This is a genomic window from Amycolatopsis xylanica (genome assembly GCF_900107045.1).
GTDB classification, from domain to species: domain Bacteria; phylum Actinomycetota; class Actinomycetes; order Mycobacteriales; family Pseudonocardiaceae; genus Amycolatopsis; species Amycolatopsis xylanica.
Genome location: NZ_FNON01000004.1, coordinates 1 through 230,686 on the forward strand (window position 1 = coordinate 1; position 230,686 = coordinate 230,686).

Sequence of the window (230,686 nt, forward strand, 5' to 3'; positions counted from 1 at the left end):
AGCTCCGCGATCTGCTGCAGGGTCGCGTTCACGTCGGAGGTCAGCGTGGTCGTCATCGACTGCACCGAAATCGGGTGCTCACTGCCCACGCCGACGGAGCCCACCTGCAGCTGGCGGGTCTTGCGTCGATCGGACAGGACAGGAGGTGGCAGGGCCGGCATTCCCAGTGCGACAGTCATTGGACGGTCTCCTTCATCACCAGCGGCCGGTCACCGTCGAGCCACGTGTCCGATGTGGACATCCGCTCGATGATCGTGCGCGCTGTTTCCTGCGCGGTCAGACCACAGGCCGCGAGCACCTCCGCGCGGGTGCCATGGTCGAGGAACCGTTGCGGCACGCCGAAGTCGAACACCGGCGTCGCCACGCCCGCGTCGCGGAGCGCCTGCGCGAGCCAGGACGAGAAGCCGCCGTGGCGCAGCCCGTCCTCGATCGTCACCACGGCCCGGCGCCCCTCGGCCAGCTCGATCAGCGCCGGGTTCACCGGCTTGATCCATCCGGGATCCACCACGAGCGCCCCGATCCCTTGCAGGACAAGGCGATCGGCGACGTCCATGGCCAGCCCCGCGAACGAGCCCACCGCCACGATCAGGACATCCTCGGCACCTTCGCGCCTGAGCACGTCCAGCCCGCCGCGCTGCTCGATCGCGGTGATGTCGGCGCCGACCTCGCCTTTCGGGAAGCGGACCAGCGTGGGGCCGTCGTCCACCTCGACCGCCTCGCGGAGCCTCGCACGCAGCGTCGCCGCGTCACGCGGTGCGGCGATCCGCAGTCCCGGGACCAGGCCGAACAGCGCCAGATCCCACATTCCGTTGTGTGAAGCACCGTCGTCTCCGGTGATCCCGGCACGGTCCAGCACGAAGGTGACCGCGCACTTGTGCAACGCGACGTCCATCAGCACCTGGTCGAACGCCCGGTTCAGGAAGGTGGAGTAGACGGCGACGACCGGGTGCGTCCCGGCCAGCGCGAGCCCGGCCGCCGAGGTGACCGCGTGCTGCTCGGCGATCCCGACGTCGAACACCCGCTCGGGGAACGCCTTCGCGAACGCGGCGAGCCCGGTGGGTTCGAGCATGGCGGCGGTGACCCCGACGACGTCGTCACGTTCGCCCGCGATGTCCACGAGCTCCGCACCGAACACTGAGGTCCACGACCGCCCCGACGGCTTGACCGGCCGCCCGGTCGCCGGATCGATCACCCGCACCGCGTGGAACTGATCCGCCTCGTCGTTTTCCGCGGGCGCGTAGCCGTTTCCCTTGCGGGTCAGGCAATGCACCAGCACCGGTCCGCCGAAGGCCACCGCACGGCGCAGCGCGTGCTCGACCGCCTCGACATCGTGGCCGTCGACCGGCCCGAGGTACTTCAGCCCGAGGTCCTCGAACATCCCCTGCGGTGCGACGAGATCTTTCACGCCCTTCTTGATCCCGTGCAGCGTCCCGTACACCAGCGGAGCCGGCGCCAGCACTCGCTTCACCCAATCCAGGAAGCGTTCGTAACCACGTGTGGTCCGCAGTGTGGCCAGATGATCGGCGATTCCACCGACCGTGGGCGCGTACGACCGGCCGTTGTCATTGACCACGATGACCAGCGGGCGGTCCTGGGCCGCGGCGATGTTGTTCAGCGCCTCCCAAGCCATGCCGCCGGTCAGCGCGCCGTCGCCGATCACGGCCACCACCGCCCGATCCTCGACGCCACGCAGTTGGTAGCCCTTCGCCAGTCCGTCCGCATAGGACAGCACAGTGGAGGCATGCGAATTCTCGATGACGTCGTGCGGTGACTCGGCTTGCGATGGGTAGCCCGACAGGCCGCCCTTCTGCCGCATACCGGCGAACCGGTCCCGGCGGCCGGTCAGCATCTTGTGCACGTAGGCCTGGTGCCCGGTGTCCCACAGAATGCGGTCGCGTGGAGACGAAAAGACCCGGTGCAGCGCCAGCGTCAACTCCACGGTGCCCAGGTTGGGCCCCAGGTGCCCGCCGGTCCGCGCCACCCGGTCGATCAGGAAGCGCCTTATCTCGGCGGCCAGGCTCCGCAGCTGTTCCGCCGACAGATCCGCGAGATCACTCGGATCGTCGATCGTGTCGAGTAATGCCATCGCGTTCACCGGTCCCGGTAGGCGATCTCGTAGGTCATCGCGGTCAGCTCGTCCCGCCACTCCCGCGCGATCGGAGCGTCCGCGATCGCCCGGCAACTCTGCGCGACCAACGCCGTGATCCGGTCTTCGACGGCCGCACGCACGCCACTGGAGATCAGCGCCTCACGCAGCTTCACCGCGTCCGGCACCGCACCGAGCACCAGCTCGCGCACCTGGTCGTCGCGCTGCATCGCCAGCGCCAGCAGCAAGGTCATCTTGTGCTGGTCGAAGTCGAGCCCCGCGGGCTTGCCGGTGACCTCGGCGTCGCCGAACGCGTCGATGAGGTCGTCCCGCAACTGGAAGGCCTCGCCGAGCGCGGTGCCGTACACCTCGAAGACACCGGCGAGCTCCGGCCTGCCCGCGATGCTGGCTCCGACCACCAGCGGCCGGTGGATGGTGTAGCCACCGGACTTGGCGATCGCGATCTGGCGCGACAGCTGCGGGTCGACGGAGAACTCGGCCGCGGCGCCGATGTCGAGGTACTGGCCGACGATCAGCTCCGCGCGCAGCTCGTTCCACACGGCGTTCGCCGCCGGGGTGTTCGCCATGAACTGATCGGAATAGATCAATGCGAGATCACCGGCGAGGATCGCGACGCTCTCGCCGAACCGGCGCGCCTCGCCCTGCCAGCGCCGGTCCGAGTGCAGCTCCGAATGGTGCGCGTGCACGGTCGGCATGCCGCGCCGTTGCGGCGAGGCGTCCATCACGTCGTCGTGAATCAGCGCGCAGGCGTGCAACAGCTCGAGCGCGATGGCCGCGTGCACGACGCGGCGGTCGTCAGGATCGCCGCCTGCCGCGAGGAATCCGCTCACGCAGAAGGCGGGGCGGATACGCTTTCCTCCTGCCTCGACGAGAGTGGTGACGGCCTCGATCGGGACCACCGCGCGCGGGTTCAGCTCGGCCCATTTGAGGCGCTCGGCGGCGAGGAAGTCACTCATCTGCCGCTCCACCAGGTCCAGCAACCGGCGGCTGGTATGGCGGATCGCCGCAACGGCGTCGGGTGCTGAGACGTCCGTGGTCATGTCATCCTCCCAACTGGTCTGCGCCGTGCCCGCCGCGCTTCGCGCCGGCGAGCTGTGGCATGGAGAACACGACGTCCTCCTTCGAGGTGGACTCGATCTCCAAGTCCGCAAATCCGTGTTCGACGAGCCGGTCGAGCAGCTGTTCCACCAGTACCTCGGGAACACTCGCGCCCGAACTGACGCCGATCGTTTCGGCACCGGTCAGCCATGACTCGTCCAAATAGGACACATCGGGTAGCAGGTGCGCCGCGGTGCCCGCGTCGCGGGCGACGTCGACCATGCGCTGTGAGTTGCTCGAGTTCTCCGAGCCGACGACGATCACCAGATCCGCTTTCCCGGCAAGGGACTTGATCCCGTTCTGCCTGTTCTGGCTGGCGTAGCAGATGGTGTCGCTCGCGGGGACCGCGAGATCCGTGAAGCGGTCGCGAAGACGGTCGACGATACCGGCCGTCTCGTCCACCGACAGCGTGGTCTGCGTCAGATAAGCGACCGGCAGGTCGTCGTCGATTTCCAGCCGGTCCACGTCTTCCACGGTCTCGACCACGATCGTCTTCTCCGGAGCCTCGCCACGGGTTCCTTCGGTCTCCTCGTGATCGTTGTGCCCGATCAGGAGCAACGTGCGATCGTCGCGCACGACGCGGCGGGCCGCTTGGTGAACCTTGGCCACCAGCGGGCAGGTCGCGTCGATGACGTCGAGGCGCCGGGCATCCGCGTTCGCCCGCACAGCAGGGGAAACACCGTGCGCGGAGAACACGCACACGGCACCCTCCGGCACCTCGTCCTCGGAGTCGACGAAGTGCGCGCCCTTACGCCGCAACATGTTCACGACATGGTGGTTGTGGACGATCTCCTTGCGCACATAGACCGGCGCCCCGTGGACCGCCAGCGCACGCTCGACCATCGCGATGGCCCGATCGACACCGGCGCAGAACCCGCGAGGCTCGGCGAGTAGCACCTTTTTCCTTGGCAGGTTGAAATCCATGGCTCCATCCCGCATCGCGAAGGGTGCCGGTCCCGCATTCCACAGGGAACGGGGGACGGCACGCTGATGAGCTGGGGTTTCGTCCGTGGCCAAGCACCGGAAGATCACCGGTTACTTTTTCCGGGCACGCCGGACGCGCCGAAAGCGTGACACAGGCCAGGGAACACCACCAAGCGGGAGTGATCCAGGTCACACTTCACCGGGATGCCTATTGTCGTATCGACAACACCAGGAAGGTTCCGGCTAACTGCGAATATGGCCTCGACTTGACCGGCAACTTGGGGGAACGATGCACACCCGGCTCGGCAAATGCGCTAACCTCGGCTGGGGCGGAAGGGGGATCGGCATGGAATGACGACGCGGCGCAGGTTATCCAATGCGCACACAGTATGACGAGCTTCTCTTTGCTCTTCCGCACTTTCCTGGGGGAAAGTTGACTATCCGTATATGTGAAACACGTTGTTTCCAAAATATTGAGACGAAGCACTCCGCCGTCTCCGACGGAGTACGCATCTGCGCTTCATGCCGCACCGCACTGCTGCGCGACCTGACCAGACTGCCTCACCTGCACCGAGCCTGCGAACACGAGCTCACCCCCCGTGCCAATCCCACGGCCGAGCGCGTACGCCGCACCCGGCGCCGGAACATGCCGCTCAATGAAGCCGCCGTCGACGCACGTTCGGACATCGTGCGCACGCTCGCATCCTGGTCGGGCCTCGTGGCCGAGCAGCACCAGATCGGCACGCCACCCGACCGCCGCGCCGATATGCTCGCGGAATTCCTGATCCGGCACATCGATTGGCTGAGCGCACATCCGGCAGTCGCCGAATTCGCGGAGGAAATCAGCGCGGTCACCCAATCCGCACACCAGGTGGCGTACCCCGGCACCAACCCCGCCGTGAAAATCGGGCCCTGCCCGCACGACGATTGCGACAGCACGGTCCACGCATTCCTCAACCACGAGGATGACCTTCGCCCGGCCCACGTCGCATGCGATGCCGGCCACGCTTCACCACCCCATCAATGGCTCAAGCTACGCCGCCGCATGGCGGCTTTCGCGAAGCATGAGAGCTGATGGGCGCAGCACGTCAAACCGTGCCCACTCAGCTAGCCGCATTGGCGGCCGGCGTTTCGGAAGCAACCATCCGGAAATGGGCGAGCAGGGGGAAACTAACCCGGTACGGCAGCCCCGGAAAAGCCGAGTACGACCTCGCTGAATTGACCGCATTGATCGAGGGCGACGCGCGTCATCAGCACGGCTGACAAGGCGGCTCACGGCATTTCCGGACAGCCAAGCACTCAGAACGGTTCTGTGACACGGCGCACCAGCTCGCGACGCGTGGCATGTCAACCCGGCCCTGCCGACTGGGGTCGTGAGTGGCGTGGCCGGTTATTTGAGGGGAAAGCGAAACATGGCGTGTCGCGGGGTAGCTGGGTGAGGGCCTCCCTCACCCGAATATCTGGGTGAGGGAGGCCCTGACTGCCCGGATTGGGTGAGGGAGGCCCTCACCCAATCCGGGCTACGCGGGTAGTCGGGCGAGCTTGCCGAGTGGGGGGTCGTGAGTGTTTTCGCCGGTTAGAACCGGCCGGAACACTCACGACCCCCATGTCCAAGCCGAGCCCACGATCACGCCACCTTTGCGCTTCCCCTCAATAGAACCGGCCACGCCACTCACGACCCCTCAGGCGCTGCGGCCGGTCGTGACAATGCGAAAACCGGTCTGTGGAAAGGAAGCCGGGGAGGCTCAGTGCGGGCCGCCGCCCATCGACGAGTTGTCGTAAGTGCCGGGTCCGGAGCGGTAGGGGTAGAGACCCCGCTTCCTGCCACGCCGGACTCGGCGGCCCAGCAGCATCCCGATGGTGAGAAGAATCAGGATGACCAGGAGCGCTCCGCCGCCGAGGAGTACCAGCGCCGTTCCCATCGTCATCAGGCGAGTTTAGGCGCCGCGACCAGGTGCTCCGACCCGGTGCCCGCGGCTTCCGGCTGACTCGTCAAGGCGATCACACCCCCTGGCCTGCGCAAGGTCCAGCTACTCAAGTAGGCAGACCCGGACCGCTTGGGGCACATACCTTCTCTTGATCTTCTTCGGCTCGGCGGCGTCGGTATTCCGCTGCCCTGGCCTGGTAGTTCTGGTGTTCCCGCGCGTGGTCCGGGGGAAGGTGCGGCGCGTCGGGGGAGGTCGTGGCGAAGAACCGCCTGAGCGCGGTGTTCGAGTTCACGGCGAGTTCCCCGGAGCGCGGGAACATCGCTGCTTCGTAGCGCGCGACCGCGTCGTCGAGACTGCTCTCCTTTTTGATGGCGTGCGCGAGTTCCGCGCCGTCGAGCAACGCGAGGTTCGTGCCGTGGCCGCCGAAGGGCGCCATCAGATGGGCGGCGTCGCCGATCAGGGTGACGCCGGGGGCGTGGTCCCAGGTCAGCGGAGCGGGCAGGGCCCAGAAGCCGCGTTGCACGTAGTCGCTGTCGTTGTCGGTGATCAGTGGGCGCATGACGGTGGACCATTCGCTGAACTCACGCACCAGGTGGGATCGGACCGCGTCGCGGTCGGTGACGTCCACGCGTGCCGTGACATGCCAGTCCAGTTCGGCGCGGAAGGCCACGTAGCCGCGGACCACGCCGTTGCTGTTGCGCTGGACGATCACCGCGCGGCCGTTGCCGTCGGTGGAGAACATGTGGCCGTCTCCGACGATCGCGGCGACTTCCGGGTGCCGGGTGTCCACGTCGTCGAATCGGGCATCGAGGAAGTGGACACCGAGGTACTGCGGCCGCGCGTCGGTGAGCAGGGGCCGGACCTTCGACCAGGCGCCGTCGGCGCCGATGACGAGATCGGCTTCCGCGCTGGCGCCGCCCGCGAACTCCAGCCGGTGCGCCCCGCCCCCGAGCGGGGTGAGGTGGACGAGTTTGTGCCCCCAGCGGACCGTGCCGGGCTTGAGGTGCTCGTAGAGCATGGTGCGCAGCTGGCCGCGGTCGATCTCGGGAGCCGCCTCGTCGCCCTCGGCGGGTGTGAATTCGGCGAGGACGGTGCCGTGATGATCCCGGCGGGTCTTGGCCTGGCCCTCGACGCGCGCCAACGCGCGGAAGGCGGCCATCAGCCCGGCGTCCTCCAACGCGATCTGACCGGCGTCCGCGTGGAGGTCGAGCGTTCCTCCCGGATCACGGGAGTCCACGGTGGCGTCCGCGTCGAACACCACCGGCTGGATGCCGTGTCCCTGGAGGACACGGGCGCACATCAAGCCTGCGGGTCCGCCGCCGACGATGGCGATGCGGGATGGGGTCGTCATGAGGATGAATCCTTTCCGCGTCTGGTGTCGGGCCGAGCAGCCCGACCTTCACCACGGTAGGTGAAACCGATCTAAAAGTCTAACAGTTCTACTTTTGGATCGGTTCAACACGCGCGCTAAGGTGAGGACGTGACAGAGACAGGACGCCGCGAGCGCAAGAAGGCCGCCACCCGCCAAGCACTGGCGGACGCCGCGCTGGAGCTGTTCCTGGAGCGCGGCTACGACGCGGTCGGCGTGCGGGAGATCGCCGACACCGCCGACGTCTCGGTGGCCACCCTGTTCAAGCACTTCCCCGAGGGCAAGGAAGCACTGGTCTTCGACCAGGACACCGATCGCGAGGCCGCGCTCGTCGCCGCTGTCCGCGACCGCCCCAGCGGACAATCCATCCCCCAGGCGCTGCGCGGGCTGCTCCGGGACGAGCGCTCCCGGCAGGTAGGCACCGACCCGCGCCTCGCTGACTTCCTCCGCCTGATCGACACCACTCCCGCACTGCGCGAGTACTTTCGCCGCATGTGGCTGCGCCACGAGAACGCACTGTCGGCGGCGATCGCCGCCGACACCGGACTACCCGAGGACGACATCCGCTGCCAGGCGCTGGCCCACTTCGCCCTCGAATCCGTCGCACTCGTCCGAGGGCGAGACGACGCCGAATCCGCACTCGACCGGATCTTCGCCTTGCTCGACACCGGCTGGACCGGCACGACGAAGGAATCCGCGAGGCGCGGCAGCACCTGAAGTGGACTGCCCGCAGCGGCAGCGCTGACGGCCCTCGCCTGAGCTTCACTTGTGGGTGCTGATGTCCCGGAGCGTGCAGAACGGGGGAGGGCAAATGTGGCGTGGTTGTCGCTGGCTGGGCGCGGGCCTTCCTCACCCAGTCGACCGTCGATGAAGGCTCACGACCGCTAACCCAACAAGTCAAGCAAGTTGACTGAGGGGGATTTGAGGCGTTGAACGACCCATTTCCTCCTCAGTCAACCGGCCTGACCTTGCCAGCAGGTGACCAGCCGCAGCCCGCGGGACGGCGGCACCTTTGATCTTCCGCCCAATACCTCACGCTGAGTGCGACCTTTGTGGACACTGAATCGGGCGCGGTTCATCGGCCGTGCGACAGCTGAATCCCGAGCCAGTCGCTGGCGGACAACTTCTCCGCGCGCCATGGCAATCGCAGCGAGACGCGAGCACCCCATACTTCCGTCCGATGGCGACCGAGGGCAAGGAGACTTCCGGTCTCCGTGCACAGCGACGAATTGCGGCGACATCCGGCCCGCGCGGGCCGCCTGAGGACTTTGGAGCAGTCAATGAGCCGACCAGGCCCGGACACCGGCCACACCTCGCTCGCCACGAACGTCCTCGGCGTGCCCGGAATCGTGTTCCTCGTGCTCGCCGCGGTCGCGCCGCTGACCGGGATGGTCGTGATCGCGGCGATCGGTATCGCGGTCGGCAACGGCGGCGGCATGGTCGCGGCGTTCCTGCTCGCGATGATCGTGCTGCTGCTGTTCGCGGTCGGCTACGCCCAGATGTCGAAGGTTCTCACCAGCGCGGGCGGTTTCTACGCCTTCGTGGTCAAAGGACTGGGCAAGACCATGGGGCTGGTCGCCGGGTTCGTCGCGATGCTCGGCTACAACTGCTTCGTCGCGGGAGCGATCGGCACCAGCGGGTTCTTCACCGCCGCGGTGTTCAAGGATGTCTTCGGCCTCGATCTCGACTGGAGCGTGTGGAGCGCGGTCTCCGTCGTGCTGGTCTTCCTGCTCAGCCGCCGCGGCATCGGCGTCAGTGCGAAAGTGCTGGGCGTCTCGCTGGTCCTCGAGGTGTCCATCCTGCTGATCCTGGACTTCAGTGTGCTGTTCCGGCACGGGTTCTCCTTCGCCGCGTTCGCCCCGTCCGTGATGCTGCAGGGTGCGAGCGGGCTGGCGCTGCTGTTCGCCGCGAACGCGTTCATCGGATTCGAGGCGACGGCGCTGTTCGGCGAAGAGGCCAAGAACCCCGTGCGAACGATTCCGCGGGCGACCTACATCGCCATCGGGTTCATCGGGGCGTTCGCCGCGTTCACCACCTGGGCCGTGGTCAGCGCGATCGGCGTGGCACAGGCGCAGGACGTCGCCGTCGCACACCTGTCGGCGGGTGACCTGGTGTTCTCGGTGTCGCAGGACTACCTCGGCGGCGGCTTGACCAAGGCGATGATGCTGCTACTGGTCGTCAGTCTGTTCGCGGCCCTGCTGGCGCTGCACAATTCCGCCACTCGCTACCTGTATGCGCTGGGCCGGGTCCGGGTCCTGCCGAGCCCACTGGGCCGCACCCGCGTGGGTAACGGCGCGCCGCAGCACGCCGCGCTCGCCCAGCTGGCCTTCGGCTCGGCGGTGGCGCTGGTGTTCCGGATCGCCGGCCTCGACCCGGTCGCCGACCTCACCGCCAGCATGACCGGCTTCGGCACCCTGGGGATTCTCACCTTGCAGCTGCTCGCGGCGGTCGCGATCCTGGTCCACTTCCGCCGGACACGCGACCGCCGAGTCGTGAAGACGTTCCTCGCACCCGGCCTGGGCGCGGCGGGCCTGGGGCTCATCGTGACACTGGCAATCTTGAACTTCCCGACGCTGGCCGGTTCCAGCAACGGCATCGTCCCGCACCTGCCGTGGCTGCTCCTGGTCGTCGCCCTTGCCGGGCTCCTGACAGCCGCATGGCTACGCCGGTACCGCCCCGAGACCTACCAGGCACTGGAAACCGACCTGGAGGCCGGACAGCGGTCGTGAGTGGTATCGCCGGTTCTAACCGGCCAAAACACTCACGACCCCGGGGTGGAGCCGGTGCTGCGCAGGAAAGTGAGGGCGGCCAGCACCCGCAGGTTGTAGAGCGACCCGCGGCTTTCCGGCAGCCCCAGCTTGTGCGTGACGTTGTGCACCTGACCCTCCACGGTGGAGATCTTGGTGCCCATCTCGCGGGCGATGCCCCGGTTGGACCTGCCCTCGGCCATCAGCCCGAGAATCCGCCGCTCGTGTGGCGTGAGCAGCTCGAGCGGGTCGGCGACGCGGCGGCGGGACATCAGTTTGCCGATGATGTACGCGTCGATGACGACCTCGCCGCGGATGATCCTGGTGAACGCCTCGATCAGCTCGTCCAGGTCGCCCAGCCGCTCCTTGCCGAGGTAACCGATGGCGCGCGGGACCTCTTCCATGCTCAGCAGCCGCTCGGCGAACGCGGCCTCGGTGTAGTCCGACAGCATCAGCAGGCCGACGTCCGGGTAGCGGCCGCGTACCTCCTCGGCCACCGCGAGCCCGTCGGTGTCCTTCGCGTCGACCAGCCGGATGTCGAGCAGCGCCAGATCCGGCGCGGTCTCGTCGACGAGCGGCAGCGCCTCCTCCCTGGTCCTGGCCCGGCCGACCACGTCGATGCCCCGGCCACGCAACGAGTCGGTGAGCAGGTCGAGCAACAGGCCCTCGTTCTCCACGATCACGATTCGCACAGCGCTTCTCCCGGGATGACGGCCCGCACCGTGGTGCCATGGCCTGGTGGACTCACGAAGGTCAAGCGTCCGTTCACCGCTTCCGCACGCGCGCGCAGCCCGTTGAGCGCGGACGCGCCGCCTCGGCCGTTGTCGGTGACTTCGACGACGAGCTGACCGGGCTCCGCCTGCACGCGGACGCCTGCTTCCGTCGCTTTGGCGTGCTTGTAGACGTTGGCCAGCGCCTCGCTGATCACGAAGTACGCGGTGACCTCCACTTCCTCCGGCCATCGCCGCGGCGAAACGGCGAAGGTGACCGGCAGCGCGGCCCGGTCGGCCAGGTTCTCCACGGCCGCGGTGAGGCCGTGGTCGCGCAGCACGGTCGGGTAGATGCCCTGGGTCAGCTGACGCATCGTGCGGACCGCGTCGGTCAGCTCGGTGTGCGCCCGGCGGACGGCGGCGCTGGGGTGCTCGTGCTCGGCTGTGTCCAGCAGCATCAAGATCCGGAAGAACCGGGCCTGGGTCTCGTCGTGCAGATCGCGCTGGATGCGCTGCCGCTCGGTGGCGGCCGTCTGCGCCAGCTGCCTGCGCGAGGCGCGCAACTGCTCCAGCTGGGCCTGCAAGGTCGCGTACATGCGGGCGTTGTCGATGGCCAGCCCGACCGCCGCCACCGCCGCGTCCATCACCTTCGGCTGGGCGTCCAGCGCCGGGTCGTGCTCGATCACCGCGATCAGCCGGTCCCGCCTGCGCACCTCGGTGGTCGAGCCTGCGCCCGCGAAGACCCGCCTGCCGTGGATGTCGACCAGCTCCCCACTGTCCAATGTGTACTTGATGGTCAGCGTCGGGTCGTCGAGGCCCTTGCTCAGCGTGTGCTGCAGCGCCGCCGGGTCGGCGAAGGCCGTGTAGTCGCGTTTGATGTCCACCAGCAGGTTGACCAGCACCTCCGGCGCGAGTTTGCGCAGCACCCAGCGCACCAGGTACAGCAGCGGCACCATCACGATCACCGCGATGGTGAACAGCCACGCCAGCGCGGTCTTGACCGCCAGCGAGGTGGTCAGCACGGTCGCCACCGCCTCGGCGATCTTGAACGAGGCGGCGGCGATGAACCCCAGCCACACCGGCCCGGTCGGGCGGCGCCGCAGCTTCGCCGTGCTCAGCCACCGCCACAGCACGATGCCGGTCGCGCCGATCCCCATGACCGCGCCGAGCGCGCTGCCCAGCGTGCCCCAGAACGTCACCGGCTTGGCGATGCCGATTCCCCACGGCGGCGTCGGATGGTCGACGAAGTAGCGCGCGACCTGCGTGCCGATCGAGATGACGTACGAGGCCACCACGTAGCCCCAGTCCACCCGGCCGCTGAGCCGCCCGGTCGGCCACGTCATCAGGACGTGCGCCGCCACGCCCATCCACGCGTAGGCCAGACAGAACCCGACGGCGAACAGCACGCCGTCGGCGGAGCGGAGATACTGCAGGTAGTAGACGGCGGCGCCGAACACCATGAGCGCGCCGATCCGCGGGGACGGCAGCCGGACCCACACGACGAGCCCCGCGACGATGACCACGACGCCGACCACGCGCGGCGGGAACTCCTGCCACCACAGCGAACCGTCGGCGGGCCACGACACGGCCATCGTCCAGGCGAACACGGCGAGCGCGGCGGCTCCCGCCCACCAGCGCTGACCTGCCGCGTTCACCGTCACGTCGGTACCTCCCTGACAGATCATCTACACGCCACCACGGTTGGCAACCAAGGTTTCCGGGTCTTCCGGCCAGGTTTCCAGCCCACGCCAGGTCAAGGTCTTCCCGGCGACCGCGCCGCCACGGCGGCGCAGGCTGTAGTCGTACCGCGACAAGGGAGGAAAACCCATGAGAATCCGACGATTGGCGGCGCTCGCACTGGCCGTCGTCTCACTGCCGTTGACAGCGACCGGCGTCGCACACGCCGACACCGCGGAGGCGCTGGCGGCCTGCCGCCGGTCCGCGGCTTCGGACTTCAGCGACATCAACGTGATCGTCCAGGGCAACGGCGGCGGGAGCGTCCCGAGGGGCGCCGATCCCGGCAACGTGCTGCGCACCGGCGACGTGTTCCTGCTGCTCCCGTCGTTCTACGCGAAGGTCAAGATCGACAGCTGGCTATGGGGCCCCAGCTACGGCGAGAACGGCAACGGTGTGCGGGCGGCGAACGACTTCCCCTATCCGGGCCTTTCCCAGTACTCGGCGGTGCTGCGTTTCAACAACAACCCGACCGGCTGGGTCGGCGCGCCAGCGCAGGCGACCGCGTTCGCGCAGTGCACCGTCTGGGGCGGTCCGCGGGTCCGCCTGCTCTTCGGCGTGAACGACAGCAAGCTCAGTGACAACAGCGGCTACTGGTGGTTCAGCTACTACCAGTACATGCACGACCGCACCCACCGCTGACCTCGAAGGAGGATGGCATGCGACGCGGCGGCATGGTGACAACGCTCGGCCTGATCGGCAGCCTGCTGGGGATACTCGGATTCCTGGGTGTGCAGACCTATCATGATCTGGAACGGCCCGCTCGCGCTCCGGCCAGCAGCGTGGTGCGCCAGGTCGACGTCCCGGCGCAGGACAACTGGGATTACATCCACCTGGCCGATGACGCCTGTGCCGCCGCGGTCGCCAGGGTCGGCGAAGCGAACAAGTACGCCAACAGCGGCAAGCTGTTCGTCAGCTGGGCCAAGAAGGTCGGCGAGCTGCGCGCCGACCTTCTTGGCCGCTGGAAACAGACCGCGACCGCGGGCCGGTCAGCCGCGCTCGCCAACGAGACCGCGAAGGTTTGGTCCGATTACGCGAACGCCAACTGGCATTGGACCGAGATGACCAAGCAGGTCTCCGCAGGCCGTCTCGACGCGGCCCGAGGCCAGTTCGACCAGTACCGCAAGTACGACGACTCGGCCGTGCAGCGCGCCAACCAGCTCGGCTACAGCATCTGCAACTACGCCTGGGCCCGCCCGGTTTCCTGGTAGTCGCGAGGTGTCCATGCGCGATAACCGGCATTCACCCGATTCGCGCGATCATGGATAATCGCCGACCATGACGAATGCGGATTCAGGAGAAAGTCCTACAATTTTCAAGGATCTCCTGAAAAGCCACCGGCTCCGCGCGAAGCTCACCCAAGAAGAGCTTTCCGACAGCTCCGGCGTCAGCGTCCGGGCCATCAGCGACATGGAACGCGGAGTCGCCAAAGGACCTCGGAGTCAAACGGTCACGGCGCTCGCGGCCCCCTTGGGCTTGAGTGAGCCTGAGCTGGCGCGGTTGCACAAGAGCGCGAGGCGGGGCCGGGCTCAGCCGGACAACCCCACCGCTGTCCCGTTCCCGGCGTACGCGCTGCCTGCCGATCTCGACGATCTCACTGGTCGCGAGCATGATCTCGACGCCCTGCGCGCGCTCGCCGAGGAACTGCGCGGCGCCAACCTCCGGTCGGGGCGGGTGGCGGTACTGAGTGGTCCGCCTGGTGCGGGCAAGACCAGTCTCGCCGTGCGGGCGGCTCACGAACTCGCCGCCGGATTCCCCGATGGTCACCTCTTTTTGAAACTGCGGGGAATGTCGCCCGAACCACGCGATCCGGCCGCTGTATTACAGACGGCCCTGCGCGCCCTCGGTGTCGATGCGCAAGCCATTCCGGCGGAGCCGGAACAACGGGCAGGCCTGTGTCAGGCGCTGCTCAAGGATCGGGCCATGCTGATCGTGCTCGACGACGCCGCCGACGAAGCGCAAGTGCGCCCGCTGCTCATCGGTGGCGGACGATGTCTCACGCTGATCACCGCCCGCCAGATGCTGGTGGGGCTCGAGGGTTCGAGGCGCCTGTCTCTCGGCGTGCTCGACCGGGATGACGCCGTCGCGTTGCTCACGAGCATCGCGGGTCCGCGTGTCACGCAGGAGCACACGGCAGCCCTCGAGCTGGTGGACTTGTGCGATCGGCTGCCGCTCGCGCTGCGGATAGCCGGTAACCGGCTCGCCAGCCGGCCTGCTTGGTCTCTGTCGGGGCTCGTCGAACAGCTGCGCGACCGCAACAAGCGCTTGACCACCCTTACCGCGGGCAGCCTCAGCGTGCGAGCCGTGATCGAGCTGTCTTATCGTCAGCTGTCCCCGGCCGCGGCCATGGCCTTCCGCAGGCTCTCGCTCGTGCCCTCGGCCGACTTCTCCGTCGGAGCGGCGATGGCGCTCATCGACGCCGCGCACGAGCGCGAGGTGGTCGACATCCTGGAGGGACTGGTCGACGACAGCCTGCTGCAGGTCTCCGACCGGGACGGCCGGTATCAATTCCACGACCTGCTCGCGGTGTTCGCCGCGGAACAGCTCGCTCAAGAGGAGTCCGAGGAGGCGGCCGAGGCCGCCCAGCGTCGGCTGACCGACTGGCTGGTCGGCACCGCGATCGCGGCGTTCAGCTACTTCCAGTCCGGGGACTTCTACCCGGCCGGCCAGGTGACGGGGTCGCCGACCGAGACGCTTTCGTTCAGCGACCGCGCCGGCGCACGTCGCTGGCTCGATGTCGAGGCCGACAGCTGGCTCTCGGCCGCGCGGCGCTCGGCCACTCACGGCGGGCATCAGCAGCTCAACGAGCTGGCCAACACTTTGCCCTGGTTCATGGACATCGGCGAGAGCATGAACGCCGCCTACGAGGTCTTCGAACTCGCGGTGCGGTCCGCCGTGGCGATCGGCAGCAAGCACGACGAGGCGACCCATCGCATCAACATCTCCTTCATGCACGCAACCGTCTTCGGCCGGCCGGATGCCGCCATCGAGGCGGCGCGGGAGGCGTTGGAAGCGGCGGTGGCGGCCGGCGACCCCACCAATCAAGGCTGGGCGAAGGTCGCGCTGATGAGCGGCTACCTCTACACGGGCACACCACCGGCCTCGACCGCACTGCTCGACGAAGCGGCAAGACTGTTCGAGGAGGGCGATTGCCAGCTCGGCAGGCAGTACGTACGCATCATCCGAGCCAATTACTGCCACACGGCGGGGCTGTTCGCCGACGCGGCGCTGGAATTCGACGCCTGCATCAGCGATCTGCGACAGCAGCAGCCCGGCACTCCCACCCCGGGCAACGACGCCACCCACGCCCACCTGCTGGTGCGCTCGGCGGTCAACCTCGCGACGCTGAACTCATTCGAGCTGGCGGTGAGCCGATGCGACGAAGCGTTCCGGTTGTACGACCGCTGGGGTTCCAGCATCGGCAAGGCACAGGCGCTCCGAACCAGCGGCACTGTGCAAGGGCGACGCGGCGAACACGCGGACGCACGGAAGCGCTTGACCGCGGCACTGGAGCTGTTCGAAAAGATAGGAATGCTGCAGTGCCAGGCCGACGCGCTGTGCGAACTGGCCGATTCAGCAGATCAGCTCGGCGACGCGGACACCGCGCGAGAAGAACGAGAACACGCGCTTTCGCTCTATGAGATGCTCAATAGCAACAAAGCGGCCGAGTTACGAGCGAAGATGGGATGACCAGCACGAAGCTTTTCGTCTCATGTCCAGGTTCTGTTCATGACGACAACCTCGGCTGGAAGCCGACCACACGGATCCGTGCCGGAGAAACCCGCGGAAGCACCGTGCTTCCGCGCGGACGCAGCCGTCATCTCCGGAGGCATCGATTCCAGCAAATCGAGCAGCGCCGGCGTCGAGGGTGGCACGATCTGATGCCATCGCATCGGCGCGGACCGGGAGCGGCCAGCGATGTCGCCCGCGTGCGACGTTTTACATATTTTGAAGGCAACCTCTTCGCGCTGTTGCCCCTCCTCACGAGAAGCCAATAGCTTGAATCGACAGCCGAAAGCCGCATTCTTTGCCGGCACGCGATGGGATTCAGGGATAGCCATGGGCGAAATCACGACCATCAACATCCTGCTGATCGGCGGATGCGGCCACTGGGCAGCCAAGGAGAACCACGTTCCAGCGTTACTGAAGATGAAGGAGCAGGGCACACCGGTCCGGGTCGGCGCGATCTGTGATCCGCGCGATCCCTACCGGGACGGCATCGCCGCCGCCGGCATGGGACCACTGACCACGCTGCTGGGGCTCGACGCGCCGAAGTGGCTCAACCCGGCGGGCATGTCACCTGCCGAGGTTCACCACATGCTGGACGGCTTGCACGCCGACGAGCGTTTCGACGCCGTCATCATCGCCTGCGACCCGGTGCACCACACGGTCTACCTGCGCTGGGCGACCATCCGCGGGGTGTCCGCGTTGTGCGACAAGCCCATCGTCTGCGCGGAAAACGCGTCGTGGGATCCGGTGAACGCTCTGCGCATCGAAACCGAGTACGAAGACCTCCTGCACACGGTCGCGCGACAGGACAAGACCTTCCATATCGCGGTGCCACTGCGCAGGCGGGCGAACGACGCCTACTTGACCGTCGCCAAGGAGATCCAGGATGTCTACGGCGAGTTCAAGCAGGGTGTCACGAGCATCAATCTGGTGAAAAACGCCGGCATGTACCGGTTTCCGGCCGAGTACGCGCTCGGGGACGCACACGGCTATCGGTCGGGGGTCGGGTCGCTGGCGTTCTCCAGCTACCACTTCATCGACGTTCTCGCGTGGTATCTGTCCGAGGCGCCAGGCAAGGCGACCCGGCTCTCGCTGACCATGCCCTACCTGCGGCGGCTCGGTGACTACCTCAAGACCGACGAGGCCACCATGCTCGGCGAACTGCTCGGCGGCCAGGAGGCAGGCACGAGCGTCGATCTGCCGCCGGAAATGCTTCGCGCCGAGGTGGACTTCGTATTCCATGCCGAATTGCTGGACGAGGACGATACCAAGCTGGGATTGATCTCCTATTCGTGCTTCAACAACACCTACTCCCATCGCACGACCGGCCTGAGCGAGATCGACAGCGTGGATCTGGTGCCGTTCCGGGAAAAGGGGCGGATGTCCCAGTTCGTCATGGACATCAACCAAGGGAATCTGCAGCACCTGGTCATGCGCAAGAACGATGTCGTCGGCGAGGACTACGAGATCGAGATCCAGCGTCGGCGTAACCCGCGTATCAGTGACGAACCCCGGCGGGACTGGAACTTCGCCAACGCACACGCCGGCAGCCAGGTGACACCGCAGGACCTCACCCGGGGATTCGTGCACCTCGCCGCGAAGCAGGAAGTGGCGCCGGAGATCCGCCGCCAGATGTCCTTCCTGCACGAGCAGCGGCTCAGTCACCGGCTGTTCTCGGGGTGCTATCAGCTGATCGCCCAGGACTTCGCCGACAGCACGCCTGCTCGGCGCCTGATCCAGCTGTGAAGAGAGCCTGACATGCGGGTGGACGCCTACCGAGGCGTGCTCCGTTCTGGGCGTTCACCGTTGTCGGACTGGCCGGTGCGGCGCTGGCCGCGGTCGCCATGCTCTCCGGGCGCCGGCTGTCGCGCGTCTGAGGTTCATTGGGAGCGCAGAGCGCTCAAGTACTCGCGATTCAGGGTGGCGATGCTGTCGAGAGGAATTCCCTTGGGACAGGAGGAGACGCATTCGCCGGTGTTCGTGCAGCCGCCGAAGTCTTCGGCGTCCATGGCGGACACCATGTTCAGCACGCGGGAGCGGCGCTCGGGCTGACCTTGGGGCAAGAGATTGAGGTGCGTGACCTTCGCCGCGGTGAAGAGCATGGCCGAGCCGTTGGGGCAGGCGGCGACGCAGGCGCCGCAGCCGATGCAGGTAGCGTTCTCGAAGGCGGAATCGGCTGCCGCTTTCGGAACCGGGGTGGCGTGGGCGTCAGGGGCCGAACCGGTCGGGACCGAGATGTAGCCGCCGGACTGGATGATGCGGTCGAAGGCCGAGCGGTCGACCACGAGGTCCTTGATGACCGGGAAAGCCTTGGCGCGCCAGGGTTCGACGTCGATCACGTCACCGTCGCTGAACGAGCGCATGTGCAGCTGACAGGCCGTTGTCTGCTCGGGGCCGTGTGCGCGGCCGTTGATGACGACGCCGCACATGCCGCAGATTCCCTCGCGGCAGTCGTGGTCGAAGGCGATCGGCTCCTCGCCTTTGACGATGAGGGATTCGTTCAGGACGTCGAGCATCTCCAAAAAGGACATGTCCGGGGTGATGCCGTCGACCGTGTACTCGGTCATTTCGCCCGGCAGTTCGGGGCCGGCTTGGCGCCAGGCGCGCACGGTGATCTTCATACGTAGCTCCGCTGGGTTTGGTGAATGTAGTCGAACTGGAGCGCTTCCTTGTGCAGGACCGGCGCTTTGTCCTGGTACTCCCAGGCCGCCACATGGCTGAACCGCTCGTCGTCGCGCTGGGCCTCGCCGGTCGGCGTTTGGTGCTCCTCGCGGAAATGGCCGCCGCAGGATTCCGCGCGGACGAGTGCGTCGAGGGCCATGAGCTCGCCGAATTCCAGGAAGTCGGCCACCCGGTTGGCTTTCTCGAGTTCCTTGTTCAGCTCGGCGCCGGCGCCTGGCACGGTGACCGACTTCCAGAATTCTTCGCGGAGTTCGGGAATCCGGTCCAACACCTTGTGCAGGCCGGCTTCGTTGCGGGACATTCCGCAGTGGTCCCACAGCAAGGTCCCGAGTTCGCGGTGGAACGAGTCGACCGTGCGGTTGCCCTGGATCGAGAGGAGCCGCTCTATCCGGTCGCGTGCCTCGTTCTCTACCGCCGCGACCTCGGCCGCGTGCGGGTCGACGGGGGTGAACGCGGTCGACGCGATGTAGTGGTTGAGGGTCACCGGGAGCACGAAGTAGCCGTCCGCGAGGCCCTGCATCAGCGCCGATGCGCCGAGGCGGTTGGCGCCGTGGTCGCTGAAGTTCGCCTCGCCGATCGCGAACAGGCCGGGAATCGTGGTCTGGAGGTCGTAATCCACCCAGAGGCCACCCATGGTGTAGTGCACGGCGGGGTAGATCCGCATCGGGACCTGGTACGGATCCTCCGCGGTGATGCGGGCGTACATGTCGAACAGGTTGCCGTACTTGGCTTCCACGGCCGGTTTCCCCATCCGCGCGATGGCGGCGGCGAAATCGAGGTAGACGCCGAGACCGCCCGGGCCGACGCCGCGGCCCGCGTCGCATTGGTTCTTCGCCGCGCGAGAGGCGACGTCGCGGGGAACCAGGTTGCCGAACGAGGGGTAGATCCGTTCGAGGTAGTAGTCGCGTTCGTTCTCGGGGATCTGATCGGGTGGGCGGTTGTCGCCCTGGCGTGCCGGTACCCAGATGCGGCCGTCGTTGCGCAGTGACTCGGACATGAGGGTGAGCTTCGATTGATGCTCGCCGGTGCGCGGGATGCAGGTCGGGTGAATCTGGGTGTAGCAGGGGTTGGCGAGGTAGGCGCCGCGCTTGTACGCGCGCCAGATCGCCGAGGCGTTGCTGCCTTTCGCGTTGGTGGACAGGTAGAAGACGTTGCCGTAGCCGCCGGTGGCGAGCACGACCGCGTCCGCGAGGTGCGTCTCGATCTCGCCGGTGATGAGGTCGCGGGCGACGATTCCGCGGGCCCGGCCGTCGATGACGATCAGGTCGAGCATCTCGGTCCGGGGATGGAGCTCGACGTTTCCCGCGTCGATCTGGCGGGACAAGGCCTGATAGGCGCCGATGAGCAGCTGCTGCCCGGTCTGCCCGCGTGCGTAGAAAGTGCGCTGGACCTGAACGCCGCCGAAGGACCGCGTGTCGAGCAAGCCGCCGTATTCACGGGCGAACGGGACACCCTGGGCGACGCAATGGTCGATGATCTGCGCGGAGACCTCGGACAGGCGGTACACATTCGATTCCCGCGACCGGAAATCGCCGCCTTTCACCGTGTCGTAGAAGAGCCGGTAGACGGAGTCACCGTCGTTGCGATAGTTCTTCGCCGCGTTGATTCCGCCCTGTGCCGCGACCGAATGGGCCCGGCGCGGTGAATCCTGGAAACAGAATTGGACGACGTGGTATCCCTGTTCGGCCAATGTCGCACCGGCCGAGCCGCCGGCGAGACCGGTGCCGACCACGATGACGCGGTGTTTGCGGCGATTCGCCGGATTCACCAGCTTCGCGGAGAATCTGCGCGTGTCCCAGCGATTTTCGATGGGCCCGCCCGGCGCCGCGGTATCGCTGATCGGGTCACCCAGAACGTAATCCAGCACGTTACTTCACCACTCCCGTCATGACGCCGACCGGAACGACCGTGAATCCCGCGGTGATGACGACGGCCAGCGTCGAGCCGATCGTCTTGATCGCGCGGGCGCGGGCAGGGCGGGTGAACCCGAGGGTCTGCGCGGCGCTCCAGAAACCGTGGTTGATGTGGATGCCGACCAGCACCACCGCCACGATGTAGATCAGGTTGACCCACCAGACCTGGAAATCCTTGACGATGTTGTAGTACGGGCTGTTCGGGTCGAATCCCGGATGCACCGCGCCGACGGTCAAATCGAGCAGGTGCCACACGATGAACAGCGCCAGGATGATCCCGCCGTACCGCATGGTGCGTGTCGCGTAGTTCGCACGGGCGCGCTGCTTGTGCGCATAACCGATCGGCCGCGCTCTGCGGTCGCGCAGCGACAACTGCGCCGCCGCGGTCGCATGCGCCGCCACCGCTGTCACGAGAACCACTCGCTGAATCCAGAGAAACCAGGAATGGTGCAGAACAGGCTCGCCGATAGTGCGCAGCCAGGCCGCATACCCGTCGAATTCGACAGCGCCGAAGAAAACCTTCAGGTTGCCGAGCATATGCAGCAACAAGAACGCCACCATGAGCAGACCGGAGACGGCCATCACGGCTTTCTTGCCGATGGTCGTTTTCCACAGCGAGCGCAGTGACTGCGCGCGTACCAGCGTGCTGGGCATAACCGGACGGTAGGAGCCGGATCGGCATTGGGCAAAGTGATGAAGACTGTCGTCGCGATAGTCGTCGTCTATCATGGCAGCGTGCAGATCAATCAGCTGCGATATTTCGTGGCGCTCAGTGACACAGCTCACTTCACGCAGGCTGCCGCTCAGCTGGGAGTCACCCAGCCGTCCTTGTCGCAGCAGATCAAAGCACTCGAGAACAGTGTCGGCAGTCAGCTGGTTCATCGCACCAGGAGCCGGATCGAACTCACCGAAGCAGGCGCGGCGCTGCTCCCCATCGCCCGTCGCATCCTCGCCGACATCGCCACCGCCGAGCGGGAGATATTGGCACTGAACGACTTGCAGGCTGGCCAAGTGCGGCTGGGCGCGACGCCGTCGCTCTGCACCGGCCTGCTGCCGCCGATGCTCATGGCCTTCCGGCGCGACCACCCGAACATCCAGCTGCACATCCGCGAAGGCGGCTCGCACGACCTGCGGGCGAAACTGTCCGAGGGCGCGCTCGATCTCGCCCTGGTGATCGATTCCCCGCTCACCGATGACCATGTGCTGGAAGCCGTGCCGTTGCTGACCGAGGAACTGGTCGTGGTGTCCGCACTGCATCAGCCCCGGCCGGTACCGCGTCCCCGGATCCACATCCGGGAACTGCGAGGCCGCCCGCTGGTGATGTTCCGCGAGGGCTACGACCTCCGTGAAGCGACCCTCAAGGCTTGCCGCGCCGAGGGTTTCGAGCCCACGCTCGCGATCGAGGGCGGTGAAATGGACGCCGTGCTGGAGTTCGTCGGCGCCGGCGCCGGCATCGCGGTGGTGCCGACGACCGTGGTCCGGGACCGGCTCCACCGGACACCGATCGCCCTGCCTGGCATGAGCCGCACCGTCTCACTGGCACACCGCCGTGGCATCACCCCGACGCGGGCCGCGCAGGCACTGCACGACACGATCACGCGATTCCTCGGCGAGACCGCCGAGGCGGGCCTGCTGCCCGCCGGCGTGCGCCCCATCTGACCCCTACCCCGGCCGCTCGGCGGGTCGGTTGAACGTTGTGAACGGGGCGTTCACAACGCTGAGCGACGCATACGCCCCGCTCATTACGTCCACCCTGCCCGAAGCCTGCGTGAGGTGGGTCGTGCGCGTTGCGGGCGGTTCTAACCGCCCGCAACGCGCACGACCCCGCGCAGGCACGCCCCGGTTGGCTTTCCGCCCAAAGAGCACCGCCTGGGTCGACAAATGTTCACTTCATGACTACCAACGAGGTATGACACCACGTCCTGGGGAACGCTGGATCGACGCGGCACACCTTCCGGTGGACCTTGTCGCACTCATCGACGCTCTCGGTCCGGGCGAAGACGTGCTCATCACCCGTGACGGTGAGCCGATCGCGTCGATCTCCGGCACGGTCAACGCCGAGCGCCTGCCGCGGGATTCCGACGATGTCACGGTCGTGGCCACCGCGATGAAGCTTTCGGCGTCGGCACGGGCGTCGTTGTCGGAGCAGCTCGGGCCGGACTACATCGTGCTGGACATGAACTCGGCGCCCAAAAGTGTCGATGTGCTGCTGACGCCGCCGCACAGCCCGCAGCTGATCGGGCACCTCAAGGCGCTGTTCCCCAAGGCACGGGTGGTCATCGCGGAAATCGAGGACGACGAGTTCGGCGTGAGCTTCGAGGGGCCGGTCCGGCGGCTTCTCGACGCCGGGGCCGACACCTATCTCCCGCCCAGCTCGATTCCCCGGCTCGCGCGGCAACTCGACAGGGCCGTCACTCACCTGAACCAGCTCACCGGGGATGCTTCGGTGCCGCTGACGATCGAGTCTGCGGAAGTCCACAATGGCCTCGAGGGCGCTTAGCGGAACGTGACTTGCGCCGTGCGCTCATGATCGAGCGGCGATGAGCCGATAGGTTGGGATGGATCTTGCCGCCCAGTCGCCACGGCGACGCACCGAAGGTTGACCGAGAATGATTCCCACAGTCCTCGCCGCCGCCGCGGTGGCCATGGTCCGTTCGCTCGCGGCGTTGCGGCTGCAGCGCTGGAATCTCGGGGCACCGGCGATGATGGTGCTCGGGGGAATCCTCATTGGACTGCTCGTCCAGGACTCGGTCGCCGCCGCGCTGAACACCGATGTGGCGCAGCATGTCGCCGAGATCATCCTGGCGTTCCTGCTGTTCGTCGACGCGACCGAGATCCGCGGCGGCAGGCTGTGGGGCAACTCGCCGGGCGTGGCCGGGCGGATGCTGCTGCTGGCGCTGCCGCTGAGCCTGGGCTCGGCGATGCTGCTGGGCGCGCTGCTCTTCCCGGATCTGTCGTGGACGATGCTGCTGATCATCGCGTGCGTGGTGATGCCGATCGACTTCGCGCCGAGTGAGGGGGTCGTGCGTGATCGGCGGCTGTCGGCGCGGGTGCGCAGTGTGCTGAACGTCGAGGGCGGCTACAACGACGGCATCGTCACGCCGGTGTTCGTGTTCGCGCTGCTGCTGGCGGGCAGTGGTGAGGACGCCCCCAAGACGCCGCTGGGCGCGCTCGGGACGGCCGTGTCGCAGGCGGCGATCGCGATCGGGGTCGGGCTCGCGTTCGGCAGCCTGGTCGCGTGGCTGATGCACCGGACCGACCGGGCGGGCTGGACGTCGGCCCAGACGCGGCGGATCACCGTCGCGCTGACCCCGCTGGTGGCTTACTCGCTGGCCGTACAGCTCGGCGGGAACGGGTTCGTGACGTCGTTCGTGTGCGGGATCGCGTTCCGGTACGTGCACCGGCTGCTCGTCGCGCGCGCGATCCACCGCGCGCCCGCCGGGCAACGCGGGCACGCGCTGACCGCGCTGACCAGGGACTTCGGGTTGCTGGAGGACGTGACCGCGCTGATGACCATGACCATGTGGTTCGTCGTCGGCCTCGCGGCCGTGGTGATGTTCGTGCTCGGGATCAGCTGGCAGGCCATCGTGTTCTGCGTCGCCGCGCTCACCCTGCTCCGGCTCGTGCCGGTGCTCCTGTCGCTGTTCGGCGCGCCGCTCCCCCGCCGCGACCGGCTGCTGATCGGCCTGCTCGGGCCGCGCGGGACGACCACCATCGTGTTCGGCCTGATCGCGTTCAACGGCCTGCCGGACGGCACCCCGGCCGACACGGTCCTGCTGACCACCGTGCTGTGCGTGATCGGCAGCGTGCTGCTGCACGGCGCGGGCTCGGAGACGGTCATCCGCCGCCTCGGGACCGTCAAGTAACCGAGAGCATCGGCACCAAGTACTTCCGGGCCAGCGCCTGGACCTGGGCGTCGTCGTCGAGGTCGAGCACCTGGCTTGGGGTGACCAGGAACGACGACGACAGGCGGACCATCAGCTCGGCCACCACTTCGACGTCCACCTTGGGCGAAACCGTGCCCGCGCGCTGCTCGAGGCGGAGCCTGCTCGCGACGAAGCGCTGGACCGCGGCCAGTGTCTGGCCGCCGTCGCTGATCATGGACGGCACGACGACGTCGGGTTCGATGTCCATCAGGCCGCCGATCAGCGGGTTGCCCCGGATGGCGCGCAGAGCGCTGGTGAAGCCGAGCACCACCCGGTCGGCCACCGTGTCGGCTTGCTTGATCTCGAGCAGGAACTCGTTGAAGTAGCGGCGAAACTCGCGGCGGATCACCTGCTCGACCAAGGCGTCCTTGGTGGTGAAGCGGCGGTAGACGGTGATGCGCGAGACGCCGGCGCGGCGGGCGACGTCCTCCATGGTCGAGCGGCGAATGCCGATGCGGCGGAACTGCTCGTAGGCGCCGTCGAGAATGCGCGCGGTGGTCTCGTCGGCGCCCGGTTCCTGGGCGAGCGCCTCGGCGAAAGCGCGCTCCAGCACCGAGTCGGAGCCGGGGGTGGTGTCTCGGCCCATTGTGTGCTCTCCTTGATGATACGCGATTACGCGACTTGTATCACCGTATCAGCTCGACGAGGAGTTGAGGGCGTGGACGAACTCAGCAGGCGCAAAATGTTGATGATCACCGGCGGGGCGCTCGGCGCGCTGGGCATGACGACGCCGGCTCAAGCGCAATCCCACTGGACCTGGCCCGCCAGCGGCTCGGTGGCCGGAGCCGGCGCGGGCGCCGATCCCCGCTGGGTGTGGGACGAGGAGGCCGATCCGCTGCTCGCGTCGATACTCGACCGCGGCGACGTGCCGAGGGTGAACACGCTGTTGCGCACGTGGACCCGCAATGACCAGCCGTTGCCCGCCGGTCTGCCCGAGGACCTGCGCGCGTTCATGGAACGGGCGCGGCAGCTGCCCGCCTGGGCCGACCGGGCGAAACTCGACCGGGTCGGCGACTTCATCAAGGCCAAGGGGACCTATCTCATCCTCGTGTACGGGCTGGGCGGCGGGATGATGAGCACCGCCATCCCGGCCGAAGCCCGCGCGGTCTACCACTCCAAGGGCGGCGCGGACATGAAGGACCGCATCGCCAAGACCACCAAGTTCGGGGTGGACGCCCACGCGCTCAACGCCTACCAGCCCGACGGCGACGCCATCGTCAGCTCGGTGAAGACGCGGCTGGTGCACGCGGCCGTGCGGCATCTGCTGCCGCAATCCCCGCACTGGCCCCATACCGGCGGGCAGATCCCGATCAGCCAGAACGACATGCTGGTCACCTGGCACACCCTGCCGACCTTGGTCATGCGCAAGCTGACCGACTGGCGCGTGCGCGTCTCCGCCGCCGAATCCGCCGCATACCTGCATTTGTGGCAGGTCAACGCGCACATGCTCGGCATCCGCGACGAGTACGTGCCCGCGACCTGGGAGGCGGCGTACGCCCAATCCGCGCAGGTGCTCGATCCGGTGCTGGCGCCCACGCCCGAGGGGATCTCGCTCGCCGACACCCTCCTGGACATGGCCAGCGAAGCGACCGGGCCCGGGCAGCCGGTCACGCGCGCGCTGCTCAACTCGCTCACCCGATACCTGCTCGGCGACCGGGTGTCCGACTGGATCGAGATCCCCCGCGAGCCGGTGTGGGATCCGTTGGTGCACAACGGATTGCCGCTCTGGGTGCGGGTACGCGAAGGCTTCATCACCTGGCCGCTGGCGCCGCCGATCTCGTGGACACTCGACGAACTCATCCGCAAGCTCATGCTGTTCTACCTCGGCGAGGCGAAGCCGATCAGCATCGAGATACCCGACACCAACCGCCCGGGCTGACGCACCGGGGTTGTCCGGCCGGGTCCGGGCGCGGATAGTGGAACGGACGCTTGGGCCGAAGGAGAGTACCGGTGTCCGATCATGAAGTGCGCTGTGACTGACCGGGCCGAGGATCTCAACGAAGTGGCGCGTCCCTCGGCCCGCCTGAGCAGCGACGCCTTGTCCGGCCTGCTGGACAGGGCGGCGCTGAGCCAGGCCGCCGGGGTGCTGGTGGCGCGTTACGGCCTGCCTGACTCCGAAGTGGCGACGCGCGGCTTGATCATCGCCGCGCGCCGCCATGACCGCGACCCCCGCGCACTGGCCCGTGCGCTGCTCGTCGCGCCCGAACCCCGCTGGGACGCCAGATCCTGGTTCGCGGGCCGGGTCTGGCGCAGCGCGCCGCCACTCGATTTCTTGCGCGGCTCGGGCCCCACCCGGCCACTGGCCGTCCTCGACGCGGCCTTGGCCGCCGCGACCGACTACGCGCAGACCGGCCTCGGTGACATCCAGACCGTTTCGCTGGGCCGCGGCGGGCTGGATCTCCGCCACGCACGGGGCTTTTCCACCGAGTTCGTCCAGCGTTTCGCCCATGTGGAGGGTGAAGCCACCGCCTGCGCGATCGCCTTGAAAACCCGGCGACCGGTCGCCGTCCCCGACGTCACCACCTGCGACATCTTCGACGACCCCGCGGTGGAAACGCTCGTCACCGCCAGCGTCCGCACGGTCGAAAGCACTCCCATCCTGGCCGAGGCGCGCTGCGCCGGCGTCTTCTCGGTCCACTACCCCCGTCCCGGTTCCAGCCCCAGCCGCATCACCCGCCGGGCGCTGGCCTCCATCGCCGATCAGGCGGGCGCTTGGCTCCACTGGTACGACCGCACGGCGATGCTCGACGCCTTGGAGGACCTGCACCAGCACGCGGGCCGGTTTCCCGACGACTGAGCGCGATGTAGTGGCGGTGTAGAGATCATCGCCAAGCTCTCCCTCGTTCACAGCGATCCGAGGGAGACATATGCGTATCAGGAAGCTTTGCCAGGTGGCCGCGGTTTCGACGGTGCTGCTGATCGGCGGCGGAACCGTCGCGGGCGCCGCACCCGCGACGGACGCGCGCTCGGAGATCACGGCCGCCGACATCGCCGACCCGAGCGCCGTCATCACCGACTCGCCAGAGGAACTGGCCGCGGCGCGGACCGCTTCCCAGGCGATCGCGTGGTACGCCGACCGCACCGGCAGCACCGCGTACGAGGGCTACTGCGAGCGCGCCGCGCGCCTGTCGTGGAACCGCACGACCCACCACGCGTCCGCGAAGGAGCACTGGACCTCGTCCGACGGCGCCCGGCACACGACCGGCACGCCGCCGAAGGGTTCCTTCGTGTTCTGGGCGATCTCGGCGAACTACCACGTCGGGATCGCTGACGGGAACGGCGGCGTCTGGGCGACCAACGTCAACCACCGGATCGGCCACGCGAGGCAGAGCTACTTCGGCAGCTACCAGGGCTGGAAAGCCGGTAACAGCAACTGATTCAGGTGCGGGCGGCGGAGGGACTCCGCCGCCGTTGCGCCTGTTCGAGCAGCGCGAGACCGGTCCGCTCCCCCTGCCGGTTCCCGGTTTCGCGGAACACCCGCAGCGCGCGGTCGCACACGCCGCGCGCCTGCACCGGTTCGCCGGTGGCGAGCAGCGCCTGCCCGATGCCGAGCAGCGCGTAGGCGCTGCACCGCTCGTCACCGATCTCGTCCAAAATGGACAGTGCGAGACGCAGGCAGGCCAATGATTCCGGGAAGCGGCCTGTTTCCCGGTGCAGGGTGCCCAGTTCGGTGAGCACCTTCGCCTCGCGGTGCGCGTCGCCGATCTCGGCGGCGAGCTCACGGGCACGGCCGAGCCAGTCCTCGGCTTCGGCGAACTCGCCGAGCAGCATGTGCGTCGAGCCGATGGCGTTGAGCATCTGCGCCACCTCGCCCGGCTCGTCCAGCCCGCCGAGTGCCCGCCGGTAGCAGGCCAGCGCCTCCGACGGCCGCTCACGCACCCGCGCGACCGTGCCGAGCCCGGCCACCGCGAGCGCTTCGCCCCGGACGTCGCCGAGTTCGGCGAACAATTCGGCCGCGCGGGTCATCGCGCGTTCGGCTTCGGGGTACTCGTCGTGGTAGAGCCTGACCTGCCCGAGACCGCGCGCGAGTACCGCCTCGCCCACGCGATTTCCGGCCGCCACCACCGCTTCCAGCGCGATCTGGTGACTGCGTGCCCAGTCGTCGTAGGCGCCGCGCAGGTCGTAGAACGGGACCGCGGCGGCGGTGAGCTGCCAGGCCAGCTCCGCGAGCCCGGCGTCGGCGGCGAGTTGGACCGCGGCCGCGAGCAGCTGGCGCTCGGCGGTGAACCAGCTGAGTGGATCGCCCACCAAGGCCGAGTCGAGCCGCTTGCCGAGCGCGGGCCCGGTCATCGCGCCGAACGCCGACGGCAGCGCGGCGGCCGCGGTCTTCACCAGTGACAGCAGCCCGGTGAGCACGCGCTCCAACGCCTGGCCTTGAGGTGGTTGCGCCGCAAGCAATTCCGCCGCGTAGCAGCGCAGCAGATCGTGCAGGCGATAGCGCGGATGCCCGGCGACGTCGGTGCCGACGAGCGACAACAGGTTCGCGTCGACGAGCACGTCGAGCACGTCATGCGCGGCGGGCCGGTCGAGCAGCTCGTCCATCACCCAGCTCGGGAAGTCCTGCGCGCCCAGCAGCGCCGAGCGGCAGAACGCGGTGCGCGCGGCTTCGGACAGCTGCCGCAGGCTCAGCTCGAAACTCGACCGCACGCCGAGATCGCCGACCCTCAGCTCGCTCAGCCTGCTCGACTCGTCGGCCAGCCTGTCCTGCAGCGTCCGCAGGCTCCACGCCTGGCGACCGGCCAGCCTGGCACCGGCGATCCGGATCGCCAGCGGCAGGTAACCGCAGCTCCGCACGATCGCGGCGGCTTCGGCCGGTTCGGCTTCGACGCGTTCGGTTCCGGCGATCCCGGCGAGCAGCTGCCCGGCTTCCCGCTCGTCGAACACGGTCAGCTCAACGTGTTTCGCGCCCGCGAGCTCGGGCAGCCTGCCTCGGATCGTGACCAGCACGGCGCAGCCGGGGCTGGCCGGGAGCAACGGCCTGACCTGCTGCACGGTCGCCGCGTCGTCGAGCGCGAGCAGCACCCGGCGGCCGCTGAGCCGCGAGCGGAACAACGCGGCGCGCTGCGCCAGCCCCGCCGGGACGGCCTTGCCGGAGATCCCCAGCGCGTGCAGGAAGTCGGCGAGCACGTCGCCGGGTTCGCGAGGCGTCCCCGTCGCGGCGAGGTCGACGTAGAGCTGGCCGTCCGGGAAACGGGACGCCAGCCGGTGCGCGACCCGCATGGCCAGCGCGGTCTTGCCGGTGCCGGGCGGTCCGGTCAGCACGACCACCGGCGGCGTGCCGCGGTCCGCGCCCAACGCCGACTCCAGCTCGCGCACGTAGTCCTCGCGGCCGGTGAAGTCCGGGATGTCCGCGGGCAGCTGTCTCAGCGGCGCGGGGCGGACCGTTCCCCCGCTCAGGATCGCCGCCTGCACGGCACGCAGTTCCGGCCCCGGCTCGACGCCGAGTTCGGTGACCAGCCGGTCCCGCGCGGTCGTGTAGGCCTTGAGCGCGTCGGCGCGACGCCCGGCGCCGTCGAGTGCCAGCATGTATTGCTGCCACAGGCGTTCGCGGTACGGATACTCGGCCAGCAGCCCGATCAGCTCGGCGATCGACGCGTCATGCCTGCCGAGCCGGACTTGCAACGAAAGCCGTTCCTCGACGGCCGCGAGGCGGTTTTCGACCAGCCTGCCGAGTTCGGCGTCCCACGCGGGCGCGGCGGGCAGGTCTTCGAGCGGATCACCGCGCCACAACGCCTCTGCCTCGTCCAGCAACTCCAGCGCCCGCTCCGGCGCCCCCTCCTTGGCCGCCCGCGCGGCGTCCTCGGTCAGCCTGGCGAACCGATGCGCGTCGACGTCGTCGCGGTCGACGGTCAGCGAATAGCCGGTCCCGTGGCGGCCGACGGCCTCGGGCAGCCTGCGGCGCAACCGCCACACGTAGGTCTGCAGGTTCGCGGTGGCCGAAGTCGGCGGTTCGCTCGGCCACAGCGTTTCGATCAGCTGCCCGGGCGAGACCGGCCGGTTCGCGTTGAGCAGCAGATGCGCCAGCAGCACCCGCTCCTTCGTCCCGCCCAGCGGGATCCGCTCCCCGCCGACGGTCACGGTGAGCGGCCCCAGCAGCCTGAAACGCACCTCACGGTCCCGCATCCGCCACCTCGTTCCGACGAAAGCCCCGCCGGACCTTAACGCGAGGATCGCCTTGATGGGCAGAGTTTCACAAACGTCGGACCGGACCGAAGCGCGCTGGACGTGACAAGGGCGGCCCTTGTCACCTCTAGCGTGACAAGGGCCGCCCTTGTTTCTCGCCGACCCGTCAGCGGCGGGCGCGGTGCTCGGCGATCAGGTCGGCGTAGTACTGGCCGCTCGCCTTGACCGTGCGGACCTGGGTGTCGAAGTCCACCCGGACCAGGCCGAAGCGCTTGTCGAGACCGTTCGCCCACTCGAAGTTGTCCAGCAGCGACCAGGCGAAATAGCCCTTCACCGGCGCGCCGTCGGCGACCGCGCCCGCGACCGCGGTCAGGTGCTCGTCCAGGTAGGCGATCCGGTCGGTGTCGATCACCGCACCGTCTTCGGCGACCTTGTCGTCGAACGCCGCGCCGCTTTCGGTGATGTAGATGGCCTGCGAGCCGTACTCGTCGCGGAGGCGGTGGATCAGGTCGGCGAGGCCCTGGCCGTAGATCTCCCAGCCCATCGCGGTGGTGGCCGCACCCTCCACCGGCACCTGGCGCGCGTACGGCGCCGGGCCCGCCGGGTCGTCCTCGACGAGCTGGCGGAAGTAGTAGTTCAGGCCGTGGAAGTCGGTCGGGGCCGCGATGATCTCGAGGTCGTTGCCGACCACTGGCGGCTCGATGCCGTAGACGTCGATCATGTCGGCCGGGTAGCCGCGGCCGTTGGACGGGTCGAGCCACCAGCGGTTGACGTGCCCGTCCATCCGCACGGCCGCCGCGATGTCCTCGTCGCGCGAGGACGCCGGTTCGATGCCGGACAGGTTGACGACCAGGCCGATGTTCGCGGGCTGCTGGGCGTTGGCGCGAATGGCTTCGACACCGAGGCCGTGCGCCAAAAGCAGATGGTGCGACGCGTCGACGGCCTGGCGCAGATCCTGCACGCCCGGAGCGAAACGGCCTTCCAGGTACCCGATCCACGCCGAGCACAGCGGCTCGTTGACCGTGTTCCAGTCGCGCACGCGGTCGCCGAGGCGGGCCGCGACCACGGCCGCGTATTCGGCGTAGGCGTAGGCGGTGTCGCGCGCGGGCCAGCCGCCCGCCGCCTGCAGCTCCGACGGCAGGTCCCAGTGGAACAGCGTGACGAACGGCCGGATCCCGGCCTCGAGCAGCGCGTCGGTGAAGCGGTCGTAGTGGTCGAGACCGAGCGCGTTGACCGGACCGCGGCCGCCGGGGATCACCCGCGGCCACGCGATCGAGAACCGGTAGGCGTCCAGGCCGAGCTGCTTCATGATCGCCAGGTCTTCCGGCCAGCGCCGGTAGTGGTCGCAGACGACGTCGCCGGTGTCGCCGTTGTCGATGGCTCCCGGGACCAGGCAGAAGTCGTCCCAGATGGACCGGCCGCGGCCGTCCGCGCCGACGGCGCCTTCGACCTGGTACGCGGCGGTGGCCGCGCCCCACAGGAAATCCGAGGGAAGAGCGGGGTTCAAGACAGACCTCACTTAGAGAATGGGCAGGAGCGGGTGGAACGGCGGCTTATTTGACGGCGCCCGCGGTGAGCCCGGCGACCAGGAAGCGCTGGAACAACAGGAATCCGGCGACGATCGGCACCGAGACGATCAGGCTCGCGGCCATCACCTGGTTCCAATAGACCTGGACCTGTGTCGAGTACTCCTGCAGGCCGACGGCGAGCGTTCTCGTGTCGGAATCGGTCATGACCGAGGCGAACAGGACCTCACCCCACGCGGTCATGAACGAGTAGATCGAAACGGCGACGATGCCGGGCACGGCCGCCGGGATGACGACCCTGAGCAGCGCGCCGAGCGGGCCGTTGCCGTCGACCATCGCGGCCTCGTCGAGTTCCTTCGGGATCGAGTCGAAGTACCCGGCGAGCATCCAGATGGCGAACGGCAGCGAGAAGGTCAGGTACGTCAGGATCAAGCCGAGACGCGAGCCGTAGAGGACGATCCCGGTGGTGTTGCCGATGCTGACGAAGATCAGGAACAGCGGCAGCAGGAAGAGAATGCCGGGGAACATCTGCGTCGACAGCACGGTCATCGAGAAGAACGACCGGCCGCGGAACTTGTACCGGTTGATCGCGTAGGCGGCGAAGATCGCGATCAGCACCGAGAAGATCGTCGACAGCCCCGCGATGACCAGGCTGTTCACGAAGTACTTCGCGAGCGGGATGGTCTTCCAGATGTCGAGGAACGGCTGGATGGTGATGGTCGACGGGATCCACTCCCACTTGCCCTGCACGTCGCCGAGCGGCTTGAGCGACGACGAGACCATCACGTAGAGCGGCAGCAACGTGAACAGCGCGAGGAAGCCGAGCACGAGCCTTCGGACCCAAGGAAGCCAGCGAGGTTCAGACACTTGCTTTCCTCCTTCGCGCGGCCACACCGAGATACAGCGCGCTGACCACCAGCAGGAACAACAACAGCAGCACCGACATGGCCGAGCCGAGCCCGAAGTTCCAGGTCTTGAACGAGCTTTGATAGATGTGGATCGAAATCAGCGAAGCCTCTTGCGGCGCGGACTTGCCGAACAGCACGTACGGCGTGTTGAAGTCGTTGAAGGTCCACAGGAACAGCACGAGCAGCAGCACCTGGTTGACCGGGCGCAGCATCGGCTGGGTGATCGCCCGCACCTGACGCCACCAGCTCGCGCCGTCGATCTCGGCGGCCTCGTACAGCTCGCCGGGGATGTTCTGCAGGCCGGCCATGATGATCAGGAACGCGAACGGCCAGTTGCGCCAGACCGAGACGATCACCAGCGACCAGAAGCTGTTGTCGCCGATCAGCCAGAACGAATGGGTGCCCAGCACGCTGTTCACCACCCCGGTGTCCCGCTGGAACATGAACGACCAGGTGATGACCGCGGCGTACATCGGCAACGCGTACGGCACCAGGAACAGCGTCCGCAGCAGCCCCCTGCCGCGGAACGACCGCTGCATCAGCACGGCGGCCGAGGTGCCGAACAGCCAGCAGAGCCCGACCACCAGCACCGTGTACAGCACGGTGACCCAGAACGAGTGCAGCAGCGCCTTGCCCGCGGCGCTGTCGAAGTCGAGGACGAACTTGTAGTTGTCCAGCCCCGCGTTGGGGGCGGCCGACCAGTTCCGGATGAAGTACTGAGTCAGCTTGAGGAAACTCATCCCGATCCCGACCAGCATCGGGATCACGTGGATGAGCAGTTCGAGCAGCAACGCGGGCAGCAGGAGCAGATAGGGCAGGCCGATCTTGCGGCGCTTCGCCCACCGGCTGCCCGGCTCGCGGGCCCCGGCCGCTTCCACGGCCGGGGCGTCCTTCACAGCGATGGCCATCTCAGGTTCAGTTCCCGGCCGCGATCTGCTGGTCGGCCTGGGTGAGCTGGGACTTGATCTTCGCGGCGTCGACCGGCTTCCCGGCGGCGACGTCGGCGAACATGGCCTTCATGGCGGTGCCGATCAGCGTCTCGAACTGCGACTCCTGCGGGACCTGCGGCATCGGCTCGGCGGTGTTGGCCAGCACGTTCTGGAACACCTTCACGTCCGAGGTCTGGAACTTCGGGTCGCTGTAGGCGTCCTGGACGGTCGGCAGCGAGCCGTAGGCGTTGTTCAGGATCGCCTGCTCGGGCGCCGAGAGCATGAACTTCACGAAGTCCAGCGCGGCATCCTTGTTCTTGGTGTTCTGGAAGACCGAGAGGTTGATGCCCGCGACGAAGCTGGTCACCTTGCGGCCGCCGGGCGGCGGGGTGGCGGGCAGCGGGATCGGCGCGACACCGATGTTGGACAGGTCGGCGCCGATGTTCTTGAACGAGCCCTCGGAGGCCTGGTTCATGAACATCGCGGCCTTGCCGTCGGCCAGGTCCTTGAGCGACTTGGCGGTGTCGGCGTACTCCGCGTTCGACGGGTTGACGATCTTGTCCTTCTGCATCAGGTCGATGTGCTGCTGGACCGCGGCGACCGCCTGGTCGGAGGCGAGCTGCGGCTTGCCGTCCTTGCCGAAGAAGGTCGCGCCCTGCTGCGCGCCGAGTATCGCCGCGTGGTGGCTGTTCTCGGTGACCTGACCGGCCTGCAGCGACATGCCCCACTGGCCCTTGGCCGGGTCGGTCAGCTTCTTGCCGTCGGCGATCAGCTCCTCCCAGGTCGCGGGCGGGCTGGTGATGCCGGCGTCGGCGAAGAGCTTCTTGTTGTAGTAGAGGCCGTACGCCTGGCCGTAGAGCGGGACGCCGACGGGCGGCTGGCCCTGCGCGCCGGTCGCGGCGAGCGACGGGCCGAGGAAGCGGGCCTTGCCGCCGACCTTCTCGAGCGCGGCGTCGTCGAAGGGCACGAACGCGCCGGTGGCCTGCAGCGACGCCGACCAGGTGTTGCCGATGTTGAGCACGTCGGGGCCCTGGCCGGAGGTGGTGGCGGCGAGGATCCGGTTGAGCAGGTCCGTCCACGGGACGACCTCGACCTTGACCTTGATGCCCGAGGCCTTCTCGAACTTGTCGAGCTCCGGCTGCAGGATGGCCTTGTCGTTGTCGAGGCTGGTGCCCTGGTTCGAGGCCCAGTAGGTGAGCTCCTTGGGGCCGCCGGCGGCCGAGCCGTCGCCGCTGCCGCCACCACAGGCCGCGGTGGTCGCCACGACCAGCGCCATGGCCAGCGCCGGGGCGATCTTTCCGATTCGCATCTTCAGGTCCCTTGGGGGTGAGTGGACGGCCATGGAGCACATGCGATCCAGACCATGCCTTATTTTAAGGCGTGATTTAACGCGCGGTACGCCGAATCGTCAAGAGGACGCGACATGACTTTGTTCAGGGCGCGAAGTAAGGTCGGCGAATGGCGGAAGGCGGGCTGATGACCGGGCGCGAACGGGGAACTGTGCACGCCCTGCGACGATTCAATCGCTCATTGTTGCTCCGATCCCTGTATTTCGGCGACCGCCAGAGCCGCCAGGAACTCAGCGCCGCCACCGGGCTGAGCCCGGCCTCGGTCGGCTCGGTGATGCGCGAGCTGATCGACGAGGGCATCGTGATCGAGGTCGGCTCCGTCGAGTCCGACGGCGGACGGCCCCGGGTGCTGCTGCGGGTCAACCCGGCGCACGGGCACGTGATCGGCGTCGACGTCGGCGAGACCCGGGTGCGCGTGGAGCTGTTCGACCTCGCGATGACCGAACGCGCCAAGGCCGACTACCCGCTCGACCGGCACGACGCCGAGGTGGTGACCGCCCGGATGCTCGACGGCATCGCCGCGGTGCTCAAGGACGGCGGCGTCGGCGCCGGTTCGATCATCGGGGTCGGCATCGGCGTGCCCGGCGTGGTCCAGCGCGAACCCGAGGTGCTGGTCGACGCGCAGACCTTCGGCTGGGACAGGGTCCCGCTCGAACGCCTGCTCCGCGCGGGCACCGACCTGCCGCTGCTGGTCGACAACGGCGCCAACACCATGGGCAGGGCCGAGCTCTGGTTCGGCTCCGGCCGCGGCACCACCGGCGCGGTGGTCGCGCTGATCGGCTCGGGCGTCGGCGCCAGCATCATCTCCGGCGACGCGGGCTTCCCCGGCGCGTCGGCGAGCGAGTTCGGGCATCTGGTGGTGGTCGCGGGCGGGCGGACCTGCCGGTGCGGGAACAAGGGCTGCCTGGAGGCCTACGTCGGCGCGGAGGCGATCCTCGACCGGTTCGCCGAGGCTGGCGGGATCATCGACGGCGGCGCGGACCAGGAGTCGGCGCTCGCCGCGGTCAGCCACGACGATCAGGGCACCGGCGTGCTGGCCGAGACCGTGCGGTACCTGGGCGCCGGGATCGGCAGCCTGATCAACCTGCTCGCGCCCGAACGCGTCATCCTCGGCGGCTGGGCCGGGCTGCTCCTCGGCGACCGTAACCTCGACGCCATCCGTGCCGCCGCGCGCCTGCATTCGCTGAGGCACCCCTTCGCCACCACGTCGATCGAACTGTGCCGCCTCGGCCCGGAGGCCGTCGCGCTGGGCGCCGCCACCCTGCCGGTCGAACAATTCCTCACTGGCTGACCTCGGTGATCGTAACGGGATTTGCCTGAAATCACCCATTGCCGAGTTCCATGCAACTGCCAACGAATGTCATGTTCACCTATTGAACGACGGGTAAAGGTTGGTTAAATTCCCACCCATTCCCCGCTCATCGTCCCGAGGAGAACTGTGACGACCGCAGGATTCAGCAGGCGAAAGTTCCTGGCCACGACCGCGGGCGCCGCAGTGGTGGGCACCGGGTTGCTCGCCGCCACCGGCGCCCGCGCGACGGCGGGCGGCATCGACTTCGACGGACTCGGCAAAGCCATGTCGGGACGACTACTCCGGCCCGGTGACACCGGGTACGACTTCGCGGCGACGACCTGGAACCTGGCGCTGCCCGCGCGCAGACCCGCCGCGATCGCGCTGGTCGCCGATCGCCAGGACGTCATCGAATGCGTGCGCCGGGCCGGTGGCCGCGGCACGCCGCTCGCGGCCCGCTCGGGCGGGCACAGCTACGCCGGTTTCTCCACTCCGGACGGTGGCGTCGTGGTCGATGTCTCCGAGCTGAACAAGATCACCGTCCGCGACGACGGCACCGCGGTGGTCGGTTCGGGCGCGCAGCTGATGCAGGTGTACTCCGCGCTCGCCGCGCGGGGCAGGGCACTGCCGGGCGGCACCTGCGCCACGGTCGGCATCGCGGGCCTCACCCTCGGCGGCGGCATCGGCCCGCTCACCCGTCCCTACGGCCTGACCTGCGATCGGCTGCGTGGCGCGACCGTGGTGACGGCCGACGGCGCGGTGCACCAAGCGAGCGCGCACAAGGACACGGACCTGTTCTGGGCGTTGCGCGGCGGCGGTGGCGGCCACGCGGGCATCGTCACCGAGTTCACCTTCAGCACGGTGCCCGCGCCGAACCCGGTGGTCTTCAAGCTCGAATTCCCCGCCTCGCACACCGCGAAGGTGCTCGCCGCCTGGTCGGCCTGGCAGCATTCCGCGCCCAAGGAGCTCACCTCGACCTGCGCGATCGGCGCTGGCAAGGAGCCGAGCAACTCGATCGAGGGCACCTGGGCCGGCAAGGCTTCGGCGGCGAAGTCGCAGTTGGACGCGCTCGTCTCCGAGGTCGGTGTGGCACCGTCCACTCGCACCAGCACACAGAAGTCCTATCTGGACACGGTGCTACATTTCGCGCCCTGTAAGGAGGTCAGCACCTGCTACGCGGACACCAAGCCGGGCGGAACGGTCCCGCGTGAAGCGTTCCACGCCGCGTCCCGCATGCTGCCGCGCGTACTGAAGGCCGCCGACGCCACCCGTGTCGTCGAGATCATCACCGGCTTCGATGACATGGTCCTGCTCTTCGACGCCGTCGGCGGTGAGGTCGACGCGATCGGCGCCCGCGACACGGCGTACGGGCACCGCGGCGCCCGCGCCTCCGTGCAGATCTACGGCTGGAGCGAGACCGACAAGGGCGAAGTCCTCACCCAGGCACAGCAAGCGCTGACCCGGGTGCTCAGCAGCGCTTCCTACGTCAACTACGTCAATCCATTGCAGACCGACTGGGCCACCTCGTACTGGGGCGTCAACCAGGCCAAGCTGCGCCGCGTCGTCTCGGCCTATGACCCCGGCAAGGTGTTCGACTTCCCCCACTCCGCGCTCCGCGGCTGAATCCATTTTGGAGACACGAACCATGCGCACGTTTTCCCGACGCGCGGCGATGACCGCCGCCGCAGGCACCACCGCCGCGCTCGCACTCGGCGGGCAGGCTGTCTCAGCGGCTTCGGTTGAAGCCCTTTTGCCCACCGGGCGGCAGTACCGCATCACCTCCGGCAAGCAAAGCCTGACGGTGGCCGAGATCGGCGCCGAGCTGCGGTCCTGGACCGTCGACGGGCGCGCCATCCTGGCGGGCCACCCCGACAACTCCATGGGCGACAGCCACATGGGCAAGATCCTGCTGCCGTGGTCCGACCGGATCGCGGGCGGCAAGTACAAGTTCGAGGGCGTCGACTACGAAACCCCGATCACCGAGCACTGGAGCGGCTGCGCGATCCACGGGCTCGCGATCTTCCAGCCGTGGTCACTCGTCAAGCAGGAGACCGGCCGCCTGGTGCTCGGCTCGGTGCTGTACCCGCAGTACGGCTACCCGTTCCTGCTCAAGTTCCAGACCGAGTACCTGCTCACCAAAACCGGGCTGCGCGTCACGCTCACCGCCACCAACGCCGGCGACAAGCCCGCCCCGTTCGGCAGCGGCTATCACCCGTACTTCAAGGCGGACCCGCTGGTGGACAACGCGAAGCTGACCATCGCGGCATCGACCTACCTCATCAACGACGACAAGGGCGTCCCGACCGGGCGGGCGCCCGTGGCGGGCACCCCGAACGACTTCCGCACCGCGAAGGTCATCGGCCCCGCGCAGGTCGACCTCGCCTATACCGACCTCATCCACACCTCGGCCGAGAGCACGCTCGCCGAACTCGAAACCCCGGACGGCCACAAGATCCAGCTCTGGGCCGACGAGAAGAACAAGTATCTCCTGGCCTATTCCGACGATTACGCCGAAGGCAGGCCCGCGCGCCGGGCGATCGCACTCGAGCCGGTCACCGGCCCCGGCAACGCGTTCAACAGCGGCCAGGACCTGATCGTCCTCAAGCCTGGCCAGACTTTCCGCAGCACCTGGGGCGTGCGCACCAACGCGTTGTGATTACATCGGATCTTGCATTCGAAACAGGTTTTCCCGAGCGCCGTTCCAGGCATTATGTGGCGGATAGTGTTCCGCGGCGAAAACCAGAGGAAGTATGCACCCCATCGTGTTCAAAAGTGTCGCGGCCGCCGTGGCACTGACCGCGTTTTCGGCGGGCCAGGCAGAGGCGAGCACCACCGCCCTGCGCTGGTCCGCCGATCCGCGTGACGGCATCGGCGCGTTCAAGTCGATCCAGTGCGACAGCAAGACCTTCGCCACCGCGACGGACCCGGACAAAGGCACGGTCTGGCAGGTGACGCAGCCCGCGAAACAGGAACGCTGCGAAGCGGTCGGCCCCGACGTGTCGGCCACCGACAGCTATTACCTGGGCTGGTCCTCGAAGTTCAGCATCGGCGACGCGGAAAGCCGGTACTTCTTCCAGGTCAAGTCCAGCCCCAGCAGCGGCACCGCCAATCACCCGGTGGTGATCGGCGTGATCAACGGCGAACTCCAGCTGCACAGCTGGACGGCCGAGCACAAGGACGTCCTGCTGTGGCGCGCCAAAGCGGTCAAGAACGTGTGGAACGACTACGCGCTGCGGATCACGTCCGGCAGGACGGACGGCACCGTCCAGTTCTGGTTCAACGGCGTGCGCCAGCGCCTGCTCACCGGCTCGGACACCTACACCGGCACCACGTACGACGGCACCAGGACGTACCTGAAGTGGGGCATCTACCACCCCGCCCCCGGCGTCGCGACCTCGTCGATCACCACCATCAAGATGGGCGCCACCCTCGCCGACGTGACCACCCCCTGACCACCGGGATAAAGCGGGCTTTATCCCGGGTGCTTTCCCCGGGATAAAGCCCGCTTTATCCCGGGGTGGAGTAAAGCCCGCTTTATCCCGTTCTGCTAGGTGGCCGAGGGGGACGAGGCCAGTGGGACGAGGAGGCGCGGAGCGCCGGTCCCGTCCGCGGGGACGGCCCACACATCGCTGGTTCCCGCGGCATCGCGCGGCAGGCCGTACGCGATCGTGTTCGCGTCGAGCCACGCCACCTGGTCGTCGATGCTGCGGGTCTCCGCGAGCGGGGTCTCCCGCATCGTCGCCAGATCGAGCACGTGCTCACGCCACGGCTGCGCGCCGTCCGCGGATACCCGCTTCTTGAAAGCGAGCTTCTTGCCGTCGGGCGAAAGCGACGGGCATTCGACGTTTTCCCGGAGCGTATGGGCTTTCCACGCCTCGTTGTCGCCTTCGATGAGGTACGTCCGGCCGCCGGTGCCGACCGTGGCGTAGAACGTCCGGTTGCCCGGCATGAACGTGACGCCCCAGTAGTTGACGTCCTCGCCGCGGTAGGCCTTGCCGTCGATAGTCAGCGGGATGCCCTCGATGTTGCTCGACAGCTCGCTCAGATCGCGGTCCATGATGGCCGTGCGGGTCGAGTAGGAACCGGGCTGGGCATAGGAATCGCCGGTGGCGAACGTGGTCCAGCTGCCCATCCGGCCGTCGGGGGAAAGCTTGGCGCGGTTGGGCACGCCGGCCACGTCGACCCGCTTCATCTCGGCCAGTCCCGCGTCGACGAACCGGGCGACGGCCGAGGGCATCGGGCCTGGCTCGTTCGCGAGGCACAGGCCGGTGCTCGCGGCGACGTAGAAACGCTCGCACGTCAGCTGGCTGACGCGCCGGGGGCCGCCGGGTTCGGCGAGCGAGACCGCGGCGACCTTGCCGTAGCCGGGGCCGGGCGCGCCGTTGCGGAACAGGAGCTGACCCGGCACGGCCAAGTGCACCGGGTGCTCCTGATCGATCCGGACCCCGGCGTCGGCCTGCTGCCGCTCGGGGTTGTTCGCCTTGGCCTTGACCACGTAGAAGACCGAGGCCGCGATCAAGGCCGTCGTCCCGGCGAGCGCCACGGCGATCTTCGCCTTGAGGTTCACCAGTCTCCTTAAACTCCGGGATCCGGCGCCGCTCTCCCGAATGAGCGGCGCCGGAAGCAGGGGATCACCGGCAGGTGTAGGGGCCCGCCTGGTCGAGCAGCTTGCCGTCCGTGCCGATGATCTCCCAGGAATACGACTTCCCCTTGAGCACCAGCTTCATCACGCCGTGCTTGCCGAAGATCTTCTCGACGCCTTCGCGTGCCTTGAAGTTCAGGTACAGGCTGTCGCCGCCGATGCCGACGATGACCGAGCGGACGCCGTTCGCCTCGTCGACGTGACCGGCGGTGTTCAGCGGCTTCGTGCGCTCGTAGTGGTGGTCGTGGCCCTGGAACACCACGTCCGCCTTGGCCTTCGAGAACTCGTTCCACAGCGGCGCGACGCTCTTCTGGTCGCCGTCCTGGCCCGAGTTGAAGCGCGGGTGGTGCCAGTAGCCGATGACGCAGGACTTCGAGTTCGCCGCGAGATCCTTGCGCAGCCACGAAACCTGGTCGGATCCGCCACCGTTGTAGACCGGGTCCGAGTCGAGCGCGACGAAGTGGAAGTCACCGATGTTGTAGCTGTAGTACGGCTTTCCGTTCGGCGTCGCGATCTTGCCGAAGTACTGCTTGTAGCCGGCGAGCTTGTTGTTCCACTCGTGGTTGCCGGGCACGGGCTTGGTGATGCTCTTGAACTTGCCCCAGGTCTTGTCGTAGTACGCGCGGTACTCGGCGATCGTGCCGTCGTCGTACTGGTTGTCGCCGACCGTGAGCACGTACTTCGGCTTGATCCGCTCGACCACCTTGGCCGTCTCCGAGTGCGCGGACGGCAGCTCGGCCTTGGCGATGTCACCGGAGACGGCGATCACCGTGCCATCGGTGCTGCCCGTGTCCTCGGTCTTCGCGGGCACGGTGGCGCTCGTCGGCGACAGGTTGCCCGCCGCGTCCCGCGCCCGCACGGCGTAGGTGAAGTCCCAGCCGGAGGCCAGCGAGGTGTCGGTGAAGGTGTTCGTCGCGGACTTGCCGATGACGTTGCCGCCACGCAGGATCTCGTAGCCGGTGACGCCGACGTTGTCCTGCGCCGGCTCCCAGCCCAGCGTGATGGTGTTGGCGGTGCCCGCGGTCTGCTTGAGCCCGGCCGGCGCCGACGGCGGCTGGATGTCGCCGTCGCCGGTCCGTGCGCCGTAGACTTCCAGCTCCCACAAGGAAACGCCGTACTTGGTGGCCTTCACGGTGGCGTTGACCCGGATGTGCCGGGTGGCCACGTCGAGCCCGGTGATCTCGTCGACACCGCCGTCGCCGTCGGTGATCGCCTTGATGTCGGTCCACTTGACGCCGTCTGCGGAAGCCTGGATCTGATAACCCTTGGCGTAGGCCGACTCCCAGGTCAGCTTGACGCGGCTGACGATCGCCGGTCCGCCGAGATCGACCGCGATCCATTCCGTGCCACCGGCTTCAGCGCTCGCCCACCGGGTGGTCAGATCGCTGTCGACCGCGTAGTCACCGCCGAACCCGTCGCTCTCGGCGGACGAGGTCGTGGTCGGTTTTCCGGCGGACAGCAGGGATTCGGCCCGCGTCTGCGCGCTCGAGACGGTCACTGGCTGAACCAGCAGCACCCCTGCCACCGCCACCACGGCGGCCTGCTTGATCCTTCGCTTCATCCGCACTCCCGGGCCCGCGCCGAATTAGTTAGGGAAGTTTCCTAATTAAAGCGAAGGTTAACGGACCCCGATTGGCCGGTCAATGAACCGTCAAATCCTTACATCACAAGGAAGAACGGTTGCACGGATCGGTGCCGGAGAAGGCGGCCAGCTTGGCGGGGTTCAGCATCCAGAGCACCTGATCGATCCCGTCTTCGGACGTGGTCACGGTCACCAGCGCCGACGTCGTGCCGTCCCGCTTGAGCAGCAGCCCGGTCTGACCGTTCGCTTCGACCCACGAGATGTCGGCGCCCGACCAGAAGTCGCTCCCCCAAGCGTGGATGACCTTCGCGAGCTTGATCGCGCCATGGATCGGCATCCGGGCGGCCCGCGCGGCACCGTTGCTGTCGGCGTAACTGACGACATCCTCGGCGAACAGCCGCTCCAGGGCGGAGATGTCCCCCACCTGCGCGGCGGCGAGGAACGCGGTGAGCAGCCGCCGCTGCTCCGGCCCGCTCGACGGCGTCCGCCGCTCGGCACGCAGATGCTTGCGCGCCCGGCTCACCAGCTGCCGCGACGCCACCTCGCTGGCCTGCACGATCTCGGCGATCTGGCCGTACGGGTAGTCGAACGCCTCACGCAGCACGTACGCGGCCCGTTCGGTCGGCGAGAGCTTCTCCAGCAGGAGCAGCACGGCGAACTCGAGCCCGGCCGCTCGCTCGGCACCCAGCTGCGGGTCCGCGGCGGTGTCGACGGGCTCGGGCAGCCACGGCCCGATGTAGGTCTCGCGCCGCTTCCGCGCGCTCCCGCTGACGTTGATGGCGAGCCGCGTGACGGCCGTCGCGAGGTAGGCGGCGGGGTTCTCGACCTTCGACCGGTCGCAGGTCTGCCAGCGCACCCAGACCTCCTGGACGAGGTCCTCGGCGTCGACCGCGCTGCCGAGCATCCGATAGGCGATCCCGAACAGGCGCCCGCGCACCTCGCCGAAGACGGCGGCCGCCTCTTCGAGGCCCGTGTCGGTCGTGGCACCCATCACTCCACCAGCTTCCCCGCCATCGAAGTTCTCCGCTCGCTCACCACCTTGGACACCGTAGCGGGCGGATTCGTGACAGCGTGCTGTCACAGATCGTCGTGCCACCTGGTCTACGGGTCAAACCCTACGGAAAGGGAGACCATGACTCACCAGCTCGACAACCCAGGCGCGACAACACCACCTCCCATCATCGAGGTGATCGGCACCGTCGAAGGCGCGCCCCAGATCCCCGACGGCGCCGAGGCGATGACGATCCTCGTCACACTTCCGCCCGGCTCCGAGGGCGCGCCGCCGCACCGCCACTCCGGCCCGGCGTACGGCTACGTGCTCAAGGGCGAGATGATCTTCGAGCTGGAAGGCGAGCCGCAACGGGTGCTCAAGGCGGGTGACACGTTCTGGGAGCCGGGCGGCGACGTCATCCACTACCAGGACGGCAACAACCTGGCCGACGCCGAGTCCGCCTTCGTGGTGACCATGTTCTGCGCGCCCGGCCAGCCGATGCTGACGCCGGTGAGCGCGGAGGAGCTCGACCAGCGGCGGGACCGCAGGGCGCCGCGGCCGTGACCCGGTGGACGGGACCGCCGGGGCGGTCCCGTCCCCGTCACCTCGCGTTAACGAGGCTGCCTTCTGCGCGCCATGAGCGTGGCAGGTACGGTCCGCGTGATCTGCCAGCGGCGAGGAAGGAACCTCATGCGTTTGCGGCTGCAGCCCCGGAACACGAAGTTCTTCGACATGTTCACCGAGGCCAGCACCAATATCAGTGCCTGTGTCGGGGTGCTCGGCGAATACGTCGCCGCGCCGCCGGAGCGGCACCAGGAGCTGGCCCAGCGGATGCACGACGTCGAGCACGACGCCGACCAGATCACGCACACCATCTTCGAAGAGCTCAACCGCTCGTTCATCACGCCGTTCGACCGTGAGGACATCTACCGCCTCGCCGGCCGCCTGGACGACGTCGTCGACTACATCGACGCCGCCGTCGACCTCGCCACGCTCTACCAGCTCGGCGACCTGCCCGAGGGCGTGCACGCCCAGGTCCGGCTGCTCGCCCAGTGCGCCGAGCTGACCGTCGAAGCGATGCCCAAACTGGCCAAACCGGGCACCCTGCACGACTACTGGGTCCAGGTCAACGAGCTGGAGAACCAGGCGGACCAGGTCTACCGGCGGCTGCTGTCCTGGCTGTTCAGCGGCGAGCTGGACACGCTGACCGTGCTCAAGCTCAAGGAGGTCGTCGACCAGCTGGAGTCGGCCGCCGACGCGTTCGAGCACGTCGCCGACGTGATCCACACGATCGCGGTCAAGGAATCCTGACCCATGGTCTCAGCTGGCCTGGTGCTCCTGGTCGTACTCGCGCTGACGTTCGACTTCACCAACGGCTTCCACGACGCCGCCAACGCGATCGCCTCGGCCGTCTCGACGAAGGCGCTGTCCCTGCGCGGCGCGCTGCTGCTGGCGGGGGTGATGAACCTGCTGGGCGCGCTGGCGGGCACCGGCGTCGCGGTCACCGTCGCCAAGGGCGTGATCGCCACCCCGTCGGCCGCCGACGGCCTGACGGTGATCATCGCGGCCGTCATCGGCGCGATCACCTGGAACCTCATCACCTGGTACTTCGGCCTGCCCTCGTCCTCCTCGCACGCCCTGATCGGCGGCCTGGTCGGCGCGGCGCTGGCCTCGGCGACCACCGTGCAGTGGCAGGGCGTGCTCACCAAGGTGCTGCTGCCGATGGTGATCTCACCGGCGGTCGGGCTGCTGCTCGGCTACTTCCTGATGACCGCGATGCTGTGGCTGCTCAAATCGGCCGACGCGCACAAGGCCAACCGCGGCATGCGGCGGGCCCAGATCTTCTCGTCGGCGAGCCTCGCGTTCGGCCACGGGCTGCAGGACGCGCAGAAGAGCATGGGCATCATCGTGCTCGGCCTGGTGATCACCGGCCACCAGACCGACTTCTCGGTCCCGTTCTGGGTGATCCTGTCCTGCGCACTCGCCCTCGCGCTCGGCACGTCAGCCGGCGGCCTGCGGATCATGCGCACGCTCGGCAGGCGCATCTTCCCCCTGACTCCCCCGCACGGCTTCGCCGCCGAGGTGTCCGGAGCGTCGGTGCTGTACTTCACCGCGTTCGTGTTCGCCGCGCCGATCTCCACCACGCACGTGATCACCTCGGCGATCATGGGCGTCGGCGCGACCCGGCGCCGCTCGGCTGTCCGCTGGGCGGTCGCGGGCAACATCGTCACCGCGTGGGTGCTCACCCTCCCGGCCGCGGCGACCGTGGCGGCCCTCGTCTACTCGCTCACGCGCCTCTTCTGAGGCCAGGCCCCTGGGGGTCGTGAGTGTTCCCGACGGTTAGAACCGGCCGCAACACTCACGACCCCCTTGGCCCGCACGCGCAGCGAGGGCGCCCCGACCTTCCGAGCATTACAAGGGCGGCCCTTGTCACGCTTAGGGTGACAAGAGCCGCCCTTGTAACGTGCGACCGTCGACGATCCGCACGGTCTCCCCGGCGGCGGCCGCGTCCAATACCCCCATTGCCGCAGTATCACGACCACGGGAATGGGGCCGCGACCTATTTGCGTGCGAGCCATTCTTCCAGTGTTCGCAGGTGGTCGACGGGGAACGGCTCGCTTTGCCAGTTACGGGCGAGCCTCTCCTCTCCCACTTGGTCGAGGAGCGCGCGCAGCGGCGTGACGAAGGCGGACACCACCGTGCGGACCGGCATGTCGATGGTCAGGAGCGGCCGCCCCTGTTCGTCGGGAAGCTGCTCGTGGAGATCGGGGAAGACCAGTACCCGGACTCTGGCGAATCCGTCGTCGGCGGTGATCACCCAGCGGAATTCGGACGGCTCCGACCACCAGCGGAAACGGGCATGAGGCTCGCCTCGGGTGAGTGCCACGAATCCCCTGAGCATGTCATCCAGCGGCGGCAGCATGTCCGACGCCCAGATCTCCAGGGGATCTGGGCCACCGTGATCAACAAGGAAAATGAGACATCCGCACTGCTGCCAGTTCACGCCGACCGCGAAGGTCGGTTCAGGCTGGGAAGGTGCGGGCTGGTTCTGCTCGGGGCGCCTAGACGGCATGGCCCTTTCTGGTTGTCATGACCACATCATCGCACAAGTCGAGTCTCAGGTGAGCTGGGCGACCCACAGGTCGCCCAGCCACCGGGCATACCGCTCATCGGTCCACCCGCGCAGCCGGACGAGACCGTGCCAGAGCGACCCGTCGGTCGTCGTCCACAACACGTCACGACACTCCACTTCGGACACTCCGAGCCGCCCGGTCGCCTGGGCGGCTTCGGCGTGCGCGGCCATGCTTTCCAAGCGCTGGCGGTCTATCTCGGCCAGCATGTCGGCCGCGGCCTGGTCGGTCGCGGCCGCGTCTTCGACGGCGCGGCGCAAAGCGGTGGTGCGGCGCATCAGGCCGGTGTTGACCACCGCGAGCTTGCGCAGCCGGGTCGGGAGGTCGGGCTCGTCGAACACCTCGCGGAGTTCGGGGCGGTCGAGGAGCTGGATGTCGCAGTCGTCGCCGACGACGGTCACGTCCCAGGCCCGGTGCAGCAAGGCGGGCTTGTTCTTGAAGGCCGCGTAGACGGTCTCGACGGCCACGCCTGCCGACGCGGCGATGTCCGCGAGGGTCGTGCGGCCGTAGCCGCGCTCGGCGAAGAGCTCACAGGCCGCGCGCACGATCCGGCGGCGGTTTTCGAGCGCCTGCTGCTGGCGGCGCGTCGAGTCGTAGCGCCGCTTGACTCCTCCGGTCACCTGGCTCATGCTAGCCGAATTCACCACAGTTCGACTGTATCGGAGTTGGCCATGACGGATGAGCGCGAAGCGTTTCTGGCCGAGATCCTGCCGAAGCAGATCGCCGCCGAGCAGGCGATCCACAACGGCGACGTCGAGCCGCGGCTGAAACTCTGGTCGGAGCGGGACCCGGTGAGCCTGTTCGGCGCGGCCGTCGCCGTGCGCACCGGAAGGGAGGACCTCGACCGGACTTTCCGCTGGGTCGCGTCCCGGTTCTCGGACTCGACCGACTACCGGTTCGAGCTGCTGGCCGCCGAGGCGAGCGGCGACCTCGCTTACACGATCGGCTTCGAGCACAACACGGTGTCGGTCAACGGCGTCCCCACGACCTACACCCTGCGCGCCACCCACGTCTACCGACGCGAAAACGGCGAGTGGAAGATCATCCACCGCCACGGCGACGCCATCCCCAAAGACCAAGACGGGTCGTGAGTGGTACGGCCGGTTAGAACCGGCCGTACCACTCACGAGCCTTTTACTGCTGGTACGGGGCCGCCGCCGCCTTGGCCGCGGTGATGAAGGCGCCCTTGTTCTTCGGCCAGAAGGTGCTGTCGACGCAGGTGTACTTCGGCAGGAAGCCGCCGCAGGTGCCGCTCGAGCCGCCGACCTCGAACGTCACGCTGAACACGCCGAGCGCGCCGTAGGTGAAGTCGTCGGTGGTGCCGCTCGTGTCGTAGCCGACGGTCTCCTCGTTGGTGCCGACCAGGTACCCGTTCGACGCGGCCATCTTCGCGCCGAGCTTGCGGTACTGGGCGTCGTTCGGCGAGGTGGCCTGGGTGAAGCCCCACGGGATGATGATGTCGTTGCCGTAGCTGTGCAACGTGATCATCGTGCCCTTGGCGGTCACCGGCGCCGGGTCGTTGTTGCCGGGGCCGCGCTGGGCCGGGTAGATCGCACGGAACAGGCCCTCGAGCGCCTTGGTCTCCGGCTCGGAGGCCGCGCCGGTGCCCTGGTAGGTCTCGGTGCACGGGGAGTTCGAGTCGCCGCCCCACTTGAAGCTGGAGTTGCGGTTCAGGTCGACGCCGATGCTGGTGCCGCTGCACCCCCGGCTGTTGTTGGCGTTCTTGCGCTGCAGCTTCGGCGAGTTGCCGCCCGAGGCGACGATGTCGACGCCGTCCGGGTTCGCGACCGGGACGACCCAGACCTCCGTGGTGTCCAAAATGGACTTGGCGGTGGCGTCGGTGGCGTAGCCGTCGGCGAGATAGTCGATCCAGCGCCAGGCGAGTTCCCCGGTGGACAGCTCACGCGCGTGGATCTGCGCCATCAGCAACGCCTTGGGCTTGGGCGAGGTCTTGGACAGCGTGCAGTCGCCCGCCTGCTTCTTGGTCAGGCAGATGGCCTGGATGTCGTGCCCGCCCTGGCCTTTCGTCTTCTTCCACGACTGGCCGATGGTGTACTTGGTGGCCAGGTCCGGGTGCGCCGAGACGACCTGCGAGAGGTGCGCCTCCTGCGCGGTCACCGTCCGGTAGCCGCCGTAGAACGTGTCCGCGGCGAGTGAATTCGGTGTCGCCGCGGGCAGCTCCTTGTAGACCGTGTCGTGGAACTTCGGCTGGTAGCCGAGTGAGCGCAGCTTCGCGGCGACGGTCTTGTCGCCGACCACGTAGGCGGTGCCGTCACCGGATTCGCCCATGTCGAACCCGGCGTTCGCCAGCGCCTTGACCTGCGCGCTGGTGGCCGACACCTGCCAGAAGACAGGCGCGCCCGCGGCGTCGGGTTGCGCCGTCGCGGTGCCGGTGAGCAGACCGGTCAGCACCACGCCGGTGGCGGCGAGTGCGATCCGGTGCAAGGACCTTGACTTCATCGGGACTCCTCATGGCTGCACGGGAGAGACGATCAGCACGGCCGCAAGCTCACGGTCACCGTACTGGCACGCACAGTGTGTCGCTACCGGCCGAAGCAGCCATACCCTCGAAAGTCGGGAACCGTGATCCACCCGGATGACGCCTCACAGCAGTTTGTCCTGGGTGATCGGCAGCGACCGGATCCGGCGGCCGGTCGCGTGGTAGACGGCGTTGCCGATGGCCGCGGGCACCCCGGTGATCGGCGTCTCGCCGAAACCCTTGGCGCCCAAGGCCTGGCTGACCGGGTCCGGCCGATCGACGAACAGCGTCTCGATCTCCGGGACGTCCGCGCTCACCGGCACGAGGTAGGTGGAGAGGTTCGCGTTGGCGATCCTGGCCGTCCCGCGGTCGATCACCGTGTGCTCCATCAGCGCGAAGCCGATGCCCCAGGTCACCCCGCCGATCACCTGCCCGCGCGCGGTGCGCCGGTTCATCACCCGGCCTGGATCGTGCGCGGTGACCGCCCGCGTGACCCGCACCCTGCCGACCCGCGGATCGACCTTGACCTCGATGAACACCACGCCGGTGGTGTAGCCGTCGGCGTTCAGGCTCGACCCGGCGCCTTCGACCGGCTTGCCGTGCCGCGCCATGATCGCCCGATAGCTCTCCCGACGGCCACCCGCCCAGAGATAACCGTGCTCGGCTTTCACCTGCTCCGGCGGCCTGCCGTGCAACGGTGACCGCGCGTCCGCGACGGCCAGCCGGATCACGGCGTCGCGCACCGACGCCGCGGCACGGTCGACGGCGCCGCTGAGGCTGTTCACGGTCGCCGAGGCCGCCGAAAGCCCGGCCGCCGGGAAGTCGGTGTCGCCGAGTTCGAAGGTCACCGTGTCGACCGGCGTGCCCAGCGCCTGGGCCACCACCTGGGTCATCACCGTGTACGTCCCGGTGCCGATGTCCTGCGTGCCCGACCTGGCGAGCACCCGCCCGTCGGTGCCCATCACGACCGACGCCGACGACGGAAACCCATGGTACGTATGGGCTTCGGTCGCCATTCCCCAGCCGACGAACTCGTGCCCTTCCCGCGTCGAACCGGGCTTGGGGTTGCGGCGCGACCAGCCGAAGGCGTCGGACGCCAGCCGGTAGCACTCGCGCAGGTGCTTGCTGCTGAACTTCGCGCCGGTGCCGGGATCGACCTCGGTGTAGTTGCGCAGGCGGAGCTCGAGCGGGTCCATGCCGAGCGCGTAGCTCAGCTCGTCCAGCGCGGTCTCCAGCCCGAAATGCGAGGTCGTCTCCGGCGAGCGCTGGAAACTCGGGGTCGCGACGTCGAGTTTGACGCCTTGCTGCCGCACATGGAGATTCGGGCAGGCGTAAAGCAACCGCGAGGATTCGCTTTCGTTGAACAGGGTGTCACTGCTGCGCGAGGTCTGCTGCGTGCTGATGTTCACCAGTGCGGTGAGGGTGCCGTCCCGCTTGGCGCCGAGCGTCACCTGCTGCCGGAACTGCGCGCGGTGCCCGGTCGAGTAGTACATCTGCGCGCGCGTGAGCACGAGCTTGACCGGTTTGCCGAGCGCACGCGCGACGGCGGCGGTGAGCAGGGTGTGCGCCCAGACCGGCCCTTTCGCGCCGAAACCACCGCCGAGATACGGCGTCAGCACGCGGATGTCCGACGCCGGGACGCCGAGCGACTGCGCCAGCACGAGCCGCGTGAAACTGATGCCCTGCGCCGATTCGTGCACGGTCAGCTTGCCGCCGTCCCACCGCGCCACCGTCACCGGCGGCTCGATCGGATTGTGGTGATGCGTCGGGCTCGAGTAGGACGCGTCCACCTTCACCTCGGCCTGCGCGAGCCCGGCCGCCGGGTCGCCGCGGACGATGTCGTTCTCGCCGTCCGGCAGATACACCTGGTCGAGCGCGTCCTCGAGCACACCCACGGGCTTCTCGCCGGCATACTTGACGTCGACCAGCGTCGCGGCGTCCTGGGCCTGTTCGAGCGTCGTGGCCACGACATACGCGACCGGCTGTCCATTGTGGTGGATCTCGGCGTCCTGCAGCGGGATGAAACCCTTGACATAAGGAAAACTCGTCAGCTTCAGCCGCGGCATCGTCGTGTGCGTGAACACCGCCACGACACCGGGCGCGGCCGACGCCGCCCGCGTGTCGATGCCGGTGACCCGGCCCCGCGCGATGGTGCTCAGTACCAGAAAGCCATGCAACACACCGGGTATCACGGTGTCGGCGGCGTACTTGGCACCACCGGTCACCTTCGCGTGGCCGTCGACCCGCTCGACCGGCAGGCCCACCACCTGGCTCATGTCAGCCCTCCGAGGTCGGTCAGCAGCACCGAGAGCGCGCGCTGCAATAGTTCGATCTTGAAAGCGTTGTGCTCACGGCCGACCGCGCCCCGCACCGCGGCCTTCCCAGCGGCGGCGATCGACGTGGCGGAGAGCGGGCGGCCGCGCAGTTCGGCTTCGGCTTCCTTACCACGCCACGGTTTCGTCGCCACTCCGCCGAACGTGAGCCGCACATCGCGGACCGTCCGTCCACTCAGGTCCAGCGCGGCGGCGACGGACACCACCGCGAACTCGAACGTCGCCCGGTCCCTCAGCTTCAGATACCGCGACCGCGCGGCCGGCCCGGTCATCGGCACCTCGACCCGCACGATCAGCTCACCAGGCCGCAGTGAGGTCTCCCGGTCGGGCGTGGTCCCCGGCACCACGTAGAAGTCCTCGAACGGGATCCGCCGCTCACCGGCGACCACCACGGTCGCGTCCAGCGCGAGCAACGCCACCGCCAGATCGGACGGCTGCACCGCGATGCAGTGCTCCGAACCACCCAGGATCGCGTGCCCGCGATTCTCTCCCTCGAGAGCCGCGCACCCGCTGCCCGGCGCACGCTTGTTGCACGGCGACGCGGTGTCCCGGAAGTACCCGCATCGCGTGCGCTGCAACAGGTTCCCGCCGATCGCGGCCATATTGCGGACCTGGGGCGAAGCCGATCCGAGCAGCGCCTCCGACAGCACCGGCAGCGCGCGCCGGACCACCGGATGCGCGGCGACCTCGGTCATCCGCGCCAGCGCGCCGATGCTCAGCACACCCCGGTCCTGGCTGATCCCCTTGAGCGGCAACGCGTTGATGTCGACGATCCGGTCGTGGACCTGGGCGCCGTCCTTCATCAGGTTGAGCAGGTCGGTGCCGCCCGCGATGTACCTGCCGCCCTGCCCAGCCTGGACCGCCTCCGCGACCGTCTTCGCCTTGACATAACCGAAGTTCTTCATCGCCGCAGCTCCTCGGCGGCGTCCTGCACGGCGGCCACGATGTTCGGGTAGACCGCGCAACGGCAGAGGTTTCCGTTCATCCACTCGCGGATCTCGTCGGCGGACCCGGTGTGTCCTTCTTGGATACACGCGACCGCCGACATGATCTGCCCCGGAGTGCAGCCACCGCATTGGAATGCGTCGCGGCGGATGAACGCCTCCTGGACCGGGTGCAGCTTGCCCTGTTTCGCGAGTCCCTCGACGGTCGTGACCGAACAGCCGTCGCGCATGACCGCGAGCGTCAGGCAGGACTTGATCCTGGCACCGTCCACAATGACCGTGCAGGCGCCGCATTCCCCTCGGTCACAGCCCTTTTTCGGCCCGGTGACGCCGAGCCGCTCACGGAGCGCGTCGAGCAGCGTCACCCTCGGCTCGACGGTGAGGCGCCGCGGCTGCCCGTTCACCTCGAGTGAGACATCCACAGTGGACTGTTCCGCCGCCGCCGCTTCGACGGCGACCATCGACACCGCCGCGGCGGCGGTGCCTGCCTTGAGCACGGTTCTACGGTTCGGCTGGGCCATGGTCTGCTTTCTAGCTCCGGCAGACCCGCGAAGTCATCAGGCGGGCTCAGGCCCGGCAAGATCACGACACTCTCGCGCAACATCCCGATAGCGCAGCCGGTAGGCGCTCGGCGAGCAGCCGACGTGCCGCTGGAAGGTCGCGGCGAAGTGACTCGCCGTGGCGAACCCCGTGTGCTTGCCGATCCGCCCGACCGGGTCCGGCGTCGACGAGAGCAGCCGCCGCGCCGCCTCGACCCGCAGCTCGGTGAGGAACCGGTGCGGCGGGCTCCCGGTGGCCGCCGCGAACTGGCGCAGGAAGTGGAACCGGGACAGCGAGAGCTCCCGCGCCAGGTCGTCGAGCGTGATGCGTTCGGCCAGGTGGGCGCGCATGTACTCGGTGACGACCGCCAGCTGCCGCGCGGTGAGCGCGCTCGATTCGGCGGCAGGCTCACGCGGGCCGAGCAGGTGCGCGACGAGGTACTGCGCGGCCGACTCCGCGTACAGCTCCCCCGCGCCCGCCTCACGGGCCCGCGCCACCGCGTCCGCCATCGACGAGATCACCGGATCCGGCGAGGACAGCACGTCGAGCCGGTCGAGGTCACCGGGATCGTCGCCGAGGAACTGCCGGAAGGCCCGCATCGGCAGTGCGATGTGGACGGTCTCCTTGGGCTGGGTCCCGAGCAGCCGCCAGCGCAGCTCGACCGCGCGCCCCGGCACGGTGATGCCGACGTCGCCAGCGCCGTAGGGCGCCGCGCGCCAGCCACGATCGCCCCGGCTTTCGATGCGGCAGGCCCCGCGGACGACCACGACGATGCTGAGGACTTCCGAGGGCGGCAGCTCCAGCAGGGGCATGTCCTCGATGTCCACTTTGCGCCGTACCGTCAGCGACCGCCATGGCCCGTTCGGTTCAGTCATGATCACATCATCACCCCGATCGGGCCGAGTATGGTCATGCCATGTGCCTCTGCCAGGTAGCGCCGATCTTCGGCGATCACTCCTACCGGTGCGATTTCTACGGCTAAGGGCGTTCCGTCCGCCTTTATCCGAATCCCAGTGAAATCGAAAGAGAGCACAGCCATGCCCAAAACCGTCGCGTCCACGAACTGGGCGTTGAAGCACATGCCACTCACCACCCGCGCCGTCCGGGAGCTCCAGCCGCTGCTCAGCGGCAAGCGCCTGGCCATGTGCCTGCACGTCGAACCGAAGACGGCCGCGCTGGTCACGCTGCTGGTGGAGGCCGGAATGGACGTCCACCTGACCGGCTCGCCGGGCACCACGCACGACGACGTCGCCGCCGGTCTCGCCGACCTCGGCGTCTCCGTGTTCACTCGACGGGCTGACGACGAGCGCGACCACGTCCGCAATATCGCGCGAGTCCTCGAGTGCGATCCGGACATCACGCTGGACAACGGTGCCGACCTGACGCTGTCGCTGCTCGCGTCCGGCACGCGCGCCGGTTACCTCGGCGGCACCGAGGAGACCACGACCGGCGGTCTCCGGCTCCGCGAAACCGCCGCCGTGCTGGGCAAACCGGTGATCGTGATCAACGACTCGCCGTTGAAGCTGATGGTCGAGAACGAGTTCGGCGTCGGCCAGAGCGTCGTGCAGGGGTTCCTGAACGCGACCAACCTGATGGTCCCCGGCACCCGCGCGGCCGTGCTCGGCTACGGCCCGTGCGGCAAGGGCGTCGCCGACACGCTGGGCAAGCTCGGCGCCAGGGTCGCGGTGTGCGACACCGACCCGATGCGCGCACTGCACGCGATCCTCAACGGCCACCAGGTCGGCCCGGCCGCCGAGGTGCTGGCGAACGCGCAGGTCGTGTTCACCGCGACCGGCCGCGAAGGCGTCATCGGCGCGGCGGAACTCGCCGCGCTGCCGGACGGCGCGGTGCTCGCCGGCGTCGGCCATTTCGCCTGGGAGATCGACAAAGCCGCACTGGCGGCCGCGACGCTCCGCACGGTCGAGTACGCCGAACCGGCGCGTCGCACCGGCCACGTGCTGCGCGACGGCCGCGAGATCGTGCTGCTCGACCAGGGCCGCATGCTCAACCTGACCGCCGCCAACGGCAATTCCATCCAGGCGATGGACCTGGGCCTCACGCTCCAGGCCCGCAGCCTCGCCGCGGTCTGCGCCGGCGGGCTCGCCCCCGAGGTCCAGCCGGTGCCGTCGGACGTCGAGCGGCGGATCGCCACCGATCTGGTCGAGCTGCTCGCCTGACTTGCGAAACCCTTCGGTCGGCGGCTGTGCCTGGGGTAGTCGATCACCCTAGGCTTGGCCGCCTACCCCGGGAGGTTCGTTGCGCAGGACAGTGCAAACGCTGCTGGCCGTCGCGGCCGCGCTCACGATGGCGGTCAGCGTGCCCGCCGCCGAAGCGAAGCCGGACGGTCTCACCGTCCCGAAGCTGGACTGGCGCCCCTGCGCCCAGAATCCCGGCTTCGACTGCGCGACGGCCTCGGTGCCACTGGACTATGACCAGCCGAATGGGCCCGCCACGCACATCGCGCTGAACCGCAAGGCCGCGACCGATCCGGCGCACCGCATCGGCTCGGTCTTCCTCAACCCCGGCGGGCCCGGCGGCTCCGGCGTCGGCTTCGCGTTCGACTTCGCCGAGCGGTTTTCCGCTTCGCTGCAAGGCAAGTTCGACGTCATCGGCTTCGACCCGCGCGGCGTCGGCGCCTCGGATCCGGTGCGCTGCTTCGCCAGCGAGGCGGAGGGCAACGCGTTCCGCGCCGCGGTCCCAGGTTTCCCGTACCTGCGCGAGCAGGAGCGGCCGTTCTTCGACCACTACCGCTCACTCGCGGGCAAGTGCGACAGCGCGATCGCCCGGCACATGAGCACCGCCGACGTCGCCCGCGACCTCGACCTGCTGCGCCGCGCGGTCGGCGACAAGAAGCTGACGTACCTCGGCTTCTCGTACGGCACCTTCCTCGGCAACACCTACGCGAGCCTGTTCCCGGACAACATCCGCGCGCTGGTCATCGACGGCGTGCTGGACCCGGTGCTCTGGTCGGGCGGCGCCCAGATCCTGTCCGACCGGACCAACACGGCGCTGGAGTTCACCGAGTTCCTGCGACTCTGCGACGAAGCCGGTTCGTCCTGCCCCTTCACCCGGCCGGGAGGCTCGGCCGCCCGCTGGGAAGCGCTCGCCAAGACGGTCCGCGCGCATCCGGTCGACCTCGGCGACGGCGAGACCCTCACCTACGACAACCTGATCAACGCGGCGGCCGGCGCCATGTACGCCCCGGAGAGCTGGCCCGACTTCGCCGCGGTGGCCAACTTCTTCGCCAACGCCGCACTCGGCGCCAAGTCCACTCCGGTCCAAGCCCGCGATGCCGCCTACGACAACAGTTTCGACGCCTACAACGGCAACGTCTGCGCCGACACCCGCTTCCCCGCCTCCTTCGAGTCCTACCGCGCGATCGGCAAGTTCGCCGACGCGGGCTCCCGCTTCGGCCCGTTCTGGTGGTGGGGCAACGCGGCCTGCGCGAACTGGCCGGTCAACCAGGACCGCTTCACCGGCCCCTGGCGCACCAAGACCTCGGCCCCGGTCCTCGTGGTCGGCAACCACTTCGACGGCGTCACCAGCTTCGCGGGCGCCCAGGCGAGCCACCGCCTCCTCGCGGGCAGCCGACTCCTCGCCTACGCGGGCTGGGGCCACACGGCGTACGGCCGCAGCTCCTGTGTGAGCACCTACGTCGACCACTACCTGCTCACCGGCGCCCTTCCCGCGGAGGGCACCGTCTGCCCCGCCAACCCCAACCCCTTCCTCCGCACCCTCCGCTCAACAGCCCCCGCAGCGGGCAAACCCCCCGCCTGGCTCACCAAGCGCTAACCCACCCGCCGCCCAACATCCCCCAACCCCAAGGCGCCCCACCACAACGGGCTTCCACCAGCTTGGGGGTCGTGAGTGTTCCGGCCGGTTCTAACCGGCCGCAACACTCACGACCCCCTCCTCCACCCCGCGCACCGGCTGCCTTAAGTGAGGGCCTCCCTCACCACCCCACGCGCTGGCTGGCTCGAGTCAGGGCCTCCCTCACCCAAGCCAGCCAGTGAGGGCCTCCCTCACCCACATATCCGGGTGAGGGCCTCCCTCATCCAATCCAACTGGGTGAGGGCCTCCCTCACCCAGTCGAGCTTGGTCAGGGCCTCCCTCACCCAACCGCCAGCCCCCGCCGAGCCCGCGCCGCCTCCCCGCGCGTGTCCCCCACCCCGGCACCTCGTGTCGACCACCCGGGCACCTCGTGTCCCGCGCTCCGGCACCTCGTGTCGACCACTCGCGCCACCTGTCCCGACCCTGCAGGCACACGCGCCGACTCCCCAGGCACACGTCCCGACTCCCCAGGCACGCCCGCCGACTCCCCAGGCACACGCGCCGACCCTGCAGGCGTGTGGCGGCCGTTCGGGCAACCCGGATGTCCTTTCGGGCAAAGAAAAGCCGCCACCCCTCAAGTGGGCGGCGGCGGGGAAACAACACCACAGCGGAGGATGCAGGATTCGAACCCGCGCGACGCTCTCACGCCGACTACCGTTTTCGAAACGGCTGCCTTACCAGTCTCGGCCAATCCTCCTGACGAGAACAGCGGAGGGCGCGCGGATCGAACGCGCGCCGGACGTGTTGCCGGACCACGGATTAGCACTCCGGTGCCTTACCACTCAGCCAGCCCTCCCTGTCCCGCGCAGCGCGTGCGGGGATCGAACCCGCGTCCCCGGACTGAGACTCCGGGATCCATTCCACTGGACCAACGCGCCCTAGGTCGTTTTTCTCGGATCTGGTGCGTGAGAGCCGTGATCCAGGTTGTTCCTGGCGGGGCCGCGGCGTCACCCTCGTACCGGGTTGTACTCGGGTGATGCCACGGTGCCGCCAGGGACGACCTGGGCGCGGCTATCGCGTGCCCGATCCGAGAAAAACGACCTAGTACCCCTGCCAGGATTCGAACCTGGGACCTCCGCGTTCGTAGCGCGGCGCTCTGATCCCGCTGAGCTACAGGGGCATGCTCGCCTGGCCTCGCTCAGGGCGACGGCGCGGCGAACGGCAATATGGCTTACAAAACGGTGCTCCACATAAAAGAACCGCCCGTATCGGAAACCCGATGGGCGGCCTCGACATGCGTGGATCTAGCTCATGACGAGGAGCGCCTTCGCGAGGATCGCTCTGAACTCGTCATGACCTTGCTCCCTGTCGTTGGACCGTGTGCAGTCATCATGACCGGCCACCCGGCGCAGCGTCAACGCATTTACCGCGCGCCCGTTCGAAATTCACCGGACGGGACTTTTTTCGAAGTAAAAATTAACGCTTGACGAGAGCGCCCGCACCGGTGACGATCAGGCACGGTTCCCCGACGGCTTTCGCAGAATGGACTGCTCATGGCCAGATTTTCGCTCGCCCGCTCACGCATCGGACGGGGCACGTTCGCCGTGCTGGCCGGTCTGGTCCTCTTGGGCGGCACCGCCTCGGCCGTCCCGAAACCACCGAGCCAGCCCGTGATCGGCCAGCCCGACCGCGACTTCCGCGGCTGCGCGCGCATCGAGGACAGCCTGAAGCCGCTCAACGACTGGCCCAAGGTCAAGTCCCAGGTCGAGAAGAACCCGCGCGACGAGCGCAGGATCGCGCAGATACTCGCCGGTATGACGCTCGCCGAGAAGATCGGCCAGATGACGCAGCCCGAGATCGCCGCGATCACGCCCGACGAGGTCAAGCAATACGCCATCGGCTCCGTGCTCAACGGCGGCGGCTCGTGGCCCGGCAAGGACAAGCACGCCACCCAGGCCTCGTGGCTCGCCGCCGCCGACGCCTACTGGCAGGCCTCGGTCAGCACCCGCACCAAGATCCCGGTCATCTGGGGCATCGACGCGGTGCACGGCAACAACAACGTCTACGGCGCCACCGTCTTCCCGCACAACATCGGCCTCGGCGCCGCGCACGACCCATGCCTGGTCCGCGACATCGCGGGCGCCACCGCGCGCCAGATCCGCGCCACCGGCCAGGACTGGGCCTTCTCCCCCACCCTCGCCGTGGTCCGCGACGACCGCTGGGGCCGCACTTACGAAGGCTTCTCAGAGGACCCGCGCATCACCCGCGCCTACGGCTACGAGGCGATCAACGGCCTTCAGGACGGCGCCACCCGCCGCATCGGCGAAGACGGCGTGATCGCCACCGCCAAGCACTTCATCGGTGACGGCGGCACGGCCAAGGGCCAGGACCAGGGCGTCAACCCGTCGACCGAGGCCGAGATGATCAACATCCACGGCCAGGGCTACTACGGCGCGCTCGCCGCGGGCACGCAGACCGTGATGGTCTCGTTCAACAGCTGGACCAACGCCGAGGCCGGCATCAACGAGGGCAAGCTGCACGGCAGCGACAAAGCGCTGAACCAGATACTCAAGAGCAAGATGGGCTTCGACGGCCTGGTCGTCTCGGACTGGAACGGCATCGGCCAGGTCACCGGCTGCACCAACGCGAGCTGCCCGCAGGCGATCAACGCGGGCATCGACGTGATCATGGTCCCCAACGACTGGAAGGCCTTCATCACCAACACCACCGCCCAGGTGCAGAGCGGCCAGATCCCGCTGGCCCGCATCGACGACGCGGTGACCCGGATCCTGCGCGTCAAGCTGCGCGCCGGGCTGTTCGACGCGCCGAAGCCGTCGGCCCGCGAGCACGCCGACTCCGCCGCCGCGCTGCAGGACCGCAGGCTCGCCCGCGACGCCGTGCGCGACTCGCAGGTGTTGCTCAAGAACAACAACAAGGTGCTCCCGCTGTCCCCGCGCGCCAAGGTGCTGGTGGTCGGCAAGAGCGCGGACAGCCTGCAGAACCAGACCGGCGGCTGGACGCTGACCTGGCAGGGCACCGGCAACACCAACGCCGACTTCCCCAACGGCACCACCATCCTCGGCGGCCTGCGTGAGGCGCTCGGCGCCGCCAACGTCACCTTCGACGAGAAGGGCACGGCCGACCCCAAGGGCTTCGACGCGGTCATCGCCGTCATCGGCGAGACCCCGTACGCCGAGGGCAACGGCGACCTGACCCGCAAGACCCTCGAGGCGGCCAAGCTGTACCCCGAGGACGTCGCCGTACTGGACAAGGTCAGCGGCAAGGGCACCCCGGTCGTCACCGTCTACGTCGGCGGCCGCCCGCTGTACCTGAACAAGGAGATCAACCGCTCCGACGCGTTCGTCGCCGCCTGGCTGCCGGGCACCGAGGGCGCCGGCGTCGCCGACAAGCTCGTCCGCGGCTGGAACAACCGCGGCGGCTACACCGGCACGCTGCCGTACTCGTGGCCGAAGGGCGCCTGCCAGACCCCGCTGAACGCGGGCACCGCGGGCTACGACCCGCTGTTCCCGCTCGGCTACGGCCTGCGCGACTGGCAGAACAAGCCGATCGGCAAGCTCGACGAGACCTCGTTCGACGGCACCAACTGCTCCTCGCCGGGCGGTGGCGGCAACGCGACCGAGGACCTGGAGCTCTTCAACCGCCAGGACATCGCGCCCTACAAGGGTTTCATCGGTTCGGCCGAGAACTGGGGCGGCACCGAGATCGGCCCGGACGGCACCGCCTCGCACGCTGAGATCAGCGTCGTCCAGTCCGACGTCAACGTCCAGCAGGACGGCCTGAAGGCGACCTGGACCGGCACCGGACCGGCGCAGATCTACCTGCAGAACACCGGCGGCCCCACCGACCTGCGCGGCTACCCGAACGCCGACGGCGCGCTCGAGTTCGACACGATCGTCCACGCCGCGCCCGCCAACCGGACGGTGCTGAGCGTCCACTGTGTCTACCCGTGCTTCACGGAGGTCAACGCCACCAAGCTGTTCACCGACTTGGCGGGCGCGGGCAAGAGCACGGTGAAGATCCCGCTGGCGTGCTTCGCAAACGGAATGGACTTCGAGAACGTCAACACGCCGTTCCTGGTCTACACCGACGGGGCGTTCTCGGCCTCGTTCGCCAATGTCCGCTGGGTGCCGAAGGGAGCGAAGGACCCGGACGCGAAGTCCTGTTCGGACCTGACCTAGTAAAGTTCCGTTACCGAAATCCTTGACGGATGGTCTGAACCAGTTCACGCTGTGTCCGCATGAGCTGTGTTCGCATAAAACGTGCGCTGACCATCCTCATGATCCTTTGCGCGCTCGTCGCCGGCGTTTCGGCGCCGGCGACGGGCGCGTCCGGCTTTCAGGTGCAAGCCTGGCTCTATCCAGGCCCCTCCGGCTCGGCGACCTGCAGCGCGAAGTCCGAATACGCGGACGGCCGGGCGCGCCAAGGCGTGCTCAAGGCCGAGTACTACACGATCGACCGGACCGGGACGGCCGTCCGGCTGTCCTCGTCCAATCCGGACTACGCGTGCAACGGCTACAGCAGGTCCAACGCCGAGCACCTCAAGGCCAACTCGTCCGAGCAGTACGTCACCGTCTCGCTCAGTGGCATCGCGGCCGAGCGCGCGCTGACCGGCGACACGGCCAAGGTCGAAGCCGCCGTCCAGACACTGACCCGGTTCACCGCGGACATCGGGTTCACCGGGGTCGACATCGACTTCGAGAACTACTGGGACTGGACCGGCGACGACGCGGGCAACTTCTACGACTTCCTCTCGGCACTCGCCGACGCACTGCACGACTCAGGGTTGAAGCTCCAGGTCGAAGGGCCGCCAGACCTCGAGACCGAGTTCAACTACGGCACTGCGCTGGCCGTGGGCGCCGACGAGGTGGTGATGATGGCCTACGACGCGCAGTACCACTCGCCCGCGGGCGGCCCCTGCCTCGGGTTCGCCCCGTACGACTGGATGGAATACCTGGTCAGCGGCGCGCTGGCGCAGATCCCGGCGAGCAGGCGCGGCCGGTTCGTGGCCGGACTGCCCTCCGAGGCGTACATCTCGGGCACCGACTGCGAGAACGTCCGAGGCAACCTGACCCTGCGCGACGTGCGCGCGGCGCCGGGGTTTTCCAGCGATCCCAAGGTGATCGAGTCGCGCCGGGACCCGGCGTCCGGCGAGATCCGCTGGACCTCGGGCGGCAGGTTCTACGACTACGTCGACCAGAAGGCACTCGACAGCAAGCTCGCGCTCGTGCGCGGACTCGGCGTCACGAAGGTCTCGGTGTGGGCGCTCGGCGGCGGCAACCCGTGGTTCTCGGCGTCCGCATTACACTGAAACAAGTAACGAGCCTTTACTAGACTTGATAACGCGCCTTTACTAGACTCGGGATCATGCTCAACGGGGCGGTGACCGGCTCACTGGTCAAGGAGTTGAACCTGCAGGCCGTCTACCAGGCGGTCCGGCAGCTCCACCCCGTTTCCCGTGCCCAGCTCGCCCGCGAACTCGGCACCTCCAAGCCGACCACCGGCCGGTCCATCGAGGCACTGCTCGCGGCGGGGCTCATCCGGCAAGCCCCGCCGCCACCGGGCGAGACCGGCTACGGCGCGGTGTTCTTCGAGCCGCGTCCCGACGCCGCCACCGTGCTCGGGCTCGACATCGGCAGCCGGTTCCTGCGCGGTGTGCTGGCCGACCTCTCGGGCACCGAACTCGCCAGGCTCGACCTCGCGCTGAAGTACTGCGACCGCAGCGAGGTGGTCGCCAAATCCGTGCGGCTGAAAGACGAACTCGCCGAGCGCGCGGGCGTCGCCACCGTCACCGCGGCCACGGTCGGGGTCGGCGGCGTCGTCGATCCGCAGACCGGCGCGATCCGCGTCGCCAACCAGCCCGGCCTGAACGGCTTCGCCGCGGCGGCCGATCTCGGCGCGGCGCTGGGCATGCCGGTCACCGTCGAGAACGATGTCAATCTCGCGGCCGTCGGCGAAGGCCGCCATGGCGCGGGCGAGGCAGTCGACGACTTCGCCTTCCTCGAAGTCGGCAGCGGTGTCGGCGCCGGATTGGTCCTTTCCGGACGGTTGCGCCGCGGTCACAACGGCGCGGCCGGTGAAATAGATTTCGTCAGGCCCGGCTGGGAATTCGACCCGCACAGCCCGGCGGCCGACGCGTTCCTCGCGCACGCCGAACGGCGGCTGACCCAGGTGATGGGCAGCTCGCTGCGCAGTCCGCTGACCACCGAAGCCATCATGGACGCCGCCCGCGACGGCGACCGGCTGGCGGCCTCGCTGGTCAAAATGGAAGCCGACCGCATCGCCAAGTACGCCGCCCAGCTGACCAAGGTCGCCGACCTCGAACTGATCGTGCTCGGCGGCGGACTCGGCCAGAACGGCGATCTGCTGCTCGAACCCGTGCGCGCCGGGCTCGTCGCGCTGACCCCGTATCCACCGCGAGTCGAGGTCTCCCGGCTCGGGATGGCGGCCACGCTCACCGGCGCGGTGACGCTCGGCCTGGAAGGGGTTCTCGAAAACCTGGTACCCAGCAGGCTGGCCGCGGCTGGGTAAAGCAGGAAAACCAGTGGTCGTGCGATCCGCCGCCTCGCACCTGTAGTTCGTGGAGGGCTCATGACCTTGCTTTTTCGTGCTGCCGCGGTTCTGGCGGCGGTGCTGGTGGCCGGGACCGCCGTCCCGGCCGGCGGTACCGCCGCCGTCTCCGCCGACCTGCTGAGCGGGCACAACTGGGCGCAGTTCGCCGGCGCCCAGCCGACCGCGGCCGGGGTGGTGATCACCCCGCTCGACCGCTGGATCACCGCGACCGAGGGCAAACGCCTGCAGCCCAACCCGCCGGTCAACCTGGCCGGGCCCCGGCTCGACGTGAGCGGTGACTTCCAAGTCGACGCCACACTGTCCGGAGTGGACGGCAAGGCCGCCTACTTCCAGCTGTACGGCAAGGTTCCGGTCATCTACGACGAGTGGCGCCAGGAGCCGCCGAGTGTCCGGACCGGGATAGTCGGCGGCAAACTGGAGATCGCCGTCTGGGACGGCAAGTCCGACAAGGCGGCAGAGACCAAGACATTCGGCTCAGGTCTCTCGGGTGACGTCGCGCTGTCGATCCGCCGTGGCGGCGGCTCCGTGAAGGTATTCGTCGCGGGCAAGGAACTCGGCTCAGTCTCCGAGCGCGGCGTGTTCGGCTCGGGCACGGTCTGGTTCGGCGCCGACGCCGCGGTGGGCGGTGGCTGGACGCTGCGCGCACTGACCGCGTCCGGCTCGGTAAAGGTCGTGGACGCGCCGGCGTGGAAGCAGCAGCCGTCGAGTTCTTCCTTGCGTGCCAAGGCCGCGGGCCTGGCGCGCCCGATCGGCGTCGGCACGGCCGTCGCGAGTGGACCGTTGGTCTCCGACGCCGCGTACCGCGCCATCGCGGGCCGCGAGTTCAGCGCGCTCACGCCGGAGAACGACATGAAACCCCAGTTCGTCCAGCCACGCCGGGGTGTCTACGCGTTCGCCGAGGCCGACATGCTGGTGGACTTCGCCCGCGCCAACGACATGGCCGTGCACGCGCACACACTGGTCTGGTTCGAGGCGCTGCCGACCTGGATGCGCTCGGCCAGTGACAAGAAAACGGTGATGCTGGACCACATCAAGACGGTCGCCGGTCATTTCAAGGGCCGGGTGGCCGAGTGGGACGTCGTCAACGAGCCCATCAACGAAGACAACCCGGACGGCCTCGAACACAACCTCTGGCACCAGGCCATGGGCGCCGACTACATTTCCCAGGCCTTCAAGGCGGCCCGCGCCGCCGATCCGGGCGCGGTCCTCTACCTCAACGAATACGGAGCCGAGCAGGACGGCGGCCGCTGGGACGCGCTGTACAAGCTGGTGAAGAAACTGCGCGCGGACGGCGTCCCGATCGACGGCGTCGGCCTGCAGAACCACGAATACGAGAAGGCCGACCGCACCCCGCCGGAGACCTTCCGCAAGCACGTCCGCGCGCTCGCCGCGCTCGGGCTGAAGGTCCGCGTCTCGGAGATGGACGTGGTCTCCGGCGGCGACACCACCATGCAGGCCAAGGAGTTCGCTGGCAAACTCGCGGTCTGCCGCGACGAGCCCGCCTGCACCACCTTCGGCGCCTGGGGCTTCACCGACCGCTTCGGCTCCACCGCCGACGCGGGCAAGTACCCCGTCGGCCCCGGCGACGCGCTCCCCTGGGACAAGTCGCTCAACCCCAAGAAAGCGGTCACCTCAATGCTGGCCGAACTCCACTGAAGAACGGGATAAAGCGGGCTTTATCCCGGGTACTTTTTCCCGGGATAAAGCCCGCTTTATCCCGGTCCCCGCCACTCTCACAACTGGTTCACAACCGCCGGGCGCGACCCTCGAGCCATGCGAACAAAACTCAGCATCATCATGGCGATGCTCGCGACACTGCTCTGCATTCCCGGGCAAGCACAAGCCGCGTCTCCCGCGAAATGGGGCTTCGCCTACGTCGACAACCCGACGGCCGCGGTCTGGACCACCCTCGACCCCACACACCAGTGGGGCAGCTGGAAAACCGCCGCACCGGCGCTTTCGGCCGAGGGCAGACTTGTCGGCGGTGTCTACCAGGTCAAGTTCCCCGCGATCGGCACCGGCACCCGGGGGCTGGCGCACGTGACCGCGGTCGGCGGCACCGGCAACTACTGCCACCTCGTCCGCTGGTTCCAAGAAGGTGTCGACGAGATCGTCGAGGTCAAATGCCAGATGGCACGGTCGGTCTCGCCGAGCCCGACGCGGTTCACCGTGCTGTGGACGCTCAGCCCCGGCGTCACCGGCGGCCAGGGCGCACACGCCTACCTGCACTTGGCGACCGGTGAGCGGTACAACTCGACCGGCGGCCCGGTCACGGTGACCGGCTCGAATCCCTACCTCGTGCAGTTCGCCGGCGTCGGGGCGCTCACCGGCAACATCCAGGTCACCGCGGTCGGTCAGGCCCAGCAAGCGTTGCGGTGCAAGGTGATGGACTGGAAGTACACGGTCGCCGTCTCCGCCTCGGTGTACTGCTTCACCGCCTCCGGGCAGGCGCCGCCGGGTGTCGACTTCACCGCTTCGTACCATCGCGAACGGTCGATCATCGGCGCCGCGCCGCCGGAGCCGCCCAAGGCGTACGGCCATCTGTGGTGCTTCAACGGATCGGCGGGCGCCAGGTATCCCGTGAACGTCGGCTGCGGCCAGACCGGCCCGGCCAAATACCTGACCTCGTTCCCGGGACAGCAGCTCAACGAAACGCACGCCCAGGTGACCGCTTACGGCCCAGGGCCCGGTGTCACGGCGCCCGGTGATCCGGCGACGTACTGCACGCTCACCACGATCTGGGTGAACGCGCAGCCGCCGGTCAACTGCTTCACGAGCACGGGCGCGCCTTCGCTCAACAGCTTCTTCACCGCGTTCACCACGTCACGGCCCTAACTCCGCCTTCCTGCGAGACAGGAACGCGTGGCGTGCGCGAGCACGCATCAGCAACGTCGTCGCGGCGACGACGAGTGCCGCACCCGTCGTCGCCGCGACGAGCACGTTCCCCGAACGCACCACCGCGATCACGGTCATCCCGGCGCAGGCCAGCACCGAAAAGGCCAGCGCGAGCCAGCCCGCGACCACCCGGTCCCGCGCGAAGAGCGGACCGCGGCACGTCAACGCCCACACCCCGAAGCCCGCCCACCCGAGGCCGATCAGCACCAAGACGCCGAACGCCACCTGGGTCCGCGCGGGCACCGGCTCGGTCACCCACAAGGCCGAGATCAGCAGCGCGCCCGCCAGCCCGGCAAGCGCGACGACCGCGTACCGAACCCGCGCGCCCGGCGTCAACCGGGCGAGCACCTGGTCGGCGGTCAGCGACGGCTGTTCGAAGTCATCCACGGTGAAACCCCTTCTCTGCCAGGCGGGCGCGCAACATCCCACGCGCGCGGAACAGGCGGGACTTGACCGTGCCCGCCGGGACGTCCAGCACGGCGGCGCAGTCCGCCAGCGAGAGGTCGTGCAGGTGGAACAGCACCAGCACCTCGCGTTCGAGCAGCGGCAACCCCGCGAGCCCGGCGAGGAGTTCGACACGATCGAGCACCGGATCGCCGGCCACCACGGGCGGTTCGGGCTCCGGCGGCACGCGGTAGTCCTCGCGCAGGCGGTTCAGCAGCGACCGCCGCGCGATCGTGAACAGCCAGGGCGCGAAGCGCTCGGCCTCCTTCAACCGCGGCAAGCCGCGGAGCACGGCGACCCACGTCTCCTGGGTGAGATCGTCGGCCAGCTCGGCGGTGTTCACCATGCGCCGCAGGTAATTCCACAGCGGTGTGTGCCACCGCCGGACCAGTTCCGCGAGCGCGTCACGCTCTCCCAGCTGGCAGCGGACCACCAGTAAGGCCTCGTCCACATCGCCTCCTGTTCTCTTCATCGGAACAGTCGGCGCGGCGGCCCGCAAGGTTCACGCGAAAAAGCCACCCCGGGGCCCGGGGTGGCTTTTTCGCGTGCGGCTCAGCAGTAGAGGTTGCCGCCGGGGTCGACGCCGAGGATCTTGGTGAAGTTGCGGTACGCGCTGACCCGGGCCTCGACCTGGTCCTTGCGCTTGCCGTCGCATTCCAGCGCGCCGTTGATGCTGCGGATCGTCTGGCCGAAGCCCTTGTTCTGCACCATCGCGTCGTGCGGCTTCATGCTGCCAGCGCCGGACTGCGTGTTCCAGAACCACAGGCCGGTCTTCCACGCGACGGCCGCGTCGGTCGCCACCAGGTCGGGCTTGTGCAGCAGATCGACGCCGAAGCTGTCACCGGCGGCCTTGTAGTTGTAGTTCCAGCTCAGCTGGATCGGCCCTCGGCCGTAGTACTGGTCCCTGCCCGCCGGGCAGCCACCGGCCGCGCCGGGGTCGCAGTAGTGCGAGTAGTTGGCGGTGTTGTACTCCCTGACCGCCTTGAGGCCGTCGCTCTCGTGGTTGACGTTCGCCAGGAACGCGGCCGCTTCCCGCTTCTTCGTGTCGTCGTTGCCCTCGTTGGCGAACTTCCCGAACGACTTCATCCCGGCGACCAGGCCTTCGTAGGTGTAGAAGCCGTTCCTGTTCGGGAACATCTTGTTGAACTGGTCCTTGTTCACCACAAAGGCCTCTTCGCCCGCCGTGGACGCTGTGGACGCCGAAGCCAGCGGCGCCGCGATCATCGTCCCCGCTGCGACGAACGCGGCCAGAACAGCAAGCACCCGTTTAACAGACATCGCGAATTCTCCTCAGAAAAAGGGATTCGGCCAATTCGAGGCGGGCCCGCTCCCACCGCCGATCTCGGCCGATTTCGAAGCTAGCAACGTCGCGACGAGCGCCACAAGACGTTCGACAGTCATCTACACAATCGTGGGGTTTAGGTCGAGTATCGAACCTTTTCCGCACGTCAGACGTGCTCATGTGACCCATCGGCACGGCTACCAGACGGTAAAAGTTCGCACTGTCACCCTGACGGGTGGGTGACCTTCCTGGCCGCGCCGAACCCATGCCAAGGTCGGATTTCCGAAGCATTATTAAACGCTCATTCGGGAAATCAGGAGAATGCCGTGATCGGGAGAATTGCGTCCACAATGGTCTTCGTCGCGCTGGCCGGGCTGACCGCGACCGGGGTGAGCGCGGCCGACACGCCGCCCAAGGGCCAGAACTGCTGGGCCACCCACTACGGCGTGATGCCGGCGGGCGCGCGCACCGCGAACGGCGACTTCTACGACGGGAACCGGGACGCGGCCGCGACCTCACTCAGCCGGAACCCCCAGCTGCCGTTCGGCACGAAGGTGAAGGTCACCAACGTCAAGACCAAGAAGTCGCTGACCGTGGTCATCAACGACCGCGGCACCTACGCGTGGACGAAGGAGGTCCCGAAGTGCCTCGACCTCACCGACGGCGCCTTCCAGCGCCTCGGCGGCAAGATCGACCCCGACGACGGCCACATCGTCGTCAAGGAGCAGATCCTCAAGTGACACAAGGGGTCGTGAGTGTTCCGACCGGTTCTAACCGGCCGTACCACTCACGACCCCCGAGCTTGGGCGCGCCGTGAAGCGAGGGGCCCTTGGGTGCTTGGTAAGCACTCGGGGGCACCCTCGCTTCGCTGGCGGGTCGCGAGTGGTGACTCCGCTGCACCCAACGGAGCAGAGTTCCCACTCACCCCCACCGGACGAGGGGCTACCCCGCTCCGCCCTGTACAGCAAGGGAACCCAGCGCCCGCATGAAGGCTCCCCTCACCCAACCCGCTCCGCATGAAGGCTCCCTTCATACGCCCGGGTTGGATGAAGGCTCCCTTCATGCCGCTATACGCGATGAAGGCTCCCCTCATACAGCCAAACCTGTATGAGGGGAGCCTTCATACACGAGAAGCGGCAGTGAGGGAGGCCCTCACCAAACGGCCCGCACACGCCACATCCGGCCTACCGCCCAATGACGCCACAACGCGCACGCCCCTTTGAGCAAGGCGGTTTGATCACGAAGGGGTCGTGAGTGTTTAGACCGGTTAGAACCGGCCGGAACACTCACGACTCCAGCCTAGAGGCAGACCCGCCACTGGACGGACGCGCCGCGGTACCGGCCTTGGTAGAGCTTGTTCCCGTCCGCGTCCTCGTACACCCAGATCTGGCTGGCGCCCGCTCCGTCGGTGTACGAGAAGTTGAACGTGACGAACTCGCAGTTGCCGGCGGGCGCGGCCAGCGCCTGACCGGTCGCGAGGACCGCCGGTCCCGCCGCGGCCACCGCCGCGAACACCACGACCGCCGCTGCCCGCTTTATGCTGTTCCTCATCGTCATTCCCCTCTCGACGTTGACTTCACGCACTCGATGCGCGCGAATCCCTGGTACCAATGAGGCTCCGTGGGCTTGACCGCCGTCGTGGTGATCGTGCACTGCGACTCCTGGTACCCACCCGTCGCCGCGTTCCGGAAAGCACCGACGACGGCGCGGTTCAGCGCTTCCGAAGCGCTGTTGCCCACTCCCGTCCCGCTGAAGTACTCGCCACCCGCCGCGCTGGCCGCGGCGGGCAGTACCAGGCAGACCCCGGTGGCGGCGAAGGCCACCACACAGAACAATTTCCTCATCGGCGCTCCCCTTGCACTCACGTGAAGACCCCACCCTGACGTCAGCCTCGATGATCGAAGGTCGGCCAGGCATTCATCTCAGCTGACGTCCGCAAGCATGGCCGACACTCCCACCTGCTGTCAACTGAGGCGAACCCGCGTAGACTGGTCATACACCTGAGCTCACGAAAGAGGCCAGCGGATGGACCAGGAGCCGGGAGCGGGACAGCTCGCCGAGCGGATCGACCACCTGTTCAGCGTCGTGCGCCGCCCGAACGGCGAGCAGCACAGCCACGAAGAGGTCGCCAAGGCCTGCCGGGAGGCGACCGGCGAATCCTTCTCCGCGACCTATCTATGGCAGCTGCGCACCGGCAGGCGGGACAACCCCACCAAACGTCATCTGGAGGCGCTGGCCGCGTTCTTCCAGGTCCCGCCCGCGTATTTCTTCGATGACGAGCAGGGCGACAAGATCGCCCAGGAACTCGAACTGCTCGGCGCATTGCGCAACAGCGCGGTCCGTCAAGTCGCTCTGCGTGCCGTCGCGCTTTCGGAAGAAGGTCTTGGCACGGTAAACGACATCATCGATACTATTCAGCGGAGGGAAGCGCAGCGGGGGATGTCCAACGACAGCACCGGCTGAAAGGCTTTAGCAGGGGAGGAAAGTGCTGTCCTCGCGGAGTGCACTGTGGAAACGGTGCGAGGGAATCGTCGCGTCGGTAGAAATACCCACACCCTTCGCGATGGCCGATTTCCTCGAAACACTGGCGCGGCGACGCGGGCGGCGTATCGAACTGGTGCCGATGGCGGCGAATTCGGCCGCGCCGTGTGGTGTGCTCGCGGCCACCGATCAAGCCGATTACGTCTTCTACACCACCGAAACCAGCGTATTGCACCAGGAACATATCCTGCTGCACGAAATCGGCCATTTGCTCTGCGGGCACGCCGGTTCGGCCGAGCTCGACGCCGCGGTGCCGTCCGCGCTCATGCCGAACCTCTCCCCCGGGCTCATCCGCCGCGTGCTGGGCCGCACCACCTACGCCGAGGAGCAGGAACGCGAGGCCGAACTGGTCGCGTCGCTGATCATGCGCCGGGTTCGCCGCGAGACGCCTACCAAGCACGCGGGCGGCCTCGGCGCGCTGGAGGCCGCGTTCGGCAGCAGACGCCGGTGACGCACTACGTCTTCAGCGGGGCCATCCTGCTCGTCGTCGCCTACAAGCTGTTCACGAACCGCGGCCGCGGGCTGACCCCGGTCCTCAAGTACCTGCTCCTGTTCTTCACCAGCCTCGCGGTCGGCATCATGTTCGTCGCGCCGCCGACGACGAACCTGATCATGCGGTTCGAGCCGTTCCCGCTCACCGCGCGCCTGCTCGGCAACGCGTTCCAGCTGCTCGCCGTGCACTACCTGGTGCGGCTCGCCGGGTCGACCCGCACGCCGGAGCCCCGCAGCGGCTTCCGCTATCTGGTCGCCGCCTGGCTGACGATGACCGTCCTGCTGGCCACGACGAGCTTCGACACGGACAACGGCGGGTTCACCGCGGTCAACGCGCTGCGGCCGTCGCTCATCGGCTACCAGCTGGTCCTCTTCCTCTACGGCTCCGGCTGCCTGATCGTGTTCGCCAGGATGATCAGCCGCTACGCCGCCGAATGCCCGCCCGGCCCGTTCCGCGCCGGGCTGCGCACGGTCGCGGCGGGCGCGGTGTGGACGATCGGCTGGGCGACCTGGGCCTGCCTGCCGACGCTGTGGATCCTGCTGACCGGGCTGAGCCGCGAGACGTTCATGGCGGTCAACCTGAACCTCGCCTGGCTGACCGTGCTGCTGTGGATCGCCGGCGCGATGCTCGCCACCTGGAGCGAGCAGCTGCTCCGCCTGCACCGCCGGATCAGCGCGCTCCGCCGCTACCGCGCGATGGCGCCGCTGTGGTCGGCGCTGTTCGCCGCGCAGCCCGGCATCGCGCTCACCAGGATGCGGCGTGACCCCGAGTTCGCGCTCTACCGGCGCATCATCGAGATCCGCGACGGCGTGCTCGTGCTGCGCCGCCACATCCCGCCGCAGGTAGCCGAGTGGGTGCCCGGCCGCCAGAGTCCGGCCACGCTCGAGGCCGCCTCGCTCGCCGCCGCGCTGATCGCCAAGGAGGCCGGGCACAGCTGGCCCGCTAGCCCGCACGTCCCCACCGCGGTCGACGCCAGCATCGAGTCCGAGACCGAGTGGCTCACCGAGGTCGCGCGGGCATTCGCCACCTCGCCGGTGGTCGATGAGGTCCGCATGCACACCACGACCAGGTACGGGTCGCACCCCACAGCTGCGTGAGCGTCATCACTGCTGCACAATCCACCGTGAAACGCCCGCCCTGACCGCCCTAGAGGGGGACGAGTGATCCACAAGTTTTCGGTGCGCACGGCCGGTGCCGCGGAGCCCGATGTGGAGCGTGCCGGGCGTGACCTGGGCCTGCCGGATCTGGAGATCTGGCACGACTACTACATCCAATTCGCCACCGAGCCCGGCGCCGAGGGCATCGCGGCCGTCTGCGACGCGCTGCACGGACCCCTCGGCAAGGTGACCGTCGCGGACGTGGCGCTCGCCGAGGGTGAGGTCCAGGTCGCCTACCGGCGCGGTGTCGTCGACAACGAGAGCGACTCGCTCGTCGCCATGTGCGCCGCGCTCGGCCTCGACGCGGTCGCGGGCAAGATGGCGACCAGCTACAAGTCGTCCTCGCCGAAGCTGGCCGAGATCATCAGGGCCACGCGCTTCAACCAGACGATCGAAGAGCTGCACGAGACCGAGCCGCGCTACGAGACGCTCATGCCCAGCGGGCATTACGAGCCGGCGCGGTACTACGACCTCACCAAGCTCAGCGACGACGAGCTCGCCGAACTCGGCAAGGCCGAGGGCCGCAACCTCTCGCTCGCGCAGATGCGGCACATCCGGGGCATCCAGGAGCAGCTCGGCGCCGAGTCGGTCACCGACGTGCTGTTCGAGGCGCTCGACGCCCGGTGGAGCGACCACTGCGCGCACACCACCTGGAAGTCGCTCGGCAGCCTGCTCGGCCGTCTGGTCGCGGCGTCGAAGGACACGCAGAACCCCAACATCCTCAGCATGTTCCACGACAACGCCGGGGTCTGGGACTTCTACGACGACCACGCGATCGCCGTCAAGGCGGAGACGCACAACGGCCCGTCGGCCATCTCGGCGTACTTCGGCCAGCTGACCAAGCTCGGCGGGGTGCTGCGCGACATCCTCGGCACCGGGCTCGTCGCGGACCCGATCGGTTCGTTCGAGTACACCGCGCTCGGTGTCCCGGAGACGCCCGCGCCGATCGCCGGACGTCCCGCGCCCAAGCAGATCGCGTCCGACACCATCCGCGCGATCAAGGAGTACGGCAACACCTTCGGCGTGCCGATGACCTACTCCCACATGACCTTCCACCCGGCGTACCGGGCGAAGCCGTTCGCGCTCGGCGGCAGCATCGGCATCATGCCGACCTCGGCCGCGCAGCCGGGCCAGCCGCAGCCGGGTGACCTGGTGGTCCTCATCGGCGGCCTGACCGGCAACGAGGGCATGCACGGCGCGTCGGCGAGTTCGGCCGGCAGCACGATGGACGTCACCTCGGTGCAGATCGGCGCCCCGCTGGAGCAGGTCAAGTTCCGCAAGGCGCTGGTCGACCTGCGTGACGCGGGCTGCCTGCGCGCGCTGACCGACGTCGGCGGCGCCGGGCTCAACAGCGCGGTCGGCGAGATCGGCGACCCGGGCGGCGTCTGGATCAACACCGCGCTCGTGCCGCTGAAGACCTCCGCGCTGCCGATGTGGCGGATCCTGCTTTCCGAGTCGCAGGAACGGATGCTGCTCGCGATCCCGCCCGCGCAGTACGCGGAGGCGTCGCGGATCCTGAAGCGGCACCAGGTGCGTACCACCGCGATCGGGCGGTTCACCGACACCGGCCGGTACACCGTGTTCCACCAGCCCGCGCTGGCCGAGGCGGACGTGCTGGAGCGGGCCGAGCCGGGCGAGTTCGGCGAACTCGGCTTCGACGTGCCGTACGAGCTGCTGGACTTCGACATCCCCCGCGTCGAGACCGGGCCCGTCCCGGCCATCTCCACGCCCGCGCCTTCGTGGCCGTCGATGGCCGTCGACGAGATCGGCAAGCTGCTGGAGCAGGTCGTCGCCGACGCCGAGGTCGCGTCGCAGCACTACGCGGACTCGCAGTACGACAGCACGGTGCAGGGCAACACCTTCTACGGCCCGCAGTACGGCGACCAGCACCGGGTGTCCACCGGGTACTGGGCCGGGACGCCGGTCGACGGCTCGCGCGCCGCGGCGGTGCTCTCGACCGCCTTCAACCCGTGGCTGTTCGACGTGCACCCGGTCGACGCGCTGCGCCAGATGTTCGTCGACGTAGTCGCCGGGCAGGTGCTCGCGGGCGTCGCGCTGAACGACATCTGCCTGACCGACAACTTCTACACCCCGCACCTGGCCGAGAACTGGCAGGAATGGCTGGTCGGCATGGTCGACGAGCTGGCGGCGCTGGTCCGGCACTTCGGTGTGCCGGTCATCTCCGGCAAGGACTCGTCGGCCGGCTCGACCGCCACGGACGAAGGCGTGGTCAGCGTGCCGCCCGCGGTGTTCCTCACCGCGCTGGGCAAGGCGCCGGACGCCGCCGGGCTGACGCCGGAGCAGTGGACCGGCGCGGGCAGCGTGCTCGCGCTGATCGGCCCTCGCACCCCGTCGCCGGTCGCGACCGTCGCCGGTCGCCTGCTCGGGATCTCCGAAGGCCCGCTGGACGCGGTCGACTTGTCCACTGTGGACGCTTACCTCGCGGCGCTGGCCTCGAGCCGGGGCTCCTTCCGCAGCGCGACCAGGATCGGGCCGGGTGGCGTCGCCGCCGGGCTGGTCAAGGGCGCGCTCGCGAGCGGGCTCGGTGTCGAGCTGAACCCCGAGGCGGCGCAGGCGGAGCTGCTCTTCGCCGAGCACCGCGCCGGCGCGCTCGTCGAGCTCGACGAGGCCGCGCTCGCCGCGCTGCCCGAAGCCCTGAACTCCGTCGTGCTCGGGCGCCTGGTCGACGAGACCGGCGTCCGGGTGGCGGGCACCGAATTGCTCACCCCGGCCGTCGCCGACCGCTGGTCAGGTTCCTTTACCGCGAGGATCTCGTGAAACCGACAGTCAACGTCCTGTACCTGCCCGGCACGAACTGCCAGGACGAAACCCTGCGCGCGTTCCGCGACGTCGGCGCCGAGCCGAGGCTGCGGTTCGTGGCCGACGTGCTCGACGGCTCCGAGCGGCTCGACGACGCCGACATCCTGTGCGTTCCCGGCGGCTTCTCGTTCGGTGACCACCTGGGTGGCGGCTCGGTCGCGTCGCTGCTGCTGAAGACCCGGCTCGCCGACCAGTTCAATGCCTGCCTGACCCGGCCGCTTTTGGGGATCTGCAACGGTTTCCAGATCGCGCTGCGCGCGGGCTGCTTCGGTGAGGGCGTGGCGCTGAAGGTCAACGCGGCAGGCACCTTCCGCAACGAGCCGCACGCGCGCCACGTGGTCGAGCCCGGCAACGAGAGCCCGTGGCTGACCGGCCTCAGTGGACAGACGCTGGCCTTCCCGTTCGCGCACGGCGAAGGCCGCTTCAGCCACCTGCCCGAGGCGACCGAGGGCTGGCAGGCGGCGCTGCGGTACGCGGACGGGTCCGAATTGGACGGTTCGCAGGGCGGCATCGCGGGCATCACCAGCGCCGACGGGCTGGCCTTCGGGCTGATGAACCACCCCGAGCGCGCGATGAACGACGAGATCCGGTTGGCCTTCTTCGAAAACGGTGTTCGCGCCGCTGCGTAACGGCCCCGTTCACCGCAACGGACGCCTGGTACGTACCGGTCCGGCACTGGTAAGAAGAGTCGGTGATCTTCTCTGATCTCGACGCTTTCATCACCCATCCCCGGATCACCGGGCTGACGCTGTCCCGTGACGGCTCCAGGCTGGTGGTCGCGGTGGCGACGCCGAACCGCAAGAAGTCCCGCTACACCACGGCTTTGTGGTCACTCGACCCCGACGGCGCCGGCCAGGCCACCAGGCTGACCCGCGGCGCCGAAGGCGAGTCCGGCGCCGCGTTCACACCGGGCGGCGACCTGCTGTTCGTGTCGTCACGCCCGGACCCGGAGGGCGAAAAGTCCGGAACGGCGCTCTGGTGCCAGCCCGCGCACGGTGGCGACGCCCGGGTGCTTGTCGCTCTATCGGGTGACGTGCGGGACGTGGTGACGGCCGCCGACGGGACGATCGTGTTCGGCTCGGAGCTGCACCCGTCGGCCACGGATGCCGATCATGACAAGGAAATCCGCAAACAACGCGCGGACGGCGGCGTCACCGCGATACTGCACGAGGAGTTCCCGGTCCGTTACTGGGATCATGACCTCGGGCCGGAGTCCACGCGCCTGTTCGCGCTGACCGGCGACGAGCCTCGCGACCTCACCGGCCATGTCGGGCGGGCGCTGAGCACGAGCGCGGGCTGGGACATCAGCCCGGACGGCCGCACGATCGTCACCGTCTGGATCGTCGCCGAACCTGCGGGCTCGCAACGGTCCACTCTGGTCGCACTCGACGTCGAGACCGGCGAACGCCGCGTGCTCGCCGAAGATCCCGAGCACGAGTACGACTCGCCCCGCATCTCCCCCGACGGCACCCGGGTCGCGTTCGGCGTCGAGCGCCGGTTCACCCCGGAGGAGCCGGGCGACCGCTGGCTCGGCGTCGTTCCCTTGGCAGGCGGGGAAATCAGCCCGCTGGCCGCCGAGTGGGACCGCTGGCCGCACTCGGCCGTGTGGACGCCGGACGGCGCGGCGCTCGTGGCGGTCGCGGACGACAACGGCAGGGCCCCGCTCTGGCGCATCGATTTGGCGACCGGCGAGCACACCCGCCTGACCCACGACGACGCCGCGTACACCAACGTCCACATAGGACATAACGGCTGGGCCTACGCGTTGCGCGCGGCCATCGACAGCCCGCCGGCCCCGGTCCGGATCGCGCTGGACGGCTCGAAGATCGAACTCCTGCCGAGCCCGGTCGAGCCGGTCGCGGTACCCGGCAGGCTCGAGGAAGTCGTCACCACGGCCGAGGACGGCACCCGGATCCGGTCCTGGCTCGCGCTCCCCCACGACGCCGGTCCGGAGCACCCGGCGCCGCTGGTGCTGCAGGTACACGGCGGCCCGGTGCTTTCGCAGAACACGTGGTCGTGGCGCGCGAACCCCTGGCCGTTGGTGGAGCGCGGTTTCGCGGTCCTGCTCCCGGATTTCGCGCTGTCGACGGGGTACGGGGTCGACTTCATCCGCCGCGGCTGGGGCCAGTGGAACGGCGCCCCGTACACGGACCTGATGACCTTCACCGACGTCACGAGCGCCCGCCCCGACATCGACGGCGACCGCACCGCGGCGATGGGCGGCTCCTTCGGCGGCTACATGGCCAACTGGATCGCCGGCCACACCGACCGGTTCGACGCGATCGTCGCCCACGCCTCGGTCTGGCGCCTGCACGACTCGGCCGAGACCGGCGACATCCCCTGGTTCTTCCACCGCGAGATGACCCCCGAGACGGCCGACGCCCAGTCACCCCACCACTCGGCCGACGCCATCACCACCCCGATGCTCATCATCCACGGCGACAAGGACTACCGGGTCCCCATCACCGAAGCCACCCGCCTCTGGTGGGACCTCTCCTCCCGTACCAAGGCCGACACCACCACCCCGCACAAGTTCCTCTACTTCCCCGACGAAGGCCACTGGATCCTCGCGCCCCACCACGCCAAGCTCTGGTACGCCACCGTGCTGGCATTTTTGTCCCACCACGTCCTCGACACCCCCTGGACCCGCCCCGCCCTCCTCGGCTGACCGCGCCCCGCGTACGCCAACGGACGCCATGCGTGCACAGATGGACGACACACGTGCACAGCCGGACGACACGCCCGAGAGGTCGCACGGCTTCGCTTCGGGCGTGTCGTCCATCCACGTACGCGTGTCGTCCGTCGAGGTACGCGTGTCGTCCATCCAGGTACGCGCATCGACCCAGTGCCATGTGCGGAAGGCATGGATTGGATGCGGGATCGGCCTTGGACCGCATGGGTGGGCGAGGCCGATCCTGGCGTCATGACAGAGAACAAGGCAGGACTGCCGCCGGAACCCCTCGCGGGCGAAATCGTCGCGCGGGGGTTTCGGGACTGGCCGACCGAGCTGCTCCAAGAGTTCCGGGACAACGAGTTCAACGGGAACGTCGGCGGACGGTTGCTCGACGAGAGTCCGTGGGCTCGCGTCTGGGATATCCGGCTGGCACCCGGGGAACGGCTGCCCGCGCATCGCCACGTGCTCGACTACTCGTGGACCGCGCTGACGGCCGGCCACAGCCGTCAGCACACGCATGACGGCACCACGCGCGAGGTGACCTACCAAGCGGGTGAGAGCCGGAGTTTCACCTTCGGCGAAGGCGAATACCTGTTGCACGACTTGGAAAACATCGGGGACACGACGCTCGCGTTCGTGACCGTCGAGCTACTCGGCGACCGGGCGCTGCAGGTGCGGCGGGACGACCGCTGACAGGCGGGCGACCAGCTCGATGAAGGCGGCGGTGACCGGGTCGGGGCGGTGGCGGGTGAACGCCGCGATCGGGCGCCGGACCGCCGGGGTCGGGAAGACGACGTTGACGGGGTCGGACGGGGCCAGGATGTTCGCGGGCACCAGCGCGGGCCCGAGCCCGGCCGCCGCGAGCCGGGGAGCGGCGCTGGTCTGCGCGGTGCGCACGGCGACACGGGCGGTGAAGCCCGCCGCCGCACAGGCCTGGTCGACCACAGCCGCGAGGCCGTTGACCTGGTCGTAGTGCACCCACCGCCGGTCGGCGAGGTCGCTCAGCGCGAGCCCGTCCGGCGCCGCCTCGCCCGCGGGCAGCACGACCACGAACTCCTCGATGCCCAGTTCCCGGATCGGGCCCGCCCAGTCGTCGGGGCGGGGTCCGACGGCGACGTCCGCGAACCCGTCGCGGACCGACTCCTCCAGCTCGTCGCGGTGCGCGAACTCGCTCAGCCGCAGCTCGACCTGCGGATGCACGCGCTGCCATTCCTGCACCGCGGGCAGCAGCGCGCCCAGCGTCAGCGACTGGACGACCGCGACGTGCAGCTCGCCCGTCAACAGCCCCGCCGCACGCCGCCCGACCTCGCGCACGCGCCGCGCGTCGGCCAGCGTCGCACGCGCGACCGGCAGCACCTCCCGGCCCACCGGCGTCAGCACGACCTGGCGCGGCAAGCGCTCCAGCAGCGGCGCGCCCACGATCCGCTCGAGCTCGCGGACGCTGCGCGACAGCGCGGGCTGCGTCACCAGCAGCTCGGCGGCCGCGGCGGTGAACGTGCCGTGGTCGACCACCGCGACGAAGCATTCCAGCTGCCGGACCGTAACCATGCGCTCAGCTTATACATCGCAGCGGAAACAGGCATTGGACGCATGACCGCTCAGCCTCGAAGCTGGGTTCACCAACACCGAAGGAGTTTCAGCAATGACCAGTGCATCCCGCCTCGAAGGCAGCCGCGTCGTCGTGATCGGCGCCGGTTCGGGCATCGGCCGCGCCATCGCCCACGCCGTCGCGAAGGCCGGTGCGACCGTACTCGTGTCCGGGCGCGATCAGCGCAAGCTCGAATGGACCGCAGGCGAACTCGGCGGCGCCGAAGCCGTCGCCGTCGACCTGGCCGACGAGGACTCGATCGCCGCACTGGCGAGCAAAGCGGGCCAGGTCGACCACGTGATCAGCACCGCGGCCGCCGCGGCCAACGGCCCGCTCGCCGACCTCACCAAGCAGGCCATCGACACCGCCTTCGCCGCCAAGGTCACCGGCCCGCTCCTGCTCGCCAAGCACTTCGACGTGACCGGCTCGATGCTCTTCTTCTCCGGCGTGATCGCCTGGCGCCCCGCTCCACAAAGGACGGTCATGGCCACCACCAACGGCGCGCTGGCCCACCTCGTCCAGGCACTGGCCGTCGAACTCGCCCCCGTCCGCGTCAACGCCGTCTCCCCCGGCATCGTCGACTCCGGCGCCTGGGACGGCATGGGCGAGGGCAAGGCCGCGTTCCTCGACTCGGTCGCCGCCAAGAACCCGGCACGCCGCGTCGGCTCGACCGAGGACCTGACCGAGGCCGCACTCTTCGCCCTCACCAACCGGTTCACCACCGGCACCGTCCTGCACGTGGACGGCGGCGGCCGCCTCGCCTAAAGGGTCGTGAGTGGTACGGCCGGTTCTAACCGGCCTAAACACTCACGAGCTTTTGGCCGACTCCCGGCGTGCTTTGACGCGGCGGTAGCTCCAGATCAGCAGCGCGAACAGGATGATCGACGAGATGATCAGGCTCGACCCGGTGCTCCACCCGGGCCACGGCAGCCACGGGAACACGCGCAGGCCCCACAGGATCCCGGCGGCGAGCAGGCCCAGCCCGGCGAGCACCGAACCGGCGATCCGCAGCGGCGACGAGACGCTGTCCTCGGCGGCCTTCATCGCGCGTTCCTGCACGGGGTCGACGAAGCGTTCCAGCGCCGGGAACTCGTTCGCGAGAATGAGGAGACCGGCGAGCACCAGCAGCAGACCGGGGCCGGGCAACACCAGCAGGACCACGCCGACGATCACCAGCACACCGCCGGCCACCGTCAACGCCACCCGCTTGACCGGATTGACCGCTGCCACTTGGTTCCTCCTCGCGAAAGTCACGCCCGGAACCCGATCATGGCACGAAACCGGTCATTTCCCCGTGACGCACTGGATGGCCAGCAGGGCGATGTCGTCGTGATCGGCGTCACCCAGCCATTGCTGGACCGACCGGCGCACCTCGTCGACGGCGGCGGGCGCGTCCTCGCCGCCGCAGCCGGACAGGGCCTTGCGCAACCGTTCGGCGCCATAAAGCTCGGTGCGGTCGGCGAAGCCGCGTGCCTCGGTGATGCCGTCGGTGTAGAGCAGGCAGAGGTCGCCTTCGGCCAGGTCGACGGTGCATTCCGCGAACTTGGCCTGGGGTGAGATGCCGACGAGCATGCCGGCCAGCACCGGTTCCTCGACCTCGCCGGTGTGGCGCAGCACCAGTGGCGGCGGGTGGCCGCCGGTGGCGATCGTGAGCCGGACGCCGCCCGCGTGTTCCATGATCGAGCCGACGATCAGGGTGGCGAACCGGCTGCTGCCCGCGTTGAGCATGGTCTGGTTGAGGAGGCTGAGCAGCCGGTCGCCGCTGCGCTCGACCAGCTGCAACGCGGCCAGCGCGTGCCGCACGCGGCCGGTCAGGGCGGCGGCGGCCGCGCCGTTGCCGCAGACGTCGCCCAGCACGAACATGGCGCTGCCGTCGGAGCGCGGGTGCACGTCATAGAAGTCGCCGCCGACGCCGAGCGGGCCGTCGCCTGGCTCGTACCAGACGGCCATCTCGGTGCCGGTCACGTGCGGCAGCTCGGGCGGGCGCAAAGTGCTCTGGAGGCCGTACGCGGCGTCCTTCCACCGCTCGTGCTTGAGCGCTCCGGCCAGCGTCGACGCGGCGCGCTGCGCGAACGCGGTCGACGCGTCCGCCTGCCGGTCGCCGAAGACGGCTTCGTCCTTCAGCCTGCCGAAGACCAGCGCGCCGGGGATGCCGTGCTCGTCCTCGGCCAGTGAGACCACGGACAACCGGGCGCAGCGCGCGAGCGAACCCGCGAACGCTTGCGGCAGTGCCTTGATCTCGGCCTGCGGGAGTTCGGCGGTGGCGATGCCCGCGGTGCTGGTGACGGCCCTGGCCAAGGTGGAGGCGAACTCGACGGGCACCTTGCGGACCCGGCCATGTTCCACCGGGCGGCCCCGCTCCTGGCGCCACCACTCCCAGCGGCCACGGGTGGTGGGCAGCACGAGCAGCGCGACGTCGCCGAGCGGCCCGACGGCGAGTTCCGCGATCAGGCGGGCGGCTCGCTCCAGGTCGAGCATGCCGATCAGCCTGGCTCCGACGTCGGCGAGGTAGCCCTCGACGGAGGGGCCGCGCGTCGCCGGGCTGAGCCCGGCCTCGCGTCCGGTCACCGGCCCTGCTGCCATCTCGAAGTTACCTCCTGCCCCAGCGTAGCGGACCGACCACGGTGCGCTGTGGCCTCGTTGGCAGGCTGTGTCGAAGCATAGAGCGAATCATGGGAGGCTGAACAACGACCATGCGACCCTCGGCAAGGTGGAAAGAGCGAGCATGACCACACACGCTGAACCGGCAGCCGACGAGCGCGCGCTCGAACGGGTTCTCACCGCAGTTCACGAGCTTCGCGACGGCAACTTCCGGCGCCGGATCGTCCCGCAGGGCGACGGTGTCGCCGCGCGGCTGGCCGAGGCCGTCAACGACATCGCCGAGCGCAACCAGCTGCTCGTGAGCGAGCTGCAGCGGGTGCGGACCACGGTCGGCCAGGAGGGCAGGCTCGACGACCGCGTCTCCACCGAGATCGGCCCCGGCGGCTGGGCCATCGCCATCGACGAGGTCAACGGCCTGATCCAGGACGTGACCCGGCCGACCATAGAGCTGAACCGGGTCATCGGCGCGGTCGCCGCTGGCGACCTCTCGCAGCCGATGGAGCTGGAGCTCGACGGCAGGCAGCTGCACGGCGAGTTCGCCGAGCTGGGACACCGCGTCAACGGGCTGCTCGATCAGCTCTCGCTGTTCGCCACCGAGGTCACCAGGGTGTCGCGGGAGATCGCCACCGAGGGGCGGCTGGGCGGCCAGGCGCAGGTCCCCGGCGTCACCGGCACCTGGCGCGACCTCACCGACTCGGTCAACTACATGGCCGACAACCTGACCGAGCAGGTCCGCAACATCGCCCAGGTGACCACCGCCGTGGCGCGGGGCGACCTGTCGCAGAAGATCAACGTCGACGCGCGCGGCGAGATCCTCGAACTCAAGAACACCCTCAACACCATGGTCGACCAGCTCTCCGCCTTCGCGGACGAGGTCACCAGGGTCGCCCGCGAGGTCGGCAGCGAGGGCAAGCTCGGCGGCCAGGCCGAGGTGCCCGGCGCCGCGGGCCGCTGGCGTGACCTGACCGACAACGTGAACCTGATGGCCGACAACCTGACCGACCAGGTCCGCAACATCGCCCAGGTGGCGACCGCGGTGGCCGAGGGCGACCTGTCGCAGAAGATCAACGTGGACGCCAAGGGCGAGATCCTCGAGCTGAAGACCACGCTCAACACGATGGTCGACCAGCTCTCCGCGTTCGCGGGCGAGGTCACCCGTGTGGCACGCGAGGTCGGCACCGAGGGCAAGCTGGGCGGCCAGGCGCAGGTGCCCGGCGTCGCGGGCACGTGGCGTGGCCTCACCGACAACGTGAACTCGATGGCCGACAACCTGACCAGCCAGGTCCGCAACATCGCCCAGGTGACCACCGCGGTCGCGCGGGGCGACCTGACCCAGAAGATCACGGTCGACGCGCGCGGCGAGATCCTCGAGCTCAAGACCACCATGAACACGATGGTCGACCAGCTCTCGTCCTTCGCGGACGAGGTCACGCGTGTGGCCCGCGAGGTCGGCACGGAAGGTCAGCTGGGCGGCCAGGCGCAGGTACCGGGCGTCGCGGGCACGTGGCGCGACCTCACCGGGTCCGTGAACTTCATGGCGAACAACCTGACCGCGCAGGTCCGCAACATCGCCCAGGTGGCGACCGCGGTGGCGCGGGGTGACCTGTCGCAGAAGATCGCCGTCGACGCGCGCGGCGAGATCCTCGAACTCAAGAACACCCTCAACACGATGGTCGACCAGCTTTCCGCGTTCGCGGGCGAGGTGACCCGCGTGGCGAGGGAAGTGGGCAGTGAGGGCAAGCTCGGCGGCCAGGCCGAGGTACCCGGCGTCGCGGGCACCTGGCGTGACCTGACCGACTCGGTGAACTTCATGGCCAACAACCTCACCGACCAGGTCCGCAACATCGCCCAGGTGACCACCGCGGTCGCGCAGGGCGATCTGACCCAGAAGATCAACGTCGACGCGCGCGGCGAGATCCTCGAACTCAAGAACACGATCAACACCATGGTCGACCAGCTCTCCGCCTTCGCCGACGAGGTCACGCGCGTGGCCCGCGAGGTCGGCACGGACGGCAAGCTCGGCGGCCAGGCTCAGGTGCGCGGCGTCGCGGGCACCTGGAAGGACCTCACGGACAACGTGAACGTCATGGCCGACAACCTGACCGGCCAGGTGCGCAGCATCGCCGCGGTGGCGACCGCGGTCGCAGGCGGTGACCTCGGCAAGAAGATCACCGTGGACGCGAAGGGCGAGATCGCCGCGCTCGCCGAGACGATCAACGGCATGGTCCAGACGCTGCGCGCGTTCGCCGACGAGGTCACGCGCGTGGCGCGCGAGGTCGGCACGGAAGGCATCCTGGGTGGCCAGGCCCGGGTGCCGAACGTGGCGGGCACGTGGAAGGACCTGACGGACAACGTCAACTTCATGGCCGACAACCTGACCAGCCAGGTCCGCAACATCGCGACCGTCACCACCGCGGTCGCGAGTGGTGACCTCACGAAGAAGATCGACGTCGACGCGCGCGGCGAGATCCTCGAACTCAAGACCACGATCAACACCATGGTCGACCAGCTCTCCGCGTTCGCCGCGGAGGTCACGCGTGTCGCGCGCGAGGTCGGCACGGAGGGCACGCTCGGCGGCCAGGCCGAGGTCGAGGGTGTGTCGGGCACCTGGAAGCGGCTCACCGAGAACGTGAACCAGCTGGCCGGCAACCTGACCGCGCAGGTCCGCGCGATCGCCGCCGTCGCCACCGCGGTGACCGCGGGCGACCTGACCAGGCAGATCACCGTCGAGGCGTCCGGTGAGCTCGCGGAGCTCAAGGACAACATCAACCAGATGATCGCCAACCTGAAGGAGACCACGCGGACCAACCGCGAGCAGGACTGGCTCAAGACCAACCTGGCCAGGATCTCCGGTCTCATGCAGGGTCACCGCGACCTGCCGACGATGACCTCGCGCGTGCTCAGCGAGCTGGCGCCGCTGATCGGCGCGCAGCAGGCGGCGTTCTTCCTGACCAGGGAAGGGGAAAACGGGCAGCCGATGCTCGACCGGATCGCGGGCTACGGGCTGCCGGACTCCCCCGAGCCGGTGCGGTTCAACTTCGGGCAGTCGCTCGTCGGTCAGGCGGCCGTCGATCAGCGCACGATCCTGATGCGCAACGCGCCCGCCGGGTACACGCGGATCTCGTCCGGGCTCGGCTCGGCGTCGCCGGTGAACCTGATCGTGCTTTCCGTGCTGTTCCAAGGCGAAGTGCTCGGCGTGGTGGAACTGGCCTCGGTCAACGAGTTCAGCGACGTGCACCTGGATCTCCTCGAACAGCTCAAGGAGACCATCGGCATCAACGTCAACACCATCCAGACCAGCTCGCAGACCGAGGAGCTGCTCACCGAATCCCAGCGCCTGGCACAGGAACTGCGCGCACGGACCGAGCAACTCCAGTCACAGCAAGGGGAACTGCAGAGCTCCAACATCGAGCTCGCCGAGAAGGCCGCGCTGCTGGCGCAGCAGAACGCCGACATCGAGATCAAGAACACCGAGATCGAGCAGGCGCGCCAGGAACTCGAAGAGCGCGCGCGGCAGCTGACCATGGCTTCGGCGTACAAGTCGGAGTTCATGGCGAACATGTCGCACGAGCTGCGCACGCCGTTGAACAGCGCGCTGATCCTCGCGAAGCTGCTCGCCGACAACCTCGAAGGCAACCTCACCGAGAAGCAGATCCAGTTCGCCAAGACGATCTACTCGGCGGGCAGCGACCTGCAGCAGCTGATCAACGACATCCTGGACCTGGCGAAGGTCGAGTCCGGCCACGTCGACCTGCAGGTGTCCGACGTGACGCTGCCCGAGGTCGTCGACTACGTGGAATCGCTGTGCCGCCCGCTCACCCAGGACAAGGGCCTGGAGTTCGCGGTGGTGATCGACCCGCCGGTGCCGAGCAGCCTGCACACCGACGAGCACCGGCTGCAGCAGGTGCTGCGCAACCTGCTGTCCAACGCGGCGAAGTTCACCGACGAAGGCAGTGTGCGCCTGCACATCCGGATGGCCGATCCGTCCGAAGTGGACAAGGAGAGCCTGCGCGCCGCGCCCGGCGTGCTGGCGTTCGCGGTCGAGGACACCGGCATCGGCATCCCGGCCGACAAGCTGGCGATCATCTTCGAGGCGTTCCGCCAGGCCGACGGCACGACCAGCCGCAAGTACGGCGGCACCGGGCTCGGCCTGTCGATCAGCCTCCAGCTGACCGAGCTGCTCGGCGGCGAACTCCGCGTGCACAGCGAGCCAGGCCAGGGCAGCACGTTCACCCTGTACCTCCCGGTCGACCCGGCGCACTGGGTGATCCCGTCGAAGCCGCGCGCCACGCTGCCCGCGACCGCGCCGGACACGCTGCCGCCGGTGTCCGCCACACTGCCCCGGTTCCACGGCGAGAAGGTGCTGATCGTCGACGACGACCTGCGCAACGTCTTCGCGCTGGCCGCGGTCTTGGAACAGCACGGGCTGACGGTGGTGTACGCCGACACGGGCGTCGCCGGGATCCGGGTGCTGGAGCAGCAGGAGGACACCGCGCTGGTGCTGATGGACGTGATGATGCCGGAACTGGACGGCAACGCGACCATCTCCGCCATCCGCGAGACGGCCGCGCACGCGGACCTCCCGGTCATCGCGGTGACCGCGAAGGCGACGGAGGAGGACCGGGCCCGGACGCTGGCCTCGGGCGCCGACGAGTACGTCACCAAGCCCGTCGACACGGACCTGCTGCTGAACCTGATCGCCGTCCACCTCGAGGCCGACGCCACCCCCTCGCTGAAGAACTGAGGACCGGGATAAAGCGGGCTTTATCCCGGGGTGCTTTTCCCCGGGATAAAGCCCGCTTTATCCCGTCTGGCTAGGCCTGAGCGGCGAAAATGCCCGCCAAGCCGTCGAGTTGCTGCTCGAGCACGTCCAGCCCGCCGTCGAGCCGGATGACCTGCCCCGTCGCCGCGCCGAAACCGTCGTCGGCGAGCAGTGCGATCGCGCGGCCGATGTCCGACGGCTCCAGCAGGCGCCCGGCGACCGAACGCTCGCGCAGGTAGTCCGTCGCCGCGCCCGGCAGCACGGCGGCGGTCGCGTCGGTGTGGACCGGGCCGGGCGCGACCGTGTTGACCGTGATCCCCGAGCGGGCCGCGTCCGCAGCGACATGACGGCTGAAGGTGTTCAGCGCGGCCTTCGCGGTCGAATGCGCGATGACGCTGCCGACCTTGTCCGCCGCCGTGCTGGACACGTAGACGATCCGGCCGGCACCGCGCGGCCGCATCAGCTCCAGCACCTGCTGGGTCAGGAAGTACACGCCGGACAGTTCGCCGTCGACCTTCGCCGCGAAGTCCTCCCACGGCAGCGCGGCCAGCGGGGCGAACGGCGGGTTGGCCGTGTTCGCGTTGCACACCAGCACATCCACGCGCCCGCCCGCGCGGGAGACCAGCTCCGCCACCTGCGCCGGATCCCGCACGTCGGCCTGTAGCGCTTCGGCCGAGCCGCCCGCGGCCGTGATGTCCTTGACGACGAGGGCGGCGGCGGCCGCGTCGCGGTGGTAGTTGACGAGGACGTGGTAGCCCCGGTGCCCGAGTTCGCGGGCGGTGGCCGCGCCGATGCCGCGCCCGGCTCCGCTGACGATGGCGAGTTTCATGGTTTCTCCTTTGGTTCCAAGGAGACCGAAGCTAGCCATCTGACTTACTTTTCGTAAGTACATACTGTTTGGTAAGCTCCTGAGATGCAGGACGGCTTGCTGATCAGCGACGGTGACCCCGCACCGGTGGGTGACGTATTCAACAAAGACTGCGCGGGCCGTGTGATCGTCGAGCACATCACCGGCCGGTGGTCGGCGCTGATCATCGCGGCGCTCAAACCCGGACCGCTGCGGTTCTCCGAGTTGCGCGACAAGATCGACGGCGTCAGCGAGAAGATGCTTTCCCAGAAGCTGCGGCTGCTGGTGCGCGACGGCCTGATCGATCGCACGGTCGAGCCGTCGGTCCCGCCCAAGGTGAGCTACGAGCTCAGCGAACTCGGGCGCGGGGTCTCACGGCCGCTGGACGGCCTGGTGCGCTGGATCGCGGCGAACGGGCACGCGGTGCTCGCCGCCCAGCAACGCCACGACAGAGGAACGGGATAAAGCGGGCTTTACGCCGGTCTGGGATAAAGCCCGCTTTATCCCAGACCGTCTGGTCAGGCGGGGTCGCGGGCGTCGCGCGAGACGATGTCGAGGAGCTGGTCCAGCCCGGCCGCGGTGAGCGCGCGCAGCACCGCGCGCTGCTCCACCACGATGCTCACGGGCACGCCCTGCTCCTGGCCGCTCTGGTGGGCCTGGATCAGCGCGGACATGCCGGACGACGACAGGAAGGTGACCCCGGCGAGGTCGGCCACGACGGTCATCGGCGGTCTGGCGGCGTCCAGCGCCGTGCGCAGTGCGTTTTCCAGCTCGGGGGTGGAGATGAGGTCGATCTCCCCGCGGGCGGTCACCGTGGTGACCGTTTCGCCCTTCTCGAGGGTGACCTCGAACAGCTCAGCAACCACAGCGTCTCCGTTTCTGCGCGTGCGCGGATTCCAGACGGCTGGTTGCTCAACCTTTCCGGTGTGCCCCGAGCCTAGCGCACCGCTTCAGCGGGCTCAGTGCCCAGCTCCGAAGCAGACGAAGCCCGCGGCCGCCACGAGACCGGCGTGTCCGTTGCCGCGCAACGCCTTCTGGGCGTCGGCCAGCGCGACGGCCGGCCGCAGGCCCTCGGCGAGTCCTCGATGGAACTCGATCATCAGGGGCGCGGTCTCGGCGTCGGGGACCGGCACGACCGGAGCGACGAGCTGGACGGTGCCGCGGGCCATGAACGTCGCGCTGAGGCCGAGCAGCTCGTCGCCGGTGCAGACCACGGACCGGCCGCTGTCGCAGGAGGCCAGCACGACCAGGCGCGGCACCCGGTCGAGCCGTTCCAGGTCGTGCACGACCAGCGGCCCGTCGTGCAGCCGCAGGTCGGAGAACAGCGGCTGGTCGACGGCGAGCCTGCCGTGCGCGGCCAGGTGCAGCACGTCGGCCGACGCGACCGCCTTCAGCACCGCGTCCACCGTGGCCGCGGCGCCTGCCAGCGGGGTCGTGCCGTGCAGCGCGGCGACGGCGTGCGCCTCGTGGTGCGCGCCGGTGAGCCCGGGGCCCGCCGCGACGGCGACCGTGCCGAACGGCCCGCCGCGCCGGGCCACGACGGCGTGCCACAGCGTGGCGGACGGCGAGACGGTGACCGGACGTCCGTGGCACGAGGGCAGCACCGACCACGGCACGCTGTGCAGCGGCCCGGTCGGCACCAGCACCAGCGGCCGGTCGCCGACCTCGGGCAACGCGGTGAACAGCGCCCGGTCGAGCGCGGCGGCGGCACTGTCGAGCAGGGTCATCGCGGCGGCACGCGAAGCCGCGCTCCCGCCGCGACTGGCCAGCCGGTGCAGCGCGAACGGCAGCCGGTCGACGAGATCGGCCACCGGCGCGGCCTGGCCGAGCGTGGCCAGCCGTATCCGGCCGTCGACCAGCGTCACCGCGTGCAGCACCCCGTCCAGCTGCACGAACTCGACGAGCGCGCGGTCGCCGAGCGCGGGTGTCTTCACCGGCTCGACGCCCTCGACCGGCGCGCCGGGACGCAGCCGGACGTGGTCGCGGATCCGGCGTTCGAGCGCGGCCTGCCTGGTGCGCAGCCCGGCCTGGCCGTAGCGGTAGATCTGCTCGGCCGTGGCTCGCAGTTCGGCCAGCAACGCGGCGAGTTCGGGGTCGTCAGGCGGCCGGACCGGGCGGTGCGCGAGCCTGCTCGCGCGGCCGCGTTCGGCCCATTCGAAGACCGCCGCCGGTTTGCCCGAGCGCAGCGCGAACCGCAGCCCCAGCTCGCTCAGCTCGATCCGGTGCGCGGCCGAGTGCGCGCGCAGGTCGGTCGCGCCGAGCGCGGCGGCGTGCTCGTCGAGGATGCGCAGCCCGGCACGGACCGCGCGGGTGGTCGCGCGGGCGTCGCCGTCCTCCCAGGCCAGCAACGCCCGCGCGTACCACCCGCGTGCGCGCAAAGCCGCAGGTCCACGCCGGGTCGACGCGCTCGCGGCGACCAGGTAGGCCCGCCCGCGAGCCCGGTCACCGCGGTCGAACGCCAGCCGCGCGGCGGCGAGCCTGGCTTCCAGCGCCGACGCGGGCCAGCCCGCCGCGGTGAGCGTCTCGACCATGGTTTCGACGCGGCCGCCGGCCATTCGCGTGCCCAGTCCCGACGCGAGCCGCGCGCGCAGGATGGCGAGCTGGGCGAGTTCGGCCCATTCGGACCGGCGCTGGCGCGTGAACTCCCGCCGCGCCCGCGTCGCCTGGTCGAGCGCGGTCGCCCAGTCCTGCCCGAGCTGCGCGGCTTGCGCGACGAGCAACCGGGCGGGCGGGATCAGCAAGCGCCGGCGTTCGTTCTCGAACGCCTCGACCGCCCGGCCCGCCGCTTCCCCGGCTTCGGCACGCGCGCCGACCGAGAGCAGCAGTTCGGCCTGGTCGGAGAACACCGGCCCGAGCTGCCCGCCCAGCTCGCCGATGAGGTGCTCGGCCCGGCTGAGGTGCGCGAGCGCGGCGGGCACGTCGCCGCGCACCGTCTCGAGGAAACCCAGGTTCTCGGCGATGATCCCGACCGCGAGCTGCCTGCCGAGCCGCCTGGCCAGCGCGTCGGCCTCGGTCAGATCGGCCTCCGCCGCGGCGAACGCGTACCGCTCGGTGAACAGGATCCCGCGGTTGACCAAGGTGCGCTGCAAACTGATCTGGTCGCCGGACCGGCGCAGCAGCGGAACGGCGACCTGGTACTCGGCCTGCGCCTGATCCAGCCTGCCGATCTGGTGCAGCAGATCCGCGCGCTGCGCCCGGGCCCGCGCGACGCCGCGCGCGTCGAGCGTCTCGACGGCCAGCTCGATCTCGCGCAGCGCGGCGTCGGGCCTGCCCCGCTGCAGCAAGGCGGCGGCCAGCAGGATCCGCGCCTCCCCTGCGAGCACCGGGCAGCCGCCCGCGAAGTCGATCGACCGCCGCAGATGCCGGATCGCCCCTGCGACGTCCTTCTGCAGCACGGCCCGCCCCCAGGCCCGCTCGGCCATGGAAACGGCTTCCTTGTCCCCCTCGCGCAGCGCCCGGACGGCGGCCCGCTCGGCGACCGGCGCCGCCCGGCCGGCGTCGACGTCGGCACGGCGCAGCGCGGCGAGCGCCTGCTGCCGTGCCGTCGGTCTGTCCACCCCGAAAGCATGAACGGTGCGGGCCCGGAGTGAAACGAAATTCGCGGGAGTGGGATCAAACCGGTGGCGAAGCACTCCGGTGAGGTAGTGACCCAGGAAGGCAGGCTCCCCCATGACCGAGCACGATGAGCTGATCGTCGACACCGCAGACCTCGACGCCGTGACCGCCGCGCTGAAGAACCTCGGCGCCTGGGGCGGTGACTGGGAGGTCAGCGAGGACCTGGGGCTGGCGCTGCTGCGGAACCTGAAGGTCGGCACGGGCGCCGAGCTGGACACGCTGATCACCGACCTGAACGCGAAGCTGCTGTCGGCGGGCGGCGCGCCGCCGCTGCTCGGCAAGAACGACTCGGCGGTCATCGGCTACCCGCAGCACAAGGGCATCCTCGACCCGCTGGACACCGAGGTCGAGGTCGTGGTCGGCCCGCCGTCCGGTGGCGCGGGCATCCACGTCGGCGTGGTCGACACGCCGCTGTTCCGGCACTCGACCTTCGGCGGCGAAGTGGTGGCCGACGAGGAGATCGTCATCGGCGAGACGGACATCGTCGACGTCTGGGCCGGGCACGCCACCTTCGTGGTCGGCAAGATCCGCGAACACGCGGCGGGCGCCCGGATCACCGTCAAGGCCGGGCTCGACGGCACCAGCGGCGCCCGCTCGCTCTGGGAGACCGCGCGCAAGATCGCGAGCTTCCGGCACACCGACATCAAAATCCTGAACCTGTCGCTCGGTGTGGTGACCGAGAACGACGTGGAGCCGCTCGCGCTGCGGCGCGCGCTCGACCGGCTCGGCGACGACGTGGTGGTCGTCGCGGCCGCGGGCAACCGGCGGCTGACGTCGAATCCGCTCAAGATCTTCCCGGCCGCGTTCGACGACGTCATCGCGGTCGGCGCGCTGGACGCTCCGTTCTCGATGGATCGCCCGTGGGTGGACCTGGAAGCACCGGGCATCGTCCAGCAGGGCGCTTACGTCGTCGGCGAGGTGGATCTGCTGGAGTTCGCGCACACCTCGTTCACCGGCAAGGCCACCTGGAGCGGCACGTCGTTCGCGGCGGCGACCGTCACCGGCGCGCTCGCGCAAGCGATGGGTGAAGGACTTTCCGGCGCCGCGGCGCTCGCGGCCGTCACCGAGGGTCCCGGCGCGGTGGCCAAAAAGGTCGCTTACCCGCGATGATTGCGGTCATGCGTGATGACCCGTCGGTGGTGGCACTGGTCAAGCGGGCCCAGGACGGCGACCAGCGCGCCTGGGATCAGCTCGTCGAGCGCTACGCGCCGCTCGTCTGGTCGGTGTGCATGCGGCACCGGCTGTCCCGCGCCGACGCGGACGACGTCGGCGCGAGTGTGTGGCTGCGGCTCGTCGAAGGCCTTGAGAAGCTTCGCGAGCCCGCCGCGCTGCCGGGCTGGCTGGTGACTGTCGCGCGCAACGAATGCCTGCGTGTCCTGCGTGGACAGAGCAAGCAGGTGCCGGTCGAAGATGAGCGGCTGCCGGACGCCGAGGGCGCGGCCGCCGACGAATGGCTGCTCCGGCAGGAACGGTTCGTCGCGCTGCGGCAGGCTTTCGCGGAGCTGCCGGAGCGGTGCCGCCGCCTGCTGGCCATGTTGTTCGCCGATCCGCCGAAGCCGTATGCCGAGATCTCCGGCGAGCTGGACATCCCGGTCGGCGGGATCGGGCCCAATCGCATGCGCTGCCTCGGCACGCTGCGCAAGAGTTCCGCTTTGACGCCCTTTATCGATGGCACGGAGGGCTGAACCATGACCGACGAAGAGCTGCTGGCCGAGCTGGAAGCCGCGCTGCGCGCCGCCGACGAGGTCCCGGCCGGGTTCGTCGACGCGGGCAAGTCCGCGTTCACCTGGCGCGGGATCGACGCCGAGCTCACCTTCGACTCGGCGGGCGCCGAACTGGCAGGCACCCGCGCCGACCCGGCGTCCGTGCGCGCGCTGACCTACTCGGCCGCCGAGGTCACGCTGGAGGTCGAGGTCGGGCCGGACGCGTTGCACGGTCAGGTCGTGCCGCCGCAGGCCGGCGAGCTCGACGTGCGGCTGCGCGACGGCGGCACCACGACCGTGCCGGTCGACGCGGTGGGCTGGTTCGTGGTGCGGCCGAAGCCCGCGGGGACGTTCAGGCTCCGGCTGCGCACCGCTGACGGCAAGACCGTGCTCACCGACTGGACTTCGTTGGCGGGCAGCTGACCGTCGGGCTCGTCCCGGTGGTCAGCACGGCCAAGCCGGTCGTCGGCTGGGCACAGGGGTTGACCGGCTTTTCCGGCTCTGAGCCGCTCAGCAGCACCACCGTCGTGACCGCGCCGCCCACGACGAGGCCCGCCAGTCCCGCCCACATCCAAAAACGCGGCTTGTCATCGGGCGGAGGCGTTGCCTTCGGCGTCCCGGCCGAGACCGCTTCGAACGCCGCCGAAGACTCGACCGCGAAGTGCTCCTCGTCCTCAAGGAAGCGACGGTAGGTTTCCAGCGCGTCTGCACGCGCCTTGTCGATGTCCTCTGTGGACGGTTCGGATACCTTGCCAGAGCACAGGAATCCGGTCATGAGCCGCAACGGGCGGCTGTGCTCGTCACGGGTCGAGCCGCCGTCGAGGTCCGCTTCGGTCACCGTGTGGTCCGCCCAGACCAGGCACACCGGCCTGCCTCGCGGGCTCGTCACCCCGGCGACCGCGAACGGCGCCGAGCCGGGCAGCGGGCGGACGTTGTCCTCCAGGAAACCGTAATCCTGTTCGGTGACAAGGAAATCCGGCGCGAGCAGCACCGAGTAGCCCCGGCGCCTGCCGCGCGCGATGAGGAACGGCCACGCACGCATCTCCTCAGTCCCCCAGCCGTGAACTCGGCAGCTTCGCTTCCAGCACGGCCACCTGCTGCTGCAGCTCCGAGACCACCCGACGCCGCGCGAGGATCTGCTCGTCGGCGCGCCGGTCGGCGTCGTTCAGCGCGGTCGCCTTGCGGCCGCCGTCGTCGAAATGCGAGTCCAGGAACAGCGCCAGCCCTGAGTCGGCGAGCAGCCCGCCACCGGCCGTGGAGAGCAGCATCTTCCCGGCACGCGCCGCGACGAACTCGCCCAGTGTCTGCAGTGCCTAGGCCGGTCCCATCTTCGTGCGGCGGCGCGCCTCGGCCATGATCGCCTCGCGCGTCTCGCGGTCGAGTGACAGCTCGACCTGGCGCAGGATGTCCGGCACCACGGCGGAAAGCGCCATGTCGACATGTGCGGGCTCCAGCTTGCCGGTGGCCTTCTTGCGCACCTGGCCGCCGTCGAGCACGGCGAAGTCGTGGCCGACCGCGGTGACCGGGATCAGCCGGATCACCCGCCGCGCGCTCTGGACACGCACCAGGTCACGGAAGCCGTGGATGCTCATCAGCAGCGTGCGCACGATGTGCAGCCGGGTGTTCTCGTCGGCGTGCAGCTGATCGAGCAGGTCCCATTTGGTGATGACGAAGGCGATCGGCTTGCGCGACTCCAGCATCGCGTTGACCATCGCGTCGAGCGTGACCTGCAGGATCGCCATGCCGCGCCGGTCGCCTTGATAAGCCTGGAGCACGCGGAGCCCGTCGATGATGCCGATCAGCGCGTCGGCCTGCCCGATCGACTCCAGGAGCCGCGCCTGCGCGGTGGAGCCCGCGACGTCGGGGTCGGTGAGGAGCTCGCCGGGGTATTCGAGGTAGCCGATCTTGACGACCGGCTTGGTGTCGTCGCCGACGTCGGTCATCACGCTGAACTCGAACTCGCGCATCTCGCCGCGCGTGGTGCCCTCCGGCCATTCGCCCTCGTCGGCGATCTGGCGGTACCAGCGGCTCAGCTCGATGAACTGCTCATAGGGCGCCTTGACGTGGAAGCCGCGGCCGCCCGGCACCTGCAGCCTGCGGTACATGCTGGTCAGCAGCAAGGTCTTGCCCGAGCCCTGCAGGCCGAGCGTCACCACCCGGAATTTGGGCACGTCGAGCGCGGCCGCGGCGCTCGTCGCCTTCGGCGTGCGTCCCTTCCGCCTGCGGTACAGGAACACCGCCAGCAGCAGGCCCGCGCCGAGCAGGCCCAGCAAGATCACGACACTCATTTGCCCCACCTCCACCCGGACGGAGCCGGGCGGCGCGGCGGTGATACACCCGAAATTCGGCGGCGGGTTCCGCGATCGCCTGTCACCATGCGAGGTGAAATGAAAAGCGAAGAGAAATGGCCGACGAGCGGCCAAGCACCGAAGACCTTGACCTGGCACGGCGACGGCCTCGCCGACTGGGTGAGCGGCTACACCTGGTACCCCGATGGCCCCGTCGACGGCGGCCCGCAGTACCCCTTCTCCGGCTCCTACGACGGCGCGACCGTGTCGCCGTCCGGGCGCTACCAGGTCATTTACCACGAATACGGCCTTGACGGGCTCCTGCTCGACCGGGGCGAACCACTCCGCGAACTCACTCGCGACGATGACGATCCCGACGCGTTCTTCTACCCCGTGACGTTCGGGCGGCTCGCGGACGGGCGAGAGGTGCTGATCCACTGCCCCGAGCGCCGCGACCGGCTGGAGATCGAATTGCCGGAGACCGGGGAGCGGCTCACCTCCCGTCCACTGGAGGAAGGCGTCTACGAGACCGACATCTACCACTCGCGGCTGGCGGTGAGTCCTGGCGGGCGGTGGCTGCTGAGCGCAGGCTGGGTTTGGCATCCGGCCGGGGTAGCACAGGTCTATGACCTCACCCAGGCGCTCGCCGAGCCTGCCGTGCTCGACGCGTACTCGTCGTTGTCCCCGCCTGATGAGCTCAACGAGACCGTCTCGGCGTGCTGGCTCGACGACGATCGCCTGGCGGCGTTCTCGATCAGCTGGAACTCGGATGACTGGCCTCAGCTGGCCGACGGCTCACTCGGCGTCTGGTCGATGAAGGCGGCCGCTTGGGAGAGCCAGGCGTCCTACGGCGAGCACCTCGGCACGATCGCGCGGTTCGGCGAGCACCTGCTGAGCTTCTACGACTATCCGAAGCTCATTGATCCGTCGACCGGCGCGGTGGTCGCGTCCTGGCCGCACCTGCCTTCCGGGAAGCGAATGCTGCCCTACGGCTTGACCTACGAGCCGGAGACCGTGGCCGTGCATCCGGACGGCACGCGGTTCGCGGTCGCGGCCGAGGACTTCATCACCGTGGTCGAATGGTCCTGAAATCCGGTGGTTTCGGTCCGCTGGGCCTGCCGGTCCGGCCGGGTGTCGGTGGTTGCTCGTAGTATCGCGGCGTGGTCTCCCCCGATACCGAACTCGCGACCAGCGACGCGCTGCAGGTTCTGCACCGCGTCTTCGGGTACGACTCGTTCCGGGGAGGGCAGCAGGACATCATCGAGCACGTCGTCTCCGGCGGCGACGCGCTGGTGCTGATGCCCACCGGTGGCGGGAAGTCGTTGTGCTACCAGATTCCCGCGCTGGTGCGGTCGGGTGTCGGCGTGGTCATCTCGCCGCTGATCGCGCTGATGCAGGACCAGGTCGACGCGCTGACCGACCTCGGCGTGCGTGCCGGATTCCTGAACTCGACCCAGGATTTCGAGCAGAAACGCGAAGTCGAGCGTGCTTTCCTGACCGGTGAGCTCGACCTGCTCTACCTGGCGCCGGAACGCCTGCGTGTCGAGTCGACGTTGTCGCTGCTCGACAAGGGCAAGATCTCGCTGTTCGCGATCGACGAGGCGCACTGTGTTTCCCAGTGGGGCCACGACTTCCGCCCCGATTACCTGGGACTGTCCGACCTGCACGAGCGCTGGCCGGAGGTGCCGCGCATCGCGTTGACCGCGACCGCGACCAAGGCCACGCACGCCGAGATCGCCACCCGGCTGAACCTGGGCGAGGCCCGGCATTTCGTCGCGAGCTTCGACCGCCCGAACATCCAGTACCGCATCGTCCCGAAGAACTCGCCGCAGCGGCAGCTCCTCGACCTGCTGCGCAACGAGCACGCGGGCGACGCGGGCATCGTGTACTGCCTCAGCCGGGCTTCGGTCGAGAAGACGGCGGAGTTCCTGAACCAGAACGGGATCAAGGCCGTCCCGTACCACGCGGGCCTCGACAGCCGCGTCCGCGCGAAGAACCAGGCCAGGTTCCTGCGCGAGGACGGCCTGGTCGTGGTCGCGACGATCGCGTTCGGCATGGGCATCGACAAACCGGACGTCCGGTTCGTGGCCCACCTGGACCTCCCGAAGTCCGTCGAGGGCTACTACCAGGAGACCGGCCGCGCGGGCCGTGACGGCCTGCCGTCCACCGCGTGGCTCGCGTACGGCCTGCAAGACGTTGTGCAGCAACGGAAAATGATCGACACCTCCGAAGGCGACCTCGCGCACCGGCGCCGCCTGTCGCAGCATCTCGACGCGATGCTCGCGCTGTGCGAGACAGTCACCTGCCGCCGCGTCCAGCTGCTCAATTACTTCGGCCAGCAGGGCGAGCCGTGCGGCAACTGCGACACCTGCCTGACGCCGCCGGAGTCCTGGGACGGCACGATCCCCGCCCAGAAGCTGCTGTCGACGGTCTACCGACTGCAGCACGAGCGCCGCCAGAAGTTCGGCGCCGGTCAGATCATCGACATCCTGCTGGGCAAGCAGACCCCCAAGGTCGAGCAGTTCAAGCACAACGAGCTGACGGTGTTCGGCATCGGCACCGAGCTGCGCGACACCGAGTGGCGTGGCGTCGTCCGGCAACTGCTCGCGCAAGGTCTTCTCGCGGTCGAGGGCGACTACGGAACCCTGGTCCTCACGGAAACCAGCGGCGAGGTACTCGGCCGTCAGCGCGAGGTCATGCTCCGCCGCGAGCCCGAGCGCACGGCCGCCTCGAAGCCCGCCAAGGCCAAGCGCCCCTCGTCGATCGACATGCCAGCAGAGGCCGCCCCGATCTTCGAAAAGCTCCGCGCCTGGCGCGGCGCGACGGCCAAGGAGCAGGGCGTGCCCGCGTACGTCATCTTCCACGACGCGACCCTGCGCCAGATCGCGACCGAAAAACCCGCCTCCCTCGAAGCGCTCGGCACGATCAGCGGCGTCGGCGAAAACAAGCTCGCCAAATACGGCCAAGGCATCCTCGACACCCTCGCCTCCTGACCTCGAGGGTCGTGAGTGTTCCGGCCGGTTCTAACCGGCGGGAACACTCACGACCCCCGGTGCCCCAACGTGGAACACGGCCTACCCGAGTGGTCGACACGCGGTGCCCCAAGGTGGGACACGGCGCCACCCCAGGCGTTCGCCGTGTCGACCACTCAGGTACGAGGGAAGGCCAGGCGGGGCTTGGGGTCGTGAGTGTTCCGGCCGGTTCTATGGGGCGGAAAGCCAAACGTGGCGCGCGTCCAGCTGGCTGGGTGAGGGCCTCCTTCACTCACTTGCGCGGGCAGGGGGGTGGTGAGTGAGGGGATCCCCTGCTGCGTTCGATGCAGCGGGGGATCCCCTCGCTCCACCCTGACAAGGCTTGCGCGAGTGGTACCTCTGCTCCGTTAGATGCAGCAGAGGTACCACTCGCACGGGCACAAGTCCCCTGATCCGAGCTTGGTCACGCAGCGAGGGGACCCCCGAGTGCTTACTACGCACTCAAGGGCCCCTCACTTCACTGCGCAACCACCTCGAACTCGGCCAAGGAACTCCACACCGGCCAGTCCCGGAACACGCCATATTCGGCCTTCCCCTCAATAGCTGGCCGGAACACTCACGACCACGTCATGCGGCGGGTGTGTGGAACGCACGATTTGCCCGGGTGTGCTTGACCTCTTGAACGGCGTACTGCTTCAGTCGCAGGCATGGGTGAGCCGTTCGCGACCGGACAGGTGAGCATCGCCGCGCCACCGGCCGAGATCTACAAGCTGGTCAGCGATCCGACGATCATGGTCGAGTTCGCCGAGGAGGTCGTGCGCGCCAGCTGGCTCGGCGGGGCGCACGGGCCCGCCGTCGGCGCCAGGTTCAAGGGGCACAACCGCAATGGCTGGCGCCGGTGGGTGACCACCTGCCGGATCACCGACGCCGAGCCGGGACGAAACTTCGCGTTCGAGGTGCGGACCCCGTTCATGGTGCCGATTTCACGCTGGGAGTACGACATCCGGCCCGGCGACGGCGGCTGCACCGTGGTCGAGAACTGCTGGCTGCGCGTGCCGATGTGGTTCCGGCCGATCGCCAACTTCATCACCGGCCAGCCCGACCGCGCGGGCACCAACAACGCCAACATCGCGACCACGCTCGGCCGCCTCAAAGCCCACCTCGAGCGCGCCTGACACGGCCTGTCCAGCTGTGCACGCGTGTCGTCCATCCAGGTACGCGCGTCGTCCGGCTGTGCACGCGTGTCGTCCGTTCAGGTACGGGCGGGCAGGCGTGCGCCGATGGACGGCATCCGTACGCGGATGGACGACACGCGTGCATGAATGGACGACACGACGGCCAGACCGGAGCGCGCAGGGCTTAGCGGCGGCCTCCGGCGGCGGCGAGGTCGGCGTCGGCCATGACGTGCTCCATCAGCGTGATGAGGATCTGCTTGGTGGAGTCACGCTCGCGCGCGTCGCAGAGCAGGATCGGGACGTACGGGTCGAGGTCGAGTGCTTCGCGGACCTCTTCGGTGCCGTAGCGGTAGGCGTCGTCGAAGCAGTTGACCGCGACCACGAACGGCAGGCCGCGGCGCTCGAAGAAGTCGACGGCGGGAAAGCAGCTGTCGAGACGGCGGGTGTCGGCCATGACGACCGCGCCGAGCGCGCCGCGGGCGAGCTCGTCCCACATGAACCAGAAGCGGTTCTGGCCGGGCGTGCCGAACAGGTACAGGATCAGCTCGGGGTTGATGGTGATCCGGCCGAAGTCCAGCGCGACCGTGGTCGTCTTCTTCTTTTCCACGCCCGACAGGTCGTCGACGCCTTCGGAGGCCTCGGTGATGACCTCCTCGGTGCGCAGCGGCGGCACCTCGCTGACCGAACCGACCAGCGTGGTCTTGCCTACTCCGAAACCGCCGGCGATGATCACCTTCACCGCCGTCGCGGTGAGGCTTCGCCGACCTTCAGAGTTTCCGGATGCCATCAAGAACCGCCTGGAGTACGTGTTTGTTGGGCCTGTCGCTGACGGGTGCCGCGGTGCGGAAGATCAGCAGGTTTCCTTCGATCAGGTCGCTCAGCAGCACCTTGACCACCGGCAGCGGCAGGTCGACCATCGCGGCCACCTCGGCGACCGACATCGGATGCTGGCATATCCGCAGGATCTGCAGATACTCGGGCTCCATGTCGTACACGTCGGCCGCCGTGCGCAGCGCCACCACCAGGGTGATCAGGTCGAGGCCGATCGTGTCCGACCTGGTCCGCCCGCCGGTGACCGCGTACGGCCGGACCAGCGGACCGGCCTGGTCGTCGAACCAGATGTCTCCCGCGCGGTTCACGGCGACGTGTGCTGCACACGCGGCGCCGCGGTTAGGACCGCGCCAACCCGCTTGACCATCATGTTCATCTCATAGGCGACCATGCCCATGTCCGCGTCCTCGGTGGCGAGCAGCGCGAGGCACGCGCCGTGGCCCGCCGCGGTGACGAAGAGGAACGCGTGGTCCATCTCGACCATGGTCTGGCGCACCTGGCCGCCGCCGAAGTGGCGGCCGGTGCCGCGGGCGAGGCTCTGGAAAGCCGACGCCACCGCGGACAGGTGCTCCGCGTCTTCCTCCGAGAGGTTGCCCGAGCGGCCGATCAGCAGCCCGTCGGCGGAGAGCACGACGGCCCTGTCGGCGCCCGCGACCCGTTTGACCAGGTCGTCCAGCAACCAGTCGAGCTCACTGACTCCTGCGTTGGCCATTACGTGCGATCTCCATACGTGTCGTTGTCGAACTCCTCGTCACGGGCACGACGAGTGCCTCGCTGGAACGCGGCGAGCCGGTTCCTTGCCTGATCCGGTGACTCCTCGCGAGTCTCCTCCGGCCACTCGGTCGGCGCGTCGTTCTGCAGCTGCGGCACCAGGTTCTGCTGGCGGCGGCGCTGCGGCAGCGGCGGTCGGCCCGGCGCCATCGATCCGCCGGGACCGGCGGGCGCGGTGGGCTGCGGGGGACGCGGCGGCTGCGGCGGGCGCGCGGCAGGACGTTCCACCGGACGTTCCACCGGGCGCATCGTCTGCGTCGGCGGCTGCTGCGGACGGAACATGTCCACGCGCGGCGGGACCTCCGGCGAGCGCGGCGGCGCGGCGGCCATCACGGGCTCCGGCAGGCGCTGCGGCTCGGGCTCCGGCTCGTATTCGTACGGCGCGTCGAAGGCGGGCTCGACCGCCTCGTACTGAGGTTCCGGCTGCGGCTGCAGACGCGACGTGTGCTCCGGCTCGGTCCGGTGGCGGGGACGGCGCTCCGGCAGTTCCGGGCGCTGCTCGGCGGGCGCCACGACGGCGGTCTCCTCTGCGGCGGGCGGCGTGTCGTCTTCGTCGGTGGGCACGGCGCCGAGCAGCTCGGAGCGGATCAGCACGATCGCGCGGGTGCCGCCGTACGCGGATTCCCGCAGTGTCACCGAAATACCGTGGCGGGCGGCCAGGCGCGCGACCACGAACAGGCCGAGGCGCGGCTCGGTGGACAGCGCCATGATCCCGAAGTCCGGCGGGTTGCGCAGCATCGAGTTGAGCTGTTCAGCCTGCCCCGCTTCGATGCCGAGGCCCTGGTCCTCGACCTCGAGCACGACACCCTTGCCGACCACGTTGCCGCGGATGTCGACGCGCGCCTCCGGCGGGGAGAACGAGGTCGCGTTGTCGATCAGCTCGGCGAGCAGGTGCACGAGGTCACCGACGACCGGGCCGTTGACGGCGATGTTCGGCAGCTTCGCGACCTTCACCCGCGCGAAGTCCTCGGTCTCGGCCGAGGCGCCACGGGTCAGCTCGGTCAGCGAGACCGGGTTGCGCCAGCGTCGGCCGGGCTGCCCGCCACCGAGGATGATGAGGTTCTCGGCGTTGCGGCGGGCGCGGGTCGACAGGTGGTCGAGCTGGAACAGCGTCTCGAGCTGCTCCGGGTCCTCCTGCTTGCGCTCGGCCGCGTCGAGCACCTTGAGCTGGCGGTGCACGATGATCTGGCTGCGGTGCGCGATGTTGAGGAACACCGTCTTGGTGCCCTCACGGATCTTGGCCTCTTCCACGGCGGCCGCGATGGCGGTCTGCTGCGCGGTGTTGAACGCCGCGGCGACCTCACCGATCTCGTCGTTGCCGTGGTCGAGCAGGCGGACCTCGGAGTCGAGGTCGACGTCCTCGCCGCTGCGGACCCGGTCGACGATCTCGGGCATCCGGATCTCGGCGACGTCCAGCGTGTCTTCCCGCAGCCTGGCGAGCCTGCCGATGAGGCGGTTCGACAGCCGCAGCGCGATGATCGAAATCGCGATCGCGATGGCCAGCGCCGCGGCGGCCGCGATGGACGAGGCGATCAGCGTGTTGTCGGCCTCGTCGATGGCGCCCTCGGTGGCCTTCGAGCTCTGCGCGACGAAGACGCTCATCATCGTGTCGCCGACCTGGCGCGCGGCGGCCCGCCACTGCTCCTCCGGCACCGCGGCCGGGAGCTTCGCCTGGTTGTTGCGCAGCAACGCGTTCTCGACCGTCTGCACGGTGCGCCACGCGTCGCCTGCGATCAGCGCGTCGTACTTCGCCTTGACCTCGGGGATCATCCGGCCGACGGAAGCGTCGAGCTGGGTGTGGTAGGCGCCGATCTGGCTGATGTAGGCGCGGTAGTCCTCGTCGGAGAACCCGCCGCCGGTGACCGCGGCCGCGGCGAGCGCGTCGGACCGCTGCAGCTGGTCGATCGCGGTGAACAGCGGGACCGCGGTGATCCGCTGGTAGGCGTTCTCCGCGTTGGGCGCGTCCTGCGCGAGACCGGTGACACCGTCGACGAACTGGTCGAGGATCTTGTTGTAGAAGTTGAACGCGTCGAGCGACGGGATCTGGCCGCTGTCGACGAGCTGGCGGGTCTGCGGCAGCTTCTGGAACAGCCCGCCGACGGTCGCGATGTTGCGCTGGACGCTGTCCGGCGCGTCGCCGACGAACTTCTGCAGGTTGGCCGAGACGCCGGCGGAGGCGGCATCGGTCTTGAGGCGCTGGGCGACGAGCGCGGCGTGCTCGGTCTTGTTGCCGGCGAGCTCACGCAGGGTGAGGCGGCGCTCTTCCTGAAGCGCGACGAAGAACGGGATCGACGGGGCTTCCGATTCGCGGATCTTCGTGGCGTACTCGCGGCCGTGCACCGCGTCGTAGATCAAATAACCGCCGACCGCGAATCCGACCAGCATCAGCACGACACTCGGAATGAGGGCGATCATCAGCACTCGCGTCCGAATAGACGAAGTACCATTACGCCGAATGGAGATCTTCTTCACCGCGGTCAGTTGTCCTTCCGGCGCGCCAACGATTTTCGGCGCGGTCTGGTGTCCGTTACCTGGGTCACGCCCCCAAGTTTCGCTGGCCGGATCGGCTCAACCGTGGTCCCGCTCAGTCCCGGCACAGACCGTAAACATGAGCGGTCTTCCAGTCAAATTCAACCCGCGCGCGGTACCGCGAAACCGGTGAACCGCTGACCGCTGAAAAGGTGACACTGAAATGCGGCAACCACCGTCGGTGACTTAGGTCGCATTGCCTGGTTACCGTGCGGTAACCCGTGTCACACAATCGCCATGATCGCCCCTTCCCGTACCCATTCCGTTACTCGATCGCGCTTGCCATACCGCGCGGTATGACATGCGTCACCCCACTGAGGGATACGCGCGAAACGGGGCTTTCGTTCACCGGTTTTCCGGCGAACGAAAGCCCCGCTCAACTAAGAGGTCGGACTTCCGGCTAGCCGGTCGGGAAGTCGTCCGGCGTCCGGATACGATCCCGTACCCAGACACCGGCGGGCTTCAGCACCGAGGTGCCGGTGAAATTGTTCCCGGCACAGGTGCCCGTCTTGAAGACCGCGCCGGACCGCTCGTCGTCCGAGAAGTTCCAGTTGGTCCACCCGATCTTGTTCGCGTTCAAGAAGTCGATGTACTTCTGCGAGTAGGCGAAGTCGTTGCCGCCGTCACCACTGGAGGTCTGCGTGCCGAACTCCGTGATGAACACCGGGATCTTGTCCACGGTCCGCTTCAGCGCGTTGAGGTACTCGTCGTGGTGCGACGCCGCGTAGAAGTGGAAGGTGTACATGATGTTCGTGGCGTTGACCGGGTTGTTGAGGATGTCGCTCTCGTTACGGCCGTCGGAGATGCCGAAGGTGGCCCAGCCGTGCGTGCCGAGGAAGACGACGCCGTCCGGGTCCTGCGCGCGGATCACCGGGATGACCTGCTCGGCGTAGGACTTCACCTTCGCCCAGCTCACGCCGTTGGGCTCGTTGGCGACGTCGTAGATGATGTTGACCTTGTCCTTGTGGCGCTGGGCGATCTCGTTGAAGAAGGTCTTGGCGCGCGCGGTGTTGTAGTTCGGGTCGCCTGGGCTGAGCTGGTGCCAGTCAACAAGTGCATACATGCCGCGCTTGGTGGCCTCTTCGATGTAGTTGTGCACCAGGTCGGTGAACTTGCGCGGGTTGGTCTCGTACCCGCCTTCCTGGATGTACATCGCGATGCGCAGGATGTCGGCGCCCCAGTCGGTGGCGAGCGCGTCCAGCGAAGCGGTCTTGACGCACTGCGCGTACCACTGGATCCCGTGCGTGCTCATGCCCCGCAACTGGATCGGCTTGTTGTACTGGTTGCACAGCTTCACACCGCAGACGTGCAGCTGGCCGTTGATCGCGACCGGGGTGCTGCCGCCGGTGCACTTCGACGTGGTGACGGCGACCGGCGCGCTGCGCGCCGACCTGTTGCCCGCGCCGTCGAAGGCCTCGATGGTGAAGCTGTAGCTCGTCTCCGGGCTGAGGCCGGTGACCGTCACGGGCGGCTGCGGTGTCGTCGCGACGACGTTGCCGGTGTTCGCGATGACGTTGTACCCGGCGACGCCGACGTTGTCGGTCGCGGGCGTCCAGTTCAGCGTCACGCTCGAACAGCCGACGGCCGACGAGGTCGGCGTGCCGGGCACGGAGGGCGGGATGACGTCCGGCGGGCCTGCGACCTCGACCGACAGCGAGTCGGAGTTCGGGCCGTCGGTGCCCGCCACGGTCGCGCGGATCTTGGACGTGCCGGCTGGCAGGCTCGCCGTGATGGTCGTGGTCTTCCAGGTCGTCCACGCGCCGGTGCCGGGGAACGCGAGGTTGTCCGAGACCAGCGTGCCGTTGACGCTGATGTCGAGCGGCCGGTTGGCCGTGGTTCCGTTGGCGTAGCGGAAGGTCAGCTTCGCCGACTCCGCCTGCGCCACGGTGACGGTGTACTCGATGTACCCGCCGGTGGTGTTGTCGTAATTGACGAAGCCGGTGCCGGTGAACCCGGCGTGATTGGACTCGACCACTCCCTTGGAGATCACGGCGTTCTCGGCCTCGTACAGGACCGGGGCCGCGACGGCAGGCTGCGCGACGACCGTCGCGGCCGCGGTGGCCAGCAAGGTCAGCAGTGGGATGCGCCATCTCGAGCGGGACATTCGAATGCCTCCGGTTGGTTCAGCTGGGCGGAACGTGGGACGGCGGCGGCATGGTTAATAAAGTTTCCTAACCATTGTGTGCCCGATCACACCAGCTCCCCGATCGGCTGTCAACGGTCAAATCCGACACCGGCCGCTCAACGGTCCAACGGGTCCTTACCGGTCGTCTCGTGCACCACGTTCGACTCCGGGCCGTAGTAGAACGCCCTGACCCGGTAGGCGGCCTTCTTCTCATCGGGCATCGTGATGAGTCCGACCGCGTTGATGTCGGGATCGAGCACGGTCACCTCGCGGAAGTCCGGCGCGCCTTCGGGTTTGACCTCGAGCAGGTACCCGTCCTCGTCGCTCGCCTGGTCCGACCAGGTGAACCTGATCCCGTTGGCGTGCATGACCTCCGCGGTCAGCTTGACCGGCACTCCCCCGGCCGTCCCCCTGATCGGCCGCTTGACCACACCCGGTTCGGGCAGGGTCTTGGGTGGCGCCCACTCGTGGTCGTTCTGCTGATCGCTTTCGTTGAAGTCACCGGGCGGCAGCGTCACCTCGACCGTCTCGGAGACGGGCCCGTAGAACGGCCGCACGCGGTAGTAGAACGGCGTTTCCGGCATCAGGTCCGGATGCGTGTACGTGGTCTGCGACGGCGGCATGAACTGCAGGATCGTGAACTTGCCGTGCGGCTCGGTGGCGAACTCGACGATGCGCCCGGCCGCGCCGGGTTCGACGGCCCGCCAGGTCAGCCGGACCTCGATCGGCGTGACGAGTTCCGCGCTGAGCCGCTGCGGCTGCGGGGCCTGGCCGGGTGACGAGCACGCGCTCAGCGCGATGCCCGCCACCACGGCCAGTTTCAGCAGCTTCAAGCTACTTCTTCCAGAACTGGATGTCGCTCCACACCACGGTGATCGGGCCCTGGCCGCTCGCCGTGCGGTAGGCGCCGAACTTGTCGTAGTAACTGCCGCTCGCGCTGTTCACGGTGTTCTTCAGCGAGCCGTTGATGTACGTGCGGTGCGTCTTGCCGACCTGGTTGACGGTGTTGACGCGGACGGTGGTGCCCACGGTCGCGCCGGACGCGATCGTCGCGCCGCCTTCGACCGAGTACAACCGGCCGCCGCGTTCCACGGCCATCAGGAAGAACGGGCCCGCGCTCCCGCCGTCACGGAAAGTCTGCTTGAGACTGATCCGGCTGCCGCCCATGCTGACGATGCGGAACGAGCCTTCGAATTGGTGCGTGCCGCCGGTGTAGGTGGTGTAGCGCCGTTCCGCGCGCTGCTCGCCACTGCTGTTGGAGCAGCTCAGTGTGAAGGTCAGGTTGTTCACCGTGCCGCAGCCTTTCTGCTGCACGTTGAATCCGGGGGAATCACTGGTCCAGCCACCGGGTTCGACCTGGGCTTCGGCTGTCTGCGCGCCTAGAATAAGCGCGCCGAGGGCGGCAAGAACCGCCGTTTTCCTCAACATATTCGCGGCAACCTCTCTACATCGGGAGGCGGATGGCGGCGGCGCGCTCAGCGTAAGAGCTCCGTAAGCGAGGAACAAGATCCCTTCGGCGATTGCGGGAAATTTCCCTTACGATTAGGCTGTTCGAGCCGCCGTGTGACGTCCAGCCGAAAGGACGAACCATGGCAGGCCCGCGCCTGTTTTCTCTGCTCACAGCACTTCTGCTGGTCATTCCCGCGACACCGGCCGCCGCGGCGGGCCCGACGAAGGACTCGTGCTTGCGCACCATCCCGGTGAGCGGTAACAGCGCCTTTTCCGCCGCGCTCGCGGCTGCGAAACCCGGTGATTGCCTGTCACTCGCCGATGGTGTGTACAGCGCGGTCACGGCCAAGAATTCCGGCTCCGCCGCGAATCCGATCGTCATCTCCGCGAAGAACCGGTTGAAGGCCGGATTCACTTCCGGAACCGTCGCGGTCACCGGTTCCCACGTCACTTTCGAAGGTTTCACTTTCACGGGAAGCGCGAACTTCCGGATGACCGACACGGTCGGCTCCCGGGTGACCAGAAGTGTTTTCCGCAGTTCGGCCAAGGAATTCGTTCAGCTGTACGGCAAGAACGGCGACGGCAACCGAGTCGACCACAATGAGATGGGCCCGAAGAAACAGGAAGGCCACTTCGTCCAAATTGGACAGAATCCGTACACGCCGACCACCACGCTGGTCGACCACAACTACTTCCACGACCTCGCCGCCGGTGACCAGGGCGGGGAGGCGTTGCGAGTCGGCGGATTCGGGCCGCCCGGCGACTACTTCAAGAGCCACACGGTGTTCGAGTACAACCTGCTCGTGCACTGCGACGGCGACGCGGAGATCCTGTCACTGAAGGGATCCGCGAACACGTTCCGGTACAACACGGTCCGCGCCAGCTCCGGCACCATCAACATCAGGGCGGGCGTCGACAACGTCATCCAGGGCAACTTCGTCTTCGGCGACGGCAACAAGAAAGCGCAGGGCATCCGGCTCAGCGAGGACAACCACCTGATCTACGACAACTACGTCGAGGTCGTCGACAACCCGCTCATCCTCAACGCGGGCGACCCGAAGCCGGGCAACCCGCCGCCGGGCGTGCCGCCGACCGGCGAGTTCAAGGGGCACGCGCAGGTGCGCAACGCGGTCGTCGCGGGCAACACCTTCATCGGCGCCTCGTCCGGCGTCGACTTCGGTGGTGGCTCGGCGCCGCCGCTGAACCTGACCTTCTCCGGCAACCTCGTGCGCTCGGGCGGCACCAACGTCGGACATGGCTCCACGCCGACGAAATCGACCTACGCGGCCAACCTCCTCTTCGGTGGCACGCCGGGCATCAGCGGCCCCGGGTTCCGCGTCGCCGACCCGAAGCTGGTCCGCGTGGCCGGCGTGTTCCAGCCGGGGCCGGACAGTCCCGCGCTGCGAGCGGGCGTCTCCACGCCGATACTCACCGAGGATGTCGAAGGGCGGCAACGACTTTCGCCGCCGGACATCGGCGCCGTCGAAGCGTCGTCGACCGCCGCTGCGACGCGGCTTCCGCTCACGACGGCCGATGTGGGTCCCTCGGCGCCATGATCCACCGAGGTTGCCCGGGCGTGAGGTAGATCGCGCCCGGGCATGGGCGACCGGCCGGCCGCCCGGAGTTCCCGTACCGTGGGACTGGTGACCGACGCCCGCACCTCGCCGCTGAGCCTGCTGGACCAGGAGCAGCCGCCGCACCCTGAGCGGAAGAGCCGCCGCGGTTGCGCGATCGTCGCGATGCTCCTCGTGGCCTGTCTGGTCGCCGTGGCGATCTGGATCTTCGACAGCCTGTCGAGCCGCCCGCAGGTGCCCATCAAGCCGCGTTTCGAGGTTCCCGCGCTGCTGCCGGAGCCCAAGACGGCGATCCCCGGCGAGGCGGGCGCGCTGCCCTCGGCCGAGACGCTCGACGCGTGGGTCGCGAAGGTGTCCGACCGCACCGACATTCCCCTGCGCGCGCTGCGCGCGTACGTCAACGCCGCCACCGTCACGGCGGAGAAGTCGCCTGACTGCCGGATCACCTGGGCGACCATCGCGGGCATCGGCCGGATCGAGTCGCAGCACGGCAGGCACGGCAACTCCGACGTCGACGCCGACGGTGACGTGAGCCCGCCGATCATCGGGCCCGCGCTCGACGGCTCGCCCGGGTTCCAGAAGATCCCCGACACCGACAAGGGCAAGCTCGACACCGACGCCGAGTGGGACCGCGCGGTCGGCCCGATGCAGTTCCTGCCCGCCACCTGGAAGCGGTGGAGTGTCCGTGCCAACGGTGACGGCGCCGCGCCCGATCCGCAGAACATCGACGACGCCGCGCTCACCACCGCTCGCTACATGTGCGCGAAGGGCGGTGACCTGGCCGATCCGGTCGGCTGGTGGACCGCCGTGCTGACGTACAACAACTCGGCCGCCTATGGCCGCGAGGTGTTCAGCAATGCCGACGCCTATGGGAAAGCCGCTTTGAAGCCTTAACCACGCGCGCAGAATTCCTTGGCGTGCGAGATCGACGTGGTGAACTCGATTCCGAGATTCGTCAGTTGCATCGACTGGCGGACTTTCGCCAGTGAATCCGCCAGCGGCTGATATCCGGCGTCACCGGCCGCGGCCGCCTCCGCGAGTTCGGCCGCCGCGTCCCAGCGGCGCGCGACCGTCAGATCCAGGCCTTTCAGTGTCGGTATCTCCGCCTTGCCGATCACCAGACAGGCCGCCGCGGCGTCCGCCGCCGCGCCACTCGGCGTGTCCGAAGTCGCCGTGGCCGACCAGGCGATGGCGACCCCGCCGCCACCGACCAGCAGGCCCAGCACCACCCCGGCGCCGAACAGCGCGCCCCGCCGGATCGGCCCGCCGAACGCGCTCGGCTCGGTCATGCGACTCCCCGTGCAGCGTGCCGGTCAGGACCCAACGACGGTACGTGAGCGGGCCGCCGATCACGACGGGCGCGGGAGGCGCCGGTGCGAACCGTTGTCAGTCCGGCAGTAAACGCGTGACCAAGCGCGTCAATTGCCGCACGTTGCGGCATTCATGCATCGGAATGCAAGTGGCGTATTCGTGCGCGGCCGAGTCGCCGGTCGACCACAGTTCGGTGCGTTCCGGGTTGAGCCAATAAGCATGTTTAGCCGACGCAATGATCCGGCGCAGTGCGGGCAGATTCGGATCGCCGCCGTTCGTGCGGGCATCGCCCAGGATGAGCACGGAGGTCCGCGAACCGACCGCGTCGGCGTAGCGCTCGGTGAACTCCCGCAGCGAGTTGCCGTAGTCGCTGTGCCCGTCCCAGCGGGTCAGCGTCGCGTCGGCGAGGATGCGAGCGCCGAGGTCCTCCGGATCGGCGGCGCCGCTGTCGACCAGGTGCGTGATCTCGTCGCAGGCGTCGATGAACGCGAAGACCCTGATCTTGCTGAACTGGTCCCGCAGCGCCTGGACCAGCAGCATGGTGAAGTTCGCGAACCCGGCCACCGAGCCGGAGAGATCGCACAGCAGCACGATTTCCGGCCGTCCCGGCGCGTGCCTGCGGTAGGCGGGCTTGAGCGGGACCCCGCCGGTGGACAGCGACCGCCGCAACGTCCGCCGCAGATCCATCTGCCCGCGCGCGTGCCTGCGCCGCCGCGCGGCCAGCCGGGTGGCGAGCTTGCGCGAGAGCGGATGCACGGCCCGCCGCAGCTCGGCGAGCTGTGCCCGGCTGGCCAGCAGGAAGTCGACGCGATCGGCGCTCGGCGCCACCCCGTGCCGCGCGACGCGTTCGCGCCCACGCAGTTCGGCGGCCCGGCGGCGGGCTTCGGTGCGCACCAGCTCGCGGAAGTCTTCGACGCGGCGCCTGACGTCGTCGCGGTCGAGCCGGTCGGTGAACTCCGCGGGCGTGCCGGCGCGGATGGCCGCGAGCACGCGCACGATCAGCGTCTGCGGCTGCAGCTTGTCCAGCGCCTGATGCGCCGACCAGCCACCGCCGGCGCCGTTGGCCTCGCCGTACTGCCCGAGCAGGTCGACGGCTAGCCCGGCGAGCTGGGTGAGCTCGGCCCGGTCGTTGGCCGCGAGCGCGTCCGCGAGCTGATCGCGCAGGTCCTCGGCGCCGGTCGGGGTGGCGCGGGCCCGTTCGGGCGCGCCCTCGCCGAGCGGGAAGTAGAGATCGAAGGTCGCGTCGAACACGGCCCGCTGTCCCCCGCGCCGCACGAGCGCGGCGGCCAGGCCCTCGCGCGCCCGTTCGCGATCGGCGAGCCCGAGCACCTTGAGCGCGGCGGCGGCGTCGACGGTCTCGCTCGGCCCCGCCGGAATCCCGTGCTCCCGCAAGGCTTCCACGAACTCGACGAGCCGCGACGGCACACTCATGACTTGTCGAGCTCCAGCCGGGCGTCGGCCTTGACCACGTCATCCTGGTGCTTGAGGATCACGCCGAGCGTCGCGCGCACGACGTCCTCGCTCAGCTTGTCGGCGCCGAGCGCGAGCAGCGTTCGCGCCCAGTCGATGGTTTCGGCCACCGACGGCGCCTTGCGCAGCTCCATCGCCCGTAGCGCGGTGATCACCTTGACCAGCGACTCGGCGACTGTGTCGTCAAGCCCCGGCACCTTGAGCCGGACGATGCGCTGCTCGAGTTCCGCGTCCGGGAACCCGATGTGCAGGAACAGGCACCGGCGGCGCAGCGCCTCGGACAGCTCGCGGGTGGCGTTGGACGTGAGCACGACGAACGGCGGCCGGGACGCCCGGATGGTGCCCAGCTCCGGCACGGTGATCTGGAAGTCGCCGAGCACCTCGAGCAGCAGGCCCTCGATCTCGACGTCGGCCTTGTCGGTCTCGTCGATGAGCAGCACGGTCGGCTCGTCGCCCTTGATCGCGGTGAGCAGCGGCCTGGCGAGCAGGAACTCCTCGCTGAAGATGTCGGTCCGCGCGTCGTCCCACGTCTCGTCACGGCCCGCGGTGATCCGCAGCAGCTGCTTGGCGTGGTTCCACTCGTACAGCGCCCGCGACTCGTCGACGCCCTCGTAACACTGCAGCCGCACCAGCCGCGACCCGCTGGCCTGCGCGACCGCCTTGGCCAGCTCGGTCTTGCCAACGCCAGCCGGTCCCTCGATCAGCAGCGGCTTACCCAGCACATCGGCGAGGAACACGGTGGTCGCCACGGCCTCGGACGCCAGATACCCGGTCTCGGCCAGCCTGGCCTCGACATCGTCCACCGACTCAAAGAACTTGGTCCCGGTCACCCCCGCGACTCTACCCGCCAGTAACCCCCACGTTAGCCCGAAAGCCACTTTCGTCAGGTGTGACAGCCCGAAAGCCACTTTCGTCAGGTGTGATAGCCCGAAAGCCACTTTCGTCAGATCGCATCTGACGAAAGCCACTTTCGGGCTTTCATAGGCGCGTCAGGCTCGCGACCCGCGACCCTGAAGCCGGGTCGGCCGGCGCCGCCGAGCCGAGCGTGCGCGATGGCCGGACCGTGGACGTGACAAGAGTCGCCCTTGTCACCCAGAGCACCACAAGGGCGGCCCTTGTCACGTGCGAACGCCGTGCCCAGCCCACCTCAAGGGTCAGGCTAGGGATTCGAGGTGGGCGGCGACGTCGGGTGGGGTGGGCATCGCGGCGATCTCGGCCGCGACCTCGCGGGAGGCCAGGCGGAGCTTTTCGTCGGTCAAGACCCGGGTGAGCAGGGCGGGAGAGAGGTCTTCGGCGACGGCGCGCAGGCCGGCGCCCCGGGCGTGGACCGCGTCGGCGTTGGCGTAGCGGTCGGAGCCGTCGGGGAGGATGAGCTGGGGGACGCCGTGGGCGAGGGTGGTGAGCGCGGTTCCGCCGCCGCCGTGGTGGATGGTCGCGTCCGAGCCCGCGACGACGCCGTCCCATGGGACCCAGCCCACCGCGCGCACATTGGCCGGTAACTCGCCGAGCGTCGAGATGTCGATCTTGCCCATCACCAGCACGAACTCGGCGTCCACCTCGGCCGCCGCCGCGATGAGGTGGTCGAGCCTGCTGAGGCCGTCGACCTTCGGCGGGACGGTGCCGAGTGTCACCGCCACTCTCGGCCGGTCCGCGCGGGAAGCGAGCCAGGCGGGCAGGGTGGACACGCCGTTGAAGGCGACCGGGCGTATCGGCCAGCCGTCTTCCTGGGCGGGGGCCATGCTGCGCGGCGCGATGTCCAGCACGCCGAGTGGCGACGGGACGTCGATGCCGAGCCGGTCCAGCGCCGGCGCCAGGTCGGCCAGCATCAGGTCGCGCAGATGACCCGTCCGGATGAAACCCAGGTCGAACTGCAGCGCGGGGACACCGAGCTTGGCCGCGGCGAGCAACCCGGCAGGGAAGAGGTAGTCGTAGACGATCACGTCGGGCCGCCAGCACCGTCCGAGGTCCACAAAGGACTCGACGGCGGAGTCGTTGACGAGGGCCGCGAGCCGGACGAAGACCTCCCGGTCACCCGAATTCGTCTCGACGGTACGCGCGAGCAGGTCCGGACGCTCCTTCGCCGCGCGACGGCGAAGCTCGGTGCGCCAGTCCAAACCGGGGCACGCGTTGACGAAGGGTAAACCGGAGGAGGTCACCACTTCGCCGCCGTCAAGTGAACCGAACAATACTTCGTTGCCTCTGGCATGTAACGCGGCCGCCAGCGGCACTAACGGGAACAGGTGCCCGATAGCCGGGACACCGGCGAACAGTACGCGCATCTTTCGGCTCACTTCCGACGCATTACACCGGTTAAGCCCGGACACTACCAGCCCGCACCTCCCCTATTCCGGACAAATTAGGGGTAGCAATGGCGCGCGGGCCACGTTTAGCCTTGCATGAAACGGGGCAACCGCGACCGATGTGGCAGGTATGACGACGAATAGCGAACCCAGCACCGCGCCGGCACTGATCGGCGAGCGACTGACCCTCTCGGCGTTCTCGCAGCTCTCGGGCACGCTGTCCAGCTACCCGTACGTCAAGCTGGTGGTGGACAGAGAGACCTCGAAGATCCACTTCATCAACAGCGCGCATGATCTCTTCCACGTGAAATACATCGCGCGGCATATTCTTGGAATTCCGATGATGGAATTGGAGAATTCGCTCGACTCGTTCAACTACGAGGTCTACAACAAACCGGACCGCCGATTCTGCCTCGGTATTCTCTCGCTGCACAAGCTGCCCGATCCCGAGGTGAACCAGGAACCGCGGTTCTTCTCGCTGGAAACCGTCGAAGCGGACACCATGACCGCCGAGATGCTGCAGTTCTTCTACAATTTCGTCCGCGACCACGTCGACCAGGCATTACCGCTGCTGCTCAAGCCGGCCAATCATCTGCAAGAGGGGTACGTCGAGCAGATCCCGGCGGCCGAACTGCCCCGCATCCTCGCGCACGAGCTGTTCTCCTCCGCGCCGTTCGTCGCACTGAACCCCGGCAAGACCTGGGGCAGGCTGCGGCTGTTCCAGACCGAGCAGGACTACCGCGAGACCACGGATCCCTTGCAGTGGCACGACATCATCGCCATGCACCGGGTGCCGGACGACATCCCCCGCCTCGCCGGGATCATCAACGCCGAGCACACCACCCCGCTGTCCCACACCAACATCCTGGCGGCGGGCTGGCAGATCCCCAACGCGGTCCAGCTCGGCGTGTTCGAGATGGCCGATGGCCTCGACGGCCAGTGGGTCGAGTACACAGTGGACGGCGCGGAGACCGCGATCGGCCTCCAGCGCATCGAGCGGCCGTCCGAAGCGGACAATCACCCGTCGTGGGTCGCCAGCCAGGTGGTGCTGGAACGCCCCGAGGTCACCGAGAGCCCGATCGTGCCACTGTCCGGCCTGCGCTGGGCCGACGCGTACCGCTACGGCACCAAGGCGGCCAACCTCGGCGAGCTGTTCGAGGTGATGGAGCACGGCTCCAACCGGCTGTTCGGCTTCTACCGCATCCCGCGCCCGCCACGGAAGAACCTGCTGGGCTACCTCGCGAAGCAGCTCGGCGTCGCCGACCCCGACGACGCGACCGCGATGGCGGCCGCCGCGGCCAAGCTGTTCGCCGACCATCTCAGCGTGCCACGCGGGATAGCGCTTCCTTTCTCGCTGCACCAACGGTTCCTGGAGTCCTCGCCGAGCATCCAGCAGGCCATCGGCAAGCTCAAGATGGCGCTCGAACTCGGCGCCCGCGAGGTCGACGCGCTGTGCGTGCAGCTGCAGCGGCTCATCCGGGGCGCCAAGATCCCGCAGCCGATCCTCAAAGAGATCGACGACGCGATCATCGAGCACCTGTCCGGCACCAGCACCTTCGTCGTGCGCAGCTCGTCGAACGCCGAAGATCTCGCGGGCTTCTCCGCGGCGGGCATCTACGAGTCGATCAACCACGTCAGCACCGCGCTCACCATCGTCGACAGCATCAAGGAGGTCTGGGCCTCGCTGGTGTCCGCGCGCAGCGTGCGGCTGCGCGAGCAGGCGGGCATCTCGCTCGACGACTGCTACATGGGCGTGATCATCCAGGAGCAGGTCGCCGCCGACCTCGGTGGCGTGCTGGTCACCAGCAATCCCATGGCGCAGAGCGACTTCCGCAACGTCTACCTCAACGCCACGCCGAAGGTCACCGACGTGATGGAGGGCAACACCGTCCCGTTGCAGTACCTCTACAACACGGTCGAGGGCGGTGGCCGCACGGTCTCGCTCGGCGCGGCGGGCGTCGACCTCGACACCGCGGCCAAGGACCAGCTGCAGAAGCTCGCGCTCGCGGGCCGCCTGCTGCAGTCGCATTTCGCGCCCGACTACACCTTCGGCAGCCCGGTCGACATCGAGTGGGCGGCGGACGCGAAGACGGTGTACCTGCTCCAGCTACGCCCGTACGCGGGGTGACCGACGTCAGCCGGGTGATCCGGCTCTACAAGACCTTCTCCCTGTTCAACGGGCTGCTGTGGTGGCTGCCCATCTTCTACCTGTACCAGCGGCAGGTCGGGCTTTCCGACGGCGAGATCTTCGGCATCCAGAGCATCTACTACGTCGCGTTCCTGCTGCTGGACATCCCCGCGAGTGTGCTGGCCGACCGGTTCGACTACCGGAAATTTCTCGTCGCGGGCGCCGGAACGCTCCTGCTCGCGAATCTGGCGCCGGTGCTGTGGCCGTCCTACTTCGGTTTCCTGTCGCATTTCCTGCTGACCGCTGTCGCTTATTCACTGACCTCCGGCGCGGGAAGCGCGTACCTGTACGAATATCTGCACCGCCGGGGCGCCGACGACCGTTATCGCCAGGCCGAGGGCGGCGCGCGGGCGTACAGCCTGGTCGGCCGGATCGTCTGCCTCCCTGCCGCCGGTCTGCTGATGCAGTGGTACATGCCGTCGCCGTATCTGCTTTCGGCGCTCAGTGTCGGCGTCGCCGCGGTCGTCGCGATGCGGCTGCCACCGCTGCCCGGCGACCAGCCGCACGAGAAGGCCGAGAAATGGGGTTCGCTCGGGCCGTCCTGGGTGCTGCTGCGCAAGTCGCGGATGCTGATCCTGCTGATGGTGCAAGGCGTCGCGGTGTTCACACTGGTCCGGATCCTGCAGAGCAACCTGTTCCAGCCGATCCTCGACTCGAAGCAGCTGCCGGTGGCCGCGTTCGGCCTGGTGATGGCCGGCACGACGGTGTTCGAGGCGCTCGGCGCGGCGCGGCCGTCGTGGCCGAGGCGCTATCTCGGCGACATCCGGGCGATCTTCGCGCTGACCCTGATCATGGGCGGCTGCCTGGCGCTCGTGGTCCCGGCCGGGCTCGCGGCGACGATCGCGTGCCTGTGCGTGTTCTCGTTCTCCAGCGGCCTGGCGTTCCCGATCCAACGCCAGCTGATCAACAACGCGATCACCGACCCACGCTGCCGCGCCACCCTGCTCTCGCTCGAATCACTGATCGACCGCGCGGTGTGCGCACTGGTCATCCTGGCGCTCGGCAGCTACCTGTCCGCCGGGAAGATGAACGAGTTCCTCATTCTCGTGGCCATCGGCACCGCCGTCTTGATGGGCGCACTCGTCTCCTTGATCTATCTGGTCAAACGACAGCAACGCGTGCCGAGCTTGAAGGGAACATGATGAGCAAGATCCTCTACCTCTATGTCAGAGGTGGCGCGCCGCTGGAGTACGCGTTCCCGCGCATCGCCGCCTGCGGCGAACTCCACGTGCTCGCGCTGAGCCCGATGCCGGAAGCGGGCGAGGACGACTGGCGCCCCGCGTGCACCAGCATCACCGAGCGCCGGACCGACCTGCGCGGTGACGCGCTCGTCGACTACGTCGCCGAGTTCGCGCGGGAGCTCGGCGCGGACGCGATCCTCACACTGTCCGAGTTCGCCGTGCTGATGGTCTCGCGGGTCGCCGCCAAGCTCGGCCTGCGCGGCGCAGGGCCGAACCTGGTGAAGGCTCGCGACAAACGGCTGATGCGCGAAGCCTGGGCGGCCGCGGGCTCCCCGATCCCCGATTTCCGGCGCGTCACCAGCGAAAACGACCTCCGCGACGCCTTGGAGACGTTGCGTGCGCCGATGCTGCTCAAGCCAGCCTGGGGTGCGGGCTCGGTCGCCCAGCTGGTGCTCACCGAGCCCAGCGAGGCCGGTCCGGCGTGGGCCGAGGTCGCCCAGGCGCTGCAGAAGGGCAGCGAGGTCGGCATGAACGAGCTGTACCAGTCGGGCACGGACGGCGACCTGCTGGTCGAGGAGATCATCGACAGCTCCACCGAGGGCTGGTACCCGGACGCGGGCTACGGCGACTACGTCAGCGTCGAAGGCATCGTCGCGGACGGGGTCTATCACTCGCTGTGCATCACCGGGCGGCTACCGGCGATCCCGCCGTTCACCGAGGTCGCGAGCACCGCGCCGTGCGCGCTGCCGGTCGACCTGCAGCGTCAGCTCGAAGAGGTCTCACGCCAAGCCGTCGACGCGCTCGGCCTCGACACCTGCGGCACGCACACCGAACTCAAGCTCACTCGCGAAGGCCCGATGCTGATCGAGACGGGCGCGCGGTTCGGCGGCGTGCTGATCACCGAGGAGATCGAGACCGTCTACGGCCTCGACGTGATCGGCATGCTCACCCGCCAGCTGCTCGGCGAGGACGTCGACTACCCGTCACGCATGCTCGTCGAGGGCACGCGCGCGGCGGCGTCGGTCGCGGTGATCCCCACCGATGCCGCCGGAAACCCTTGGCGGTCAACGCCTTTGTGGAACCCGGCCGCCGTCGACTGGAGCCGTATCCTGTCGCCGGGCAGCACCATCGAGGAGTCGAAGGCGTTCGCCATGCCCACCGGCCAGCCGGTCCCGCCCTACGATCAGTCGGGCGGCTCCCGCAACTGGCTCGGCGTGTTCCTGGTGACCGCGAACGACGCGGAAACCCTGCGCCGCGACTGCAACGCCGTCCTCAATGGACTGGAAGCGGCCCTGAATCGCCTTTCCCTGCAAGCGGTTCGCTAGCCCACGCCTCCCGAGTGGTGGTGACCAGCTTGCCCGTTTCCCAGGATTCCTTGATGGCCAACGCGATCAGGTGATCCTGGGAAGCCTCGGCGAGCGGGTACGGCTGGTTCCCGATCTGTTCGAGCATGCTCGCGATGGCGATCTCTTCATCGGAAAGTCTTGCGGGGAAATAAGGATTGCGCCAGCAGACCTCACCGTCGAGACTCAGCGTGTCGAGCGCGTGACCTTCGAGGTTACTGTCCATTCCGGTCTGCCTGCGCTCGATCCGGCTCCGCGCGGTCATCCGGTGCACGACATCGTCGACGATCTCGCCGTGCGTCCCGCTGACGACGTGCCGATGTGTCCTCAGTGGATGCCACCACTGCCCGTCGGTGAAGTCGTAGAGCCCGATCTTGCCGTCGCCGAAGTCGAGCGTGGCGACCACCCGGTGCGCGGTGGTGACCTCCTCATGGTCCGGCCAGCCGGACCGATCCGGGCCTTTCACCAGCGGCGCCGCGAACCGACGCGCGCTCACGGTCACGGGCGCGAACCCGACGCCGAGCAGCCCGCGCATGAGCGCGACGGCGTGGTAATCGTGCGTCGACGACACCTGCGCACCGGTGACCGTGCCGAGAGTTCCGTTGCGCGCCAAGCTTTCCCTGACGGCGTGCATCGGCTGAAAGCGATACTGCTCGGCCACCTGCACGAGCCCTGACGCGCCAACCTCTGCCCAAAGCTTGCGCAGTTCCTCGCGGTCGCGCGCCGGCGGAGTCTCGGAGAGCACGGGCAAGCCGTTCCGGACCAATTCGGTCACGACCGCGGGATTGGCGTCGCGGGGCACGGAGGTCACGACGAAGTCCGGGTTCCGTGTGAGCAGGCCGTCGATATCCCGGAAAGTGGGCACGCCCCAGGCCTGTTCGAGTTCGGCGCCGCGCTCGGCCGTGCGCGTGACCATGCCGACGACGGTGAACCGCTCCGGCAGCGCACGCGCGATCCGGAGATAGAAGTCCGCGCGCCAGCCATGCCCGACGATGCCGAACCGGAACGGTTTCATGCCCCCGAGCTTAGAGTTTCTTTCGGGCATCATGGCCCCGAAGCCCGCCCTTTCGGGCAAGGAAAGCCTCACCCGTTCGGTCTAGCTTGGCGTCATGACGGTCATCGACGGTTTCGAGCGCGCCGAGCGCCTCGGCCTCCTGCACGCGACGGCCGAAGACGAGCGGCTGGACGGCCGCATCGTCACCGTCAACGGCACCCGGATGGTCAACTTCGGCTCCTGTGGTTACACCGGGCTGGAAACCCATCCCTCGCTCAAGGCCGCGGTGATCGAGGCGGTTCAGCGCTATGGCACGCAGTTCTCGGCGACCAGGGCCTATGTCTCGTCCCCCGACTACCCCGCGACGGAAGCCGCGCTGAGCGAGCTGTTCGGGCGCCCGGCGCTGGTCACTTCCAGCACGAGCATGGCGAACATGGCCGCCATCTGCACGCTGACGACCGACCGCGACCTGATCCTGATCGACGCGCAGGCACACCGCAGCGTCCAGATGGCGACCATGATCGCCCGGGGACAAGGCAGCGAGGTGCAGGTCGTGCCGCACAGCAACATCGCGGCGCTGAGCAGGAAACTCACCGAGGCCGCCGGCCGGTACCGCCGCGTCTGGTACCTCGCCGACGGCCTCTACAGCATGTTCGGCGACTTCGCGCCGATCGACGGCCTGAACCGCCTCGTGGCCGAACACCCTGACCTCTGGCTCCTGCTCGACGACGCCCACTCGGTTTCGTGGACCGGCACGCACGGCCGCGGCCATGTGCTCGAACACCTCAGCCGGTCCGCACTGGACCGCACCGTGGTGACCGCGTCACTGAACAAGTCCTTCGGCGCGGCGGGCGGCGCGATCGCGTTTCCCGACCAGGCGATGCGGGATCAGGTGTTCTCCTATGGCTGGCCGATGATCTTCTCCGGCCCGGTGCAGCCACCCATGCTCGCGGCCATCCGCGCCTCCGCCGAACTGCATCTTTCCGGCGAGATCATCGGCCGCCAGACCCGGCTGCGGGACGCGATCCGGTTCTTCAACACCGAAGCCGCGCGGCGTGGGCTGCCGCTGGTGTTCGAGAACGAGACGCCGATCCGGTACGTGGCGGCGGGCGACACGGCCTCGGCCATCAACTTGGCGGAACGGCTCCAGAAGGCGGGTTTCCTCGTCAACTGCGCGAGCTACCCGGCCGTGCCGCCGAAGCGCTCGGGCATCCGGGTCGCCTTGACCTTGCACCAGCGGAAAGAAGACATCATCGGGCTGGTCGAGTCGATCGCGGAAAGCCTGCCGCGCGCACTGGCGGACGAAGACATTTCGTCGGCCGAACTCGTCCGCGGGTTCCATCGTGAGTTCGCCGGGCGTGAAGTGACGCTACGAGAAGTCGGCGCCTGGTAAGAATCGGGACCATGCAGGAGGATGCGACTCGCTGGACGGTGCACGGCTCACAAAGGATCTACGCCTCGCCGTGGGTCAACCTCGATCTCGACGACGTCGAAATCCCCGGCGGGAGACGGTTCGGCCACCACGTGATCCGGTTCGACCGCCCTTCCGTCGGCGCCGTGATCGTCGAGGACGATCGCGTTCTCTTGACGCGTCGGCACCGGTTCACCATCGGCAGGTCGGGCTGGGAAATCCCGGCGGGCTGGTGCGACGAGGACGAGACACCGATGGTGGCTGTCCGGCGTGAGGCATTGGAGGAGACCGGTTACGCGGTCTCCTCCGTCGAGCATCTGTTCACGCACTATCCACTCGCGGGGATCAGCACGCACCAGTTCCAGCTGTTCGTCTGCGGCGGCGCCGTCAAGCAAGGCGAGGCCGACCGGAGCGAGACCGCGGAGCTCGGCTGGTTCACCTGGCCGGAGGTTCGCGCGCTGATCCAGGACGGCGAAATCCCCGACGGCAGCTCGATGATCGCGCTGACCTTCTACCTCAGTACTCGTCGATGATCTTGCGCAGCGCGCGGTGCATTTGCTCCAGGGTCTCGACGCCGATGAAGTCGCGCAGTTTCCGCTCCAGCTCGCCGATCAGGGTGAACGCGGTCTCGACCGCGCGCTCGCCCCGCTCGGTGAAGACGATGAGCTTGGCGCGCCGGTCGCCGGGGTCGGGGATGCGGCGCACGTAGCCGAGCTTCTCCAGGTCGTCGACCAGCTCACCCATGGCCTGCGGGGTCATCACCGCCTTCTCGGCGAGCCTGGTGAGCCGGATGCCCTCGTGCTCCATGTTGATGAACACGGTCGCGTGCGCGGGCCGGACGTCGGGGTCGGCCGCCTTGCCCGCTTCGTTGATCTCCTCCGACAGCCGCAGGTAGGCCAGGTAGAGCAGCGCCGGGGTGTTGTCTTCCACGCGTCCTCCTCGTACTCTTCAGGGAGCATTATATTCAGGCAGCCTTACTAAATCCAAGGAGCACGCCGGTGACCGAGTACTGGGGCGACATCGACAGCGAGCGCGCGAGCCTCGCCGACCAGCTGGACGACCTGACCGAGGCGGAGTGGAAGACCCCTTCGCTCTGCGCGGGCTGGACGGCGCGCGAGGTCGTCGCGCATCTGACGTATCCGACGCGGGAGACCTGGGGCGAGATGATCCGCGGACTGATCAAGGCCAGGGGCGACTTCGACCGGATGACCCACGAGTCGGCGCTCAAGGAGGCCGCGCCGCTGAGCAACGCCGAACTCGTCGCCGGGCTGCGCGCCATCGTGGGCTCGCGCAAGCTGGCTCCGCTGACCAAGCCGAGTGAGCCGCTGTTCGAGATCCTGCTGCACGCCCAGGACATCATGCGCCCGCTCGGCCGGACGCGGACGATGCCGCCGCCTGCCGCGCTGAAGGCGGCCGAGCGCATCTGGTCGATGGGATTTCCGTTCAACGCCAAGAAAAACCTGAAGGGTTTCCGGCTCAACGCGGTCGACGTCAGCTGGTCGGAAGGTGACGGCGAGCTGATCGAGGGTCCCATCGAGGACCTCCTGCTGCTGATCTCGGGACGGACCGGGATCGCACTCCCCCGGTTGTCCGGCGACGGCGCCGCGGCACTCAAGACCAAGGAGCAGTCATGACCGGCTACTGGCGCGAGGTCGACCACGAGCGGGCCACGCTCGCCGACCAGCTGACCGAACTGTCCGAAGAGGAATGGAACCGGCAGAGCCTCTGCGACAAGTGGCTCGTCCGCGACGTCGTCGCGCATCTGTCGATACTGAAGCTGATGAGCGTCGGCCGGTCCGTTGCCGAGGCCGTGCGCGCCCGCGGCGACTTCGACCGGATGATCGTGAACATCACCGCCGACGTCGCCGGGCGGCACACCAACGCGCGACTGGTGACCGAATTGCGGTCAATGATCGGATCACGCAAGCGAGCGCCGGGCACCAAGCCGACCGAGCCGCTGCTCGACATCCTGGTGCACGGCCAGGACATCATGGTCCCGCTCGGCCGCGAGCGCGCGATACCGGCCGCGGCCGGGCTGGTCGCGCTGGAGCGCGTGTGGACGATCGGCTTCCCGTTCCACGCCAAGAAGAAGCTGCGCGGCCTGCGGCTCAAGACCACCGACGCCGACTGGTCCGGTGGCGACGGCGAACTCGTCGAGGGTCCGTTGCGCGCCATCCTGCTGCTGGCCGCGGGCCGCGTCGAAGGCGCGCTTCCTGATCTTTCCGGGGACGGCGTCGAAGCACTCAAAGCTCGGATGACCAGCTAGTATCCCGAATCGTGACCTACGTTGCGGCGACCAGCCGATACGACTCGTTCCCCTACCGGCGCTGCGGCCGGAGCGGACTGAAGCTCCCCGCCATCTCACTCGGCCTGTGGCACAACTTCGGCCACGACAAGCCGTTCGACACCCAGCGCGCCATCGCCAGGCGCGCGTTCGACCTCGGGATCACCCACTTCGACCTGGCCAACAACTACGGCCCGCCGTACGGCTCGGCCGAGACGAACTTCGGGCGCATGCTCGCCGACGACTTCAAGCCGTACCGCGACGAGCTGATCGTGTCGTCGAAGGCCGGCTACGACATGTGGCCGGGCCCGTACGGCGAGTGGGGCTCGCGCAAGTACCTGCTGGCCTCGCTCGACCAGTCGCTGGGCAGGCTCGGCCTGGACTACGTCGACATCTTCTACTCGCACCGGTTCGACCCGGAGACCCCGCTGGAGGAGACCGTCGGCGCGCTCGACACCGCGGTCCGCTCCGGCAAGGCGCTGTACGTGGGCATTTCCTCGTACTCGTCGGAGAAGACCCGCGAGGCCGCGCGGCTGCTGCGTGAGCTGGGCACTCCCCTGCTCATCCACCAGCCGTCGTACTCGATGTTCAACCGCTGGACCGAAGAGGACCGGCTGCTCGACACCCTCGAAGCCGAGGGCGCGGGCTGCATCGCGTTCTCCCCGCTCGCGCAGGGCCTGCTGACCAGCCGGTACCTCGACGGCGTGCCGTCGGACTCGCGCGCGGCGCAAGGCAAGTCGCTCAATCCGACCACGATCGACGAGACCGCGCTCGCGAAGGTCCGCGCGCTCAACGAGATCGCCCAGCGCCGCGGCCAGTCCCTCGCGCAGCTCGCGCTGGCGTGGGGCCTGCGTGACCCGCGCATGACCTCGGTGCTCATCGGCGCGAGCAGCGTCAAGCAGCTCGAGGACAACGTCGGCGCGCTGGCCAACCTCGACTTCACCGCCGAGGAGCTCCGCGACATCGACCAGTACGCCACCGAGGGCGACATCAACCTCTGGAAGAAGTCGACCGACGCCTGAGGCCCGGGGATAAAGCGGGCTTTATCCCGGGTGCTTTTCCCGGGATAAAGCCCGCTTTATCCCGTTCCGAGATAAAGCGGGCTTTATCCCGTTTCTAGCCACACTTGGGGAACAGACCCCGCGTCCCGCCGGTCGCCGCCTTGTCGGTGAACTTGCAGCCGTAGTCGGGCGCGGCCACGACGCGCCGGTCGTTGACGACGTCACCCGCCGGGCGCTTGCCGGTTTCGACCCACGCGCGCAGGTCGTCCCAGGCCGCACCGACCTCGGCGTTGCTGAACTCGCAGTGATTACCCGTGCGGATCGCCCGCTGCACCAGCGAACCCGTGCGGCCGTGCCGCGCGACGTCATCCCGGTAAAGCTGTTCCATCGAGAACGGGACGAACATGTCACCGAGCCCGTGCAGGCTCAGCACCGGCGCGGTCGGCGTCCCGGCGATGCGCGGAATCTGGGTCAGCGCGGGGTTGAACCTGGCCCAGAGGTTCTCGGGCGGCACCCGGCGGACGGTCCGGTTGACGTCGACCGGCGTGTTCGGGGTGTACCGGGTGAACACGTTCGTCGCCAGCTGCGCCGGGTTCTCTGGCAGGCTGTCACCGCCGGTCGGCACCGCGATCGTGAACAGGAAGTGCTTCCACAGCTGGAAAGAAGCGTCCGCGCCCGGCCTCGGCCCGCCGGATCGCTCGACGGTGATCGCCCGCAGCTGCGCGCCGCGATCGGTCAGCGTCCCGTTGAGCCCGAGCGTCTGCTCGATCTTCGGCACCGCGGTGGTCTCGTAGTCGGCGGGCACCGGATACGCGGTCACGCCTGAAAGATCCTGCGCGACCAGGTTGTAATCGGTGAAGAAGTCGAACAGCGCCTGGTCGCCGAGCACGCCGCACATCGGCAGCGCGCCGGCGTAGAAGCCCGGGTACTCCTCGATCGACCGGCCGACGACGTGCCCGCCCATCGAAGCTCCGGCGATGAACACCTGCTTCGGCCGTTTCACCAGCTTGCCGAACAGCGACGCCAGCTCGCGCGTTGTCGTCACGCCCGCTTTCACGTCGTAGCCGTTGTCGTAGTACGACGAGGCCGCCCACGCGAAACCCTGGTCCAGCAGGCGCTGCCGCAACCCGGCGCCCGGCGGTTCGACGGTCAGCACCTTGCCCTGCCCGCGATAGCCGTGCGCCCACATCGTCAGCTTGCCGTTCCACTGTGGCGGCACTTCGATGTCGTACGCGGCGTGCCCGTGCACGCCCTGCAGCACGCGGGTCGGCTGGCCGCCCACGGTCGCGGGCGCGAGCGGCGGGTTGACGATCGTGTAGCCGGGCAGCGGCTGGTCGTCGGGCGTGCCACCCGACGCCTGCGCGGGGACCACCGCCGCGAGCGACAGTGCCAGTACGGCCGAAAAGATCATGCGGATGCGCATGCGACACCTCCAGGCCGCTGACGCTAGCAGCGGACGGAAGGCCCGTCGTCCGACCAAAGAACGACGTTGTCAGCCGCCGAGCACCTCGTCGAGGTAGGGGCCGAGCACCGTGACGGTCTCGCGCGCGATCTCGGCGGGGGTGCCGTCTGGCGAAGCCGCGTAGCTGACGGCGAGCCGGACGAGGTAGCGCGAAATCCGGTTCAGCGCCTCGTGATCGGTGTCCGGCCACTGCTTGACCAGCATCTCGGTCAGCCGGACGGTCGAGCCGTGCAGGATCGGGCCCGCGTGGTTGGTGACCGTGGACAGCAGGCCGTCGCTGTCGTCGCCCGCCACGATCGCCTTGATCAGCGGTTCCTCGGCGGCCGCGGTCAGGAAGACCTCCAGCGCGGCCGCGAGCGCCTCGCGGGGCTCGGCCACGTGCGCGACGATCGCCTCTTCGACGGCGGCGAGGAACACCTCGGTCTCACGCAGGATGTACGCCTCGGCGAACAGCTGGCGCGAGCGGAACTCCTTGTACAGCGTCTGCCTGCTGACCCCGGCCGCCGTGGCGATGTCGCCCATCTTGAGGTCCTGCCACGACTTCTCGCGCAGGAGATCGGACGCCGCGTTGAGCAGCGTGTCGCGAAGGAGCACCTTCGCGGCTTCGGCGTACGGGACCCGGGGTGCCATGTCCACCACGTTGTCAGCACCCCTAGTGCGTGTCAACGAGGTGGACACGATCAGGGCGCTCACGCCCGTTCGACCTCGACCATCACGAAGTCGGCCTTCGCGGCGCCGCAGTCGGGGCACGACCAGTCGTCCGGGATGTCGTCCCACTTGGTGCCGGGCGCGATGTCCTCCTCCGGCCAGCCGAGCGCCTCGTCGTACTCGAACCCGCAGACCTCACAGCGGTAGACCTTCATGCCACGACCTCCTCGAAATCGATCTTCTCCCTGACCCCGCAGTCCGGGCAGCACCAGTCGTCGGGCACGGCGCCCCACTCGGTGCCGGCCGGGAAACCTTCACGCGGCGCGCCCGCCGTCTCGTCGTAGACGTACTCGCAGACCGGGCACCGGAACCTGCTCATGCCCCGTACCTGGCCAGGATCTTGGCGCGGTTGCGCGGATTGACGTTGGCGAGCGTGATGTCGCCCTCGTAGTGCGCGAGCACGCGCTTGTCCATCACCTTGCGCCACACCGGCGGCAGATAGGCGAACACGATCATCGACGCGTACCCGGCGGGCAGCTGCGGCGCCTGCTCGAAGTGCCGCAACGCCTGGTAGCGCCGGGTCGGGTTGGCGTGGTGATCACTGTGCCGCTGCAGGTGGTAGAGGAAGACGTTGGTGCACACGTTGTTGCTGTTCCAGCTGTGCCGCGGCGCCGGCCGCTCGTACCGCCCGCGCGGCTCCTTCTGCCGCATGAGCCCGTAGTGCTCCAGGTAGTTCACGGCCTCCAGCAGCGAGAACCCGAACACGGCCTGGATCAGCAGGTACGGCAACACTTCCACGCCATAGAAGGCGACCAGCGCGCCGAAGAGCACCACGGTCATCGCCCACGCGTTGAGCACATCGTTGCGCAGCGTCCACGGGCTCTTGTTCATCCGCGCGAGGCGCGCCTTTTCCAGTCCCCAGGCGGATTTCAGGCTCCCGATGACCGAGCGGGGCAGGAAGCCCCAGAACGTCTCGCCGAACCGCGAGCTGGCCGGGTCCTCCGGAGTCGCGACGCGGACGTGGTGCCCGCGGTTGTGCTCGATGAAGAAGTGGCCGTACGCCGACTGCGCCAGTGCGATCTTCGACAGCCACCGTTCGAGCTGGTCTTTCTTGTGCCCCAGCTCGTGCGCGGTGTTGATGCCGATGCCCGCGACGATGCCGACCGTGATCGCCAGCCCGATCTTGTCCACAATGGACATCGGATGCGTCGTCCACAGCCAGCACGCGACGGCCAGCGAGACGTATTGGATCGGCAGGTAGAGGTACGTGACCCAGCGGTAGTAGCGGTCGTTCTCGAGCCAGTCGATGAGGCTGTCCGGCGGGTTCTCCGCGTCGGTGCCGACCAGCAGGTCGATCAGCGGGATGAGGCCGAAGACGATGATCGGGCCCGCCCACCAGAACAGCCCGAGCCCGGTGGCGGACACGAGTCCCCAGGCCAGGAAGGGCGCGGTCGGGATGATCAGGCCGAGCAACCAGGCGTAACGCTTGCCGTCCCGCCAGGTCGCCTGCTCGGGGACCGCGTTCTCGATCGACGTCATGAGCACCTCCTCGTGCTTACACCACTCCGACTCGTGTATCGACGGTAGACACGGAGACGCGCTGTGTCAACCAACCATCCACGAACGGGCGACGTGTACACCCGGCGCCTGTATGAAGGCTCCCTTCATACGGTTGGCGCTGGATGAAGGCTCCCCTCATCCACCCCGAGCTGGATGAAGGCTCCCTTCATCACGCATAGCTGGATGAAGGCTCCCCTCATACAGCCCAACGCGTATGAAGGCTCCCTTCATCAGCCATAGCTGGATGAAGGCTCCCTTCATACGTTTCGGCATGCCCCTAGGGCGGGGCAGCCCCAAGGGCGGAGGAGCGCTTGTCCGCGGCTAAGGGCTCGTGAGCGTTGCGGGCGGTTCTAACCGCCCGCAACGCTCACGACCCCGGCCACGTGGGAGGAGTGAGTGCCCTTTGCGGCGCTAGACGACGCAAAACGCACTCACCCCGCAACGCTCACGAGCCTTGGTCGGCTGAGTGAGGGCCTCCCTCACCCAAGCCGGACCACACCCCGGGTCGTGAGTGTTTAGGCCGGTTAGAACCGGCCGGAACACTCACGACCTCTACGAGCGGCGGCCGGGCGAGGGCAGGTGCGCGGTCTCGGGGAACATGTGCAGCGCACGCAGGGCCGCCCCGAGTTCGGCGATGTCGGCCGGGTCCGTCAAAGACCGGCCCAGCTCTTCGGCGATCCGCTTCAAGCGGTGCCGGATCGTGTTGGGGTGACAGAACATCCGCTCGGACGTCAGCTTCGTCGACCCTTGCTGCTCGAACCACGCCCGCAAGGTCAGCAGCAGCACGTTCCGGTCGTCCCCCGGCAGGTCCAGGATCGGCCGCAGCACGTGATGCGCGAGCTGCACCGAGGCCTCCGGCGCGCTCGCGACCAGCCCCGCGAGCGGCGACTCGTTGAACTGCACGATCCCCGACGACCCCGGCATGAGACTCGACAGCGCCACCCGCGCGAGATGCAGCGCCCGCGCCGTGTTGGCCAGCCCGGTGAACACCGGGCTCACCCCGATCCGGCCCGTGGAGTTCTCGCGCAGCAACTCGATCAGCACCTGCGACGCACGCGGGTCCCGCATAGAAACGACACCGACCTGCAGATCCGGCGTCAGCCGCCAGGCCGAGGCGTGACACCGGTCGCGCAGCCGGGCTTCCATCTGTGGCAACGGCTCCTGCCCGACCGAGGGCGCCTCGGCCGCGACGACGACGAACGTTCCGTCCAGCGAAAGGTCCAGCACGCGCGCGATGTCCCACAGCGAGCCCTCGGTGCCGCCGGCGAACAGCGCCTCGACCAAGGCCGACCGGCGGTTCTGCTGTTCGGCCATCAGCTCGGCCGTCGCCTCGCGGTAGGCCGTGGTCAGCGCCTCGGCGTAGTCGTCGACCAGTGCCCAGATCGCGGTCGTCGCCGCGACGAGACCGTCGAAGTCCTGGCGTGCGCCGGTGAGCTCGACGAACTTGTGCCACACCTCGGTCAGCCCGATCCGGTACGCGCGCAGCAACTCCGGCAGCGGCGCGCACTGGAGCCCGCGCGCGCGGCCGGTCGCGCTCGCCTGCGAAAGATCGGGCGCGCCGGAGCCGGTGAGCGTCCGCATCACGAAGCCGAGATTGACGCGCACCGACTCGTGCAGCTGCTCGTAGGTGACGAAGCGCGCGTCGTGGTAGACCGGCATCTCGTCGAGGATCTGCTCGACGGTGTTCTTGATCATCTCGGGCAGCCGGGTTTCCACCTCGGCGGCCAGGTCCGCGACCTCGGGAGCGATGTCGACATAGTGCATGGCTTCCTCGGTCCTCCTCGTCGAGTACCTGGAAGTCGGAATTTAACACCACTTCGGCCGAACAGGCTAAGCCGCTCCGCGTATGCGGCGTTAGCCCGCCCGGCCGATCCGCACCTGCTACCGCATCTTCGCGGCGGCGCTCTTGATCGCCTCCCTGATCCGGAAGTACGAACCGCAGCGGCAGACGTTCTCGATCGCGTCGATCTGCGCGTCCGTCGGGTTCTTGGTCTGCTTCAGCAACGCGACCGCCGCCATGATCTGGCCGGGCTGGCAGTAGCCGCACTGCGCGACATCCTGTTCCAGCCAGGCTTCCTGGACCGGGTGCAGCACGTCGCCGTCCGCGAGCCCCTCGATCGTGGTGACCTCCTTGCCCTCGGCCTCGGAAACCGGGACCACGCAAGGATTGATGGCCGCGCCGTCCAGATGGCTGGTGCACGCCTTGCAGACGTTGATGCCGCAGCCGTACTTCGGGCCGCGGACCTTGAGCTTGTCGCGCAACGCCCACAGCAGCGGCAGGTCGGCGGGCGCGTCGACGGTGACGGGCTTCCCGTTCACGGAGAAGGTGTAGGTAGGCAAGGGAAAACTCCTCAGCGCGGGAACGGTTCGAAGTCGACCGGGAAGTTGATCGGGAAGCTGCGCGGCTTGATGCCGGTGGCGCGCGCGTACGCGTTGGCGATCGCGCCGACCGGCGCGGGCAGGCCCAGCTCGCCCGCGCCGCCGGGCTCGTCGCCGGTGGCGGGCATGACGAACACCTCGACCTTCGGCGGCGAGTTCTTCTGCCGCGCGTAGTGGAACTGCGAGTAGCTGCCTTCCAGCGGCAGGCCCTTGTCGATGTGCAGCCCCGCGGTGAGCGTCGTCGAGATCGCGTCGGTGAGCCCGCCGAGCATCTGCGACTGCAGCCCGCGCGGGTTGACCGGCCTGCCGACGTCGACCGCGATGGTCGCCCTGGTGACCCGGGGCTTCTTCGGGTCGCGCGCGTCGATTTCGACCAGGCACGCGGTGTACGACTTGTACTCGCCGTGCACGGCGACGCCCTGCGCGAAGCCCTTCGGCATCGCCTTGCCCCACTCGCCGAGTTCGGCGACCTTCTCGAGCACCTTGCGCTGGCGGTCGACCTTGATGAACTCCTTGCGGAACTCCACCGGATCCTTACCGAGCTTCGCGGCGATCTCGTCGACCATGATCTCTTCCGCGCCGCGGGTGTTCGCCGAATACACCGACCGCCACGCGCCGGTGTGGAACTTCAGCGGCACCTCGTTGAGCAGCTGCGTGGTGACGCCGAAGTTGTACGGCGACTTGATGGTCAGCAGGAACACCGTCTGCGCGAAGCTGAGGTTCCCGCCGACGGGCAGCTTCGCGGCGAACGCGGTGAGGATCTCGCCAAGCCCGTGTCCCCAGTCGGTTTCGATGCTGGCGACGCGGTGCTCGAACGTCAGCACCTGCCCCAACGCGAAGGTCGCGCGGATCTTGTGGTGGCTCGCCGCGCGGGCCCGGCCGTGGCGCATGTCGTCGATGCGGCTCCACATCAGCCTGACCGGCTTCTTCATCGCCTTGGAGATCTGCGCGGCCTCCAGCGCGGCGTCGAAGAACAGCCTGCGCCCGAACGACCCGCCACCCTGCTGGACGTGCACGGTGACCTTGTTCTCCGGCAGCCCGATCGCCTGCGCGATGGTCTGCTTGGCCAGGATCGGCGACTTCAAGCCCGCCCAGATGGTCGCGTGGTCGTCGCGGACGTCGGCGACCGCGGAGTTCGACTCCATCGGCGCGTGGCTGGCGAACGCGAAGTCGAACTCGGCGTCGACGTACTGCGTGAGCAGCGGCGGCACCACGAACGGCAGCGCGGCGGCCTGCAGCTTCTTCTTGATCGACGCGTTGTTCTCGGCGTCGACCGTGCCGGGGTTCCAGGTGACGTCGAGCGCGTTCTTGCCGTCGAGCGCCTGCCCGAAGGTCTCGGCCATCACCGCGACCCCGGTCGGCACCACCGCGAGGTCGATGATGCCGGGCATCGCGCGGACGGCGGCCTCGTTGTCGACCGTCTTGACCGTGCCGTTGATGCTCGGCGGGCGGCGGACCATCACCGGCATCGCGCCGGGCACGTCGAGGTCGAGCGTGTACTGCAGCTGTCCGGTGACCATCGCGCGCGCGTCCTTGCGCGAGGTGGGCGTGCCGACGAGCTTGAAGTCGGCTTCGCGCTTCAACGTGGCGTTCGCCGTCAGGTCCGTGCGCGCGGCGAGCGCGGAAAGCGCGCCATAGCTCGATTTCCGGCCGTCCGGCGCGTACACCGCACCATCCCTTGTGGACAATCGGGTGGCGTCGGCGTTCCACTGCTTCGCGGCGGCGGCGACCATCCTGGCGCGCGCGGCGGCGGCCGCGGCCCGGACCGGCCCGTACACCGAGCGGATCGTGTTCGAGCCGCCGGTGAGCTGGTTGAACAGCAGTTCCGGCCTGGCATCGGACAGCACCACCTCGACCTGCTCCAGCGGGAGGTCCATCTCCTCGGCGACGAGCATCGCGGTGGCGGTGGTGATGCCCTGGCCGACCTCGGCGCGCGGCAGTTCGAGGCGGACCTTGCCGTCGGCGGACACACCGAGCACGAGCATGTTCGCCGTCGGCGCGCACGACAACGTCAAGACGTCGCCGAGATCGAGGATTTCGGCGGGACCCGGCAGGGTCGGGATGACGGCTTCGGCCTCGTCGGGCGAGACGGCGTCGACGGTGATCTTCGTGGCGAGCGTGAGCGTGGGCGCGGCGACCAGGAAGGTCAGGAACCGGCGCCGATCCGTGGTGGGTTGGGACATCACATCCCTTTCGGCAGTGTCGGGGGTTCAGCCACGCTAGGCACGCCATTCGGCGCAGTCAACGTTCCGTAGTCGTGTCGGTGCATCTCTGTCACGAGGTGACACCGAGCCCCGGAAAATGTGTGCCGGGACACATTTCCGGTCCCCGTGTAAACCGCCTAGTCGAACTGCTTGAGCGACCACTCCGCCCAGTCACGCAGCATGGTCAGCTGCCGCAGGCCGAACTCGAGCGAGATCCGGCCGTACTTCGCGCCGAGGTTGGGCCCCCATTCGGTCACGCGCTCGATCTCACGGAGTGCTTCCAGCCGCTCCTCGAAGACGGCGAGGTTCTGCTGGAGATAGGTCCGCGCCTCCTCCGGCGACAGGACACTGAGGAAGAACACCCGCAGCAGGCGGTCATCGCGCTTGGTGCCGTCGGGGACCACCTCGATGAGCCAGTGCCGGAGATCGGCATGCCCCTCCGGGGTGATCTCGTACTCCTTGCGCCCCCGCGGCCCCTCGGCGGCGACCCGCACGAGGCCCGCCTTCTCCATCTTCCCGAGTTCGCCGTAGAGCTGGCTCTGCGTGGCCGGCCACACGTAGACGAACCGCTCCTCGAAGCGTTTCAGCAGGTCGTAACCACTTCCCGGCTGCTGCGCGAGTAATCCCAGCACGGCGTGACGAAGGCTCATATCGGACACTCTACCTTCCACTATTGACATGTGCAGAACTGACCCTCTAACTTCGACATGTCAAAGTTGGAACGTCAAGGGGACATCATGAACTACCTGCGCAGCTTTCTTCCCTGGATCGCCTTCGCCGTGGTCGCGACCCAGTTCGACTGGCGCTACTCCGCGCTCGTCGGCGTCGTGCTCTCCGCCGCCACCCTGGTGTGGGAGCGCCGGAACGGACGAGCCTGGGACAGCCTGGTCATCGAGCTGAGCGCGCTCGGGTTCTTCGTGCTGCTGGCCGGATTCGCCTTCCCCTTCCCCGATTCCGCGGTGCGCGACCAGGTCGATCCGCTCTCGTCGGGCTGGCTGGCGCTGACCGCGTGGCTCTCGATCGCGATCAAGAAGCCGTTCACGCTCGGCATCGCCCGCACGATGGTCTCCCGCGACCTGTGGGACAACCCGGTCTTCCGCCGCACCAACGTGATCATCACCGCCGTCTGGGCCGCGAGCTTCACCGTCCACGCGATCGCGGGCGCCATCCTGCTGGCCTACGCGCCGCACGCCACCGTCGCGCTCATCACGATCAAGGTGCTCGGGTTCGCCGTGCCGATCGCGTTCACCCTCCGCTACCCGAAGATCGTCCGCGCCAGGGCGACCGTCCACACCGCACAGTAAGGAACTCTCCGGACATGGCCACCACCACGTTCCACCGCAAGGGCAACTACGCCCCGGTGCACGACGAGCTGACCGCGTACGACCTCGAGGTGACCGGCGCGATCCCGCCGGAGCTCACCGGCTGGTACCTGCGCAACGGCCCGAACCCGCGCGACGAGAACAAGCACTGGTTCATCGGCGAGGGCATGCTGCACGGCGTCCGCCTGGAAAACGGCCGCGCCGCCTGGTACCGCAACCGCTGGGTCCGGACAGCGAGCTTCCTCGACTCCGGCCGGTCCCTCTACCGTCCCGACGGCAGCCGGGACCTGCACGCCGCCAACGCGAACACGCACATCATCAACCACGCGGGCCGCACGCTCGCGCTCGTCGAGTCCTCACTGCCCTACGAGGTCACGAACGACCTGGAGACGGTCGGCGCCTACGACTTCGACGGCAGGCTGTGCACGCCGATGACCGCGCACCCGAAGATCTGCCCGACCACCGGGGAACTCCACTTCTTCGGCTACGACACGCGGCCGCCGTTCCTGACCTACCACCGGGCCGACGCCGAGGGGAACCTCGTCGTGTCCCAGCCCATCGAGGTCGCCGCGCCGACGATGATGCACGACTTCAACCTCACGGCGAACCACGTGGTGTTCATGGACCTGCCGCTGGTGTTCGACCGCGCGCTGGCCGGCAGCGGCGAGATGCCTTACCGCTGGGACGACCACTACGGCGCGCGCCTCGGCGTGCTCCGCCGTGACGATCCGACGGGCGCGGTGCGCTGGTTCACGATCAACCCGTGTTACGTCTTCCACGCGCTCAACGCCCACGAATCGGGCGACCGAATCGTGCTGTACGTGATCCGGCAGGAACGCACGTGGCACAAGGGGTACGCGGACACCGCTCCCCTGCTGTGGCGCTGGACCATCGATCTCACCACCGGCTCGGTGCGCGAGGAGCAGGTCGACGACGGGCCGTGCGAGTTCCCGCGCGTCGACGACCGGCTCGCCGGGCTCGACTCGCGCTTCGGGCACGCGACCGGCACGAACGGGCCGGACGCCGAGGCGCCGACCACGCTGCGCCGGTTCGACCTGCACCGCGGCACGGTCGAGACCTACGACTTCGGCAAGGGCCGTACCCCTGGCGAGGCGGTGTTCGTGCCGTCAGGCGACGGCGAAGAGGGCTGGCTGATGACCTACGTCTACGACGCGGCGAGGGACGGCAGCGACCTGGTGATCATCGACCCGGCGAACCTGAGCGGGCCGCCGGTCGCCACCGTCCACCTGCCACAGCGGGTGCCAGCGGGCTTCCACGGCAACTGGATCCCCGAGGCTTAGCCGAACTTGCTCTTGGGCCGATCCTGCAGCACGCCGTCGACGTAAACATCGACCTTTTCGTTGAGGAACGCGACGAGCCCGATGATCTTCTGGCTCTCGGGCAGCGGCGTGTCGTAGCCCCAGACCAGATCCCAGTGCAGCTCGTCACCGATCCGGACCGAGTGATAACCGGCCGTTCCCTTGTACGGGCAGTGGGTCACCGTGTCGCTCGGCTCCAGCAGATCGAGCCGGACATCGGTCTTGGGCAGGTAATACCGGGTGGGGAGCCCGGTCTCGAACAGCAGGCGCGGGCGGACGGAGTCGGCGACGGTGACCCCGTCGACCTCGATCCGCACGTGCCGCGAACTGGCGAGGATGTCCACCCGCACACCGGGGTCGCGGGGATGGACGAAAATCTCCTCGTCTTCTTCGAACCACGCGTCCATCGCGTCGAACTCGAACCGGACATGCCCGGTCAGCTCTTCGATCGGGGACGTGTCGTAGATCTGCGCCGCGTCAACGGCTTCCCGCTCACCGACGCGCACCGTCGCGAGCGCCGCGTCGCCCCTGCTCGGGGAATGTTTCGTGAGATTCCCACGGATCAGGACTTCCTCGGAGACATCCTCGAGCGGGAAGTAATATGCGGGGAAATAGGGAACTTCCCAGACCATCAGCGGCCGGGCGGTATCGGCGACAACACGCCCGGCGAAAACCACCCGCACCCGTTTGGTGCCCTGCTCTACCCGAACTCGGCCACGCACTGCTGTGTTCATGACCGGATCAACCAGGAAGGACACCGTAGTATTTCGTTGCTCACCAAATACGTGGATTTTGTAAATGTTCTTACCCACTGCTCACCCGCTGCCGATAGTTTGTAAGGGTTGAGCCAGGGAGAGTCGAGTAGAGAGGGGGCTTGGGTGGTTGGCGTCGAAACCCCGCCGGTGGGCACCCCCGCGGGGATGCGCAAGATCAACCAGCGTGCGGTGCTGGATCTGTTGCGCCGCAACGGTCCGTCCACGCGGCCGCAGGTCGCGAAGGAGACCGGGCTGTCGAAACCCACGGTGAGCCAGGCGTTACTGGCGCTGGAGGCCGCGGGCCTCGCGCGCGCGACCGGGCACACCTCCACCGGCACCGGCCGCTCGGCCGTGCTGTACGAAGCCGACCCGACCGCGGGCTACGTGCTGGGCATCGACATCGGCCGTGAGCACATCAGGGTCGCCGTCGCGGACCTCGGCGGCACGGTCGTCGCGCGGCGCGACGAGCGCAACTCGGCACGCTCCGGGGTGGCGCTGGTCGCCGCGGTCGGCCGGCTCGCGGAGGAAACGGTGCAGGTCGCGGGCCTGCGGCAGGACGACATCGTGTGCAGGGTGCTGGGCAGTCCCGGCGTCGCCGACCCGCACCGCCGCTGCTTCCGGCACGCGCCGAACCTGCCCGGCTGGGGCAAGGCCGGGCTGCTCACCGAACTCGAAGCGGCCGTCGGTCCCGATCTCGTGATCGAAAACGACGCGAACCTGACCGCGGTGGGCGAATGGGAACAGGGCGCCGCGCGCGGTGTCGACGTGTTCGCCGCGATCACCGTCGGCACCGGTGTCGGCATGGGACTGATGGTGCACGGCGAAGTCTTCCGCGGCGCCACCGGCGCGGCCGGGGAAATCGGTTACCTGCCTTATGGTCAGATGCGCGCGAACGACGACGCCACGGCCGAACCGCCCGCGCGCGGCCACCTCGAAGAGGCGACGGCGGCGCAGTCGGTGGTGCGCGGGGCACGCGAACTCGGCTTGGGCACGGCGAAATCGGCGCGCGAGGTTTTCCGATTGGCCCGTGAGGGTGACGAACTGGCCCAGCGCGCGGTCGAAGCCGAAGCGGACCGTTTGGCCTACACGGTCGCGTCCATCGCGGCGGTCATCGACCCGGAACTGGTGGTGCTGAGCGGAGGCATGAGCACCAACGCCGATCTGCTGCGCGAGCCGATGGACCGCGCGCTGCACACCTTCACCCCATTGGTCCCGACCATTGTCCAAGGTGAACTCGGCGACGACGCCGTGGTGGCCGGCGCGATCTCGGTCGGCCTGCGCGCGGCGGAAGACATCGTGTTCGAGCGGCGCGCGGGTTAAGCCTCTTTTTGCCAGGAGTGCTTCGCGGTGCTGAGTCGCCACGGGGTGAGTTTGAGTACGCTGTAACTGTCCTCGGGTCCGAGCATGTCCGCGTCGTACCCGAGTGGCGGTTCGGCATTGCCGAAGAGCGCGCGCACCTTGTCTTTGTCCGACGGCGCCCACTCCGCGCCGCATTCGGCCACCGCGATCTCGTGCGCCGGATCCCAATACGAACAGGACACGTATGGGTGATTCGCGAGATGCGCCAGCTTCAACGGCGTCGGCCTGCTGAACACCCATCCGGTGATCCGATCGCCGTCCCGTTCCCAATACGGATGCACCACCCGCGACCGCGGCCGCCCCCGGCGGTCGACGGTGACCAGCGTGCACCACACGATCCGGTGAGCGACACGGACGAAGTCGTCGAGCAGTTCTGCGCTAGGATTCACAACCATGGTTGTGGATGTTACCCCGGCAGACCTCGACTTGTCTCTGGTCTCCCTGTTCGCGGGCTGGGCACTGACCGACGAGGTCCAGCGCCGCCTCGCGGCCGACGGCTTCACCGAGCTCCGCTTCAACGACGGCGTGGTGTTCCAGCATGTCCTCGCCGGCCCGCTCTCGATCACCGCGCTGGCCTCGCGCATGGGCATCACCCAGCAGGCGGCCTCGAAGGCGGTGGCCGACCTGGAACGCCGCGGCCTCCTCGTCCGCCGCCCCTCCCCCGACGACTCCAGGACCAAGCTGCTCCACCTGACCCCGCACGGCCAAGCCTCGGTCGAAGCGGCCCGCGCGCACCGGTCCGCCCTCGAAGCCGAGCTGACCACGGCCTTCGGCGAGACCCGCGTCGCGGCCGCCCACGCCCTCCTGACCTCGATCATCACCCGCTACGGCTCCCCCGACGCCATCCGCACCCGCCGAGTCCGCCCACCCCAGTAGCCGACGAAAGCCCGAAAGCCACTTTCGTCAGGTCTAGTGAGGGGGCCCTTGAGTGCGTAGTAAGCACTCGGGGGTCCCCTCGCTGCGTGACCAAGCTCGGATCACGGGACTTGTGCCCGTGCGAGTGGTACCTCTGCTGCAGCTAACGGAGCAGAGGTACCACTCGCGCAAGCCTTGTCAGGCTGGAGCGAGGGGATCCCGCCCTCGAATACCCCGAAAGCCACTTTTGGCAGGTCTAATACCCGAAAGTCGCTTTCGTCAGATCGCATCTGACGAAAGCCACTTTCGGGCTTCTCATGGCGCCGGGGCGCCGACGGGGTTGGGGTGGGGGATCACCGAGGGGACCAGGCGCTGGGCGATGGGGCGGAGGAACGAGTCCAGGGTTTCCAAGTCTGCCAAGGGGATCGAGGCGTAGGGGACCGCGCCGAGTGTGTCGGTCCGGGCCTCGATGTGGGAGCGCAGTGCGATGCCCGCGGGTGTCAGGGAACCTGAGGCGAGCAGACCGCGGGCGGTGAGACGGTCGAGTGCCGCGTCCCACTCGGCGTCCGTCCAGCCGCGGGCGGGCTGGACCATCCCCCGGCAGCCGTCGGCGGCGTCGCGCAGGACGTGAGCCTCGACGCCGTCGATGCCTTCGGCGGCCAGGACGGCGTTGTGGCCGTCGCCCCGGTGCTCACGCAGGACCGTGCACGCGTGCCACAGAGCGCCCACCGGATCCGACGGCCACGGCAGCGCAGCATTGGCGGCGCCCAAGGGCCGTCCCGCCCACGAAACCGCCGAGACGAGCGAACGCAGCGTCCCGAGCACCGGCACCTCGAAGGAGCCCAAAACCGCCAGCGCGCCCGAAAGCCGGGCCTCCAGCGCCGTCGAGGGCGAGGCGAGCGACCAGACCTCCGGCAACGACCGTGCCAGGAAGCGCGGCGCGAAGTTGTAGAACACTGCGGTCACCAGGCCGAGGGGCGCCTCGCCCAGCGGGGCCGCGCGCATGGCCACGTAGCCGCGCCAGAAACCGCGCAACCCCACCGCCTCGTGCGCCGCGCGGGCCTCCGGGGCGAAGTAGGTGACGTCGTGGATGGTCTCCATGGAGACCCACAGTGACTTCACGGTTTCATGATGAGGCAGGTGCTCGACGCCGTCGCGAGTAGCTTGCCGTCGGCGTCGCGCAGGTCCGCCTCGGCGAAGGCGATGCGGGAGCCGGGCTTGACGACCCAGCCGTGCGCGCGGATCTCGCCGGTGTGGCCGTGGATGGCGCGCAGGAAGTTGACCTTCAGCTCCACCGAGGTGTAGCCGACGCCCGCGGGCAGTGTCGTGTGGACGGCGCAGCCGATGGCCGAGTCGAGCATGGTGGCCGCGACGCCGCCGTGGACCATGCCGATCGGGTTGTACAGCGACTCGTCCGGCGTCGCGGCGAAGATGACGTCGCCGGGGCCGATGATCTTCAGTGTCATGCCGAAGTGCGCGGCGATCGGCGGCTGCGGGAACCGGCCCTCGACGATGCCGGTCATGTACTCCAGCCCGGACAGCTCCCGGCCCGCCTCGGCGGCGGCCAGCGGGTCTTCCCAGGTGATGGTCTTCTCACGTACGGCCATGTCGACTCCCTCTATGACGATCGTCCTAACGATCGGCTAGGACGATCGTCATAGTCAAGGGGTAAGCTGAGAGACGTGCCGGATTCCACAACCCGCGACCGGATGGTCACCACCGCGATGGAACTCTTCCGCCGCGAGGGCTACCCGGCCACGTCCTGGCGCCGGCTCATCGAAGCGGCGGGCACGCCGTGGGGTTCGGCGTATCACCACTTCCCCGGCGGCAAGGAGGAGCTCGGCGTCGCGGCCATCGAGCTCGGCTCGCGGGTCGTCACGAAGACCGTCGAGCGCGCTTTCGAGAAGCACGAGCGCACCGAGGACGCGATCCGATGGTGGTTCGGCAAGGCGGCCCAGGCGCTCGCCGCCGACGACTACCGCGGCGGCTGCCCGCTCGCCACCATCACCCTCGAGATGGCGCACGCGTCCGAGAAGCTGACCGAAGCGGCCAGGCAAGCGTTTGCCACCTGGCACGAGCTAGTGGTGAAAAACCTTCGCGAGCGCGGCCACCCCGATCCCGGCGACCTCGCCATCGCCATCATGAACAACCTCGAAGGCGCCTTGCTGCTGAGCCGGATCCACCGCTCCCCCGACGCGCTGGACCGGGCGGCCGAGCACGTCATCGCTATCATTCAGCGGTGAACACCGAGCGGCGGCTGATCGACCCGGAGCGGGTCGACGCGGCGCTCGACGGCCTCGGCGACCGCAGTGTCGTCGAAGAATGGGCGCGACGCTTCTCTCTTGTCGCGGATCCGTCCCGGCTCACCCTGCTCGTGTGCATCCACTACGCCAAGGAGATCTCGGTCTCGGATCTCGCGGTGACCGCCGGGATGACCGACTCGGCCGTCTCCCAGGCACTGCGCCTGCTGCGCGCGCACGGTCTCGTCACCGCGCACCGCACCGGCCGTGTGGTCCGGTACCGGCTGGCCGACGCCACCGTGCACGACCTCATCCACCTGGTCCGGCCCCACCCGGCCGGGTAACCGATCGGTTTAGGCCGGACTCGTTTGGCGGCAAAGATCGCGACTCTGGGTCACAGTCGCGCCGCAATGGGCTGAAAGCACCAAGCACGCTGTTGTGTGATCCAGGTAACAGTTCTACCTTGAGGTGTCTGCCTCCCACCACTGAGGAAGTGACCGCCGTGGCGTGGTCTTCTGCTGGTCAGAGCGCTGTTCAAGCGCTGTTCGACCGGCGAGAAGGACCTGTGCTCGACTTGGCCGGCCAGGCCGAGCCGGTGGCACGCGCCTGTCACGCGATGGCACTGCGTTTCCACCGCGGCGGGAAACTGGTCGTTTTCGGCAACGGCGGTCCCAGCACCGACGCCCAGCACGTCGCCGTCGAGTTCGTGCACCCGGTCATCGTGGGGAAACGGGCACTGCCCGCGATCTCCCTCACCGCCGACATCGCGACACTGACCGGTATAGCCAACCGCGCGGGCCTCGCGGAGGTCTTCGCGCACCAGATCCGCATCCTCGCCGAACCGGTCGACATCGCTCTGGGCATCTCCACCGATGGAAACTGCGAAAACGTGCTCGCGGGCCTCGAGGCCGCGAGCGCGCTCGGCATGCTCACCGTCGCGCTGACCGGCGGCGACGGCGGCCTCATCGCGAACGCGGGCCTGGACCACGTCCTGGTCGCGCGCTCGGCCGATCCACGGGTGGTGAAGGAGGTACACGTGACGACGTACCACGTTTTGTGGGAGCTGGTGCACGTGTTCTTCGAACAACCCGGTGTGCTGTCGCCGGAGGTGGCGTGATGCACGCCGATGACGCCGTCAGAGTCTGCGTCACCTGTTCGGACACCGCCTGCGAGGTGACGGTGGTCGAGCTACTCGACGATGACCTGGCCATCGTGGAAACCGGCTCCGGCAGGGAAGAGGTCAGTGTCGCCCTCGTCTCGGCCGGGGTCGGCGACCGCGTTCTCGTGCACGCCCGCGAAGCGATCGCGCGTCTCGAAACCTAGGAGTTGAGCGCCATGACACGGGAACACACTCCCGTGGGCGCAAGCGGACTCGAGGAGCTCTACCCGTTCCTCTATTCCGAAACCGGTGATCTCGACGCCGTGCTGGCGCAGGTGCGCCAGTCCACAGTGGACAAGGCACACGAGATCATCGCCTTGCGCCGCACCGTGCTGGACAACGACGGTGAACGCCTGTACGACTGCGCGCGAGAACTCGCGCGCGCTTTCGCCGCGGGCGGGCGCCTGCTCGCGTTCGGCAACGGTGGCAGCTCGACGGACGCGCAGGACCTCGCGAGCCTGTTCCTCAGCCCCGCTGGCGACGCACGGCCGTTGCCCGCGTTCGGGCTGACGAACGACATCGCGGTGGTGACGGCGCTGTCCAACGACATCGGGTTCGACGTGGTGTTCGCCCGCCAGCTCGCCGCGTTCGGCCGGGCCGGTGACATCGCGATCGGCTTGTCCACCAGCGGCAACTCCGCGAACCTGCTGCGCGCCTTCGACGAAGCCGCCAGGCGCGGCATGGTCACCGTCGGGATCTCCGGCTACGACGGCGGCAAGATGGCCGAACTCGACACGATCGACTACCTGTTCGTCGTGCCTTCTCCTTCGGTGCACCGCGTTCAGGAAGCCCAGACAACTCTCTACCACGCGCTGTGGGAGCTCACCGTCAGCGCGCTCGCCGACCTCCAAGGGTGATCAGCGTGACTACAGCTTCAGAACCCAAGCATGCCCAAGAGGAAGAGAAACCGATCCATATCCTCTGGATCAACGCGGGCCTGTCCTGCGACGGTGACTCGGTGGCCTTGACCGCCGCGACCCAGCCCAGCATCGAAGAGATCGTCCTCGGCGCGCTACCCGGCCTGCCCAAGATCCAGGTGCACTGGCCGCTGATCGATTTCGAATGCGGGCCGGACAAGGGCGCGGACACGTTCATCGAATGGTTCCACAAAGCCGACAGAGGAGAACTCGAGCCGTTCGTGCTCGTCATCGAGGGCTCGATCCCGAACGAGGCCATCAAGAAGGAAGGCTACTGGTGCGGGTTCGGCAACAACCTCGACACCGGCGAGCCGATGACCACCTCCGACTGGCTCGACCGCCTGACACCCAAGGCATTGGCGGTGGTCGCCGCGGGCACGTGCGCCTGTTACGGCGGCATCCACGCCATGGAGGGCAACCCGACGGGCGCGATGGGCGTGCCCGACTACCTCGGCTGGAACTGGAAGTCGGCGGCGGGCATCCCGATCGTCTGCATCCCCGGCTGCCCCACGCATCCCGACAACTTCTCCGAGACGCTGACCTACCTGCTGTATCAGGCATCCGGCCAGGCGCCGATGATCCCGCTCGACGACAACCTCCGTCCACAGTGGCTCTTCGGCGCCACCGTGCACGAGGGCTGCGACCGCGCGGGCTACTACGAGCAGGGCCAGTTCGCCGACAGTTACGACTCACCCAAGTGCCTGGTCAAGCTCGGCTGCTGGGGCCCGGTCGTGAAGTGCAACGTGCCCAAGCGCGGCTGGATCAACGGCGTCGGCGGCTGCCCGAACGTCGGCGGGATCTGCATCGGCTGCACGATGCCGGGCTTCCCCGACAAGTTCATGCCGTTCATGGACGAGCCGCCCGGCGCGCACATCTCGTCGCTGGCCAGCGGCGCGTACGGCTCGGTGATCCGGCGGCTGCGCAAGATCACCGAACGCAAGGCGGACAAGGAACCCAAGTGGCGTCACAAGGGTAAAGCACTCGACACCGGCTACCGCTCTTCCTGGCGCTGAAGGGAACTGACATGGCTACCAAGCCCAAGGACGACCTCGTCGAGATGTCGTGGGACCCGATCACGCGCATCGTCGGCAGTCTGGGCATCTACACGAAGATCGACTGGGCGCAGAAGAAGGTCGTCGAATGCCACTCGACCTCGTCCGTCTTCCGCGGCTACAGCATTTTCATGAAGGGCAAGGACCCGCGCGACGCGCATTTCATCACCAGCCGGATCTGCGGTATCTGCGGTGACAACCACGCGACGTGCTCGGTCTACAACCAGAACATGGCCTACGGGGTCCGCCCGCCGCATCTGGGCGAGTGGATCATCAACCTCGGCGAGTCCGCGGAATACATGTTCGACCACAACATCTTCCAGGAGAACCTGGTCGGGGTCGACTACTGCGAGAAGATGGTCGCCGAGACCAACCCGGGTGTGCTGGAACTGGCCAACCGCACCGAGGCGCCGCACGCCTCCGACCACGGCTACCGCACCATCGGCGACATCATGCGCTCGCTCAACCCGCTGGAAGGCGAGTTCTACCGCGAGGCGCTGCAGGTAAGCCGCTCGACCCGCGAGATGTTCTGCCTGATGGAAGGCCGCCACGTCCATCCGTCCACTTTGTACCCGGGCGGCGTCGGCACCATCGCGACCATCCAGCTGTTCACGGACTACATGAGCCGCTTGATGCGGTACGTGGAGTTCATGAAGCGCTGCCTCCCGATGCACGACGACTTGTTCGACTTCTTCTACGAAGCCTTGCCAGGCTACGAAGAGGTCGGCAGGCGCCGGATCCTGCTCGGCTGCTGGGGCAGTCTCAACGACCCCGAGTACTGCGACTTCACCTACGAGAACATGGAGATGTGGGGTCGCAAGATGTTCGTGACCCCCGGCGTGGTGGTCGACGGCAAGCTGGTCACCACCAGCCTGGTCGACATCAACCTGGGCATCCGGATCCTGCTCGGCAGTTCCTATTACGAGGACTGGGAAGGCCAGGAGAAGTTCGTCACGCACGACCCGCTCGGCAACCCGGTCGACGGCAGGCACCCGTGGAACCAGCACACCATCCCGCGGCCGCAGAAGCGGGACTTCGGCGACAAGTACTCGTGGACGATGTCGCCGCGCTGGTTCGACGGCACGGACCACCTCGCGCTCGACACCGGCGGCGGCCCGATCGCCCGGCTGTGGACGACCGCGCTGGCCGGTCTCGTCGACACCGACTACGTCAAGGCGACCGGGCACAGCGTGGTGATCAACCTGCCGCGCACGGCCTTGAAGCCCGAGGTGACCTTCGAGTGGAAGATCCCGAAGTGGAGCAACGCGCTCGAGCGCAACCGGGCGCGGACGTACTTCCAGGCGTACGCGGCGGGCATCGCACTGCACTCGGCGGAGAAGGCGCTCGCCGAGCTGCGCGCGGGCAACACGAAGACGTGGGAGCAGTTCAAGGTCCCCGACGAGGCCGTGAGCTGCGGCTTCACTGAGGCCGTCCGCGGCGTGCTGTCGCACCACATGGTGATCAGGGGCGGGAAGATCGCGAACTACCATCCGTACCCGCCGACACCGTGGAACGGCAGCGTCCGCGACTCCTTCGGCACGCCGGGCCCGTACGAGGACGCCGTGCAGAACACGCCGATCTTCGAGGAGAACACGCAGGAGAACTTCAAGGGCATCGACATCATGCGCGCGGTCCGCAGCTTCGACCCGTGCCTGCCCTGCGGCGTGCACATGTACACCGGGAACGGGAAGGTGCTGGAGAAACTGCACACCCCGCACGCGTTCAACACGGGCGTCTAGGCCATGGACGCCGGTCAGGTCGGCGAGCGCATCGAACAGCTGCTCGGTGAGATGGAGGACGTGGACAAGGCCGAGGACCTGGTCCACACCCTGATGGAGTTCTACGGCGCCGGCCTGGCCAGGATCGTGGAAATCGGCGGTGCACCGCTGCTCGAGCGGCTCGTCGCCGACGACCACGTGAACGGCCTGCTCATCCTGCACGACCTGCATCCACGGTCCACTGTGGAGCGGGTCACCGCGGCACTCGAGAAGGTGCGGCCGTATCTCGGCTCGCATGCCGGTGACGTCGACCTGCTCGGCATCACCGGCGACGGGGTGCTGCGGCTGCGGCTCAAGGGAACCTGCGACGGATGCCCCTCGTCGGCGGTGACCGTGAAGTACGCGATCGAGAAGGCCGTGCACGACGCGGCGCCGGAGATCACGGATATCGAGGTCTCCGGCGCCGTCGCCGCAGAGGCGGGTGGCCGCCCGCTGCTGCCGCTGCAAGCACTCGAATGCCCCGTTCCCGCGGAGTCGGCATGACCGAAGGGCTGCGCCGGTTCCTCAAACCCGCCCCGCGTGCCAAGCCGGGCGAGCGGTGCGAGATGTGCACCGACCCGATCTCCGAGGAGCACGGGCACGTGATCGACCTGGAGTCACGGGTGATCATGTGCACGTGCCGGGGTTGCTACCTGCTGTTCACGCACTCCGGCGCCGGTGGCAAACGGCATCGGGCGGTCCCTCAACGGTTCCTGCACGCCCCGGATTTCACGCAAGCCGCAGGAGTCTGGGAGTCCATCGGCATCCCCGTGCGGATGGCTTTCCTGTTCCGGAACTCGGTGCTGGACAAGACGGTCGCGTTCTACCCGAGTCCCGCCGGTGCGACCGAGTCGTTGCTGCCGCTGGGTGCTTGGGAAGAGCTTCTGGCGGCCAACACCGAGTTCGCGACCGTCTCGCCGGATGTGGAGGCTCTGCTGCTTAACAAGCTGGACAACACGTTCGAATGCTTCTTGGTCCCCATCGATGTCTGCTACGAGCTGGTCGGCCTGGTCAAGCTGCATTGGCGTGGCTTCGACGGCGGCAGCGAGGCATGGGCGGCCATCGACGGCTTCTTCGCCGATCTGCGTGAGCGCAGCGAGGTCGTGAGCGGTGGCTGAGCTGAGTTTCGACGTCGTGGACGTCCAGCCGATGCGGTACAGCGCCGCACCGACGCTGACGTTCAAGCTGCGGATCGCCGAGGTCAGCGGCCAGTCGATCCACGCGATGGCGTTACGCGTGCAGATCCGCATCGAGCCGCAACGCCGCCGCTACGGCCCCGAAGAGGCGGAGCTGCTGACGCATCTGTTCGGCGATCCGTCGCGGTGGGGTGACACGCTGCGGCCGTTCCAGTTCAGCAGCGTCGCGGTGATGGTGAAGAGCTTCACCGGTTCCATCGAGGTCGACGTCGAAGTGCCGGTGAGCTATGACCTGGAAGTCGCTGCCGGCAAGTACTTCCACGCGCTCGAGAACGGGGTCGTGCCGATGGTCCTGCTGTTCAGCGGGACCATTTTCGGCAAGGGCGACAAGGGTTTCTGGGTCGAGCCGGTGCCGTGGCACGTGGAGGCCGAGTGCCGGATGCCGATCGAGGTGTGGGATCAGCTGATCGCGCTGCACTTCCCGCAGGCCACGTGGATCAAGCTGCACAAGGAGACGCTCGACGCGCTGCTGAAGTTCAAGGCGGCGCACGCGATCCCGACCTGGGACGAGGCGATGGCGAGACTGCTGGCGGCGGTGAAGTCATGAGCACGGTGCTGGAACAGGCGAAGGCCATCGGCGACGCGGTCCTGTACGAGGGTTACCTGCTGTACCCGTACCGCGCTTCGGCAGCCAAGAACCGGATGCGGTGGCAGTGGGGTGTGCTGATGCCGCCGTCCTTCGCGTCCGACGACATCGGCGAGTACTCGACCGCGCACACCGAATGCCTGCTGGAGCCCGGCTCGCACGCGATGCTCCACCTCAAGATCCGTTTCCTGCGCGCGCAGGCTCGACTCGTCCATAATGGACAGCGATTTGTCGACTCGCTGACCGTCGACGGCGTCGAACACACCGCGTGGGACGAGGCCGTCGAGCAGGAGATCGACTTGGTCGTCCCCGCGGCCGAGCTGCTCGCCCAGCGCGTCGAACTGCCGTTCACCGTACCGGCCGCCGAGTCGGCCGAAGGCTGTTTCGTGCGGCGCACCCAAGAGCTTTCCGGCCTGCTGACCGCACGCCTCGACTCGCTCGACGGGCCGTTCGGCGGCACCCGCCTGACGTTGGACCTGGCGAACACCAGTACCTGGGCGCCACCCGATCCAACCCGCGAACAGGCCTTGCACCACGCGCTGCTGGCCGCGCACCTGGTCTGTTCCGTCGACGCCGGGCATTTCCTCTCGATGCTCGACCCGCCGGAATGGGCGAAACCCGCCGTCGCGGCCTGCGTCAACGAGCGGATCTGGCCGATCCTGATCGGCGACGAGCACCGCAGCCAAGCCGTGCTGGCATCCCCGATCATCCTCTACGACAACCCGACGATCGCCGCGGAGAGCCAAGGCGAGCTGTTCGACGGCACCGAGATCGACGAGATCCTGACGCTGCGCACCATGGCGATGACCGACGAGGAGAAACGCCAGGCTCGGGCCACCGACCCGCGTGCGCGCGAGATCGTCGACCGCGTCGACTCCATGCCGCAAGAGCTGCTGGACCGGTTGCACGGCACCGTGCGCTACCTGCGCTCGGTCACCGGCGAACCCGCCGAAGTCCCGTGGTGGGACCCCGGCGCCGACGAGTCGGTCTCCCCCGAAACCGACTCCGTGACCGTCGCCGGGATCGCGGTCGCGGCAGGCGCCAAGGTTCGGCTCAACCCCGGCCTGAAGCGGTCGGACGCGCAGGACATGTTCCTCACCGGCCGGATCGCGACCGTGCGCGCCGTGCTGTCCGATGTGGACGGTGAAACGCACATCGCGGTGACCGTCGACGACGACCCCGCCGCCGACCTGCAGACCACGCACGGCCGCTTCCGCTACTTCTCCCCCGACGAGATCGAACCGATATTGGAGGCGCGGCAATGAAGCCACGGGTCCTGGTGGCGGGCATCGGCAACATCTTCCTCGGCGACGACGGCTTCGGCGTCGAGGTGATCAAGGAGCTGGAGCACGTCAAACTGCCGGATTGGGTCCAGATCGCCGACTACGGGATCAGCGGCATGCACCTCGCCTACGACCTGCTCGGCGGTTACGACACCACGATCCTGATCGACGCGGCACCCCGCGGCGAGGCGCCGGGAACGATCTACCTGCTCGAGGCCGACGTCGAGGAGCTGTCTCAGTCGAGCATGCAGCCCGACGCGCACGGCATGCAGCCGGACGCGGTGTTCCGGCTGCTCAGGATGCTCGGCGGCGACGCCGGGCGGGTGCTGGTGGTCGGCTGTGAGCCGGCCAGCACCGACGGCGGGATCGGCCTGAGCGCGGCGGTCGAGGCCGCCGTGCCGGAAGCCGTCCGGGTCGTCGTCGAACTGGCCTGGGGCACCAGCCCTCATCTACTTTCGGCGAGCAGGAGCTAGCCATGTGCCTGGGAATTCCCGGTGAGATCATCGAGATCAGCTCTGAGCGGCCTGATCTGGCCAAGGTCTCGGTGAGCGGGGTCAAGCGGACGATCAACATCGGGCTGCTGGAAGACGACCCGCCCGTGCCCGGCGACTGGATCCTCATCCACGTCGGTTTCGCGCTGTCCAAGATCGACGAGGCCGAGGCGTCGGCCGCGCTGGAGTTCCTGGAAAGCATCGGCAAGGCGTACGAAGACGAGCTGGCCGCGCTGGCCGAATCCCGCATCGAGTAAGGAAGATCATGCGATACGTCGATGAGTTCCGCGACGCGGACAAGGCACGCGCGCTGTCCGCGAAGATCACGTCGCTGTGCGAGCCGGGGCGGCAGTACAAGTTCATGGAGGTCTGCGGCGGCCACACGCACACGATCTACAAGCACGGGCTGGAGGACTACCTTCCGGAGACCATCACGCTCGTGCACGGCCCCGGCTGCCCGGTGTGCGTGATCCCGATGGGCCGCGTCGACGACGCGATCCACATCGCGCGGCGGCCCGGCGTGCTGATGACCTCGTTCGGCGACATGATGCGCGTGCCGGGTTCCGGCGGGAACTTCTTCGACTCCAACGCCGAAGGTACCAACATCCGGATGGTCTACTCGCCGCTGGACTCGCTGAAGATCGCCCGCCAGAACCCGGATCTGAGCGTGGTGTTCATGGCGATCGGCTTCGAGACGACCACGCCGTCCACGGCCATGACCGTGCTGCGCGCGGCGGCCGAGGGCATCACGAACTTCTCGGTGTTCGCCAACCACGTGACGATCATTCCGGCGATCAAGGCCATTTTGGACTCGCCGGACCTGCGGCTCGACGGGTTCATCGGTCCCGGGCACGTGTCGACGGTGATCGGCTGCCGCCCGTACGAGTTCATCGCCCGCGACTACGGGAAACCCGTGGTGGTGGCCGGTTTCGAGCCGCTGGACATCCTGCAGTCGATCTACCTGCTGATGGTGCAGCTGGCCGAAGGCCGGTCCGAGGTGGAGAACCAGTACTCGCGGGTCGTGCCGTGGGACGGCAACCTCGTCGCGCTGCGCGCGATCAACGAGGTCATGGAGCTGCGGCCGTACTTCGAGTGGCGCGGGCTCGGGTTCATCTCGCATTCGGCGATGGCCATGCGCGACAAGTACGCCGCTTTCGACGCCGAACGCACCTACGCGATCCCTGGCCTGCGCGTCGCGGATCCGAAGGCTTGTCAGTGCGGAGAGGTGCTTAAAGGCGTTCTTAAGCCTTGGGAGTGCAAGGTGTTCGGCACCGCGTGCACCCCGGAGACACCGATCGGGACCTGCATGGTGTCACCGGAAGGCGCTTGCGCGGCTTATTACAACTTCGGGCGGTTCAGCCGCCAGCGTGTGCGGGAGGCGAGCCAGGCATGACAGCCGTTCCCACGGATCGTGAGCAGCAGGTGCTCGATCGCATCGACAAGGCACGCCGTCGCCGCGCCAAGGTCCGCGAAGAGCGGATCACGCTTTCGCACGGCTCCGGCGGCAAGGCGACCCAGACGTTGATCGAGGCCGTGTTCCTCGAGGCGTTCCGCAATCCTTTGCTAGAACCACTCGACGACGCCGCTTCGTTCACTGTGGACGGTGCCGCGCTCGCGTTGACCACGGATTCCTACGTGGTGTCCCCGATTTTCTTCCCCGGCGGCAACATCGGCGACCTGGCGGTCAACGGCACCGTCAACGACTTGGCCGTCTCCGGCGCCCACCCGTTGTATCTGACGGCGGGCTTCATCCTCGAAGAAGGCTTCCCCATCGAAGACCTCCTGACGATCGTGAACTCGATGAAGGAGGCCGCGGCGGCCGCCGGCGTCTCGATCGTCACCGGTGACACCAAGGTCGTCCAGCGCGGCAAGGCGGACGGCTGCTACATCAACACGGCGGGCGTCGGCAGTCTCCTCCGCCGCGACCTCGGCGTCTCGACGGCCCGGCCGGGTGACGCGATCCTGGTGTCCGGCCCGATCGGCGAGCACGGCATCACCATCATGCTCGCCAGGGGTGAGCTGGACATCGACGCCGACCTGGTGTCCGACACGGCGCCCGTGCATTCCCTGGTTTCGTCGCTGTTGTCGGCCGTCCCCGGCGTCCGCGGCATGCGCGACGCCACCCGCGGCGGCGTCGCCACGATCCTCAACGAGATCGCCAAGGCCGCCGACGTCGCGGTGATCGTCGACGAGAAGACCATCCCGGTGCGCACGGAGGTCCGCGGCGCCTCCGAGCTGCTGGGCATCGACCCGCTCTACGTCGCCTGCGAAGGCCGGATCGTGGTCGTCGTCGACGGCGCCCAGGCTTCCTTGGCCTTGGACACCCTCCGCGCGCACCCACTGGGCGCCGAGGCCGCGATCATCGGCCGCGTCGCCGAGGACCCGCCGGGCCTGGTGCTGCTGAACACCACGTTCGGCGGCACCCGCATCGTCGATCTCCTGGTCGGCGACCCGCTCCCCCGGATCTGCTGATGCACGAAATGTCGATCACCCAGAGCGTCGTCGACGCGATCGCCGAGAAACTCGGCGACGCGGCCATCACCTGCGTCCGCCTGGAGATCGGCAAACTGTCCGGCGTGGTCCCGGACTCGGTCCGCTTCTGTTTCGACGTGATCTGCGCCGGAACCACGCTCGCGGGCGCCTCACTGGTCATCGCCGAACCCCCCGGCATCGCCGCCTGCCGCGACTGCGCGGCGGAGTTCACGGTGGACGACCTGATCCTGCTCTGCCCCTGCGGCAGCGCCAACGTGCGAGTCCTCGCGGGGCGCGAGCTGCGCATCAAGTCTGTGGAGGTGGCGTGATGTGTGCGACCTGTGGCTGTTCCGACGCCGACGTCCGTATCGAGCACGTCCACGGTCACGGCCACACCGTGGTGTTGGAGCAGGACCTCCTAGCCAAGAACGACGCGGGCGCCGACCGCAACAGGGCCTGGCTCACCGCCCGCGACATCCTGGCGATCAACGTCATGAGTTCCCCCGGCGCGGGCAAGACAACGCTCCTCACCCGCACGATCCAGGAGTCGGCGCTGCCCATTTCGGTCATCGAGGGTGACCAGGAAACCTTGCTGGACGCGGAACGCATCAAAGCGACGGGCGCCCCGGTCATCCAGATCAACACCGGCGCGGGCTGCCACCTCGACTCGGACATGCTCTCTCGGGCGTTGGCCACGCTGAGCCCGGTCGCCGGTTCGCTGCTGTTCATCGAGAACGTCGGCAACCTGGTCTGCCCGGCGCTGTTCGACCTCGGCGAAGCCCACCGCGCGGTGATCATGTCGGTCACCGAAGGCCCGGACAAACCGTTGAAGTACCCGCACATGTTCGCGGGCAGCGACCTGATCATCCTGAACAAGATCGACCTACTGCCCTATGTGGACTTCTCAGTCGACGACTTCCTCCGCGACGCTCGCAAGGTCAACCCCGGCGTCTCCGTGCTTCAGTTGTCGGCGACCACCGGCGAAGGCGTCGAGGATTGGTACACGTGGCTCCGTTCCGCCGCTGCATAGGACGTTATACGCCCTACCAGACGTCTCCATCTCGCCAGTCCGCCGTGATCTCGCCCTCGAGATCCATGTCGTCGTGCAACACGAAGACACAGTCATCTTCCTCAGGCGTCGCGACGACTCCGGTGGGCGTCAACGCGAACGTCTTCCCCTGCCACGGTTTCCATCCTCGCTGGGCGTAGAAGGCCGCTCCCTCGTCGGAGGCGCCCAGCGCGCCGAGGTCGTACGCGCTCTTGATGACGCGTTCCAGCTCGGCCATCAACGCCCCGGCCACGCCCTGCCTGCGCTTGCCTTCTTTTACGGCGACGGCCTCCACATAGCCCGCCCGGAGCGCCTTGCCCTGATGCAGGATCCGGCGCTGCACCACGGACGCGTGCCCGATGAGATCGTCACCGTCCCAGGCGAGGGCGTGCAGTCCGCCGAGCGCGTGCTCCCAGTCGTCCTCGGTCATGTCGTCGAAGACCTCGTACAGCAGGGCCCTGATCCTCTCGACGACGTCCGGCGCGAGGTCGGCGGTGTGCACGGTCTCAATCACCCGCAAACCCTAGCCCAGGGGTCGTGAGTGTTCCCGCCGGTTCTAACCGGCCAAAACACTCACGACCAAGGTTGTCCGCGGGCGATGGCCGCCCTCACCCGGTTCGGGTTGGTGAGGGCCTCCCTCACCAACCCGGGCTCGCGCGAGGGGCCTGCGTGAGGTGGGTCGTGCGCGTTGCGGGCGGTTCTAACCGCCCGCAACGCGCACGACCGCGGGGTGCCCTGGTTCGGCATGGTGCCTGGCTTGAAGTGAGGGGCGCCCCGGGTGCGTAGTAAGCACTCGGGGGCACCCTCGCTGCACGATCTGGCTTGGGGTCGTGAGTGGTACGGCCGGTTCTAACCGGCCAAAGCACTCACGACCTCAGCGAGACGCCGGCGATCACGGCCTGGCCCAGCGAGACACCGCCATCGTTCGTCGGCACCCTCGAGTGGGTCAGCACTGTGAAGCCCGAAGCCTCCAAGCCCGTCACCACAAGATCCGAGAACAGGCAGTTCTGGAAAACCCCACCCGACAAAGCGACCACGCCCACCGAAGTACGTTCCCGCAGCAGCGAGCACGCCCGAACCACCGCATCCGCCAGCCCCCGATGGAACCGCGCCGACACCACACCGGCGCGCGCGGAGTCCGCGGCGGCAGCCCGGACCAGGTCAACCCCGAACACCCGGACCGGATCCCCGTCCACCACCCGCACCGGATAGGCGCCAGGTTCAGCGAGATCCGCGATCTGCTCCAGCTCGATCGCGGCCTGACCCTCGTAGTTGATCACGTCCCGCAGCCCCACGACCGAAGCGACCGCGTCGAACAACCGCCCAGCGCTGGAAGTCAGCGGCGAGTTGACGCCCGCGTGAGCCATCGACGACACCGCGGACCACGTCACGTGCCGCGACACCAACGACGAGGGTGCGTCGGAACCCAGGTACGCCAACGCCATCCGCCACGGCGAGCGGATCGCGGCCGCGCCGCCGGGCATCGGCACCGGCTCCAGGTGACCCAGGCGTGAGAAGCCGAAGTAGTCGGCGAGCAGGAACTCGCCGCCCCAGATGGTGCCGTCGGGACCGTAGCCGGTGCCGTCGAAGGCGACGCCGAGCACTGGACCTTCGGCACCGTTGTCGGCCAGGCACGACGCGATGTGCGCGTGATGATGCTGCACGCTCACCTGCTCGACGTCCGGGAGTTCGAGCGCGTACTTGGTCGACAGATACTCGGGGTGAAGATCGTGCGCGACGACTCCGGGGTGGATGTCGAAGAGGCGGCGGAAGTGTTCGATACCGTCCACAAAGGACCGCAGGGTCTCGTAGTTCTCCAGGTCCCCGATGTGATGGGACAGGAACGCGTGCCCGCCCTTGGCCAGGCAGAACGTGTTCTTCAGCTCGGCGCCGCAGGCCAGCACCTGCCCGGTGAACGGCACGCCGAGCGGCTCCGGGACGTAGCCACGCGAACGGCGTTGCACCTGCTCGCGACCGCGGAACGGGCGGACCACCGAGTCGTCGGTGCGCATGTGGATCGGTCGGTCATGGCTGAGGATCGCGTCCGCGATCCCGGACAGCCGGGTCACCTCGTCGTCGCGGTAGACGATCGGCTCGTCCGAGATGTTGGCGCTGGTCAGCACGATGGGGCGGCCGAGATCCGCGAGCAGCAGGTGATGCAGCGGGGTGTACGGCAGCATCAGGCCGAGACGGCGGTTGCCCGGCGACACGGCGGGCGCGACGGCGGCGTCGGGCAGGCGGGGAAGTAACACGATCGGGCGACGGCGGCTGGTCAGCATCGAGGCCGCCACGTCGTCCACAGTGCACAACGTCCTGGCCGCGGCGAGATCGGGGACCATGATGGCGAACGGTTTGTCTTCGCGGTGCTTGCGCGAGCGCAGCAGGGCCGCGGCGTCGTCACTGCCGGCGTCGACCGCCAGGTGATAGCCGCCGAGACCCTTGATGGCGACGATTTTTCCGGCGGCCAGAAACTCCACTGTGGACGCCAGCGGGTCCGCGACACCGTCCAGGAACAGGCGAGGCCCGCACGCGGGGCAGCAGACCGGCTGGGCGTGGAACCGGCGGTCCGCCGGGTCGGCATACTCCGCCGCGCACTCCGCGCACAATGCGAAGCCCGCCATCGTCGTCAGCGGACGGTCGTACGGCACACCTCGGACGATCGTGAACCGCGGGCCACAGTGGGTGCAGTTGATGAACGGGTAGCGATAACGGCGGTCTGCCGGGTCCCACAGCTCGCGGAGGCAGTCGGCGCAGGTGGTGCTGTCGGCCGAGATGAGCGTGTCGGCCGTACCCCCCGCCGGGCTCGGCACGATCCGGAAGCCCGGCTCGCCTTCGACGGCGAGCGAGGCCGACCGCACCGATTCCACGACCGCGAGCGGCGGTGCCTCCGAGCGCAGGCCTGCCACGAAGACGTCGACGGCCTCGTCCACTCCTTCGACCTCGATGAAGACGCCGGACGCGTCGTTGCCGACGTGCCCGGCGAGGCCGAGCCGGGTGGCCAGTGCGTGCACGAACGGCCGGTAGCCGACCCCTTGCACCACGCCGGAGACCCGGATCGCAAGCCGGACCGGACTCACGTGATCAGTGTAAGTCGCCGCGAGCCGGTAGCGTCGAAGCATGCTAGGACTTCCCGACACCGTTTCCGCACTGCTGTTCGACCTCGACGGGGTGCTGACCGGTACGGCCGCCTTGCACAAGGAAGCGTGGAAGCAGACCTTCGACGAGTTCCTGGTGAAACACGGCATACCGGACGAGCCGTTCACCGACCACGACTACGCCGCCTACGTGGACGGCAAACCGCGCGCCGACGGCGTCCGTTCCTTCCTCGCGTCGCGGAAGATCGAACTGCCCGAGGGCGGCCCGGACGACGGGCCGGACGCCATGACCGTCAACGGCCTCGGCAACCGCAAGAACGAGCTCGTGCTCCGCATCATCGACGAACGCGGCGTCGCCCCCTACGAGGGATCGCGGCGTTACCTCGAAGCGGCTCGCGACACCGGCCTCAAGATCGGCGTGGTCACCTCGTCCGCCAACGGCGCGAAGGTGCTCGACGCCGCCGGGCTGACGCCGTTCGTCCAGGCCAGGATCGACGGCATCACGCTGCGCGAGCAGAACCTCCGGGGCAAGCCCGCGCCCGATTCCTTCCTCGCCGGCGCGAAGGCGCTGGGCGTCGAAGCGCGGCAGGCCGCAGTGTTCGAGGACGCGCTCGCCGGTGTCGAAGCAGGCCGCGCGGGCGGGTTCGGGTACGTCATCGGGGTGAACCGGGCGAACCAGGCGAAGGAACTGAAGGAACACGGCGCCGACGTGGTGGTCGACGACCTGGCCGAGCTGCTGGAGGAAGCGTGACCGAGGAACACGGCTACGAGATCTCGCCGTGGGAACTGCGCTGGCGCGGACTCGACGTCGACGCGTTGCAGCGCACGGAATCCACCTTCGCGCTGTCCAATGGCCACATCGGCCTGCGCGGCACGCTCGAAGAGGCCGAGCCGCGCGGACTGCCGGGCACCTACCTCAACGGCTTCTACGAGGAGCACGCGCTGCCTTACGCCGAGGGCGGCTACGGCTACCCCGAGGCTGGCCAGACCGTGGTCAACGTGACCGACGGCAAGATCATCCGGCTGCTGGTCGAGGACGAGCCGCTAGACATGCGTTATGGCGAGGCCGTCGAGCACGACCGCGTGCTCGACTTCCGCACCGGCACGCTCACCCGCTCGACCGTGTGGGCCTCCCCCACCGGCAGGCGCGTCCGCGTCCGCACGCAGCGGCTCGTCTCGTTCACCCAGCGCGCGGTGGCGGCGATCAAGTACGAGGTGGAGCCGCTCGACGACGACCTCCAGCTCGTCGCCCAATCGGACCTGCTGGCCAACGAGCCGATCGAGTCCGACACGAAGGACCCGCGCGTCGCGGCCGCGCTGGAGTCGCCACTCGTCGCGGAATTGGCCTCCGCCAAGGATTATCACGCCGTGCTCGTCCACCGGACCCGCGTCTCCGGGCTGCGGATGGCCGCGGCGATGGACCACAAGCTCGACGTCGGCGACGGGCTGCGGGTCAGGATCGAGGCCGAGGAAGACCTGGCCAGGCTCACGGTCGCCGCCGACGTGCCCCAGGGCGAGAAGTTCACGATCACCAAGTTCATCGCGTACGGCTGGTCGGGAACGCGCTCCATCCCCGCGGTCCGCGCGCAGGTCGAAGCCGCGCTGGCCGGCGCCCGCCAGACCGGCTGGAAGGGCCTGCTCGCCGAGCAGAAGCAGTTCCTCGACGATTTCTGGGCCACCGCGGACATCCAGATCGACGGCGACCAGCAACTCCAGCAAGCCGTGCGCTTCGCGTTGTTCCATCTGCTGCAGGCCGGGGCCCGCGGGGAAAGCCGGGCGATTCCCGGCAAGGGCCTCACCGGACCGGGCTACGACGGGCATGCCTTCTGGGACACCGAATCCTTCGTGCTCCCGGTGCTGACGTACACGATGCCGGACGCCGTCCGCGACGCGCTCCGCTGGCGTCACTCCACATTGGACAAAGCACGCGAGCGGGCCGCCCAGCTCGGCCTCAGGGGCGCCGCTTTCCCCTGGCGCACCATCGACGGCGCCGAATGCTCGGCGTACTGGCCTGCGGGCACGGCGGCCTTCCACGTCAGCGCCGACATCGCGGACGCGGTCATCCGCTACCTCAACGCGACCGGCGACGAGGACTTCGACCGCCAGTACGCCACCGAGATCCTGCTCGAGACCGCGCGGCTGTGGCTCTCGCTCGGCCACCACGACCGGCACGGCGGCTTCCGCATCGACGGCGTGACCGGCCCCGACGAGTACTCCGCGGTCGCCGACAACAACGTCTACACCAACCTGATGGCACAACGGAACCTGCGCGCCGCGGCGGCGGCCTGCGAGCGCCATCCCGAGGTCGCCGCGCATTTCGCGGTCGACGGCGAGGAGATCGGCACCTGGCGTGCCGCCGCCGACGAGATGGTCATCCCCTATGACGAGGCACTCGGCGTCCACCCCCAGTCCGAGGGCTTCACCCGGCACGCGGACTGGGATTTCGCAGGCACCCCGCCCGAGCACTACCCGCTGCTGCTCAACTATCCGTACTTCGACCTGTACCGCAAGCAGGTCGTCAAGCAGGCCGACCTCGTGCTCGCGCTGCACATGTGCGGCGATTCGTTCACCCCGGACGAGAAGGCACGCGACTTCGCGTACTACGAGGCGAGGACGGTGCGGGACTCCTCACTGTCCGCGGGCACGCAGGCCGTGCTCGCCGCGGAAACCGGCCATCTCTCACTGGCGTTCCACTACCTCGCCGAGGCGGCGCTGACCGACCTGCACGACGTGCACAACAACGTGCGCAACGGCCTGCACATGGCTTCACTGGCCGGAGCCTGGCTGGGCGTCGTGGCGGGATTCGGCGGGCTGCGCGACCACGGCGGCAACCTGACGTTCGCACCCCGCCTGCCCGCCCAACTCGCCAGGATCGCTTTCCGGGTCTGCTTCCGCGACACCCGGTTCTCCGTCGAGATCCGCGACGGGCACGCGACCTACCGGCTGGTGGACGGCGAGCCGCTCGAACTCACCCACCACGGCGAGAAGTTCCTGCTCGAGGCGGAGCCGGTCAGCCTGCCGATCCCGAAGATCAAGCCGGGCGACCCGCCGCTGCAGCCGTTCGGACGGGCTCCCCTCCGTCGTTAGATGTCGACGCGCGAGCACGCGAAACCCGAGTTTTGGCCATCCAGTGGCCCAAACTCGGGTTTCGCGAAGGCCGGGGCGCCGTCAGCGGGGAGGGTGGACGTAATGAGCGGGGCGTATGCGTCGCTCAGCGTTGTGAACGCCCCGTTCACAACGTTCAATCGGCCCCTAGGCACCCGCCGGGCGTTCTTAGAGCCAGTCTTTGAACCTGTCTAGGTGGTCTTGGTCCGCTTTTCGCGGGTCAGGCGCCTGGTCATCATAGTGATCATGGAGAGGTTGATGAAGGCTGCGGAGTGGTCGGTGAGGCGTTCGTAGTCTCGGACGTTGCGGCGGGCTTGGGTGATCCAGGAGAAGGTGCGTTCGACGACCCAGCGTCGGGGCAGGATGACGAAGGTTTTCTGTCCGGCGATTTTCTTGACGATGTCGAGGGTGATCCGCAGGGTTTTCTGCGCCCAGTCGACGAGGTCGGCGCTGGTGTAGCCGCCGTCGGCCCAGATCCACCTCACACCGCGTTGGACGGCGTGCAGGGCGGGTAGCAGCAGGCGGGCGGCGGCGCGGTCTTGCAGGTTCGCGGCGGTGACCAGCACGACCAGCAGTAGTCCTTGGGTGTCGGTGGCGATGTGGCGTTTGCGGCCATCGATCTTCTTCCCACCGTCATAACCCCGCCACGGCCGGCCGACGGTCTCGGCGGCCTTGACCGATTGGGAGTCGATCACCGCCGCCGAGGGTGCCGGGTTCCTTTTCGCGCGCAGCCGGATCTCACCCCGTAGCTGGTCGCGGATCTTCTCGAACACCCCGGTTCTGGACCAGCGGGTGAAGAATCCGTGCACGGTCTGCCACGGCGGGAAATCCGATGGCAGGGCTCGCCATTTGATGCCGTTGTCGGTGACATACCGCAACGCGTCGACGATCGCGCGCCGGTGATGTTTCTCCGGACGACCGCCCGCGGCGGTCTCACACGCGGGCCTGGGCAGCAACGGCGCCAGCAATGCCCACTCCGCGTCCGTGGTGTCCGACGGGTAACGACGCCTACGGCGGCCCACTGACGTGGGCCGATCGATGATCGAGTACAAAGGGAGACCGGGCCTCTGCTGGGAATGATCGTGATGTGGTGTCAAGATCACTAGCAGAGGCCCGACCCATACCCACGGCCGGGATCACAGACAGGCTCTTAGGACGGGGGCAGGATTCCGTCGTCGGTGTTGGGCGGGTCGTCCACCTCTTTGGTGCCGCCGGTGCCCACGTCGCGGTTCGGCACCGAGGGGACCTCGGTGTTCAGCGGCGGCGTCCGCAGCGGGGGCAGCTCTTCGTCCTCGTCCTGCTTGCGGGTTTCGTGTTCGCGCATGACTACCACCTTAGGCAGCTTGGAGCTTTCCGAGCCGTTCCGGACGTACCCCGTCCAGCATGCCCAATAACAAGCCTTCACGGGTGGACCAAGGGCATACGGAAATCCGGCCCGCCGAAACCGTCAGCAGAACCTCGGCGATGATCGCGCCCGCCAGCGCCTGGTGCGCGCGCTGCCTGGTGATGCCGGGAAGTTCCGCGCGGCGGGCGGGCGGGAGCACCGCGAGGCGCGGGATCCACTTGCGGAGGTCGTCGACGGCAAGCTCCTGGCCGCGGCCGGGGCGGGCGCCGGCGAGGCGGGCGAGCTGGTTCAGCACCTTCGAGCAGCCGACCGCTCGGTACTCCTTCAACGACACGTCGTCGAGGGCCGCGCGGACCTCGGTCAGTGCGTGCTCGCGGAGCGCGGCGATGCGTTTCGGGGTGGCGATCTCGTGCGGGAGCCAGTCGCGGGTCATCGAGCGGGCGCCGAGCGGGAGTGAACGGGCGAAGGAGGCCTGTTCTCCTTGTCCCGCCGCGAGTTCGACGGTTCCGCCGCCGATGTCCAAGACGAGCAGCGGGCCCGAGCAGGCGCCGTACCAGCGGCGGGCGGCGACGTAGGTGAGCTCGGCTTCCCTTCTGCCGGACAGGAAACGGAGGTGGACGCCGGTCTCCTTGGCCACCAGTGCCACCACTTCTTCGGCGTTGACGGCGTCGCGGATGGACGAGGTGGCGAACGAGTAGACCTCGGGGACGCCGTTCTTCTCCGCGACCTTGGCCGCGGCGCGGACGGCGGCCGAGATGGCCGCGATGCCCCTGGGTCTGAGTCTGCCCGCGGCGTCGAGGTCGCGGTCGAGGCGCAGCCGGGTCTGGTGGGTGAGCACCGGTTCGAGGGGTGACCCGCCCCTCGGGAGCACCACAAGCCGCGCGCTGAACGATCCGACGTCCAGCACACCCACCACGTCAGCAGGCCGCATCGAGCACCTCTTCCTAGCCTGTAACCCCCGGTAGCAGCGAACCACGGAGAGTCATGAACAACCCTCTCAACGGGTACCCACAAATAGCCGTCTCAGGTCACGATCCGGTAACCCGAACGGGTGAGGCTCGTGGTCGCACCAGGGAATACGGTAACGGAACGCCTGTCCCGTGACGATTTGGCCGGTGTACGACATGCGGGTGAAGCGGGTGCGAGTGTCTGAATCCAGAAGGAAATGCGGTCTCGGCAGCCTGTTCGCCACCGCCGCGGCCGTGACGGTCGCGCTCGGCGGCGTGCTCGCCTGCATTGACCTGGTGACTTCGCCCACGGGCAGGCCGGCAGGGGCGGGCGGCGAGCTCGTGCTGGCCGAATCGCGGCCGCTGGCGATCGACATTCCGGCGATCGGGGTGCTCGACCAGGCCGTGTTCGCGCTGCGCGTCACACCGGGCGGCAAGCAGGAAGTACCCGCGACGATCGGTTCACTGGGCTGGACGGCCTCGTCCCCGACGCCCGGCGAGCCGGGTACCGCCGTCGTCACCGGGCACTCCGGCTTCGGGTACGAGGTGGGGCCGTTCAAGCGGCTGAAAGAGCTCAAAGCGGGTGACACGATCACGGTCCGCCGCGAAGACGGCAGGCGCGCCGTGTTCACCGCGTACCGGGTGGACAACCCGGGCCCGTTCGAGCCGCCGAAGGAGACCGAAAGCGCGGAACTGCGGCTGACGACCTCCCCCGACGACTTCGACCTGCACGGCGACTACTCGCCGCTGGTCGTGGTCAGCGCGAAGCTGACCCACACGAGCTCGTGAGTGTTGCGGCCGGTTCTGGCCGACCCGTATTTGGTCACCTACGGCGGAATCCGCGGCGCTGCCTGGTGCGCTGGCGAAACAAGGGTGGCCCTTGTCACGCTGGAGGTAACAAGGGCCACCCTTGTCACCTCCAGCACAAACTCCGGCAACCCGGCCCTCGCCGTGCATGTTACGAACGGGGCTTTTGTCACCGTGAGCGCGACAAAAGCCCCGTTCGTGCGGATCCCGACGAGCACGACCCGCGTAGATCACCAAATGCGGCCGGTTCTAACCGGCCTAAACACTCACGACCTTCGGCTACCCACACGAGTTAAAGCAGCTCACGCAGCTTGCGCACCGCGTCGACTCGGGCCTCCCGGCCCGGCAGCAGCGGGTTCACCACGAGCGTGGTCGCGCCCGCCTCGCGGAACGCGGCGATCCGCTCCTTGACGTACCCGGCGGGCCCGACGAGCGAGATCGCGCGCAGCAGCTCGAGCGGCACGGCCGCGGCGGCCTCGTCCTTCTTGCCGTCCAGGTACAGGTCCTGGATCTCCTTCGCCTCGGCCTCGAAGCCGTACTGGGAGGCGAGCGTGTTGTAGAAGTTCTTGCCGCGCGCGCCCATCCCGCCGATGTAGAGCGCCAAATGCGGGCGAAGATGATCAAGTAGTCCGTCAACTTCGTCGCCGATCGCGAGCGCCGTGCCGACGACGGTGTCCAGTTCGCCCAGTGCCGGGTCCCGCTTCGCCTTGCCCTCGGCCAGCGACGCGCCCCAGACTTCGGCCGCCTTCTCGGGGTAGAAGAAGATCGGCTCCCAGCCCTCCGCGACCTCCGCGGTGAGCGCGACGTTCTTCGGGCCGAGCGCGGCCAGCAGGATCGGGATCCGCTGGCGCACAGGGTGGTTGATCAGCTTCAGCGGCTTACCAAGCCCCGTGCCCTCCTCGGCGGGCAGCGGGATCTTGTAGTACTTGCCGTCGTGGACGACCTTCTCGCGGCGCCACACCTGACGGCAGATGTCGATCAGCTCGCGGGTGCGGCCGAGCGGCGCGTCGTACTTCACGCCGTGGAAGCCCTCGATCACCTGCGGGCCGGACGCGCCGAGCCCGAGCGTGAACCGGCCGTTCGAAACGAAGTCGAGCCCGGCGGCGGTCATCGCGGTGAGCGTCGGCGTGCGGGTGTAGATCTGGAAGATGCCCGAAGCGAGTTCGACGGTCGACGTCTTCGCCGCCAGGTAGCCGAGCTGGCTGACCGCGTCGAACGAGTAGGCCTCGGGGACGAACACGATGTCGAGCCCGGCCTTCTCCAGCTCGACGATGTCCTCGACGCTCTCGGCGAACCCGCCCGAGTAGTTGACCGCGGTACCGATCCGCATTACTTCTCCTCCGTCACGGCCGGGACGACACGCCCCGCCACCTCGCCGAAACCGATCCTGGCGCCGTCGGGGCCGGGTGCGGTCGCGGTAATGATCACCTCGTCGCCGTCTTCGAGGAAAGTGCGCTGTGAGCCATCTGGCAAGTCGAACGGCTCACGCCCGCCCCAGCTGAGCTCCAGCAACGAGCCGCGCTGGTCCTTCTCGGGCCCGCTGACCGTGCCGGACGCGTACAGGTCGCCGGTGCGCAGGCTCGCGCCGTTGACCGTCAGGTGCGCCAGCTGCTGCGCGGCCGTCCAGTACTGCGTCGCGAACGGCGGACGCGAGACGACATGCCCGTTGACCCGGATCTCCATCCCGAGGTCGAGCCCCCAATGCGTGTCGCCGAGCAGGTACGGCAACGGCTCGGGATCCTGTGGCGGTGGCGCGACGCGCGCGTGCTGAAGTGCTTCGAGCGGCACGATCCACGGCGAGACCGACGTCGCGAACGACTTGCCGAGGAACGGGCCGAGCGGCTGGTACTCCCACGCCTGGATGTCACGCGCGGACCAGTCGTTGACCAGGCACACCCCGAAGACGTGATCCTCGAACGCGCCGACACCGACCTGCTCGCCGAGCTTCGACGGGGTGCCGACCACGAAGCCGACCTCGGCCTCGATGTCGAGCCGCAGCGACGGGCCGTAGGTGGGCTTTTCTTCGTTGCGGGGCTTGCGCTGCCCGCTCGGCCGCACGATCGGCGTGCCGGACACGACCACGGTCCCGGCCCGGCCGTGGTAGCCGATCGGCAGGTGCTTCCAGTTCGGCGTCAGCGCGTCGGTGGCGTCGTCGGCGAGGCGGAAGATCGTGCCCGCGTTGACCGCGTGGTGCTCGTTCGAATAGAAGTCGACGTAGTCCGCGACCTCGAACGGCAGATGCAGCTGAACCTCGGCGAGCGGCACCAAATGCGGTGTGACGAGGTCGCGATGAGCTTCGTCGCTGAGCCACTCGGTGACCTTTTCCCTGACCAGGGACCAGGTTTCGCGGCCGGCCGCGAGGAACGGGTTCAGCGACGGTCCCCAGAGGACAGGCGCGAACGCGGCGCCCGCGGCCTCGGCGAGAGTGCCGACGTCGAGCACGGACGAACCGACCGCGATGCCGACACGAGGTTCCTGCCCTGGCCGGGAAAACACGCCGTAGGGCAGGTTCGCCAGGCCGAAAACGCTGTCTTCCGGCAGATCCAACCAGGTCACTGAGCCGCCACCCAATCTTCGACGAGTTTCGCGAGCACCGGCAGCGGAAGCACCCCGCTGCCGAGCACGACGTCGTGGAACGCCTTGATGTCGAACCGATCACCGAGCGCCTTCTCCGCCTCGGTGCGCATGCGCTGGATCTCCAGCCGCCCCACCATGTACGACAACGCCTGCGCCGGCCAGCCCGCGTACCGGTCGACCTCGGCTTCGATCTCCAGCGGCGTCATCGGCGTGTGGTCACGCAGGAAGTCCACCGCCTGGGCGCGGCTCCAGCCGAGCGCGTGCATCCCGGTGTCGACCACCAGCCTGCCCGCGCGCAGCGAATCCTGGAGCAACATGCCGAATTTGGCCACGTCGCCGGAATACAGCCCCATCTCGTCGGCGAGACGCTCCGCGTAGAGCCCCCAGCCCTCGGAGTAGGAGTTGACCTCGGCCATCCGGCGCAGCAGCGGCAGCTCGGTCAGTTCCTGGGCGAGCTCGATCTGGAAATGGTGCCCTGGCACGGCTTCGTGGAACGCGATGGCCTCGGAAACATGCCGTGGCCGTTCGTGCGCGTCGAACGTGTTCGCGAAGTACGTGCCCTCGCGCGAGCCGTCGAGCGCGCGTTCCAGGTAGTAGCCCATCGTGCCGCCGTCGGCCTGCGCCGCCGGGATGGCGTCGACCAGGCACTTCGTCGGCGGCACCGAGTTGAACCACCGCGGTGCGACGGTTTCCGCGCGCGAGATGGCCGCGCGAGCGGACTCCAGCAGTTCGTCGCACGAGTTCCACCGTAACGCCGGATCGGTGCGCAGCCGCTCGAAGATCTCCGCGAGATCATCGAGGCCGAAGACACGTTCGCCCAGCTCACGGTACTCGGCGGCCAGCCCGGCGAGTACGCTCAGTCCCAGCTCGTGCAACTCCTCCGCGGACGTCGAGACCGTGGTGTGCACCCGGATGAGCTTCGCGTACTTCTCGGCGCCGCCTGGCTTCCAGCACAATCCGGGCTGGCTGTCCGGCTTGGCCCGGGGCTTCATTTCGAGCGCGAGGAAGTCCTTGTACCGCGCGAAAGCCGGATGGACGACTTCGGCGAGCAGCCGGTCGCGCTCGGAAGCGAAACCGTCCAGATCGGACTCGACCAGCAACGGATCGGTCTCCGGCGAGCCGAGATAACGCTCGAAGAAGTCGGCCCCCATGTCGACCAGGAAGCCGGCGGGCGCGAAACCCTCGTCGAGCGCCGCACGCTGCCGCTCGATCACGGCATCCACATAGGACGGTATGGCGGCCAGCCTGGTCAGGAAGCCGCGGGACTTCTCCTCGTCGGACAAGACCAGGCTGGGCATCAAGAGCAGCAGCCGCTGCACCGGGGCACTGAACGCGTCGCTCACCGTGTAGTCCGGCAGCCGCGAGTCCAGCACGTCGAGCATGCTCTTCGCCTGCTGGACGATGACATCGCGGGTGACCGAGTCCACAGTGGACAAAGAGGTGCGGTCGACCGCTTCGGCACGCGCGATGACGTCGGCGAGCGCGAGGCGAGTGCGCTGCTCGCCCGCCGCCGTCGGATCGGGCAGCTTGCCATGATCAGCGGACAGCCCGAGTAACGACGGCCAAAGCGGATCCACGGCGAAGCGGATCTCGATGAGCTCGTCGGCGAGCGCGCCGATCATGCCGAAGCCCACGCCTTGACCACACCGTCCAGCACCGACATCGGCAGCGCCCCGGCCTTCAGCACGACGTCGTGGAACGCCTTGATGTCGAACCGGTCCCCGAGCGCCTTCTCGGCCTCGGCGCGGATGCGCTGGATCTCCAGCCGCCCCACCATGTACGACAGCGCCTGCGCGGGATTGCCCGCGTACCGGTCGATCTCCTTCTCGATCTCCAGCTGCGCCATCGGCGTGTTCTCGCGCAGGAAGTCCACCGCCTGGCGGCGGCTCCAGCCGAGCGCGTGCATCCCGGTGTCGACCACCAGCCTGCCCGCCCGCATCGAATCCTGGGTGAGCATGCCGAGCTTGGCCAGATCGCCGGAGTAAAGCCCCATCTCGTCGGCGAGGCGCTCCGCGTAGAGGCCCCAGCCTTCGGCGTAGGCGTTGATGTCCGCGTTGCGGCGCAGGAACGGCAGCTCCGTCAGACCCTGCGCGGTGACGATCTGGAAGTGGTGCCCCGGAACGGCTTCGTGGAACGCGATCGCCTCGGCGGTGTGCCGCGGCCGTTCCTGCGCGCCGAAGGTGTTCGCGTAGTAGACGCCCTCGCGCGAGCCGTCGAGCGCTGGCTCCAGGTAGTAGGCGATCGTCCCGCTCTCGGCGTCTGACACGGGCACCGGGGCGACCTGGCATCGCTTCTCCGGCACCGAGTTGAACCACTGCGCCGCGACGGCCTCGGCGCGTGTGATCGCTTCGCGCGCGGCGTCGAGCAGCTCCTCGCCCGAGTTCCAGCGCAGTGCCGGATCGGTGCGCAGCCGCTCGAAGATCTCGGCGAGGTCCTCGGTGTCGAACACGCGCTTGCCCAGCTCGCGGTATTCGGCCTCCAGCCCGGAAATCACGCTCAGCCCGAGGTCGTGGAGCTCCTGCGCCGAGGCGGAGGTGGTGGTGTGCACGCGGATGAGCTTGGCGTACTTCTCGGCGCCACCGGGCAGCCAGCACAGCCCGGGCTCGTCGTCCGGCACGGCACGCGCGAGCACGCCGACGGCCAGGAAGTCACGGTACCGCGCGAAAGCGGGGTGCACGACTTCGGCGAGCAGCCGGTCACGTTCCTCGATGAAGCCGTCGACTTCGACCGAAGGCTCGATGCGCAGCTGGTCCTTGTCGGGCTCGGCCAGGTACCGGTCGAAGTACTCGATGCCGATCTCGACCAGGAACTTCGCCGGCGCCAGGTGATCGTCGAGCGCGGCACGCTGCCGCTCGATCAGGGTGTCCACATAGGACGAAATGGCGGCGAGCCTGGCCAGGTAGCCTCGGGCCTTTTCCTCGCTGTTCAGCGAAAGACTCGGCATGACCAGCAGCAGGAACTGCACGGGCGCGGCGAACGCGTCGCTCACCGAGAAGTCGTGCACCCGCGAGTCGTACAGGTCGAGCATGCTCTGCGCCTGCTGGAGGATGACCTCACGGGTGACCGCGTCGGTCGGCGACAGCGTGGCCGGATCGACCGCCTCGGTGCGCGCGATGAGGTCGGTGAGCGCCGCGCGCGTGCGCCGCTCCCCCGCCACGCTCACGTCGGGCAGCTTGTCCTCGTCGCCGGGCAGGCCCAAGATGGACCGCCACAGCGGATCCGCGGTGAAGCGGATGTCGGTGAATTCGTCGGCGAGATCGTTGATCATGCTCGTGCCCATTCCATGACGACGGCGTCCAGTACCGAGAGCGGCAGCGCACCGCTACCGAGTACGAGATCGTGGAACGCCTTGATGTCGAACCGTTCCCCCAAGACCGCTTCGGCCTCGGCCCTGATGCGCTGGATCTCCAGCCGCCCGACCATGTACGACAGCGCCTGGCCGGGATAGGCGATGTAGCGGTCGATCTCGGCCGCGATCTCGCCCTTGGCCATCGGCGTGTTCGCGACGAGATAGTCGATCGCCTCCTGACGGCTCCAGCCGAGCGCGTGCAGCCCGGTGTCCACGACCAGCCGCCCCGCGCGCATCGAGTCCAAGGTGAGCATGCCGAGCAGCGCGACGTCATCCGAATAAAGACCCATTTCGAACGCGAGGCGCTCGCTGTAGAGGCCCCAGCCTTCGATGTAGGCGTTGAAGTCGCCGAGCCTGCGCAGCAGCGGCAGCTCGTCGAGGCCCATCGCGGTGCTCAGCTGGAAGTGGTGACCGGGGATCGCCTCGTGGTACGCGGTCGCCTCGGCGGTGTGCCGCTGCCGCTCGGTGGCCTCGTAGGTGTTCGTGAAGAAGGTGCCGGGCCGGGAACCGTCCAGCGCCGGGGGCATGTAGTACGCGGCGGGCGCACCGGGCGCCGCCTCGGCCGGGACGGGCTCGACGACCCACGGCTGCGGCGGGATGCGGCCGAACCAGTTCGGGGCCTCGGCTTCCGCGCGGCCGATCGCGGAGCGCGCGCTCTCCAGCATCTCTTCCGCGCTGCTCCAGCGCAGCGCCGGGTCTTCGCGCAGCCGCTCGAAGATCTCGGCCAGCTTGTCGGTGCCGAACACCCGCCGCCCCAGTTCGCGGTACTCGTCGTTCAGCTTCGCGATCAGGCCGAGCCCGGTGTCGTGCAGCTCCTGCGGCTTGCGGTCGGTGGTCGTGTGGTGCGACGCGAGCAGCGCGTAGATCCGCTCGCCGTCGGGCAGCCAGCAGACGCCCGGTTTGTCGGCGGGACGCCCGTGCTGGACGATCTCGGTGGCGAGCACCTCGCGGTACGCGGCGAACGCGGGCCGCACGACGTTGGCGAGCAGGTCGGCGCGGCGGTGCGCGAAGTCCTCGTCCGGCGCGGGCTGGCGCAGCAGCGGGTCGGCCCCGGGCTCGGCCAGGTACCGGTCGAGGTGGGCGATCGCGGCTTCGACGAGGTGGGCGACCGGCACGAGCCCGTCGGCGACGCCCTCGCGGTGCCGCCGTGCGACCTGATCGAGGTACTTGGGGATGGCGGCGAGCCTGGCGAGCTGGGCCTCGGCCTGCTCGGAGTCGCCGAGCGCGACCATCGGCAGCGTGGCGAGCAGTCCCGAGGCGGGCGAGATGAAGATGTCGCTGATCGTGAACTCGTCGATGCGCGCGTCGACGAGCTTGATCTTGCCCTCGGCCTGCGCGATCAGCACCTCGCGGGTGACCGACGGCTCGAGTGCCTTCGCCCGTTCGACGAACGACTCGAGGGTCGCGCGGAAGGCCTGATCCGCTTCGGCGCTGACCTCGCCGAGCCCTTGGCGCGTCGACGGCATCCCCAGCAGGGCGGGCCACAACGGACTCTGGTCGAACAAGGCTTCCACGAACTCGTCGGCGAGCGCCGCGACATCACTCATGAGGGCCACCCTAACCTTGCGGTAGCGTTCGGCGAGTGGCTGTGACCGATCCTCAGGATGCCCGAATCCTCGCCGCGCTGGCGGAGACGGGCAAGGCGGCCGTGCACGAACTCGCCGCGAAGGTCGGAATGGACCCGCGCGAGGTCGCGTACCGGCTGGTGGCGTTGTCCGGCAGCGGTTTGCCCCTGCTCGTCGGCGTCGAAAGCGACCCGAACGGCCTGCGCGCGGCGCTGCAGCAAGTCCAGCAGCAGGCGCCACCCCAGCAGCATCCCGTGCAGGGCACCCCCTCGGGGGTTTACGGACCCCAGCAGGGCATCCCGCAGAACCGGCCGCCGGTGCAGGGGACGCCGTCGGGGGCGTACAACGTCCAAGGCACACCGTCCGGGATGTACAACGTCCAGGGCACGCCTTCAGGGCGCTACCAGGGACCGCCGCCCCGGCAGGCGCCTCCGCCACCGCCGCCACAGCGGCAGTTCACCCCGCCGCCGCCCCCGGACCCGGTGCTGAGCACATGGGGCCCGCCGCAGAGCGCATCGTGGGCACGCGGCGACGAGCCGTCGTCCGCGCCCAAGCCCGGCAGCGGCAAGCGAGGCCGCATCGGCGAGGTGATGGAGACCCAGGGCCTGGAGGGCGAGCAGCTCACCATCCAGCTGCTCGAGGTCCAGGACCCGGCCGACTTCCTGTTCAGCGCGGCGGGTTACCGGCTCGACGAAGGCGAGCGGGCCGTGGTCGTGCACACCGAGATCACCAACCGCGGCGGCATCCCGTTCGCCTCGCTGCCGGACAACTACCTGGAGCTGCTCACCGCCGAAGGCAAGACCATCGGCAAGGCCCCGGTCTCGCTGACCTCCCGGCCGCCGCACAAGATCGGCGTGCCGCCGGGGGAAACCCTCGGCGGGCACACCGTCTACGTGCTGCCGGACGCGACCAGGGTGGTCAGCGTGCGCTGGAGCCCGCGGCCGGAGCCCGACGAGCGCACGCTGACCTGGTCGATCGACGACTAGCGGAGCCCGTGTGAGGCGACCATGCCCCACGTCCGGCTGAAATCGGCGTTCGAGAACAAGCCCGCGGTCACCAGCGCCTGAGTGCCTGGGACCGCCGCGAACCCGAGTACGGCGCTGCCGTCGGTCTTGGCGGTGGCTTCCTCGGGCAGCACGTCCTTGTACCACTCGGTGCCGGTCCACCTGGCGAGGTAGGTGTGCCCTGCCTCGATCCAGCCCGCGGTCCACAATGTCCCGGCGCCGTCCAGGGCGACAGCGTTGACCTCGTCGAACGGGCCGTCGGCCAGCTGCATCCACTCGCGGCCGTCCCAGCGCGCGATCCGCACCGGGATGCCGGTGGGGTTGAACGCGTTGGGCCTGGCGACCGCGTAGACCGCGCCGGGACCGTCGGCGGCGAGCGCGTTGAAGATCCAGCCCGACGGGTAATCCCGGCCGCCCGGCATCGGGATCTGCTGCCACTTCGCGCCGTCCCAGTGGTTCAGCACCGGGACCGCCTTGCCGTCCTGCTGGTAGTCACCGCCGACCCAGATGTCGGACGGACCGGTGCCGTCGACACGGGACGGGTCGACCTTCTGGCCCGCGGGCCCCGGCGGGAGCGTCATCTCCTGCCAGCCGGTGGCGGTCAGCCGCTCCACCTTGGGCTTGGTCTCGAACGTGGTCGTGTTGAAGTCGTCGCTGATCAGCCACGCCTCACCGGCGACCTTGAAGTCGGCGATGTACGGCTGCCAGCCTTCGGGCACGTCAGGACGCTTCAGGTCGGTCCAGGTGGCGCCGTCCCAATGCCGGACCAGTGAAGTCTCGGCCGCGGCGGTCACGGCGGACGCGCCCGGGGTGCGCAGCTGGTCGGGCAGCCGGACGGCGGCCTTGCCCGGCTTCGTCTTGGTGCCCGCCACCCACACGTCGTTCGCGGCGGGCGCTTCGACCTTGCTCAGCTCGACACTGTCCGCCGAGCCGAGCGGCACGTCGGCCCACTTCGTGCCGTCCCAATGACTCAGCACGCCGACGCCGGGCGCCTCCTGGCCCGCGACCCAGATGTCCCCCGGGCCGCTGGCCGCGACGTCGTCGTAGATCCGCTGGCTCGCCGAGTCCAGCGGCTGTTCCAGCGCCCAGGGCACGTCGGCGTACGCGGTACCGGTCGTCGTCAGCGCGAGGCCCAGCACCGCGCCGGTGATCAAGGTCTTCATGGATCGTCCCTCCAGTAACGGGGTTTCCGTACTGGTCTTCTACGAACGGGGCGACCGAAAGGTTGATCTAGTTCTCGGCGCGGAGGATCTTGAGCGCCTTGGCGAGATCGTCCGGGTACTCCGACTCGAACTCGACCCAGCGGCCGTCCGACGGGTGCGCGAACGCGAGCGTCTTGGCGTGCAGCCACTGCCTGGACAGGCCGAGCTTGCGCGCGAGCACCGGGTCCGCGCCATAAGTCAGGTCGCCGACGCACGGGTGACGCAGTGCCGAGAAGTGCACGCGGATCTGGTGCGTCCGGCCGGTCTCCAGCTTGATCTGGGCCAGCGAGGCCGCGCGGAACGCCTCGACGACCTCGTAGTGCGTGACGCTCTCGCGCCCACCCTGGACCACGGCGAACTTGTAGTCGTGCTTGGGGTGCCGGTCGATCGGCGCGTCGATCGTGCCGCGCGTCGGGTCCGGGTGGCCCTGGACGATCGCGTGGTAGCCCTTGTCGACCGTGCGCTCCTTGAAGGCGCGCTTGAGCACGGTGTACGCGTGCTCGCTCTTCGCGACGACCATGACGCCGGTGGTGCCAGCGTCGAGCCGGTGGACCACGCCCTGGCGCTCCTCGGCGCCCGAGGTGGAGATCCGCAGGCCGGCGGCGGCAAGGCCACCGATCACCGTCGGGCCGGTCCAGCCGGGGCTCGGGTGCACGGCGACGCCGACCGGCTTCGAGATGACCACGATGTCGTCATCGTCGTGCAGGATCTCCATGCCCTCGACGGGCTCGGCGACGACCTCGAGCTTGTTGCGGGGGTCCGGCAGGGTGACCTCGACCAGGCCACCGGCCACCAGCTTGTCCGACTTGCCCGCGGTCCGGCCGTCGAGCAGCACCTCGCCCGCCTCGGCGAGCTCGGCGATGACGGTCCTGGACAGGCCGAGCATCTTCGCGAGCCCGGCGTCGACCCGCATCCCGTCGAGCCCGTCGGGGATGGGCAGCATGCGCGCGCTCACTTGTCTTCCTTCTTCTTGTCCTTTGTGGACGTGCCGTCGTAGTCCTTGCCGAGGAGCGACATCAGCACGATGAGCGCGCCGCCCACGCAGATGCACGAGTCGGCGACGTTGAACACCGCGAACCCGCGCCCGTCCGGCGCGAACGCCGAGATGAAGTCGACCACGTGCCCCTGGAACGGCGACGGCGCCCGGAAGATCCGGTCGACCAGGTTCCCGAAGGCGCCGGCGAGCACCAGCCCGAGCCCGATCGCCCAGCCGGTCGACCGCAGCCGCCTGGCGAGCCAGATGATCGCGATGACCACGCCAAGCGCGACGATGGCCAAGATCCACGTCATGCCCGTGGCCAGCGAGAACGCCGCCCCCGGGTTTCGCACGAGCTGGAAGTACAGCAGCCCGCCGAGTACCTTGATCGGCTCCTTGCCCTCCAAAGTGGACACCACGACGATCTTGCTGATCAGGTCGGCGGCGAAGGCCACCAAGGCCACCGCGAACACCAGCACGATCCGCCGCTTCGGCAGCGGAGGTGCCTCCGCCTGCTCGTCGGGAACGGTGTCTGGCTGCGATTCGGGCTCGGTGCTCACCTGCCCATTGTCCACTAGCTGTCGGCCGGGCCCGGCCTGCCCCGGCTCGCGAGCGCCACGAACGCTCCCTCAGCCGAGGAAGTCCGGCAGCTGACGGGGGTCGTCGAGGGGCGCCCAGCGGCCGTCGGCCCGGGTGTAGGTCCAGCGCGCTCCCCTGGCGACGATCTGCCGGAGCGCGAGCGCGAGGCGGTCGACGTGCTCCTCGGTGGTGCCGAGGCCGAGGCTCACCCGCAGCGCCTGCTGACCGGCCGCGCCCGCCTCGCCGATCAGGCGCTTGGTGGCGATGTGCGCGCAGAACGCGCCGTCGCGGACGCCGATGCCGTACTCGGCCGAGAGCACGGCGGCGACCCAGCCGGGCTCGAAGCCGTCGAGCACGAAGCTGAGCGTGCCCACGCGGTCGACCGGCGCGTCGAAGAGGCTGAGCTCGGTGAGGCCGGGGACGGCCGCGAGGCCCTTGCGCAGGCGGTCGAGCAGGACGGCCTCGTGCTCGACGATCTCGTCCCACTGCTTCGAGAGCGTCTGGCACGCGACGCCGAGCGCGTACACGCCGACCGTGTTGGGCGAACCGGCCTCGTGACGCTCGGGGCCGTTGTTCCAGACCACCGCGTCGCCGGTGACGATCTTGGTCGCGCCGCCGCCCGCGAGGTACGGCTGGGCGGCGCGCAGCCAGTCCGCGCGGCCGACCAAAGCACCCGCGCCGAACGGCGCGTACAGCTTGTGTCCGGAGAAGGCCACGTAGTCGACGTCCAGCTCGCGCAGGGAAACCTTGCGGTGCGGGGAAAGCTGGGCGGCGTCGAGTGCGATGCGGGCACCGTGCCGTCGCGCCACGGCCGCGATCTCCTTGACGGGCAACAGTTCACCGGTCACGTTGGACGCGCCGGTCAGCACGACCAGGCGCGGGCCTTCGGGGCATTCGGCCAGCGCACTGTCCACAGCGGACACCGCGGCGAGGCGGGTGCGCGGAGTCTGGACGCGGCGGACATTCGGGCCACGCCAAGGCAAAAGGGCCGCGTGGTGCTCGGTGTCGAACACCACGACCGAGGTGTTCTTCGGCAGGCTGCGGGCGAGCAGATTGAAGGAATCGGTGGTGTTGCGGGTGAACACCACGGTGTCGGTGGCGCGCGCGTCGACGAACTCGCGCAGGATGCCACGCGTGCGCTCGTAAAGCTTGGTGGAGACCTGCGAGGCGAAGCCGGCGCCGCGGTGCACGCTGGCGTACCAGGGCAGGAATTCGTCGACCGCGTCGCGGACCGCGCTGAGACAGGGCGCGCTGGCCGCGTGGTCGAGATTGGCGTAGCCGATGCTCTCGCCGGTCACCAGCGGCACGCGGAGCTCGGCTCCGGCGACGGCCGGGATGTCCTGTGCGGCAAGGGTTTCCGAGGTTTCCGGGGTTTCCGTGCGATCGAGTGCGAGTGTCATGACGCCTCCGGGTCCAGGGACCCGCATCGCATGAGGGCCCGCGCTTGCCCGTCGCCGTGTGCGACAGGCCTGGTCCTCACCCGGGGCACCCCACCGCGGTTGGAGGGTTGCCGGCCAGCAAGCCGGGGCTGAACGCTGGCACTCGTGACCTGATTCGGACAGTACCCGAAGATCCGCCGATCGCGCCAACCCCCGTCCCAGACTCTGGAACGAACGCGATAAAGCGGGCTTTATCCCACTCTGGGATAAAGCCCGCTTTATCCCAGGGGCTCAGCGATCCAGGCGGAAACGGCCGGGCAGCTGGGTGACGGCGTTGTCGCGCAAGCGGGTGGCGGTGCCGCCGTACTGCTCGGCGCCTTCGGTGAACCTGTAGCCCCCGAAGCTCTTGCCGTCGACGGGTTCGCCGTACGCCTCGGCGACCTCGGCCGAGACCTGCTCGTACGACATGCCGCTCCAGTTGCCGGCGGCGACCCGGTCCGCGCGCAGTTTGGAAGCGCTTTCCTGCAGGGCCCAGAGTGTGAAGTGCACATGCGCGCCGGTCGAGGATCCACCGCACGGCAACGCGTTCCCGGTCTTGCCGAGCACGGTGCCCGCCGTGACGGCCTGGCCGTCGGTGACCGCGATGTTCTCCATGTGGTAATACCCGGTGCGCCAGCCGTTGCCGTGGTCGATGGTCACCCAGTCGCCGCCGGAGCAGTGCTGGATCGCGACGGTGCCCGCCAGCGGCGCGCGCACGGTCTTGTCGTACGGCGAGAAGTCGATGGCGTTCTTCACACCCGAGTTCCCGTCGTCGGAGTGGATGCCGGCCGAGTAGACCTGCTGGCCCGTCTGGAACGGGAGCGCGAACACCGGAAACGCCTCCGCGTGCGCCGCGGTCGGCAGCCCGACCAGCACACCCGCGAGCACGGCTCCGGCGGAGACAACGCCAAGACGCATGCGAACCTTCGTCACTCTGCGTCCTCCTTTTCTAGACTCACTCCCCCAAACGGACTAACACGAATGAAGGCAAGGTAAGGCATCGCGATCTTGAAGTGAATAGTCTTTCGTCTACTTTTCGAGACATTAACGAGACAAGCCCGAGTCCCCCGCGACACCAGCACGAGTCCTAACCGAGACATTCCCGCAGCTCGCGCGCGAAAAAACCCGCCGCAGCGATACCCAAGAGCGAACACGCGTACAGCAACAGCGATCACACGTCGCCGAGCAGCAAAGACTCAGGGATGGCGAGTTTGCGCTCCGCGCACGAGTGTTTGCTCTTCGCGTACGCGTGTTGGCCGCTCGCCGACGGAATCGGCCGTTTTCTAGCGGCCGGACTCCCCGCGCCAGCGAGCCAGGCGACCGGCGCGGTCGACCGCGCGGAGGCGGCGCTCGGCGGCGTCACGGGCGGCGATCGTAGTGACTACGAGTAACTGGTCCTGTTCCTGCAAACGGGTGGTCTTCTGGGGAGTGAAGCCGTGCCCGTCGCGGACCACCAGGCTGATGGTCGAGCCCTCCGGGAGCCGGAGCTCGGTCAGGTAGACGCCGTGCATCTTGGAGCCCGCCTGGATGCGGACCTGCAGGAGTTCGGCGCCGAGCTCGTCCAGCGGCGCCGAGTCGACCTCGATCTCCTTGGCCTCGCCGCCCGCGTCGAGCCCGAGCTTGCGCGCCAGCGGGGCGAGCGTCGCGCCCTGCAGCAGCGTCAGCACGATGACCAGCACGAACACGGCGTCGACCAGGCGTTGCGCGCCGGGGACGCCCTCGGAGAGCGGGATCATCGCGAGCACGATCGGCACCGCGCCCCGCAGCCCCGCCCAGGCGAGGAAGGTCTGTTCCCGCCACGACACCTTGAACGGCAGCGCGGCGATCAGCACCGAGATCGGCCGCGAGAGCACCAGCACCACCGCGCCCGCGATGAGCCCTGGCACGACCGCGTCCAGCAGCCGGGTGGGCGACGCGAACAACCCGAGCAGCACGAACAGCCCGATCTGCGCGAGCCAGCCGAGGCCTTCTGCGAACGAGAGCGTGTCCGAGCGGTGCGGCAGCCGCGAGTTCCCGAGCACCACCCCGGCGACGTAGGTGGCCAGCAGCCCGGACGCGTGCGCGAGCTGCCCGCTCGAATACGCGAGCACGCACACCGCGACCGTGGCCAGCGGATACAGGCCGGTCGCCGGCAGCGCGGCCCGGCGCAGCGCCAGCGCGCCGACCCAGCCGAAGAGCAGGCCGAGCCCCAGGCCCAGCGCGAGTTCGTAAACGACCAGCAGCGGCAGCGTCCAGTCGACGACGCTGGCTTCGGCGAGCACGACGACCGCGATGTACGCGGGCGCGTCGTTGATGCCCGACTCGAGTTCGAGGGTGCCGACCAGCCGTTTGCCGACGCCGATGGTGCGCAGCACGGAGAACACGGCCGCCGAGTCGGTGGACGCGAGCACCGCGCCCCACAGCAGCGCCATCCGCCAGTCGAGGCCGAGCAGCCAGTGCAGCGCGGAGCCGGTGATCGCGATGCTGACCCCGACGCCCACTGTGGACAGTGCGATTCCGGTGCCCAGCCCCGGTTTCACCGCGTGCCAGCGAGTGGTGAGGCCGCCTTCGGTGAGGATCATGACGAGCGCCGCCAGTCCCAGCGACTGGGTCAGCCCGGGGTTGTCGAACTCGACGCCGAACCCGGCTTCGCCGATCAGGACACCGATCGCCAGGTAGAGCAGCAGCGAGGGCAGGCCGAGGCGGATCGAGACGCGGACGGCGATCACGGCGGACAGGAGCACGACGCCGCCGGTGCCCAGCACGATCGGGAGTTGCTCCATGCACGCCTCCATCCCGGTCGCCCCGTGGGCTATCAGAATAGTGAGGCCGGGTCATTCACCCGATCGTGGAGCACCGGACTGTGCGGGTTTTCCCTTGTGCTACGGCCTCCGGCCCCCGGTATCCAGCTTATCGCCGGGTACCGACAAGATCCGGTGAGCGAGCTGGGTCGAGGAGTGAGCTGTCCACACCTAATAGGGCGAAAGGTTCCTGCGCCGCGGGGAGTATCCGGATAGCCCGGGAAGCGTCACGGGACAGCCATCCGGCGTCCACCGCGCGGCGCAGAAAAGCGGCGGGCAGCACGCCTGCCAGGTGCTCGCGGCGCTCTGTCCAATCCAGACACTCGCGCAGCAGCGGGCGGCGCGGTGCCTGCTCGATCACCACGCCGAGTCCATCGAGGACGGACCTGCCCCGCGACGTCAATGCCAGCCCCGACGAGGTCTCCAGCAGCCCGGCCGCGATCATCCCGTCCCGCAGCGCCACGCCGAGCTTCCCGGCCAGATGGTCGTAACAGGTCCGCGCGAATTCCAGCTTCCGCACACGCGTCGACGTGCGCAGGCCGATGGCTGGACGGTGGTCGGCGTGCTGCGCGAGGCCTTCGATCAGCTGGGCCACCCGGGGATCGTCGATGCGGACGTAACTGTGCCGCCCCTGCTTGACACTCCCGACGAACCCCGCCTCACGCAGCCGCGTGACGTGCTCGCTCGCGGTCGACGGCGCGATCTTCGCCGCCGCCGCGAGCTCGCCGACCGTCCAGGCCCTCCCGTCGAGCAGCGCCAGGCACATCGCCGCCCGGCTCGGGTCGGCCAGTACCGCGGCCACCTCGGCCAGCGCGATCGTCTCCATCAGCACACGGTAGGTCAGGAACGTATCGGCCGCGGCCGACCTAAGACAGGAACTTCGCCGCCAGCTTCACGGCGGGCTTCGACGAGTCGGCGCCCTCCATGAACACCACGAACGCGGTGTCGCCCTTGTAGCCGACGAACCAGCCGTGCGCGTTCTCGCCACTGCCGAACTGCGCGGTCCCGGTCTTGCCGCGCACCTCGCCGCTCTTGGCCAGGTCGGTCGCGGTGCCGCCGGTGACGACCTCGCGCATCATCTGGCGCAGCGGGCCGAGCACCCCGGCGGGCGGCGCCTTGTAGCCGGTGCCGACCTCGGTCGGCAGGTCGGTGAACAGCTGCGGGGTGACCGCCTTGCCCGAGGCCACGGTCGCCGCCATCAGGCAGGCGCCGAACGGGCTGACCGTGACCCGGCCCTGCCCGATCCCGTCCTCGACCCGCTGGGACTTGTCGTCCGCCGCCTCGACCTTGCCCGCCTCGGTGGTCAGGCCGGGGATGCTGAAGTCGGCGTTCAGCCCGAACTGGTCGGCGGCCTTCTTCAGCCCGTCCGCTGGCAGATCCGCCGCGATCTGGCCGAACGTGGTGTTGCACGACTTCGCGAACGCCTGGTGCAGCGGAATCGGGTTGGGATAGCCGAAACCGTCGTTCTTGAGCGTGCGCTGGCCGATCTGCGCGACCTCCGGGCAGTCACGGGCCTCGTTCGCGTCGATGCCGCTTTCCAGCGCCGCGGTCGCGGTGGCGATCTTGAAGGCCGAGCCCGGCGCGAACTGGCCGCTGAACGGGTTGGTGCTCTTGGCAGCCGCGGCCGCGTTGCGCGCGGCGGAGGTGATCTCGCCGTTCGCCTTCATCGAGATGATCACGGCGGGCCGGTCACCGGCGGAATCCACCGCCGCCTGCGCGGCCGCCTGCGTCGCGAGGCTCACTGTCGACGTAGCGGGCTTGACCGTGCCCGAGCCTTCCTTCGTGAACACTTCCTTGACCACGGCACCCGCGCCGTCGACGATGCCGATCGCGAAACCGGCGTCGCCGGAACTCTGCGCCTTCGCGCTGTTCAACGCCGAGTCGAGCAGCGGGACCAGCGGTGTGGTCACGTCGCCGCCGACCAGCGCCTTGCCGTCCCGGTCCACGACGGCGGGCTGCTTGCCCGCGGTCTTGAGCAGGAGCCGCTGGCCGTCCTTGAGCTCGGGGTGCAGCAGCGCGGGCGTCCAGTGGACCTTCCAGTCGTTGCCGGAGCGGACCAGCTCGATCGGGACGTCGTAGTCCCACTTCTCGCTGGTCAGGCTCCACACGAGATGGAACTTGCCGGTGCTCGTGGTCGCTCCCGCGGCCGCGGGAGCCACCTCGGTGAGCGTCGCCCGCACCTTGGCGGACACGCTCGAGTACACGTCCGAGATGGCGGCCGTCGCCACCTGCGGGTTGTCCGTGTACTTGCCCGCGCTCGCGGCGTCGTGCGACGAGAACGCCAGTACGTACTTGGTGGCCATGTCCTTCGGGCCGGGCGCGGTGGTGGCCGGACCGGGCTCACCGGAAGCCGAGTCCGGGGTGGAGCCGCTGTTCAGCAGCACCACCCCGGCCAGCACGACCACGACGACCGCCACGGCGGCCCCGATGAGAATCCCTCTTCTACGCGCGGTACTCACGTTCACAATCCCCCAGTTACGAGCTACTGGAGGCCGACATTAACCGAGTTGTCCGCACGTGGTCCGAACCATCACAACATCTACACTTTTGCCACCGAGACCGTCACCTTGACGCCCTCGCCGACCGTGCCCTCGGACCCGCCGGTCACCTCGCCATAGCCCACCGCGAGCGAAAGCGTCTCCGAAGCGACGAACTTCTCGTGCGCCTTCGCGGCCTCGACGACCTCGGCTGGCGCGTCGACGACCAGCTCGATCCGGTCCGCGACGTCGAGCCCGGCATCACGGCGGGCCTGCTGGACCACCCGGATCAGGTCGCGCGCCAGCCCTTCGGCGGCCAGCTCGGGCGTGACGTCCGTGTCGAGCAGCACCAGGCCGCCGCCACCGGGCAGCTCAGCGGCCGCGCCCGAGTCCTTGGCGACCAGCTTGCGCTCGTACTCGCCCTCGATCAGCTCGATCCCGGCCGCCACCACGGCGCCCGACTCCGACGTCGACCAGTCACCGGCCTTGACGGCCTTGATCACCGTCTGGACGTCCTTGCCCAGGCGCGGCCCGGCGGCGCGGGCGTTGACCGCGACCTGGAACTCGCCGTGCGCGGCGACGTCCGTGGTCAGCTCGACCGACTTGACGTTCACCTCGTCGCGCAGGATGTCGGTGAACTCGCGCAGCAGCTCGGCGTCGCCCGCCGCGACCAGCAGCCGGGCGAGCGGCAGGCGCACCCGCAGCTTGTTGGCCTTGCGCAGGGACAGCGCGGACGAGGCGACCTGGCGGACGTGGTCCATCGCGGTCACCAGCGCGGCGTCGGCGGGCAGCTCGACCGCGTTCGGCCAGTCGGTCAGGTGCACCGAGCGGCCACCGGTCAGCCCGCGCCACACCGACTCCGCGGTCAGCGGCAGCAGCGGCGCGACCACGCGCGAGGTCACTTCGAGCACGGTGTGGAGCGTGTCGATCGCGTCCTGCTCACCCGCCCAGAAGCGGTCACGGGACCGGCGCACGTACCAGTTCGTGAGCACCTCGAGGAACTCACGCACGATCGAGCAGGCGCCGGCCACGTCGTAGGTGTCCAGCGCGTACTCGACGTCGGTGACCAGCTGGTGCGTCTTCGCCAGCACGTACCGGTCGAGCACGTGCTTGGAGTCCGTGCGCCAGGTGCCGTCGACGCCCTCGGCGTTGGCGTACAGCGCGAGGAAGTAGTACGAGTTCCACAGCGGCAGCACGGCCTGGCGCACCGCGTCGCGGATGCCCTTGTCGGTGACGATCAGGTTCCCGCCGCGCAGGATCGGGCTCGCCATCAGGTACCAGCGCATCGCGTCGGAGCCGTCGCGGTCGAAGACCTCGTTGACGTCCGGGTAGTTGCGCAGCGACTTGGACATCTTCGCGCCGTCCGAGCCGAGCACGATGCCGTGCGAGACGCAGGCGCGGAACGCGGGCCGGTCGAACAGCGCGGTCGCCAGCACGTGCAGCAGGTAGAACCAGCCGCGGGTCTGGCCGATGTACTCGACGATGAAGTCACTCGGGTAGTGGTGCTCGAACCACTCGGCGTTCTCGAACGGGTAGTGCACCTGCGCGTACGGCATCGAGCCCGAGTCGAACCAGACGTCGAGCACGTCCGCGACCCGGCGCATGGTCGACTTGCCGGTCGGGTCGTCCGGGTTGGGCCTGGTCAGCTCGTCGATGAACGGCCGGTGCAGGTTGTCCAGCCGCACGCCGAAGTCGCGCTCCAGCTCGTCGAGCGAGCCGTAGACGTCGGTGCGCGGGTAGCTCGGGTCGTCCGACTGCCACACCGGGATCGGCGTGCCCCAGTACCGGTTGCGCGAGACCGACCAGTCGCGGGCGTTCTCCAGCCACTTGCCGAACTGGCCGTCCTTGACGTGCTCGGGGTACCAGGTGATCTGCTGGTTGAGCTCGACCATGCGGTCCTTGAACTCGGTCACCGCGACGAACCACGACGAGACGGCGCGGTAGATCAGCGGGTTGCGGCAGCGCCAGCAGTGCGGGTACGGGTGCTCGTAGGTCTCGTGGCGCAGCAGCACCGCGCCCTGACGGCCCGCGGAACCCGTGCCGTTCTTGAGGTCCTTGATGATCTCCGGGTTCGCGTCGAACACCAGCTTGCCCGTGTAGTCAGGCACGGTGGAGTCGAACTTGCCCTGCGAGTCGACCGGGGTGACGGGCACGATGCCGTGCGCGTCGGTGACCGCCTTGTCTTCTTCACCGTAGGCGGGCGCGATGTGGACGACACCCGTGCCGTCCTCTGTGGTCACATAGTCGGCCGAGAGCACGCGGTGCGCGTTCTCGTGCCCGGCGAAGTACGGGAACGGTGGCGCGTAACGGGTTCCGAGCAGCTCGGTGCCGGTGTAGTGCGCGATGACCGACGGCTCCTCGCCGAGCTCACGCGCGTAGGCGGCGACGCGGGCCTCGGCCAGCAGGAACCGCTTGCCCTCGGACTCGACGACCACGTACTGCACGTCCGGGTGCACGGCCGTGGCGAGGTTCGACGGCAGCGTCCACGGGGTCGTGGTCCAGATCAGCAGGTAGGTGCCGTCGAGCTCGTTTTCGTTGCCCTCCAGCCGGAAACCGACGGTGACCGCCGGGTCCTGGCGGCTCTGGTAGACGTCGTCGTCCATCCGGAGCTCGTGGTTGGACAGCGGCGTCTCATCGCGCCAGCAGTACGGCAGGACGCGGTAGCCCTCGTAGACCAGGCCCTTGTCCCACAGCTGCTTGAACGCCCAGATCACCGACTCCATGTAGTTGACGTCGAGTGTCTTGTAGTCGTTCTCGAAATCGACCCAGCGCGCCTGGCGGGTGACGTACTCCTCCCACTCACCGGTGTAGCGCAGCACGGACTCGCGGCAGGCGTCGTTGAAGACGTCGATGCCCATCGCGTCGATCTCGGACTTCTCGGTGATCCCCAGCTGGCGCATGGCTTCCAGCTCGGCGGGCAGGCCGTGCGTGTCCCAGCCGAAGCGGCGCTCGACGCGCTTGCCCTTCATGGTCTGGTAGCGCGGCACCAGGTCCTTGACGTACCCGGTGAGCAGGTGGCCATAGTGCGGCAGGCCGTTGGCGAACGGCGGCCCGTCGTAGAAGACGTATTCGTTGGCGCCGTTGACCCCGGCCTCGCGCGCGTCGATGCTCGCCTGGAAGGTCCGGTCGGACTCCCAGTACGCGAGCACGTGCTTCTCGAGCTCGGGGAATGACGGCTGGGACGGGACGGTGGCCGCTCCGTCCAGCTGAGCCTTGGGGTACATCGGCGGTGCTCCTCGTCGTCTTCTCGTACAGGCTGTTCGCCTACACGGGGACGAGACGCGCCGTTTCCGGCGGTTCCGCGGTACCACCCCGCTTGCCCCTGCGCATGGGCATGGGCCGCTTCGTTTCGGCTGTGACGGGCCGTACCCGTCCGGTTCTACTGGGGGCGCGCGGGCCCTGTTCTTCCGGAGGCTCCCCGGTGATGGCCGGATCGGTGCCTTTGTTTCTCTAGGTTAACGCCCACGGTAAAGCGGGTTTGCACAGGCCTGGTTGTCGCTAGGATGGCCGCCTGCCAATCAGGGGGATTTCCGTTTTGAGCCGTACCTTTCAAGTGGATCTTCGCGGTGTCGTCGATCTGCTGAGCCAGCACCTGTACTCCAGCCCGCGTGTCTATGTCCGCGAGCTGCTGCAGAACGCCGTCGACGCGGTCACCGCGCGCGGCGCCGAGGCCTCGATCGCGATCGTCGTCGGCGACGGCACGCTCACGATCACCGATACCGGCATCGGCCTATCCGAGGCGCAGGTGCACGAGCTACTCGCGACGATCGGGCGCAGCTCGAAACGGGACGACCTCGGGTTCGCCAGGCACGAGTTCCTCGGCCAGTTCGGGATCGGCCTGCTGTCGGCGTTCCTGGTCGCCGACGAGGTCCGCGTCGTCACCCGCTCGGCCACCGGCACGCCCGCGGTCGCGTGGACCGGCCGGTCCGACGGGACGTACGCGATCGAACCCGCCACGCGGGACGCGATCGGCACCACGGTCACCTTGACCGCGCGGCCGGGCGCCGAGCAGTGGCTGGTCCCGGAGACCGTCACCGACCTGGCACGGCTGTACGGCTCGATGCTGCCGTTCGACGTCACGGTCAACGGCCAGTCCGTCACCGGCGAGGTGCCGTGGCGCGCCGACGACCGGTCTCCCGGGCACCGGCAGGCCGACCTGGTCGGGCACGCGCAGGACCTGCTGGGCTTCACGCCGTTCGACGTGATCGAGCTGGACGTGCCCGAAGCCGGGCTCACCGGCGTCGCGTACGTGCTGCCGTTCCCCGCCAACCCGGCCGAGCACGCGGGGCACCGCGTGTACCTCAAGCGCATGCTGCTGGCCGAAAGCGCGACCAGCCTGCTGCCGGACTGGGCATTCTTCGCGCGCTGCGTGGTCGACGCGAGCGAACTCCGGCCGACCGCGAGCCGCGAGGCGCTCTACGACGACGGGCTGCTGGAAGCGACCCGCGAGGCGCTCGGCGACCGGCTGCGCGGCTGGCTCGTCGGGCTCGCGCGGACCAGCCCGGAGCGGCTGACCCGGTTCCTCGGCGTGCACCACCTGGGCGTCAAGGCGCTCGCGCTGCACGACGACGAGATGCTGCGGCTGGTCGAGCAGTGGTGGCCGATGGAGACCAACGTCGGCCGGATGACGCTCGCCGAGTTCCGCGCCCGCCACGGGCTGGTCCGCTACAGCGCGACCACCGACGAGTTCCGGCAGCTGGCCGGGGTCGCCGCGGCGCAGGACCTCGCGGTGATCAACGGCGGCTACACCTACGACAGCGAGATCATCGAGCGGCTACCGGGTATCGAGCCGGGACTGACCGTCGAACGGCTCGAGCCGAGCACGCTCGCGACGGCGTTCTCGCCGCTCAACCCGGCCGAAGAGCTGGCGGCGCGGCCGTTCCTCGGCACGGCGCAGCGAAGCATGGACAAGCTCGGCTGCGAGGTCGTGCTGCGGGAGTTCGAACCGGCGTCGCTGCCGGTGCTGTTCCTGGTGGACCGCTCGGCGGCCTTCCAGAGCGAGCTGCGCGCGACCAAGGACAAAGTGGACGAACTGTGGGCCGGCGTGCTGTCGGCCTTCGAAAAGCCCGCCGACGACCGCCCGCAGCTGGTGCTCAACCACCGGAACCCGTTGGTACGGCGCATTTCCGCGTTGCGCGACGACTCGCTGACCGCGCTCGCGGTCGAAGCGCTCTACGGCCAGGCGTTGCTGCTCGGCTACCACCCCATCCGCCCGGCCGACGCGGCTCTGCTCAACCGGTCGTTCCTCGGCCTGCTCGACCAGGCCGTCCCCTCGGAGGAGAACCGATGAGCGAGCAAGAGCTGTGGGATCGCCTGCGGGGTGCCGGCGCGCGGCCGTACGGGCGCGCGCACACCGCCGAGCTGGAGGAGATCCTGCGCCTGGTGGACGCGCAAGGCTCGCAGCGGCTGAAGTACACGACGCGGCTCATGATCGCGAACGCCTACCGGCACGGCGGCGAGCCTGCCAAGGCGTTCGTGCCGTTTTCGTGGTGCCTGGCCGCGCATGACGCGGGCGAAGGCGATCCCGCGCTGGACTTCCGGCTGTTCTGGCAGTTCAAGGGCACGGTCAACGCGATGGCCGGATTCCCCGAGATCCCGCTCGGGCAGACCTACGCGGTGCTCGACGACATGGAGCGCCGCTACCGGCTGGCCGGGCACACGATGAACCCGGTGCACCAGCACCGCGAGCTCATCGCGCGCCACGTCGGCGACAAGGCCGTGGCGCGCGAGCAGTACCGGCTCTGGACGGCGGCGCCGCGCGGCGAGATGTCCGACTGCGAAGGCTGCGAACCGAACTCGAAGGTCGCGCACCTGACCTGGCTCGGCCAGTTCGAGGACGCCGTCCGGGTCGGGGATTCCGTGCTGGGCGGGCAGTTCAACTGTGTCGAGCAGCCGCAGAGCATCCTCACCGCGATGCTGGTCCCGTATGTCCGAACAGGACGCTTGGCCGAGGCCGCGCGGGCACACCGGCAGGCCTACCGCGCGATCCAGAGCACGCCGAGCGAGCTGCAGACGGTCGGCGTCCACTTGAGTTTCTGCGCGCTCACCGGGAATCACGCACGCGGGCTCCAGCTGCTGGAGCGTCACCTGGGCTGGCTGGACACCGCGCCGACCCCGTTGGCGGAGATGTCGTTCTCGGCGTCCGCGGCATGCGTGCTGAGCCTGGTCGAAGCCGAGGGACACGCGAACGCGACCGTCGGAGACGTGTCGGTCGGCGAGCTGCGTGCGCGGCTGAGCGAACGGGCGCTGGCGATCGCCGCGCGGTTCGACGCGCGTAATCAGACGTCCAGGCAAGGAGATTGGGTGCGCGACCGCCTCGCCCAAGTGCCCATTGTGGACTTCCTGCCGCTGTCGGGCCCGGTCCGCGAACCGGCTCGCGCCGTACCCGTCGCAGTGTCCTTTCCGGACAGTCCGGCCGCACTCGCCGACCTCGCCGAACGGCAGCACCTGCTCGACGACAAGGCCGCGACCGCGGCAGCGTGGGCGCGCTTCGACGAACTGTTGCCTGCCCCAGAAGGCAAGCTGCTCGCGCGCCGGCTGGTCGGCGCCGGAAACCTGGTCGTGAACCAGGTCCGCGATGTGGCCGTCACGCACTGGTCGCGTGCCGCCGAGGTCTATCGCGGGCTGGGCGACGAGGTCGCTTACGAAGCGGTGCGAAGCCGTCTCGGCCTTCTCAAGTGCTTCGCGGGCGAAGGCACGGACGAGATCACGGCCAGTGTCGAGCGGCTGGGCGAACTGGGCGACGCGGAGCAGTACGGCTGGGGATTGCTGCGGCTCGCGCAGGCCGCCCTGGTGAGCGGCGACCCCGAACGCGCGATGGGGCTGCTGGACGACGCTCGCAAGCCGATCGAAGAAGCCGGGGTCGCGCTGCAGTCCGCGCAGCTGCTGCAGCAGACCGCGGAGTTCTCGGCGACCATGAGCCAAGAACTCACCACCGAACCACTCGACCTGCTCCACGAAGCCGCCGCGCGTTATCTCTCGGCGGGTGCACCGCTGCGCGCGGCCGGGGCCCGGCTGTCGGCGGCCCGACTGAAGGCGATTTCCGGCGACCTCGAAGCGGCCACCACGCTCTTCACCGCGGTGATCACGGACTTCCTCGCCTACGGCAACCCGGTCGGCGCGGCCCGCGCCAAAGTCGAACTCGGTTCGGCCTGCCTGCACCTCGGCCGGTTCGAGGAAGTCGCGGACCGTCTCGAAGAGGCGATCCCAGTACTGCGCGAGGCCGACGAGGATTTCTCGCAGGCACAGTTCATGCTCGCGCGCGCCTACCGCGGACTGCGTCAGCCGGACCAGGCGCTCGAGCTGCTCGCCGAGGTCGCGCGGTTCTGTCTCGACGACGGCAACCAGGCAGGCGCCGGTCAGATGCACGAACTCTCCGGCGACATCCTCGACGAACTCGACCGCGACGCACTGGCGGCCGAAAGCTTCACTCGCGCCGCGGACCTGTTCCACGAAGCGGACTTCGGCGTCGACGAACTCCGCGCCCGCCGCCGCGTCCCCCTCTCATGGCACTGGGCCCGCGACCAAGACCAAGCCCTCACCACACTCGCGGCCGCCGACGCACTCGCCGCCACGCTCCCCACCGAGGATCCCCAAACCCTCTGGGAACGTTCGATGCTCGACTACGACGCCGCCCGCATCCTGACCAACTTCGAGCGCCCCGCCGAAGCCCTCCCCCGCGTCGTCCGCGCGGCCGAAGGCTTCCGCACCTTGGACTCACTCACCGAGGTCGCGATCGCGGGCGCTCTCCACGGCCGAATCCTCCGCGACCTCAACCGCCCCACCGAGGCCCACGCCGTCCTCACCCAGGCACTGGCCGCACTCCCCGCCGAGGCCACGCACCAACGCGCCCAACTCGAAGCGCTCCTGTCCGACCTAACCCCCTAACCCACCCAAGCAGGGGATAAAGCCCGCTTAACTCCCCGGGATAAAGCGGGCTTTATCCCGCCACGCGTACCCGGATGGACGACACGCGTACGCCAACGGACGACACGCGTGCACAGCCGGACGACACAGCTCGCGCAGCACTACCCACCCGGCCTGCCGTGTCGTCCATCCATGCACGCGTGTCGTCCATCCATGCACGCGTGTCGTCCATCCATGCACGCGCGTCGTCCGTTCAGGGACCGCGGCGGGGGCTAGCTGTCGGCTTTGGATTTCTTCTTGGTGCGGTGGGCGGTGGCTAGGTGGGCGTCGGGGCCGCAGCGGACGCAGGGGGTGAAGCCGAGTTCGCGGGCTTCGGAGACGCCGATCGGGATGAGGTCGCGGTCGGCGAGCCAGGTGCAGGCGCGCAGGTGATAGCGGGGGTACTCGTCGACGACGACCACCTCGACGTCGAGCTCCGACACGATGAGCAGGTCGGCGGCGTCGGTGGGTTCTTCGCCGGGGTCGCCCTCGTCCTTCGCGCGGACCGGGACGGCGGCGGGCTCGGGCTCGTCTTCGGCCTCGACGACCGGCACGACCACGGTCTCGTCGGCCGCGTCCGCGGCGACGGCGCCGTCCAGCTCACCGGTGGCCGGGAGCAACGCGGTCTGCTCGGCGTCTTCCGACTCCTCGGCGGCGTCTTCGGCCGGGGCTTCTTCCGGCGCTTCAACCGGCTCGGCCGGGTCAGCGGGTTTCCGGGACTTCCTGCGCAACCAGTCGGCGAACAGGATGAGCCCGGCCAGAACCGAAAGACCGATCGAGACGTAGGCCCAGAGCGAATTGGCGGTGATGAGCGCCGTGACCAACAACCCGAGAGCCGCCAGCACCAGCACGAGCACGATGTAGAGCACGGTGCATTACAACACGTGGACGCACGGAAACGGTTCCGACCCTCCACAAGGAGTGCCGGAACCGTTTCCGTCAGTCAAGCGACTTTCAGCCTGCTTCGGCGCGCGGGCCGAACGAGTAGCCCTGGCCACCGCCGCCGCTGCCACCGGATCCGCCCTGGCCCTGCTGGCCGGAACCCGGGGCCGCCGAAGCGGGTGCCGCTGAACCCCGGTCGTCGAGTTCGCGGAGCTGGGACTCGAGGAACCCACGCAGGCGAGTGCGGTATTCCCGCTCTATCGTGCGCAGCTCTTCGATCTTCTTGCCCAGCGACGTCTTCTCGGCGTTGAGGTTGTTCATCGTCTCGGTGTACTTGCGCTGCGCCTCGCGATCCATGGTGGTCGCCTTGTCGCGCGCCTGCCGCTCCAGGGTCTCCGCCCTGGTCCGAGCGTCGTTCAGCATGGTCTCGGCACGCGTGCGCGCCTCGTTGACCATGGAGTCCGACTTCGAGCGGGCGTCGGAGAGCAACTGCTCGGACTTGGTCCGTGCCTCCGCCAGCATCCCGTCGGACTCGGTCTTGGCCTCGGCGGTGAGCCGGTCGGCCATCTCCTGGGCGAGGCCCAGCACCTTGGCCGCCTGCACGTTGGGCTCGCCGTTGTCGCCCATCATGCCGTGCGACTGGGTCTGCTCCATGGCCGAAGCAGGTGGCGGCACCGGGGCAAGCCGCCGCGGCTCTTCACGCACCGGTGGCGGGGCTTGGACCGCGCTCACCTTCGCGTTCTCCAGCTCGCCGCGAGTGGACTCCAGCTCGTTGTCGAGCTGCTCCACCTGCTGCCGGAGTTCGTTGTTGTCCTCGATCAACCTGGCAAGTTCGGTCTCCACCAAGTCGAGGAAGGCATCTACCTCGTCTTCGTTGTAGCCCCTTTTGCCAATAGGAGGCTTGCTGAACGCGACGTTATGCACGTCAGCGGGGGTCAACGACATCAGATCACCTCACGCACTCCATGGCCTGCAGGTCCACCCAAGCATCCCCGAGTCACTTGGGCGTCGCCAGTTGCATCGCGATGAACACAACCAACAGCAGCACCATAATCGATAAGTCCAGTCCGACGCCGCCAATCCGCACCATCGGGATGATCCGACGGACCAAACGGACCGGCGGGTCCGTAACTGTGTAGATGGTCTCCAGCGTTACCGCAACCCCTCCAGCGGGACGCCACTCGCGCGCGAAGGCGCGCACGAGCTCTATGACGACACGTGCTGTCAGCAACAACCAGAAGGCGAACAGCACGTACCAGACGATGAGCCAGACCAAATCCACGTCACCACTCTGCCATGGCTTAGCCCGGAAGACGCAGTTGGAGGGGTACTTCGTGGCTCTGAGTCGGTTTTCTCACGTTCCGTAGCCGGCGGCGTGTCGTTGTGGATCAGCCGCGGAGGAACAGTCCGCCCTCGGCGATGCGGCGGCGGTCCTCGGCGGTGACGTCGACATCCGGCGGTGAGAGAAGGAACACCTTGTTCGTCACCTTGTCCATCGAGCCACGCAACGCGAACGCGAGCCCGGCCGCGAAGTCGACGAGACGCTTGGCGTCCGCGTTCTCCATCTCGGTGAGGTTCATGATCACCGGGATGCCCTCGCGGTAGTGCTCGCCGATCGCCCGCGCCTCGGCGTAGTTCGTCGGGTGCAGCGTGGTGATGCGGCTCAGCGCGTCCCGCATGGGCGGCTTGGCAGGCTCCATGACCGGCCGCAGCCGGGCCACCGGCTCCGGCTGGCGGTCGACGGCGAGCGCTCCGTGCGTCGACGGCTCCGGCAGCGAGGTGCGGGGACGCGTGCGGACGGCGGGCTCGTACCCCTCGTCGTCGGCGGCACGGTACCGGGTGCGCTGGCGCGGTTGCTCTTCGTAGTCGTCATAGGAGTCGTCGGCGTACGAACCGCGCCGGTAATCGTCGTCGGCGGCGTCCTCGTAGTCGTACCCGTCGTCATCGGCGGGGACCATGCCGAAGTAGGCCTTCAGCTTCTGTAGCGCGCTCATGCCCTCTCCCTAGCCTCGCCGCTCCCGCACCGTGCTACCCGGCTCGGCGGACGTTCAAACTTTTCCCCTCGCCGCCGGGCCGATACTCCCTAAGGCGAGGCTAAACCGCGCCTGCCGAGCAGCGCGGTTCCGACACGCACACAGGTCGAGCCCGCCGCGATCGCTTGCTCCAGATCATTGCTCATTCCGGCGGAAAGCTCACGGGCATTTGGGTGATCTTGGCGCAGCCGCTCGCTTGCTTGCCCCAACGTGTGAAACGCCTTGTCCAGGTCAGCACCGATGGGCGCGACGGCCATCAGGCCACCGAGATTCAAATCACCCGTAAGAGTGATCTCCTCCGCCAGCGCCGGAATCTGCCCGATGGGGCAGCCTCCCCGCGCCGGGTCGCCGTCGATGCTCACTTGGATCAAGACGTCCAAGGGCGCGTCGCGTTGCCCTTCGCCGCGGGCGTTCTTGACGGCTTTCGCGAGCGCCACGGCGAGCCTCGGTGAGTCGACGGACTGGACCTCGTGGGCCCACCGCGCGACCGAGCGCGCCTTGTTCCGCTGCAGCGACCCGACCATGTGCCACCTGATGGCCGCTTCGGGCCGCAGCACGGCCATCTCGTCGACCTTGGCGCTCGCGTCCTGATCGCGATTCTCAGCCATCTGGGTGACGCCGAGGTCGGCCAGCAGCGCGGCGTCCGAAGCCGGGAAGGTCTTGGTGACCGCGAGCAGCCGGACCTCGTCGCGAGCGCGCCCCGCCGCCGCGCACGCGCGGGCGATGCGCTCTTCGACTTCGGCGAGGTTCGCCTCGAGCTCGGCGAGCCGCTCGCTCATGCCTCGATCCACGTGATCGCGGCGATGCGGCCCGTGGTGCCGTCGCGGCGGAAGCTGAAGAGCGTCTTGTCCTCGTTGGTGCAGCGCGGGTCGACACCGATCTTGCCGACGCCGAGATCCGCCAGCTGCCGCCAGAGGCCGGCGCGCAGGTCGAGCCCCGGAGTGCCCTTGCGGGTCTTGCAGGCGCTGCCGGGGACGTGCTTCTCGACGTCGGCCGCCATGTCGGCGGGGACCTCGTAGCAGTCGCCGCAGATCGCCGGGCCGAGCAGGGCCTCGATGCGATGCGGCTCGGCGCCCGCCTTCACCATGGCCTCGACGGCCGCGGGCACGACGCCGACCCTGGTGCCGACGCGGCCGGCGTGCACCGCCGACACGACCCCGGCCTCGGCGTCGGCCAGCAGCAGGGGCACGCAGTCCGCGACGAGCACGACCAGCGCGAGTCCTGCCTGAGCGGTCACGAGCGCGTCGGTGGCTTCCGCGGCCGAGGTCTCGGAGCCGTCGACGATGGTCGCGGTGCGGCCGTGGACCTGCTCCATCCAGGAGAGCCGGTCCTCGGCCAGCCCGAGCTCGGCCGCGAGCCGCTTGCGGTTCGCGTACACGGCGCCCTCGTCGTCACCGACGTGGTCGCCGAGGTTGAACGTGTCGTACGGAGCGCGGGAGGCCCCGCCCGCACGAGTGGTCACTACCCTGCGGATCTTCACGCGTTCGACCCTATCGCTCACAAAGCGAAGGCTCGTGAGTGTTCCGGCCGGTTCTAACCGGCCAGAACACTCACGAGCCCTGAACTGCGAAAACCTCAGCGGCGCATGAACGGCGGCACGTCGACGTCGTCATCGGACGGGTCGTCCTGCACCGGCATCGCGCGACCGGGCAGGCTGCCCGTGCCCGAGGTGGTGCGCGGAGCCGGGTAGCCACGCGAGTTGCCCGGCTGCGGCAGGCCGCCGGACATGGAGCCGGTCGAGCCGACCGGGGTGTGCGTGCGCGGCGGGGCGACCGGGTAGCCGTTGCTGGTCGTCTGCTGCGCCGGCGTGGAGTTCGAGCCGACCGGGGTCGCGCCCTGGCCGACGTGGCCGGAGGTGGCCGTCGCGGTGGAGTTGCCGCGCGCCGACGCGAAGGTCGACGGGTCCAGCTTCTTGTGCGTCGGCGTGCCCGCGTCGAACCCGGCCGCGATGACCGTGACCCTGACCTCGTCGCCGAGCGAGTCGTCGATGATCGTGCCGAAGATGATGTTGGCGTCCGGGTGCGCGGACTCCTGCACCAGCGAGGCGGCCTCGTTGATCTCGAACAGGCCCAGGTCGGAGCCGCCCGCGATCGACAGCAGCGCGCCGTGCGCGCCGTCCATCGACGCTTCGAGCAGCGGCGAGTTGATCGCCTTCTCCGCGGCCTGGATCGCCCGGCCCTCACCACGCGCGGAGCCGATGCCCATCAGCGCGGAGCCCGCGCCGGACATGACGCTCTTGACGTCGGCGAAGTCCAGGTTGATCAGGCCCGGCGTGGTGATCAGGTCGGTGATGCCCTGGACACCGGAGAGCAGCACCTCGTCCGCGGAGCGGAACGCGTCCATCAGCGAGACGCCGATGTCGCCGAGCTGCAGCAGCCGGTCGTTCGGGATGACGATGAGCGTGTCGCACTCGTTGCGCAGCGCCTGGATGCCGTCCTCGGCCTGCTTGCCGCGCCGCTTGCCCTCGAAGGTGAACGGCCTGGTGACCACGCCGATGGTCAGCGCGCCCAGCTTGCGGGCGATCTGCGCGACCACGGGTGCGCCACCGGTGCCGGTGCCACCACCCTCACCGGCAGTCACGAACACCATGTCGGCGCCCTTGATGACCTCTTCGATCTCCTCGCGGTGGTCCTCGGCGGCCTTCTGCCCCACCTCGGGGGCGGCGCCGGCACCCAGGCCGCGGGTCAGTTCGCGGCCGATGTCGAGCTTGACGTCGGCATCGGACATGAGCAGTGCTTGCGCGTCGGTGTTCACCGCGATGAACTCGACACCTTTGAGGCCGACCTCGATCATGCGGTTCACGGCGTTCACGCCGCCGCCGCCGATACCGACGACCTTGATCACCGCAAGGTAGTTGTGCGGGGGCGTCATCGGGTCCGCCTTCCTTTTCGTTCTGCCCGTACAGCCACGCTGGCAGCGTCGAACCCTCGACCTAAACCCTAGGCTGAGAGTTATGTCAACCACCTGCGTTGACTGGAAGGTAGGTAAAAGGAAGCCGTTAATCCAGTTGCCACGCCGTGTGTCGCCAAAACTGTGTAGCTACAGGGTTTTCCGTCATCAAGCCGTGAATACCCGCAAAAACGGGTTCGTGGTCGGTTCCGGTGACCCGCCCGCGGGCTCCAAAGTGACCGCGACCTGCGTGGTTCCGGTGACACCGGTGGCCAGCACGAGCTGCCCGCCCTCGGCTTTCGGCAGCACCCCCGCCGAGCGCGGGACACCGTCCTGGATCAGCCAGACCTGGTAATCCCGGTCGCCGGGACTCGGCAGCTTCGTCGCCATGAACATCATCTTGTCCAGCGAAGGCGACATGACCACGGTCCCGCCGCCGCCGATAGCCGAGCGCCCGTGCAGCGTCTGCGCGTCCGGCGCGGAGAGCAGTTCGGCCACCGGCGCGTACTTGGCCTGCGCGGTTTCCAGCCGGTTCTGCGCGTTCAGCGCGATGCCGCCGAAGACACCGGCGAGCGCGATCCCGACCACCGCCGCCGCGGTCGCCAGGAACACGGTCCAGCGCGGCACGCGCCTGGCCGCGCGGACGTTCTCCTCGGGCTCGACCGGCGCGGCGGGCGGCAGCTGCCTGGTCGCCCTGACCTCGGCGAGCACGCGTGCCTTGAGCCGGTCGCTCGTCTGCTCCTCGGCGACCGCCGCGCCGAGCCTGGCCGCGGTCGCGCGGAGTTCGCGGACCTCCTGCGCGCAGGACTCGCACTCCTCGATGTGCTGTTGGAAGCGCGCCCTTTCGTGCTCGGACAACGCGTTCACGGCGAAAGCGCCCGCGAGCGTGTGCATCTCCGGTGAGCTCATGCCGTCACCCCCAGACAGTCACGCAGCCGGATCAGCCCGTCCCGCAGCCGCGTCTTGATGGTTCCCTGCGGGGTCGACAGCACCTCGGCGACCTCGCGATACGTGTAACCCTGGTAATACGCGAGCAGCACCGATTCCCGTTGCAGCTCGGTCAGATTCGACAGGCATTTGCGCACCTGCGAGCGTTCCCAGCGTGAGGTGACCGCCTCGGCCACCTCGTCGAAGGGACGGTTCCTGGCGGCCTCGAAGGTCGCCTTCTGCTCGCGGTCGGTGCTCGCGCGCGCCGAGCGCACCCGGTCGACCGCGCGCCGGTGCGCCAGCGTGAGCGCCCAGTTCAGCGCGCTCCCCTTCTCCGGCGAGTACCGCGTGGCGGTCTTCCAGAGCTCGACGAGCACCTCCTGCGCGACCTCTTCGGACTGCGCGCCGTCGCGCACCACCCGGCGCACCAGGCCGAGCACCGGCCCGGCGAGCTTGTCGTAGAGCTGCTCGAACGCGCGCTCGTCGCCCTTCGCGACCCGCACGAGCAGGTCCTCGGCGCTCGGACCCGATGGCACCGGGGCGACGCGGGACCGTACCGGCTCATCCATTGCTCGTCTCCCGGATCAGCGGTGCCTTCTTCAGCCACAGTGTGACGCCGTGCTTGCGGATCAGCGCGGAGACGCGCTGCGGCAGCAGCGGCCTCGCCAGCAGCAAGCGGACGAGCGCCCGGCGGCCCGCCGGGCGGCGGACTCCGCGCAGGGTAGCGGTCAGCGAGACCTCACCGCGCTGGCGCAACGCCACGGTCACCGCGAGGAACGCGTCCGGGGGCGGCACGTGCATCCGGTACTCGCCGTCCATCGTCTGGAACGGAGACACGTAGAACTCCTTGTCCGTGCGCGCCGAGCCGTCGTAGTCGGGGTGCAGCAGGTACGCGTGGCGGCCCTTGTAGGTGTTGTGCACCTCGGCGACGACGCACGCGAGCTCGCCGTCCGGGTAGTGGCACCAGTACAGGGTGATCGGGTTGAACACGTAGCCGAGCACGCGCGCGCTGGCGAGCATCGCGACCTTGCCGCCGCGCAGGTCGACGTCGCGGGTGGCGAGCCAGGCGTCCAGTTTGGACCGGATGTCGCCAGGGTCGCCGGGTCCGAAGTGGTCACGGCCGTCGAAGCGGGCGAACGGCTTGAGGTACCAGGGAAGTTCGGGCAGGTCGTCGAGATCGACCAGCCACAGGTAGATCTGGTGCGCGAAGGAGTGCGGCGGGTCGATCCGCCGCACGTGCGCGACCGTGGCGTCGTAGAGCGCGGTCACCAGTCCACTCCGAACGATGCCGCGGCGCGCACGCCCGAAGCGCAGCCGTCCTCGTGGAAACCCCAGCCGTGGTAGGCGCCCGCGAAGGCGAGCTTGCCGTCGTTGAGCTCGGGCAGCCGCCGCTGGGCCGCGACGGACTCCGGCGTGTAGACCGGGTGCTCGTAGTTCATCTTCGCGATGACCGACGCCTCGGGCGGCGGGCTGGCCGGGTTGAGCGTGACGACGTACCCCTTCGGTTCGTTCAGGCACATCAGGCGGTTCATGTCGTAGCTGACCTGGACGGCGCCGTCGTGCGCGCCGCACTCGGCCGCCGAGTAGTTCCAGCCCGCCCGCGCGGCCTGCGCCGACGGGAGGATCGCGTCGTGCGTGTGCAGCCAGGCCTCGTTGGCGGAGTAGCGGAACGAACCCAGCAGCTCGGACTCGGCTGCGGTCGGCTTGGCGAGCATCCCCAAAGCCTGGTCCGCGTGCGCCGCGATGACCACCCGGTCCAGCGCGTGCACGGTGTCGGCGTCGTCGCGGACCTCCACGCCCCAGACCGTGCGCGAGACGCTGCGGACCGGTGTGGACAGATGCACGGCGGTGAGCTGCTTGACCGCGCGCTCGACGTACTCGCGGGAGCCCCCGGTGACCGTGCGCCACTGCGGTGAATCGCCGATCGAGAGCATGCCGTGGTTGCGCAGGAACTCGAACAGGTACCGCGCGGGGTAACGCAGGGTGTCCTTCCGGTCGGCCGACCACACGGTCGAGACCACCGGAAGCATGAAATGGTCGATGAAGTACTTCGAGTACCCGCCGATGGCGAGGAACGCGCCGATGGTGACGTCCCCCGCGTCCGTCGCGCGCAATAGCCGGTGCGCGTGCAGGTGGAAGCGCTTGACCTCGGCGAGCATGCGCAGGTACTTCGCGCGGCCCAGGTTGCGCGGCTGGGCGAACATGCCGCGCACGCCCCTGGCGCCCGCGTACTGCAGGCCACAGCCGTCGCAGCGGATGCTCATGGACATCTCGGTGTCCTGCGTGCGCACGCCGAGCTCGCCGAACAGCCGCAGCAGGTACGGGTAGGTCCGCTCGTTGTGCACGATGAACCCGGAGTCGACGCCGACGGTACCGCCGTGCGCGCTGGGCACGTCGTGCGTGTGGGCGTGCCCGCCGAGCCGGTCGTCCGCCTCGAACAACAGGACGTCGTAGCGCCGTTGCAGCAGGTAGGCCGCGGTCAGTCCGGCCACCCCGCCGCCGACCACGCCGATGCGTTGCTTGGATGTCTGCACGAAGGTGGTTCGGAGCAGGTTCGTGCTCGGATTGGGGCGGGTTCCGGACCAATCCCTTCGCCACCCGGCGCCGAACCACGGATATGCCGAACAGCAGCTGCCATCGCCTCGTGACATTCGTGGAGAAGCTTCTCGGGGTTTCACTCCCGGTGGGCCTTCGAACCTGGGACGGCGTGCGGATTGGTCCGGCGGGCGCGCCGACCGTGGTGCTGCGCAACCGCAGGGCGCTGCGCCGCCTGCTCTACTCCCCCGGCGAGCTCGGGCTCGCGCGCGCGTACGTCTCCGGTGATCTCGACGTCGAAGGTGACCTCACCGAGGGTTTCCGGCGGATCTGGGCGCTCACCCGATCCGGTGTGCTCAGCCGGGTGAAGCTCGGACCCCGCGACTGGGCCGAAGCCGTCCGGCTCGCGGCCTCGCTCGGGGTGCTCGGGCCGCCGCCGCGTCCGCCGGCCGAGGAAGCGCGACTCACCGGCAAGCTGCACAGCCTGCTGCGCGACAAGGCCGCGATCGCCCACCACTACGACACGAGCAATGCCTTCTACCAGCTGTTACTCGACGAATCCATGGCCTACTCGTCCGCGTACTTCCGCTCGGCGGAGACCTCGCTGGCGCAGGCACAGTGGGACAAGCTGGAGATGATCTGCCGCAAGCTGGACCTGCGGCCGGGCATGCGCCTGCTGGACGTCGGCTGCGGCTGGGGTTCGCTGCTCGTCCACGCCGCGAAACATCACGGTGTCGAAGCCGTCGGCATCACGCTGTCCGCCGAACAGCTGGAGCACATCCGCGGGCGGCTCGCCGAGCACGATCTCACCGATCGGGTGGAGGTCCGCCGCCAGGACTACCGCGAGTTGGCCGACGAGCCGTTCGACGCCGTCGCGTCCATAGAGATGGGTGAGCACGTCGGCGAGGACAACTACCCGACGTACACGAGCACGTTGTTCCGCATGCTCAAACCCACCGGCAGGCTCGTGCTGCAGCAGATGTCGCGCGGCGCGGTGGCGCCGGGCGGCGGCGCGTTCATCGAGCGGTACATCGCGCCGGACATGACCATGCGGCCGGTGTCCCGGACGCTGGGGCATCTCGAGTCGGCAGGCTTCGAAATCCGCGATGTGCACGCGATGCGGGAACACTATGTCGACACCGTGCGTGCTTGGACTGCCACACTGGAGTCACGCTGGGATGATGCGGTGGCCTTGATCGGCGAAGCGGGCGCGCGGGTGTGGCGCCTGTATCTCGTCGGCGGCGCCATGGCCTTCGAAGAGAACAGGATGGGCGTGGATCAGATTCTCGCGGTGCGGCCGACGGACGAGGGATCGAGCGGGATGCCGGCCACCCGCGAGTTCGCATGATCGCCACGACACTGGCCGTCAACGCGGGCGTCACGCTCGTCTCGGTCACGCTGACGTTCGCCATCGCGGTGGCCCGCAAGCGCTGGGACACCATCGACACCTTCTGGGGCCTCGGCTTCGCGATCGTCGCGGTGACGAGCTTCGTGGTCGCGGACACCCCGTTCGTGGTGATGGCGCTGACCGTGATCTGGGGCGTCCGGCTGGCGGTGCACCTGCACCTGCGCAACCACGGCCTCCCGGAGGACCCGCGCTACGTGAAGATGGCCAAGCGCATGGGCCCGAACCCGGCGCTGCCGATGTTCCTGCGGGTGTACCTGCTGCAGGCGGTGATCCTGTGGTTCGTCTCGCTGCCGGTCCAGCTCGCGTCCGGCTGGGGCTGGGTGAGCTGGCTCGGCGTGGCCTTGTGGATCGTCGGCTTCGCGTTCGAGACGGTCGGCGACGACCAGCTGCGCCGCTTCAAGGCCGACCCGGCGAACAAGGGCAAGGTGCTCGACACCGGCTTGTGGCGCTACACCCGGCACCCCAACTACTTCGGCGACGCCTGCCTCTGGTGGGGCTTGTACCTGATGGCGTGCACGACGTGGGCGGGCGCGGCGACGATCCTGTCGCCGATCGCGATGACGTACCTGCTGGCGAAGGGGACCGGGAAACCGTTGCTGGAGAAGGGCATGCGGCGTTCCCGGCCCGGCTACGCCTACTACGTCGAGCGCACCAGCGGCTTCTTCCCGTTGCCACCGCGCAAGAACGTCACTCCCCGGTAAGCCCGTCGGTCAGTTCCCGCAGCAGATCGAGGTGACCGGCGTGCCGGGCGGTCTCCTCGATCATGTGGGTGACGACCCAGCGCACGTTCACGCGCTTGTCCCGGTACGGCACCTCGTGATCGAAGCCGAGTTTCGCGACGATCTCACTGCACTTGCGGCACTCGTTCTCGTAGTCCTCGATGATCTGGCTCAGCGGCTTTTCGAGTGCCTCGAGGAACTCGGCGTCCGGGTCGACGTCGAGCCGCGCCTTCCAGCGGTCCTCCTGGCCGTTGACGATGACGCCGAACCAGTACTCCTCGACGAGGTACAGGTGGTTCACGATCCCCGCGATCGTGAACAGCTTGCTCGGCAGGAGGGCTTGGCGGGCCTGCTCGTCGGTGAGACCACTCGCCTTCCACACCACGGTCGCCCGCAGGAAGTCGAGGAAACCGGTCAGCTGGGCGCGCTCGTCCCCGACCATCGCCGGTTCGGGCCGCTTGGGTTCTTCGCTCATGCCCGCAGTCTGCCTCAGCGGCCCGACACTTTCGCACCATTTCCCCGGACCTGGGGTGCCCCGACTGTATGAAGGCTCCCTTCATACAGTCAGAGTGAAGAGTCCCGACAAAGTCGGCGGCGCGGACACGCGAAATCCGAGTTTGAGCCACCCAGTGACCCAAACTCGGGTTTCGCGAAGATCAACTTGTCCCCCAGGCCGTCAGCCACACCCAAGCAAATGTCCACAAAGGACCAATACCTCTACTATTTGTCCAGCTATATCGCTTTTATCCGACTTCCTAAGTGCTGCGGAAGGAGTGAACGCCACGTTCACAAAGCTCATCGTTGTGAACGTGGCGTTCACGCATCCTGCCCACCCTGGATCGTCGACTTTGCCGGGGCCCTGCCGCCATAGAGGATGAAGGCTCCCCTCATACAGGGGTCCGCGAAGTCGGGGCACGCACCTTACAAGGGCCACCCTTGCGAAGCTGAGCGTTTCATGGGTGACCCTTGTAACGTGCGCCGCGTCAGGTCCAGGCGGGACGGCCCCGGCTCAGGAAACCGTGGGGAGTTCGGGGGCCGAGACGTCGTAGAGCTTGCCTTCTTGGGTGAGCAGGGCGGCGAGGACTTTGGCCTTGCGGTCGGTCTGGTCGGCATCGCCCCAGCGCACCGTTTTCCCGCTCGTCAAAGTGAATTCGACGCTCCCAGGCGTCTTCGCCGAGGCCGACACGATCTGCTTCTGCAGCTGCGGCGGGACGATGCCCAGCACCGCCGTGACCGCGCGGGTCACCGGGTCGTCGGCCGACACCAAGGGAAGCTTCAGCTCCGGAAGACCGGCGGGCTTTTCCTTCAGGGTCTTGAAAACGACTCCGCCGCCGTCGACGAGGTGGAAGCCGTCGCCCGCGGGGCCGGTGTCGAAGAACGCGATCGCCGCCCGCTCGGTCACCGAGATCTCGACCGTCGACGGCCACGACCGGGAGACCTCGACCGTGGCGATGCCGGGCATCGTCGCCACTCGATCGCGGATTTCGTCGGTGTCGAGTCGTAACATCGGTTTGTCCATCGGCGCCGCCGCGACCACCCGGATCTGGTCGGCGGAAACGCTTTGGGCGCCCACCACGAGAACCGAACGGAGGCCCAGCATCGAGCTGAAGAAAAGTAAATACACGAAAGCCGCGACGGTGAGCACGCTCAGCAGCGCGATCCACCTGCGGCGCAGGCCCGCCCGCCTGGCGGGCGAGGGGGCCGTGCGACGGCGTTCGGCTTCGGTGCGGCGGCCACGCCGGGCCCGTGCCTGCTCCGCGGGAGCGGCACCCGGGCGGACCTCACCCGGAGGTCCCTCGCCCGGGTGAGCTCGGCGCGGACGGCGCTGACCGGTGGCAGGCAACTAGACCCGCCGATCCAGCTCGGCGAGGATCTCCGGGCCCAGCTGCGTCACGTCGCCCGCGCCCATGGTCACCACCAGATCACCGGGCTTCGCCAGGTCGGCCACCATCGGCGCGACGACGTCGAACGCGGGCTCGTAGTGCACGGGCACGCCGGCGATCTGGTCGGCGATGAGCGCTCCGGTCACCCCGGGCTCCGGCTGCTCGCGCGCGCCGTAGATGTCGAGGACGACCACCTCGTCCGCGAGCGCCAGCGCGGACGCGAACTCGGCCGAGAAGGTCTTGGTGCGCGAGTACAGGTGCGGCTGGAAGACCACGACCACCCGGCCGGTGCCCGCCGCGTGCCGGACCGCGCGCAGCTGCGCGGCGACCTCGGTGGGGTGATGGGCGTAGTCGTCGTAGACGCGGACGTCGGCGGCGCGGCCCTTGAACTCGAAGCGGCGGCGGACACCGCCGAACGCGGCGAGGCCCTCGGCCAGCCCGTCGATCGGCGCGCCCAGCTCGACACCGGCGAGCAGCGCGGCGACCGCGTTGAGCGCCATGTGCTCGCCCGGCACCGCGACGCGGACCTCGAACTCCTTGCCGTCCAAGGAGATGCGGACGAGCCCGCCTTCGGGGCCCGGCGTGTAGTCGAGCACGCGCGCGTCCTCGGAGCCGGTGACCGTGCGGCCGTACCGCCGGACGCGCACGCCGTCGGCGGCCGCCTTGTCAGCGAGCTCGGCCGCTGGCGCGTCGTCCGCGCACACGATGAGCAGGCCGCCCGGCTCGATCCGCCGCACGAACTCGGTGAAGATCGCGACGTAGGCCTCGGCCGTGCCGTGGTGGTCCAGGTGATCGGGCTCCACATTGGTCACGACCGCGACCGACGGCGAATAAGTCAGGAACGAGCCGTCGCTCTCGTCGGCCTCGGCGACGAAGATGCCGCCGGTGCCGTGGTGCGCGTTCGCGCCGGACTCGTTGAGGTCGCCGCCGATGGCGAACGACGGGTCGAGCCTGCAGTGCTGCAGCGCGACCGTGAGCATCGACGTGGTCGAGGTCTTGCCGTGCGTGCCCGCGATACAGGCGACCCGGTGGCCCTCCATCAGCCCGGCCAGCGCCTGGGCGCGGTGCAGCACGGTGATGCCGCGGGCCCGCGCGGCCACCAGCTCAGGGTTGGTGTCCTTGATCGCCGTCGACACGACGACCGCCGACGGGCCGCCCTCGAAGGCGTCCAGGTTCTCGGCGCTCTGCCCGATGGCGATCTCGGCGCCCTGCGCGCGCAGCGTCAGGAACGCGCGCGAGTCCTTGGCGTCGGAGCCGGACACCTGCGCCCCCCGCGCGAGCAGGATGCGCGCGATGCCGCTCATCCCGGCGCCGCCGATGCCGATCAGATGAGCCCGGCTCAACACGTCAGGGACCTCAGACACCACAAGCCTCCAGCACGATCTTCGCCAGCACCTCGTCGGCCTCCCGGTGACCCAGGCCCACCGCCGCGGCGCTCATCTTCTTCACCCGCTCGGCGTCGGTCACCAGCGGCACCACCAGCTCGGCCACCTTGGCCGGGGTGAGGTCACCGTCGGCGACCATCAGCGCCGCGCCCGCGTCGACCGCGGGCTGGGCGTTGATCGCCTGCTCGCCGTTGCCGTGCGGCAGCGGGACGAACACCGCGGGCAGCCCGACCGCCGACACCTCGGCCGCGGCCATCGCGCCCGAGCGGCACACGACGACGTCGGCCGCAGCGTAGGCCAGATCCATCCGCTCCAGGTACGGAACGGGCACATAGGCGGGCTTGCCGGGGAATTCCTGCACGACCAGCGTGTTCTTCGGCCCGTGCGCGTGCAGCACGCCGATGCCCGCGTCCGCGAGCTCCTTGGCGGCGCCGGACAGCGCGTCGTTGATCGACCGGGCGCCCTGCGAGCCGCCGAACACCAGCAGCGTCGGCGCGTCCGGGTCCAGCCCGAAGAACTCGCGAGCCTCGGCGCGCAGCGCGGGGCGGTCGAGCGAGGTGATCGAGCGGCGCAGCGGGATGCCGACGACCTCCGCCTTGGCGATCGGGGTGCCGGGCACGGCGACGGCGACGCGCGCGGCGAACCGCGCGCCGACCTTGTTCGCCAGGCCGGGCGACTTGTTGGCCTCGTGCACCACGATCGGCGTCCGGCCGCGGGCCGCGAGATACGCGGGCAGCGCGACGTAGCCGCCGAAGCCGACCACGACGTCCGCGCCGACCCGGTCCAGCACGGCCCTGGTCTGCTTGACCGAATCGCGGACCTTCAGCGGCATGCGCAGCAGCTCGGTGGTCACCTTGCGCGGCAACGGCACCGGCGGGATCAGCTCCAGCTGGTAGCCACGCGCCGGGACCAGCTTGTTCTCGAGGCCTCGTTCGGTGCCCAGCGCGATGACCTTCGCGTCCGGGCGCAGCCGCATCACCGCGTCAGCGAGTGCCAGCGCCGGTTCGATGTGTCCTGCGGTGCCGCCGCCGGCGACCACGATCGTCGGCGCCTTGCCTGCGGCCGATCTCTCGGCACCCTTGACGGGCTCGCTCACTTACGACCTCTCCGTTTAACCTGACCGCGCGTTGCGGTCGATCTCCTGCCCGGTTCCCGGACCGACCGGCGCCGTTCCTGCGCCGGAGCGGGCCGCGCGACCCGCGCGGCGGGCCTGGCGGCCTTGCCGGTGGCCCGCACCGACCCCTTGCGCTTGGCCGGTGGGCGGTACGGGTCAGGGGCCGGGATCCGCAGCAGGCGTCCGAATTTACCTGGCCCCTGCGAACGCAGTGCGGCCACCGCCTCGGGTTCGTGCCGGGCCGCGTTGGCGAGGATGCCGAGGATCAGCATCGTCACCACCAGTGACGTGCCCCCGGCGGAGATCAGCGGCAGCGTGACCCCGGTGACCGGCAGCAGGCCGACCACGTAGCCGATGTTGATGGCGGCCTGCGCGACGAGGAACACCGTCAGCGTGCCCGCCACGATCCGGATCCACGGGTCGATGTTGCGGGTGGCGATCCGCAGGCCGACGATGGCGAGCCCGGCGAACAGGCTCAGCACGACCGCGCAGCCGATGAAGCCGAGCTCCTCGCCGATCAGCGCGAAGATGAAGTCGTTGTGCACGTTGGGCAGGTAGTTGTACTTCGACGGCCCCTGCCCGAGACCGCGGCCGAACAGCCCGCCGTCGGCGAGCGCGTACTTCGCCTGCAGCGCCTGGTACGAGGAACCCTTGGTGTCGGCGTCCGGCGAGAGGAACGAAAGCACCCGGTCGAGCCGGTACGACGAGATCAGCGCCAGCACGATCGCACCGGCGATACCGCCCGCGAAGATCACGCCGAACAGCCGTTTCGGCGCGCCCGCGAACCACAGCAGCGCGAACAGGACCACCGCGAGGGTGATGGTGCCACCGAGGTCGGGCTGCGCCATGACCAGCGCGAACATCAGCAGCGCGGCGGGCACCACCGGCACCATCAGGTGACGCCACTGGTTGAGCACGTTGTACTTCATCACCAGGATGTGCGCGCCCCACAGCGCGAGCGCCACCTTGGCGAACTCGACCGGCTGGAACGACACGAACCCGCCGATGTCGAACCAGCCCTGCGAGCCGAAGTGCTTGCTGCCGAGCGGGGTGAGCACCAGCACGAGCAGCAGCACGCTGCCGAGCATGGCCATCGACACGAACTGCCTGATCCGCTTGAGCGGCACGCGCAGGCCGATCAGGAACACGATCGAGCCGATGATCACGAAGATCACGTGCTTCTTGAACAGGCCGTACGCGCCGGCGCCGGTCTTCGGGTCGACCGAGGCCACCGAGGACGCGGAAAGCACCATCACGACGCCGATCACGCCGAGCAGGCCGGTCAGCGCCAGCACCAGGTGGAACGAGGCGAGCGGCCGCGAGAGCCACGCGGTCAGCGCGGTCCGGAACGCCGTGAAGCCACGTTCCGCGCGGACCCGGCGGCGCCTTTCGGGACTGGCCTGTGGTTCCTGCTCAACCGCCGTCATGGGTGGGCTCCCCGGCGAGACGATGAACCGCCGAGGCGAACGCGTCACCGCGATGCCCGTAGCTGCGGAACATGTCCAGCGACGCCGCGGCGGGCGCGAGCAGGACGACGTCACCGGGACGTGCCATCCTGCTGGCCGAGTGCACCGCTGCGGTCATGGGGTCATCGTCACCCGAAGGAAGCGTCTGAAGGGGGACATCCGGCGCGTGTCGGCTGACTGCGGCGGCGATCACGGGTGAATCCACGCCGAGTAGCACAACACCGCGCAGCCTGCCAGCGATCGAAGCCACCAGTTCGTCGACCGAAGCGCCCTTGAGCTGGCCGCCCGCGATCCACACGATATCGGCGTGCGCGTGCAGCGAGCCGCTCGCCGCGTGCGGATTGGTCGCCTTGGAGTCGTTGATGTAGCGGACCCCGCCGACCTCGGCGATCTCCTGCGCGCGGTGGGGCGCGGGCTGGTACTCGTGCAGGCCCTTGAGGATGTCCGCGGGCGAGACGCCGTGCGCCCGCGCGAGCGCGGCCGCGGCGAGCGCGTTGGCGACGTTGTGCGGACCGGCAGGGCGGACGTCGGCGAGCGTGCCGAGCTCCTCGGCCGCGTGCACGGGGTCCGGCACGAAAGCACGGTCCACCAGCAGGTCTTCGACGACGCCGAGCTCACCGGGCTTGGGCGTGTCCAGCCGGAACCCGACCCGGACGGCCTCGGCTGAGGCGTTCTCGTCGGCGAGGCGCCGCGACCACTCGTCGTTCAGGTTGTGCACGACGTGCTTCGAGTGGGTGTGGATCTTGCCCTTGGCGCGGGCGTACTCGTCCATCGAGCCGTGCCAGTCGATGTGGTCCTCGGCCAGGTTCAGCACGACCGACGCGAGCGGGGCCAGCGTCGACGACCAGTGCAGCTGGAAGCTCGACAGCTCCACGGCCAGCACCTCACGGCCCTCGAGCACCGCGTCCAGCACCGCGTAACCGACGTTTCCGCAGGCCACGGCGTCCGCGCCGGAGGCACGCAGCATCGACTCCAGCATGCCGACCGTGGTGGTCTTGCCGTTGGTGCCGGTGATGGCGAGCCACACCGGAGGGTTCTCGCGGGTCTGGCCGATGCGCCAGGCCAGCTCGACGTCACCGATGACCTCGATGCCCTGCTCGGCCGCCGCGACCAGCAACGGCGCAGTCGGGCGCCAGCCGGGGCTGGTCACGACCAGCGCGGTGCCCGCGGGTGGCTCGGACAGCCCCGGCATCAGCTCGGCACCCAGGCCGTCGAGCTCCGCGAGCCGCTCGGCGTTGCCGTCGGTGACGGTGACCTGAGCGCCCTGCGCGGTGAGCGCGCGGACCACCGACTTGCCGGTGACCCCCGCGCCCGCGACCAGAACGTGGGCTCCCGCGAGCTTCCCCGCTTGAAGAGGCACTGCTTATCCTCCGACGCCGAGTTGCTCGCTGTAGAACAGGCCGAGACCGAACATGCAGCAGATTCCGGACAGCAGCCAGAACCGGATGATGACCGTGGTCTCCGCCCACCCGGCGAGTTCGAAGTGGTGATGGAACGGCGCCATCCGGAACAGCCGTCTCCTGGTCGTCCTGAACACCGCGATCTGCGCGACCACCGAGATCATCTCGACCATGAACAGGCCGCCGATGACGATGGCGAGCAGCTCGGTGCGGGTGGTCATCGACAGCCCGGCGACCAGGCCGCCCAGTGCCAGCGAACCGGTGTCACCCATGAAGATCTTGGCGGGCGCGGCGTTCCACCAGAGGAAGCCGACGCAGGCGCCGGTGGCCGCGGCGGCGACCACGGCCAGGTCCAGCGGGTCGCGGACGTTGTAGCAGGCGGGCTGGACGGCGTCGGCGCAGCTGAGCCTGGCCTGCCAGAACGCGATGACCACGTACGTCGCGAGCACCATCGCGGCGGACCCGCCGGCGAGGCCGTCGAGGCCGTCGGTGAAGTTCACCGCGTTCGACCAGCCGGAGATCACGATGTAGCAGAAGATGATGAAGAAGACCGACGGGAAGGCGATCAGCGCCAGGTCACGCGTGTACGACAGGCTCTCCGACGCGGGGGTGAGCCCGTGCGAGTCGGCGAAGTTCAGCGCGAGGATCGCGAACACGATCGCGACGACCAGCTGGCCGACCAGCTTCGCGGTCTTGTTCAGGCCGAGGTTGCGCTGCTTGCGGATCTTGATGAAGTCGTCGAGGAACCCGACGACGCCCAGCGCGACCGCGAGGAACAGCACCAGCAGCCCGGACGCCGACGGCGCCGCGCTCTTGGAGCCGCTCATCCACTGGATGAGGTGCGCGACGAAGTAGCCGACCACCATGGCGAGCACGATGGCCACACCACCCATGGTCGGCGTACCGCGCTTGGACTTGTGACCTGCCGGGCCTTCCTCGCGGATCTCCTGGCCGAAACCCTGCCGCGAGAACACCCTGATGAGATAGGGCGTGAGCAGGATGGAGACCAGCAGGCCCGCGGCGGCCGCGATCAGGATGCTGATCACGCGTCACCACCGTTCGAGCGTTCTTGGGATTCTGGGGAGAGCTGTTCTGGGGAGAGCAGAGCGTCGGCCACCCGCCACAGCGCGGCGGCCTTGGAAGCCTTGACGAGGACCACGTCCTGTGGCCGGAGCTGATCATGCAGTAACGCCACCGCGGCCTCGACGTCGGGTACCAGCATCGATTCCTCGCCCCAGGAGCCCTCCTGGGTGGCGCCCTGGTGCATCGCGGCGGCCTCCGGCCCGATCACGACGAGCTTCTTGATGTTCAGCCGGACGACCAGCCGCCCGATCTCGTCGTGCGCGGTCACCGAGTCCGAGCCGAGCTCGCCCATCACGCCGAGCACCGCCCAGGACCGGCGGCCCTCGCTCATCGACGCGAGCGTCTTGAGCGCGGCGCGCATGGACTCCGGGTTGGCGTTGAACGAGTCGTTGACGATCGTGACGCCGTCGGCACGCGTGGTGACCTCCATGCGGCGCGCGGAGCGCCGCTCGACGGCCGAGAGCCACGCGGCGACGTCCTCGACCGAAGCGCCGAGTTCGAGCGCGACAGCGGCCGCTGAGAGCGCGTTGCCGACATGGTGCTCACCGAACAGCGGCAGCTTGACGCCTGCCTCACCGTCCGCGGTGATGAGCCGGAAGGAGGCACGGGCCTGGTCGTCGAGCGTCACGTCCGTCGCGCGGACGTGCGCGGACGCGCTCTCGCCGACGAACACCACGCGGGCCTTCGTGCGGCTCGCCATGGCCGCGACCAGCGGGTCGTCGGCGTTGAGGATCGCGACGCCGTCCTCGGGCAGCGCCTCGACGAGCTCGCCCTTGGTCTTGGCGATGCCCTCGCGCGAGCCGAACTCGCCGACGTGCGCGGTGCCGACGTTGAGCACGACGCCGATCTTCGGCGGCGCGATCGCGGCCAGCTCGGCGATGTGCCCCGGCCCGCGCGCGGACAGCTCGAGCACGAGGTGGCGGGTGGACGCGTCGGCGCGCAGCGCGGTCCACGGGTGGCCGAGCTCGTTGTTGAACGACCCCGGCGGCGCGATGGTGGTGCCGAGCGGCTCCAGCACCTGCGCGATGAGGTCCTTGGTCGAGGTCTTGCCGGACGAGCCGGTGACGCCGACGACCGTCAGGTGGTCGCCGGACAGCGTCTGCACGACGTGGCGCGCGAGCTTGGCGAGCGCGGCCAGCACCGAGGCGCCCGCGCCGTCCTTGTCACCGGTCAGCGCGACCGAGCGCTCGTGCGCCTCGCCCTCGGCGAGTGGCGGCACGATGATCGCGGGCGCGTCGACCTCGCGGGCGGCGAGCACGGCGACCGCGCCGGACTCGATCGCCTTGGCGGCGAAGTCGTGCCCGTCGACCTTCTGGCCGGGCAGCGCGAGGAACAGGCCGCCGGGCGTCAGCTGCCGGGAGTCGAACTCCACGGACCCGGTGACGCGTGGCGTGCCGTCGGTGTTGTGCAGACGGCCGCCGACGACCTCGGCGATCTCGGCCAGGCTCAGCTCGATCACACGCTCACCTCTTGGAATTTCCGGATGGCGGCCTCGAGCTCGTCGCGGTCGGAGAAGGGGTGCACGACCCCGTGGATCTCCTGGCCGCTCTCGTGGCCCTTGCCCGCGATGAACACGACGTCGCCGGGCTGGGCCAGCTCGACGGCGCGGTTGATGGCCTCGCGGCGGTCGCCGATCTCGACGACCTCACCGCCGTCCGCGGCTTTGCGCGCGCCTTCGAGCATCGCGGCGCGGATCGCGGCCGGGTCCTCGGAGCGCGGGTTGTCGTCGGTGATGATCAGGATCTCGCTGCGCTGGGCCGCGGCCTCCCCCATCATCGGGCGCTTGGCGGTGTCGCGGTCGCCGCCGCAGCCGAGCACGGTGATGATCCGGCCGTCGGCGCGGGCACGCAACGCGTCCAGGCCCTGCGCCACGGCGGCGGGCTTGTGCGCGTAGTCGACGACCGCGGTGAACGGCTGGCCCAGGTGGACCCGCTCCATCCGGCCAGGCACGGAGACGGTGGCGAGCCCGGTGAGGATGTGGCTCAGCTCGACGCCCGCGCTGTCCAGGATGGCGGCCGCGAGCACGGCGTTGGCCACGTTGAACGCGCCCGGCATCGGGATGGTGGCCCGCACCGGCGCGGCGGCGGGGCTGTGCAGCACGAAGTTCTGCTCGCCGGTCGGCAGGCTGACCAGCTCGGTCGCGTGCCAGGCGGCGCCGGCGTCTTCGACCGAGACGGTGACCGTGTGCGGCGTGACCAGCTTGCGGCCCCATTCGCCGTCGATCACGACGACCTCGGTGGTCGACCGGCCGTCGAACAGCATCGCCTTCGCCGCGAAGTAGTCGTCCATGTCGCGGTGGAAGTCCAGGTGGTCCTGCGACAGGTTGGTGAACGCGCCGACCGCGAACCGGGTGCCGTTGGCGCGGCCGAGCGCGAGCGCGTGGCTGGACACCTCCATCGGCACGTGCGTGACGCCCGCTTCGGCCATCACCGCGAGCAGCGCCTGCAGGTCCGGCGCCTCGGGCGTGGTGAACCCGCTGGCGAGCCGCTCACCCGCGATCCGGGTCTCGACGGTGCCGATCAGCCCGGTGGTCCGGCCAGCGGCGGCGAGGCCGGAGTCGATCAGGTACGCGGTGGTGGTCTTGCCCGAGGTGCCGGTGACACCGAGTACCGACAGCTTCAGCGACGGCTCGCCGTAGATCCAGGCGGCCACCGAGCCCAGCACCTGGCGGGGCTCCGGGTGGATCAGCACGGGGACGGGCGCGTCGCGGAGGAACCGCGCGCCGTTCTCGTCGGTCAGCACGGCGGCGGCGCCTGCGGCGATCGCGTCGGCGGCGAACTCGGCACCGTGCACCCTGGCGCCCGGCAGCGCGGCGAACAGGTCGCCGGGCAGCACGTGCTGACCGCGCAGCGTCGCGCCGGTCACGGCCACCCCGCCGGAGTGGTCGGCCTCGGCGGACAGGCGTGCGTCGGCGCGAGCGAGCAGCGTCGTGAGCGCCACCGGTTCGATCCTGGCCGGGCGCGGCGGCGGGGCCACCGCCTTCACCGGGCTGTCCGGGACCCGCGCGTTCGGATCGTTGTTGACAGACACAGCACGAGAGGCTATCCGGTTCGCATTCGGGTGAAGAAAGGCGGTACGGCGTAGGCGGCCGACGATCTTCGCCATGGTATGAGACTCGCCAACCTGCCTTGCCGCGCAAGGAAAACCGTCAGCCCACACAGAATTCATGGCCCTCGGGATCCTTCATCACCACGAATCGGAGCAGTTCCGTGGCGACCACGGAACCACCGGCGGCCACGAGTTCGGCGACCTTGGCCTGGATGACCGCCCACCGCTCGTCCGGCTCCCCCGGCCCGGCGACGCGGATGTCCATGTGCAGGCGCACCTTGCCCTGCTTGGGTTCCGGCACCCGCTGCAGGAACAGCGCGGGGCCTTCACCGTCCGGATCGTGCAGCCACGCCCCGTCGTTCTCGTCGTCGTCCGGCAGGCCGACGGCGTCGAGCCACTCCCGCCGCGTCTTGTAGGGCGCGGGCGGCGGGGCGTGTTCGTAGCCCAGCGCCAGATTCCAGAACTTCGCGAGTTCCACCGGATTCGCGCAGTCCAATGTCAGGTCGACACGGTGTGCCATCTCGCCCTCCCTAGGTCGATGTGGGAACGACGCTAGGCGAGGGGTACGACACTTTCCGTCGCCGCGGGATAAAGCCCGCTTTATCCCGCCTCTCAGCAGGCCCCGGTCGTGAGTGGTACGGCCGGTTCTAACCGGCGAAAACACTCACGACCCCTTTCGGCTGCTTCGTCCGCCAGGGGCGCGGTCCGGCGAGCGAGGGCCCCCTTCACTCGCCTCCGTGGGGTGAAGGCCTAATTCGACCGTATATACGGGTGAGGGCCACCCTCACCCACTCGGCTCGGGCGAGGGAGGCCCTGACCCACACCGAGTGTGGATGAAGGCTCCCCTCATACCTGGCCAGTGGACAAGCGGGTTGACTGTGGAGGTTTTGCGTCGTTGAACGACCCATTTCCCACTCAGTCAGGCTGCTTGACCAAGCCGATCAGGTCGTGAGTGATGGTGACGGTTAGAACCGTCGGCGACACTCACGACCCACCCGGGATAAAGCCCGCTTTATCCCGGGCGTCAGCCGACGACGAGCGGGACCACCGGGGCCGGGCCGTCGGACAGCGGCAGGTTGTAGCGCTGCGTCAGGTACGACGCGATGTCGTGGAACAGCGGCCCGGCCGAGTGCCCGACCGGCAGCGTCGTGTCCGGCGCGTCCAGCCGGATGCCGACCACGAACCGCGGGTGATCCGCGGGCAGTATCCCGGCGAAGGTGATGTTGTAGAGCTGGTTGCTGTACGCCTTCGTGCGCGGGTCGACCTGCTGCGCGGTGCCGGTCTTGCCGGAGACCTGGTAGCCGTCCAGCGCGGCCGTCGGGGCGGTGCCGCTGTTCTGGCCCTTGCCCTTCTGGGTCACCGCGCGCATCATGTCGCGCACCGTCTTCGCCGTCTGCGGGCTGACGACCTCGACCTGCTTCGCCGGGTTTTCCATGACACGGGTGCCGTCGGGGTTGACCTTCGCGCGGATGATGCGCGGCTCCACGCGGACGCCGTCGTTGGCGATCGTCTGGTAGAGCCCGGCCATCTGCACGACGGTCATCGAAAGGCCCTGGCCGATCGGCAGGTTGCCGAACGTGGTGCCCGACCACTGCGTGCGGTCCGGCACGAAACCGGCGCTCTCGCCCGGCAGGCCGATGCCGGTCTTCTGGCCCAGCCCGAACTTCTTGAGCAGATCTGCGTACCGCTCGGGGCCGAGCTGCTGGGCGAGCAGCAGCGTGCCGATGTTGGACGACTTCGCGAAGATGCCGGTGGTGGTGAACTGCTGGGTGCCGTGCGCCCACGCGTCGCGGACGGTCTTGTCGGCGACCTGCAGCGAACCCGGCACCGAGGTGACCGACTCCGGCGTCGCGATGCCCGCGTCGATCGCGCCGGTCGCGGTGATGATCTTGTTGACCGAACCAGGTTCGAACGGGTTGGACACCGCGGGGTTGCCCATCCGCTCGGTGGTGCGGGTGTCCTTGTCGTTGGGGTCGAAGGTGTTGTCGTTGGCCAGCGCGTAGACCTCGCCGGTCTTCGCGTCCATGATCACCGCGCTGCCGCCCTTGGCGTGCGACTCGGCGACATAGGCCGAAAGCTTGCTCTGCAGGTCGTACTGCAGGTCGGCGTCGATGGTCAGCTCCAGGCCGGCGCCGGGGATGGCGGGCTGCACATCGCGCTCGGTGCCGGGGATGACGACGCTGTCCTTGCCGTTCTGCGAGTCCGCGGTCATCCGGCCCGGTGTCCCGGCGAGTTCGTTGTCGCGCAGCAGTTCCAGCCCGGTCAGCCCGTGCACGTTGTGCTTCGACGGCGTCGGATCGTCGGAGCGCCAGTTGGCCAGTCCGACGATGTTGGCCGCGAGCGACCCGCCAGGGTACTCCCGCTTCGCCTGCGGCTCGGCCGCGATCGACGGGAACTTCTTGACGATGTCGAGCGCCGCCGACGGTTCGACGTCGGTGATGAGGTACGTGAACGCCTGGTCCTTGTGGAACTTGTCGAGCAGCTCGCGCTCGGTGATCCGCTGGTCCAGCTTCTCCGAGATGTACTTGGACGCCGCGGCGACCTCGGTCTCGAAGTTACGGCCCTTGGCGGGGTTCTTGGCCGCGTATTCGTCCCACGTCTTGCGCATCAGCTTCAGGTTCACCGACAGCGCGCGCGTTTCCACGCTGAACGCCAGCTTGACGCCGTTGCGGTCGGTGATGGCACCGCGCTGCGCCGGGATGGTGATCTCGGTCGAGCGCTGCTTCGCCGCGGCCTCGGCCAGCGTAGTGGCCTCGAAACCCTGTACCTGCACCAGTTTCAGCCCGGCGATGACCATCAGCACGACCAGCCCGATGCGCACCCCGGAGAACCGGCTGCGCGTGCCGCCGGTGCTCCGCTTGGCCGCGGCCTTGCGCGTGCCCGCGGTGTACGTCCGCCGCGCGGTGGCGCGCGGCGCGATGACACCCCGGCGTGCGGTCCCGCCGCGCACTCCCGCGGTGGCACGGCCTCTGGACGACGCGCGAGGCGTCGGCTTCCGCATTACTGTCCTCCGGCGTCCGGTTCCGCTGGCACGGCTGGCTGGTCACCCTCGATGGGCGCGTCCTGCTGGGTTCCCTCGGCAGGCGCGACCGGCGGGGCTGCTTGCTGGGTCGGCGTGGCGGCGCCGTGCACCTTCTTCGGCTGGCCGACCACGGTGGTCGTCCCGTCGGGCGCGACCACGATGCGCGCCGGGTCGCCGCCGGGCACCATGCCGAGCTTCTTGGCCTCCTCGGCCAGTTTCGACGCGGATTCCGCCTGGGTGACACCGCGCTGCAGCTGCTCGGCGAGCTCGACGTTGCGCGCGTTCTCGTTCTTCAGCTGCTCCAGCCGGTACGAGTCGGCGATCGCCTGCGTCGAGAGCCATAGCGTGGCCGCGACGCCCGCGACCAGCAGGCCCATCATCATCAGCACGAACGACGCGCGCGACTTGGGCAGCCGCAGGAGCTTCAGCTTGAGCTTGACCTTCGGCTTCGTGGGCTCCGCCTCGACCGGCTCGGCCTCGGCTTCACGTTGCAGCAGGTCGGCACGCTGCGCACGCCGGGCGTAGGCACGCTCGGCGGCGGTGGTCCGGCCACCGCGCGATCGGCGCGACGGCGGGGCGTCCTCGGTGGTCGTCGCGTCGGCCTCGGCGGCACGGGTGCGCTGGCGTGTCGACGACGAACGGCGGGTCTTCGCGGGGGCGGTCATCTGGCTGCCTCTCCGATCCGCTCAGCCGCGCGCAACCGCACGGAGGCGGCGCGCGGGTTGCGCTCGATTTCTCCTTCGTCGGCCTTTTCGGCCCCTCTGGTCAGCAGTTTCAATTCGGGCCCGTGTCCCGGCAGCTCCACCGGGAGCCCTTCAGGTGTCCGGGATTTCGCGAGCTCGGCGAGCGCCTGCTTGACCATCCTGTCCTCAAGGGACTGATAGCTCTCGATCACGACACGCCCGCCCATGGCGAGCGAGCCCAGCGCGGCGGGCAGCGCCCGGCGCAGCACCTCGAGCTCGCCGTTGACCTCGATCCGCAGCGCCTGGAAGGTGCGCTTCGCCGGGTGGCCACCGGTGCGCCTGCTCGCCGCGGGCACCGCGTCGTAGAGCAGCTCGACCAGCCGCCCGCTGTTCGTGAACGGCTCGCGTTCCCGTTCCGCCACAACGGATTTGACGATCCGCTGGGCGAAGCGCTCCTCGCCGTACTCGCGCAGGATCCGCATCAGCTCGCGGGGCTCGTAGGTGTTCAGCACGTCGGCGGCGGTGAACCCGGTGGTCGGGTCCATGCGCATGTCGAGCGGCGAGTCCTTGGCGTACGCGAAACCGCGCTCGGCCCGGTCGAGCTGCATCGACGAGACGCCGAGGTCGAACAGGATGCCGTCCACACGGGACAGTCCGAGGCTTTCGAGCGCCTCGGGCATGCGGTCGTAGACGGCGTGCACGAAGTCGACGCGGTCACCGTGCTTCGCGAGCCGCTCACCCGACTTCTCCAACGCGGCCGGGTCACGGTCGAGCGCGACCAGGCGCAGCTGGGGAAACGCGGTCAGCAGCGCGTCGGAATGGCCGCCGAGGCCGACGGTGGCGTCGACGAGCACGGCGGGGCGATCGGTGAACACCGGAGCGAAGAGCTCGACGATGCGGTCCAGCAGGACCGGAACATGTTCAGGTGTGGTCATAACGGAGCTCCCCCTCCTTTCAGGCCGTACCACGAAGCGCCTTGGTTACACGGATGCCGTCAGGTCCCTGTCCGCCCGCCGGGAACCTGGTGCCGGGGAAGGTGCACCAGGGCCTTGAGCGGACAGAGGCCTCACGGCATCCGTGTGGCAGGACGAACCCCCACCCCCCGACGGCGTGGGTGCGCCACCTGCCCGGCGGCTAAAAGACGCCCGGCAGAACTTCGTCTCTGGCCTTCGCGTAGCTGTCCTCGTGTTCGTCCAGGTAGCCCTGCCACGCTTGGGCGTCCCAGATCTCCAACCTGGTGATCGCTCCGATCACCACGCACTCCTTGTTGAGCCCCGCATAGCGCCGGAGCTCGGGCGCGATCGCGACGCGCCCCTGTCCATCAGGTCGCTGTTCGTCCGTACCCGCGAAGAGATAGCGCTGGTAGGCCCGAACCGCTTCGTTGGTGAACGGCGCTTCGGCGACCTTGCGTGCCATCTGCTCGAACTCGGCCCGTGGGAAGACGTAGAGACAGTGGTCCTGCCCCTTGGTGACCATCAGCCCACCGGCCAGTGCGTCGCGGAACTTCGCAGGCAGCGTGAGCCGCCCCTTGTCGTCCAGCTTCGGGGTGTGGGTGCCGAGGAACATCGGCCACCACCTCCCAGGGGCTTCCCTTCTGCCCCACTGCGCACCACCGTACCCCACTTTTCACCACAGTCAACGCGACAAACCCCGTCACCACTCTCTAGTGTCACGCGTTTTCGCAGGTCAGCACTGTGGGGCTGGGTGGGGGCTCGGTGGGGGACGGTGGCGAACATCCCCCATGCCGGGGGCAACGCAACCCTCAGTAGCCCCCGCGCGTCCGCGATCCCGGCCCCGAATCCACCCCCGCACCCCACCCGGTGGGCGAAAGTGGGGAACGTGGGGCACCCGCCCTACCCACCCCGTACGCGAACAGACGCCACCCGTACATGGATGGACGACACGCGTACCTGGATGGACGACACGCCGGAAGCAAGCACCGGCGCGTGTCGTCCATCTATGCACGCGCGTCGTCCATCTATGCACGCGTGTCGTCCGGCTGGGTACGCGTGTCGTCCATCCAGGTACGTGCCGCTAGTCGGTGGCGAGGAGGGCGGCGAGGCGGGAGGTGAGACGCGGGGCGTCGGCGGGGGCGACCGTGACCCAGTCGCCGCCGCGGCCGGGCGCGACCGAGCCGAAGTACGAGCCGGCGTCCGTGCTGAACCAGCTCACGCCGCCCGCGCGGCGCAGGCCGTCGCGGTCGCGGACCCGGACCGTGAACTGCCCGGCGCTGTAGACCGGCCGGGCCTGGATCGCGTGGACCTCGCGCATCTGCCGTTCATACGACCCCGAGCGCGTGCTCGAGGCGCCACTCAGCACGTCGGCGGGCAGGCTCACGCCATAGCCCGGACCGGGCTCAAGCTCGGGCAGGACGTCCACGATCGCCGAGAACAGGTCGGACTCGCGGATCTCGGACAGCCCGATCGTCCGGTCCGGCTGGGTCGCCAGCACCGCGTGCCTCCCCCGCGCCGCGGCGACCGCGCGGAACGGCGACTCGGCCGTCATGTCGGCCAAGGCCTCCGACTCGACGTAGACATCGGCCGAAGCCAGCACGGCCAGCCGGGATTCGAGCGCCTCGTCGAGCGCGCCCGCGTCGAACAGGCCGCGCTCGGCGAGGTTGTCGTACACGTCGCGGCGGATCTCCGCGCGCTCGGCCTCGGTCGCGCCGACGCTGTGCACCTCGAGCGGGCCGGGCGGGGCGCCGTGCCCGAGGTCGGCCCACAGCACGTCGAACGCCGAGGCCGAGACCCGGATCAAGACGTCCCCAGCGAGGGCGGCCTGTCGAACGAGGGCTGCCCGGCGAGCTGGCCGAGCGCGGAGTCGCGGGTGTTCATCACGTCGATGGCGCGGCGGCGCGCCGCTTCCGAGGCCGCCCGCCGCTCGGCCATCGCGTCGGCGAGACCGGCCATGGCCACGATGTCGCCGCTCGCGGCGGCCGTGCGGATCATCCCGGCCGGGTCGTAGTCCACCGGCGGCGGCATGTCGGCCCGCGCCCGCGCCGCCACCCCGGCCTGCTGGCCGACGGACTCCGCGACCGACGCCGAGACCGAGACCGCGTGGTCGAGCCAGGCGGTCGCCCTGGTCAGCGCGCCGCGCATGGCGTCGCCGCCCGCGCCCTGCCACTGCTCTTCACTGTGCGCCGAGAACGCGGCGAACGAGAGCCGTGACTCCGCGAGCCGCTCGGCCAGTTCACCCCATTGGCCGCCGATCTCCCCCGCCGCGGCCGGGTCGTTGCCGTCCGCGACCTCGGCCGCCATCGCCTGGTGGCTGTACCACTCGTACCGCGCGTTCGCGGCGGGCACCGACCGTTCGACCATCGCAGTGCTCCTAGGGGAGTTTCGGTTCGATCAGCTCCGCGACCGTCCCGGCGCGCTCGCAGGCGAGTCCGGTGTCGCTGAACGTGGTGTTGCTGACGTCGACCTGCACGGACGCGGAGTCCCCGACGCCGAGCAGCACGGCGCAGGTGCCGTCGCCTGCCTTGCGGTCGGCGGCTTCGAGCGCCTGGTGCGAGCCGACCTTCTTGCTCTTGGCCGTCTTCTTCGCGAGCTGGAGGTCGGCGAGGCCGTTGCGCCCGTCGAGGGTGATGGTGACGCCGAACTTCCCGGTCTCGGTCCAGTCGCAGGCCCGCGTCGGCCCGATCGGCTTCGCCTTGCCCAGCGAGGTCAGCCCCGCTTCGGACCGTTCGGACGGCGAGAGCAGCTCGCACGGGTTGAGCGGATCGAGCGGCGAGAGCAGCTCGACGCTCCCGGACGTGGTGATGGGAATGAGCGACGCGCCCGGCTCGGTCACGCGCGTGGCCGGGGAAGCGCCGCAGCCCGCCAAGAGCAGCACCAGCGGCAAGAGCCGTTTAACCGCCAATGCAGTCCACGCCCTCTTCGTCCTGGGCCTGGTACTTCTTCAGCGCCTTGGCGATCTGGTTCTTGAGCGTCTCGAGCTCGCGCCCGAAATCGGTGAGCGCCTCGACGGCCGAGCCGGTCTTCCCGATGCCGTAGTCGGCCATGAACCGGCCGATCTCGGCGGCGTAGCCTCCGCCGAGCGGGACGGAGCGGCCGAGCACCTTCGCCTGGCGGACCATCTCGCCGACGACGTCCTGCAGCTGGGCGATCTGCTTGTAAGCGTCCGCGGCCAGCTCCGGCGCCACCGCGAACGAGCCGATCCCCGGTTTGCCCTGCACACCTACCACGGTCATGTCGCTCATGTGCGGTTACGCCTCTCCGTAGTCGAGCGAACCCGTAGGGCAGCATACGACAGGACACAGCGCATCCGGGAGATCCCAGAATCGGGTGACATGGTCACCCACATGTACTAAACCCAGTGATAACTTACCGTGATCGCAGGGTTGTTCCACCTAGTTCGCCTGAGTTTGACACACTTCGTGGCAGGCTCATTGCTGCGCCGACAGCAAGCAAGACTTACAGAGCCACGCGGCACCAGGAGGTCGAGTGACGTCGAGAACACAGTCTGCGACTCCCCAGGGGGAGCAGACGACCGAGCAACCGCAGTACGAGGAGTACAGCGACGGCTCGGTGAGCGGCCAGAGCAACGGCAGCCTGCCCGTCGGCGGCAGAGCCTCGCTCGACGAGCTGCACGAGACGGCGCGCCGCATCGCAGCCAACGTGGAGAAGGTGCTGGTCGGCAAGCCCGACGTGATCCGGATCGCGCTGGTCACCCTGTTGGCTGAAGGCCACCTCCTGGTCGAGGACGTGCCGGGGGTCGGCAAGACCTCGCTGGCCAAGGCGCTGGCCCGGTCGATCGACTGCACGGTGAGCCGCATCCAGTTCACCCCCGACCTGCTCCCGAGCGACGTCACCGGTGTGTCCATCTACAACCGGCAGTCCGGCGAGTTCGAGTTCCGGCCCGGCCCGGTCTTCGCGAACATCGTCGTCGGCGACGAGATCAACCGCGCCTCGCCGAAGACGCAGTCCGCGCTGCTCGAGTGCATGGAAGAGCACCAGGTCACGGTCGACACCAGCACCTACCGCCTCGACGAGCCGTTCATGGTGATCGCCACCCAGAACCCGATCGAGATGGAAGGCACCTACGCGCTGCCGGAGGCGCAGCGCGACCGGTTCACCGCGCGGGTGTCCATCGGCTACCCGGACCTGCAGGCCGAGCTGTCGATGGTCGACGAGCACGCGGGCCACAACCCGCTGGCGGACCTGGAGCCGGTCTCCGACCGCGACACGGTCCAGCGGCTGATCGAGACCGTCCGCGGCGTCCACATGTCGCCGGAGGTGCGCCGGTACGCCGTCGAGCTGGCGGCCGCGACCAGGCAGATCCCGGAGATCCGCCTCGGCGCCTCCCCGCGAGCCACCCTGCAGCTGGTCCGCGCGGCCCGCGCGCAGGCGGCGCTGTCCGGCCGCGACTTCGTGGTCCCCGACGACCTGCACTCGGTCGCGGTCCCGGTGCTCGCGCACCGGCTGGTGCTGACCACCGAGGCGCACGCCGCCCGGCGGTCCGCCACCGACGTGGTGCGCTCCGTGCTGCACCGCGTTCCCGTGCCCCAGGGCGCCTCGCACCGCTGACACTGAAGAAGGAAGATGCTGCGCGCACTCTCCGGCCTGACCACGCGGGGCCGCTGCCTACTAGCCGCTGGCGTGGCCGCCGCGGCGTGCTCCGTGGTGCTGAACGAGCGTGACCTGCTCCGGGTGGCGATGTTCGTCGTCGCGCTGCCGCTGCTGGTGGCCGGCTTCATCGCGCTGACCCGGCTGAAGATCGGGGCGGCGCGCAAGCTGCTGCCGGAGCGGGTCTCGGTCGGCTCGGTCGGGGAAGTTCAGCTCGATTTGTGGCGGCACGGCAGGCTTCCGGCCGGCGAGGTGCTGCTCGAGGACGGCGTCCCGTACGCACTGGGCGCCCGGCCCCGGTTCGTGGTGGAGCGGCTCCCCCACGACCGGACGGTCGGCCTGCGCTACCCGATCCAGCCGGTGCTGCGCGGTATCCAGCAGGTCGGGCCGCTGCGCGCGACGATCACCGACCCGTTCGGGCTCTGCGAGTTCGAACGGGAACTGATCGCCCACTCGCGGCTGGTCGTGGTGCCGAAGGTGGTCGGGCTGTTCGGCCTGCCCAGCGGCGCCGGGATCGGCGCGGGCGACGACGGCAGCATCCGGCTGCACGCCGGCCAGGGCGAGCCGGACGTCATCGTGCGGCAGTACCGCACCGGTGACGACCTGCGGAAGGTGCACTGGCGCTCCACCGCGCGGCGCGACGAGATCATGGTCAGGGTCGAGGAGCGCCCGTGGCGCGGTGGCACCACGGTGCTGCTCGACCACCGCGCCGCCGCGCACCACGGCGCCGGTCCCGCCGCCAGCCTGGAGTGGGCGGTCTCGTTCGCCGCTTCGGTCTGCCTGCATCTGCGCCGCTCCGGGCACCGGGTCCGCCTGGTCACCGAGCACGGCCAGACGCTGGCGGACACACCAGGCGAGGGCGGCGAGCACTACGACAACATCGTGCTCGACGCGCTGGCCGCGCTGCAGCCCGCGCACCAGCGCGACATCACCCTCGGCGCGGATCCGGCCGAGGGCCAGGAGCTGATCGCCGTGCTCGGCACCGTCAGCAACGACTCCGTGCGCGAGCTGACCCAGTACCGCCCGCGCGGCATCCGCAGTCTCGCCGTGCTGCTCGACACCCCGACCTGGGGTGGTTCGCTCAACGCGCCTGGCCACCGGGCCACGGCCACCGAGGAGTCGATCGCGATCCTGGAGGCGGCGGGCTGGGGCGTGGTGGTCGCCGACCCGGTCACGCCGATGCAGCAGGTGTGGGCCGAGCTGTGCCAGACGGCCACCCGCCGCGGCACCCTGATCGGGGGATCGTTCTAGATGAGCACGGCTACCGAACTGCACACCCCGACCGAGCGGCCCGTGCCGCAGCCGACCGCGTGGAACAGCTCCGTGCTCGCGCCGGTCGCCGCCGGGGCCGCGACGCTCTGCGCGTCGACCTCGCTGACCGGGGTGATCACCGGCTGGGCCTGGCTCGGCTACATCTTCGTGGCGATCGTGCTGGTCGCCTGCACCGGCTTGGCGCTGCGGTCGCTGCGCGCGCCGACGGTCGTCGTCGGGCTCGCGCAGATGGTGGTGCTGGCGTTCCTGGTGACCGGCTCGTTCACCACCACCGGCATCCTCAAGATCATTCCCGGCCCGGCCGCGTTCGCCGAGCTGGGCGACGTCATCACCGCGGCGGCCGAGCAGATCCGCACCACGCTCCCGCCCGCCGACGCGAGCCCGCCGCTGCTGGCGCTGATCACCATGTCGATCGGGCTGGTCGCGGTGCTGATCGACACGCTCGCCGTCGCCGCGGCCGCGCCGGCCGCGACCGGCCTGGTGCTGCTCTGCGTCTACGCGGTCCCCGCGTCGCTGTCCGACGAAATGCTGCCGTGGTGGACGTTCCTGCTCGGCGCCGGCGCGTTCGCCGGGCTGCTCGCGATCGACGGCAACCACCGGCACCGCCGCTGGCGCAACCGCGACGCGCCGGGGCTCGGCAACTCACCCGGCACGATCGCGACCCCGGTCGCCGTGGTCAGCCTGGCGCTGGTGCTCGGCCTGATCGTCGGCACGGCGGTGACCGGCGTTGGCACGGTCGGCGCGCTGCCCGGCGGCACGGGCAACGGCAAGGGCGGCAACCGCACCGGCGGCTACGGCGTCAACCCGTTCACCCAGATGCGCGGCCTGCTCGACCAGGGCACGAACGCGGAGCTGTTCAAGGTGCGCGGGCTCGGCGGCGAGAAGCGCTTCCTGCGCGCGTTCACGCTCGACACCTACAAGCCCGACGGTGACGACGCGGGCTGGCGGCTGGGGAGCAAGCTGGACGGCAAGCTGCGTGCCGACATGCCGTCGCTGCCGCCCGCCATCGGCGACGACGGCAGCGGTAGCCCGGCGGCGATCGAGATCCAGCCGACCAACTGGGTCGACTACTGGCTCCCCATGGTCGGCCAGCCTCGCGCGATCCAGGGCATCACCGGCAAGGACGTCTTCTACGACCCGAAGATCGGCGCGGTGTTCGCCCTCACCCAGTCCAGCTCCGGCCCGTACACCGAGATCGCCTCGCTCAAGGAGCCGACGAAGGAGGACCTTCGCGACGCGGACTCGACGTCCACCCCGGTCGACGACACCTACACCAGCATCTCCGGGGTCAACCCCGAGGTGGGGAAGCTGGCGCGGCAGGTCACCGAGAACGCGACGAACAACTTCGACAAGGCCACCGCGCTCTGGCGGTTCTTCACCCCGTCGAACGGCTTCGTCTACGACACCAAGACCGCGCCCAAGTCCAGCCCCGACGGGCTGGCCGACTTCGTGCTGCGCGGCAAACGGGGCTTCTGCGAGCAGTTCGCCTCCGCCATGGCGGTCATGCTGCGCTCGCTGGGCATCCCGTCGCGGGTGGCGATCGGGTTCACCCCCGGTGAGGAGGTCGCCGACTACCGGGCGATCACCACGAAGGACGCGCACGCCTGGGTCGAGGTCTACTTCGGTGACAAGGGCTGGGTCAGCTTCGACCCGACCCCGCTCTCCGACAACCGCGGCTTCATCCCGTCCTATCTGCAGACCAACCCGAAGGGCACGGCCACCGCGACCGAGGACCCCGAGGAGAAGCCGAGCAAGGCCTCCAGCTCGGCGCCCGCGACCGGCGTCCCCACGACCACCAGCGGCACCGCTGCCAAGCCCACCGACGAGGAGCCGACCTGGCCCATCGTCGTGGCCGGGATACTGGGCCTGCTCGCGCTGCTGCTGACCGGCCTGGTGATCTTCTTCGCCGTCCGCCACCTGCGTTCCCTCGAAAAGGCGCCCTCCGGCCCGAAGCCACCGGACGACGCGCCGGACGACCCCGGCGCGAAACCCACGCTCGGCCCCCAGCTGACGACCTGGCTGCCGCTGGCGGCGGCCGGGTTGTGGGTCGCGGCGCTGGCGTTCCTCGCGGCGTGGCTCTCGGTGTGGTTCGCGGTGGTGCTGGTGCTGACCGTGGTGCTGGTCGGCGCGCCCGCCCTGATCCGCGACTTCGCCAGGCGACGGCGTCTCCAGGCCATCGCCGGCCACTCCCCTGCCGCGGCCGACGCGGCGTGGCAGGAGCTGATGGCCGAGTGCGCTGACCGTGGTCTCCCGATCCCGGAGAGTGACACCGTCCGCGTGGCCGGGCAGAAGCTCGCCCAGAAGCATCACCTCGACGACGAGGGCCGCGAAGGCTTGCGAACGGTCATCGGCGTGGTCGAGCGCTCCTGGTACAGCGAGGGCAGCCCGATGGACCCGCGGCTCGACCCGGCCTTCGACGGCCTGCGCCGCAGCCTGCGCCGCAACGCCCCGATGTCCTGGCGAGGCCGCTTGTTCCCGAAGAGCATCTTCCGGCGTAAGAAGCCTTAAGAAGCCTCTAGACAGCGAAGGCCCCTCGGAACGCTTCGAGGGGCCTTCGCCGTCTACGGGTGCTCGGCTCGCGAAGCTCGGCCGCGGGACGGGCGGAAATCCCCGTTGGTGTGTGCGATTTGCGTCGTTGAACGACGCAAATCGCACACACCAACCCGGGCACGCTCACAACCTCGCGCTCCCCGGAACGGCGGCGCTACCGGCCCCGAGCATGAGGAAGGCCGCGCCCACCAGGTGGACGCGGCTTACCTAGGAAGTCCGGTGAGGGACCCTATTGGTCCTCGAAACGCTGACGGAAACGCTCTTCCATCCGCTGGGTGAAGGAACTCTTGCGGGAGCTGCCTCCCGACGGCCGGGACTGGGCCCCGCCGTCTTTGCCGTCCGCTGACTCGGCGCCCTGCCGAATCGACGTGACGGCGAGCATGACCCCGAAGAACATGACCAGGAAGCCGAACACGCTCACGAGCGGGATATCGGCGACCCGGATCGGCACCACGGCCACACCCAGCACCAGTAACGCGACCCCGACGACGAACAGGGCGATGCCCTGGATACGCCGCCTTCGAGCGGGTCGTCGCAACCTGGTGCCGCGCACCGTGGACGCGAACTTGGGGTCCTCGGCATAGAGCTCGCGCTCGATCTGATCGAGCAGCCGCTGCTCATGCTCGGAGAGTGGCATCTTTCCTCCTCCGGCACAGCTGTCGCGGGCGCCGGGCCGCGCAACGTCGTGGACCCAACAGACACCCCCTGGCGGGGGGCTACTGTCCAGGATACGAGTCCCGCGCTCAGACGACTACCCGATCTCGCATCATGCGTGCATAGATTTAGGGAAAAACACCGATTCGCCGGTTCAGAGCCGCGACAGAGCGTGCTCACGCGAGGAAAATCACCCGTCTTGCCGAGAAATCAGTGACGCAGGGCGCACGGCGGCGGCCCCGTACCGCGATCGTGCGGAGTCCGCGGCGACCTCGGCGTCGCGCCAGCGGGGCGCGCCGGACTCGAAGGTGAGCTGCTCGCCACCGCCCGCCGAACCGAGTCCCTCCACGCGAACGCCGATCAGCCGGACGGCACCCGTCGGCGCGTGCTCGGCGAGCAGCTCGACCGCCGTGCCGTGGATCTCCCTGGCGACGTCGGTGGCGGCGACCAGCGTCCGCGCCCTGGTGATGGTCTTGAAGTCGGCGAAGCGCACCTTGATCGACACGGTCCGGCCGCGGATTCCCTTGGCCCGCAAGGTGCCGCCCACCCGCTCGGCGAGCCGGAGCAGTTCGAGGCCGAGCTCGCCCCGGTCGTGTTTGTCCACATCGAACGTGACTTCGGCACCGATCGACTTCTCCGGCGAGTCCGGCACGACCTCGCGGTCGTCGTGGCCGTTCGCGAGCGCGTGCAGGTGCTCGCCGACCGCGACGCCCAGCGACCGGCGCAGCCTCGGCAGCGGCGCGGCGGCGACGTCGGCGATCGTGTCCAGCCCCAGCTGCTTGAGGTGCTCGCCGGTCCGTTTGCCGACACCCCAGAGCGCGGAAACCGGCAGCGGGTGCAGGAAGTCGAGCGTCTCGGCGGCGGGCACCACGACCATTCCGTCCGGTTTGGCCATCCCGCCTGCCAGCTTGGCGACGAACTTGACCTTCGCGACGCCGACAGAGCAGGTGATCCCATGTTCGGCGGCGACACGGCGCCGGATCTCGGCGCCGATGGCGGCAGGCGTGGTGTTCAAGCGTTTCAGCGCGCCACGAACGTCCAGAAAGGCCTCATCGAGACTCAGCGGTTCGACCAACGGGGTGAATTCGCGGAAGATCTCCATGACGCCGGCGGAGACCTCGCTGTAGAGCCCCCGCGTCGGCGGGATGTAGACGGCCTGCGGGCACAGCCGTTTCGCCGCACCGACCGGCATCGCCGAGCGCACCCCGAACTCGCGGGCGTGGTAGTTCGCCGACAGCACCACCGACCGCGGCCCGGCGCCGGCGACCACTACCGGCCGGTGCGCGAGCTCCGGGCGCGAGCGCAGCTCGACCGACGCGAAGAACGCGTCCATGTCCACATGCAGCAGTCCGCACCCGGTGTCATCCGGCCAGGACGTGTCGCCGGTTCCCACCCGGAACCGGCTCACCCCACCTCGTAGATCCCCACTGCGGCCCATGAACAGGACGCTACCCGGCACCACTGACAGTTCTGGGGAGACCGGGATTTAGCGGGCTTTATCCCGGGAAAGCACCCGGCATAAAGCCCGCTAAATCCTGGCGAGCGCGTGCAGGCGCGTGGCGACGTCGCGCAGCGGCGGCGTCGCAGCGGCCAGCAGCTCGAACTCGGCCAGTTCCTCTTCACGGGATCCGCCCGCGACCGCGTCGGAGACGACACCGTCACCCTGGATCGTCACGCCGTTCAGCCCGGCGCCCGCCAGCAACGCTTCCAGCCCGGGGACGTCGAAGCGGCGCAGCACGGTGTCACGCCCGCCCGGCAGCACACCGGCGGCGCTCTCCAGCACCTGGCGCGCCTCGGTGAGGCGACCGGCCAAGGCGCGGTGCAGCGCGGTCGCGAACCGGTTGGTGACCAGCACCGAGACCACCCCGCCCGGCGCGACGGCCTCGGCCAGCGCCGCGACCACGATCGCCGGGTCGTCGACGACCTCCAGCAGCCCGTGCGCGAGCACGAGATCGGCCGAGCCGGGGCTGACGTGGCGCGCGAGCGCGTCGGAGTCGTCGGCCACCACGGTGATCCGCGAGGACACGCCCTCTTCCTCGGCGCGGCGCTTCAGCGTCGCCAGCGCGTTCGGGTTGGGCTCGACCACGGTGACCAGGCACCCGGCCGAGGCGAACGGCACCGCCCAGCCGCCGCTGCCGCCGCCGACGTCGACCACGAGGGGCTGCTCGACGCCGCGCGAGCGGGCGGCCCGCAGTTCGGCCTCGAGCACGCGGCGCACCGCACCCGACCCGCGTGCTGCCACGGTGTCCGTTTTCATAGGCCGCAGCGTAATGGTCACCCGTACCTACCCGATCGGGTGGTCACAGCCTGTTCGCGCCGCCCGCACCAGCGCGGACGAGAGATTCGGCACCTTGCCCCGCAGCGCACCCCCGCCGAACCCGTAGGCTCTATCGAGTGCACACGGTCGCGGTTCTCAGCCTCAAGGGCGGTGTCGGGAAAACGACGGTCGCGCTAGGTATCGCATCCGCCGCTCTGCGTAGGGGCACCCGCACCTTGGTGGCCGATCTCGACCCGCAGGGCAACGCCACCACCTCGCTCGACCCGCCGTACACCGACGCCACCCTCGCCGACGTGCTGGAGACCCCGCACCGCGCGGTGCTGGAGCGGGCCATCGCGCCCAGTGTCTGGAGCGACGAGGTCGACGTGCTGGTCGGCGCCGAGGAACTCCAGCTGCTGAACGAGCCGGAAGCCGACCCACGCCGCCTCGAGAACCTCTCGCGCGCCCTCGACGAGCTGCACCGCGCGCCGATCCGCGAAGACCCGTACGAGCTCGTGATCCTCGACTGCCCGCCGTCGCTGGGCAGGCTGACCCGCTCGGCGCTGGTCGCCGCCGACAGCGCGCTGATCGTCACCGAGCCGACCATCTACGCGGTCACCGGCGCCCAGCGCGCGCTCGAGGCGATCGAGAAGACCCGCGAGGAGAACAACCCCGGCCTGCGCGCGATCGGCGTGCTCGTCAACAAGCTGCGCGTGCGGTCGTACGAGCACCAGTACCGGGTCGCCGAGCTGCGCGACTCGTTCGGCTCGCTGGTGATGCCGACCGGCATCCCCGACCGGCTCGCCGTGCAGCAGGCGCAGGGCGCGTGCAGCCCGATCCACGAGTGGAACTCGCCGGGCGCGCAGGAGATCGCGCTGACGTTCAACATGGTGCTGGCCAAGATCCTGCGCTCGAACCGGGCCGGCAGGCACCGCGTGCGCTCCGAAGAGCCGGAAGAGACCACAGAGCCCGCCTCGCAGCCGAGCTGATGCCCGAAGGCGACACCGTCTTCCTGGCCGGGAAGCAACTCGACAAGGCGCTCGCTGGCAAGACGCTGACGCGCGGCGAGTTCCGCCATCCCGCGCTCGCCACCGTCGATCTCGCAGGCCGTGACGTGCTCGGCGTCGGGACGGTCGGCAAGCACCTGCTGACCCGGTTCTCCGGCGACCTGACGCTGCACAGCCACCTGAAGATGGACGGCACCTGGCGGATCTACCCGCGCGGCGCGAGCTGGCGCTTCCCCGCGCACCACGCGCGCGTCATCCTGATGACCGAAGATATACAGGCGATCGGGTTCCGCCTGCACGACCTGAAACTGGTGCCCACCAAGGAAGAGCACACCCTCGTCGGCCATCTCGGCCCCGACCTGCTCGATCCACAATGGACGGACGAGCACGCCGCACGCGCGGCGGCCGCGTTACGCGCGAACCCCACGCGCGAACTCGGTCTCGCCTTGCTCGATCAGCGGGTCATGGCGGGCGTCGGCAACCTCTACAAGGTCGAGATGTGCTTCATCCTCGGCGTCACGCCGTGGACCCCGGTGTCCGAAGTGGACGCCGACAAGGTGGTCGCGCTCGGCCGCAAGCTCCTGCTCGCCAACGCCTGGCGGCACGAGCAGTGCACGACCGGCGACATGGGCCGCGGCCGCCGCAACTGGGTCTACGAGCGCACCCGCCAGGGCTGCTTCCGCTGCGGTGGCAAGGTCGTGGTCGCCGACCAGGGCCACGACGTGCGCAAGCGGCCGACCTGGTTCTGCCCCCGCTGTCAGGCTGGACCTGCTCCAGCATAAGGAAATAATGATGTTGCAGGCCGCCGGACTCTTCGCCTAGCGTGGCAGTACACAAGAGAGGAGGTGGTCCTGCGTTGAATACCAAGAGGACTTGTGAGGTGGCTGTCCGCTAGCGGACGCCGCGCGATGGGACTACCAGCGGCCACCTCGTGGCCAGCTTCGCGTGTTGCCTGCTAGCGAATACCAGGCAGTCACCAGGCCCCCGACGCCCCGGGAATCAGTCCGGCCCGGGCCCCACGGAAACCTTGCCGTGCGGGAAGGGCGTCGGGGGCTTCTTTATTTCCCGGAAAACCCCTCACGAAAACCGGCTTACGTCGCTAGCCTGGCGGCATGCTCCGTCCGGACTACCCGATCACCACCGAACGTCTCATCCTCCGGCCGTTCCGATCGGACGACCTCGACGCACTCAACGCCTTCCAGTCACGCTCCGACGTGGCCCGTTACCTCTACTGGGGCCCGCGCAGCCGTGCCGAATCGGCCGCGGCGCTGGCCAAGCGCATCCACAGCTCCACGCTGCAGAAGGAGGGCCAGTTCCTGGCCATCGCCGTCGAGCTGGCCTCGACCGGGCAGCTCATCGGCGACCTGAACCTCGAGTACCTCAGCGCGGAACACCGCCAGGGCGAGATCGGGTTCGTCTTCCACCCCGACTTCCACGGCAAGGGCTTCGCCGCCGAGGCCGCCGCCGAGCTGCTGCGGCTGGGCTTCGAAGAGCTCGGCCTGCACCGGATCATCGGCCGTTGTGACGGTCGCAACATCGCCTCGTCCAGCCTGATGGAACGCCTCGGCATGCGCAAAGAGGCCCACCTGCGGGAGAACGAGGTGGTCAAGGGCGACTGGACCGACGAGCTCATCTTCGCGATGCTCGAGGACGAATGGAAGGCGCGGGAGGCGTAAGGCACGATGGGCCCGTGCTGTTCGACAAGATCATTCGCCCCGCGCTGTACGGGCTGAGCAAGAACGACCCCGAGCTGGTGCACGAGCGCACCTTGCAGGTGCTGGCGAAGGTCAGCCGGTCGTCGCCCGCGCTCGCCGCGCTGCGCCGCGTCTACCGCACCGAGGCCCCGGTTTCGGTGCTGGGCCTGGACTTCCCCAACCCGGTGGGGCTCGCCGCCGGGATGGACAAGAACGGCCGCGCGCTGCACGCGTGGCCCGCGCTGGGCTTCGGGTTCGTCGAGGTCGGCACCGTGACCGGGCTCGCGCAGCCCGGCAACCCCAAGCCGAGGCTGTACACGCTCCCGGCGACCGACGCGGTGATCAACCGCATGGGCTTCAACAACGAGGGCGCCGAGGCGCTCGCCGCGCGGCTCAAGGCGTTCGGCAAGCCGGACGTCCCGCTCGGGATCAGCATCGGCAAGTCCAAGGTCACCCCACTCGAAGCGGCGGTCGAGGACTACCGGTCGTCACTCAAGGCGCTGTACCCGTTCGCCGACTACTTCGCGATCAACGTCAGCTCGCCGAACACGCCGGGCCTGCGCGCGCTGCAGGACAAGTCCGCGCTGGCCGAACTGCTCGCCGAGCTGCGCAAGACCATGACCGAGCTGGGCAAGCCGGTGCCGCTGCTGGTGAAGGTCGCACCCGACCTCACCGACGAGGCGCTGGCCGAGCTGCTCGGCGTCTGCGAAGAGCACCGCGTCGACGGGCTCATCGCCACCAACACCACCCTTTCCCGCGAGGGCATCGCGCCGTCGGACGCCCACCTCGCCGACCAGGCAGGCGGACTTTCCGGCAGGCCGCTGACCTCCCGCGCGCGGGAGGTCGTCGAGTTCGTGCACACCGAGACCGGTGGCAAGCTCCCGATCATCGGCGTCGGCGGCATCCTCGACGCCGACGACGCGCGGCGCCTGCTCGACGCCGGCGCGAGCCTGGTCCAGCTCTACACCGGCTTCGCGCTGCACGGACCCGGCTTGGTCCACCGGGTCACACGGGGTCTTTCCGGCAGGCGATGATCCGCCGCAGGTAAGCACGCCAGCCGCCGAACGCGGTGATGTCCTTCGCGCCTTCGGCCGCCGACGGGTCGCAGTAGAAGCCGACCGCCTCGGTGCCGTCGTCGAGCAGGATCCGGCCGAGCAGCATCGGCGCGGGCAGCCCGGCGAGGAACTTGCCGAGCGCGGCTGGCGAGAGCAGCCAGCGCTCGCCTTCCAGCGACGCGCCTCCGGCGCCGACATGCAGGAGTCCCGGTTTCGGCGGGCTCGTCGGCAAGGCCACCATGCGGTACTCCTCCGCCGTGAGCACCTCCTCGGCGAAGCGGGCGCCGAGGTCGGTGAGCTGGTGGTTCAACGGCTGCCCGCGTAGGTGCGCCCCGAACACGACCA

210 protein-coding genes, 4 tRNA genes, 1 pseudogene and 1 riboswitch (1 of these 216 cut by a window edge) are annotated in these 230,686 nt (G+C 68.9%); of the genes and pseudogenes, 92 read left to right on the forward strand and 123 right to left on the reverse strand.

The genetic code is table 11. The features are described from left to right. From BLV57_RS42885 to BLV57_RS18935, 4 genes are all read right to left on the reverse strand, one after another. Positions 1–179, reverse strand: a 179-nt coding sequence (locus tag BLV57_RS42885) for a flavodoxin-dependent (E)-4-hydroxy-3-methylbut-2-enyl-diphosphate synthase (protein WP_176968699.1), incomplete at its 3' end; no start/stop codon positions are given. Then, a complete protein-coding gene (gene dxs / locus BLV57_RS18925) occupies positions 176–2,086 on the reverse strand; it encodes a 1-deoxy-D-xylulose-5-phosphate synthase (RefSeq protein ID WP_091291859.1) in 1,911 nt (636 codons plus the stop codon). The genes BLV57_RS42885 and dxs, both read right to left, overlap by 4 nt. A 5-nt stretch (positions 2,087–2,091) precedes the next feature. Next, positions 2,092–3,147 carry a polyprenyl synthetase family protein gene (locus BLV57_RS18930; protein ID WP_091290494.1) on the reverse strand — a complete coding sequence of 352 codons (1,056 nt, stop codon included), beginning with the start codon at positions 3,145–3,147 and terminating at the stop codon, positions 2,092–2,094. Position 3,148: 1 nt separating this feature from the next. Beyond that, a complete protein-coding gene (locus BLV57_RS18935) occupies positions 3,149–4,129 on the reverse strand; it encodes a 4-hydroxy-3-methylbut-2-enyl diphosphate reductase (protein WP_245757397.1) in 981 nt (326 codons plus the stop codon). Between the two features lie 376 nt (positions 4,130–4,505). Here BLV57_RS18935 and BLV57_RS42890 point away from each other — a divergent pair, with 376 nt between their 5' ends. After that, positions 4,506–5,204 carry a hypothetical protein gene (locus BLV57_RS42890; protein ID WP_143047099.1) on the forward strand — a complete coding sequence of 233 codons (699 nt, stop codon included), beginning with the start codon at positions 4,506–4,508 and terminating at the stop codon, positions 5,202–5,204. Between the two features lie 670 nt (positions 5,205–5,874). Here BLV57_RS42890 and BLV57_RS18950 read toward each other — a convergent pair. Both BLV57_RS18950 and BLV57_RS18955 read right to left on the reverse strand, forming a co-directional pair. After that, complete coding sequence (locus tag BLV57_RS18950) at positions 5,875–6,057, reverse strand: hypothetical protein (protein ID WP_091290498.1); 183 nt, start codon at positions 6,055–6,057, stop codon at positions 5,875–5,877. A gap of 106 nt (positions 6,058–6,163) precedes the next feature. Continuing rightward, entirely contained in the window at positions 6,164–7,408 is a 1,245-nt protein-coding gene (locus BLV57_RS18955; RefSeq protein WP_091290499.1) for an FAD-dependent oxidoreductase, read from the reverse strand. A gap of 129 nt (positions 7,409–7,537) precedes the next feature. Here BLV57_RS18955 and BLV57_RS18960 point away from each other — a divergent pair, with 129 nt between their 5' ends. Together BLV57_RS18960 and BLV57_RS18965 are read left to right on the forward strand one after the other, a co-directional pair. Continuing rightward, entirely contained in the window at positions 7,538–8,143 is a 606-nt protein-coding gene (locus BLV57_RS18960; protein ID WP_091290500.1) for a TetR/AcrR family transcriptional regulator, read from the forward strand. Between the two features lie 563 nt (positions 8,144–8,706). Next, positions 8,707–10,155, forward strand: coding sequence for an APC family permease (locus tag BLV57_RS18965; RefSeq protein WP_091290501.1), 1,449 nt, complete (start codon positions 8,707–8,709; stop codon positions 10,153–10,155). Between the two features lie 32 nt (positions 10,156–10,187). Here BLV57_RS18965 and BLV57_RS18970 read toward each other — a convergent pair whose 3' ends face one another. Genes BLV57_RS18970 through BLV57_RS43315 form a run of 3 tightly spaced genes read right to left on the reverse strand, consistent with a single transcriptional unit; the run spans position 10,188 to position 12,712 of the window. Next, positions 10,188–10,865, reverse strand: a complete 678-nt coding sequence (locus tag BLV57_RS18970) for a response regulator transcription factor (RefSeq protein ID WP_176968700.1) — start codon at positions 10,863–10,865, stop codon at positions 10,188–10,190. Continuing rightward, positions 10,853–12,544 carry a sensor histidine kinase gene (locus BLV57_RS18975; protein ID WP_143047100.1) on the reverse strand — a complete coding sequence of 564 codons (1,692 nt, stop codon included), beginning with the start codon at positions 12,542–12,544 and terminating at the stop codon, positions 10,853–10,855. The genes BLV57_RS18970 and BLV57_RS18975 overlap by 13 nt, the downstream gene beginning before the upstream one ends. Positions 12,545–12,568: 24 nt before the next feature. After that, a complete protein-coding gene (locus BLV57_RS43315) occupies positions 12,569–12,712 on the reverse strand; it encodes a hypothetical protein (protein WP_176968701.1) in 144 nt (47 codons plus the stop codon). On the opposite strand from BLV57_RS43315, the gene BLV57_RS18980 reads away from it, so the two are divergent. The 4 genes from BLV57_RS18980 (at position 12,711) to BLV57_RS18995 (ending at position 18,092) form a co-directional block, all read left to right on the forward strand. Beyond that, on the forward strand, positions 12,711–13,259 hold the full coding sequence (locus BLV57_RS18980; protein WP_143047101.1) for a hypothetical protein: 549 nt from the start codon (positions 12,711–12,713) through the stop codon (positions 13,257–13,259). The two genes, BLV57_RS43315 and BLV57_RS18980, sit on opposite strands and share 2 nt — an antisense overlap. A gap of 17 nt (positions 13,260–13,276) precedes the next feature. Then, positions 13,277–13,828 carry a hypothetical protein gene (locus tag BLV57_RS18985; RefSeq protein ID WP_091290505.1) on the forward strand — a complete coding sequence of 184 codons (552 nt, stop codon included), beginning with the start codon at positions 13,277–13,279 and terminating at the stop codon, positions 13,826–13,828. Between the two features lie 67 nt (positions 13,829–13,895). Beyond that, positions 13,896–16,307 carry a helix-turn-helix domain-containing protein gene (locus BLV57_RS18990; RefSeq protein WP_091290506.1) on the forward strand — a complete coding sequence of 804 codons (2,412 nt, stop codon included), beginning with the start codon at positions 13,896–13,898 and terminating at the stop codon, positions 16,305–16,307. Positions 16,308–16,676: 369 nt separating this feature from the next. Then, on the forward strand, positions 16,677–18,092 hold the full coding sequence (locus BLV57_RS18995; RefSeq protein WP_091290507.1) for a Gfo/Idh/MocA family oxidoreductase: 1,416 nt from the start codon (positions 16,677–16,679) through the stop codon (positions 18,090–18,092). 134 nt (positions 18,093–18,226) lie between these two features. On the opposite strand, the gene BLV57_RS19000 is transcribed toward BLV57_RS18995, so the two are convergent. Genes BLV57_RS19000 through BLV57_RS19010 form a run of 3 tightly spaced genes read right to left on the reverse strand, consistent with a single transcriptional unit; the run spans position 18,227 to position 21,595 of the window. Continuing rightward, positions 18,227–18,967 (reverse strand): succinate dehydrogenase/fumarate reductase iron-sulfur subunit, encoded by a 741-nt coding sequence (locus BLV57_RS19000; protein WP_091290508.1) that lies wholly within the window; start codon positions 18,965–18,967, stop codon positions 18,227–18,229. After that, positions 18,964–20,895 (reverse strand): fumarate reductase/succinate dehydrogenase flavoprotein subunit, encoded by a 1,932-nt coding sequence (locus BLV57_RS19005; RefSeq protein WP_176968702.1) that lies wholly within the window; start codon positions 20,893–20,895, stop codon positions 18,964–18,966. The genes BLV57_RS19000 and BLV57_RS19005 overlap by 4 nt, the downstream gene beginning before the upstream one ends. 1 nt (position 20,896) lies before the next feature. Beyond that, positions 20,897–21,595: a succinate dehydrogenase cytochrome b subunit gene (locus BLV57_RS19010; protein WP_091290509.1), complete on the reverse strand. Its 699-nt coding sequence runs from the start codon at positions 21,593–21,595 to the stop codon at positions 20,897–20,899. 81 nt (positions 21,596–21,676) lie between these two features. Here BLV57_RS19010 and BLV57_RS19015 point away from each other — a divergent pair, with 81 nt between their 5' ends. From BLV57_RS19015 to BLV57_RS19025, 3 genes are all read left to right on the forward strand, one after another. Then, positions 21,677–22,600, forward strand: a complete 924-nt coding sequence (locus BLV57_RS19015; RefSeq protein WP_091291862.1) for a LysR family transcriptional regulator — start codon at positions 21,677–21,679, stop codon at positions 22,598–22,600. A gap of 250 nt (positions 22,601–22,850) precedes the next feature. Then, the gene (locus BLV57_RS19020; RefSeq protein WP_091290510.1) at positions 22,851–23,441 is read left to right on the forward strand and encodes a response regulator; all 591 of its coding nucleotides are present in this window, start codon (positions 22,851–22,853) and stop codon (positions 23,439–23,441) included. A gap of 109 nt (positions 23,442–23,550) precedes the next feature. Next, on the forward strand, positions 23,551–24,807 hold the full coding sequence (locus tag BLV57_RS19025) for a cation:proton antiporter (protein WP_091290511.1): 1,257 nt from the start codon (positions 23,551–23,553) through the stop codon (positions 24,805–24,807). On the opposite strand, the gene BLV57_RS19030 is transcribed toward BLV57_RS19025, so the two are convergent. Continuing rightward, positions 24,800–25,453, reverse strand: coding sequence for a TetR/AcrR family transcriptional regulator (locus BLV57_RS19030; RefSeq protein ID WP_091290512.1), 654 nt, complete (start codon positions 25,451–25,453; stop codon positions 24,800–24,802). The two genes, BLV57_RS19025 and BLV57_RS19030, sit on opposite strands and share 8 nt — an antisense overlap. A gap of 72 nt (positions 25,454–25,525) precedes the next feature. Here BLV57_RS19030 and BLV57_RS19035 point away from each other — a divergent pair, with 72 nt between their 5' ends. From BLV57_RS19035 to BLV57_RS19045, 3 genes are all read left to right on the forward strand, one after another. Then, positions 25,526–26,746: an oxygenase MpaB family protein gene (locus BLV57_RS19035; RefSeq protein ID WP_091290513.1), complete on the forward strand. Its 1,221-nt coding sequence runs from the start codon at positions 25,526–25,528 to the stop codon at positions 26,744–26,746. 93 nt (positions 26,747–26,839) lie between these two features. Beyond that, complete coding sequence (locus tag BLV57_RS19040) at positions 26,840–27,664, forward strand: GAF domain-containing protein (RefSeq protein ID WP_176968703.1); 825 nt, start codon at positions 26,840–26,842, stop codon at positions 27,662–27,664. Positions 27,665–27,734: 70 nt separating this feature from the next. Next, positions 27,735–28,244, forward strand: coding sequence for a hypothetical protein (locus BLV57_RS19045; RefSeq protein ID WP_176968704.1), 510 nt, complete (start codon positions 27,735–27,737; stop codon positions 28,242–28,244). Position 28,245: 1 nt separating this feature from the next. Here the strand turns inward: BLV57_RS19045 and BLV57_RS19050 are convergent, their stop codons facing one another. The 5 genes from BLV57_RS19050 to BLV57_RS19070 form a co-directional block, all read right to left on the reverse strand. Next, a complete protein-coding gene (locus BLV57_RS19050) occupies positions 28,246–30,990 on the reverse strand; it encodes an AfsR/SARP family transcriptional regulator (RefSeq protein ID WP_245757398.1) in 2,745 nt (914 codons plus the stop codon). A gap of 166 nt (positions 30,991–31,156) precedes the next feature. After that, positions 31,157–32,497, reverse strand: a complete 1,341-nt coding sequence (locus BLV57_RS19055) for a GH1 family beta-glucosidase (RefSeq protein WP_091290517.1) — start codon at positions 32,495–32,497, stop codon at positions 31,157–31,159. Between the two features lie 46 nt (positions 32,498–32,543). Then, a complete protein-coding gene (locus tag BLV57_RS19060) occupies positions 32,544–33,383 on the reverse strand; it encodes a carbohydrate ABC transporter permease (protein ID WP_091290519.1) in 840 nt (279 codons plus the stop codon). After that, complete coding sequence (locus BLV57_RS19065; protein WP_091290521.1) at positions 33,376–34,332, reverse strand: carbohydrate ABC transporter permease; 957 nt, start codon at positions 34,330–34,332, stop codon at positions 33,376–33,378. The genes BLV57_RS19060 and BLV57_RS19065 overlap by 8 nt, the downstream gene beginning before the upstream one ends. Before the next feature lie 7 nt (positions 34,333–34,339). After that, positions 34,340–35,662 carry an ABC transporter substrate-binding protein gene (locus tag BLV57_RS19070; RefSeq protein ID WP_091290523.1) on the reverse strand — a complete coding sequence of 441 codons (1,323 nt, stop codon included), beginning with the start codon at positions 35,660–35,662 and terminating at the stop codon, positions 34,340–34,342. A 221-nt stretch (positions 35,663–35,883) separates the two neighbouring features. Here BLV57_RS19070 and BLV57_RS19075 point away from each other — a divergent pair, with 221 nt between their 5' ends. The 4 genes from BLV57_RS19075 (at position 35,884) to BLV57_RS19090 (ending at position 40,445) form a co-directional block, all read left to right on the forward strand. Continuing rightward, a complete protein-coding gene (locus tag BLV57_RS19075; RefSeq protein ID WP_245757399.1) occupies positions 35,884–36,993 on the forward strand; it encodes an ROK family transcriptional regulator in 1,110 nt (369 codons plus the stop codon). 147 nt (positions 36,994–37,140) lie between these two features. Continuing rightward, positions 37,141–38,616, forward strand: a complete 1,476-nt coding sequence (locus BLV57_RS19080; protein ID WP_091290525.1) for an FAD-binding oxidoreductase — start codon at positions 37,141–37,143, stop codon at positions 38,614–38,616. 22 nt (positions 38,617–38,638) lie between these two features. Then, the gene (locus BLV57_RS19085; protein ID WP_176968705.1) at positions 38,639–39,649 is read left to right on the forward strand and encodes an aldose 1-epimerase family protein; all 1,011 of its coding nucleotides are present in this window, start codon (positions 38,639–38,641) and stop codon (positions 39,647–39,649) included. A 106-nt stretch (positions 39,650–39,755) separates the two neighbouring features. Continuing rightward, complete coding sequence (locus BLV57_RS19090; RefSeq protein WP_176968706.1) at positions 39,756–40,445, forward strand: heparin lyase I family protein; 690 nt, start codon at positions 39,756–39,758, stop codon at positions 40,443–40,445. A gap of 95 nt (positions 40,446–40,540) precedes the next feature. Here BLV57_RS19090 and BLV57_RS19095 read toward each other — a convergent pair whose 3' ends face one another. The 3 genes from BLV57_RS19095 to BLV57_RS19105 all read right to left on the reverse strand — a co-directional run bounded on the left by BLV57_RS19095 (position 40,541) and on the right by BLV57_RS19105 (position 44,208). Beyond that, positions 40,541–41,560 (reverse strand): TolB family protein, encoded by a 1,020-nt coding sequence (locus tag BLV57_RS19095; protein WP_091290528.1) that lies wholly within the window; start codon positions 41,558–41,560, stop codon positions 40,541–40,543. A gap of 64 nt (positions 41,561–41,624) precedes the next feature. Continuing rightward, complete coding sequence (locus BLV57_RS19100; protein WP_091290534.1) at positions 41,625–43,196, reverse strand: discoidin domain-containing protein; 1,572 nt, start codon at positions 43,194–43,196, stop codon at positions 41,625–41,627. Positions 43,197–43,299: 103 nt separating this feature from the next. Beyond that, positions 43,300–44,208, reverse strand: coding sequence for an RNA polymerase sigma-70 factor (locus BLV57_RS19105; protein WP_091290536.1), 909 nt, complete (start codon positions 44,206–44,208; stop codon positions 43,300–43,302). Positions 44,209–44,349: 141 nt separating this feature from the next. Here BLV57_RS19105 and BLV57_RS19110 point away from each other — a divergent pair, with 141 nt between their 5' ends. The 3 genes from BLV57_RS19110 (at position 44,350) to BLV57_RS19120 (ending at position 46,512) form a co-directional block, all read left to right on the forward strand. Further along, positions 44,350–44,772, forward strand: a complete 423-nt coding sequence (locus BLV57_RS19110; protein ID WP_091290538.1) for a cupin domain-containing protein — start codon at positions 44,350–44,352, stop codon at positions 44,770–44,772. A gap of 126 nt (positions 44,773–44,898) precedes the next feature. After that, positions 44,899–45,519, forward strand: coding sequence for a DUF47 domain-containing protein (locus BLV57_RS19115; RefSeq protein ID WP_091290539.1), 621 nt, complete (start codon positions 44,899–44,901; stop codon positions 45,517–45,519). Between the two features lie 3 nt (positions 45,520–45,522). Beyond that, on the forward strand, positions 45,523–46,512 hold the full coding sequence (locus BLV57_RS19120) for an inorganic phosphate transporter (protein WP_091290541.1): 990 nt from the start codon (positions 45,523–45,525) through the stop codon (positions 46,510–46,512). A 256-nt stretch (positions 46,513–46,768) separates the two neighbouring features. Here BLV57_RS19120 and BLV57_RS19125 read toward each other — a convergent pair whose 3' ends face one another. After that, the gene (locus BLV57_RS19125) at positions 46,769–47,212 is read right to left on the reverse strand and encodes a hypothetical protein (RefSeq protein ID WP_143047102.1); all 444 of its coding nucleotides are present in this window, start codon (positions 47,210–47,212) and stop codon (positions 46,769–46,771) included. Between the two features lie 114 nt (positions 47,213–47,326). Continuing rightward, entirely contained in the window at positions 47,327–47,959 is a 633-nt protein-coding gene (locus BLV57_RS19130) for a TetR family transcriptional regulator (protein WP_245757400.1), read from the reverse strand. A gap of 51 nt (positions 47,960–48,010) precedes the next feature. Here BLV57_RS19130 and BLV57_RS19135 point away from each other — a divergent pair, with 51 nt between their 5' ends. Beyond that, on the forward strand, positions 48,011–48,430 hold the full coding sequence (locus BLV57_RS19135; RefSeq protein ID WP_091290546.1) for a YybH family protein: 420 nt from the start codon (positions 48,011–48,013) through the stop codon (positions 48,428–48,430). A gap of 43 nt (positions 48,431–48,473) precedes the next feature. Here the strand turns inward: BLV57_RS19135 and BLV57_RS19140 are convergent, their stop codons facing one another. The 6 genes from BLV57_RS19140 to BLV57_RS43320 all read right to left on the reverse strand — a co-directional run bounded on the left by BLV57_RS19140 (position 48,474) and on the right by BLV57_RS43320 (position 54,674). Next, the gene (locus tag BLV57_RS19140; protein WP_091290547.1) at positions 48,474–49,799 is read right to left on the reverse strand and encodes a M14 family zinc carboxypeptidase; all 1,326 of its coding nucleotides are present in this window, start codon (positions 49,797–49,799) and stop codon (positions 48,474–48,476) included. A gap of 144 nt (positions 49,800–49,943) precedes the next feature. Next, positions 49,944–52,094 (reverse strand): xanthine dehydrogenase family protein molybdopterin-binding subunit, encoded by a 2,151-nt coding sequence (locus BLV57_RS19145; protein ID WP_091290550.1) that lies wholly within the window; start codon positions 52,092–52,094, stop codon positions 49,944–49,946. Beyond that, entirely contained in the window at positions 52,091–53,056 is a 966-nt protein-coding gene (locus tag BLV57_RS19150; protein ID WP_091290552.1) for an FAD binding domain-containing protein, read from the reverse strand. Before BLV57_RS19150 ends, BLV57_RS19145 begins: the two co-directional genes overlap by 4 nt. Then, positions 53,053–53,517, reverse strand: coding sequence for a (2Fe-2S)-binding protein (locus BLV57_RS19155; RefSeq protein ID WP_245757463.1), 465 nt, complete (start codon positions 53,515–53,517; stop codon positions 53,053–53,055). Before BLV57_RS19155 ends, BLV57_RS19150 begins: the two co-directional genes overlap by 4 nt. A 135-nt stretch (positions 53,518–53,652) precedes the next feature. Continuing rightward, the gene (locus BLV57_RS19160; protein ID WP_091290557.1) at positions 53,653–54,510 is read right to left on the reverse strand and encodes a helix-turn-helix domain-containing protein; all 858 of its coding nucleotides are present in this window, start codon (positions 54,508–54,510) and stop codon (positions 53,653–53,655) included. A gap of 2 nt (positions 54,511–54,512) precedes the next feature. Then, positions 54,513–54,674, reverse strand: a complete 162-nt coding sequence (locus tag BLV57_RS43320) for a hypothetical protein (protein WP_176968707.1) — start codon at positions 54,672–54,674, stop codon at positions 54,513–54,515. Between BLV57_RS43320 and BLV57_RS19165 the strand changes: the two genes are divergently transcribed. Beyond that, positions 54,673–55,812 carry an adenosylhomocysteinase gene (locus tag BLV57_RS19165; RefSeq protein ID WP_091290559.1) on the forward strand — a complete coding sequence of 380 codons (1,140 nt, stop codon included), beginning with the start codon at positions 54,673–54,675 and terminating at the stop codon, positions 55,810–55,812. The genes BLV57_RS43320 and BLV57_RS19165 overlap by 2 nt on opposite strands. Positions 55,813–55,891: 79 nt before the next feature. After that, entirely contained in the window at positions 55,892–57,427 is a 1,536-nt protein-coding gene (locus tag BLV57_RS19170; protein WP_143047103.1) for an alpha/beta hydrolase, read from the forward strand. Between the two features lie 647 nt (positions 57,428–58,074). On the opposite strand, the gene BLV57_RS19175 is transcribed toward BLV57_RS19170, so the two are convergent. The 4 genes from BLV57_RS19175 to BLV57_RS19190 form a co-directional block, all read right to left on the reverse strand. After that, positions 58,075–58,163 (reverse strand) — tRNA-Ser (locus BLV57_RS19175). Between the two features lie 12 nt (positions 58,164–58,175). Further along, a tRNA-Ser gene (locus BLV57_RS19180) sits at positions 58,176–58,262 on the reverse strand. A 10-nt stretch (positions 58,263–58,272) separates the two neighbouring features. Beyond that, positions 58,273–58,344, reverse strand: a tRNA-Glu gene (locus tag BLV57_RS19185). Positions 58,345–58,511: 167 nt separating this feature from the next. Then, a tRNA-Arg gene (locus tag BLV57_RS19190) sits at positions 58,512–58,586 on the reverse strand. Between the two features lie 373 nt (positions 58,587–58,959). Here BLV57_RS19190 and BLV57_RS19195 point away from each other — a divergent pair. From BLV57_RS19195 to BLV57_RS19215, 5 genes are all read left to right on the forward strand, one after another. Then, the gene (locus BLV57_RS19195) at positions 58,960–61,605 is read left to right on the forward strand and encodes a glycoside hydrolase family 3 protein (RefSeq protein ID WP_091290564.1); all 2,646 of its coding nucleotides are present in this window, start codon (positions 58,960–58,962) and stop codon (positions 61,603–61,605) included. A gap of 59 nt (positions 61,606–61,664) precedes the next feature. Then, complete coding sequence (locus BLV57_RS19200) at positions 61,665–62,735, forward strand: glycoside hydrolase family 18 protein (protein ID WP_091290565.1); 1,071 nt, start codon at positions 61,665–61,667, stop codon at positions 62,733–62,735. A 56-nt stretch (positions 62,736–62,791) separates the two neighbouring features. Beyond that, complete coding sequence (locus tag BLV57_RS19205; RefSeq protein WP_091290568.1) at positions 62,792–63,955, forward strand: ROK family transcriptional regulator; 1,164 nt, start codon at positions 62,792–62,794, stop codon at positions 63,953–63,955. 60 nt (positions 63,956–64,015) lie between these two features. Then, positions 64,016–65,653, forward strand: a complete 1,638-nt coding sequence (locus BLV57_RS19210) for an endo-1,4-beta-xylanase (RefSeq protein ID WP_091290570.1) — start codon at positions 64,016–64,018, stop codon at positions 65,651–65,653. A gap of 117 nt (positions 65,654–65,770) precedes the next feature. Continuing rightward, on the forward strand, positions 65,771–66,832 hold the full coding sequence (locus BLV57_RS19215) for a hypothetical protein (RefSeq protein WP_143047104.1): 1,062 nt from the start codon (positions 65,771–65,773) through the stop codon (positions 66,830–66,832). On the opposite strand, the gene BLV57_RS19220 is transcribed toward BLV57_RS19215, so the two are convergent. The 3 genes from BLV57_RS19220 to BLV57_RS19230 all read right to left on the reverse strand — a co-directional run bounded on the left by BLV57_RS19220 (position 66,821) and on the right by BLV57_RS19230 (position 68,614). Then, positions 66,821–67,279 carry a hypothetical protein gene (locus BLV57_RS19220; RefSeq protein ID WP_091290576.1) on the reverse strand — a complete coding sequence of 153 codons (459 nt, stop codon included), beginning with the start codon at positions 67,277–67,279 and terminating at the stop codon, positions 66,821–66,823. The genes BLV57_RS19215 and BLV57_RS19220 overlap by 12 nt on opposite strands. Next, positions 67,272–67,808 carry an RNA polymerase sigma factor gene (locus BLV57_RS19225; RefSeq protein WP_091290578.1) on the reverse strand — a complete coding sequence of 179 codons (537 nt, stop codon included), beginning with the start codon at positions 67,806–67,808 and terminating at the stop codon, positions 67,272–67,274. The genes BLV57_RS19220 and BLV57_RS19225 overlap by 8 nt, the downstream gene beginning before the upstream one ends. Before the next feature lie 80 nt (positions 67,809–67,888). Then, a complete protein-coding gene (locus tag BLV57_RS19230) occupies positions 67,889–68,614 on the reverse strand; it encodes a chitinase (protein WP_091290580.1) in 726 nt (241 codons plus the stop codon). A 330-nt stretch (positions 68,615–68,944) separates the two neighbouring features. Here BLV57_RS19230 and BLV57_RS19235 point away from each other — a divergent pair, with 330 nt between their 5' ends. Next, on the forward strand, positions 68,945–69,358 hold the full coding sequence (locus BLV57_RS19235) for a septal ring lytic transglycosylase RlpA family protein (protein ID WP_245757401.1): 414 nt from the start codon (positions 68,945–68,947) through the stop codon (positions 69,356–69,358). A 559-nt stretch (positions 69,359–69,917) separates the two neighbouring features. Here BLV57_RS19235 and BLV57_RS19240 read toward each other — a convergent pair. Next, positions 69,918–70,169: a hypothetical protein gene (locus tag BLV57_RS19240; RefSeq protein ID WP_143047105.1), complete on the reverse strand. Its 252-nt coding sequence runs from the start codon at positions 70,167–70,169 to the stop codon at positions 69,918–69,920. 69 nt (positions 70,170–70,238) lie between these two features. On the opposite strand from BLV57_RS19240, the gene BLV57_RS19245 reads away from it, so the two are divergent. The 8 genes from BLV57_RS19245 (at position 70,239) to BLV57_RS19280 (ending at position 78,996) form a co-directional block, all read left to right on the forward strand. Continuing rightward, complete coding sequence (locus tag BLV57_RS19245) at positions 70,239–70,487, forward strand: hypothetical protein (RefSeq protein WP_091290586.1); 249 nt, start codon at positions 70,239–70,241, stop codon at positions 70,485–70,487. Positions 70,488–70,643: 156 nt separating this feature from the next. Next, complete coding sequence (locus BLV57_RS19250; RefSeq protein ID WP_091290588.1) at positions 70,644–71,081, forward strand: helix-turn-helix domain-containing protein; 438 nt, start codon at positions 70,644–70,646, stop codon at positions 71,079–71,081. A gap of 100 nt (positions 71,082–71,181) precedes the next feature. Continuing rightward, a complete protein-coding gene (locus tag BLV57_RS19255; protein ID WP_245757402.1) occupies positions 71,182–71,610 on the forward strand; it encodes an ImmA/IrrE family metallo-endopeptidase in 429 nt (142 codons plus the stop codon). Next, positions 71,607–72,749 carry an MAB_1171c family putative transporter gene (locus tag BLV57_RS19260; protein WP_091290592.1) on the forward strand — a complete coding sequence of 381 codons (1,143 nt, stop codon included), beginning with the start codon at positions 71,607–71,609 and terminating at the stop codon, positions 72,747–72,749. Before BLV57_RS19255 ends, BLV57_RS19260 begins: the two co-directional genes overlap by 4 nt. A 63-nt stretch (positions 72,750–72,812) precedes the next feature. Then, positions 72,813–75,587 carry an AIR synthase-related protein gene (locus BLV57_RS19265; protein ID WP_091290594.1) on the forward strand — a complete coding sequence of 925 codons (2,775 nt, stop codon included), beginning with the start codon at positions 72,813–72,815 and terminating at the stop codon, positions 75,585–75,587. Next, the gene (locus BLV57_RS43325) at positions 75,584–76,258 is read left to right on the forward strand and encodes a phosphoribosylformylglycinamidine synthase subunit PurQ (RefSeq protein WP_176968708.1); all 675 of its coding nucleotides are present in this window, start codon (positions 75,584–75,586) and stop codon (positions 76,256–76,258) included. The genes BLV57_RS19265 and BLV57_RS43325 overlap by 4 nt, the downstream gene beginning before the upstream one ends. 62 nt (positions 76,259–76,320) lie before the next feature. Beyond that, the gene (locus tag BLV57_RS19275; RefSeq protein ID WP_091290597.1) at positions 76,321–78,297 is read left to right on the forward strand and encodes a S9 family peptidase; all 1,977 of its coding nucleotides are present in this window, start codon (positions 76,321–76,323) and stop codon (positions 78,295–78,297) included. A 255-nt stretch (positions 78,298–78,552) separates the two neighbouring features. Continuing rightward, positions 78,553–78,996 (forward strand): cupin domain-containing protein, encoded by a 444-nt coding sequence (locus BLV57_RS19280; RefSeq protein ID WP_091291870.1) that lies wholly within the window; start codon positions 78,553–78,555, stop codon positions 78,994–78,996. Here BLV57_RS19280 and BLV57_RS19285 read toward each other — a convergent pair. Beyond that, on the reverse strand, positions 78,952–79,851 hold the full coding sequence (locus BLV57_RS19285; protein WP_091290600.1) for a LysR family transcriptional regulator: 900 nt from the start codon (positions 79,849–79,851) through the stop codon (positions 78,952–78,954). The genes BLV57_RS19280 and BLV57_RS19285 overlap by 45 nt on opposite strands. A 94-nt stretch (positions 79,852–79,945) precedes the next feature. On the opposite strand from BLV57_RS19285, the gene BLV57_RS19290 reads away from it, so the two are divergent. After that, positions 79,946–80,656: an SDR family oxidoreductase gene (locus tag BLV57_RS19290; RefSeq protein WP_091290603.1), complete on the forward strand. Its 711-nt coding sequence runs from the start codon at positions 79,946–79,948 to the stop codon at positions 80,654–80,656. Positions 80,657–80,698: 42 nt separating this feature from the next. Here BLV57_RS19290 and BLV57_RS19295 read toward each other — a convergent pair whose 3' ends face one another. Together BLV57_RS19295 and BLV57_RS19300 are read right to left on the reverse strand one after the other, a co-directional pair. After that, positions 80,699–81,121 carry a PGPGW domain-containing protein gene (locus tag BLV57_RS19295; RefSeq protein WP_245757403.1) on the reverse strand — a complete coding sequence of 141 codons (423 nt, stop codon included), beginning with the start codon at positions 81,119–81,121 and terminating at the stop codon, positions 80,699–80,701. A 54-nt stretch (positions 81,122–81,175) separates the two neighbouring features. After that, positions 81,176–82,459, reverse strand: coding sequence for a PP2C family protein-serine/threonine phosphatase (locus BLV57_RS19300; protein WP_176968709.1), 1,284 nt, complete (start codon positions 82,457–82,459; stop codon positions 81,176–81,178). A 157-nt stretch (positions 82,460–82,616) separates the two neighbouring features. Between BLV57_RS19300 and BLV57_RS19305 the strand changes: the two genes are divergently transcribed. Continuing rightward, positions 82,617–87,236 (forward strand): HAMP domain-containing protein, encoded by a 4,620-nt coding sequence (locus BLV57_RS19305; protein ID WP_091290609.1) that lies wholly within the window; start codon positions 82,617–82,619, stop codon positions 87,234–87,236. A 70-nt stretch (positions 87,237–87,306) separates the two neighbouring features. Here BLV57_RS19305 and BLV57_RS19310 read toward each other — a convergent pair whose 3' ends face one another. Further along, positions 87,307–88,083 carry an SDR family oxidoreductase gene (locus BLV57_RS19310; protein ID WP_091290612.1) on the reverse strand — a complete coding sequence of 259 codons (777 nt, stop codon included), beginning with the start codon at positions 88,081–88,083 and terminating at the stop codon, positions 87,307–87,309. An 84-nt stretch (positions 88,084–88,167) separates the two neighbouring features. On the opposite strand from BLV57_RS19310, the gene BLV57_RS19315 reads away from it, so the two are divergent. Further along, positions 88,168–88,566 (forward strand): winged helix-turn-helix transcriptional regulator, encoded by a 399-nt coding sequence (locus BLV57_RS19315; RefSeq protein WP_091290615.1) that lies wholly within the window; start codon positions 88,168–88,170, stop codon positions 88,564–88,566. A gap of 53 nt (positions 88,567–88,619) precedes the next feature. On the opposite strand, the gene BLV57_RS19320 is transcribed toward BLV57_RS19315, so the two are convergent. Both BLV57_RS19320 and BLV57_RS19325 read right to left on the reverse strand, forming a co-directional pair. Beyond that, the gene (locus BLV57_RS19320; RefSeq protein WP_091290618.1) at positions 88,620–88,967 is read right to left on the reverse strand and encodes an STAS domain-containing protein; all 348 of its coding nucleotides are present in this window, start codon (positions 88,965–88,967) and stop codon (positions 88,620–88,622) included. A gap of 93 nt (positions 88,968–89,060) precedes the next feature. Continuing rightward, positions 89,061–91,658, reverse strand: coding sequence for a CHAT domain-containing protein (locus tag BLV57_RS19325; protein WP_176968710.1), 2,598 nt, complete (start codon positions 91,656–91,658; stop codon positions 89,061–89,063). 112 nt (positions 91,659–91,770) lie between these two features. On the opposite strand from BLV57_RS19325, the gene BLV57_RS19330 reads away from it, so the two are divergent. The 3 genes from BLV57_RS19330 to BLV57_RS19340 are packed head-to-tail and all read left to right on the forward strand — an operon-like array spanning position 91,771 to position 93,842. Next, positions 91,771–92,826: a S8 family peptidase gene (locus BLV57_RS19330; protein WP_091290624.1), complete on the forward strand. Its 1,056-nt coding sequence runs from the start codon at positions 91,771–91,773 to the stop codon at positions 92,824–92,826. An 8-nt stretch (positions 92,827–92,834) separates the two neighbouring features. Beyond that, entirely contained in the window at positions 92,835–93,401 is a 567-nt protein-coding gene (locus tag BLV57_RS19335) for an RNA polymerase sigma factor (RefSeq protein WP_091290627.1), read from the forward strand. 3 nt (positions 93,402–93,404) lie between these two features. Then, positions 93,405–93,842, forward strand: coding sequence for a hypothetical protein (locus BLV57_RS19340; RefSeq protein ID WP_091290632.1), 438 nt, complete (start codon positions 93,405–93,407; stop codon positions 93,840–93,842). Here the strand turns inward: BLV57_RS19340 and BLV57_RS19345 are convergent. The 3 genes from BLV57_RS19345 to BLV57_RS19350 are packed head-to-tail and all read right to left on the reverse strand — an operon-like array spanning position 93,811 to position 95,707. Next, positions 93,811–94,461 (reverse strand): hypothetical protein, encoded by a 651-nt coding sequence (locus BLV57_RS19345; protein ID WP_091290635.1) that lies wholly within the window; start codon positions 94,459–94,461, stop codon positions 93,811–93,813. The genes BLV57_RS19340 and BLV57_RS19345 overlap by 32 nt on opposite strands. Positions 94,462–94,465: 4 nt before the next feature. Further along, a complete protein-coding gene (locus tag BLV57_RS43975) occupies positions 94,466–94,687 on the reverse strand; it encodes a hypothetical protein (protein ID WP_245757404.1) in 222 nt (73 codons plus the stop codon). 45 nt (positions 94,688–94,732) lie between these two features. Continuing rightward, complete coding sequence (locus BLV57_RS19350; RefSeq protein WP_245757405.1) at positions 94,733–95,707, reverse strand: TRAFAC clade GTPase domain-containing protein; 975 nt, start codon at positions 95,705–95,707, stop codon at positions 94,733–94,735. 99 nt (positions 95,708–95,806) lie between these two features. Here BLV57_RS19350 and BLV57_RS19355 point away from each other — a divergent pair, with 99 nt between their 5' ends. The 3 genes from BLV57_RS19355 to BLV57_RS19365 all read left to right on the forward strand — a co-directional run bounded on the left by BLV57_RS19355 (position 95,807) and on the right by BLV57_RS19365 (position 99,854). Next, positions 95,807–96,796, forward strand: coding sequence for a WD40 repeat domain-containing protein (locus BLV57_RS19355; protein ID WP_091290637.1), 990 nt, complete (start codon positions 95,807–95,809; stop codon positions 96,794–96,796). 71 nt (positions 96,797–96,867) lie between these two features. Next, complete coding sequence (gene recQ / locus BLV57_RS19360) at positions 96,868–98,700, forward strand: DNA helicase RecQ (protein ID WP_091290641.1); 1,833 nt, start codon at positions 96,868–96,870, stop codon at positions 98,698–98,700. Between the two features lie 686 nt (positions 98,701–99,386). Further along, positions 99,387–99,854, forward strand: a complete 468-nt coding sequence (locus BLV57_RS19365; protein ID WP_091290643.1) for an SRPBCC family protein — start codon at positions 99,387–99,389, stop codon at positions 99,852–99,854. A 184-nt stretch (positions 99,855–100,038) separates the two neighbouring features. Here the strand turns inward: BLV57_RS19365 and BLV57_RS19370 are convergent, their stop codons facing one another. The 7 genes from BLV57_RS19370 to BLV57_RS19400 form a co-directional block, all read right to left on the reverse strand. Further along, positions 100,039–100,641 carry a GTP-binding protein gene (locus BLV57_RS19370; RefSeq protein WP_091290647.1) on the reverse strand — a complete coding sequence of 201 codons (603 nt, stop codon included), beginning with the start codon at positions 100,639–100,641 and terminating at the stop codon, positions 100,039–100,041. After that, a complete protein-coding gene (locus BLV57_RS19375) occupies positions 100,622–100,993 on the reverse strand; it encodes a DUF742 domain-containing protein (protein ID WP_091290650.1) in 372 nt (123 codons plus the stop codon). Before BLV57_RS19375 ends, BLV57_RS19370 begins: the two co-directional genes overlap by 20 nt. Then, positions 100,990–101,397: a roadblock/LC7 domain-containing protein gene (locus BLV57_RS19380; RefSeq protein WP_091290651.1), complete on the reverse strand. Its 408-nt coding sequence runs from the start codon at positions 101,395–101,397 to the stop codon at positions 100,990–100,992. The genes BLV57_RS19375 and BLV57_RS19380 overlap by 4 nt, the downstream gene beginning before the upstream one ends. Next, a complete protein-coding gene (locus BLV57_RS19385; protein ID WP_245757406.1) occupies positions 101,397–103,871 on the reverse strand; it encodes a sensor histidine kinase in 2,475 nt (824 codons plus the stop codon). The genes BLV57_RS19380 and BLV57_RS19385 overlap by 1 nt, the downstream gene beginning before the upstream one ends. A gap of 514 nt (positions 103,872–104,385) precedes the next feature. After that, a complete protein-coding gene (locus tag BLV57_RS19390) occupies positions 104,386–106,089 on the reverse strand; it encodes a cellulase family glycosylhydrolase (RefSeq protein ID WP_091290654.1) in 1,704 nt (567 codons plus the stop codon). A gap of 137 nt (positions 106,090–106,226) precedes the next feature. Then, on the reverse strand, positions 106,227–106,943 hold the full coding sequence (locus tag BLV57_RS19395) for a fibronectin type III domain-containing protein (RefSeq protein ID WP_245757407.1): 717 nt from the start codon (positions 106,941–106,943) through the stop codon (positions 106,227–106,229). A 1-nt stretch (position 106,944) separates the two neighbouring features. Then, the gene (locus BLV57_RS19400) at positions 106,945–107,538 is read right to left on the reverse strand and encodes a hypothetical protein (RefSeq protein WP_091290656.1); all 594 of its coding nucleotides are present in this window, start codon (positions 107,536–107,538) and stop codon (positions 106,945–106,947) included. A 161-nt stretch (positions 107,539–107,699) separates the two neighbouring features. On the opposite strand from BLV57_RS19400, the gene BLV57_RS19405 reads away from it, so the two are divergent. Both BLV57_RS19405 and BLV57_RS19410 read left to right on the forward strand, forming a co-directional pair. Next, a complete protein-coding gene (locus BLV57_RS19405) occupies positions 107,700–109,115 on the forward strand; it encodes a polysaccharide lyase 6 family protein (protein ID WP_091290659.1) in 1,416 nt (471 codons plus the stop codon). An 87-nt stretch (positions 109,116–109,202) separates the two neighbouring features. Further along, on the forward strand, positions 109,203–110,027 hold the full coding sequence (locus tag BLV57_RS19410) for a lytic transglycosylase domain-containing protein (RefSeq protein WP_245757408.1): 825 nt from the start codon (positions 109,203–109,205) through the stop codon (positions 110,025–110,027). Here BLV57_RS19410 and BLV57_RS19415 read toward each other — a convergent pair. The 4 genes from BLV57_RS19415 to BLV57_RS19430 form a co-directional block, all read right to left on the reverse strand. Further along, the gene (locus BLV57_RS19415; RefSeq protein ID WP_091290663.1) at positions 110,024–110,422 is read right to left on the reverse strand and encodes a hypothetical protein; all 399 of its coding nucleotides are present in this window, start codon (positions 110,420–110,422) and stop codon (positions 110,024–110,026) included. The two genes, BLV57_RS19410 and BLV57_RS19415, sit on opposite strands and share 4 nt — an antisense overlap. Before the next feature lie 97 nt (positions 110,423–110,519). Continuing rightward, positions 110,520–111,875 (reverse strand): vWA domain-containing protein, encoded by a 1,356-nt coding sequence (locus BLV57_RS19420; RefSeq protein WP_091290665.1) that lies wholly within the window; start codon positions 111,873–111,875, stop codon positions 110,520–110,522. Next, positions 111,872–112,744: an AAA family ATPase gene (locus BLV57_RS19425; RefSeq protein ID WP_091290667.1), complete on the reverse strand. Its 873-nt coding sequence runs from the start codon at positions 112,742–112,744 to the stop codon at positions 111,872–111,874. Before BLV57_RS19425 ends, BLV57_RS19420 begins: the two co-directional genes overlap by 4 nt. Positions 112,745–113,068: 324 nt before the next feature. Continuing rightward, positions 113,069–114,193 (reverse strand): glycosyltransferase, encoded by a 1,125-nt coding sequence (locus tag BLV57_RS19430; RefSeq protein WP_091290669.1) that lies wholly within the window; start codon positions 114,191–114,193, stop codon positions 113,069–113,071. 151 nt (positions 114,194–114,344) lie between these two features. Here BLV57_RS19430 and BLV57_RS19435 point away from each other — a divergent pair, with 151 nt between their 5' ends. From BLV57_RS19435 to BLV57_RS19445, 3 genes are read left to right on the forward strand one after another with little or no spacing between them, the layout of a single operon-like run. Continuing rightward, positions 114,345–116,342, forward strand: coding sequence for a PEP/pyruvate-binding domain-containing protein (locus tag BLV57_RS19435; RefSeq protein ID WP_091290671.1), 1,998 nt, complete (start codon positions 114,345–114,347; stop codon positions 116,340–116,342). Next, entirely contained in the window at positions 116,339–117,544 is a 1,206-nt protein-coding gene (locus tag BLV57_RS19440; RefSeq protein ID WP_091290674.1) for an MFS transporter, read from the forward strand. The genes BLV57_RS19435 and BLV57_RS19440 overlap by 4 nt, the downstream gene beginning before the upstream one ends. Then, entirely contained in the window at positions 117,544–118,908 is a 1,365-nt protein-coding gene (locus BLV57_RS19445; RefSeq protein WP_091290676.1) for an ATP-grasp domain-containing protein, read from the forward strand. The genes BLV57_RS19440 and BLV57_RS19445 overlap by 1 nt, the downstream gene beginning before the upstream one ends. Here BLV57_RS19445 and BLV57_RS19450 read toward each other — a convergent pair. Next, positions 118,856–119,941 (reverse strand): Gfo/Idh/MocA family protein, encoded by a 1,086-nt coding sequence (locus BLV57_RS19450; RefSeq protein ID WP_091290678.1) that lies wholly within the window; start codon positions 119,939–119,941, stop codon positions 118,856–118,858. The genes BLV57_RS19445 and BLV57_RS19450 overlap by 53 nt on opposite strands. A 94-nt stretch (positions 119,942–120,035) precedes the next feature. Here BLV57_RS19450 and BLV57_RS19455 point away from each other — a divergent pair, with 94 nt between their 5' ends. Both BLV57_RS19455 and BLV57_RS19460 read left to right on the forward strand, forming a co-directional pair. Further along, positions 120,036–121,313, forward strand: a complete 1,278-nt coding sequence (locus BLV57_RS19455; RefSeq protein WP_091290681.1) for an aminotransferase class I/II-fold pyridoxal phosphate-dependent enzyme — start codon at positions 120,036–120,038, stop codon at positions 121,311–121,313. Positions 121,314–121,324: 11 nt separating this feature from the next. Next, positions 121,325–121,864, forward strand: a complete 540-nt coding sequence (locus BLV57_RS19460; protein ID WP_091290683.1) for an NUDIX hydrolase — start codon at positions 121,325–121,327, stop codon at positions 121,862–121,864. Here the strand turns inward: BLV57_RS19460 and BLV57_RS19465 are convergent. Beyond that, positions 121,848–122,261, reverse strand: a complete 414-nt coding sequence (locus BLV57_RS19465) for a MarR family winged helix-turn-helix transcriptional regulator (RefSeq protein ID WP_245757409.1) — start codon at positions 122,259–122,261, stop codon at positions 121,848–121,850. The two genes, BLV57_RS19460 and BLV57_RS19465, sit on opposite strands and share 17 nt — an antisense overlap. Before the next feature lie 68 nt (positions 122,262–122,329). Between BLV57_RS19465 and BLV57_RS19470 the strand changes: the two genes are divergently transcribed. From BLV57_RS19470 to mgrA, 3 genes are read left to right on the forward strand one after another with little or no spacing between them, the layout of a single operon-like run. Beyond that, the gene (locus tag BLV57_RS19470; protein WP_091290686.1) at positions 122,330–122,965 is read left to right on the forward strand and encodes a maleylpyruvate isomerase family mycothiol-dependent enzyme; all 636 of its coding nucleotides are present in this window, start codon (positions 122,330–122,332) and stop codon (positions 122,963–122,965) included. Further along, entirely contained in the window at positions 122,962–123,597 is a 636-nt protein-coding gene (locus tag BLV57_RS19475; RefSeq protein WP_091290688.1) for a maleylpyruvate isomerase family mycothiol-dependent enzyme, read from the forward strand. Before BLV57_RS19470 ends, BLV57_RS19475 begins: the two co-directional genes overlap by 4 nt. Positions 123,598–123,605: 8 nt before the next feature. Continuing rightward, complete coding sequence (mgrA, locus tag BLV57_RS19480) at positions 123,606–124,637, forward strand: L-glyceraldehyde 3-phosphate reductase (RefSeq protein ID WP_425426019.1); 1,032 nt, start codon at positions 123,606–123,608, stop codon at positions 124,635–124,637. 94 nt (positions 124,638–124,731) lie between these two features. On the opposite strand, the gene BLV57_RS19485 is transcribed toward mgrA, so the two are convergent. From BLV57_RS19485 to BLV57_RS19525, 8 genes and pseudogenes are all read right to left on the reverse strand, one after another. Further along, positions 124,732–126,039, reverse strand: a complete 1,308-nt coding sequence (locus BLV57_RS19485; RefSeq protein ID WP_091290691.1) for a hypothetical protein — start codon at positions 126,037–126,039, stop codon at positions 124,732–124,734. Positions 126,040–126,108: 69 nt separating this feature from the next. Continuing rightward, positions 126,109–126,708, reverse strand: a complete 600-nt coding sequence (locus BLV57_RS19490) for a TetR/AcrR family transcriptional regulator (RefSeq protein ID WP_091290693.1) — start codon at positions 126,706–126,708, stop codon at positions 126,109–126,111. A 59-nt stretch (positions 126,709–126,767) separates the two neighbouring features. Then, positions 126,768–126,941 (reverse strand): rubredoxin, encoded by a 174-nt coding sequence (locus BLV57_RS19495; protein WP_091290695.1) that lies wholly within the window; start codon positions 126,939–126,941, stop codon positions 126,768–126,770. Next, positions 126,938–128,265 (reverse strand): annotated as a pseudogene (locus tag BLV57_RS19505) (fatty acid desaturase). The gene BLV57_RS19495 and the pseudogene BLV57_RS19505 overlap by 4 nt, the downstream one beginning before the upstream one ends. A gap of 573 nt (positions 128,266–128,838) precedes the next feature. Further along, positions 128,839–130,050: a PucR family transcriptional regulator gene (locus BLV57_RS19510; RefSeq protein ID WP_091290701.1), complete on the reverse strand. Its 1,212-nt coding sequence runs from the start codon at positions 130,048–130,050 to the stop codon at positions 128,839–128,841. 117 nt (positions 130,051–130,167) lie between these two features. Further along, positions 130,168–130,626, reverse strand: coding sequence for a (2Fe-2S)-binding protein (locus BLV57_RS19515; RefSeq protein ID WP_091290703.1), 459 nt, complete (start codon positions 130,624–130,626; stop codon positions 130,168–130,170). Between the two features lie 11 nt (positions 130,627–130,637). Continuing rightward, positions 130,638–132,848, reverse strand: coding sequence for a xanthine dehydrogenase family protein molybdopterin-binding subunit (locus tag BLV57_RS19520; protein WP_091290705.1), 2,211 nt, complete (start codon positions 132,846–132,848; stop codon positions 130,638–130,640). 158 nt (positions 132,849–133,006) lie between these two features. Further along, the gene (locus BLV57_RS19525) at positions 133,007–133,519 is read right to left on the reverse strand and encodes a PadR family transcriptional regulator (protein WP_091290708.1); all 513 of its coding nucleotides are present in this window, start codon (positions 133,517–133,519) and stop codon (positions 133,007–133,009) included. 87 nt (positions 133,520–133,606) lie between these two features. On the opposite strand from BLV57_RS19525, the gene BLV57_RS19530 reads away from it, so the two are divergent. Next, positions 133,607–134,173 carry a DUF3159 domain-containing protein gene (locus BLV57_RS19530; RefSeq protein ID WP_176968711.1) on the forward strand — a complete coding sequence of 189 codons (567 nt, stop codon included), beginning with the start codon at positions 133,607–133,609 and terminating at the stop codon, positions 134,171–134,173. Between the two features lie 14 nt (positions 134,174–134,187). Continuing rightward, entirely contained in the window at positions 134,188–135,492 is a 1,305-nt protein-coding gene (locus BLV57_RS19535) for a carotenoid oxygenase family protein (RefSeq protein ID WP_091290710.1), read from the forward strand. On the opposite strand, the gene BLV57_RS19540 is transcribed toward BLV57_RS19535, so the two are convergent. Then, positions 135,489–136,244 carry a DUF427 domain-containing protein gene (locus BLV57_RS19540; protein WP_091291879.1) on the reverse strand — a complete coding sequence of 252 codons (756 nt, stop codon included), beginning with the start codon at positions 136,242–136,244 and terminating at the stop codon, positions 135,489–135,491. The two genes, BLV57_RS19535 and BLV57_RS19540, sit on opposite strands and share 4 nt — an antisense overlap. 144 nt (positions 136,245–136,388) lie before the next feature. On the opposite strand from BLV57_RS19540, the gene BLV57_RS19545 reads away from it, so the two are divergent. Further along, positions 136,389–137,585 (forward strand): ROK family transcriptional regulator, encoded by a 1,197-nt coding sequence (locus BLV57_RS19545; protein WP_091290713.1) that lies wholly within the window; start codon positions 136,389–136,391, stop codon positions 137,583–137,585. Here the strand turns inward: BLV57_RS19545 and BLV57_RS19550 are convergent. After that, positions 137,582–138,019: a pyridoxamine 5'-phosphate oxidase family protein gene (locus BLV57_RS19550; protein WP_091290715.1), complete on the reverse strand. Its 438-nt coding sequence runs from the start codon at positions 138,017–138,019 to the stop codon at positions 137,582–137,584. The two genes, BLV57_RS19545 and BLV57_RS19550, sit on opposite strands and share 4 nt — an antisense overlap. Here BLV57_RS19550 and BLV57_RS19555 point away from each other — a divergent pair. Next, positions 138,018–138,500, forward strand: coding sequence for a MarR family winged helix-turn-helix transcriptional regulator (locus tag BLV57_RS19555; protein ID WP_091290717.1), 483 nt, complete (start codon positions 138,018–138,020; stop codon positions 138,498–138,500). The genes BLV57_RS19550 and BLV57_RS19555 overlap by 2 nt on opposite strands. A 294-nt stretch (positions 138,501–138,794) precedes the next feature. On the opposite strand, the gene BLV57_RS19560 is transcribed toward BLV57_RS19555, so the two are convergent. Together BLV57_RS19560 and BLV57_RS19565 are read right to left on the reverse strand one after the other, a co-directional pair. Continuing rightward, entirely contained in the window at positions 138,795–139,601 is an 807-nt protein-coding gene (locus tag BLV57_RS19560; protein ID WP_218134842.1) for an SCO6745 family protein, read from the reverse strand. Beyond that, the gene (locus tag BLV57_RS19565; protein WP_091290718.1) at positions 139,598–140,086 is read right to left on the reverse strand and encodes a PaaI family thioesterase; all 489 of its coding nucleotides are present in this window, start codon (positions 140,084–140,086) and stop codon (positions 139,598–139,600) included. The genes BLV57_RS19560 and BLV57_RS19565 overlap by 4 nt, the downstream gene beginning before the upstream one ends. Before the next feature lie 75 nt (positions 140,087–140,161). Here BLV57_RS19565 and BLV57_RS19570 point away from each other — a divergent pair, with 75 nt between their 5' ends. The 17 genes from BLV57_RS19570 to hypB all read left to right on the forward strand — a co-directional run bounded on the left by BLV57_RS19570 (position 140,162) and on the right by hypB (position 152,662). Beyond that, on the forward strand, positions 140,162–140,722 hold the full coding sequence (locus BLV57_RS19570) for a TetR/AcrR family transcriptional regulator (RefSeq protein WP_245757410.1): 561 nt from the start codon (positions 140,162–140,164) through the stop codon (positions 140,720–140,722). Continuing rightward, a complete protein-coding gene (locus BLV57_RS19575) occupies positions 140,719–141,063 on the forward strand; it encodes an ArsR/SmtB family transcription factor (protein WP_091290722.1) in 345 nt (114 codons plus the stop codon). The genes BLV57_RS19570 and BLV57_RS19575 overlap by 4 nt, the downstream gene beginning before the upstream one ends. Positions 141,064–141,284: 221 nt before the next feature. Next, complete coding sequence (locus BLV57_RS19580; protein WP_281244419.1) at positions 141,285–141,836, forward strand: D-sedoheptulose-7-phosphate isomerase; 552 nt, start codon at positions 141,285–141,287, stop codon at positions 141,834–141,836. Then, a complete protein-coding gene (locus BLV57_RS19585; RefSeq protein ID WP_091290724.1) occupies positions 141,836–142,042 on the forward strand; it encodes a HypC/HybG/HupF family hydrogenase formation chaperone in 207 nt (68 codons plus the stop codon). The genes BLV57_RS19580 and BLV57_RS19585 overlap by 1 nt, the downstream gene beginning before the upstream one ends. 12 nt (positions 142,043–142,054) lie before the next feature. After that, entirely contained in the window at positions 142,055–142,735 is a 681-nt protein-coding gene (locus tag BLV57_RS19590; RefSeq protein WP_091290726.1) for a D-sedoheptulose-7-phosphate isomerase, read from the forward strand. 5 nt (positions 142,736–142,740) lie between these two features. After that, complete coding sequence (locus tag BLV57_RS19595) at positions 142,741–143,808, forward strand: NADH-quinone oxidoreductase subunit B family protein (RefSeq protein ID WP_091291885.1); 1,068 nt, start codon at positions 142,741–142,743, stop codon at positions 143,806–143,808. An 11-nt stretch (positions 143,809–143,819) separates the two neighbouring features. Beyond that, positions 143,820–145,586, forward strand: coding sequence for a nickel-dependent hydrogenase large subunit (locus tag BLV57_RS19600; protein ID WP_091290728.1), 1,767 nt, complete (start codon positions 143,820–143,822; stop codon positions 145,584–145,586). Between the two features lie 3 nt (positions 145,587–145,589). Then, on the forward strand, positions 145,590–146,108 hold the full coding sequence (locus BLV57_RS19605; RefSeq protein ID WP_091290731.1) for a NifU family protein: 519 nt from the start codon (positions 145,590–145,592) through the stop codon (positions 146,106–146,108). After that, positions 146,105–146,722, forward strand: a complete 618-nt coding sequence (locus BLV57_RS19610; protein ID WP_091290732.1) for a DUF5947 family protein — start codon at positions 146,105–146,107, stop codon at positions 146,720–146,722. The genes BLV57_RS19605 and BLV57_RS19610 overlap by 4 nt, the downstream gene beginning before the upstream one ends. Then, on the forward strand, positions 146,715–147,347 hold the full coding sequence (locus tag BLV57_RS19615; protein WP_091290735.1) for a DUF6084 family protein: 633 nt from the start codon (positions 146,715–146,717) through the stop codon (positions 147,345–147,347). Before BLV57_RS19610 ends, BLV57_RS19615 begins: the two co-directional genes overlap by 8 nt. Then, positions 147,344–148,651, forward strand: coding sequence for a hypothetical protein (locus tag BLV57_RS19620; protein ID WP_091290737.1), 1,308 nt, complete (start codon positions 147,344–147,346; stop codon positions 148,649–148,651). Before BLV57_RS19615 ends, BLV57_RS19620 begins: the two co-directional genes overlap by 4 nt. Next, positions 148,648–149,142: a hydrogenase maturation protease gene (locus BLV57_RS19625; RefSeq protein ID WP_091290739.1), complete on the forward strand. Its 495-nt coding sequence runs from the start codon at positions 148,648–148,650 to the stop codon at positions 149,140–149,142. The genes BLV57_RS19620 and BLV57_RS19625 overlap by 4 nt, the downstream gene beginning before the upstream one ends. Before the next feature lie 2 nt (positions 149,143–149,144). Continuing rightward, a complete protein-coding gene (locus tag BLV57_RS19630) occupies positions 149,145–149,417 on the forward strand; it encodes a HypC/HybG/HupF family hydrogenase formation chaperone (RefSeq protein WP_091290740.1) in 273 nt (90 codons plus the stop codon). Between the two features lie 8 nt (positions 149,418–149,425). Next, the gene (hypD, locus tag BLV57_RS19635) at positions 149,426–150,553 is read left to right on the forward strand and encodes a hydrogenase formation protein HypD (RefSeq protein WP_091290742.1); all 1,128 of its coding nucleotides are present in this window, start codon (positions 149,426–149,428) and stop codon (positions 150,551–150,553) included. Beyond that, positions 150,550–151,632, forward strand: a complete 1,083-nt coding sequence (gene hypE, locus BLV57_RS19640) for a hydrogenase expression/formation protein HypE (protein ID WP_091290744.1) — start codon at positions 150,550–150,552, stop codon at positions 151,630–151,632. The genes hypD and hypE overlap by 4 nt, the downstream gene beginning before the upstream one ends. Beyond that, complete coding sequence (gene hypA / locus BLV57_RS19645; RefSeq protein WP_091290747.1) at positions 151,632–151,961, forward strand: hydrogenase maturation nickel metallochaperone HypA; 330 nt, start codon at positions 151,632–151,634, stop codon at positions 151,959–151,961. Before hypE ends, hypA begins: the two co-directional genes overlap by 1 nt. Next, a complete protein-coding gene (gene hypB / locus BLV57_RS19650) occupies positions 151,961–152,662 on the forward strand; it encodes a hydrogenase nickel incorporation protein HypB (protein ID WP_091290749.1) in 702 nt (233 codons plus the stop codon). The genes hypA and hypB overlap by 1 nt, the downstream gene beginning before the upstream one ends. Before the next feature lie 13 nt (positions 152,663–152,675). Here hypB and BLV57_RS19655 read toward each other — a convergent pair whose 3' ends face one another. Together BLV57_RS19655 and hypF are read right to left on the reverse strand one after the other, a co-directional pair. Further along, entirely contained in the window at positions 152,676–153,200 is a 525-nt protein-coding gene (locus BLV57_RS19655) for a GNAT family N-acetyltransferase (protein ID WP_091290752.1), read from the reverse strand. Positions 153,201–153,546: 346 nt separating this feature from the next. After that, positions 153,547–155,799 (reverse strand): carbamoyltransferase HypF, encoded by a 2,253-nt coding sequence (gene hypF, locus BLV57_RS19660; RefSeq protein WP_091290754.1) that lies wholly within the window; start codon positions 155,797–155,799, stop codon positions 153,547–153,549. On the opposite strand from hypF, the gene BLV57_RS19665 reads away from it, so the two are divergent. Beyond that, positions 155,798–156,526 (forward strand): HAD family hydrolase, encoded by a 729-nt coding sequence (locus BLV57_RS19665; protein ID WP_091290758.1) that lies wholly within the window; start codon positions 155,798–155,800, stop codon positions 156,524–156,526. The genes hypF and BLV57_RS19665 overlap by 2 nt on opposite strands. Continuing rightward, entirely contained in the window at positions 156,523–158,862 is a 2,340-nt protein-coding gene (locus tag BLV57_RS19670) for a glycoside hydrolase family 65 protein (protein ID WP_091290762.1), read from the forward strand. Before BLV57_RS19665 ends, BLV57_RS19670 begins: the two co-directional genes overlap by 4 nt. Positions 158,863–159,071: 209 nt before the next feature. Here BLV57_RS19670 and BLV57_RS19675 read toward each other — a convergent pair whose 3' ends face one another. The 3 genes from BLV57_RS19675 to BLV57_RS19680 are packed head-to-tail and all read right to left on the reverse strand — an operon-like array spanning position 159,072 to position 161,156. Then, positions 159,072–159,983, reverse strand: a complete 912-nt coding sequence (locus BLV57_RS19675) for an IS5 family transposase (RefSeq protein WP_342741207.1) — start codon at positions 159,981–159,983, stop codon at positions 159,072–159,074. Between the two features lie 47 nt (positions 159,984–160,030). Continuing rightward, positions 160,031–160,204, reverse strand: a complete 174-nt coding sequence (locus tag BLV57_RS43330; protein ID WP_176968712.1) for a hypothetical protein — start codon at positions 160,202–160,204, stop codon at positions 160,031–160,033. Positions 160,205–160,214: 10 nt separating this feature from the next. Continuing rightward, positions 160,215–161,156: a Ppx/GppA phosphatase family protein gene (locus tag BLV57_RS19680; protein ID WP_091290764.1), complete on the reverse strand. Its 942-nt coding sequence runs from the start codon at positions 161,154–161,156 to the stop codon at positions 160,215–160,217. Between the two features lie 214 nt (positions 161,157–161,370). Here BLV57_RS19680 and BLV57_RS19685 point away from each other — a divergent pair, with 214 nt between their 5' ends. Further along, the gene (locus BLV57_RS19685) at positions 161,371–161,961 is read left to right on the forward strand and encodes a class F sortase (protein ID WP_176968713.1); all 591 of its coding nucleotides are present in this window, start codon (positions 161,371–161,373) and stop codon (positions 161,959–161,961) included. A 310-nt stretch (positions 161,962–162,271) separates the two neighbouring features. Here the strand turns inward: BLV57_RS19685 and BLV57_RS19690 are convergent, their stop codons facing one another. The 5 genes from BLV57_RS19690 to BLV57_RS19710 are packed head-to-tail and all read right to left on the reverse strand — an operon-like array spanning position 162,272 to position 169,452. Beyond that, positions 162,272–163,309 (reverse strand): LLM class F420-dependent oxidoreductase, encoded by a 1,038-nt coding sequence (locus BLV57_RS19690; protein WP_091290770.1) that lies wholly within the window; start codon positions 163,307–163,309, stop codon positions 162,272–162,274. Then, a complete protein-coding gene (gene fahA, locus BLV57_RS19695) occupies positions 163,309–164,535 on the reverse strand; it encodes a fumarylacetoacetase (protein ID WP_091290773.1) in 1,227 nt (408 codons plus the stop codon). The genes BLV57_RS19690 and fahA overlap by 1 nt, the downstream gene beginning before the upstream one ends. Then, positions 164,532–166,190, reverse strand: coding sequence for a DUF885 domain-containing protein (locus BLV57_RS43335; RefSeq protein WP_245757412.1), 1,659 nt, complete (start codon positions 166,188–166,190; stop codon positions 164,532–164,534). Before BLV57_RS43335 ends, fahA begins: the two co-directional genes overlap by 4 nt. Next, positions 166,175–167,824 carry a DUF885 domain-containing protein gene (locus tag BLV57_RS43340; RefSeq protein WP_091290775.1) on the reverse strand — a complete coding sequence of 550 codons (1,650 nt, stop codon included), beginning with the start codon at positions 167,822–167,824 and terminating at the stop codon, positions 166,175–166,177. Before BLV57_RS43340 ends, BLV57_RS43335 begins: the two co-directional genes overlap by 16 nt. After that, positions 167,821–169,452 (reverse strand): DUF885 domain-containing protein, encoded by a 1,632-nt coding sequence (locus tag BLV57_RS19710; protein ID WP_091290778.1) that lies wholly within the window; start codon positions 169,450–169,452, stop codon positions 167,821–167,823. Before BLV57_RS19710 ends, BLV57_RS43340 begins: the two co-directional genes overlap by 4 nt. A gap of 35 nt (positions 169,453–169,487) precedes the next feature. On the opposite strand from BLV57_RS19710, the gene BLV57_RS19715 reads away from it, so the two are divergent. Beyond that, the gene (locus tag BLV57_RS19715; protein ID WP_091290782.1) at positions 169,488–170,456 is read left to right on the forward strand and encodes an AsnC family protein; all 969 of its coding nucleotides are present in this window, start codon (positions 169,488–169,490) and stop codon (positions 170,454–170,456) included. Here the strand turns inward: BLV57_RS19715 and BLV57_RS19720 are convergent. From BLV57_RS19720 to ileS, 9 genes are all read right to left on the reverse strand, one after another. Next, on the reverse strand, positions 170,453–171,637 hold the full coding sequence (locus BLV57_RS19720) for a hypothetical protein (protein WP_091290785.1): 1,185 nt from the start codon (positions 171,635–171,637) through the stop codon (positions 170,453–170,455). The two genes, BLV57_RS19715 and BLV57_RS19720, sit on opposite strands and share 4 nt — an antisense overlap. A gap of 67 nt (positions 171,638–171,704) precedes the next feature. Beyond that, positions 171,705–172,631 (reverse strand): RluA family pseudouridine synthase, encoded by a 927-nt coding sequence (locus tag BLV57_RS19725; RefSeq protein WP_091290789.1) that lies wholly within the window; start codon positions 172,629–172,631, stop codon positions 171,705–171,707. After that, positions 172,628–173,212, reverse strand: coding sequence for a signal peptidase II (gene lspA, locus BLV57_RS19730; protein WP_091290792.1), 585 nt, complete (start codon positions 173,210–173,212; stop codon positions 172,628–172,630). The genes BLV57_RS19725 and lspA overlap by 4 nt, the downstream gene beginning before the upstream one ends. Positions 173,213–173,281: 69 nt before the next feature. Beyond that, positions 173,282–174,631 (reverse strand): aminotransferase class V-fold PLP-dependent enzyme, encoded by a 1,350-nt coding sequence (locus BLV57_RS19735; RefSeq protein WP_091290795.1) that lies wholly within the window; start codon positions 174,629–174,631, stop codon positions 173,282–173,284. Positions 174,632–174,666: 35 nt separating this feature from the next. Beyond that, positions 174,667–174,781, reverse strand: a riboswitch (SAM riboswitch). Between the two features lie 120 nt (positions 174,782–174,901). Next, a complete protein-coding gene (locus BLV57_RS19740) occupies positions 174,902–175,582 on the reverse strand; it encodes a M23 family metallopeptidase (protein ID WP_245757413.1) in 681 nt (226 codons plus the stop codon). A gap of 350 nt (positions 175,583–175,932) precedes the next feature. Then, positions 175,933–177,411: a potassium/proton antiporter gene (locus BLV57_RS19745; RefSeq protein WP_091290798.1), complete on the reverse strand. Its 1,479-nt coding sequence runs from the start codon at positions 177,409–177,411 to the stop codon at positions 175,933–175,935. A gap of 127 nt (positions 177,412–177,538) precedes the next feature. After that, complete coding sequence (locus BLV57_RS19750; RefSeq protein ID WP_091291894.1) at positions 177,539–178,255, reverse strand: ArsR/SmtB family transcription factor; 717 nt, start codon at positions 178,253–178,255, stop codon at positions 177,539–177,541. Positions 178,256–178,295: 40 nt separating this feature from the next. Further along, positions 178,296–179,888, reverse strand: coding sequence for a penicillin-binding transpeptidase domain-containing protein (locus tag BLV57_RS19755; protein ID WP_091290801.1), 1,593 nt, complete (start codon positions 179,886–179,888; stop codon positions 178,296–178,298). Between the two features lie 80 nt (positions 179,889–179,968). After that, positions 179,969–183,130, reverse strand: coding sequence for an isoleucine--tRNA ligase (gene ileS, locus BLV57_RS19760; protein WP_091290804.1), 3,162 nt, complete (start codon positions 183,128–183,130; stop codon positions 179,969–179,971). Between the two features lie 311 nt (positions 183,131–183,441). Between ileS and BLV57_RS19770 the strand changes: the two genes are divergently transcribed. Both BLV57_RS19770 and BLV57_RS19775 read left to right on the forward strand, forming a co-directional pair. Next, positions 183,442–185,196, forward strand: coding sequence for an HSP90 family protein (locus BLV57_RS19770; RefSeq protein ID WP_091290807.1), 1,755 nt, complete (start codon positions 183,442–183,444; stop codon positions 185,194–185,196). After that, positions 185,193–187,793 (forward strand): tetratricopeptide repeat protein, encoded by a 2,601-nt coding sequence (locus tag BLV57_RS19775; RefSeq protein ID WP_091290810.1) that lies wholly within the window; start codon positions 185,193–185,195, stop codon positions 187,791–187,793. The genes BLV57_RS19770 and BLV57_RS19775 overlap by 4 nt, the downstream gene beginning before the upstream one ends. Positions 187,794–188,044: 251 nt before the next feature. On the opposite strand, the gene BLV57_RS19780 is transcribed toward BLV57_RS19775, so the two are convergent. The 11 genes from BLV57_RS19780 to BLV57_RS19830 all read right to left on the reverse strand — a co-directional run bounded on the left by BLV57_RS19780 (position 188,045) and on the right by BLV57_RS19830 (position 197,076). Beyond that, on the reverse strand, positions 188,045–188,680 hold the full coding sequence (locus BLV57_RS19780; RefSeq protein ID WP_091290813.1) for a hypothetical protein: 636 nt from the start codon (positions 188,678–188,680) through the stop codon (positions 188,045–188,047). An 85-nt stretch (positions 188,681–188,765) separates the two neighbouring features. Next, the gene (gene wag31 / locus BLV57_RS19785) at positions 188,766–189,638 is read right to left on the reverse strand and encodes a DivIVA-like cell division protein Wag31 (protein ID WP_091290816.1); all 873 of its coding nucleotides are present in this window, start codon (positions 189,636–189,638) and stop codon (positions 188,766–188,768) included. Between the two features lie 52 nt (positions 189,639–189,690). Further along, positions 189,691–189,975 carry a YggT family protein gene (locus BLV57_RS19790; RefSeq protein WP_091290819.1) on the reverse strand — a complete coding sequence of 95 codons (285 nt, stop codon included), beginning with the start codon at positions 189,973–189,975 and terminating at the stop codon, positions 189,691–189,693. Between the two features lie 106 nt (positions 189,976–190,081). After that, complete coding sequence (locus tag BLV57_RS19795) at positions 190,082–190,687, reverse strand: cell division protein SepF (protein ID WP_091290822.1); 606 nt, start codon at positions 190,685–190,687, stop codon at positions 190,082–190,084. Between the two features lie 89 nt (positions 190,688–190,776). After that, on the reverse strand, positions 190,777–191,505 hold the full coding sequence (locus BLV57_RS19800) for a YggS family pyridoxal phosphate-dependent enzyme (protein ID WP_091290825.1): 729 nt from the start codon (positions 191,503–191,505) through the stop codon (positions 190,777–190,779). Continuing rightward, complete coding sequence (gene pgeF / locus BLV57_RS19805; RefSeq protein WP_091290827.1) at positions 191,502–192,206, reverse strand: peptidoglycan editing factor PgeF; 705 nt, start codon at positions 192,204–192,206, stop codon at positions 191,502–191,504. The genes BLV57_RS19800 and pgeF overlap by 4 nt, the downstream gene beginning before the upstream one ends. Before the next feature lie 95 nt (positions 192,207–192,301). Further along, complete coding sequence (gene ftsZ / locus BLV57_RS19810; RefSeq protein WP_091290830.1) at positions 192,302–193,597, reverse strand: cell division protein FtsZ; 1,296 nt, start codon at positions 193,595–193,597, stop codon at positions 192,302–192,304. A 186-nt stretch (positions 193,598–193,783) separates the two neighbouring features. Continuing rightward, positions 193,784–194,524, reverse strand: coding sequence for an anti-sigma factor (locus BLV57_RS19815; protein WP_091290831.1), 741 nt, complete (start codon positions 194,522–194,524; stop codon positions 193,784–193,786). Beyond that, positions 194,521–195,111 carry an ECF RNA polymerase sigma factor SigK gene (sigK, locus tag BLV57_RS19820; protein WP_091290834.1) on the reverse strand — a complete coding sequence of 197 codons (591 nt, stop codon included), beginning with the start codon at positions 195,109–195,111 and terminating at the stop codon, positions 194,521–194,523. The genes BLV57_RS19815 and sigK overlap by 4 nt, the downstream gene beginning before the upstream one ends. After that, on the reverse strand, positions 195,104–195,814 hold the full coding sequence (locus tag BLV57_RS19825) for a DUF1365 domain-containing protein (RefSeq protein ID WP_091291897.1): 711 nt from the start codon (positions 195,812–195,814) through the stop codon (positions 195,104–195,106). The genes sigK and BLV57_RS19825 overlap by 8 nt, the downstream gene beginning before the upstream one ends. Beyond that, entirely contained in the window at positions 195,808–197,076 is a 1,269-nt protein-coding gene (locus BLV57_RS19830) for an NAD(P)/FAD-dependent oxidoreductase (protein ID WP_091290836.1), read from the reverse strand. The genes BLV57_RS19825 and BLV57_RS19830 overlap by 7 nt, the downstream gene beginning before the upstream one ends. Positions 197,077–197,159: 83 nt before the next feature. Here BLV57_RS19830 and BLV57_RS19835 point away from each other — a divergent pair, with 83 nt between their 5' ends. Both BLV57_RS19835 and BLV57_RS19840 read left to right on the forward strand, forming a co-directional pair. Next, a complete protein-coding gene (locus BLV57_RS19835; RefSeq protein WP_091290838.1) occupies positions 197,160–198,425 on the forward strand; it encodes an SAM-dependent methyltransferase in 1,266 nt (421 codons plus the stop codon). Continuing rightward, entirely contained in the window at positions 198,422–199,186 is a 765-nt protein-coding gene (locus BLV57_RS19840; protein WP_091290841.1) for a DUF1295 domain-containing protein, read from the forward strand. Before BLV57_RS19835 ends, BLV57_RS19840 begins: the two co-directional genes overlap by 4 nt. Here BLV57_RS19840 and BLV57_RS19845 read toward each other — a convergent pair. The 18 genes from BLV57_RS19845 to BLV57_RS19930 form a co-directional block, all read right to left on the reverse strand. Next, entirely contained in the window at positions 199,173–199,679 is a 507-nt protein-coding gene (locus BLV57_RS19845; RefSeq protein WP_091290843.1) for a DinB family protein, read from the reverse strand. The genes BLV57_RS19840 and BLV57_RS19845 overlap by 14 nt on opposite strands. A 534-nt stretch (positions 199,680–200,213) precedes the next feature. Continuing rightward, the gene (locus BLV57_RS19850; RefSeq protein ID WP_091290847.1) at positions 200,214–201,047 is read right to left on the reverse strand and encodes a cell division protein FtsQ/DivIB; all 834 of its coding nucleotides are present in this window, start codon (positions 201,045–201,047) and stop codon (positions 200,214–200,216) included. Then, entirely contained in the window at positions 201,048–202,451 is a 1,404-nt protein-coding gene (murC, locus tag BLV57_RS19855) for a UDP-N-acetylmuramate--L-alanine ligase (protein ID WP_091291899.1), read from the reverse strand. Further along, the gene (gene murG / locus BLV57_RS19860) at positions 202,444–203,568 is read right to left on the reverse strand and encodes an undecaprenyldiphospho-muramoylpentapeptide beta-N-acetylglucosaminyltransferase (protein ID WP_091290849.1); all 1,125 of its coding nucleotides are present in this window, start codon (positions 203,566–203,568) and stop codon (positions 202,444–202,446) included. The genes murC and murG overlap by 8 nt, the downstream gene beginning before the upstream one ends. Further along, complete coding sequence (gene ftsW / locus BLV57_RS19865) at positions 203,565–205,013, reverse strand: putative lipid II flippase FtsW (protein WP_091290852.1); 1,449 nt, start codon at positions 205,011–205,013, stop codon at positions 203,565–203,567. Before ftsW ends, murG begins: the two co-directional genes overlap by 4 nt. Continuing rightward, complete coding sequence (gene murD, locus BLV57_RS19870; RefSeq protein ID WP_091290855.1) at positions 205,000–206,412, reverse strand: UDP-N-acetylmuramoyl-L-alanine--D-glutamate ligase; 1,413 nt, start codon at positions 206,410–206,412, stop codon at positions 205,000–205,002. Before murD ends, ftsW begins: the two co-directional genes overlap by 14 nt. 3 nt (positions 206,413–206,415) lie before the next feature. After that, complete coding sequence (gene mraY, locus BLV57_RS19875; RefSeq protein ID WP_091290857.1) at positions 206,416–207,498, reverse strand: phospho-N-acetylmuramoyl-pentapeptide-transferase; 1,083 nt, start codon at positions 207,496–207,498, stop codon at positions 206,416–206,418. Then, positions 207,495–208,994, reverse strand: a complete 1,500-nt coding sequence (locus BLV57_RS19880; RefSeq protein WP_091290859.1) for a UDP-N-acetylmuramoyl-tripeptide--D-alanyl-D-alanine ligase — start codon at positions 208,992–208,994, stop codon at positions 207,495–207,497. Before BLV57_RS19880 ends, mraY begins: the two co-directional genes overlap by 4 nt. Then, positions 208,991–210,520, reverse strand: a complete 1,530-nt coding sequence (locus BLV57_RS19885; protein WP_091291901.1) for a UDP-N-acetylmuramoyl-L-alanyl-D-glutamate--2,6-diaminopimelate ligase — start codon at positions 210,518–210,520, stop codon at positions 208,991–208,993. Before BLV57_RS19885 ends, BLV57_RS19880 begins: the two co-directional genes overlap by 4 nt. 163 nt (positions 210,521–210,683) lie before the next feature. Beyond that, a complete protein-coding gene (locus BLV57_RS19890; protein WP_091290861.1) occupies positions 210,684–211,103 on the reverse strand; it encodes a VOC family protein in 420 nt (139 codons plus the stop codon). Positions 211,104–211,607: 504 nt separating this feature from the next. Further along, positions 211,608–213,584 carry a peptidoglycan D,D-transpeptidase FtsI family protein gene (locus BLV57_RS19895; protein WP_091290863.1) on the reverse strand — a complete coding sequence of 659 codons (1,977 nt, stop codon included), beginning with the start codon at positions 213,582–213,584 and terminating at the stop codon, positions 211,608–211,610. Further along, positions 213,584–214,270 carry a cell division protein FtsL gene (gene ftsL, locus BLV57_RS19900; protein WP_091290865.1) on the reverse strand — a complete coding sequence of 229 codons (687 nt, stop codon included), beginning with the start codon at positions 214,268–214,270 and terminating at the stop codon, positions 213,584–213,586. The genes BLV57_RS19895 and ftsL overlap by 1 nt, the downstream gene beginning before the upstream one ends. Next, positions 214,267–215,223 carry a 16S rRNA (cytosine(1402)-N(4))-methyltransferase RsmH gene (gene rsmH, locus BLV57_RS19905; RefSeq protein WP_091290866.1) on the reverse strand — a complete coding sequence of 319 codons (957 nt, stop codon included), beginning with the start codon at positions 215,221–215,223 and terminating at the stop codon, positions 214,267–214,269. The genes ftsL and rsmH overlap by 4 nt, the downstream gene beginning before the upstream one ends. A 199-nt stretch (positions 215,224–215,422) precedes the next feature. Then, a complete protein-coding gene (gene mraZ / locus BLV57_RS19910; RefSeq protein ID WP_091290869.1) occupies positions 215,423–215,854 on the reverse strand; it encodes a division/cell wall cluster transcriptional repressor MraZ in 432 nt (143 codons plus the stop codon). A gap of 468 nt (positions 215,855–216,322) precedes the next feature. Continuing rightward, positions 216,323–217,045, reverse strand: coding sequence for an ESX secretion-associated protein EspG (locus BLV57_RS19915; protein WP_091290872.1), 723 nt, complete (start codon positions 217,043–217,045; stop codon positions 216,323–216,325). Next, positions 217,042–217,605 carry a PPE domain-containing protein gene (locus BLV57_RS19920; RefSeq protein ID WP_091290875.1) on the reverse strand — a complete coding sequence of 188 codons (564 nt, stop codon included), beginning with the start codon at positions 217,603–217,605 and terminating at the stop codon, positions 217,042–217,044. The genes BLV57_RS19915 and BLV57_RS19920 overlap by 4 nt, the downstream gene beginning before the upstream one ends. Positions 217,606–217,615: 10 nt before the next feature. After that, positions 217,616–218,119 carry a DUF3558 domain-containing protein gene (locus tag BLV57_RS19925; RefSeq protein WP_091291903.1) on the reverse strand — a complete coding sequence of 168 codons (504 nt, stop codon included), beginning with the start codon at positions 218,117–218,119 and terminating at the stop codon, positions 217,616–217,618. A gap of 16 nt (positions 218,120–218,135) precedes the next feature. Beyond that, complete coding sequence (locus BLV57_RS19930) at positions 218,136–218,477, reverse strand: hypothetical protein (protein WP_091291905.1); 342 nt, start codon at positions 218,475–218,477, stop codon at positions 218,136–218,138. Positions 218,478–218,730: 253 nt separating this feature from the next. Here BLV57_RS19930 and BLV57_RS19935 point away from each other — a divergent pair, with 253 nt between their 5' ends. Genes BLV57_RS19935 through BLV57_RS19945 form a run of 3 tightly spaced genes read left to right on the forward strand, consistent with a single transcriptional unit; the run spans position 218,731 to position 223,632 of the window. Further along, positions 218,731–219,813: an AAA family ATPase gene (locus tag BLV57_RS19935; RefSeq protein ID WP_176968718.1), complete on the forward strand. Its 1,083-nt coding sequence runs from the start codon at positions 218,731–218,733 to the stop codon at positions 219,811–219,813. Positions 219,814–219,828: 15 nt separating this feature from the next. Further along, positions 219,829–221,103 carry a DUF58 domain-containing protein gene (locus tag BLV57_RS19940; protein ID WP_091290877.1) on the forward strand — a complete coding sequence of 425 codons (1,275 nt, stop codon included), beginning with the start codon at positions 219,829–219,831 and terminating at the stop codon, positions 221,101–221,103. Next, positions 221,104–223,632 (forward strand): transglutaminase TgpA family protein, encoded by a 2,529-nt coding sequence (locus tag BLV57_RS19945; protein WP_091290879.1) that lies wholly within the window; start codon positions 221,104–221,106, stop codon positions 223,630–223,632. Between the two features lie 271 nt (positions 223,633–223,903). On the opposite strand, the gene BLV57_RS19950 is transcribed toward BLV57_RS19945, so the two are convergent. The 3 genes from BLV57_RS19950 to BLV57_RS19960 form a co-directional block, all read right to left on the reverse strand. Further along, positions 223,904–224,311 (reverse strand): DUF3040 domain-containing protein, encoded by a 408-nt coding sequence (locus BLV57_RS19950; protein WP_091290881.1) that lies wholly within the window; start codon positions 224,309–224,311, stop codon positions 223,904–223,906. A 207-nt stretch (positions 224,312–224,518) separates the two neighbouring features. Continuing rightward, entirely contained in the window at positions 224,519–225,736 is a 1,218-nt protein-coding gene (dinB, locus tag BLV57_RS19955) for a DNA polymerase IV (RefSeq protein ID WP_091290884.1), read from the reverse strand. Positions 225,737–225,856: 120 nt separating this feature from the next. Next, complete coding sequence (locus BLV57_RS19960; protein ID WP_091290887.1) at positions 225,857–226,585, reverse strand: methyltransferase domain-containing protein; 729 nt, start codon at positions 226,583–226,585, stop codon at positions 225,857–225,859. Positions 226,586–226,722: 137 nt separating this feature from the next. On the opposite strand from BLV57_RS19960, the gene BLV57_RS19965 reads away from it, so the two are divergent. From BLV57_RS19965 to BLV57_RS19980, 4 genes are all read left to right on the forward strand, one after another. Further along, positions 226,723–227,574: a ParA family protein gene (locus tag BLV57_RS19965; protein WP_091290889.1), complete on the forward strand. Its 852-nt coding sequence runs from the start codon at positions 226,723–226,725 to the stop codon at positions 227,572–227,574. Next, on the forward strand, positions 227,574–228,374 hold the full coding sequence (locus tag BLV57_RS19970; RefSeq protein WP_091290892.1) for a DNA-formamidopyrimidine glycosylase family protein: 801 nt from the start codon (positions 227,574–227,576) through the stop codon (positions 228,372–228,374). Before BLV57_RS19965 ends, BLV57_RS19970 begins: the two co-directional genes overlap by 1 nt. Positions 228,375–228,704: 330 nt before the next feature. Then, a complete protein-coding gene (locus tag BLV57_RS19975; RefSeq protein WP_091290895.1) occupies positions 228,705–229,268 on the forward strand; it encodes a GNAT family N-acetyltransferase in 564 nt (187 codons plus the stop codon). 14 nt (positions 229,269–229,282) lie between these two features. After that, positions 229,283–230,320, forward strand: coding sequence for a quinone-dependent dihydroorotate dehydrogenase (locus BLV57_RS19980; protein ID WP_091290898.1), 1,038 nt, complete (start codon positions 229,283–229,285; stop codon positions 230,318–230,320). On the opposite strand, the gene atzF is transcribed toward BLV57_RS19980, so the two are convergent. Further along, positions 230,292–230,686 carry the 3' portion of an allophanate hydrolase gene (gene atzF, locus BLV57_RS19985; RefSeq protein WP_091290900.1) on the reverse strand. The gene runs 1,363 nt beyond the window's last position, so only the last 395 of its 1,758 coding nucleotides appear in the window; its start codon lies off the right edge, out of view — the gene reads right to left on this strand; it ends in the stop codon at positions 230,292–230,294. The genes BLV57_RS19980 and atzF overlap by 29 nt on opposite strands.

Coding starts and splice junctions, on each gene's coding strand:
- BLV57_RS42890 (WP_143047099.1), top strand. CDS start 4,506: ATGCGCACACAGTATGACGAGCTTCTCTTTGCTCTTCCGCACTTTCCT.
- BLV57_RS19405 (WP_091290659.1), top strand. CDS start 107,700: ATGGCAGGCCCGCGCCTGTTTTCTCTGCTCACAGCACTTCTGCTGGTC.
- BLV57_RS19115 (WP_091290539.1), top strand. CDS start 44,899: ATGCGTTTGCGGCTGCAGCCCCGGAACACGAAGTTCTTCGACATGTTC.
- BLV57_RS18955 (WP_091290499.1), bottom strand. CDS start 7,408: ATGACGACCCCATCCCGCATCGCCATCGTCGGCGGCGGACCCGCAGGC.
- hypD (WP_091290742.1), top strand. CDS start 149,426: ATGCGATACGTCGATGAGTTCCGCGACGCGGACAAGGCACGCGCGCTG.
- BLV57_RS19605 (WP_091290731.1), top strand. CDS start 145,590: ATGGACGCCGGTCAGGTCGGCGAGCGCATCGAACAGCTGCTCGGTGAG.
- BLV57_RS19750 (WP_091291894.1), bottom strand. CDS start 178,255: ATGGAGACGATCGCGCTGGCCGAGGTGGCCGCGGTACTGGCCGACCCG.
- wag31 (WP_091290816.1), bottom strand. CDS start 189,638: ATGTCGTTGACCCCCGCTGACGTGCATAACGTCGCGTTCAGCAAGCCT.
- BLV57_RS19110 (WP_091290538.1), top strand. CDS start 44,350: ATGACTCACCAGCTCGACAACCCAGGCGCGACAACACCACCTCCCATC.
- BLV57_RS19230 (WP_091290580.1), bottom strand. CDS start 68,614: ATGTCTGTTAAACGGGTGCTTGCTGTTCTGGCCGCGTTCGTCGCAGCG.
- BLV57_RS19345 (WP_091290635.1), bottom strand. CDS start 94,461: ATGCGTGCGTGGCCGTTCCTCATCGCGCGCGGCAGGCGCCGGGGCTAC.
- BLV57_RS19045 (WP_176968704.1), top strand. CDS start 27,735: ATGCGTATCAGGAAGCTTTGCCAGGTGGCCGCGGTTTCGACGGTGCTG.
- hypE (WP_091290744.1), top strand. CDS start 150,550: ATGACAGCCGTTCCCACGGATCGTGAGCAGCAGGTGCTCGATCGCATC.
- BLV57_RS19945 (WP_091290879.1), top strand. CDS start 221,104: ATGAGCACGGCTACCGAACTGCACACCCCGACCGAGCGGCCCGTGCCG.
- BLV57_RS19355 (WP_091290637.1), top strand. CDS start 95,807: ATGAAAAGCGAAGAGAAATGGCCGACGAGCGGCCAAGCACCGAAGACC.
- BLV57_RS19070 (WP_091290523.1), bottom strand. CDS start 35,662: ATGCGAATCGGAAAGATCGCCCCGGCGCTGGCCATGGCGCTGGTCGTG.
- BLV57_RS19415 (WP_091290663.1), bottom strand. CDS start 110,422: ATGACCGAGCCGAGCGCGTTCGGCGGGCCGATCCGGCGGGGCGCGCTG.
- BLV57_RS18950 (WP_091290498.1), bottom strand. CDS start 6,057: ATGACGATGGGAACGGCGCTGGTACTCCTCGGCGGCGGAGCGCTCCTG.
- BLV57_RS19485 (WP_091290691.1), bottom strand. CDS start 126,039: ATGCGCATCCGCATGATCTTTTCGGCCGTACTGGCACTGTCGCTCGCG.
- BLV57_RS19065 (WP_091290521.1), bottom strand. CDS start 34,332: ATGGCCATCGCTGTGAAGGACGCCCCGGCCGTGGAAGCGGCCGGGGCC.
- BLV57_RS19430 (WP_091290669.1), bottom strand. CDS start 114,193: ATGCGCGTACTGTTCGCCGGTGTCCCGGCTATCGGGCACCTGTTCCCG.
- sigK (WP_091290834.1), bottom strand. CDS start 195,111: ATGGATGAGCCGGTACGGTCCCGCGTCGCCCCGGTGCCATCGGGTCCG.
- BLV57_RS43975 (WP_245757404.1), bottom strand. CDS start 94,687: ATGCTGCTCTCCACGGCCGGTGGCGGGCTGCTCGCCGACTCAGGGCTG.
- BLV57_RS19775 (WP_091290810.1), top strand. CDS start 185,193: ATGAGCGAGCAAGAGCTGTGGGATCGCCTGCGGGGTGCCGGCGCGCGG.
- BLV57_RS19165 (WP_091290559.1), top strand. CDS start 54,673: ATGCCCAAAACCGTCGCGTCCACGAACTGGGCGTTGAAGCACATGCCA.
- BLV57_RS19455 (WP_091290681.1), top strand. CDS start 120,036: ATGACGGTCATCGACGGTTTCGAGCGCGCCGAGCGCCTCGGCCTCCTG.
- BLV57_RS19280 (WP_091291870.1), top strand. CDS start 78,553: ATGACAGAGAACAAGGCAGGACTGCCGCCGGAACCCCTCGCGGGCGAA.
- BLV57_RS43340 (WP_091290775.1), bottom strand. CDS start 167,824: ATGATCAACGATCTCGCCGACGAATTCACCGACATCCGCTTCACCGCG.
- BLV57_RS43315 (WP_176968701.1), bottom strand. CDS start 12,712: ATGGGTTTTCCTCCCTTGTCGCGGTACGACTACAGCCTGCGCCGCCGT.
- BLV57_RS19400 (WP_091290656.1), bottom strand. CDS start 107,538: ATGTTGAGGAAAACGGCGGTTCTTGCCGCCCTCGGCGCGCTTATTCTA.
- mraZ (WP_091290869.1), bottom strand. CDS start 215,854: ATGTTCCTCGGCACCCACACCCCGAAGCTGGACGACAAGGGGCGGCTC.
- BLV57_RS18990 (WP_091290506.1), top strand. CDS start 13,896: ATGACGAATGCGGATTCAGGAGAAAGTCCTACAATTTTCAAGGATCTC.
- BLV57_RS19630 (WP_091290740.1), top strand. CDS start 149,145: ATGTGCCTGGGAATTCCCGGTGAGATCATCGAGATCAGCTCTGAGCGG.
- BLV57_RS19290 (WP_091290603.1), top strand. CDS start 79,946: ATGACCAGTGCATCCCGCCTCGAAGGCAGCCGCGTCGTCGTGATCGGC.
- BLV57_RS19950 (WP_091290881.1), bottom strand. CDS start 224,311: ATGCCACTCTCCGAGCATGAGCAGCGGCTGCTCGATCAGATCGAGCGC.
- BLV57_RS19365 (WP_091290643.1), top strand. CDS start 99,387: ATGGGTGAGCCGTTCGCGACCGGACAGGTGAGCATCGCCGCGCCACCG.
- BLV57_RS19120 (WP_091290541.1), top strand. CDS start 45,523: ATGGTCTCAGCTGGCCTGGTGCTCCTGGTCGTACTCGCGCTGACGTTC.
- BLV57_RS19340 (WP_091290632.1), top strand. CDS start 93,405: ATGACCGACGAAGAGCTGCTGGCCGAGCTGGAAGCCGCGCTGCGCGCC.
- BLV57_RS19000 (WP_091290508.1), bottom strand. CDS start 18,967: ATGAAGATCACCGTGCGCGCCTGGCGCCAAGCCGGCCCCGAACTGCCG.
- BLV57_RS19140 (WP_091290547.1), bottom strand. CDS start 49,799: ATGAAGTCAAGGTCCTTGCACCGGATCGCACTCGCCGCCACCGGCGTG.
- BLV57_RS19720 (WP_091290785.1), bottom strand. CDS start 171,637: ATGAAGACCTTGATCACCGGCGCGGTGCTGGGCCTCGCGCTGACGACG.
- BLV57_RS19815 (WP_091290831.1), bottom strand. CDS start 194,524: ATGAGCTCACCGGAGATGCACACGCTCGCGGGCGCTTTCGCCGTGAAC.
- BLV57_RS19625 (WP_091290739.1), top strand. CDS start 148,648: ATGAAGCCACGGGTCCTGGTGGCGGGCATCGGCAACATCTTCCTCGGC.
- BLV57_RS19310 (WP_091290612.1), bottom strand. CDS start 88,083: ATGAAACTCGCCATCGTCAGCGGAGCCGGGCGCGGCATCGGCGCGGCC.
- BLV57_RS19210 (WP_091290570.1), top strand. CDS start 64,016: ATGACCTTGCTTTTTCGTGCTGCCGCGGTTCTGGCGGCGGTGCTGGTG.
- BLV57_RS19435 (WP_091290671.1), top strand. CDS start 114,345: ATGACGACGAATAGCGAACCCAGCACCGCGCCGGCACTGATCGGCGAG.
- BLV57_RS19530 (WP_176968711.1), top strand. CDS start 133,607: ATGAACTACCTGCGCAGCTTTCTTCCCTGGATCGCCTTCGCCGTGGTC.
- BLV57_RS19255 (WP_245757402.1), top strand. CDS start 71,182: ATGGCCGATTTCCTCGAAACACTGGCGCGGCGACGCGGGCGGCGTATC.
- BLV57_RS18930 (WP_091290494.1), bottom strand. CDS start 3,147: ATGACCACGGACGTCTCAGCACCCGACGCCGTTGCGGCGATCCGCCAT.
- BLV57_RS19680 (WP_091290764.1), bottom strand. CDS start 161,156: ATGCGGCCTGCTGACGTGGTGGGTGTGCTGGACGTCGGATCGTTCAGC.
- dxs (WP_091291859.1), bottom strand. CDS start 2,086: ATGGCATTACTCGACACGATCGACGATCCGAGTGATCTCGCGGATCTG.
- BLV57_RS19010 (WP_091290509.1), bottom strand. CDS start 21,595: ATGCCCAGCACGCTGGTACGCGCGCAGTCACTGCGCTCGCTGTGGAAA.
- BLV57_RS19250 (WP_091290588.1), top strand. CDS start 70,644: ATGGACCAGGAGCCGGGAGCGGGACAGCTCGCCGAGCGGATCGACCAC.
- BLV57_RS19460 (WP_091290683.1), top strand. CDS start 121,325: ATGCAGGAGGATGCGACTCGCTGGACGGTGCACGGCTCACAAAGGATC.
- BLV57_RS19975 (WP_091290895.1), top strand. CDS start 228,705: ATGCTCCGTCCGGACTACCCGATCACCACCGAACGTCTCATCCTCCGG.
- BLV57_RS19930 (WP_091291905.1), bottom strand. CDS start 218,477: ATGACCGTGGTAGGTGTGCAGGGCAAACCGGGGATCGGCTCGTTCGCG.
- BLV57_RS19380 (WP_091290651.1), bottom strand. CDS start 101,397: ATGGCCAACGCAGGAGTCAGTGAGCTCGACTGGTTGCTGGACGACCTG.
- BLV57_RS19385 (WP_245757406.1), bottom strand. CDS start 103,871: ATGATCGCCCTCATTCCGAGTGTCGTGCTGATGCTGGTCGGATTCGCG.
- BLV57_RS19970 (WP_091290892.1), top strand. CDS start 227,574: ATGCCCGAAGGCGACACCGTCTTCCTGGCCGGGAAGCAACTCGACAAG.
- BLV57_RS19195 (WP_091290564.1), top strand. CDS start 58,960: ATGGCCAGATTTTCGCTCGCCCGCTCACGCATCGGACGGGGCACGTTC.
- BLV57_RS19160 (WP_091290557.1), bottom strand. CDS start 54,510: ATGACTGAACCGAACGGGCCATGGCGGTCGCTGACGGTACGGCGCAAA.
- BLV57_RS19540 (WP_091291879.1), bottom strand. CDS start 136,244: ATGAACACAGCAGTGCGTGGCCGAGTTCGGGTAGAGCAGGGCACCAAA.
- BLV57_RS19735 (WP_091290795.1), bottom strand. CDS start 174,631: ATGACACTCGCACTCGATCGCACGGAAACCCCGGAAACCTCGGAAACC.
- BLV57_RS43320 (WP_176968707.1), bottom strand. CDS start 54,674: ATGGCTGTGCTCTCTTTCGATTTCACTGGGATTCGGATAAAGGCGGAC.
- BLV57_RS19940 (WP_091290877.1), top strand. CDS start 219,829: ATGCTGCGCGCACTCTCCGGCCTGACCACGCGGGGCCGCTGCCTACTA.
- BLV57_RS18995 (WP_091290507.1), top strand. CDS start 16,677: ATGGGCGAAATCACGACCATCAACATCCTGCTGATCGGCGGATGCGGC.
- BLV57_RS19585 (WP_091290724.1), top strand. CDS start 141,836: ATGCACGCCGATGACGCCGTCAGAGTCTGCGTCACCTGTTCGGACACC.
- BLV57_RS19895 (WP_091290863.1), bottom strand. CDS start 213,584: ATGCGGAAGCCGACGCCTCGCGCGTCGTCCAGAGGCCGTGCCACCGCG.
- BLV57_RS43330 (WP_176968712.1), bottom strand. CDS start 160,204: ATGCGCGAACACGAAACCCGCAAGCAGGACGAGGACGAAGAGCTGCCC.
- BLV57_RS19100 (WP_091290534.1), bottom strand. CDS start 43,196: ATGAAGCGAAGGATCAAGCAGGCCGCCGTGGTGGCGGTGGCAGGGGTG.
- BLV57_RS19600 (WP_091290728.1), top strand. CDS start 143,820: ATGGCTACCAAGCCCAAGGACGACCTCGTCGAGATGTCGTGGGACCCG.
- ftsZ (WP_091290830.1), bottom strand. CDS start 193,597: ATGACGCCCCCGCACAACTACCTTGCGGTGATCAAGGTCGTCGGTATC.
- ileS (WP_091290804.1), bottom strand. CDS start 183,130: ATGTACCCCAAGGCTCAGCTGGACGGAGCGGCCACCGTCCCGTCCCAG.
- BLV57_RS19050 (WP_245757398.1), bottom strand. CDS start 30,990: ATGCGGGACCGTGAGGTGCGTTTCAGGCTGCTGGGGCCGCTCACCGTG.
- rsmH (WP_091290866.1), bottom strand. CDS start 215,223: ATGACCACACCTGAACATGTTCCGGTCCTGCTGGACCGCATCGTCGAG.
- BLV57_RS19525 (WP_091290708.1), bottom strand. CDS start 133,519: ATGAGCCTTCGTCACGCCGTGCTGGGATTACTCGCGCAGCAGCCGGGA.
- BLV57_RS19840 (WP_091290841.1), top strand. CDS start 198,422: ATGATCGCCACGACACTGGCCGTCAACGCGGGCGTCACGCTCGTCTCG.
- BLV57_RS19565 (WP_091290718.1), bottom strand. CDS start 140,086: ATGGCCGTACGTGAGAAGACCATCACCTGGGAAGACCCGCTGGCCGCC.
- BLV57_RS19205 (WP_091290568.1), top strand. CDS start 62,792: ATGCTCAACGGGGCGGTGACCGGCTCACTGGTCAAGGAGTTGAACCTG.
- BLV57_RS19890 (WP_091290861.1), bottom strand. CDS start 211,103: ATGGCACACCGTGTCGACCTGACATTGGACTGCGCGAATCCGGTGGAA.
- BLV57_RS19315 (WP_091290615.1), top strand. CDS start 88,168: ATGCAGGACGGCTTGCTGATCAGCGACGGTGACCCCGCACCGGTGGGT.
- BLV57_RS19085 (WP_176968705.1), top strand. CDS start 38,639: ATGCGCACGTTTTCCCGACGCGCGGCGATGACCGCCGCCGCAGGCACC.
- BLV57_RS19305 (WP_091290609.1), top strand. CDS start 82,617: ATGACCACACACGCTGAACCGGCAGCCGACGAGCGCGCGCTCGAACGG.
- BLV57_RS19510 (WP_091290701.1), bottom strand. CDS start 130,050: ATGCACTATGTCGACATCGCTCCCGAGGTCGCGGACCTGGCCGCCGAG.
- BLV57_RS19845 (WP_091290843.1), bottom strand. CDS start 199,679: ATGAGCGAAGAACCCAAGCGGCCCGAACCGGCGATGGTCGGGGACGAG.
- BLV57_RS19330 (WP_091290624.1), top strand. CDS start 91,771: ATGACCGAGCACGATGAGCTGATCGTCGACACCGCAGACCTCGACGCC.
- BLV57_RS19590 (WP_091290726.1), top strand. CDS start 142,055: ATGACACGGGAACACACTCCCGTGGGCGCAAGCGGACTCGAGGAGCTC.
- BLV57_RS19520 (WP_091290705.1), bottom strand. CDS start 132,848: ATGTCCCAACCCACCACGGATCGGCGCCGGTTCCTGACCTTCCTGGTC.
- BLV57_RS19030 (WP_091290512.1), bottom strand. CDS start 25,453: ATGGGCCGAGACACCACCCCCGGCTCCGACTCGGTGCTGGAGCGCGCT.
- BLV57_RS19020 (WP_091290510.1), top strand. CDS start 22,851: ATGACACCACGTCCTGGGGAACGCTGGATCGACGCGGCACACCTTCCG.
- BLV57_RS19710 (WP_091290778.1), bottom strand. CDS start 169,452: ATGAGTGATGTCGCGGCGCTCGCCGACGAGTTCGTGGAAGCCTTGTTC.
- BLV57_RS19135 (WP_091290546.1), top strand. CDS start 48,011: ATGACGGATGAGCGCGAAGCGTTTCTGGCCGAGATCCTGCCGAAGCAG.
- BLV57_RS19150 (WP_091290552.1), bottom strand. CDS start 53,056: ATGAAGAACTTCGGTTATGTCAAGGCGAAGACGGTCGCGGAGGCGGTC.
- BLV57_RS18985 (WP_091290505.1), top strand. CDS start 13,277: ATGCGACGCGGCGGCATGGTGACAACGCTCGGCCTGATCGGCAGCCTG.
- BLV57_RS19025 (WP_091290511.1), top strand. CDS start 23,551: ATGATTCCCACAGTCCTCGCCGCCGCCGCGGTGGCCATGGTCCGTTCG.
- BLV57_RS19200 (WP_091290565.1), top strand. CDS start 61,665: ATGAGCTGTGTTCGCATAAAACGTGCGCTGACCATCCTCATGATCCTT.
- ftsL (WP_091290865.1), bottom strand. CDS start 214,270: ATGACCGCCCCCGCGAAGACCCGCCGTTCGTCGTCGACACGCCAGCGC.
- BLV57_RS19495 (WP_091290695.1), bottom strand. CDS start 126,941: ATGAAGGTCTACCGCTGTGAGGTCTGCGGGTTCGAGTACGACGAGGCG.
- BLV57_RS19445 (WP_091290676.1), top strand. CDS start 117,544: ATGAGCAAGATCCTCTACCTCTATGTCAGAGGTGGCGCGCCGCTGGAG.
- BLV57_RS19610 (WP_091290732.1), top strand. CDS start 146,105: ATGACCGAAGGGCTGCGCCGGTTCCTCAAACCCGCCCCGCGTGCCAAG.
- BLV57_RS19665 (WP_091290758.1), top strand. CDS start 155,798: ATGCTAGGACTTCCCGACACCGTTTCCGCACTGCTGTTCGACCTCGAC.
- BLV57_RS19145 (WP_091290550.1), bottom strand. CDS start 52,094: ATGAGCCAGGTGGTGGGCCTGCCGGTCGAGCGGGTCGACGGCCACGCG.
- BLV57_RS19960 (WP_091290887.1), bottom strand. CDS start 226,585: ATGAAAACGGACACCGTGGCAGCACGCGGGTCGGGTGCGGTGCGCCGC.
- BLV57_RS19835 (WP_091290838.1), top strand. CDS start 197,160: ATGCCGAACAGCAGCTGCCATCGCCTCGTGACATTCGTGGAGAAGCTT.
- hypA (WP_091290747.1), top strand. CDS start 151,632: ATGCACGAAATGTCGATCACCCAGAGCGTCGTCGACGCGATCGCCGAG.
- BLV57_RS19285 (WP_091290600.1), bottom strand. CDS start 79,851: ATGGTTACGGTCCGGCAGCTGGAATGCTTCGTCGCGGTGGTCGACCAC.
- BLV57_RS18935 (WP_245757397.1), bottom strand. CDS start 4,129: ATGGATTTCAACCTGCCAAGGAAAAAGGTGCTACTCGCCGAGCCTCGC.
- BLV57_RS19620 (WP_091290737.1), top strand. CDS start 147,344: ATGAGCACGGTGCTGGAACAGGCGAAGGCCATCGGCGACGCGGTCCTG.
- BLV57_RS19535 (WP_091290710.1), top strand. CDS start 134,188: ATGGCCACCACCACGTTCCACCGCAAGGGCAACTACGCCCCGGTGCAC.
- BLV57_RS19745 (WP_091290798.1), bottom strand. CDS start 177,411: ATGGAGCAACTCCCGATCGTGCTGGGCACCGGCGGCGTCGTGCTCCTG.
- BLV57_RS19690 (WP_091290770.1), bottom strand. CDS start 163,309: ATGCGGATCGGTACCGCGGTCAACTACTCGGGCGGGTTCGCCGAGAGC.
- BLV57_RS19920 (WP_091290875.1), bottom strand. CDS start 217,605: ATGGTCGAACGGTCGGTGCCCGCCGCGAACGCGCGGTACGAGTGGTAC.
- BLV57_RS19490 (WP_091290693.1), bottom strand. CDS start 126,708: ATGGCACCCCGGGTCCCGTACGCCGAAGCCGCGAAGGTGCTCCTTCGC.
- BLV57_RS19550 (WP_091290715.1), bottom strand. CDS start 138,019: ATGGTTGTGAATCCTAGCGCAGAACTGCTCGACGACTTCGTCCGTGTC.
- BLV57_RS19350 (WP_245757405.1), bottom strand. CDS start 95,707: ATGAGTGTCGTGATCTTGCTGGGCCTGCTCGGCGCGGGCCTGCTGCTG.
- BLV57_RS19370 (WP_091290647.1), bottom strand. CDS start 100,641: ATGGCATCCGGAAACTCTGAAGGTCGGCGAAGCCTCACCGCGACGGCG.
- BLV57_RS19335 (WP_091290627.1), top strand. CDS start 92,835: ATGCGTGATGACCCGTCGGTGGTGGCACTGGTCAAGCGGGCCCAGGAC.
- BLV57_RS19105 (WP_091290536.1), bottom strand. CDS start 44,208: ATGGGTGCCACGACCGACACGGGCCTCGAAGAGGCGGCCGCCGTCTTC.
- BLV57_RS18980 (WP_143047101.1), top strand. CDS start 12,711: ATGAGAATCCGACGATTGGCGGCGCTCGCACTGGCCGTCGTCTCACTG.
- BLV57_RS19240 (WP_143047105.1), bottom strand. CDS start 70,169: ATGAGGAACAGCATAAAGCGGGCAGCGGCGGTCGTGGTGTTCGCGGCG.
- BLV57_RS19390 (WP_091290654.1), bottom strand. CDS start 106,089: ATGTCCCGCTCGAGATGGCGCATCCCACTGCTGACCTTGCTGGCCACC.
- BLV57_RS19800 (WP_091290825.1), bottom strand. CDS start 191,505: ATGAGCGAGCGGCTCGCCGAGCTCGAGGCGAACCTCGCCGAAGTCGAA.
- hypF (WP_091290754.1), bottom strand. CDS start 155,799: ATGCTTCGACGCTACCGGCTCGCGGCGACTTACACTGATCACGTGAGT.
- BLV57_RS19420 (WP_091290665.1), bottom strand. CDS start 111,875: ATGAGTGTGCCGTCGCGGCTCGTCGAGTTCGTGGAAGCCTTGCGGGAG.
- BLV57_RS19555 (WP_091290717.1), top strand. CDS start 138,018: ATGGTTGTGGATGTTACCCCGGCAGACCTCGACTTGTCTCTGGTCTCC.
- BLV57_RS19795 (WP_091290822.1), bottom strand. CDS start 190,687: ATGAGCGCGCTACAGAAGCTGAAGGCCTACTTCGGCATGGTCCCCGCC.
- BLV57_RS19450 (WP_091290678.1), bottom strand. CDS start 119,941: ATGAAACCGTTCCGGTTCGGCATCGTCGGGCATGGCTGGCGCGCGGAC.
- BLV57_RS18965 (WP_091290501.1), top strand. CDS start 8,707: ATGAGCCGACCAGGCCCGGACACCGGCCACACCTCGCTCGCCACGAAC.
- BLV57_RS19215 (WP_143047104.1), top strand. CDS start 65,771: ATGCGAACAAAACTCAGCATCATCATGGCGATGCTCGCGACACTGCTC.
- BLV57_RS19475 (WP_091290688.1), top strand. CDS start 122,962: ATGACCGGCTACTGGCGCGAGGTCGACCACGAGCGGGCCACGCTCGCC.
- ftsW (WP_091290852.1), bottom strand. CDS start 205,013: ATGACGGCGGTTGAGCAGGAACCACAGGCCAGTCCCGAAAGGCGCCGC.
- BLV57_RS19225 (WP_091290578.1), bottom strand. CDS start 67,808: ATGAAGAGAACAGGAGGCGATGTGGACGAGGCCTTACTGGTGGTCCGC.
- hypB (WP_091290749.1), top strand. CDS start 151,961: ATGTGTGCGACCTGTGGCTGTTCCGACGCCGACGTCCGTATCGAGCAC.